Source organism: Cellulomonas telluris (assembly GCF_004886325.1).
Classification (GTDB): domain Bacteria; phylum Actinomycetota; class Actinomycetes; order Actinomycetales; family Cellulomonadaceae; genus Cellulomonas; species Cellulomonas telluris.
Window position 1 is genome coordinate 56585 of sequence record NZ_QXFN01000003.1, and the last position, 227707, is coordinate 284291.

Consider the following 227707-nt stretch of genomic DNA (forward strand, 5'->3'; position numbering starts at 1 on the left):
ACGCTGCGGGCCTGCGCGGACGACGCGGCGGCGCCGTCGGCGATGTCCGACGACACGCTGCCGACGCGGTCGCTGATCCGCGCCAGGTCGTCGGAGCGGGCGTGGAAGGCCGCCATGACCTGCGAGAGGCTGTCGAGGGCGGTGTCGAGCGAGCGCGCCAGGCGCGCGACCTCGTCGTGCCCGGTGACCTCGACCCGCTGCGTGAGGTCCCGGTCCGCGACGCGGCGCAGGACGTCGGCGGCGCGGCCGAGCGGCCGCGTCACCCCGCGCGTGACGCGCCACGCGACCGCCGCGCAGGCGAGCGCCGCGAGTGCGGTGACCACGACCATGAGCCGCGCGAAGCCGCCCGCGACCTCGCGCGCGTGCGCCGTCTCCACGCGGTTCATCTCCTCCTCGAGGTCGATGAACACGTTGATGGCCGCCAGCCAGTCGGTGAAGGCCGGTGCGGCCCGGTCCAGCAGGACCTCCTGCGCCGCCGGGACGTCGCCGGCCGCCTGGAGGGCGACCACCTCGTCGACCAGCGGCAGCGTCCGGGCCTCGACCGCGGCGATCTCGTCGAGCGCCGCCCGCTCCTGCGCGGTCACCGCGTCGGGGCCTGCGACGAGCGTCGCCATGGCCTGCGCCGACTCCGCGTAGTCGTCGGCGAGCGCCTCGATCTGGGCCACGGCGGCGTCCGCGGCGTCCGGAGTGCGGGCGAGCACGACGTCGCGCAGGGCGATCGCGCGGTCGTGCACGCTGCCGCGGAAGTTGATGGCGTACCGCTGCTTGACGCTGTTGACGTCGTTGATGGTCGTCAGCCGCGCCTCGATCTCGACGACGCGGACCACGCCCAGCGTGGCGACGCCCGCCATGGCGACGATCAGCGCCGCGAACGTGAGTGCCAGCTTGCGGCCCACCGTCAGCCGTCCTGCTCCGCGCATGTGTCGTTCTCCTCCCGGGTCTGCACCCCCGATCGACGCGCGGGGCGCGGTGCTGAGGGAGGGGTCACCGGAGCGGGCTGTGGTTGACGTCACGTGCGCGCGTCGGGTAGACCTGTCCGGCGGTGGCACAACGGCGTGGCGCCCGACGCATCACACGGGGACGGTTCTCGGTAAACCGCACCCGACGTGCTCGCCGGTCGGAGACGACGGCGGCGAGCACGTGCGAGGTGAGAGCGCGACCACCCTGGTCCGGCCCTCGCGCCGCAGGCGCAGCCCCGGTCGTGCGGCACGGCCGCGGTGCTCGCCGGACGCGACGACGGCGCCGGCCGCGACGCGACCGACGCCGTCCTCCCCTCTCCGGGGGAGCCCGTCAGGACTGCGAGCGGAGCCCGTCGATCGCCGCCATCTCCTCGGCCGTGAGCTCGAACGACAGCGCGCCGAGGTTCTCCTCGATGCGCTCGCGCCGCACGGACTTCGGGATCACGACCACGTCGTGCTGCACGTGCCAGCGCAGCACCACCTGCGCTGCCGTCACGCCGTGGGCGCGCGCGGCGGCCGCGATCGGCTCGGCGTCGAGGTCCGTGCGCTTGAGGGGGCTGTACCCCTCGACGACGATGCCGCGCTCGCGGTGGGCGGCGAGCAGGTCGGGGTCGTGGTCGACCGGCGAGTAGGGGATCTGGTTGACGGCCGGCGCCTCGCCGGTCGCCTCGATGAGCTCGTCGATCTGCGCGATCGAGTAGTTCGACACGCCGATCGCGCGCACCAGGCCCTCGTCGCGCGCCTTGATGAACTCGGCCCACACCTCGGGGCTCGCCTGCTTGTTCGGCGGCCAGTGCACGAGCCACAGGTCCAGGTGGTCCGTGGTGAGCGCCGACAGCGACTCGGTGAGCGTCCGGCGCTCGCGGCCGCCGTGGTCCGGCGGGAGCTTCGTGGTGACGAAGACGTCGTCGCGGTCGATGCCGCGGGTGGACAGCGCGCGGCCGACCTGGGCCTCGTTGCCGTAGCCGGTCGCGGTGTCGACGTGCCGGTAGCCGAGCTGCAGCGCGGCGCTGACCGCGAGCTCGGCGTCGTCGCCCTCGGCCTGCCACGTGCCGAAGCCGAGCACGGGGATGCGCCCGCCGCGGATCTCCAGGGTCGGGGTCTGGGGGTGCGTGGAGTCGGTCATGACTCATCCTCACCACGGGCCCGGCGTTCGCGCGCGCGGAGCGCCGGCCGCCCGGGTGCCTCCCGGGGCGCGCTCAGCCCGGCAGCGACGCGCCCAGCGCCTTGCGGAGCGTCAGGAGCAGGTTCGTCACGACGGTGTGCCGGTCGGCGTCGCCCGCCCGCAGGGTGGACCAGGACAGGTAGAGCGCGGACCACAGCACGCCCTGCGACCAGTCGTCCGGCAGGCGCGGGTCGAGGGAGCCGTCGGTGCGCCCGCGGGCGCACAGCCGGACCAGGGCGTCGCCGTTCATGACGTCGTCCGCCCACGCCTCCTCGGGCACGAGCCCGGAGAACAGCACGGTGAGCAGGTCGCCCAGCTCGAGGTACTCCTGCGCGACCCGCAGGAGGGCCTCGAGCGCCGTGCCCTCGTCGAGCCGGGCGCGGTCGTGGGCCGCCGCGATGGACCGGACGGCGTGGCGCGCGACCGCGTCGAGCAGGTCGGCGCGCTCGGGGAAGTAGCGGTGCAGCGTCGTGCGCCCGACGTCGGCGAGCTCCGCGACGCGGCCCAGCGACGCACCGGGGTCCGCGGCGAGGGCCCGGACCGCGGCCTCGACGATCGCCTGCCGCGTCCGCGCCCGCGCACCCGACTCGGCGGAGGCGTCCGCCGTCGGTGCCGTGCCGGACCGGGAGTCGTTCGCCATGAGCGAACGGTACATCGCCATGCCGGAGAGGAATTGTCGTTGACCGAAGTGGAACACGAGTGTTCCACTCGATCCATGAGCGCCGACCCCGCCCCTGCCGCCCCCGATCCCGAACCCGCCCAGCCGGACGCCGCCGTCGCGTCCGGCTCCGACACCGGCACCGGCTCCGACACCGGCTCCGGCGCACCCGAGAGCCGCCCCGCGCTGCTGCCGCGTGGCGAGCAGCTGCGCATCCTCCTCGACCTCGTCCGGCCGCACCGGCGCACGCTGGCGCTCGGCCTCGTCCTCGGGCTGGCCGCGACCGCGCTGTCCCTGGCCACGCCGATGGTCACCAAGTGGGTCCTCGACTCGCTCGGCGCCGACTCCTCGCTCGCGGGTCCCGTCGCCGTGCTGCTCGCCCTGTTCGTCGTCGGCTCGGTCGTCGGGTACGTGCAGTGGGTCGTCATGGGTGCGCTCGCCGAGCGGATCGTGCTGGACGCCCGCGAGTCGCTCGTCCGGCGCTACCTGCGTGCGACGGTCGCGGCGATCACGGGTCGTCCGACCGGGGAGCTCGTCACGCGCGTCACCTCCGACACCGTCCTGCTCCGGGAGGCGGCGACGTCGAGCCTCGTCAGCCTCGTGAACGGCACGGTCGCCCTGGTCGGGACGCTCGTGCTCATGGGCGTCCTCGACCTCGTCCTGCTCGGCACGACGATCGCGGCGATCGTCGTGGTCGGCGCCGTCATGGCCGCGCTGCTGCCCGGCATCGGGGTCGCGGAGAAGGCGTCGCAGGAGGCTCTCGGGCGGCTGGGCGGGACGCTCGAGGGGTCGCTGCGCGCCATGCGCACGGTGAAGTCGAGCCGGGCCGAGGCGCGGCAGGCGGCGGCGATCCTCGGCGCCGCGCGGGAGGCGCGCGACCACTCGGTGCGGGCGGTGCGCACCACGGCCCTCGCGTGGACGGTCGCGTGGGGCGGGATCCAGCTCGCCATCATCGTCATCCTCGGTCTGGGCGCCTGGCGCGTCGCGCAGGGCGACCTCCCGGTGTCCAGCCTCGTCGCCTTCCTGCTCTACGCGTTCAACATCGTCGGCCCCATCACGGAGCTGACGCAGAGCCTCACGCAGCTGCAGTCCGGCGTCGCCGCGGCCGGCCGGATCGCCGAGGTGCAGGCCATGGACGTCGAGCCCGGCGCGCCGCCGGTCACGACCTCCGGCCCCGTCCCGGCCGCGGCGTCCGACGACGTCCCGGTCCTGGAGCTGCGCGGCGTGACCGCGGCGTACGGGCCCGACCGCGAGCCGGCCGTGCGGGACCTGTCGCTCGTGGTGCCGCGGCGCGGGCACACGGCCCTCGTCGGCCCGTCCGGAGCGGGCAAGACCACCGTGTTCTCCCTGCTCCTGCGCTTCCTCGAGCCGCAGGAGGGCGAGATCCTCCTCGACGGCCGCCCGTACGCGGCGTGGAGCCACGAGGAGGTCCGCGCCCGGTTCGCGTACGTGGAGCAGGAGACGCCGGTCGTGCCGGGCACGATCCGCGAGAACCTGCTGTTCAGCAACCCCGCGGCGAGCGAGGAGGAGCTCGCGCGCGTGCTCGCCGCCGTGCGCCTGGGCGGCGTGTTCGACGACCTCCCCGAGGGCCTGGACACGCGCCTGTCGGAGACGTCCGTGTCCGGCGGGCAGCGCCAGCGCATCGCCCTCGCGCGGGCCATGCTGTGCCGGCCCGAGGTCATGCTGCTCGACGAGGCCACCGCGCAGGTCGACGGCCTCACGGAGGCGGCCGTGCACGACGGCATCCGGGCCATGGCCGCGACCGGCGCGGTCGTCACCGTCGCGCACCGGCTCTCCACCGTCGTCGACGCGGACACGATCCTCGTCATGGAGGAGGGGCGCGTGCGGGCGCGCGGGACGCACGCGCAGCTGCTCGCCGAGGACGCGCTGTACCGCGAGCTCGTCGAGGCGCTGCGCATCCGGGACGACGCACCCGCGGACGAGGGCGCCGGCGTCCCGGTGTGACGGCCCGTCAGGCGGGCGGGCCCAGGTCCGGGTGGCGCCGCCGCAGCACGGGCGGCGCCGCCCACCACCACGACTGCGCGAGCAGCGCGCCGACGAGCGCCGGGTCCGCGACCCGCAGGTCGACCAGCACGAGGTTCGTGCCGGCGTGGTGGTCCGTGGTCGAGTACAGGTCGGGCTGCTGCGCGACGAGCGCGCGCCGCTCCCCGTCGTCCTCCACCCGCACCGTGAGCCGGTCGTCGTCCCACATGCGGCCGACCAGGGCGCGGTGGAACCAGGCCGGGCGGCCCCAGCTGGGCCGCTCGGTCACCTCCGGCAGCGCGAGGGCGAGGCGGCGTACGTCGTCGAGGTCCACGTCACCAGGGTGACGCGGACCACCGACGTCCGGTCAGTCCTCGCCGCCGCCCGGCTCGCTGCGTCCCGGCGTCGCGGTCATCCGGCCGCCGTCGCCGCCCGTCAGGCCGAGCTCGTCGGCCAGGTAGAGGAACGCGCGCGCGTACGGCTGCCCCTCGACGTCCGTGCGGACCTGCGCCCAGTCGATCTGCTCGCGCAGGGCCCGGGCCATCGGCAGCAGCCACGTGAAGTCGCAGTAGTGCTCGCCGAGCACGCGCATCTTCGCCGAGATGATGTCCGTGGCGGGCAGCACGGGCATGCGCACGGCCAGCACCTCGAGCTGCTCGGCCCGCTCGAGCTGCGCGTACGTCACCGGCTCGCCGACCATGCGGAACAGCACGTCGACCAGCTGGCCGTGGTGGTACGCCTTGAACAGCCAGTTCTCCGCCGGCTGCTGCACGTCGAGGCCGGCCGCGGCGAGGGCACGCTTCGCGCGGTCGACGTCCTCCTCCGCGATGGCGAAGTCGGCGTCGTGGCTCGGCTCCGGCGCACCGCGCGCCCACGCGGCGTACCCGCCGACGAGGGCGAACGGGATCTCGGCCTCGAGCAGGGCGACGGCGGTGCGGCGCAGGCCGTCCTGCAGCACGGCGCGGTCGTCGGGCGTCTCGGCCCCGGTCGGGGCGGGCAGCGGCGGCGGGGCAGCGCCGGTCAGGGGCGGGGTGCCCGCGGCAGGCGTCGTCTCGGAGGGCATGCACGGTGTCTACACCGGCCGCGGCCGGTCCGCAGGGCGAGCGGGCAGGCCGTCCCTGCCCGCGCGGGGACGCGCGCCCCGGGTCAGAATCCCAGCGTGCGGCTGGCCACCTTCAACATCCTGCACGGGCGCTCGACGGTCGACGGGCGCGTCGACCTCGACCGGTTCACCGCCGCGGTGCGGCGCCTCGACGCCGACGTCCTCGCGCTCCAGGAGGTCGACCGCGGGCAGGCGCGCTCGCACGGCGCCGACCTCACGGCGCTCGCGGCCGAGGCGATGGGCGCCGAGCACCACCGGTTCGTCGCGACGCTGCACGGCGAGCCCGACCTGTGGGTCGCCGCGACGGGCGACGCCCAGCCGAGCACGGCCGCCTACGGCATCGCGCTGCTCTCGCGCCTGCCGGTGCGCGACTGGCGGGTCGTGGCGCTGCCCGCGCTGCGCCGCCGCACGCCCATCCGGTTCCCCGACGCGCGCTGGCCCGTGCTCGTGCGCGACGAGCCCCGGTCGGCGATCGCGGCCGTCGTGGAGCACGAGGACGGGCCGTGCACCGTGGTCGGCACGCACCTGACGTTCATCCCGGGCTGGAACGCGCGCCAGCTGCGGCACGCCGTGCGGGCGACCCGCACGCTCCCGGGCCCGCGCGTGCTCATGGGTGACCTGAACATGACCGGCGACCGCCCGGCGCGCGTGTCGGGCATGCGGTCGCTGGCGCGCGCGTCGACGTACCCGCTGGGGACCCCGCAGCGTCAGCTCGACCACGTGCTCGGCAGCGGCCGCGTGCGTGCGGCGTCGGGGGCGCGGGCCCTCGATCTCGGCCTCTCGGACCACCGCGCGCTCGTCGTGGACGTCGCGGTCGGCTGACGGCGCCGGGTCGACGGCTCCCCGCGGAGGCGCAAGGTACGTCGTCGCCGACGCGGGCGCACCCGGGGCCCGCGGCGTGTCGCGACGGGTCTCGCCCAGCGGACGAGCGTTTGCGTGCGACGGGGAGCGCTGGTCACGGTGGAGCACGACCGACGGCGTCGACCCCGACGGCCCCCGGCCGGAGGGGACGGCGTCACCAGGCGAGCAGAGAGGAGCACGCGTGCTCACCCTGACCGACAACGCCCGCACCGCCGTCGAGACCCTCACCCAGCGCGCCGGCCTGCCCCAGGAGGGCGGCCTGCGGATCGCCGAGCAGGACTCGGGCGGCTTCGAGCTCGCGCTCGTCGCCGGGCCCGACCCGGGCGACGACGTCGTCACGGAGGGCGGCGCCCACGTCTACGTGGACAGCCGCACCGCGCAGACCCTGACGGACCAGCGCCTGGACGTCGAGGCGACCGGCACGGGCACGGCGTTCACGCTGACCCACCAGTGACGTGCGGCCGCCGACCGGCGGCACCCGCGGCGACGCCCCCGGCACCGAGCGGTGCCGGGGGCGTCGTGCGTCGGCCGGGCCGTGCGCCCGAAAGGCACGGGTGTCGGACCACGCAGGGGACGAGAGGAGTCGCGCCGCCGTCCGGCGTCGCTCTCCTCCCGGGTCACCGTGCCGGGGCCGTCTGCACGGGATCCTGCGTCGGCACCGACTCGGAGGCGGCGAGCAGGGTCAGTGCGAGGACCGCCGCTGCGAGCAGGGTGAGCACCGCGACGACCAGCGCGGCCCGTGCGAGCGGTCGGCCGCTCCTCTCTCCCGTGCGCAGGTGCACGATCGCCGCGACCAGCCCGATCAGGGCCAGCGGCACCCCGACGACGGGCACGGGCAGAAGGAGCAGGGCTCCGGCGATCGCCGCCGCCGTCGCGACCACGGCGAGCCCGCGGGTCGGACGGGACGGGCTCGTCGCGGGTGCGGCGCCGGTCGCGATCGAGGCGATCGCGTCCACCGGGCCCAGCTCGGCCAGGACGCCGCGCACGTCCTCCGACGACGCGTTCCCCGGGAGCGCCTCCGTCAGGTGCTCCCGGACGGACGCCAGGGTGTCGGCGCGCTCGCGCGGGTCCGCCCCGCTCAGCGCGCGCTCGAGGTCGTCCAGGTAGGCCTGCGCCAGGGGGTGCTGCAGCTTCGCCGTCATCGGTCAACTCCCGCGAGAACCGTCCGGACATCCGCACTGAAGGGTTGCCACGCCTGGACGAACGTCGCCAGAGCCGTGCGACCCGAGTCGGTGAGCTCGTAGTAGCGCCGCGGTGGGCCCGCGGTCGACTCGCGCCAGGTGGAGTCGACCCACCCCTGGCGGCGCAGCCGGGAGAGCAGCGGGTACAAGGTGCCCTCGCTGCCGAAGAGGACGCGGTGGCGCCCGAGCCGGTGGGCGAGCTCCAGCCCGTAGCTCGGGTGCTCCGCCAGGAGTGCCAGGACGCAGTACTCGAGCACACCCTTGCGCAGCTGCGTCAGCACGCCGTCGATGTCGCTCGCCACGTGCCGACTCTAGCAGGGAACCTTGCACCGCAAGGTAGCGATGCGCGGCACGCGCGCGCCGGACGGCGACGCGCTCAGGCGCCCAGCAGGTCCTCGAAGGACGGCACCGCGTCGTACAGCCCCACCCGGCGCGCCGGCTCGCGGGCCGCGACGCGCTCGGCGAGCTGCTCGCCCGCGCGGCGGATGCGGTCGGGCAGGGGGCGCACGTCGTCCGTCCCCGCCTCGGCCCAGTCGTCGGTCGCGGCGAACACGCCCGTCGGGACCACGTCGGCGCCCAGGTACGCGAACAGGGGCCGCAGCGCGTGCTCGACGACCAGCGAGTGGCGGGCAGTGCCGCCGGTCGCGCCGAGGACGACCGGCGTCCCGCGCAGCGCGTCCTTGTCGAGCACGTCGACGAACGACTTGAACAGCCCCGCGTAGGACGCGGTGTAGACGGGCGTGACGGCGACGACGCCGTCGGCACCGGCGAGCGCCTCCTGCGCCTCGGCCAGCCCGCCGCGCGCGTAGCCCGTGAGGGTCATGTCGACGACCTCGTGCGCGAGGTCGCGCAGCTCGACGACGGTCACGCGGGCCTCGACGCCGCGCTCCGCCAGAGCGGACACGGTGGCGTCCGCGAGGCGGTCGGCCAGCATGCGCGTCGACGACGGCTGCGACAGGCCGCCGGAGACGACGACGATCGAGCGTGCGGTCATGGTGGAGCCTTCTTCCGGTGCTGCGGGTGGTGCGGGGTGGTGTGGTCGGGGGCCGGACGCCCGCCCCGGCAGGGGGGAGGGGCGGGGCGGACGCCCGGCGGTCAGGGGTGCGTCAGCGGACGGTCGCCGCGTCGGCGGCGTCGAGGTCGTCCTCCGCGGTGCGGCCGGTCCAGTGGTCCGCGGCGGCGACGGCGGCCGCCGGGACGGCGCCCGCGGCACGGGCGGCGGCGACGCGGTCGGCGTGCGACGGCGGGTTCGCCGGCACGTCGGCGGGGCGGCGCGCCTCGGCCTCCTTGCGGAGCACCGGGACGACGTCCTCGGCCAGGATGTCGATCTGCTCGAGCACGGTCTTGAGCGGCAGGCCGGCGTGGTCGATGAGGAACATCTGCCGCTGGTAGTGCCCGACCTGCTCCCAGAAGGCGCCGTACCGGTCGATGACCTGCTGCGGGCTGCCCACCGTGAGCGGCGTCTCGCGCGTGAAGTCCTCCATCGACGGCCCGTGGCCGTAGACGGGGGCGACGTCGAAGTAGGGCCGGAACTCGTCCCACGCGGCCTGCGAGCTCTTGCGCACGAACACCTGGCCGCCGAGGCCGACGATCGCCTGGTCGGCGCGGCCGTGGCCGTGGTGCTCGTAGCGCTGGCGGTAGAAATTCACCATCTGCGCGGTGTGCTGCATGGGCCAGAAGATCGCGTTGTGCAGGAACCCGTCGCCGTAGTAGGCGGCCTGCTCGGCGATCTCGGGGGAGCGGATCGAGCCGTGCCAGACGAACGGGGGCACGCCGTCGAGCGGGCGCGGGGTGGACGTGAAGCCCTGCAGCGGCGTGCGGAACTTGCCGCTCCAGTCGACGACGTCCTCCTCCCACAGCCGGCGCAGCAGCGCGTAGTTCTCGATCGCGAGCGGGATGCCCTGGCGGATGTCCTTGCCGAACCACGGGTAGACGGGGCCGGTGTTGCCGCGGCCCATCATGAGGTCCATGCGCCCGCCGCTGACGACCTGGAGCATCGCGTACTCCTCGGCGAGGCGGACCGGGTCGTTGGTGGTGATGAGGGTCGTGGCGGTGGACAGGATGATGTTCTTCGTCCGGCCCGCCAGGTAGCCGAGCATCGTCGTGGGCGACGACGGCACGAACGGCGGGTTGTGGTGCTCCCCGGTGGCGAAGACGTCGAGCCCGGCGGCGTCGGCGTGCTCGGCGATGGTGAGCATCGCGCGGACGCGCTCGGTGTCGTCGGGGGTCCGCCCGGTCGTGGGATCGGTCGTGACGTCGCCGACCGAGAAGATCCCGAACTGCATGTCGCACCTCTGGTTCCGATCCAAGTCGATGCGTTTGCATCGAACAGCCGCCTCAACGGTGCCACGTCGCACGGTATTCCGCCCAGCCCCGGCGGGGCGACGTCCGTCACGGCGGCGGCCCGCGAGGCCTGCCGGACGCAGCGCGCGGTCAGCCGGCGGTGCCGGCGACCTCGGCGCCCGTGGTGCCGCCCGTGGTGCCCGTCGTCCCGCCCGTGGTGCCGTCCGTCGTGCCGTCCGTCCCGCCCGTCGTCCCTCCGCCCGGGGGCGGGGACGGCGCGACGGACACCGTCACGGTGACGGTGGTGGTGTCCGTGAGGACCGCGCCCGTGCGGTCGACCGCGGGCCCGGCGGCGGCCAGGCCGACGACGAGCAGCACGACGGCGAGGCGCACCCGGCTGCCCCGCCGCGGCTCAGTCCGCGAGGAGCGCATCGATCCCCCTGTCGGGCGGCACGGGGCGGGCCGGTGCTCGCCGCCGGCGCCGGCGGCTCTCGGCGAGCGACACCAGCTCGAGCCCGGCGAGCGCGACCAGCGCCGGCACGAGGAGCGTCGCGCGTCCCACCGCCGACGTGCCCCACTCCAGCCACCGGCCCCAGCCCTCGTGCACGCGCAGCAGCACGCCGCGCACACGCTCCACCGGTGTGGCGTCGGGGTCGGGCGCGGCGTTCGCGTCGCCCTGGGTCGTGATGTAGGTCTGCAGCAGCGGCTCGCCGTCGGCGTTCAGCAGCGGCCGCATCGGCCCGTCCTGCCCCGCCACGGGCTCCATGGCGGGCAGCGGCTGCACCGAGACGATGCGGTGGGTCACCAGCTCGCTGGACCCCACGGGCTGGAACGTCACCACCAGTCCGGGCCGCAGCTCCGAGGGGTCCGTCACCGAGCGCAGCACCACGACGTCGCCGGCCGAGAAGCGCGGCTCCATGCTCCCCGACGTGACGAGGAGCAGCCGCTGCCCCTGCGTCTGGTACCACAGCGGCACCGCGAGGGTGGTGAGGTACGCCAGGACCCCGGCGACCACGACCGCCCACAGCCCCGCCCGCAGCGCCCCCCGCCACGTCGGACGGGCGCGTCGCCGTGCCGCCGCCGCGCGCGGGGCGCGGCGGTCGACGAACGGTGGCGACGTCCGGGTCGGTGGTGCCATGAGCGACGCGGTCAGCTGTTGTTCACCGTCTGCTCGGAGTCGACCTGGAAGCGCACGGTGGCCGAGGTGCCCTGGAAGGGGTTGTCGCTGTCGTCGTCCGCCTTCTGCATCGTCAGCGCCAGGCAGAGCGTCTCGCCCTGCCCGGCGATCAGCGTGCGGTCACCGGGCTCCGCGCCCTCGGTCGGGTCCTCGCCGCGGCTCGGGTCGCCCACGACCGGGGTGAGCGTCTTCGGCAGCCCGAACGTGGCCGCGTCGCGGGGCCAGCCGCCGACCCGGTCCGCCGGGGGCGTCGACGCCGTCTCCAGCGCCCGGCACGCCTCGGGCGTGACCCCCTGGTACACGTCGAGCCGCAGCCGGTCGCGCAGGTCCCCGCCGCCGGGACCGGGCTCCGCCTCCGACACGAGCGACAGGGCGTACCGCAGCGCGAGCGACCCGCCGTTCGCCAGCTGCATCGGCGCGTACGTGGTGTCCCCGGGCGCGAGGTTCCCCTCGGGCAGCGTGAACTCGAGCGTCTCGGCGGTCTCGAGCACGAGCGTGCCCGTGGTGATGCCGCCCTCGGTCGTGTCCCGGTCGGTGAAGACGGCCGCGGTCGTGAGCGACGTCGCGCCCAGGGCGGCCATCCCGAGGATCGCCCCGGTCGTCCAGAGCCGGCGCCGGCGCAGCACCTCCTCGCGCGGGGGTGCCGGGTCGATCATCTCCTCGAGCACCTCGTCCATCATGCGGGCGTCCCCCGTTCGGTCGTACGTCGGGCCGCCGACGGCTCCAGGGCGGAGGCCGGCCTGTCGGCGTTGTCGGCAGGAGGGCGGCCGACTTGAGCGATCCGCACCGGGTTCACCCTATCGAGTGATGTCGGCGGCGCCGTGCACGCCGACGAGCGTCGCGGGCTGGGGGCGCGCCCACAGGTACCCCTGGGCGCGGTCGACGCCCAGCCGCTCGAGCACGTGCGCCGTCGCGCGGTCCTCGACGCCCTCCGCCACGACCGACAGCCCGAACGAGTGCGCGAGGTCCACCATGGCCTGCACGACCACCTCCGACCCCTCGCGCGCGTGCTCGCCGAGGTCGGTGACGAACAGGCGGTCGATCTTCAGCTCGTCCACCGGCAGGTCGCGCAGCTGCGAGATCGACGTGGTGCCGATCCCGAAGTCGTCGATGGCCACGCGCACGCCCAGCTCGCCCAGCCGGTGCAGCACGGGCACGACACGGGAGCGGTCGGCGACGATGGCCGTCTCCGTGATCTCCACCTCGAGCAGGCGGGCCGGCACGGCGTGCTCCTCCAGCAGCTGCTCGATGGTGTCCACGACGGCCGACGACGCCACGTCGTGCGCCGACAGGTTCACGGCGACCGGCACGTCCTGGCCGGCCCGGTGCCAGTCGGCGAGCTGCCGCACCGACTCCGTCAGCGCGAGCTGGGTCACCTCGTGGATGAGCCCCGACTGCTCCGCGAGCGGGATGAACGTGCCCGGCAGCAGGACGCCGCGCGTCGGGTGGCGCCACCGAAGGAGCGCCTCGTAGCCGACCGTCCGGCCCGTCGCGAGCTCGATCTTCGGCTGGTAGTGCATCTCGAGCTGCGCGGCGGGGACCTCCGCCGCAGGTCCCGGCGCGCCCTCGTGCGCCCGCGCGGCGCCGTCGGCGCGGGTGGCGCGTGCCGCGCGGCCCGGCCACGCAGGGAGCCGGCGGCCGGCACGGGCGGAGGCGTGCGCGTCGTCACCCTCCCGCAGGGGCTCGTCGTCGTCCGCGTCCGCGCCGTCGGCGAGCACCGCGCCGCGGCTGCGCGCCTGCCGCTCGATGGCCGCGTGCAGCTCCCCGAGCAGCACCAGCCGGGCCGGCGAGGAGTCGTCGACGTCGGGGGAGTAGACGGCGACGCCGGTGCGGCGGTCCTTCGCGACGTACATCGCGATGTCGGCGGTGCGCATGAGGGAGGACGCGTCGTCGGCGTGGTCCGGCAGGCACGCGACGCCGATCGACGTCTCGATGTGCAGCGCCATGTCGCCGAGCTCGAACGGCCGGGAGAACAGCCCGCGCACGCGCTGCGCGAGCCGCTCGGCGTTCTCCACCGTGCGCACGTCGGGCAGCAGGATCGCGAACTCGTCGCCGCCCAGGCGCGCGACGAGGTCCTCGTCGCGCAGCGCCCCGCGCAGGCGGGCCGCCACCTGCTCGAGCAGCTCGTCGCCGTGGTCGTGGCCGAGCGTGTCGTTGATGTCCTTGAACCGGTCGACGTCGAGCAGGATCAGCCCCACGCGCGAGTCGTCCTCGTCGGCGCGGGCGATCGCGCGCCGCATCTGCTCTGCCAGCAGCCGGCGGTTGGGCAGGCCCGTGAGCGAGTCGACCATGGCCAGCCGGGCGTTCTCCAGCGCGGCCGTCCGCAGCCGTCGGGACGTGCTCGTGACGATCCGGAACAGCAGGACCCACAGGACCACCAGGCTCGCCGCCACCGCGACGGCGACGCCGCGGCGTGCCTCGCCCAGCGTGGCCTGCGTCGCGGAGTGGTCGAGCACGACCTCGGCGACGCCCACCGTCTCGCCGCGCCCGGCGCCGGTCGTCGCCGCCGGCGCCGGGCCGGGCGCGGGCTCCGCGCCGGGCGTCGGCCCGACGGCGGCCGCGTCCCCGGTGACGTCCGTCGTCACCGGCGTGTAGACGTCGAGCACCACGAGCTCGGCGGCGCCGCCGGCCGTGACCCGCCGCACGTCGTCCTGCACGACCGCGTCCGGCTCGCCGGTGCGCAGGACCTCGTCGAACCGCGTGGTGTGGGCGACCCCGCTCGTCGCGGACGGGTCGGAGCTGTACATGAGGCGTCCGTCGAGGCTCCACAGCCGCAGCTCCACCAGGTCCGCCTCGAAGCCCGACGTGCGGCGCGCGACCTGGTCCGCGACGTCGTCGGACAGCACGCCCGTGAGGAAGGCGTTGGACGGCACCGCGCTCGACGCGTAGCTCGCGACGATCCGGGCGAGCGCCGTGCCGTCGGCCGTCGCCTGCCGCTGCATCTGGGTCGACGTGACGAGGACGAGGGCGACGCCCACGGCGGCCATCCCGAGCGAGCTCACCAGCGCGAACGTGCGCGTGAAGCTCCGGCGACGGCGGGACGTGTGCGGCACAGGACCTCGAGGGGGCGACGTGGAGCTCCGGCGGCGGATCCCGGCCAGCGTAGGTGGTCCGCCCGCGCGGGCACGACACCCGTGCACCCCGGCGCGGCGGGCCGGCCGCGGGAACGCGACGGCGGCATCCGGTGTTGGCACGGTCACCGACCCGAAGGAGGACGACGTGGGCTACCCCGTCCAGAAGACCGACGAGCAGTGGGCGCTCGAGCTCGAGCCGCAGGAGTTCGCGGTGCTGCGCCGCGCCGGCACGGAGCGGCCGTGGACCGGTGAGCTGCTCGGCGAGCGCCGGGAGGGCGTGTACCGGTGCCGCGCGTGCGGCAACGAGCTGTTCCGCTCGGACACGAAGTTCGACGCGCACTGCGGCTGGCCGAGCTTCTTCTCGCCGCTCGCGGGCGACCGCGTGGAGCTTCTGGAGGACCGCAGCCACGGCATGGTCCGCACCGAGGTGCGGTGCGCGCGCTGCGGCTCCCACCTGGGCCACGTCTTCGACGACGCGCCGCAGACGCCCACCGGCGACCGGTACTGCATGAACTCGCTGAGCCTGACGTTCGAGCCCGCCGCGGGCTCCTCCGAGCAGGGCTGACGACACGCCGCGGACACGCCGCGCACGGGAGAACAACCTCCTGCAGGTGACTGAAGTCCCCTGCGCGGCGTGCCGATAATGACGGCGTGGAGGAGGTCCTGACAGTCCGGCGATGGCGGCGGTACGGAGCCGACCGACTCTTCGTGACGCACGAGAGCGGCGGCCGTGTCGGCTCGGTCGACCTGCAGTCCGGCGAGGTGGTCGTCGACGACCCCGTCCTCGAGGCCGGGCTGCGCCGTGCCGCCCAGGAGTACCTGCGCGCCGACGTGCCCGAGCTCGTGCTCCCCATGCCGCGCGCGACGGGCTCGCTGGACGCGCTCGACGAGGCGGGCCTGGACGCGTGGCTCGGCCCCGACCGCCCGCGCGGCGAGCGCGGCAGCCCGGTCGGGGTGCGGCTCGACCGGCTGGCGGAGGCCGGCTGGCAGACCGTGCACGACGTCCCCCTGGGACGCCAGGGCACGGTCGTCGAGCACCTGCTCATCGGCCCGGGCGGCATCTTCACGGTCGCCGAGCGCCGGCACCCGGGCAGCCGGGTGCGCGTCGAGGCGCGCACCATGCGCGTCGACGAGCGCGCGGTCCCGTACCTGCGCGACGCCCGCCTGGAGGCGGCGCGGGTGCAGGGCCTGCTGCAGTCCGCCGGGTGCGCGGGCGTGACGGTGCGGGCGGTCCTCGTGGTCGACGGCGACCTCGAGCGCGACCCGACGCAGCCGCCGCAGGACGCGCTCGTCGTGGCCCGGCACGAGGTGCCGAACGTCTTCCGTCTCATGCCGGAGCGGCTGGACCGGGTCCGGGTGCACGCCTTCGCGCAGATGGCGCGGCGGCGCACCACGTGGGCCCGCTGACCGCCGGCGCGCCGCCCTGCGCCAGGATGGGGTCATGACCGAGGACCCCGTGCTGCGGCTCGAGCGAGAGCTCGGCCTGTTCGTCCGCCGCGCGCGGGCCTCCGCGGCCCACGTGGCACGGGCCGTCCACCCGGACCTGGACCCGTCGGCGTACTCGCTGCTGTCCGCGGTCGCGGCGGAGCCCGGCACGCGCGCGAGCGACCTCGCGGACCGTCTCGGCGTGGGCCGCGGGACGATGTCCCGGCAGCTGGCCCGCCTCGAGCGGCTCGCGCTCGTGACCCGCGAGGCGGACCCCCACGACTCGCGCAGCCACCCCCTGCGGCTCACGGAGGAGGGGGAGCGCCGCCTGCAGGCGGCCCGGCAGGCGCGGCGGGAGTGGTTCCGGGATGCGCTCGACGCGTGGTCCCCGGAGGAGCTGGACGCGCTCGCCGAGCGGCTGGAGCGCCTGAACACGGCGATCCACGACCGGATGCGCCGTGCGGGGGCGGACCCCGACGCGGCGCCCTAGACGCGGCACCACCGCGACGAGCCCCGGCCCCCCGCGAGGGGACCGGGGCTCGTCGCGGTGGTGCGGGTGTCAGGCGCGTGCGGCGGCCTGCTCGGCCTCGAGGCGCTGCTCGATGCCGGAGCGGCTGCCCAGCGGCACCTCGCGCAGGAGCAGGACGGCGACGAACGCGAGCACCGCGACGGGCGCGGCGACCAGGAACAGGTCCGCGACCCCGACGCCGAAGGCGTGCTCGACCACGTGCCGGATCGGCGCGGGCAGCGTCGTGACGTCGGGCAGCGCGGACGCGCCGCCGCCGGCGCCGCCGAGCAGCGCGGGGTCGACGTGGGCCGCGCGCAGCCCGTCGACCATGTAGTCCTGCACCCGGTGCGACAGCAGCGCGCCGAGGGCCGAGACGCCGAGCGTGCCGCCGAGGGTGCGGAAGAACGCGATCGTGGCGGTGCCGGAGCCGACGTCCTGCACAGGCAACGTGTTCTGCGCGGCCAGCACGAGGTTCTGCATGAGCATGCCGACGCCGACGCCGAGGACGCCCATGAACAGGCCGAGCAGCCAGAACGACGTCGTCTCGTCGATGGTGCCCATGAGGGCGAGGCCCGCGACGAGCAGGACCGAGCCGGCGACCATGAAGCGCTTGTAGCGGCCGGAGCGGGAGATGGCCCGGCCCGAGAGCGTCGAGGACAGGAACAGGCCGAGGACCATCGGGATGGTCAGCAGGCCGGACTCGGTGGGCGTGCGCCCGCGCGACAGCTGCAGGTACTGGCTCAGGTAGACCTGCGTGCCGAACAGCGCGATGCCGACGGCGACGGACGCGACCACGGCGAGCACGACCGTGCGGTCGCGGAACAGCCGCAGCGGGATGATCGGCTCGGCGGCGCGGTGCTCGACGGCCACGGCCGCGGCGAGCAGGACCACGGAGCCGCCGACCATCGCGGCGGTCTGCCACGACGCCCACTCGAACGAGTCGCCGGCGAACGTCACCCAGAGCAGCAGGGTGGCGATGCCCGCGGAGATGAGGACCGCGCCGGCCCAGTCGATCTGCACCCGGCGGCGGGGCACCGCGGGCAGGTGCAGCGTGCGCTGGAGGACGACGATCGCCGCGACGGCGAAGGGCAGGCCCACGAAGAAGTTCCAGCGCCAGCCGGCCGCGTCGGTGATGACGCCGCCGAGCAGCGGGCCGCCGACCATGCCGACGGCCATGACGGCGCCCATGAGGCCCATGTACCGGCCGCGCTCGCGGGGGCTGATGATGTCGGCGATGAGGACGGTGCCGAGGGCCGTCAGGCCGCCGGCGCCGATGCCCTGCACGGCGCGCATGCCGATGAGCATCTCGGTGCTGTGCGCGAGGCCGGCGAGGGCCGAGGACACGACGGAGATCACGAGCGCGACCTGCACGAGGACCTTGCGGTTCGTCAGGTCGGCGAGCTTGCCCCAGATCGGGGTGGAGATCGTGGTCGTCAGCAGCGTGGCGGTCACGACCCACGTGAACGCGGACTGCGTGCCGCCGAGGTCGGTGATGATCCGCGGCAGCGACGTCGAGACGACGCTCGTCGCGAGGATCGAGACGAACATCCCGAGCAGGATGCCCGAGAGGGCCTCGAGGACCTCGCGGTGGGTCATGGCGGGGCGGGCGTCGGCGACGACGGGCGGGACGTCGCCGGGGTGCGCGGGATCGGGCGCGGTGGTGGTGCGGGTGTCGGGCTGGGTGGTCACGCAGGACTCGCTTCCGGGCTGCGGGCGGGGGACCGGCGGCGTCGGCGGTCGGGTTCGGTAGGGCGCGAGGCGCCAGAAAGTTGCTTAAGGCAACTCTAAGACAGATCGTTACCTCGGGCAACCGTTGTGGCGCCGTCCTTGTTCCCGGACGCCCCTCGTTCCCGGACGCCCCTCGTTCCCGGACGCGTCTCGTTCCGGACGTGCCTCCTCCCCGGACGCGCGAGGGCCCGGGTCGCCGCCGCTGCGACGTGCCCGGGCCCTGCGCGGTGCGTGCCGTCAGGCCCGCGTGCGGTTGCGCTCGACGCGCAGCCCCTCCATGTCCTCGAGCTGCACACCCTTCGTCTCGGGCACCTTCGTCAGCACGAAGAAGAAGGACAGCAGCGCGAACGCCGCGTACATGAGGTACGGGATCGACGCGCCGAACGCGTTGAGCATCGGCGGGAACGAGATGGTGATGAGGAAGTTCGCGATCCACTGCGCCGCCGCGGCCAGGCCGAGCGCGGCCGCACGGATGCGGTTGGGGAAGATCTCGCCCAGCAGCACCCACACCAGCGGGCCCCACGACGCGCCGAAGAACACGACGAACAGGTTGGCCGCGACCACGGCGACCATGCCCCACGGCGCCGGCAGGCTCACGTCCTCGCCCGAGCCCGTGCTGTTCATGAACGCGACCGCCACGACCGCGAGCGTCACGGCCATGCCCGCCGAGCCGATGAGCAGCAGCGGGCGCCGGCCGATCTTGTCGATGAGCGCGATCGCGATGAACGTCACCAGCACGTTCGTGATCGACGTGATCGTCGACGTCGTGAACGCGTCGCCCTCGTCGAACCCGACCGCCTGCCACAGCGTGTTCGAGTAGTAGAAGATCACGTTGATGCCGACGAACTGCTGGAAGACCGACAGCAGGATGCCGACCCACACCACCGGCAGCAGGCCGAACCGCGGCCCGCGCAGGCTCGACTGCGACGCGAGCGCCTCGTCCGTGCGGATCGTGTGCTCGATGTCGCGGATCCGCTCGTCCACGTCCTCGTCGGGCGGGAGGACCGAGGCGAGGACGGCGCGTGCCTCCTGCCGCTTGCCGCTCGCCAGCAGGTAGCGCGGCGACTCCGGGATGCGCAGCGCCAGGATCCCGTAGATCGTCGCCGGCACCACCGCGACGAGGAACATCCACCGCCACGCCTCGAGCCCGAACCACAGCTCGCCGCTGGCGTCCGCGCCCGCACCGGGCGTCGCGCGGGCGAGCAACTCGTCGGACAGCAGCGCGGCGAAGATGCCGATGACGATCGCGAGCTGCTGCAGCGAGCCCAGGCGGCCGCGGATGCGGGCCGGCGCGATCTCCGCGATGTACGCGGGAGCGATCACCGACGCGATGCCGATGCCGAGGCCGGCCATGAACCGCCACGCGATGAGGTCCCACACGCCGAAGGCGATGCCGGAGAGCACCGAGGACACGAAGAACAGCACCGCGCCGAGGAACATGACGCGCGTGCGGCCCCACCGGTCGGCGAGCCGCCCGCCCAGCCACGCACCGAGCGCGCAGCCCAGCAGGGCGACGGCCACGGCGAAGCCGCTCAGCCCGCTGCCGAGGTCGAACTGCTCGGTGAAGGCCTGCACCGCACCGTTGATGACGGAGCTGTCGAAGCCGAAGAGGAAGCCGCCGACGGCCGCGGCGACCGCGAGGGCCACCGCCTTGCCGGTGTGCTTGCCGTTGAGCTCGCCGGACGAGCCCCCGCCCTGCGGTCCAGTCCTGCGGGACGCCGGATCGGACATCGTCCACCCCCGTCTGGTGTTCACGGCCGGGCCCAGCGCCTGGTCACAGCCCACTCTCTCCCCGGCGGTGGGGGCTCGCACGCGGAGCGTGGCGCCGACGGCGCTGGTCGCGGCCGCGGGCCGTCGTGGCCGGCCCCGTCGGTGGCACCGCGGGAGCCGCGGGTGCATCATCGCCCGGTGGCACCGACGGGAGCGCAGGACGGGGGCACGGGGCACGAGCCCCGGCGCCACCACCGCCCCCTGCCCTTCGACCCCGCGCAGGCCGACGCCCTGCCCGGCGACCTGGACCCGCAGCTGCGGGGCGAGATCGCGCACACCACCGCCGGGGCCCTCGTGCACCGGGCCCGCGCGTCGCAGGACCCCGAGGTGGTCCGGCGGCTCGTCGCGCTCGTCGAGACCGAGGGGCTCGACGTCGTGGCGGCGATGTGGGCCGACAGCCCCGCCGACACGCTGCCGGGCGCCCTGTGGCGCCTGTACGTGCTGCGCGAGTGGGTGCGCCGCGACCCGGCGACCGTCGCCGACCGGTACCGGATGGGCGTGGCCGCCGCACCCGTGCACGACGCCGTCGCGGGCGTGGTCGAGGCGCCCGGCCCGGCCGACGTGCGGGCCGTGGCGGACGCGGTGCTGTCCGGTGTCTACTCCGGCGACCTCGCCGTGGCCCTCGAGCGCGCCGCCGCGTTCTGCCAGGTGCTCGCGACCGGCGCCGCGTTCGACGCCGACCACCTCGACGTCGTCGACCCGGGCGGTGCCGCCCGCCTGACGCGCGGTGCGGCCTCGCTCGTGCGCACGGCCGAGGAGCTCGGGGCCGCGGCTGCCCTGTGGCGGGCGGACCGCCTCGACTGACCGCCCGGGGGCTGCTGCGCGGGTCCCCCGGACGCGTGACGATCGTCACCGGTCCTGCGCTCGCCGGGTGCGCCCGGCGGCCCGCGCCTAGACTGGTGGCGGCGCCGGGTCGCGGTGGCCCCGGGCTCCATCATCAGCCGCTTCGAGCGGCCACGCGCCGAGAGGCGCCCCGCGGCCCGGCGTCCTCGCGCCCGCCCCGCGGCCCCGCCGCGCCCGCGTCACCCGGTCGGGGCCTGCCCCCGCGTCCCGGTCGGTGCACCTGCCGTTCACTGGCCGTTAGGCTGACCCCGCCCGAGCACCCGCCGGGCGACTGTCGTCCCTCGCCCCGGAGATCTCCGTGCGCCTGCGCCTGACACCGCGCGACACCTCGTACTTCGACCTCTTCGCCGCCCAGGCGACGCACCTCGTCACCGGTGCGAACCTGCTGGCCGAGATGCTCGGTGCCGACCGGCCCACCCGCAAGGAGATCAACAAGCGGATGGCCGAGGCCGAGCACGCGGCGGACGAGGCGACCCACACGATCATGCGGCGGCTGAACCAGACGTTCGTCACGCCGTTCGACCGCGACGACATCTACGACCTCGCCTCCAGCCTCGACGACTGCATGGACTTCATGGACGAGGCCGCGGACCTCATCGTGCTGTACAAGCTCGACGAGCTGCCGGCGCGCGTCTCCGACCAGGTCCAGGTGCTCCAGCGCGCGGCCGAGCTCACCGCCGAGGCGATGCCCCGGCTGCGCTCGATGGACTCGCTGCAGGAGTACTGGGTCGAGGTCAACCGCCTCGAGAACCAGGCCGACAAGTCGCACCGCAAGCTGCTCGCCCAGATGTTCGACGAGATCACCGACCCCATCCTGCTGATGAAGCTCAAGGAGGTCGTGGAGAAGCTCGAGGACGCGGCCGACGCCTTCGAGAAGGTCGCGAACAGCATCGAGACCATCGCGCTCAAGGAGTCCTGAGCACCGGTGGAACCTGCGCTCGTCGTCATCGTCGTCGCGCTCGCCCTGGGCTTCGACTACACCAACGGCTTCCACGACGCGGCCAACGCGATCGCCACCTCGGTGTCGACGCGTGCTCTGACGCCCCGCGCGGCGCTCGTCATGGCGGCCGTCATGAACTTCACCGGGGCACTGCTCGGCACGGAGGTCGCGGAGACGATCGCGACGTCGATCGTCGACCTGCAGAGCGCGTCGTCGCACAGCGCCCTCGTCGTCATCCTCTGCGCGCTCGTCGGCGCCATCACGTGGAACCTCATCACGTGGTGGTTCGGCCTGCCCTCGTCGTCGACGCACGCCCTCATCGGCGGACTCGTCGGCGCCGGCCTGGCCGGCAGCTTCGGGGTGTACGGCTCCGCGATCGTCGACAAGGTCGTCCTGCCGATGATCTTCTCGCCGCTCATCGGCTTCGGGCTCGCGTTCGCGCTGATGGTCGGCCTGCTCTGGCTGATCCGCAACGGTCGTCCAGCACGGGTGAACCGGCGCTTCCGGTTCGCGCAGACCGTGTCCGCCGCCGCGATGGCCCTGGGCCACGGCCTGCAGGACGCGCAGAAGACGATGGGCGTCATCTACCTCGCGCTGCTCACGGCCGAGTGGGCGGACCCGGACGAGGGCATCCCGCTGTGGGTCAAGCTCGCCGCTGCGGCCGCGATCTCGGCCGGCACGTACGCGGGCGGCTGGCGCATCATGCGGACGCTGGGCCGGCGCATCATCGAGCTCGACCCGGCCCGCGGCTTCGTCGCGGAGTCGGTCTCCGCGATCGTGCTCTACGTCAACGCGTTCTACCTGCACGCGCCGGTGTCGACGACGCACACGATCACCTCGGCGATCATGGGCGTCGGCGCCACGAAGCGGCTCTCGGCGGTCCGCTGGGGCGTGGCGAAGAACATCGCGGGCGCGTGGATCCTCACGATCCCCGCCGCGGCCCTGGTCGCCGCCGTCGTCTTCTGGGTCCTGCACCCGATCCTGGGCTGACCCGGACCACCACGGCCACGAGGGCCCCGTACCGGACACGACCGGTGCGGGGCCCTCGCACGTCACCGGCTAGCGGACGATCGCGTCGAGGTCCGCGACGTCCTGCTCCGACAGGGTCAGGTGGGCCGCCGCGACGTTCTCGCGCAGGTGCGCGACCGAGCGTGTGCCCGGGATGAGCAGGATGTTCGGCGAGCGCTGCAGCAGCCAGGCGAGGGCCACCGCCATCGGGCTCGCTCCCACCCGCTGCGCGACCGCCGTGAGCTCGGCGGACTGCAGGGGGCTGAAGCCGCCGAGCGGGAAGAACGGCACGTACGCGACGCCGTCGCGCGCGAGCGCGTCGACCAGGGCGTCGTCGTGGCGCACCGCCAGGTTGTACATGTTCTGCACGCACACGACCGGCGCGATGCCGCGCGCCTCGGCGACCTGCTCGGCGGTCACGTTGCTCAGGCCGACGTGCCGGACCAGACCCTCGCGCTGCAGGTCCACGAGGGCGCTGAACGGCTCGGCGAGCGAGCCCGGGCGCGGGCCGGTCGCGTCCCCCATCCGCAGGTTCACGACGTCGAGCACGTCGAGCCCCAGGGACTCGAGGTTCTGCTCGACCTGCCGCCGCAGCTGCGCCGGCCGGCGCGCGACCGGCCAGCCGCCGGCGGCGTCGCGCTCGGCGCCGACCTTCGTCACGACGTGCAGCCCCTCCGGGTAGGGGTGCAGGGCCTCGCGGACCAGGCGGTTGGTCACGTGCGGGCCGTAGGCCTCGGCGGTGTCGACGTGGGTGACCCCGAGCGCGACCGCCTCGCGCAGGACGGCTCGCGCGGCGTCCTCGTCGGCGGGCGGGCCGAGCACGCCGGGGCCGGCCAGCTGCATGGCGCCGTACCCGAGGCGGCCGACGGCGAGGTCGCCGAGCGTCCAGGTGCCGCCCGGGAGCGCCGGGGACTCCGTGGTGGGTGGTGTGGTCACGTGTGCTGCCCTCTCCGGTGGGTGTGCGGGTGCGGCGCGATGCGCCGTCGCACGTGATCCTGCGTGCCGCACTACCTGATAGGAAGTACGTACCTGGAAGTGCGTAAGGAGCAGGGCGGGGAGGAGACCGGTGATGACGACGACGGCAGCGGAGCGTCGGGCCCGTGCGAAGGTCGAGTACGACGCGTTCCTCGCGGCGTGCCCCAGCCACCAGCTGCTCGGCCGGGTCTCCGACAAGTGGGTCGCGCTCGTGCTCACCGCGCTCGGCAGCGGCGGCACCGCGGCCGACTGCGCCGGTGAGCCGCGCCCCATGCGCTACTCCGAGCTGCAGCGGCTGCTCGCGGGCGTCAGCCCGAAGATGCTCACGCAGACGCTGCGCTCCCTGGAGCGCGACGGCCTCGTGACGCGCACCGTGACACCGACGGTCCCGGTCACGGTCTCCTACGCGCTCACCGACCTGGGCCTGTCGCTGCAGCACGTGGTGCGCGGGCTGAAGTCGTGGGCCGAGGCCCACATGGACGAGGTCGCGGGCCACCGTGCCGCGTACGACGCGCGCACCGCCCGACCCGCCGACGCGGTCAGTCCGTGACGGGGGAGCGGTGGGTCTCCACCGCGACCACCCGAGGACCGCGCCGCGTGACCGCCGCGTGCGCGACGAGCACCTCGCCCGGCTGCAGGTAGGGGTTGCGGGTGGGCAGCGCGTCCGCGACCGCCCGGCGGGAGTGGGCCGACAGCACGTCGAGGACGGTCGGCAGCACCGGGCGGTGCGTGCACAGGACCGTGTCGCGCCGGTCGTCGAGGCAGCCGCGTACCAGCGCGGCCACGCGCGCCGGGGACTCGTCGTGCTCCGCCTCGGTGAGGACGTCGGTGACGTCGGGCTCCAGGCCGGTCGCCTGCGCGTACGGGGCCATGGTCGCCGCGCAGCGCTCCCAGCCGCTGGTGACCACGCGGCCCACCCCGAAGGCGGTGAGCACGGGCACCATCGCGGTCGCCTGGCGCAGCCCCAGGCCCGTGAGCGGACGGTCCCCGTCGTCGCCGCCCCACAGGCTGCGCTTGCGGGCCTGCCCGTGCCGCGCGACCACGACCGCGCGCGTGTCGAGCCGGTCCTTGGCGTAGGTCTCGACCAGCACGTCGAGCGGGCGCCGGTCCGCCTTGCGCGTCAGGCGCGCCGCCGCCTCGGCCACGTCGCACCACTCCCACCGGTCGATCTCGCCGGCGCCCGCCGGCGTCACCGGGGGGCGGGCCGCGAGGGCCGCCGCGTCGTGCCGGCCGGCGACCTGCGCCGCCCAGTAGCGCACGACCTTGCGCCGCCCGTCGCCGAGCGTGTACTCGACGCTCGGCAGCGGGACGCCCAGCGCGACCGGCAGGCCCGTCTCCTCCTCGGTCTCGCGCACGGCGGCGACGGGGAAGAGCTCACCGGGGTCGAGCTTGCCCTTCGGCCACGACCAGTCCTGGTACCGGGGACGGTGGACGAGGGCGACCTGCAGCCGCCCCGCCCGCAAACGCCACACGAGGGCGCCCGCGGACCGGACCGCGGGCAGTGCGGCGGCCCTCACCGCGCGGAGCCCGGCCGGCGCCTCTGCCGCTGGACGAGGGCCTCCTGCAGGTCCACGAGGGGTCCGTCGGGCCCGCGGTGGTGCCGCTCCCAGACGCCGTCCACGTCCAGGTGCCACGAGGACGTGCCGTCGTCGACGGACTCGTCGAGCAGCTCGAGGAGCTCTTGGACGTGCGCCGGGTCCGAGACGCGCACGAGCGCCTCGACGCGCCGGTCGAGGTTGCGGTGCATGAGGTCGGCGGACCCGATGAACACCTCGGGCCCCTCGAAGCCGTCGTCCGGCCCCGGCGTCGCGTGCGCGAACGCGAAGACCCGCGAGTGCTCGAGGAAGCGCCCGAGGATCGAGCGGACGCGGATCGTCTCGGACAGCCCCGGCACGCCCGGGCGCAGCGCGCAGATGCCGCGCACGTTGATGTCGATCGGCACCCCGGCCTGCGACGCCCGGTACAGCGCGTCGATCGTGGCCTCGTCGACCATGGAGTTGACCTTGATCCTGATCCACGCCGGCTCGCCGCGGCGTGCCGCCTCCGCCTCGCGCTCGATGCGCTCGACGAGGCCCGTGCGCACCGAGCGCGGCGCCACGAGCAGTCGGTGGAAGCGCGACTTCGGCGCGTAGCCCGAGAGCTGGTTGAACAGGCGCGTCAGGTCCTGGCCGACCTCCGGGTCGGCGGTGAGCAGGCCGAGGTCCGTGTACAGGCGCGCGGTCTTGGGGTGGTAGTTGCCCGTGCCGACGTGGCTGTAGCGGCGCAGGCCGTCCGCCTCCTGCCGGACCACGAGCGAGAGCTTGCAGTGCGTCTTGAGGCCCACGATGCCGTAGACGACGTGCACGCCGGCCTGCTCGAGCTTGCGGGCCCAGGAGATGTTGTTCTGCTCGTCGAACCGCGCCTTGATCTCGACGAGCGCGAGGACCTGCTTGCCGGCCTGCGCGGCGTCGATGAGCGCGTCGACGATGGGGGAGTCGCCCGACGTGCGGTACAGCGTCTGCTTGATGGCCAGCACGTGCGGGTCCGCGGCGGCCTGCTCGAGGAACGTCTGCACCGACGTCGAGAACGAGTCGTACGGGTGGTGCAGCAGGATGTCGCGCGCCCGGATCGCCGCGAACACGTCCGTCGGGTTGGACGACTCCACCTCCGCGAGGTGCCGGTGCGTCGCCGGGACGAACCGCGGGTACTGCAGCTCGGGGCGGTCGAGGTCGGCGACGAGGTGGAGGCCGGTGTGGTCCAGCGGGGCGGGCAGCTCGTAGACGTCGTCCTCGGACATGCCGAGCTGGCGCACGAGGAACTTGCGGACGCGGTTGCTGATGCCCTCGGCGACCTCGAGGCGCACCGGCGGGCCGAACCGGCGCCGCAGCAGCTCCTTCTCCATCGCCTTGAGGAGGTTCTCGGCGTCGTCCTCCTCGACCTCCACGTCCTCGTTGCGCGTGATGCGGAACGTGTGGAACTCGCGCACCTCCATGCCGGGGAACAGCATGTCGAGGTGCTGGGCGATGACGTCCTCGACCGGGACGAACGACATCGGACCGCTCTCCGCCCCGGCCGAGGCGCTGTCCGGCGCGGACGGGCGCCCGGCGGCGTCCACGGCGATGTAGCGGGGGAGCAGCGGCGGGACCTTGACCCGCGCGAAGTGCTCCTTGCCGCTCGTCGGGTTCACGACGCTGACGGCGAGGTTGAGCGACAGCCCGGAGATGTACGGGAACGGGTGCGCCGGGTCGACCGCGAGCGGGGTGAGCACCGGGAAGATCTGGCGGCGGAAGAACTTGTGCAGCCGGTCCTGCTCGGCCTCGCCGAGGTCGTCCCACCGCACGATCGTGATGCCCTCGGCGGCGAGCGCCGGCTGCACGTCCCGCTGGAACACCTCGGCGTGGCGCGCCATGAGCTCGTGCGCCCGCTCGCTGATCGCCTCGAGCACCTGACGCGGCGACAGCCCCGACGCGGCCGTCACCGCGATGCCGGTGGCGATGCGGCGCTTGAGGCCGGCGACGCGGACCATGAAGAACTCGTCCAGGTTGGACGCGAAGATCGCGAGGAAGCGCACGCGCTCCAGCAGCGGCAGCTCCGGGTCCTCGGCCAGCTCCAGGACGCGCTGGTTGAACGCGAGCCAGGAGAGCTCGCGGTCGAGGAAGCGGCCGTCCGGCAGCGGCCCCGTCTCGGGCAGCGCGGTCGGGTCCTCGGTCTCGACGTGCTCGGCGATGCTCGCGGCGAGGTCGGGGTCGATCGCGGGGGCGTCGGTCATGTGCCCATGGTGGCACCGCCCGGTGAACGCGTCGTGTCGTCCCGGGGGACCGTCACCCCGCGGGCGGTGCGGCCTCCGGCGCGGGCCCGTACATCACGTCGACGGCGGCCCGCGTGAAGCCGGCCCGCTCGTACGTGTGCACGGCGACGGTGTTCTCGGCGCCGGTGTAGAGGATCACCGTCCGCAGCCCCCGGTCGCGCAGGTGGGTCAGGCCCAGCGCGGTCAGCGCGCGCCCGAGGCCGAGCCCCTGCGCGTCCGGGTCGACGCCGACGACGTAGATCTCCCCGACCGCCTCGTCGGGTCCGGCGTCGGGCGCCTCGCCCGGCGGGTGCACCTTCGTCCACACCGACCCCAGGAGCTGGCCGTCGCGCTCGGCGAGCAGGAAGCCCGCGGGGTCGAACCACGGCTCGGCCTCGCGGGCCCGCAGGTCCGCGGACGTCATGCGGCCCTGCTCCGGGTGGTGCGCGAACGCGCGCGCGTTCACCCGCCGCCACGCCTCCTCGTCCTCGCCCGGCACGAACGGGCGCACCGTGACCCCCGGCGGCAGGGCGGCCTCGGCCGGCGGGTGGGCCTCGAGGTCGACCGCCATGCGCAGCAGCTCGCGGACCACGACGAGCCCGGCGGCGCCGGCCGCCGCCCGGGCCGCCGGCACGTCGCCGTGCGCCCAGACCGACAGCCGCCGCCCGGGGACGGCGGCCGTCTCCTCCTGCGCCCGGGCGAGCAGCGCCGCGGCGACTCCGCGCCGGCGGCGGTCGGGGTGCACGACGAGCTCGGCGCTCACCCGCGTCGTCGTGCCCACGTCGAGCTGGGCGTACCCGACGAGGGTGCCGTCGGCGGAGCGCGCCAGCAGGTGCACCACCGGCGCCTCCGGCTCGGTGAGCCAGAGCAGGGGCTGCTCGGACAGGGGCGGGACGCCGTCGACGGCGGCGGCGTCGCGGTGCAGGGCGCGGACGGCGTCGGCCGTGCCCGGGTCCAGCGGCCCGGCGACGGCGGAGACGTGGGTCGACGCGTCGGTGTCGGACGTCATGGGCCCATCCCATCACGGCGTCCTCCCGGCCGGTGCCGGCGTGCTGACAGCGAACCGTCCGGGCGAGACCGGGTTCACCCGACGCATGCATCGAGAAGGAGTTCGGCGGCGAGATCGAGGTCATCCAGCGTCAGGTCTGATCCTCCCGTGTCGTGGATCCAGCGCAGGGAGGTGGTCCGTCGACGCACGAGCCACAGGTCGGCGTGGACGGAGACGTCCTCCTTCATCTGCTGTGGACAGGCGTTCGTCTGATCGAGGACGACATCGCGGATGCCGGGATCGAGCACCAGGCGGACGATGTCCTGGAGGTCGGTGCCCTGCTTGGCGGCGCCGCGGTTCATGACCGCCTGGAGCTTCATCGCGACGAGAGGGCCGGGTTCCGCCACGGGGGTGACAGCCCCGACCGTGGCTCCCTCGAGCAGGTCGACGCGGATCTCCACCGGTGTCGCCGTCTCGTAGGCCCACGCGTGGGCCGAGGCGTGGAGCCGATCGCCCGGGTCGTCGCTCGGCTCGTCGAGCTCGATCTGTCGAACTTCGAGCACGTCCACCTTGACCGAGCCGAAGCGTGTCGGGAGAAGAACGGCGGCGGGTTCGGCGAGATCGACACCCGGAGCAGCGCGCAGGACCTGGAGCTGCGGAGGATCGCCCCGGAGACGATCGACGACATCGAGGTCGGTGGTCGCGCGATAGGGCTGCGTGAGGCGGCACATGACCGCCAGTCCGCCGACGACGACAGGCGGTCGCCCGATGATCCTCTGCACGTCGTCGACGGCCTGGACGACGCCGGCCATGGCCTCGCCGACGAACCTGACCGGGTTACCAGACACGGCGCCACTCGGACGAGGGGACCCAGGCGTCGAGAATCTCGCGTCCGCGGCCGACGTCCTGCGCGAGATCGAGCGCGACGAAGACAGGGTGCGCCAGCGGCCACGGTGTGTGGTTGGCGAGGACCTCGACGCGTCGCGCACACACCGCGGGCACCGGCGCGACCCGGACGACGCAGGCTGCGTGCCCAGGGGACGGCGCGCGACCGAGGAGCTTCTCCGCGCGGCGCGACGTCGTCTCGTCGGGGACGTAGAACTCCGGTATGTGGTCGGACCGGACGGCCATCGGCGCCCCGAGTGTGGCGGCGGCCGCCGCATCCGTCAGCGCCCAGCCGGTCGAGTGCTCGGGATCCACCAGGCCGAGGCGGAGCGAGGCCGTGATCCGCGTCGCGTCACCGGGAGGTGGGATCCGTGCCAGGTGGACGTCGCTGGTCGTCCACCGTTCGGCGACCCGCCAGAAGAGCCGCTCGTCAGGAACCCGCCGCTTGTCGTCGATGAGATCCTCGGCCCTGAGCGCCTTCAGCACCTCGGAGACGGTGCTCGGAGACCTGGTGAGGACCCGGGCCAGCTCGCGTACGGCGGTCCCGGCATCGGGTTCGAGGAGCAGGGCCGTGGCGACCTCCAGCCCGGCCCTTCCGGCCACCGGGTCCTTGCGGACGCGGCGCTCACCGTGCGGCTCGAGGTCGGTGTCGATCACCAGGTGGGGGGCGCGGATCGCGAGGCGGCCCCGCAGGTCGAAGTACCCGGCCCCCTCGGCCAGGAGCATGTCGCGCGCCTCTCGGGTCACTCGGTCCCCGACCACGAGGAGGAGCGTGCCGGGAGGGAGGTGCGTGCTCGTCAGGATCCGCTGGGCGGCATCCCGGTCGACCAGGGCTCGCCGCGTGAGCTGGACCGGCGTGCCGCCCGGCCGGAGTACCAGGTCGACGTCACGGTCCGATGCCGGGGTCGATGCACGGACGCCGAGCAGGCGCAGAGCGTCGCTCACGAGGTCAGTGGTGGCGTCGGCCATGCCCCGATCATGGGGGCCGTTCGGTGTTCGGTCAATACCGAACACCGAACAAGCGTCAGTGGCAGGCGCCGGTGGGCGCTCTGGGCCGGTCCGTCCGCTCTGCCCGACGCGTGCTGTGGAGGGCTCGTGCACGCCGGGTGCCGAGGGGTGGGCCGGGCGGCGCGGGCCGCGGGTGCGCGGGTAGCGTGGTCGCCGCCATGGAGCCTCCCGTCAGCGCCACCCCCGCCGTCGCCGGGCGCCGCGCCCGCCGGCACCGGGGTCGCCGCACGGTCGAGGTGGACGTCCTGGTCGTCGGGGCCGGGCAGGCGGGGCTCTCGACCGCGTACCACCTGCAGCGCACGGGCCTCGTGGCCGTCGGCTCGCGCGGGTGGGAGCACGCAGCCGGGACGTTCGTCGTCCTCGACGACAACGCGCGCGCGGGCGGCGCGTGGCAGCACCGCTGGCGGAGCCTGACCATGGCCGACGCGCACGCGGTGCACGACCTCCCGGGCATGCCGCTCGTCGTCGTCGACCCCGCCGAGCCCGCCGCCGACGCCGTGCCGTACTACTTCGCGCAGTACGAGGACGCATACGCGCTCAACGTGCAGCGCCCCGTCCGGGTCCTGCGGGTCGAGCGCGCGGCCGTCCCCGACGGGGTGGAGCCCCGCTACCTCGTCACCACCCGGCACGTGGACCACCCGGACGAGGTGGTGGTGTGGGCGGCCCGGGCGGTGGTGAACGCGTCCGGCACGTGGCAGCGCCCGTTCTGGCCGTCGTACCCCGGCCGCGGGACGTTCCGCGGGCGCCAGCTGCACACGCGCGACTACCGGGACGCCCGCGACCTCGCCGACGGGCACGTCGTCGTGGTGGGCGGCGGCACGTCCGCCGTGCAGCTGCTGCTCCAGCTCGCGCAGGTGACCACGACGACGTGGGTCACGCGCCGCCCGCCGCGGTGGGTGGACGCCGAGTTCACGCCGGAGCTCGGCCGGGAGGCCGTCTCCCGCGTCGACGAGCGGACGCGCGCCGGCCTGCCGCCGCGGTCGGTGGTGAGCGTGACGGGGCTTCCGCTGACGCCAGCCTACCGGGCGGGCATCGCCTCGGGCGTGCTGCGGGCGCGACGCGTGTTCGACCGCATCGAGCCGGACGGTGTCGCGTGGGACCCGGACGCCCCGGCGCTGCGCGCCCGCGACGCGGAGGACGACGGCGCCGACCTGCCCGCCGACCTGCCCGGCCTCGCGCCCGACCTCGGGGGCTGGGTCGACGGGCCGCCGTTCGTCGCCGCGCGCACGATCCTGTGGGCCACCGGGTTCCGGTCGGCGCTCGACCACCTCGCGCCGCTCGGCCTGCGCGCGGCCGGCGGGGGCATCCGGATGGACGGCACCGAGGTCGTGGGGGAGCCGCGCCTGCAGCTCGTGGGGTACGGGCCGAGCGCGTCGACGATCGGCGCGAACCGCGCGGGTCGCGAGGCCGTCCGCCGGCTGCGGCGCGCGCTCGGCTGGTGACGCCCGCCCGGGCGACGGCTCGCCCCGCGACCGCGTGGCCCACGACCGCCCGACCCACGCCGGCCCGTGGGAGTGGCGTCCTGGTCGTCCCGGGCGACCGTTCCTGCAGGCTCGTCGTGGGGTGGGGTGGAGTACCCGGGGCGGGTGTGCGTCGGCCCCCGCCTCGAGGGGAGACGGGGGCCGACGCACGCGGTGGAGCGGCGGTCAGGAGCAGGCCACCGGGACCGTGCCCGTGGGCGCCGTGCCCGACCCGATGAAGCCGTAGCTCGTCGTCTGGCCGGCGCCGAGCGTGCCGTTCCACGCCGCGTTCGTCACCGTGACGGTGCCGCCCGAGCTCGAGAACGCGCCGCTCCAGCCCTGCGACACCGACGCACCGGACGGCAGCGTGAACTGCGTCCGCCACGCCCGCGTGCCCGCGGTGCCGGCCTTCACCTCGACCGCGCCCTGGAAGCCGCCGGGCCACGAGCCGGTGATCCGCAGCGTCGCGGTGCACGCGCCGCCGGGGTTCTGGGTCGGGGTCGCCGTGGGCGTCGCCGTCGGGGTGGGCGTCACGGTCGGGGTGGGCGTGACCGTCGGCGTCGCCGTGGGCGTCGGGGTCGGGGTGCTGCCGCCGAAGAACGTCGCCGTGCGTGCCGTCGCCCGGATGCCGTTCGCACCGGCGAAGATCCGGGTGCCCCAGGACGTCATCCGCGCGGGGTCGAAGGCCGTGACCATGTCGAGGTACTCGACGCCGCCGCCGTTGCCCGACCACGACCAGCCGTAGTAGCCGACGCCGCGGCGCTGCGCCTCGGCCATGATCGTGTCCTCGTCGGGGTTGCCGTCGGAGTGGTCGTGCCCGAACTCGCCGATGACGAGCGGCAGGCCCTTCGCCGCGAACGCGTCGAGGTAGGCCGTGACCGTCGACGCCTGCGCGTACACGCCGTACATGTGCACGGAGAACAGGACGTTGCCGTCCGGGTCGGCGGCCGCGACGGTCGGCGCCTGGTCGCGCATGATCCCGCGCCAGTCCTGCCCCCACATGGGGGCGTCGACCACGATGTTGTGCCGCAGCCCCGCCGCGCGGATCGTGCGGATCGCGGCGGACGTGTCGGCGGCCCACTGCGCCGACACCGTCTCGTTGTTGCCGTACGGCTCGTTGCCGATGTTGATCTGGATGAAGTCCTCGGTGCCCTGCAGCGTGCTGCGCAGGCCCACCCAGTAGTCGGCCGCCTGTGCGAGCGTCGCGGCACCGGCCTGCTCGCCGTAGCCGGTGGTGTCGTGCACCTCGAGCATGCAGACGAGCTGGTGGGTGCGGCACAGGGAGATGACGTTCGCGACGTCCGCCGCGTCGTTCCGCGTCCACCGCGTGCCGTTCGACAGCACGACGCGCAGGGCGTTCGCCCCGGCCGCGCGGATGGCGGGGATGGCCCGCGGCGTCTCGGAGACGTACCAGGTGTGCGCGTGGCTGACGCCGCGGGCGACGAACGGCGTGCCGTTCTCCTCGACGAGGCGCGTGCCCTCGACGTGGAGGCCGACCGGGTCCGCCGCGGAGGCGGTGGTGGCCACGGCGGTCACGCCGCCGACGGCCAGCAGCGCGGTCGCACAGGCGGCGACCGCGCGCGTGGTCAGGTGCTTCATGAGACGTCCTCGTTCCCCGAAGTGGTGGCTGACGAGCACCCGCCCGCCTGTCCGCCGGCCGGTGGGCGGGCGGGTGCGCGGGTCACACAACCAGCACGCCGGGAAGCGCTCCACGCGCCTAAACGCTTCGCCGTCGCGCCCCTCCCCGGCCCCTGCGGGAAGCGCCCTCCGGCGCGGTCCGCGCGGTCCCCGGACGCGCCGACGGCCCGGCACCCCGCGGGGCCGGGCCGTCGGCGAGGAGCCGCGGGCCGGTCAGTCGGACGAGGCCGCCGGCTTGTTCAGGCCGGCCGCGATGAGGTCCATGACGGAGGAGTCCGCGAGCGTCGTCGCGTCCCCGACCTGGCGGTGCTCGGCGACGTCGCGCAGCAGCCGGCGCATGATCTTGCCCGACCGGGTCTTCGGCAGCTCCGCCACCACGAGGATTTGCCGCGGCTTGGCGATGGGGCCGATCTCGCGCGCCACGTGGTCGCGCAGCGTCTGCTGCACCGTGGCCGCGTCTGACCCCGCCGCCTCCGTCGCGTCGCCGCGCAGGATGACGAACGCGACGACGGCCTGCCCCGTGGTCTCGTCGGTCGCGCCGACGACCGCCGCCTCCGCGACCCACGGGTGCGAGACGAGCGCCGACTCGATCTCCGTCGTCGACAGGCGGTGGCCGGACACGTTCATGACGTCGTCCACCCGGCCCAGCAGCCAGATGTCGCCGTCCTCGTCCTTCTTGGCGCCGTCGCCCGCGAAGTACATGCCGGGGAACCGCGACCAGTACGTGTCCTTGTACCGCTCCGGGTCGCCCCAGATGCCGCGCAGCATCGACGGCCACGGCTCCGTGAGGACGAGGTACCCGCCGGCGCCGTTCGGCACCGGCTTCGCGTCGTCGTCGAGCACGTCCGCCGCGATCCCGGGCAGCGGCACCTGCGCCGACCCCGGCTTCGCCTCGGTGACGCCCGGCAGGGGGCTGATCATGATCGCGCCCGTCTCGGTCTGCCACCACGTGTCGACCACGGGCGTGCGGTCGCCGCCGATGACCCGGCGGTACCAGGTCCACGCCTCGGGGTTGATGGGCTCGCCGACGGACCCGAGCACGCGCAGCGACGACAGGTCGAACTGCCCGGGGATCTCCTCGCCCCACTTCATGCACGTGCGGATCGCCGTCGGGGCGGTGTAGAGGATCGTCACGCCGTACTTCTGCACGATCTCCCACCAGCGGCCCCGGTGCGGGGTGTCGGGGGTGCCCTCGTAGATGACCTGCGTCGCGCCGTTCACGAGCGGTCCGTAGACCACGTACGTGTGCCCGGTGACCCAGCCGATGTCCGCCGTGCACCAGTAGACGTCGGTCTCGGGCTTGAGGTCGAAGACGTTGAGGTGGGTGTAGGCCGCCTGCGCGAGGTACCCGCCCGTGGTGTGGAAGATGCCCTTCGGCTTCCCGGTCGTGCCCGAGGTGTAGAGGATGAACAGCGGGTGCTCGGCCTCCACCTCGACGGGCGCGTGCTGCGCCGACGCGGCCTCCACCGCGTCGTGCCACCAGACGTCCCGGCCCTCCGTCCACTCGACGGGCTGGCCCGTGCGCCGCACCACCAGCACGTGCTGCACGCTCGGGGCACCCTTGGCGAGCGCCTCGTCGACCGCCGGCTTCAGGGCGCTGGCGCTGCCGCGCCGGAAGCCGCCGTCGGCCGTGATCACGAGCGTCGCCTCGGCGTCGAGGATGCGCGAGCTCAGCGCCTCCGCCGAGAACCCGCCGAACACGACCGAGTGCGGCGCGCCGATCCGCGCGCACGCGAGCATCGCGACGACCGCCTCCGGGATGAGCGGCATGTAGATCGCCACCCGGTCGCCCGTGCGCACACCGAGCGCGGCGATCGCGTTCGCGGCCTTCGACACCTCGCGCTGCAGGTCCGCGTACGTGAGCGCGCGGGTGTCGCCGCCCTCGCCCTCGAAGTGCAGCGCGACGCGGTCGCCATGGCCCGCCTCGACGTGCCGGTCCACCGCGTTGTACGCCGCGTTCAGCCGGCCGTCCGCGAACCAGCGCGCGAACGGCGCGTCCGACCAGTCCAGCGTCTGCGTGAACGGCGTCGACCACGTGAGCAGCTCGCGCGCCTGCTCCGCCCAGAACGTGGTCCGGTCGGCGTTCGCCCAGGAGTACAGGTCGGCGGTCGCGTTGGCCTGCGCCGCGAACTCGGGGGACGGGGGGAACCGGCGGGCCTCGGTGAGGAGGTTCTCCAGGCCGGACGTCGGGGCGGGCGCCGCGTCGGTCGGTGTGGCGGCGGACGGTTCGGTCACGGTGTCTCCCTGCGCAACGGCGTCGGTGCGGCTGTTCGGTGCTGACCTGTGGGGTCCTCGCCACGGACCTTAGTCCCGGGCGCGGACGCGGCGCACGCACGGCGCGGGACGTCCGCGCCGCCCGGACCGCCCGCGGCGCGCGTCCGGTCCGTCCGGATCCGCCCGCGCGCGCTCAGACGGCGCGGTTGCGCTCGCGGAACACGCCCAGCCGCACGCCGCGCCGACGCGCCGCCGCCGCGACCAGGCCCCCGACCAGCACGAGGAGCCCGACGGCCAGCAGGGTGCCCGAGGTGGCGGCCACCGTGCTCTCGACGGTCGTGCGGTACCAGGCGTCCGCGTCGACGACCGCGAGCACCTGCTGCCGGGCGATCCCCGGCGCGTACAGCGCGAGGCCGCCGAGGAGCCCGAGGACGACCCCGGCCGTCACCGGCACCGCCGGGGTCCACAGCGCGAGCAGCAGGACGAGCGCGAGCAGCACCGCCCCCACGGACACCAGGACGATGCCGAGCACGTCGAGCGACGCGTCCCAGCCGTCGACCTGGGCCACGAGGATCCGCGACTGCCCGACGAGGGCGAGCAGCGCCGCGACCGGGGCGAGCAGCAGCCCCACGAGCACCCCGAGCACGTGCGTGCCGGCGTGCGCGGTGCGCGGCGCGTTCGGGTCGGGGAAGAGGTCGCCGTCGTCGGAGCCCTCCGGGTGGTCGCCGCGCGGGGCGACGCGGTTCGGGCCGGGCGCGTCGTGCTCGTCGTCGCGCCCCGCGTCCCGTGCGTCGGGGCCGGGCCGGTCCGCGTCCTGGCGCGCGCCGGCCGCCTCGGGCGCGCCGGCCGGCTGCGGGACCCCCGCCGGCCGGGCGGGGGCGGCGGGGCTGGTCGCGGGGTGGGTCGCCGCGGTGGTCGGCGGCCCCGGGCGCACGGGCGGGGTGGCGGCGGTGGCGCCCCCGTCCGCCCCGCCGTCCAGCGGTTCCGGGGGCGTGGGTACCGGCCGCGCGACGGCGTGCCGGCCCGTGTCCGTGCCGGGCTCGCTCGCGCCGTCGCGCACCGGGCCGGTCGGCCGCTGCGGGTCTGAGGTGCTCATGCGTGCTCCCGCGGGTCGCGCCTCGGCGTCCACCGACGCCTGGGTCGCGCCCACGGTAGTGCGGCCGGCGGCCGGTGGCCGGGCGGCGCGCGGCGGGTCAGACCGGCGCGGTCGCGGCCGCCGCGGGCGCGCGCGGCGGGACGGCCTGCGGCACCCCGGACGCCGGGTGCGCGCCGTAGGCGTACGCGGCCCCCACGAGCACCGCGCCGCCCAGCCTGTTCCCCACGCCGACGACGACGAGGTTGCGCGCCGCCTCCGCCACCGTCGCCCCCGGGACGTCGCCGTACAGCGCGAGCGAGAACGTCGTCATGTTCGCCACCACGTGCTCGAAGCCCGAGGTGATGAAGACCATGACGCACCCGACCACGACCGCGACGCCCGCGGCGCCGGGGCCGAGGCGTCCCCAGCACCAGACGGCGAGGCAGACGAGCAGGTTGCACAGCACCCCGCGCACCAGCAGCTGCGCCGTCGTCGCCCCGGCCTTGTGCTCGACGAGGCGCGCGAGCGTCTCGCCGGCGGCCGTCCCCGGGGCCGCCGCCGCCGACACGTGCACCAGCGCGGCGAACGCCGCGGAGCCGAGCAGGTTGCCGCCGAGGCAGGCGAGCAGAGTGGCGCCGGCCCGGCCCCACCCCACGCGGCGCGCGAGGACGCCCTGCGTGAGGACCATCATCGCGCTCGTCGCGAGCTCGCCGCCGGCCACGAGCACGATCGTCAGGGCGACGCCGAAGACGAGGCCGTTGACGAGCGGCGCCCACGGGGAGCCCGCGACGACGAGCGGCCCGCCCGCCGTGAGCAGGACGAGCACGCCGATGCCGATCGCGGCGCCGGCGAGCATCGTGCGGACGAGGAGCAGGCCGGGCGTGCGCAGCAGCGCGACCTTGTGCGCGGCGGCGTCGGCCTGCGCGGCGACGGCCTCGGGGATGGTCAGCACGGGGCCCATCGTCGTGGCGCCGCCCGGTCGCGACCCGGGACGAAAGGGCAGGTCGCCGCGCCGACGGGCCCCGCGGCACGCCCGATCCGTCCGTGCGCGTCCGGAGCGTCCCGTCCGGGTGGGCGGGACGCGGTCACGGGCGGGGCCCGCACCTGGGACAGTGGGGCCCGCGGCGGCCCGGTGACGTGCGGGCCTGCCGGCGAGGCAGGAGGAGCAGCGGTGGGACCCTCGGTGGGCAGGGGCGGGCGCGTGGCGACGATGAGCGACGTCGCACGCCTCGCGGGCGTGTCGAAGATGACCGTCTCCAACGTCCTCAACGACCGCCCGCGGGTCGGGGACGAGACGCGTCGGCGCGTGCTCGCGGCCGTCGAGGAGCTGGGCTACGAGATCAACCTGACCGCGCGCCGGCTGCGTGCCGGCCGGGTCGACACCGTCGCGCTCATCGTGCCCCGGTTCGACCACGTGTACTTCGCCGAGCTCGCCGCGTGCTTCGCGGTCGAGATCGCCCGGCACGACCGCCACCTGGTCGTGGCGCAGTCGGGCGCCAGCAAGGAGGGCGAGCTCTCCGCGCTGTCGCAGGCGCGGCTGCGCCAGTACGACGCGGTCGTCCTCAGCGCGGTCGGCCTCACCTACGACGAGATGGACGCCCTGAGCCTGACGCAGCCGCTCCTGCTGCTGGGCGAGCACGACGTGCCGCCGCGGTTCGACCACATCGGGATCGCGAACGAGGAGGGGGCGCGGCTCGCGGTCGGCCACCTGCTCGACCGGGGCGCCCGGCGGGTGGCGGTGGTGGACGGGCACGCGCTCACCCGTGACGGGAGCGCACCGGGTGCGCCGGACGCGACGTCGGACCAGCGCATCGAGGGCTGGCGCACCGCCCACCGGGCGCGCGGGCTCGTACCCGACGAGCGCCTGCTGCTCGGCGACGCGCTGTACACGGCGGAGGGGGCGCGGCGCGTCGTGGCCCGCGCGATCGCGGAGGGCGCCGGCTTCGACGCGGTCTTCGCGGTCACGGACGAAATGGCCTACGGCGTCCTGGCCGCGCTGCACGACGCCGGGCTGCGGGTGCCGCACGACGTCGCGGTCGTGGGGTTCGACGCCCTGCGGGGCAGCGAGTTCACGGTGCCCGGGCTGTCGTCGGTGGACCCGGGGCGCGAGTGGGTCGCGCGGCAGGCCGTCGCGGTCCTCGAGCGCCGGCTGGCGGGGGACGACTCGGCGCCCGTGCGCCTGACGACGCCGGTGGAGCTGGTCGTGCGGGGCTCGAGCGCCTGAGGCGCCGCCGCAGGCCCGCGCCCCGCGCGCCGCGTCGCCCTGAGGGCGCGTCGCCCCAACGGGGCGTTGACCGCGGGGTGCCCGCCCGCATAGTGTCCCCGCCCATCGGCAGGTATATCGATATCGCACGAGGTCGTGTATCGATATAGCGTCGCCGCCGCACGTGCCGCTCCGGGGTCGAGGAGGACCCCGGACCACCGCCACGACGGCGTCGGCGTCCGGATCTGACGTGCACCACCCACCGGGCGACGTCCCGGACGGATCTCGACGAGGAGAGCCAGATGACACGTGTGGGCAACTACGGAGGGCGTCGGCCGCGGTCCACGCGTGCCGCCGCCGCGGTCGCGGCGGCGCTGGCGCTGTCGCTCGCCGCGTGCGGCTCCGGGGGCGGCGACGACGACGCCGCCGACGCGGGGACCACCGGCGCGATGGAGGACTACGCCGCCGGCGACCAGTTCAAGGCGACCGAGCCGGTCGAGTTCTCGATCCTGTGGACCGACTGGCCCGAGGTGACGGTCAAGGACTCGTGGGAGTTCTTCGACGTCCTCGAGGAGCGGACCAACGTCGACCTCAAGACGACGCACATCCCGCTCAGCGACCACCTCGAGAAGCGCAGCCTGCTCATCAGCGCCGGCGACGCGCCCGAGATCATCCCGCTCGTCTACACCGGCGAGGAGAAGCAGTTCGCCGCCTCCGGCTCCGTGGTGGCGCTGAGCAAGTACCTCGACCAGATGCCGCACTTCCAGAAGTACGTGGAGGAGTGGGACCTGCAGGAGATGGTCGACAACCTGCGCCAGGAGGACGGCGAGCTGTACATGCTCCCCGGCTTCCAGGAGGTGTCGGTGCCGATGTTCACGCTGCTCGTCCGCAAGGACAAGTTCGACGAGCTCGGCATCGAGATGCCGGACACGTGGGACGAGTACCGCGAGGCGTTCCTGAAGCTCAAGGCGGCGTACCCGGACTCCTACCCGCTGCAGGACGGGTTCCAGGGGCAGTCGCTGCTGAACTACGCCGCCCGCAGCTTCGGCACGCAGGCCGGCTGGGGCTTCGGCGACGGCATGCAGTGGGACGAGGACGCCGGCGAGCTCGAGTACGCCGCGACCTCCGACGAGTACAAGGAGATGGTCGAGTACTTCCACGGCCTCGTGAAGGACGGCCTGCTCCACCCCGACTCGTTCACGGTCCAGGACCAGGAGGCCGTCGAGCGTGTCGAGCGGCTCATCTCCGAGGGCAAGGCGTTCGCCGGCTCCGGCGCGAGCGGCACTGCCATCGAGTGGTCGCAGGCCCTCGACACGACCGTCGGCGCGGGCAACTACGAGGTCGTCCAGGTGCCGCCGCCCGCAGGCCCCGCCGGTGACCTCGTCGAGCCCCGCAACTTCTGGCACGGCTTCATGATCACCAAGGAGGCGGAGAGCAAGCCGCACTTCACGGCGCTCCTGCAGTTCCTCGACTGGCTGTACTACTCGCCGGAGGCGCGCGACATGCTCCGCTGGGGCGTCGAGGGCGAGACGTACACGAAGTCCGGCGACGAGTACACGCTGAACCCGGAGTACCGGCTCGACATCTTCAACCTCAACCCGGGCGCGCCCACCGACATCCAGAAGGACCTCGGCTGGAGCACCTTCCTCGCGGAGGCCACGGAGTCGCGGGCGCTGAAGGAGTCGTACGCGACCGACCAGGCCGTCGAGTACATCGACCAGGTGCTGTCCACGCGCACGCCGACCGACCCCAACCCGCCGGCCCCGCTCTCCGAGGCCGACCTGGAGCAGGCCGCGCTGCTCGGCACGCCGCTCAAGGACGCGGTCGACACCGCGACGCTGCGCTTCATCCTGGGCGAGCGGCCGCTGAGCGAGTGGGACGCGTACGTCGCCGAGCTCGAGGCCAAGGGTCTGCAGCAGTACGTGGACCTGTACAACACCGCGCGCGAGCGCTTCGCCGAGAACAACGGCTAGGACCTCGGGCCGTCCTGGTGGGCCGGGCCCCGGCCCGGCCCACCAGGGCCCGGTGAAGGAGAGCGCCATGAGATCCACCCGGGTCCTCGCACCCCCCGGCGGGGCGCGCGCCGAGGACGTCGTCGCCGACGACGTCCCGGCCCCGCCCGCCGCCCCCCGGCGCGGCCGCGCCGCACGCGGCCGGCCCGTGCCGTGGCGGGTCACGCTGCGGCGGGACTGGCCGCTGTACGCGCTGGCGGTCGCGCCCGTGCTGTTCCTGCTCGTGTTCCGCTACCTGCCCATGGCGGGCAACGCCATCGCGTTCCGCCGGTTCCGCCCGGGCGGCAGCATCTTCGGCGACGAGTTCGTCGGCCTGCGCTACATCCAGATGTTCATGAACGACCCGACCTTCTGGGCGGTGTTCACGAACACGATCGTCCTGGGCGGGCTGACCCTGCTCGTCTGCTTCCCGCTGCCGATCGTCCTGGCGCTCATGCTCAACGAGCTGCGCTCCCGGCGGTTCAAGCGGGTCGTGCAGTCCATCTCCTACCTGCCGCACTTCCTGTCCGTCGTCATCGTCGTCGGCATGCTCATGCAGCTGCTGTCGCTGCAGGGCACGGTCAACCAGCTCATCGAGGGCCTCGGCGGCGACGCCGTGCCGTTCCTGCAGCGGCCGGAGTGGTTCCGGGTCATCTACGTCGGCTCGGAGATGTGGCAGACGGTGGGCTGGGGGACGATCCTCTACCTCGCCGCCCTGACGACCGTGGACACGTCGCTCTACGAGGCGGCGCGCATCGACGGCGCGAACCGGTGGCAGCAGACCTGGCACGTCACCCTGCCGGGCATCCGGCCGACCATGGTCACGCTGCTCATCCTCAACGTCGGCACGTTCCTCAACGTCGGGTTCGAGAAGGTCCTGCTCCTGTACAACCCGCTGACGTACGAGACCGCGGACGTCATCTCGACGTACCTGTACCGGGTGGGCCTGGTGTCCAACAACCTGAGCTACGCCGCGGCGATCGGCCTGTTCCAGGCGGTGATCGGCCTGATCATGATCCTCACCGCCAACCTCATCTCCCGACGAGCGGTGGGAGCGAGCCTGTGGTGACCCAGATCACGGCGCCGGTGAAGACGCCGGACGCCCGCCCCGTGGGGGCCCGCGACTCGCGCGGGTACCGCGTCTTCACGTGGCTGAACGTCTCCGCGCTCGTCCTCGTGACGGGCGTCATGCTCTACCCGTTCCTCACGGTCGTCGCGCAGTCGTTCAGCAGCGAGGCGGCGATCCGGTCGGGGCAGGTGAGCTTCTGGCCGGTGGGCTTCAACCTCAACACCTACCGCGCCGTCGCCGAGAACCCGCTGTTCTGGGCCAACTACCGGAACACGGTCGTGTACACGGTCGTCGGCACGCTGATCGCGATGGCGCTGACCACGACGTACGCCTACGTGCTGTCCAAGCGGCACCTGCGCGGACGCGGCCTGCTCATCGGGTTCGCCGTGTTCACGATGTTCTTCAACGGCGGCATCATCCCCAACTACGTGCTCATCTCGTCGCTGGGGATGAAGAACACCCTGTGGGCCGTCGTCCTGCCCGGGGCGATCTCGATCTTCAACCTGCTGGTCATGAAGTCGTTCTTCGAGAACCTGCCGGGTGAGCTCGAGGAGGCCGCGCAGATCGACGGGCTCGGCTGGTTCGGCATCTTCGGGCGGATCGTCCTGCCGCTGTCGAAGGCGGTGATCGCGACGATGGTGCTGTTCTACTCGGTGCAGTACTGGAACGACTGGTTCACCGCGTTCCTCTACATCGACGAGCAGCAGCGCCAGCCCGTGACTCTGTTCCTGCGCAACCTCATCGCCGGGGCCTCGTCCGCGGCGTCGGAGGGGGCGGCCGCGCAGAGCGCCGCGACGCAGTCGATCTCGGTGAACATCCAGGCCGTCACGATGGTGCTGACCGTGCTGCCGATCCTGTGCGTCTACCCGTTCGTGCAGCGGTACTTCGTGTCCGGCGTGATGCTCGGCTCCGTCAAGGGCTGAGGCCCGGGGGAGGGGCGCCCGGTCGCCGCGGTGCGGGTCACCGTGCGACCGGGCGCACCTGCGCGATCTCGCCCGTGGTGGGCGCCGACTCGGCGGCGACGCCCTCGGTGCCGGCCGCCCGGCGCACGGCCGCCGCGACCACCGTCGTCACCTCCGGGTTGAACACGCTCGGCACGATGTACGTGGGGTTGAGCTCCTCCGGACGCACGACCGACGCGAGCGCCTCGGCCGCCGCGAGCAGCATCCCCTCGGTGATGGTGTGCGACTGCGCGTCGAGCAGGCCGCGGAACACGCCCGGGAACGCCAGCACGTTGTTGATCTGGTTCGCGAAGTCCGAGCGGCCCGTGCCGACGACCGCCGCGTGCTTGGCCGCCTCGTCCGGGTCGATCTCGGGGCGCGGGTTGGCGAGCGCGAACACGATCGAGTCCGGCGCCATGAGCGCGACGTCGTCGCCGGTGATGACGTCCGGCGCGGAGACGCCGACGAAGACGTCGGCCCCCACGACGGCGTCGTGCACCGTGCCGGTCACGCCGCGGGGGTTCGTGTGCTCGGCCGTCCACCGCAGGGACGGGGTCAGTCCGGGCCGGTCGACGTGCACGACCCCGTCGATGTCCGTCACCACGACGTCGCGGACGCCCGCGGCGAGCAGGAGCTTGAGCACCGCCGTGCCGGCCGCGCCCGCGCCGGACATGACCACCCGCACGTCCTCCATGCGCTTGCCGACCACCGTGAGCGCGTTGCGCAGCGCCGCGACCACGACGATCGCCGTGCCGTGCTGGTCGTCGTGGAACACCGGGATGTCCAGGGCCTCGCGCAGGCGGCGCTCGACCTCGAAGCACCGCGGCGCGGAGATGTCCTCGAGGTTGATGCCCGCGAACGCCGGCGCGATGGCCCGGACCGTGCGGACGATCTCGTCCACGTCCGTGGTGTCCAGGCAGATCGGGAACGCGTCGATGTCCGCGAACCGCTTGAACAGCACCGCCTTGCCCTCCATGACCGGCAGCGCCGCGAGCGGGCCGATGTCGCCCAGGCCCAGCACCGCCGTGCCGTCCGTGACGACGGCGATCGTGTTCCGCTTGATCGTCAGGCGGCGCGCGTCCTCGGGGCGCTCGGCGATCGCCTGCGACACGCGCGCGACGCCCGGCGTGTAGGCCATCGACAGGTCGTCGCGGTTGCGCAGCGGCACCTTCGACTCGATCGAGAGCTTCCCGCCGAGGTGCATGAGGAACGTGCGGTCCGAGACGCGCTTGACCGTGACGCCCTCGAGCGCCTCGAGGGCCGCCACGACGTCGGCCGCGTGCTCGGTGTCGCGGGTCGCGCACGTGACGTCCACCGTCATCGCCTCGTGGAAGGACGCCGTGACGTCGAGGGCCGTGACGATGCCCCCGGCCCGCTCGATGGCGGTGGTGAGGTCGGAGACCGCCGTCGGGCTGGCCTGCACCTCCAGCCGCGCGGTGATGGACGACGACACGGAGGGTGCGGTGACCATGGCGCCATTGTGTCCCCGCGCACCGGGTCCGGCCGGTCGGCCGCCTGCGTAGCATCGGCGGGTGCCCACGCCTCCCTTCGTCCTGGCCCTGCGCGAGCACGTGGGGCACGCCCTGCTGTGGCTGCCCGGCGTGACCGCGGTCGTCCTGCGCGAGCACCAGGGCCGCGAGCAGGTGCTGCTCGTGCGGCGGGCGGACAGCGGCGCCTGGACCCCGGTGACGGGCATCGTCGACCCCGGCGAGGAGCCGGCCGTCGCCGCCGCGCGCGAGGTGCTCGAGGAGGCCGACGTCGTCGCGGTGCCCGAGCGCCTGGCCCGCGTCGGCGTCGTCGGCCCCGTCACCTACGAGAACGGCGACCGCTCCACCTACCTCGACCTCACGTTCCGGTTCCGCTGGGTCTCGGGCGAGCCGTCCCCCGCGGACGGGGAGAACACCGACGCCGCCTGGTACGACCTCGACGCCCTGCCGCCGCTGTCGCCCGACATGGCGGAGCGGCTGGCCGCCGGGCTGGAGCCGCGCGGCGAGGCGACGTTCGTCGCGTGAGCGACCCGCTGGCGGCGCTCGCCGCCGTGCCCGCCGTCGCCGAGGCGGTGGAGGCCGCGCGGACCGCGTGCGAGCGCCTGCGCTGGCACGAGGCGTTCCGGCGGCGGTGGCGCGAGGTGCGGGCCGAGAGCGGGCTGCGCGCCGCGGCGGCGTCGGCCGCGCTCGACGGAGCCCCCGTGGGCGTCGACGTGCTGCGCGCGTGGGCGACCGGCGGCGGAGCGCCCGGGGGCGGGCCGGACTCGGTCGCCGCCGGCGCGCTGCGCGCGCAGGCGGTGCTCGAGGCGGCGCTGCCGGCGCTCGGCGGACGCGGCGGCGGGGCGTCCGTGCCCCTGCCGCAGCTCGTCGCGCGGGTGCACGCGGCCGCGGCCGCGGGCCTGCTGCCCGACGCGGAGCTGGGACGGCCGCGGGCCGGGGACGCCCACGACCTGCGCGGGCTGGGCGCCGCGCCGCCCGCGGACGAGGCAGCCGCGCGGCTGGCGGCCCTCGCGGACGTCGTGCGAGGGACGGCGGCACCGGGCCTCGTCGTGGTGGCGGTCGTGCACGCCGAGCTGCTCGTGGTGCGGCCCTTCGCCGCTGCGAACGGGGTCACCGCGCGCGCCGTCGCGCGGTACCTGACGGCGACCACCGGCCTGGACCCGACCGGCGCGGTCCTGCCCGAACCCGGCTGGCAGGCGGCCCCGGCGCCCTACCTCGCCGGGGCGGCGCGCTACGCCACCGGGACGCCCGAGGGGGTCGCCGCCTGGCTCGTCGCGTCCGCCCACGCCGTCCGGGCGGGGGCCGACGCGGCGCGGGAGGTGGCCGACCAGGTGCTCGCGGGACGGCTGGGCGGGCCGGAACCTCGCGGGTGAGGTCCGTGGACGGCCGTTGACGGCGGTCACTCTGCCCGGCAGAGTGACCGCCGTGGTCACCGTCCCCGAGTACGTCGACGCGCTGCGGCGCCGGCAGCGCGCCGCGCGGCACACCGGCTCGCTCGTCCTCGCCGTGCACGCGGTCGCGGTCGCGGTCCTCGCGGTCGCGCAGGTCGACTGGGGCCTCGCCTCGTGGCGGTGGCAGAACCTGGTGCCGGTCGTCGTGTACGTCGTGCTGTGGGCGGTCGTGCGCGTGCGGGAGCGGGTCACCGGCATGGGCGGCGGCCGCGACGGCTTCGGCGTGATGGCCGCGTTCGCGCTCGCGCTCGCCCTGCTGCCCTTCGGGTACCTGCTCCTCCTCCTGGCCGGGCCGGGCGTCGTCCTCGGCCTCGGGCTCGTCGTCGTCGGCGTGCGGCAGCGGTCCGCGCTGCTGTGGGGGCACGGCCTCGTGCTGGCCGCCGTCTCACCCCTCGCGCGGCTCGGGACGCTCGACAACCACGCGTGGTTCCTCGGGCCGCACGCCGGCGCGACCGGCCTGGGCCTCGTCGCGCTCGCCCTCGTCGTCGCCGCGGCCCGGGCGCTCGCCGCCGAGCGGGCCGTCCTGGCGGGCGCGCCCGCACCGTGAGCGCGACCCACCGCCACCCGCTCGCCGACCTCGACGAGACCGTCCACCAGCGGGCGCGCCTGGGCATCCTCGCGGTGCTCGCGGAGCACGAGGAGGCGGACTTCACGCACCTGCGGCGGACGCTCGGGCTCACCGACGGCAACCTCGGCCGGCACCTCGAGGTGCTGGTCGAGGCCGGGCACGTCGAGCTCCGCAAGGGCTCGGACGGGCGCCGGCCCCGCACCTGGGCCCGCATCACCCCGCAGGGGACGCGCGCCCTCACCGCCGAGGTCGAGCTCCTGCGCCACCTGCTCCGCCTCGACCCGCCCACCCCCTGACCCTCCGTCGTCCCGGGAAGGACCACCGTGACCCGTCGTCCCCGCACCCTGACCGTCGTCGCCGGGTCGCTCGTCGCCCTCGCGCTCGGCTACCACGCCCTCAACCTCTGGGCGATGGGGCCCCACCAGGTGGCGGCGTCGTTCAGCGCCCAGGAGGTCGGGACCGCGCCCGAGGCGCAGCGCCGGGCGCTCGCGGACGGCGTCGTGACGCTCGCCGAGATGGAGGCCGCGTACGAGGCCGAGCGTGCCTGCCTGCGGGACGCCGGGTACACCCCGGGGCCGGTCGGGGCCGACGGGCCCGGGACCGGCTTCGTCGTCGAGGTCGACCACACGGACGAGGTCGACCCGGAGGCAGCCGACCGGGAGTTCCAGCGCGTGCACCGCGAGTGCGGGGAGGAGCACTCCGCGCTCGTGGGGCGGGCGTACGCCTGGGACCACTGAGCGGGGGACGGCTGCGGGGCCCGACCGGGGCCGGGCCCGGACACGGACGACGGCGCCCGCTCGGGGCGCCGTCGCCGACGTCGCGACCGGGGTGATCAGGCGTGCTGCCACAAGAGGTGCGCTCCGGGACCAGCCCGGTCGCCCTGCCGAAAGTAGGCGTCCTGCGCGTGGGTGCCCTCGGTCGTTCTGTTGTCGTCCCGGTCTACACCCGGTCGCGCCGGGCGGCAACGGCGCCTCACGTCCGTGCTGGTCGCCGTGGAGACGTGTCCGGATGCTGGGAACGGCGGCCGAGGAGTGACCCCGGTCGTCCGGGAGACCTCCTGCCTGCTCGCGGGCCGCGGGGCCGCGGGCCCGTCCGGGCGCTGGTCAGGCGGACGACGGGCCGCGGCGGCGCCGCAGGACGAGCAGGGCGACGAGCGCCAGGGCGGCGGCGGCCACGACCGCCGCGGTGACGCGCGCGTGGCGGTGCAGCCGGCTCAGGCGCACCGTGCGTCGGAACGTCAGCACGCCCCAGCCCCGCTCGGCGGCGAGGCGCCGCAGCGCACGGTCCGGGTTCACCGCGAACGCCTGCCCGACGGCAGCGAGCATGGGGGCGTCGGTGACGGAGTCGGAGTACGCGTAGCACGCGGCCAGGTCGTACCCGCGCTCGCGGGCGAGGTCGCGCACCGCGCTCGCCTTGTTCTCGCCGTACGCGTAGAACTCGACGTCGCCCGTGTACCGGCCGTCCGCGACCGCCATGCGCGTCGCGACGACGGCGTCCGCGCCGAGCATCTGCGCGATCGGCTCCACCACCTCCGCGCCCGAGGCCGAGACGACCACGACGTCCCGTCCGGCGGCGTGGTGCTCCGCGATGAGCTCGACGGCCTCCGCGTAGACGGTCGGGTCGATCGACTCGTGCAGCGTCTCGCGCACGACGGACGAGACGGTCGCGACGTCCCAGCCCGTGACGGTCCGCGCGAGCTGCGCACGCAGCCGCTCGGTCGCCGCCTCGTCGGCGCTGCCCAGCAGGTAGGCGAGCTGGGCGTACGCGGACGCCACGACACGGCGGCGCGTCAGCAGCCCCTCGGCGAGGAAGCCGCGCGAGAAGGCGGTCGCCGACGACGTCGCGATGATCGTCTTGTCGAGGTCGAAGAACGCGGCGGCACGGACCACCCGCGTGAGGCTAGCGGGAAGCACCGACGGCCGTCGTGGGCGCCAGCCGGTGCGTGGGCCGACCCGACCACAGCCCCGACGGGACGCGGGGCGTCCACCGTGGGCCGCGCCCGGCCCGGTCGCGGACGCCGCCGGCGTCCAGCCTGACCTGCGAGGCGCCGCCGGGCGCCGGGGCGGAGGCGGTGGCGTGACGCAGGTGCGACGGGCGGCGGTGGTGGGTGTCGTGGGGGCGGCCGGGGGCGTGGGTGCCTCGACGTTCGCGGCGCTGCTCGCACGGCGCACGTCGCGGACGACGTCGACCGTGCTCGTCGACCTCGTGCGTGGTGGCGGCGGTCTCGACGTCGTGCTCGGGATCGAGGAGACGTCCGGCGCGCGGTGGCCCGACCTGCGCGGCGCGGGCGGGGACGTGCACGGCGAGGACGTCGTCGGTCTGCTGCCGCGCTGGGGCGCGTGCGCCGTGCTCTCGGCCGACCGGGAGCGGCCCGACCCGGTGGACGCGGGCGTGCGCGTCGACGTCCTGCACGCCCTGTCCTGCACGGTGGGCGCCCTCGTGCTCGACCTGGACCGCGGCGACGTCGTCGACGGGCACGCGCCCCTGCCCGCCTGCGACGCCGTCGTGGTCGTGGCGCGGGCCGACCTGCGGTGCGTCGCGGGCGTCCTCGCGCTCGCCCCCCGGCTCGCTGCCGCGGGCACGGGGTGCGGCGTGGTCGTGCTGGGGCGGCCGCCGGGCGGTCTGTCCGCCGCCGACGTGGCGTCCGCGACGGGTGTGCCCGTGTGGGCCGCCGCCCGCCGCGACCGGGCCCTCGCGGCGCGCGCCGAACGCGCGGGGCCCGGCGGGCGAGGGCCCGCCGCGGGGGCCGCGCACGCGGTCGTCCGACGGCTCGGGCTGACGGCGTGAGCGGCGACCGTGGTGCCGCGGCGGACGCCGTGGTCGTCCGCCGGCCCGTCGAGGCGCCCGGTGACGCGCCGTCGCGGCGTCCTGTGCCGCCGGCGGTCGTCGCCGCCGTGCGCGAGGCCCTGCGGTCGATGCCGGCGCGTCCCGACGACCTCACCCCGGTGGTGGACCGTGCCCTGCGTGCGCACGGCACGCTGCTCGGTCCCGTCCCCCTGGCGCAGGCCGTGCGGGCGGTCGCGGACGAGCTGGTCGGCGCCGGGCCGCTGCAGCGGTGGCTCGACGCACCGGGCGTCACCGACGTGCTCGTCAACGGCCCGGCGGACGTCTGGGTCGAGCAGGCCGGCCGGTTGCGGCGGGTCGACCTCGACCTCGGCGGGCCCGACCAGGTGCGCGCGCTCGCCGTCCGGCTCGCCGCCGCGGCCGGCCGGCGCCTCGACGACGCGGCACCCACCGTCGACGCGCGCCTGCCCGACGGCACCCGTCTGCACGCCGTCCTGCCGCCCCTGGCCGACGGGTGCACCGTCCTGAGCCTGCGGGTCGTGCGGCCCCGCGCGCTGACGCTGCACGACCTGGTGGCGTCGGGGTCGGTGGCGCCCGTACTCGCGCCGGTGCTGGTCGCCCTGGTCGGCCGGCGGGCGAACGTGCTGGTGTCCGGGCCCACCGGCGCCGGCAAGACGACCCTGCTCGCGGCGCTGCTCTCGCTCGTGCCGCACGACCAGCGCATCGTGCTCGTCGAGGAGTCCGGCGAGATGGTGCCGGACCACCCGCACGTCGTCCGGCTCACCGCACGCCGCCCGAACGTCGACGGCGCCGGCGGCGTCGGCCTGGCCGACCTGGTGCGCGAGGCGCTGCGGATGCGCCCCGACCGCCTCGTGCTGGGGGAGTGCCGCGGTGCGGAGGTGCGGGAGGTGCTGGCGGCGCTGAACACCGGCCACGAGGGCGGGTGCGCGACGTTGCACGCCAACGCGGCCCGCGACGTGCCGGCGCGGCTCGAGGCGATGGCCGCGCTCGCGGGCCTCGACCGGGCGGCACTCGCGGCGCAGGCGGTCAGCGCGATCGACGCGGTGCTGCACGTGCGCCGCGGCCGGGACGGCGCGAGCCGGCGCCTGGCGGAGGTCGGGGTCGTCGGGCGCGGGCACGACGGGTCCCTCGCGGTGACCACGGCCCTGCACGTGGACGAGGACGGGGAGGTGCGGACCGGGCACGGGTGGCCGCGGCTCGCCGCGCGGCTGGAGCTGCACCGGCGCGGCCAGGAGGACGCGGTGCCCTCCGGCTCCGTGCCGGGGCCGGGGCCGGGGCCGGGGCCGGAGCTGCAGGGTGCGGACGCGGCTACGGGCACGGGCGACGGCGACCGGACGTGACGGTGCTCGTGGGGGCCCTCGTGGCGCTCGCCGTGCTGGCCGCCGCGGGTCCGGCCGGCCGGCCCGTGCCGCCTCCCGCGTCGACGGGACGACGTCGGGGGCGAGGTGGGACGGGGGCAGGGCCGACCGCCGCGGCAGCGCCGGCCACCGGCCGCCGTCCCGCGTCGGACGGCGGCGACCTCGGCGCGCTGCTCCTCGCGGTCGCCGCCCGGCTCCGTGCCGGCGCCGGGCAGGGCGAGGCGTGGCGGGCCGTGCTCGGCACCGCGGCGGACGCGGCCGCGCCCTCGGCGGCGGCCCTCCTGGCCGCGACCGAGCCCCGTGCCGACCGCCTGCGGCCGCGGAGGCGGCGCGACGACGCCCGCCGGGCTCGGGCGCACGCCGTGGTGGTGGGCACCCGGACCGCGGCCGAGCTGGGCGCGCCGCTGGCCGAGGTGCTCGACGACCTCGCCGCCGCTGTCGCGGCGGACGCCGAGCACGAGGGGGAGGTGAGCGCCGCGCTCGCGGGGCCGCGCGCGACCTCCCGCGTCCTGGTGCTCCTGCCGGTGCTCGGCCTGCTGGTCGGCGAGGCCCTCGGTGCCCGACCCTGGCACGTGCTGACGTCGGGCGGGGTGGGCACCGCGTGCGGGGTCCTCGGCGTGCTCCTGGTGCTGGCCGGACGCGCGTGGGTGGCGGCGCTGCTCCGGCGCGCCGCGGCGACCGGCGGCGGGCGGTGAGCGGCCAGGCGGTGCCGGCAGGTGTGCTCGTCGCTGCTGCCGTGGTCCTCGGCACCGCCCCGTGGTGGTCGCTCGCGCGCCTGCGCTCGTCCGGGCGCGCCGCCCGGTCCGGTGGCGTCCGCACGGTGCGGCGGGGGCGGCGCACGGTCGAGGCCCCGGAGCCGACCGTCCCGCCCACCACCGACGCGGCGTTCCTCCTCGACCTGTGCGGGGCCGCCGTCGCAGCCGGGGCGGCGCTGCCCCGCACGCTCGTCGTCGTCGGGCGGCACCTCGGCGGGCCCGACGGGGACGCCCTCGTCCGCGCCGGTGCCACGCTCGAGCTGGGCGGTGCATGGGACCTGGCGTGGGCAGGGGCCCCGCCCGGCGCCGCCGTCGTGGGTGACGCCCTCGCGACCGCCTGGCAGGCCGGTGCGTCGCCCGGGCCGCAGCTGCGCGCGGCGTCCGACCGGCTGCGGCGGGAGCGGCGGGCACGGGTGCGAGCGGCGGCGGGCGCCCTGTCGGTGCAGCTCACGCTGCCGCTCGGTGCCTGCTTCCTCCCCGCGTTCGTCCTGCTCGGGCTGGTCCCCGTGGTGCTCGGGCTGGCGCACGGGCTCGGCTGGTGACGGCGGTCGCCAGCCGACCACAGCCCCGCGTCGGCCGTGCGACGGCCACCGCGGGACGGGAGCGACCGCTGCGGGACGACCCGTTCCCACGACGCTCGAGCAGCGGGCCCGTCCGGGTCCCGCGCCGCGAACGCGGCCGACGGAAGGAGCAGGGATGACAGGGACGGAGGGCGCCGGGACGACCGGCGCGACGGGCGGGACCACGGCGGTCACGGACGCGGACGCGGCGGGGGCCGTCCGCCCGGCGGGCGGCGACCTGGAGGGGGGCGACCTGGAGGTGGCGGGTTCGGCCGGGGCGGTCGCCGCGGGAGGCGCGCGGCTCCGCGCGCTCGCCGGGGACGCCGGCATGGCGACGGCCGAGTACGCGATCGCCACCCTGGCGGCGGTGGGCTTCGCCGGTCTGCTCGTCGTGATCCTCAAGGGCAACGAGGTGAAGGGCCTGCTGACGGGCATCGTGCGTCAGGCGCTCGGCGGATGACCGGCGGGCGCCGCGGCGGTCCGGAGGGGCGCGCGCGGCCGTCCGGCGACCGCGGTGCCGTCACCGCCGAGCTGGCGATCGGGATGGTGGCCGTGGCCGTGGTGCTCGTGGCGGTCCTCGCCACGGGCGCCGCGGCGCTCGCCCAGCTGCGCTGCCTCGACGCGGCGCGCACCGCCGCTCGGGTCGCCGCCATCGGCGAGCCGGACGGCGCCGCGGTCGCGGCGGCGCGGGACGCACTCGGTGGGCGGGCGGCGGACGTGCGCGTCGGGAGGTCCGGGGGTTGGGTGACCGTGAGGGTCAGCGCACCGGTCGTGGGCTGGGCGGGTCTGGGCGGGCTGCGGGCCGAGGCGTCGGCGACGTCGTGGGCGGAGCCGGGCACGGCCCGGGCGGTCGGCGCGCCGTCCGATGTCGCGCGGGACAGGGGCGTGGACGGCGCCGCCGGCGGGGGGAGCGCGTGACGACGCGGGACGGGACGACGCGGGACGGGACGACGCGGGACGGGACGACGCGGGACGGGACGATGCGGGACGGGACGAGGTTGGACGGGACGACCGGCGGCGGGGGAGGCCGGTTGGGCGGCGACCGCGGCTCAGGCTCGGTGCTGCTGCTCGCGGTCGTCTCCGCGGCCGTCGCGCTCGCCGCGGCCGTGGGGGCCGTCGGTGCCGCGCACGTGGCCGCTGCCCGCGCGTCCGCCGCCGCCGACCTCGCCGCGCTCGCGGGCGCGCAGCGAGCGCTCGGCGGAGGTGACGCGTGCGGTGCCGCCGGCGAGGCCGCGCGGCGCAACCGAGCAGTCCTGGTGCGCTGCCTGGCCGGTCCGGGCGGCACCATGACCGTGCGGGTGCGCGTCCCCGCGGCCCTGGGTGGGGCGACGGACGTGGCCCGTGCGGGCCCGGCCGCGGCCCAAAACGCAGGGCCGGCGCGGCGCGCGGCGCCGTGACCTGCGGAATTATGCCGGCCACGGCGAGGGCATCAGCACCCCGGACCAAGCGGTTGTGCTCCTCGCCGACGGCCGGAGAGTGTGGGAGTGATGATGCGACTTGGCACGTACCAGAGCATCGCTCTACGCCAAGGTTCTCTTTTCCCTAGTGGAAACGAGCGCCTCACCGCCGCGCGGGGGATGAGTCGCGCGTCTTCGGAGGGACTACCCTCCCTAGCCATGACCTTGTGGGTGAGTCGGGCCAGTGGCGAAGGGGCGACGTTTCTCGATCTGGATCCGGCGGTGATCACGCTCGTCGGCAAGATCGCTATCCTTGGCACGCAGTTAGAAGACCAGATTTATAAGATCTGCGATGCGCTCGCGCTAGATGACTGTCGTGCGGTGAGCGCGACGGCGGCGGCGGATCGCTTCAAGAAGAAGGCGAGGCAGGAGGACGGCTTGCCGCCTTGGGCGCGAGTCGAGAGCTCCGCCGTTGTAGCCTGCTGCTCGGTCGTGAAATCGGCGCTGGACGAGCGCAATAACGTGATCCATGCGACCTACTTCAACAGGTTGAAGGAAGGCGTGTGGGAGCCAAGCTCCACGCGTACCAGCGGCCTCGGACCTATGCGGCCGATCGACCCCGTCCGCTATCAGCGCATCTGCGATTCGTTGCTGGTTGCAAGTAGACAGGCTACAGACGTGTGGTTCGCCCTTCTCCCGCTCCTCGCCCCTCAGATCTACGACCTGAGATTCGGCCCGCATGCTGGTGAGGTGTTGATTCTGCGAGAAGATGGCAAGTGGGCTGCGAAGCCAAGTGACGCAGAGTTAACTAAATTGCGCGCGCAGATTGAGATGGCCTACCCGCCTAGAGTTTGACCGCCAGCATCACCGTGCCGGTTACTTCGACGGCTGGCGCTGTACGGATCGGAGCGGTGGTGCGCGTACCCGTATCGACCGTCCGCGCCAATGCCTAGCGGGAGAGCCGGAACGGCGCCGGTGCGTGCGCGAGCACCGCGTCGAGCAGCCGCAGCGCGGCCGCCTTGTCGAGCGGCTCGTTGCCGTTGCCGCACTTGGGCGACTGCACGCAGGCGGGGCAGCCCGTCCCGCACGGGCACGAGGCGATCGTGTCCCGCGTCGCGCGCAGCCACGTCGCGCCGAGCTCGAAGCCCCGCTCGGCGAAGCCGGCGCCGCCGGGGTGACCGTCGTGGACGAACACGGTCGCCGTGCCGGTGTCGGCGTGCACCACGGTGGAGAACCCGCCGAGGTCCCAGCGGTCGCACGTCGCGAGCAGCGGCAGCAGCCCGATCGACGCGTGCTCGGCGGCGTGCAGCGCGCCCGGGGCCGTCTCGAGGGTGACCCCGGCCCGTGCGAGCACCTCGGGCGGTGCGGTCCACCAGACCGCCGCGGTGCGCAGCGTGCGCGGCGGCAGGTCCAGCTCGTGGGTGGACAGCACCTGCAGGTCAGGCAGCCGCTTGCGCTGGTAGCCCAGCACCTGCGTCGTCACGTCCACCTGCCCCAAGCTCCACGTGAGCGGGCCCCAGGCGACCTCGCGCTCGACCTCGACGATCTCGGTGGACGTCACCCAGCGGGCCCACGTGCCGTGGTCCACGTCGCGCCGCGTCGCGAGCGCGACGCCGTCCTCGAGGTGCAGCTCGTCCACGACGTACGTCGCGCCAAGGTGCACGTACACCGCGCCGGGATGGACCGTGGCGTCCGCCGACGCCGCGTCGACGGTGCCCAGCAGACGGCCCGTGTCCAGCTCGACGACGCGCACGGGCTGCCCGCCGGCGCCGCGCAGGTCCGTCATCCGGCTCGCCGGCTCGGCGTGCGTCCAGTACCAGCCCGAGGGCCGGCGGCGCAGGATGCCGCGCTCGGTCAGCTCGGTGAGCAGATCGCCGGCGCGGGGGCCGAACAGGTCCAGCTCGTCGGCGCGCAGCGGCTGCTCCGCCGCTGCGGCGCACAGGTGCGGCGCGAGCACGTACGGGTTCTGCGGGTCGAAGACCGTCGCCTCGACGGGCGCGTCGAGCGCGGCCTCCGGGTGGTGCACGAGGTAGGTGTCGAGCGGGTCCTCCCGAGCCACGAGCACCACCAGGCCCTCGGCCCCGGCCCGGCCGGCGCGCCCGGCCTGCTGCCACAGGGACACGCGGGTGCCGGGCCAGCCGGCGATGAGCACCGCATCCAGGCCGGAGATGTCGACGCCCAGCTCGAGCGCGTTCGTCGTGGCGAGCGCCCGCAGGTGACCGGACCGGATCGCCTGCTCCAGCGCACGGCGCTCCTCCGGCAGGTAGCCCCCGCGGTAGGAGGACACCAGCGACGGCAGGGTCGGGTCGACCTCCGCGAGGTGGGCGCGCGTCGTCGTCGCGACCGACTCGGCGCCGCGGCGCGACCGGGTGAACGCCAGCGTGCGCGCGCCGGCGGTGACCAGGTCGGCGAGCAGCTCGGCCACCTCGGCCGTCGCCGTGCGGCGCGGCCGGTCCTGCGGCACCGCGACGAGCTGCTCCCCGGTGCCCAGGGGGCCGCGGCCCTCCGGAGCGGACGCGCCGGCGGAGGACGCAACCGCGACGCTCCCGGGGCCGTCCGTGGCCGGCAGCGGGTCGTCGCCGTCGCCGTCCGCGTCCTCCTCCCGCGGCACGTCGGTCGCGGGCACGGTCAGGACGGTCGCCCAGGGGTCGTCCTCCGGCAGGAGCGCCGCCCACGGGCCGTCCCCGCCGGGCAGCTCCGGGGGCTGCCACAGGACGACGGTCTTGCGCCCGGCCGGCGAGGCGTCGGCCGTCACGGCGTGGACGTCGGCGGGGTCGACGCCGATCAGCCGGGCCGCGCTCGCGGCCGGGTCCGCCGTCGTCGCCGAGGCGAGCACCACGACGGGCGAGGCGCCGTACGCGGCCGCCAGCCGGCGCAGCCGGCGCAGCACCAGGCCGACGTGCGCGCCGAAGACGCCGCGGAACGCGTGGCACTCGTCCACGACCACGTACGCCAGCGAGGACAGCACCCGGGACCACGTCCGGTGCTGGGGCAGGAGCGCGAAGTGCAGGAAGTCCGGGTTCGTCAGCACGACGTCGGCGTGCTCGCGGACCCAGCGGCGCTCGTCGCGGCCCGTGTCGCCGTCGCAGGTGGCGACGCGCACGTCCCGCGTCCCCGCGGCGTCGAGCAGCCGCACGAGCCCGGCGAGCTGGTCCGCGGCCAGGGCCTTCGTCGGGCTGAGGTAGAGCACGGTCGGGCGGCGACGGGCCGACTCGATCCGGCCGGGGTCGAGCACGGCGTCGGCGGCGCCGGCACGGACGGCGGTCAGGGCCGGGAGCCAGAAGGCGAGGGACTTGCCGGAGCCGGTCGACGTCGCGAGGACCGTGTGGTGCCCGCCCCGCACCGCCTCGGCCGCCTCGACCTGGTGCTCCCACGGCCGGTCCACGCCGAGGGCCCGGTAGCCGCGCACCAGGTCGCCGTCCGCCCAGTCGGGCCAGTCCGCCCGGCGGCCCTCGCGGGGCGGCAGGTCCCGCACGTGGGTCGCCCGGTCCGCCCGCCGACCCGCGGCGAGCAGCACGTCGAGCAGCTCGCCGGGACCCACGTCCCCATCCTCCCACCCGCGCGCGCCGCACCCGGGGGCCGCGTCGGTGCGGGAGGGGTGCCGCCGGACGGGCGCGGGTGCCGACCGGCGGGTGCAGGATCGTCCCGTGAGCGTGATCGACCTCAACGCGGACCTCGGCGAGGGCGACGGGCCGTGGCGGCTGGAGCCGGCGTGCGACGACGCCCTGCTCGACCTCGTCTCGAGCGCGAACGTGGCGACCGGGTACCACGGCGGCGACGCCCTGACGATGGCGCGCACCTGCGCCGCCGCGGCCGCCCGGGGCGTGGCGGTCGGCGCCCACCCGTCCTACGACGACCGCGCGGGGTTCGGCCGCCGTCGCCTCGACGTCCCGCGGGACGTGCTGCGCGCGCAGCTCGTGCACCAGGTCGGTGGGCTCGTCGCGGTGGCGCGGTCCGTGGGGGCGCGGGTGACGCACGTGAAGCCGCACGGCGCCCTGTACAACGCGGTGGTGCACGACGAGGAGCAGGCGCGCGCGGTCGTCGAGGCGGTCGCGGCCCTCGACCCCGCGCTCGTGCTGCTCGGGCTGCCGGGGTCGCAGGTGCTGCGCCTGGCGGCCGACGCCGGTCTGCGCACGGCCACCGAGGCGTTCGTCGACCGCGGGTACGCCCCGGACGGCACGCTCGTGGCGCGCGGTCTGCCGGGCGCCCTCGTGACCGATTCCCGGGAGGCGGCCGAGCGCGCCGTGCGGATGGCGACCGAGGGCGCGGTCGTCGCGGTCGACGGTCGCACCGTGCCCGTGGCGGCCGACTCGCTCTGCCTGCACTCGGACACCCCGGGCGCCGTGCCGATCGCCGGCGCCGTGCGCGCCGCGCTCGCGGCCGCCGGCGTCGAGGTACGCCCGTTCGTCACGACGATCGCGCCGGCGTGACCGACGGCGCGACGGCGGACGGTGCCCGCCTGCTGCCCTACGGCGACGACGCCGTCCTCGTCGAGCTCGACGAGCCCGGTGCCGTCCGGGCCGTCGACGCCGCGCTGCGGGCGGCACGTCCGCCCGGCGTGGTGGACGTCGTGCCGGCCGCCCGGACGGTCCTGGTGCGTGGCGCGGCCCGCACCCGGTCGCGCTGGGCGGCGCAGGTGCGCGAGAGGGTCCGCGCGGCGGTCCGGGACGCCGACGAGGGTGGCCTTCCCGCGCCCGTCCGTACCGTCGAGGTACCCGTCGTGTACGACGGCCAGGACCTGGCGGAGGTGGCCGCGCTCACGCGGCGGTCGGCCGACGAGGTGGTCGCCCGCCACCTCGCGGGTGGGCCCCAGGGGTACCGGGTGGCCTTCGGCGGCTTCATGCCGGGCTTCGCGTACGTCGTCGGGCTGGACCCCGTCCTGCACGTGCCGCGCCGCGCGTCCCCGCGCACCCGTGTCCCGGCGGGCGCGGTGGCCGTGGCGGGCGAGTACACCGCGGTCTACCCCGCGGCCACGCCGGGTGGCTGGCGGCTGCTCGGCACGACGACGGTGCGCATGTTCGACCCCGACCGCGGACGCGACGGCGCCGCCCTGCTCACGCCCGGCGACGCGGTCCGCTTCGTGCGGGCCGCCCCGTCGCCCGTCCTCGCCGCCGCCCGCACCGCCCGTGCCGAGTCCCTCGACCCGCGCCCGGCGGGGGCTGCCGAGCCGGTGGCACCCGCCCCCGCGGCCGCCGGTGCGGGCCGCGAGCCGGCACCCGTCGCCTCGCCCGCGCCGGACGCGGCACCGCACCGCGGGCTGACCGTGCTCACCCCGGGGCCGCTCACGCTCGTGCAGGACGGCGGCCGTGCCGGCCTGGCGGACGTCGGCGTCCCCCGCAGCGGAGCAGCGGACCCGGACGCCGCCCGCCGCGCGAACCGGCTCGTGGGCAACGCACCGGACGCCCCGCTGCTCGAGGTGGTGCTCGGCGGGCTCGTGCTGGCCTTCGGCGCCACGACCGCGATCGCGCTCACCGGCGCCCGCGCGCCGGCGCGGCTCGACGGCGCCCCGGTCGCGCACGGGACGGCGGTCCGGGTGCCCGCCGGTGCGGCGCTCGTGCTCGACGCACCCGCGCGGGGGCTGCGCACGTGGGTCGCGGTGCGCGGCGGCGTGGACGTGCCCCCGGTGCTCGGCTCGTGCGCGCACGACCAGCTGTCGGGTCTGGGGCCCGCGCCGCTGCGTCCCGGGGACGTCCTCGCGTACGGCACCGCGTTCGACGGACTTCCCGATCCCGGCGACGCGGGCGACGCCGCGGACGCGGGCGCAGCCGCGCCTCCGGCCGGGCCCTCCGTCGTCGACCTGCCGGTGGTCGACGGCCCCCGGCTCGGTCGGCTCGACGAGCCCGGGCGGTCCGCGCTGTGGCAGACCGTGTGGACGGTCACGCCCGCGAGCAACCGGGTGGCGGTGCGCCTCGACGGTCCGCCGCTCACGCGCGGCGACGACACCGAGCTCGCCTCCGAGGGGGTGGTCGCCGGTGCGGTGCAGGTGCCCCACGACGGCCGTCCCGTGCTGTTCGGCCCGGACCACCCGGTGACCGGCGGCTACCCGGTCGTCGCCGTGCTCACCGGCGAGGGACGTGCCCGCGTCGCACAGCTGCGCCCGGGCGACCGCGTCCGGCTCGTGCGGGTGCCGTCGCCGGTGGTCTGAGCGCCCCGCGTCGCCCGCGCCCGCGCGTCCGCGCCCGCGCCCGTGTCAGCCGCGCGTCGCCCCCGTCAGCCCCGCCCGTCCTCGCCCGCGGCCGCATCCGCCCCGCCCCTCGGGCCGGGTGCGAGCGCGGGCTCCTCGTCCGCCTCGGCGGGTGCCAGCGCGCGCACGACGAACGCCCCGACCACGAGCCCCGCGCCCACGAGCCGTGCGATCTGCGGCACCCACGTGAGCGCGGCCGAGACCGCGTAGTGCGTCCAGGCCTCGGCGGGCGACTGCGCGTCGCCGAGCATGTCCTGCATCAGGAGGGACAGGGCGAGCTCGACGACGAGCGACGCGACCAGGAGGACCACGCCGGCGACGACCAGCGTGCGGGGGGACAGGCGTGGTGGCACGGGGACTCCCTCGGTCCGGGCCGACGCCGCCGTCGGCTGCCGCAGAGGCTACGCGCGGGCCCCGCGCCGCGTGGCCGGTTCGCGGCGTCCTGCCCCCGCCGGTGCGGGACGAACGTCCCGGAACAGGGGGCCGGGCGACCCGGAAGTCTGGAACATGTGGGCACCGCCCGCGCGTCGCGCCCCTACATGTTGTGGTCGTCGCGCTCTTCTGGTGCTTCCGACCCGACGTCCCGAGGAGCAGCCATGACCCGCCCCGACCAGCCCGCCGAGGCCCCCGAGCACCCCGTCGTGGAGGTGGGCCCGTCCGTCGACGAGTACCTCGACCGCAGCGACTGGCGCGTCAACGCGAACGCCAACCAGGGGTACTCGCTGGGCGGTCTGATCCTCAACACCGCCGGCAAGGTGATCGCGAACTACTGGCTCAGCCACGTCTACCCCCGGGCCGTCGGCCAGGCGCACCGGGACGGCGACCTGCACGTCCACGATCTCGACATGCTGTCCGGCTACTGCGCGGGCTGGTCGCTGCGCCGGCTGCTGGAGGAGGGGCTCAACGGCGTGCCGGGCACGGTCGAGGCGCGCCCGCCCAGGCACTTCAGCGCCGCGATCGGCCAGGTCGTCAACTTCCTCGGCACGATGCAGAACGAGTGGGCCGGAGCGCAGGCGTTCAGCGGGTTCGACACGTACCTCGCGCCGTACGTCCGGCTCGACGGGCTGACGTACCGCGAGGTGCGCCAGGGCGTCCAGGAGCTCGTCCACAACCTCAACGTGCCGTCGCGCTGGGGCACGCAGACGCCGTTCACGAACCTCACGTTCGACTGGGTCTGCCCGGACGACCTCAAGGACCAGGTGCCGCTGGTGGCGGGCGAGCCGTGCGACTTCACCTACGGGGACCTGCAGCCGGAGATGGACGTGCTCAACCGGGCGTACATGGAGGTGATGACGGAGGGCGACGCCTCGGGGCGCGTCTTCACGTTCCCCATCCCGACGTACAACATCACGCCGGAGTTCGACTGGGACTCGCCCAACGCGGACCTGCTGTTCACGATGACGGCGAGGTACGGGCTGCCGTACTTCCAGAACTTCCTCAACTCCGAGATGAAGCCGGGCGACGTGCGCTCGATGTGCTGCCGCCTCCAGCTGGACCTGCGCGAGCTGCTCAAGCGCGGCAACGGCCTGTTCGGGTCGGGCGAGCAGACGGGGTCCGTCGGGGTGGTCACCGTCAACTGCGCGCGCCTGGGGTACCGGTTCGCGGGGGACGAGGCCGCCCTGCTCGCCGAGCTCGACCGGCTCCTCGACCTCGCCCGCACGTCGCTGGAGCTCAAGCGCGAGAAGGTCCAGACCCTCATGGACGAGGGCCTGTTCCCGTACACGCGCCGCTACCTGGGCACGCTGGACGGCCACTTCTCGACGATCGGCGTCAACGGCGTCAACGAGATGGTCCGCAACTTCACGCACGACGCGTTCGACATCACCGACCCGCGCGGTCACGCGATGGCGCTGCGCCTGCTGGACCACGTCCGGGCGCGGATGGTCGAGTTCCAGGAGGAGACGGGCCACCTGTACAACCTCGAGGCGACCCCAGCGGAGGGCACGACCTACCGGTTCGCCAAGGAGGACCGCGCGCGGTTCCCCGGCATCCTGCAGGCCGGCACCGACGACCACCCGTACTACACGAACTCCTCGCAGCTGCCCGTCGGGTTCACGGACGACCCGTTCGAGGCCCTGGAGCGGCAGGACGAGCTGCAGACCCGGTACACGGGCGGCACGGTCCTGCACCTGTACATGGCGGAGCGCCTGTCCAGCCCGCAGGCGTGCAAGGAGCTGGTCCGCCGCGCGCTCGGCACGTTCCGCCTGCCGTACCTCACGGTGACGCCGACGTTCTCGATCTGCCCGCGGCACGGCTACCTGGCGGGGGAGCACCCCGAGTGCCCCACCTGCGCGGAGGACGACGTCGTGACGGTGTGCGAGGTGTGGACGCGGGTCATGGGCTACCACCGCCCCGTCAGCTCGTTCAACGTCGGCAAGCAGGGCGAGCACGCCGAGCGCGTGCCGTTCCGGGAGCCGGCCGGGGCGGGGGCACGGTGACGGGCACGGTGACGACCGCTCACGCCCTGACGGCGTGCCCGCCCGCCGCGGGCGCACCCGGGCCGCAGGCCGACACGCTCGCGATCGCCGGGCTCACCCGCCTGTCGACCGTCGACTGGCCGGGGCGGCTCGTCGCGACGGTCTTCCTGCAGGGCTGCCCCTGGCGCTGCACGTACTGCCACAACAGCGCGATCCTCGACCCGCGCACGCCCGGGACGGTCCCCTGGCAGGACGTGCGCGACCTGCTGGCCCGCCGCCGCGGCCTGCTCGACGGGGTCGTGCTGTCCGGCGGGGAGCCCACGCGGCAGGTCGGCGTGGTGGCGGCGGCCCGCGAGGTGCGCGAGGCGGGGTTCGGCGTCGGGCTGCACACGTCGGGCGCCTACCCGGCGCGCCTGCCCCTGCTGCTGCCGTACGTCGACTGGGTGGGGTTCGACGTCAAGGCGCCGGCCCGCCTCTACCGCGCGATCACGCGCACGGGCGGCGGGACCACGAGCGCCGACCTGGCGTTCGCGGCGCTGCGGACGGTGCTGGACAGCGGCGTCGACGTGCAGGTCCGCACGACCGTGGACCCGACGGTCCTCACGGACGACGACGTCGCGGAGCTGACCGGGGTGCTGGCCGACCTCGGCGTCCGTGACCACGTGCTGCAGCAGGTGCGGCCGGACGGGACGACGGCGGAGTACCGGCAGGCGCTGGCGGCGGCGCGGGCGGCCCGTCCGGGCCCGGCGGGCGGCTGACGGGCCGGGCGCCCGAGGTCACCGCGGGCCCGGGTCGTCGGTCCGCACCAGGTACGTCAGCGTCGGCCGCCCCGACGGCGCCTGGCCGCGCAGGACCTGGACGCGCCACCCGTCACGCTCGTGCCGGAACCACGCTCCGTCCTCGCCCGGGTCGTGGCCGGGGTCGCCGGCGACCTCCCGCAGGAGCGCCTCCGCCTCGCCGAGCGCGTCCTCCTCGGGCCTGTCGAGCTGCACGACCCACCTGCCCGGATCCGGCTGACGCACCGAGACCAGCTCCCCGCCGGCGAGCGGGACCGACCCGGGGAAGCCCGCGGGCAGCCCGGTCGGCGGCGCCCCCGCCGGCCTCGCCACCGCCAGCGTCCCCGCCGCCGTCGCCGCCCGCACGGTGGACCCCGAGCCGGCGCGGTCGAGCAGGAGCAGGCCGTAGTCACCCGCGGGCAGGCGGGCACCCGGGTCGTCGCACCGCGTCAGGCCCACCGTGAGCCGGTGCGTGACGACGGCCTCGTCCTGGTCGACCCCCTCCGGCAGGAAGCGCTCGACGGTCGTCCCGGGCTCGGGCTCGTACCACGGGTCGGTGTCGACGAGGTCGGCCGACGCGGGCGACACGGCGACGACGACGCCGTCCTGCTCGAGGACGGCGGTCAGGGGCGCCGTCTCCGCGTCCGGCAGGACGAGCTCGTGGGCGGGCACGTCCTGGTCCGCCCCGCGCCAGGCGAGCAGCACGGCGCTCGTGCCGCCCCACGAGCCCAGGTGCTCCGAGCCCGAGGGCGTCTGCTCGAACTGCGAGACCGAGGCGACGTGCAGCTCGGCCAGGCGGGCGTCGGGTGCCGGGAGCCGCGCCACGGACGACCCGCAGGTGCCGGGGGCGGCGTCGGGCCGGGCAGCGACCACGGGGCCCGACGCGAGCCCCGGCCCCACGAGCGCCGCGGCGCCCGCCGCGCTCGCCGCCACGGCGCCGGCCGCGCCCGCGCGCACGGCCCGCCGGCGCCGCACCCGCGCCGCGATCCGGTGCACGGTGAGGGTCGCCGTCGGGTCGGCGGGCTCGACCAGCGCCGTGGCGCGGCCCGCGGCGTCGGCGATCTCGGTCAGGGCCAGGTCCAGGCGTGTGCTCATCGCGGCCTCCGGGGGGTGAGGAGGGAGTCGTCCGGGTGCTCGGCGTCGTCGGCGTCCGACCCGTCGCGCCCGGAGACGGGGCCGAGCCGGGCCTCCAGGGCGCGTGTGCCGTCGGACAGGTAGCGCTTCACCGCGCCGACCGACAGCGACAGCACGTCGGCGACCTGCGCGACGGTCAGGTCGTCGAAGTGGCGCAGCACCATGCACGCCCGTACGCGCGGCGGGAGGGTCGCGAGCGCCTGCTGCACCGTCAGGCGCGTCGTGACGACGTGCTCGGGGCCGGCCTCGGGGCCGTCGGACGGGCTCGCCTCCGGGACGACCGTCAGGTGCCGGATCGTCGCCCAGTGCCGCCGCCGGCGGAAGCCGTCGACGTACGTCGTGAGCACCGCGCGCCGCACGTACGCCTCGGCCGAGACGACCTCGCGCGTGCCGCGCCCCCGCGTGAACGTGCGCACGAGCGCGTCCTGCACCAGGTCCTCCGCCTCGCGCAGGTCGCCCGTCAGCAGGTACGCGTACCCGACCAGCGCCCGCCCGCGCGTGCGGACGAGCTCGTCGAGCGCGTCCTCCCAGCTCGCCACGGGCACCTCCGCGTGTCCGGCACGCCCCCGGTGGCCGCGCTCACCCTGTCAGACGGGCGGGCGGGCCGGAAGGTTGGGTGCAGGGCCGTCCGGGTGACCTGGGCCGCCCCTGTGGCGGCGTCGCCGGCGGGTGCTTGAATTCTCCGGTCGGTCCGTGGGGAGGCGTGGCGTGGACGTGCAGGTGGAGCAGGAGGTCGTCGGCGCGCGCACGGTCGTGCACGTCGCGGGCGAGATCGACGTGGCCAGCGCCGACCTGCTGCGCGAGCGGCTCGCGCGGACCGTCGCCGAGGGCGGCACCGACCTCGTCGTCGACCTCACCGGCGTGACGTTCATGGACTCCACCGGACTCGGCCTGCTCGTCGGCACGCTCAAGCGCGTGCGCACCGCCGGCGGCCGGATGGCCCTCGTGCTCGACGCCGAGCCGCTGCTCAAGGTCTTCCGCATCACCGGGCTGCACCAGGTGTTCACGATCCACCCCACGCTCGACGAGGCGCTCGCCGGCTGACCACGGCCCCGCCGGAGGTCACGGACCGGTGCGACCCACGTCACACCGTCTGGCTAGACTTCGCCGGGTCCGGCGGCAACGGGGCCGTGCGGACCCGGCGCGCACAGGGGGTCGCGCCGCAGGTGTCGAGGAGGACGCATGCAGCTCGGTGCCACGAGCATCACGATCGTCTCCGCCATCGCCGTGATCGCGGTGGCAGCCCTGGTCGTCGCGGCGGTGCTCCGGCGCCAGGTCCTCGCCGCCGGCGAGGGGACGGTGTCGATGCAGCAGATCGCGCAGGCCGTGCAGGAGGGCGCGTCGGCGTACCTGCGCCGGCAGTTCCGCACCCTGGCGCTGTTCGCCGCGGTGGTGTGCGCGCTGCTGTTCCTGCTGCCGGGCGACGGGGGCGTCAAGCTCGGGCGCTCGCTGTTCTTCCTCGTCGGCGCCGGGTTCTCCGCCGCGATCGGGTTCCTCGGCATGTGGCTCGCCACGCGCGCCAACCTGCGGGTCGCCGCGGCGGCGTCGCAGCCGGGCGGGCGGGCCGAGGGCGCGCGGATCGCGTTCCGCACGGGTGGCGTCGTCGGCATGGCCGTCGTCGGGCTCGGCCTGCTGGGCGCCGCGGTGGTCGTGCTCGTGTACGGCCAGGAGGCCCCGGCCGTGCTCGAGGGGTTCGGCTTCGGCGCGGCGCTGCTCGCGATGTTCATGCGGGTCGGCGGCGGCATCTTCACCAAGGCGGCGGACGTCGGCGCGGACCTGGTCGGCAAGGTCGAGCAGCACATCCCCGAGGACGACCCGCGCAACGCGGCCACGATCGCCGACAACGTCGGCGACAACGTGGGGGACTGCGCCGGCATGGCGGCCGACCTGTTCGAGTCCTACGCGGTGACCCTCGTGGCCGCGCTCATCCTCGGGCGGGCGGCGTTCGGCGAGGAGGGCATGGTCTTCCCGCTGATCGTGACGGCGGTCGGTGCGCTGGTCGCGGCGCTCGGCGTCGCCATCACGCGCGTGCGGGGCTCGGAGAGCGGGCTCGCCGCCATCAACCGCGGCTTCTACGTGTCCGCGCTGGTCGGGGTCGTGCTGGCCGCCGTCGCGGCGTTCCTGTACCTGCCGTCGACGTTCGCCGCGCTGTCGGGCGGCACGGCCGGCCTCGAGACGCACGCCGGCGACCCGCGGCTCGTCGCCTCGGCGGCCGTGCTCATCGGCGTCGTGCTCGCGGGCGTCATCCTCTGGGTCACCGGCTACTTCACGGGCACGACGAGCAAGCCGACGCTGCACGTCGCGCGCACGACGCTCACGGGCCCGGCGACGGTCGTGCTCTCCGGCATCGGCGTCGGCTTCGAGTCGGCCGTCTACACGGCCGGCATCATCGCCGCCGCGATCTGCGGGGTCTTCCTGCTCGCGGGCGGCTCCGTGCCGCTCGCGCTGTTCCTCATCGCCCTCGCGGGCTGCGGCCTGCTCACCACGGTCGGCGTCATCGTCGCGATGGACACGTTCGGGCCGGTCAGCGACAACGCGCAGGGCATCGCGGAGATGTCGGGCGACGTGACGCCCGAGGGCGCCCAGATCCTCACCGACCTCGACGCGGTCGGGAACACGACGAAGGCCGTCACGAAGGGCATCGCGATCGCGACCGCCGTGCTCGCCGCGACGGCCCTGTTCGGCTCGTACGCGGACGCGGTCGCCACCGCGCTGCGCGAGGTGACGGGCGAGGTCGGCGACGACCTGGTCGTGGCGATGATGTCCTACGACATCATCAGCCCCGTCACGCTCGTCGGCGTGATCCTCGGCGGCGCCACGGTCTTCCTGTTCTCGGGCCTGGCGGTCGACGCCGTGACCCGCGCGGCGGGCGCCATCGTCTTCGAGGTGCGGCGCCAGTTCCGCGACAACCCCGGGATCATGACCGGCGAGGTGCGTCCCGAGTACGGCAAGGTCGTCGACATCTGCACCCGTGACTCCCTGCGCGAGCTCGCGACCCCCGGCCTGCTCGCCGCGTTCGCCCCCATCGCGGTGGGCTTCGGGCTCGGCGTCGGGCCGCTCGCGGGCTTCCTCGCCGGTGCCATCGGGTCCGGCGTGCTCATGGCCGTGTTCCTCGCCAACTCCGGCGGGGCGTGGGACAACGCGAAGAAGATCGTCGAGGACGGCAACTACGGCGGCAAGGGCTCGCCCGCGCACGACGCGGCCGTCATCGGCGACACCGTCGGGGACCCGTTCAAGGACACCGCCGGCCCGGCGATCAACCCGCTCATCAAGGTGATGAACCTCGTGTCGGTGCTCATCGCCCCGGCCGTCGTGCTGGTCTCCGTCGGCGACGACGCGAACCACACCGTCCGGCTCGCGATCGCCGTGGCCGCGACGCTCATCGCGTTCGGCGCGGTCGTCGCGTCCCGGCTGCGCGCGGCCCGCGTGGACCGCGAGGGGCGGCTCGAGCACGAGACGGCCGCCGGCGGCGCCGCGCCCGCGGAGCAGCAGCGGGTGGGCTGACCCCCTCGTGACGCAGGAGCGCCCGGCCCCCTCGGGGGACCGGGCGCTCCTGGCGTCAGGGGTGTGCGTCGCACGCTGGGCCGCGTCGCAGGACCGTGGTGCCGCGGGCCGCGGCACCACGGTCGCGGGTCAGCGCCGCAGCGTGATCTCGCTCGAGATCGGCTCGACGCCCTCGACGGCCTCGGACGTCGTGACGAGCGTCAGCGTGTCGTCGGTGCACGTGATGGTCGAGGTCGTCGGCGGAGCGGCGGCCATCATGCCCTCGGTCGAGCCCTCGGGGATCTCGAGGGGCTCGCCGTTGACCGTGCCCGAGGTCGTCACGGTCAGGCCGCTCGTGTCGAGGTCGGACAGCGTCAGCTGGTCGCCCGCGACCGCCCAGCTGCCGGTCATGGTGCCCTCGGAGGTCGAGTCCGTGACCATCTCCATGCCCTCGGCGGACATCGTCACGCCCGACGTCATGTCGGAGGTGGCGGTGAACGTGCCGCCCTCGGCGAACTCGTACGACATCGTGCCGTCCAGCGTCATCTGCATGTCGCCGACCTCGGCGCCGCCGAGCAGCTCCTGCATGGACTGGGCCATCGCGTCGGTGTCGACGTCCCAGGTGCCCAGGACGCACTCCTCGTCGCCGCCGCCCGCGGGCTCGTCGTCGCCCGCGTCCTCGGCCGGCGCGTCCGCGCTCGCCGACGAGCCGGCGCCGGCCTCCGGCTCGGCGGCGTCGTCGCCGCCGGAGCAGGCGGTCAGCAGGAGGGCGGTGGCGGCCGCCGTGGCCAGGGCGAGCGAACGACGCAAGGGGGCTCCTCGAGAGGCGTGCGGGCGCGCGGGCGCACCGCATCGGAGTGGGGGTCGTGGCCAATCTACGCGGACCCGGCGCTACCGGGCGCGCCGTGGGCGCAGGGCGACACCCGTTCGGCGGCAGGACGCCGCGGGACGCCGCAGAGCGGTGCAGGAGGCCGCAGGGCGGTGCCGGGCGGACCGCCGGCCCGGGTGCGGGCTGCACCCGGGCCGGCGGCGGACCGGACGACGAGGAGGAGGCCGGTCCGGCCGGCGTCGTGGCGGTCCCTCAGCGCACCTCGACGTCGTCGATCACGTGCTCGCCCGCGTTGAGGTACAGGTGCAGGCCGCGGACGTCGGCCAGGCCGGCCGCGCACTCCGCCGGGAGCGTCGTCAGGTCGACGACGACGTCCTGCGCGGGACCGGGCACCCAGCCGGTGGGGGCGGTCTCGCACCACTGCCACGACGGACCGACCTGCAGCGCGAGCTTGGTGTCGAAGCCGGTCGTCGCGTCGGCGTCGAACACCAGCGCCGTCCGGCCCGTCAGGTCAAGCGCGGCGCCGGTGCCGACCCACGTGCCGTCCGCGCCGGCCGCGACCGCGAGCGCGCCGTCCGCCGCCGTCGCCGTGCCGCTCATCGCCGTCCAGCCGTCGGTGCCGTCGGCGAAGTCGAACAGCACCGTCGGCTCCAGCGGCTCGGGCAGGGCGTCGAGCCGGTGCAGGGACCGCGCCAGGTCCTGGCGGAGCACCGGCCCCAGCGCGCCGAACCGCGTCGGCGACGCGGGCTCGACGACCCCGGTCTGCGTCGCCCACAGCACGGCGGCGCGTGCGGCGCGGGGGACGTCGGTGAACGGCAGGTCGCCCTCGACCTCGGGCTCGCCGGCCAGCCGGTGCAGCCACACGGCCGCGGTCGTCCGGTCCAGCGGCACCCACGGCAGGAACAGCGGCAGCGGGCGGCTGTCGGCGACCTGCTCGGCTGCGAGCCACTCGACGGCCGCGAACGACGGGTGCCGGCGCGGGACGTCCCAGAACGTGGGCCGGCGGACCGTCGGCGCGGCGTCCTCGCCCGCGTAGGCGTACAGCCAGTCGGCGGCGTCCTCGCGGAGCACCACCCGCTCGGGCCGGAACGTGCCGTCCGCGTACCCGTCGACGCCCTGCGCGTGCAGCCACAGGACGTCCGCCTCGTACGGGTGGCCCTTCGGCACGTCGGAGAAGAGCGGCGGCGGCTCCGTGCCGGGCAGCGCCGCGATCGCGTCGAGCACGACCGAGCCGGACGTCGCACCGTCCTCGGCGGCGTTGACGTACACGTTGAACTGCTCGACGGTGCGCAGGTCCTCGTCGGTGATGCGCCGGTCCGCGTTGGCGGTGTCCCACGGCGCCGGTCGCCAGTCGACGAACGGGATCGTCACCTGCTGCGGCTCGTCGCCGGCCAGCGACGGGTACGCCTCGTAGGAGACGCCGCCGGCCTTGAGCTGCAGGACGAGCCGGTTGCCCGAGGCGTCGGGGTCGACCCAGACCGTCAGCTCGTTGAAGTCCGACCAGTCCCCGTCGAGCTGCTTGCCGACGCCGGTGTACGTCTGCGTCGCGAAGTCGTAGTCGAGCCGCAGGGCCTTCGTGCCCTGCCCGACGCTGCCGGTCTCGAGGCTGATCGTGTTCGCCCCGTAGGTGACGTACTCGGCGCGCAGCGCGGTGTCGTCGCCGTAGCCCTCGAAGTCGTCCACGACGCCGGGCGGGAAGGCGGGTCGCGGGCCGAGCACCACCCGGGACGTCTCCGTGAGCGCCACCTCGCCGCCGACGAGGACGCGCGCGGTCACGGTGGCCGTGCTGTTGTCGAGCTGCTCGGCCGGGACCGTGAGCTCGCCGGTCCACCACAGGCCGCCGTCGTGCGCGAGCTCCACGACCTGCTCGTCGCCGCCGCGCGTCACGGTCACCTCGACGGCGTCGGCGTCGAGGTTGTCGACGGCCACCCGCAGCGTCGTCGGGCTGGTCGCGACGCGGGCGCCGTCGGCCGGGCTGACCACGTGCACGAGCGGCGGCTGCGGCGTCGTCGTGACGTCACGGCCGAAGACGTCGGCCACGTCGAGGTCGCCGGACATCGCGGTGAACGGGTGGTCGACGAACGCCTGGAAGTCCGGCACCAGCGGGTCGTCGCCGACGGGCACGAAGTGCTGGCCCGCGTCGAAGTTCGCCCACGTCTGCATGTACGCGTTGCGCCGCGCGCCCGGGTCGGCCTCGATCGCCGCGAGGACCTTCGTGAACCACTCCTCGGGGTTCGCGCCGTTCGTGCCGACCCCGCCCGTGACGCCGAACTCGGTGAACGCGGACACCTTGCCCTTCTCGTCCGCGAGCCGGGCGATCAGCGCGAGGTCCGCGACCAGGCCGTCGAGGAACGCCTGCGAAGCCGTGTCGTCGTAGGTGTCGAGCCCGAGCACGTCGACGAACGCGTCGCCCGGGTACGTCCGCAGGTACACGTCCTCGTCGCCGCCGAAGCCGCCGCCGGGCGTCCACGCGTAGAGGAAGTTCTCGACGCCCTTGACGTCGCGCAGGTACTCGACGGTGTAGCGGTAGAGCTCCCGGTACTCCCCGGGCGTGCCGAACGCCGCGCCCCACCAGAACCACGAGCCGGCGTTCTCGTGCCAGGGCCGGAAGACGATCGGGATCAGCTCGCCGTCGGCGTCGCGGACCTCGCCCGCGAGCGTCGCGATGTCGTCGAGGTAGGCGTTGAGGTCGTCGTGGTGGGAGCCGCCGGGCAGCACCGCGCGCAGGGCGTCCCCGGAGGTGTCGTAGAACGAGCCGCCGGTGACGAAGTTCTCGATGTGGGCGCTGATCGTGTTGACGCCGCCGATCGCGTGCGCCTTCTCGATGTACTCGGCGAACAGCGCGATGTTCTGCTCCGTGGTGTTCGTGGCGGTGCCCGGGCGCTCGTCACCGGCGATGATCAGCGTGTCCCAGCCGAACACCGCGGGGAAGTCGCCGTACTCGTTCGCGACGTCGGACGTCGTGCCGTCCGGCTCGCCGATCGTCAGCCCGAACGACGTCGAGTGCTGGTGGCCGACGAGGATCTCCTCGCCGCGCACGCCGTCGAGGTAGGAGAACAGCGAGCGGGTGGCGGCGGTGGCGTCGGGGTCGACGATCCGCACCGCGTCGCCGGCGGCGACCGGTGCGGGGCCGGTGCCGGCGGCGGGCGTCGCGAGCAGCCCGACGCCGAGCGCGGTGGCGGCGGCGCACGCGGCGGCGAGGACGCGGCGGTGGGCAGGGGTGGCGCGGTTCGGCATCGAACCTCCCGGGGAGTGCGGCCGCGCCGTCGCGACCGGACAGACTTCGTCAACCTACCGAACTAAGTCCGGATGGGACAGAGGGCAGGAACCACGCGAATCGCTTCGCCCGACCGGCTAGCCTCCCGGGCGGACAGCAGCCACCGATCCGCCGGAGGAGCCGTGCCCTCTCCCGACCGCCGCACCCTGCGGGTCATGACGTACAACCTGCGCGGCCTACGCCAGGAGGTCGACGCGCTCGTCGACGTCGTGCGCACCGCCCGGCCCGACGTGCTCGCCGTCCAGGAGCCGCCCCGGCGGCTGCTCGGCCGGTGGCGGCTGCGCCGGTTCGCCGCGCGCACGGGGCTGCGCGTCGCCGTCTCCGGCGGGGGAGCGCGGACCACCGCCATGCTCGTGGCCCCCCACCGCTCGGTGCACGACGCGCGCGCCCTGCGGCTGCCGTGGCACCCGGGGCTCACCCGCCGCGGGGTCGCCGTGGCGCTGGTCGACGGCGTGCGCGTCGTCGTCGTGCACCTCGGGCTGCGCGCCGACGAGCGGGCCCGTCACGTGGAGCTGCTGACCGGGCGGCTCGCCGGCGCCGCGTCGGGCGGGCCCGTGCTGGTCGCGGGCGACCTCAACGAGCGCCCCGGCGGCCCGTCCTGGACCGCGCTCCTCGCCGCCGGGACCGGGCTGCAGGACGCGGCCACGGCCGCCGGAGCCGACCACCCCACCTACCCCGCCGACGCGCCCCGCATGCGCATCGACGCCGTGCTGGTCGACGGGCGGATGGACGTCCGCGCGGCCCGCGTGCCGGACGACGCCCCCGTGGGGGTCGCCAGCGACCACCGGCCGCTCGTGGTCGACGTCGCCCTGCCCGCGGCCTGACCGCACCCGCCGCCGGGCCGTCGGCGCCCACGCCCGACGCGGCCCACGCCCGCGTCCTGCGACGATGGCGGGTGTGAGCGCACACACCACCCCCGACGCCCCCGTCGTCGACGACGCCCTCGTGGCCGCCCTGCGCGAGGACCTCGGCGCCGCCGGCTACACCGTCGACCACGTCGAGACGCTGCTCGGGCCGGTCGCCTCGGGTGCGCTGCACCGCGGCGAGGCCCTGCCGGCGCTGCGCGCGACGGCGGGCGCCGACGACCCCGTCGCGGCCCTCGTCCGCACGTTCGTGCTCGGCGCGCCCGTGCCCGCTCGCGCGCTCGCCGCCGCGCTGCCGACGCTCGGCGTCGACGGTGCCCGCCGCCTCGGGCTCGTCACGACGGCCGGCGCCGGCGACGACGACGAGGTGCGCGCCGTCGTCGACCTGCGCCCGTACGCGGCCGTCGACGGCGCCGGCGAGGCCGCCTGGTGGGTCGTGTCCGACCTCGGCGAGCTCGCCACGGGGCGCGCCCTGCGCACGGACCACGTGCTCGGCGTGGGCGGCGCGTCGGTCACCCTCGCCCAGGCGACCGTGCGCGGCCCGCGCGGCCGGGTCCTCGACCTGGGCACCGGCTGCGGCGTGCAGGCGCTGCACGCCGGGCGGCACGCGCAGCACGTCGTCGCCACCGACCTGTCCGCCCGCGCGCTCGCGTTCGCGCGGTTCACGACCGCGCTCGCGGGCCTCGGGCCCGACCGCGTGGAGCTGCGCCAGGGGTCGATGCTGGAGCCCGTCGCGGGCGAGGAGTTCGACCTCGTCGTCAGCAACCCGCCGTTCGTCATCACGCCTCGCCGCCCCGACGTGCCCGCGTACGACTACCGCGACGGCGGACGCTCGGGCGACGACCTCGTGCGCGACCTCGTCACGGGCGTCGGCGACGTGCTCGCACCCGGCGGCGTCGCGCAGCTCCTCGCGAACTGGGAGGTCCGCCGCGGCGAGCGCTGGGACGAGCGGATCGGCGCGTGGGTCGACGCCGCCGGCCTCGACGCGTGGGTCGTCCGCCGCGACGAGCAGGACCCCGCCGAGTACGCCGAGACGTGGATCCGCGACGGCGGCACCACGCCCGCCGACGGCTCCGCCTGGCGCGACCTGTACGGCGCGTGGCTGGACGACCTCGGCTCACGGGACGTGGAGTCGGTGGCCTTCGCGGTCGTCACGCTGCGCCGCCCGGTCGCCGGCGCGCCGACGCTGCGTCGCCTCGAGGACCGGACCGGTCCCGTCCGCCAGCCCCTCGGGCCGGTCCTCGCCGCGGGGCTGGAGGCCCACGACGCGCTGCGCCGGCTGGACGACCGCGCGCTCGCGGACGTGCGGCTCCAGGTCGCGGGCGACGTCACCGAGGAGCGCTACCTCGAGCCCGGTGCCGTCGACCCGAACGTCGTGCTGCTGCGCCAGGGCGGCGGCTTCGGCGTGACGGTGCGCGCGGGCACCGCCCTCGCGGCCTTCGTCGGGGCGTGCGACGGCGAGCTCACCACCGGGCAGATCGTCGCCGCGCTCGCGGCGCTCCTCGACGTGCCGGCCGCCGACCTGGCCGCCGAGCTCCTGCCGGCGGCCCGCGGCCTCGTCGCCGACGGCCTCCTCCACCTCCCGACCCCCTGACGGGCTCCCTCCTGCCCCGATCCACCCCGTCGTCCCACCGTCCCGCCGGGTCGAAGCCGGAGTTGTCCACGTGACGTGACGTCGTCACGCGGAGAAGTCCGGGGTCGATGTCGGGGCGGCTGTCGACTGGGGAGAGGGAGGGGGAGGGGGTGGGGCGTCCACAGGGGTGCCTCGGGGCGGTGCGTCCACCGACATGACCCGTCCGGCACCACGGGGAGCGGTGCCGTGGTGTCGTCCCGGTGTGCGTCCCCCCGCCCCGATCCCTGCCCCTCTGCTGCGCACCGCCCTGCGCCAGGAGGGGCTCCTGTCAGCGCGGCAGTGCGACGAGCAGGGCGTCGACCACGGGCGACGTGCCCGCCTCGTCCGCAGCGGTCGGCTCCTCGCGGTCCAGCGCGGGGTGCTCGACGCCGCCCCGACCCTGACCGCGGCTGCTCCCGCCCGTCTCGTCGTCGACCCTGCGCAGCGTCGGCGGCGCGCCGCGTGGCTCGCTCTGCTCGCGACGGGGCAGGACGCGATCGCCGTCGGCGCCTGTGCCCTCGCGCTCCTCGGGGTCGAGGGGCTGCCGCAGCACATCCGGCCGGAGGCGGCACTGCCGGGAGCGAGCCACCGACGTCCCCGCGGGTCGGTCGTCGTCCGGTCCTTCGACGCCGGCATGCCCGTCGTCGTGGTGCGCGGTGCCCGCGTCGCGCCTCCGCTGTGGGCACTGGCGCAGGCGGTATGCGAGCTCGATCGTGACCACGCCGTCGCACTGCTCGACTCCGCGCTGCACCGCAGGCTGCTCCCGCGCGGCGTCGACCCGGTCCGCCACCTCCTGCGAGGCCGGCGCGGCGCTGCGTCCGTCCGTCCGTGGCTCGATCTCGCGGACGCCCGCTCCGCCTCACCGCTCGAGACCTGGGCCCGACTGCAGTGCCACGACGCCGGCGTGGGCCCGGACGAGCTCCAGGTGCCGGTCCGGCGCGCCGACGGACGGGTGGTCGCCCGGGGCGATCTGGGCTGGTGGATGCGGGACGGACGCCTCCTCGTCGTCGAGCTCGACGGGGTCGGACCCCACGGGACGCCGGACGCACTCTTCCGCGACCGCGCCCGGCAGAACGCGATCACGGCCACCGGCCGCGTCGACCTGCTGCGCTTCACAGCGCGCGATGTCCTCCGCGGCGACGTCGTGGCCCCGGCGGTGGCCGCCCACCTGGCCCGTGCCTGACCCCTTCCTCCCCTGCCGGAGGCGACGAAGCCGGACTTCTCCGCGTTCACCGCGGCGACGGCGCGGACAAGTCCGGGTTCGGCCGGGCAGGCGAGCCGGAAGCTCGGGACGGGGGTCGGTAGGCTCCCGGGGCCGGGTCCCGGGCGTCGAGGGCCCGGGGCGGCCGGGTGCGGTGCGGCCGGTGCGGCGCGGTGGCCCTGGAGGAGCGCGATGACGGAGCAGGGTGGGACGCCCACGGTGGCGGTGCTGGGTGCCGGGGTCATGGGCGGGACGCTGGCCGCGGGCCTGCGGTCGGGCGGCTGGCCGGCGGAACGGGTCGTGATCGCCGACCGGGACGCGACGGCGGTCGCGCGCCTCGCGGACGAGCACGGCGTGACCGGTGCCGGGTCCAACCGCGAGGCCGTCGCCGACGCGGCGGTGGTGCTGCTCGCGGTCAAGCCGGGCGTCGTGCCGGCGGTGCTCGCCGAGGTCGGGCCCGTCCTGCGCCCGGGCGCCCTGGTCGTCAGCGTCGCCGCGGGCGTCCCGCTGCGCACCTACGAGGACGCCCTGCCGGCCGGCACGCCGGTCGTGCGCGTCATGCCCAACACGCCCGCGCTGATCGGCAAGGGCGCGAGCGCGATCGCGCCGGGCGCGGCCGCCGGCGACGAGCACCTGGCCCTGGTCGAGCGCATGCTCGCCGCGACGGGTGTCGTGGTCCGGGTCGGCGAGAGGGACATGGACGCCGTCACGGCCCTGTCCGGTTCCGGCCCCGCCTACGTCTTCTACCTCGTCGACGCCCTCGCCGAGGCCGGTGTGCTGCTCGGGCTCACCCGGGACCTCGCGACGCGGCTCGCCGTGGCGACGGTGGAGGGGTCCGCGGCGATGGTGGCCAGCACCGGGGACCACCCGGCGGTGCTGCGCGAGCGCGTCTCGTCGCCCGGCGGGACGACGGTCGCGGGGGTCGCGGCGCTGGACGCGCACGCCGTGCGGGCGGGTGTCGTCGCCGCGGTCCGTGCGGCCGCGGAGCGCTCGCGCGAGCTCGGCCGGCCGGACGCGGGCTGAGCCGGTGCCCACCGACGCGCTCGGCGCCGTCCGCCACCGTGGCGCCCGCACCGGGCGGCCGCCGGCGATGAGCGACGTGGCGGCGCTCGCCGGGGTGTCGCACCAGACCGTCTCGCGCGTCCTCAACGACCACCCGAGCGTGCGGCCCGAGACGCGCTCGCGGGTCCTCGAGGCGATCGCCACCCTGGGGTACCGGCGCAACCTGGCGGCGCGCGCGCTCGTCACCCGGCGCACGGGGTCGATCGGCGTCGTCACGCCGGGGTCCGCGCTGTTCGGGCCCACGAGCACGCTGGTGGCGCTCGAGCAGGCGGCGCGGGACTCCGGCCGGTACGTGTCGGTCGCGACGCTGCGCTCGTTCGGCCCGGACGAGGTCGTGCCCGCGGTCGAGCACTTCCTCGCGCAGGGGGTGGACGGGATCGTCGTCGTGGCGCCCCGCACGGACACGGTCGCCGCGCTGGGGTCGGTGCAGGCGCCCGTGCCGGTCGTGGTCGTGTCGTCGGCGCCGGACCTCGTGGGCGCCGGCGCGGTGGCGGTGGACCAGGAGGCCGGGGCGCGCGCGGCGACGGAGCACCTGCTCGCGTCGGGGCGCCGCACGGTGGTGCACGTGGCCGGGCCCGACGAGTGGTTCGACGCGCGGGACCGTCTGCGGGGCTGGCGTGCGGCGCTGGACGCGGCGGGGGTGCCGGTGCCGCCGCCCCTGCCGGCGGGCTGGTCGGCGGCGGACGGGGACGTGATCGGGCGGCGCCTGGTGGAGGAGGGCGTGCCGGACGCGGTCTTCGCGGCGAACGACCAGCTCGCGCTGGGCCTGCTGCACGCGTTCCGGCGTGCCGGGGTGCGGGTGCCGGACGACGTGGCGGTCGTCGGCTTCGACGACGAGCCGGGATCGGCGTTCGCGGCGCCGCCGCTGACCACGGTGCGGCAGGGGTTCGAGGAGCTGGGCGCGCACGCGGTCCGTGTGCTCGTCGACGCGCTGGGTGGTGCGGAGCCCACGCGTGAGCTCATCGCGCCCGAGCTCGTGGTCCGCGAGTCGGCTCCCTGACCGGCCGGCCCTGGGGCGCGTGCCCTTCCGTCCGTCCCATGTGAGCGCTAACATCGAACCGGCCGACGGCGTCCCGCCGTCGGTGCGCCCGCCGCGACGCCGCGGCCGGGCGACGCGCCGATCCCCGGGAGCCGCGATGACCGCGCCCGACGTCGAGACCGCACGCGACCACGTGACCGCAGGCCGTACCTCGCTCGGCATCGAGCTCGGCTCGACCCGCATCAAGGCGAGCCTGGTGGCGCCCGACGGCACGCCGCTCGCGGCCGGCGGCCACGCGTGGGAGAACGACTACGTCGACGGGCTGTGGACGTACTCGCTCGACGCGGTCTGGTCGGGGCTGCAGGCGTGCGTCGCGGAGCTGCTCGCCGACGTCGAGCAGCGCTACGGCACCCACCTCGAGACCGTCGGCGCGCTCGGCGTCTCGGCGATGATGCACGGGTACCTCGCGTTCGACGCCGACGGCGAGCTGCTCGTGCCGTTCCGCACGTGGCGCAACACGACGACCGAGCGCGCCGCCGCCGAGCTCACCGAGGCGTTCGGCCACAACATCCCGCTGCGCTGGTCCGTCGCGCACCTGTACCAGGCGGTCCTCGACGAGGAGCCGCACGTGCCGCGCCTGGCGTCGATCACGACGCTCGCCGGGTACGTGCACCGCCGCCTCACCGGCCGCCACGTGCTCGGCGTCGGCGACGCGTCGGGGGTGTTCCCGATCGACGCCGCCACGCGCGGCTACGACCAGCGCATGCTCGGGCGGCTCGACGCGCTCGTCGCCGACCGTGCGCCGGGGCTGCGTGTCGCGGACCTGCTCCCCGAGGTGCTGCTCGCGGGGCAGGAGGCGGGCCGGCTGACGGACGAGGGCGCGGCGCTGCTGGACCCCACCGGCACGCTGCGCCCCGGTGCGCCGCTGTGCCCGCCCGAGGGCGACGCGGGCACGGGCATGGTCGCCACGGCGTCGGTCGCACCGCGCACGGGCAACGTCAGCGTCGGGACGAGCATCTTCGCGATGGTCGTCCTCGAGGACGCCCTGGAGCGCGTGCACACCGAGATCGACCTCGTCACCACGCCGGCCGGCGACCCGGTCGCGATGGTGCACTGCAACAACGGCGCGAGCGAGCTCGCCGCCTGGGCGGGCGTCCTCGGCGAGCTGGTCGCGGCCCTCGGGCACGACGCCGACCCCGACGCGGTGTTCGGGGCGCTGCTGCGCGCGGCGCTCGACGGCGACGCCGACGGCGGCGGCCTGCTGGCCTACAACTACCTGGCCGGCGAGCCGGTCACGGGCCTCGCCGAGGGCCGTCCGCTCGTCGTCCGCACGCCCGACAGCCGCCTGACGCTCGCGAACTTCGCGCGCACCCAGGTGTACGGCGTCTTCGGCACCCTGAGCCTGGGCATGCAGGTCCTCGCGGACGAGGGCGTGCGCGTCGACACCCTGTTCGCCCACGGCGGGCTGTTCCGCACGGCGGGCGTCGCGCAGCGGCTGCTCGCGGCGGCGCTCGACGTGCCGGTCGCGGTGGGCAGGACCGCCGGGGAGGGCGGCGCGTGGGGCATCGCCCTGCTGGCCGCGTACCTGCAGGCGGCTCCCGGGCAGGACCTCGCGACGTGGCTCGGCGAGCACGTCCTCGCCGGGGCGGACCTCGACGAGGTGGCGCCCGACCCGGACGACGTCGCCGGCTTCACCGCCTACCTCGACCGCTACCGCGCCGGCCTCGCCGTCGAGCGCGCCGCGGTCGGGTCCCTGTGACCGGCTGCCCGGGCAGCATCGACGGGCGCGCCCGCCCGGCGCGCGGAGGAGGAGCACGATGACCGGCACGACCCTGGACGCCTACCCGGCCGCGGTGCGCGACGCCGTCGCCGCCGCGCGCGAGCGCGTCAGCGCGCTGCACGCCGAGCTGCCCCGCTGGGGGCTCGTCGTGTGGACCGCCGGCAACGTCTCCGAGCGCGTGGTCGTCGACCTCGACGCCGGACCGGGCGAGCGCGACCTGCTCGTCATCAAGCCGTCGGGCGTGACGTACGACGAGCTGAGCCCGGAGGCGATGGTCGTGTGCGACCTCGACGGGACCCTCGTCGAGGGCACGCGCGCGCCGTCGTCCGACACCGACGCGCACGCCTACGTGTACCGGCACATGCCCGAGGTCGGCGGCGTGGTGCACACGCACTCGACGTACGCGACCGCGTGGGCCGCCCGCGGCGAGCCGGTGCCGTGCGTGCTGACGATGATGGCCGACGAGTTCGGCGGTGACATCCCCGTCGGGCCGTTCGCGCTGATCGGCGACGACTCGATCGGCCGCGGCATCGTCGAGACGCTGCGCGACTCGCGCAGCCCCGCGGTGCTCATGCGCAACCACGGGCCCTTCACGATCGGCCGGGACGCGAAGGCCGCCGTGAAGGCCGCGGTCATGTGCGAGGAGGTCGCCCGGACCGTCCACGTCAGCCGTCAGCTCGGCGAGCCGCTGCCGATCGCGCAGAGCGACGTCGACTCCCTGTACGCCCGCTACCAGAACGTCTACGGCCAGCGCTGACGCCGGCCGGACCAGGACAGGAGAGACCATGAGCAAGCCCTACGCCGACCGCGAGGTCTGGTTCCTCACCGGCTCGCAGGACCTCTACGGCGAGGAGACCCTCCGCCAGGTCGCGGAGCAGTCGCAGCAGGTGGCGGCGCAGCTGGACGCGTCCGACGACGTCCCCGTGACCGTCGTCTGGAAGCCCGTCCTCAAGGACGCCGACGCGATCCGCCGCGCGATGCTCGACGCCAACGCGGACGACCGCGTGCTGGGTGTGATCACGTGGATGCACACGTTCAGCCCGGCGAAGATGTGGATCACCGGCCTGGACCAGCTGCGCAAGCCGCTGCTGCACCTGCACACGCAGGCGAACGTCGAGCTGCCGTGGGACACCATCGACTTCGACTTCATGAACCTCAACCAGGCCGCGCACGGCGACCGCGAGTACGCGTACGTCGCCGCGCGCCTGGGCGTGCCGCGCACGACCGTCGCGGGCCACGTGTCCAACCCGGCCGTGACGCGCCGCGTCGGCACGTGGGTCCGTGCGGCGGCGGCCCGCCGTGCCGTGCAGGAGCTGAACCTGGTCCGCTTCGGCGACAACATGCGCAACGTCGCGGTGACCGAGGGCGACAAGACCGAGGCGGAGCTGCGGTTCGGCGTCTCGGTCAACACCTGGGGCGTCAACGACCTGGTCGCGGCCGTGGAGGCCGTCGCGGACGCCGACGTCGACGCGCTCGTCGCGGAGTACGAGGAGCTGTACGACGTGGTGCCGGAGCTGCGCCGCGACGGCGACCGGCACGAGTCGCTGCGCTACGCCGCCCGCCAGGAGCTGGCCCTCGAGTCGTTCCTCACCGAGCGCGGCGCCACGGCGTTCACGACGAACTTCGAAGACCTCGGCGACCTGCGGCAGCTGCCCGGGCTCGCGGTCCAGCGCCTCATGGCCAAGGGCTACGGCTTCGGCGCCGAGGGCGACTGGAAGACCGCGGTGCTCGTGCGGGCGGCGAAGGTCATGGGGGAGGGGCTGCCCGGGGGCGCGTCCCTCATGGAGGACTACACCTACGACCTGACCCCGGGCGCCGAGCGCATCCTCGGCGCGCACATGCTCGAGATCTGCCCGACGCTCACCACGTCGCGCCCGCGTGTGGAGGTCCACCCGCTCGGCATCGGCGGCAAGGAGGACCCCGTCCGCATGGTCTTCGACGCGGACGCCGGCCCGGGCGTCGTGGTGTCGCTGGCCGACATGCGCGAGCGGTTCCGCCTGACGGCGAACGTCGTGGACGTCGTCCCGCCGAGCGCGCCGCTGCCGCACCTGCCGGTCGCGCGTGCGGTGTGGGAGCCGCGGCCGGACTTCACCACGTCCGCGGAGTGCTGGCTGACCGCGGGCGGCGCGCACCACACGGTGCTGACGACGGCCGTGGGCATCGAGGCGTGGGAGATGTTCGCGGAGATGACGCGGACGGAGCTGCTCGTCATCGACGAGTCGACGACGCGCCGTGGCTTCGCCGCCGAGGTGCGCTGGAACCAGGTCTACCACCGGCTGGCCCAGGGGTTCTGACCCGACGTCCGCACGCCCGAGGGGCGTCGACCGTGCGCTCGGCGCGGTCGGCGCCCCTCGTCGCGTCCCCGGACGTCTGCCCAGGTCCGAGGGTGTGACTTATACGACACAGCACGCCTGACCTGCACAGATGGCATAACATCGCGGATCCGTATCGGATTGCGGGCGGCGGGCGGTCCAGCGCTCGGCGTCGTGGATGCGTTGTGTGCAGACCGTGGTTGTCGCGTGCACGCAGGGGGCCCCGTCCACACGCGGGCGGGCGCGGGGCAGCACCTGACCACGCCTGCCCGCGTCGGAGCTGACACGTGACCGTCCACCGTCCTCGCACGTCCCGGACCGCCTCCCGGACGTCGTCCCGGCCGCGCCGCCTCGCCGTCGCCGGCCTCGCAGCAGTCCTCCTGGTCGGTGCGCCGGCCGCGCACGCCGCCGACCCGGCGCCTGCGACCACCACCACGACCACCACCGCGACCACCACTCCCGCCGACCCGCGCAGCGCGGACGGCACCCTGCTCGGCCAGTTCGTCCCCCGCGGGGACGCGCCGACCACCGAGGTCGCCGTGCAGCGCGCGGAGGACGCCCTGGGCCGTCGGCTCGCCGTCCAGCGCCTCTACCAGCGCTGGGACGACAACCTGCTCACCGCCGCCGGGCCCGCGGTCCAGCGCGGCCGCGTGCCGATGCTGTCCGTCCTGCCCAAGCGCCTCGACGGCACGGTCGTGCGCTGGGCGGCCCTCGCGCAGGGCGCCGCCGACGCGCAGATCCGGGCGCACGCGCAGCAGGTCAAAGGGCTCGGCCCCGTCGTGTACCTGACGCTCCACCACGAGGCCGACACCGCCGGTGCCACCTACGGCACCGCGGCCGAGTACGTCGCCGCGTGGCGCCGCTACGTCGAGGTCTTCCGCGCGGAGGGCGTCACGAACGTCCTGTGGACGTGGGTCCCGACGACCGGAGCCCTCATGCGGCCCACGACGGACCCGACGGCCAAGGGGTTCTACCCCGGGGACGACGTCGTCGACCGCGTCGGCACCGACGCGTACAACTGGTTCGGCTGCAAGAGCGGCAACACCGCGGAGTGGCGCTCGCTCCAGCACGTGACGGAGGGGCTGCGCGCGTTCGCGTGGAACCACGGCAAGAAGGCCGTGCTCGCCGAGTGGGGCTCCGTGGAGGACCCGGCCCAGCCGGGACGCCGCGCCGCGTGGCTGCGCGACGCGTTCGACCTGTTCGCCTCGTGGGGCGACCTCGAGGCGGTCGCGTACTTCGACACCGTCGGCACCTGCGACTGGCGCCTCGGCACCGGCCTCGCCGCCCAGACGTACCGCGAGCTCGCCGCGGGCGCGGCGCTGCACCCGCGTCCCGTCGCCTGGCTCGAGCCCTCCGCGACGCAGGGCGCCGGCACGCTCACCCTGGACCTGCGCGGGGACCGCAGCACGGGGACGGCGTCCGCGACCGGTACGGGCGTCGCGTCGTGGTCCCTCGACCTCGGCGACGGCACCACGCGGTCCGGCACGGGACAGCCGCCCGCGGCGCTGCGCCACACGTACGGTGCGGGCACGTTCACGCCGACGCTGCGGGTCACCGACACGCACGGGGTCAGCGCGAGCGACACGCGGACCGTCACCGTGGCGCCGGCGCCGGCCGTCACCGGCGTCGCCGAGCGGAACGTCACCACCACCTCGGCCGACCTGTTCGCGTGGGTCGACACCCGGGGCGTCGCCGGCACGGTGACGTTCGAGTGGCGTGACGGCGCCGCCGTGGTCGGGCGGGCGAGCGCCGCCGTCGGTGCGCGCAGCGGCGGGCAGGAGGTGTCCACCACCGCACCGCGCGGCCTCGTCCCCGGCACCCGGTACACGTGGACGGTCACGGTGACCACCGCGGCTGGCTCCGCCTCCCGCGAGGACGGCTGGCTCACCCCCGGACCGCCCGCGGTGCGGGTGATGGACCCTGCGTACGTCGGGCCGACGACGGCGCAGATCCGCGTCCGCGTCACGCCCAACGGTGCGGACACGACCGCGTGGGTCGAGTGGGGCACGACCGCCACCGACCAGCGCACGCCCGCCCTCGCGCTCGGCGCCGTGACGTACGAGCGGGCCGAGCAGCCGGCCCTCACGGGCCTCACGCCGCGGACGACCTACGTGTACCGGGTCGTGGCGGAGAACGTCCACGGCCGGACCCTCGGGCCCGTCCAGACCTTCACGACGGGGGGCTGAGCGGGCGTCACCCGAACGGACGAGCGCGGGGTCGCTCCGGTTGCGACCCCGCGCCCGCCGTTCCTACGGTCGGGTGCGCGGGCGCCGAGGACGACGCCCCGGACGGGACGACGGGGGGTCGTCGGCACATGGACGTGCACCGGATGGCACGGCAGGCAGGGCACTGGTTCCTGCGTGCGGTCCTCACGGCCGCCGCCGCCGTCCTCTTCGTGCTCCTCGGTGCCGTCGTCGGGGGTCCCTACGACGCGAAGGCCCAGCCGACCGCGGCGAGCGGGGGGCTCGGCGACGTCCTCGGTGGCGTGACCGCGACCGTCGGCGGCGTCCTCGAGCCCGTCGGCGGGGTCGTGCAGCACGTCGTCGAGCCCGTCACCGCGCACGTCGTGACCCCGGCCGTCGAGCCGGTGGTCGAGCACGTCGTGGCGCCGGTGGTCGAGCCCGTGGTGACGCAGGTCGTCGCACCGGCCGTCCAGACCGTCGTCGAGCCGGTGGTCACGGAGGTCGTCACGCCGGTCGCCGAGCCCGTCGTCCAGCCGGCCGCCGGCGTGGTCGCCCCCGTCGCCGAGGCTGTCCTCGCACCGCCGGTCGCGGCCGTGGCCGAGCCCGTCGTGCCCGTCGCGACCGCCGTCGTCGACCCCGTCGCCGGCGCGCTCGAGCCCGTCGCCGCCGCCGTCGTCGCACCCGTCGCCCCGCTCACCGATCCCCTGGTGGACGAGCTGGTCCGGGCCCTGACGCAGGCGCTCGCCCCCGTGCAGCCCGTGCTCGGGGCGGTCGTCCCCGTGCTCGCGCCCCTCACCCCGGTCGTCGAGGCGCTCGAGCCCGTGACCGGTCAGCTGCCCGGGGCCCCGGCCGTCGTGGCGCCGCTGCTGCCCGACCCGGTCGTGCCGGGCACCGACGGCCCGGTCCGGCACCCGGCGCAGGACCTGCCGGCGACCGCCCCCGCCCCGGCCGTCGTCGCAGCTGCGCCGCCCGCCGGCGACGGCGTCCCCCCGGCGGTGACCGCCGTCCCGGCGCCGACCCCGTCGGCGGCGCGCGCCGCCCACAGCGCCCCCGCTGCCCCCGCGAGCCCGGGCAGCGGCCGCGCGGCGTCCCTCGACGCCTCCCCGGCCGACCGACCCGCCGCGCCGCGCGGCACGCCCGGCACCCCCGCCGCGCCGTCACCCGCTCCGGCGCTCCCCGCGGGCGCTGCGGCCGGCGCGGGCCCGGGGGCCGGTGCCTCCCGCGGCGGCGCCGACGGCGCCCTGCCGGCCACCGTCCACCCCGCACCGCTGCGGGTGGTGGCGACCGTCGCGTCGCACGACCTCGCGTCCCCGGCAGCGCCCGCCGAGGAGATCCCGCACAGCCCTGCCTGACCGGCCGCACGTCGCACCGCGCGACGTCCGTCCCCCGCGCCCGTCACTTGGGCGCTCCGGTCCTTCCAGGCAGAGGAGCACTCCCATGCACACGTACGTCCGCCGAGCGCTGCACACGGCGCTCGTCAGCGGCGGCCTGCTGGTCGCCGGGGCCGCGATGGCCCACGCAGCCCCCGACGAGGGGCTCTCGGTCGACCTCGGTGTCGACCTCACCTCCGGTGCCGCCGTGCAGCTCGACGTCGGCCTCACCGGCACCGACCAGCCGCTCGTGTCCGTCCCCGTGGACGTCCCCGTGGACGTCCCCGTCGACGTCCCCGTGGACGTCCCCGTCGACGTCTCCGTCGACGTCTCCGGCGTCGCCGTCGGGGTGCTCGGCGACGCCGTCGTGGCCGGGGGGTCCGACGACGCAGCCGCCGCCCCCGCCGGGGGCTCGACGTCCGGGACGCCCCTCGTGGAGGCGCCCGTGACCGCGCCGGTCGACGTGCAGGACGTCGCCGTCGGCGTCCTCGGGGACGCGGGCGTGCAGTCCGCTCCCGCGCAGGCTCCCGCGCCCGCGCCGGCCACCCCGCAGCCGGGCGAGGCGGCTCTCGTCGAGGCGCCGGTGTCCGTGCCGGTGGACGTGTCGGGCGTGGCGCTGGCCGTCCTGGGGGACGCGGCGGTCACCACGTCGGGCTCCGGTGCGCCGGCTCCGGCTCCGGGTGCGTCAACGGGCGCGGACGAGGGTGCGCTGGTGCAGGCGCCGGTGTCGGTGCCGGTCGATGTCTCGGGTGTGGCGCTGGGTCTGCTGGGTGATGCGGCGGTGACGCAGGGTGCGGCCGGTGGGCAGTCGGCGCCGGGCACGGGTGCGTCGGCGGGTGCGGACGAGGGTGCGCTGGTGCAGGCGCCGGTGTCCGTGCCCGTGGACGTGTCGGGTGTGGCGCTGGGTCTGCTCGGTGATGCGGCGGTGACGGTTCCCGGCGGTGCCGGCGGTACCGGGACCGGCAGCGAGGGGGGTCCGGACGGACAGGGTTTGAGCGACGCGCTGCTGCCGGTCGAGGTCGGGCTCCCCGTCGGGCTCACCGACGTCGTGGTGGGGCTCGGACGCGCCGCCCTCATGACGGTCGGTTCCGCCCTGCCCGGTGAGGAGACCCCCGGCACGGACGGGCCGGGCACGGGCGCCCCGGGCGCCGGCACCCCCGGCACCGACCAGCCCGGCACGGACCGGCCCGGCCCCGACCAGCCCGTCGCTCCGGCGGACGGAGCGGTGTCCGGTGACTCCGTCGCCACGGTGTCCCGCGTCGTGACGTCGGCAGGCGCGGTCGGGCCGCTCCGGTCGGACGTCCTCGGTGCCGCCGCCTCCGGCCCGGCTGCGACCGCGCCCGCCGCGACCGCGCTCGCCACGACCGGTGCCGAGCCGTGGCTCCTGCCCGTGGCGCTCCTGCTGCTCGCGGGCGGCGTGTGGCTGCGCGGCCGGGTCGACCGTGCCCGCGCCCGTCACGTCGACGCGTCGACCACGGTCCTGCCCCGGCAGCGCGGCGCGACCGACGCCTCCTGACGGGCTCCGGGACGGGGCGGGCCACCACGGTCCCGCCCCGTCCCGGCACGCCTGCCCCCCGGACCTCCGTCGGCGGGGGTGCGCGCGGGTAGGGTCGCCGCCCGTGGACGAGCAGCGGCTGGACAGCGGTGGGGTGCTGCGCGCGGCGCGGCCCGGGGACGAGCGGGGGATCCTCGCGTGCATCCGGGCCCTCGCGGTGTACGAGCGCGAGCCGGACGCGGTCGAGACGACCGAGGCCGACCTGACGTCGGCGCTGTTCGCCCCGGACGCGACGGTCCACGCCCACGTCGTCGAGGTCGAGGGGGCCGTTGTCGCCATCGCCGTCTGGTTCCGGAGCTTCTCGACGTGGACAGGCCGGCACGGCGTCCACCTCGAGGACCTCTTCGTGGACCCGGCGCACCGCGGCAGGGGTTACGGCCTGGCCCTGCTGCGCTCGCTCGCCGCCGTCGCGGTCGCCCGCGGCTGGACGCGGGTCGACTGGTCGGTGCTGGACTGGAACGCCCCGTCGATCGCCTTCTACCGCTCGCTGGGTGCGGTGCCCATGGACGAGTGGACCGGGTACCGGCTCACCGGTGACGCGCTGCGCGAGGTCGCGGCGGGCGTCTGACCCCGTCCCGCGAGCCCGACCCCTGTCCGGCGAGGCCGACCCTCAGGGGCGCGCGGAGAACCGCTCGAGCAGCTCGGCGTGCCCGCCGACGATGATGAGGTCGTTCGACGAGATGCGGGTCTCCGGCGTCGCGTACTGGAACTCCACGCCCGGGCTCTTCACGCCGATGACCGTGACGCCGTACCGCTCGCGGATCTTCGACTGCGCGAGCGTGAAGCCCTGCGTCTCCTTCGGCGGCCGCATCTTCACGACCGTGAACCCGTCCTCGACCTCGATGTAGTCGAGCATCTTCCCGGACACGAGGTGCGCGACGCGGGCGCCGGCGTCGGCCTCGGGCAGGACGACGTGGTGCGCGCCGATGCGCTGCAGGATGCGCGCGTGCTCGCTCGAGATCGCCTTCGCCCAGATCTGCGGCACGCCGATGTCCACGAGGTTGCCGGTGATGAGCACCGACGCCTCGAGGTAGGAGCCGACGCCGACGACGGCCACGGGGAAGTCCCGGGCGCCGAGCTGGTCGAGCGCCTCGGGGTTCGTCGCGTCCGCCTCGACGAGCGGGACGCGGCCCGCCCACTGCGCGACGAGGTCCGCGTTCCGCTCCACCGCGAGGACGTCCTGCCCCAGCCGGTCGAGGGTCGCGGCGATCGACGAGCCGAAGCGGCCGAGGCCGATGACGAGGATGCCGGCCCCCTTGGCGGGGGAGCGGGGGGCGTTGCGGGGCTCGCCGCCGCCGGCGCGCAGGCTGTCAGCCAATGATCGGCCTCTCTTCGGGGTAGCGGACGACGCGACGACGGTTGCGCAGCGCCAGCGCCGCCGCAAGCGTGATCGTGCCGGTCCGGCCGATGAACATGAGCACGGCGAGCACGTACTTCGCCGGGTCGGGCAGGTCCGGGGTGATGCCCGTCGAGAGCCCGCAGGTCGCGAACGCGGAGATCACCTCGAAGAGGATCACGTCGAGGGTCAGCCCCGTCATCGCGAGCAGCAGCAGGGCGGCGACGAGCACGAAGCTGGCGGACACGAACGCCACGGCGATCGCGACCTGGAGCGTGTCGCGCGAGATGCGCCGCCCGAACGCCTCGACGTCCCGGTCGCCGCGCGCCTCCGCCACGATCGCGAGGAGCATGACCGCGAGCGTCGTCACCTTGATGCCGCCGGCGGTGCCGGCCGAGCCCCCGCCGACGAACATGAGCGCGTCGAGCAGCAGCCAGGTCCCCTCGTGCATCTCCCCGACGTCGACGGTGGAGAAGCCGCCCGAGCGCGGCATGATCCCGGCGAACAGCGACGCCAGGAGCGTGCCCGCCCAGTCCAGCGGCTTGAACGTCCCCGGGTTCGTCCACTCGAACGCCGCGACGACGACCGAGCCGAACAGCAGCAGGGCGACGCTCATCGACAGCGTCAGCTTGGTGTGCAGGTTCCAGCGCCGCGGCTCGCGCAGGTGGTTGGCGATGTTGAGGATCACCGGGAAGCCGAGCGAGCCGATGAACACGCCGACGATGATCGGCAGCAGCATCCACCAGTCCGACACGAACGGCTCGAGCCCCTCGGGGGTCGGCACGAAGCCGGCGTTGTTGAAGGCGGAGACGGCGTAGAAGACGGCGTGCCACGCGGCGGTGCCGACGTTGTCCTCGTGCAGCACGAGCCGGGGGAACAGGACGATCGCGATGGCGACCTCGAGCGCGGTCGACGTGACGATGACCGTCCGCACCAGGGAGCCGACCTCGCCGAGCCGCGTCACCTTCGTCTCGGAGGAGACGAGGAGACGCTGCGTGAGGCCGATGCGCCGGGACACCGCCATGCCGAGCAGCGACGCGAGGGTCATGACCCCGAGGCCGCCGATCTTGATGGCGACGAGGATGACGACGAGCCCCCAGATCGACCAGTACTCGCCGGTGGGGACCGTGACGAGCCCCGTCACCGTGGTCGCCGACGTCGCCGTGAAGAACGCGTCGACGAACGGGGCGCGCTCGCCGTGCGCGGTCGCCCACGGCGCCGACAGCAGGGCGGTGATGAGCGCGACGACCAGCGCGAAGACCGTCAGGGCGAGGCGCGCGGGCCCCTGCCGTGCGGCACGGTCGACGTACTCGCGGGCGCGCCACAGCAGGCCTGGTCCCGCTGCCATGCCGCCTCCCGCCGTGCGCCGAGCCGTCCCGTGCCCTGTCGTCCGGGGCTCGGTGCCGACCGCGACCGACGGGACGACGGTCCGCCTCGCGCCGGACCGGGGACCCATGCTGGCACGACCCGCCGACAGTCGTGCGCGGGCCCGCCGAACGGCCCGGCCCCGTGCGTCGGCCGGGCGGCGACGGGCGTCCGGTCGACACGGCCCGCGACGCGGTGGGAACGTGGGCCCATGACGGCGACGGCCACGGACGCGGCCCCCCACGGTGCTGCGGCCGGGCCCGTCCGTGTGGTCTGGTCCACCGAGATGCTCGCGTACGACTTCGGCGTGGGGCACCCGATGACGTCGGACCGCATCGACCTGACCGTCGCGCTGGCCGCGCGCCTGGGGCTGCTCGAGGGCCCGGGGGTCGAGGTCGTGGCGGCCGAGCCCGCTCCCGACGACCTGCTCGAGACGGTCCACGAGCCGGAGTACGTCGCGGCCGTGCACGCCGCGGCCGAGCGCGGCGTGCCCGACCCGGCGCGCGGGCTCGGCACGCGCGACGACCCGGTCTTCCCGCAGATGCACGACGCGGCCGCGCGCGTCGTCGCGGGCTCCGTGGACGCGGCCCTGGCGGTCTGGGAGGGGCGCGCGCCGCACGCGGTGAACGTGGGCGGCGGCCTGCACCACGCGATGCCCGGCGCGGCGTCGGGGTTCTGCGTCTACAACGACGCCGCCGTCGCGATCCGCGCGCTGCTCGCCGCGGGCGTCGAGCGGGTCGCGTACGTCGACGTCGACGCGCACCACGGCGACGGCGTGCAGGCGGTGTTCTGGGACGACCCGCGCGTGCTCACGGTGTCGCTGCACGAGACGGGCCACGCGCTGTTCCCGGGGACGGGCTACGCCGGCGAGACCGGCGGGCGCGGCGCCGAGGGCAGCGCGGTCAACGTCGCGCTGCCGTCGCGCACGGGCGACGCGGGCTGGCTGCGCGCGCTGGACGCCGTCGTCCCCGCGGTGCTGCGTGCGTTCGAGCCGCAGGTGATGGTGACCCAGCACGGCTGCGACACGCACCGGCTGGACCCCCTGACGTCCCTGCGCGTGAGCGTCGACGGGCAGCGTGCCGCGGCCGAGCGGCTGCACGACCTGGCGCACGAGGTCTGCGACGGGCGCTGGCTCGCGCTCGGCGGCGGCGGGTACGCGGTGCTCGACGTCGTGCCGCGTGCGTGGGCCCACCTCATCGGGATCGCGACGCACCGTCCGGTCGACCCGGCCGCGCCCGTGCCGCAGGAGTGGCTGGACGCGGTGCGGCAGCGGTACGGGCGGGCGGCGGTCGGCGTCATGACCGACGGCGTGCTCGTGGAGGCCCGTCCGTGGTCGGCGGGCTACGACCCGGCGGACGACGTCGACCGGGCGATCCGGGCGACCCGGGCCGCCGTGTTCCCGGCGCTCGGCCTCGACCCCGAGCTCGACTGACACCGGCGTGGGCCCGTCCGGGTGAGAGGTGCCCGTGAGGGCCGTCCCGGCTTCCCCACCTGTCACACCCGCCACTACTGTGAGCGTCGAGCACCCCGCCGGTGGGTGGCACGCCGCCGGCGCAGGTCCGGCCGTCGGGAGGGTCGGATGGACGAGCCGCGGCAGGAGCCCCAGGGCAGGGTGCGGTTCCTCACCGTCAACGAGGTCGCCGACCTCATGCGGGTCTCGCGGATGACCGTCTACCGCCTCGTGCACTCGGGCGAGCTGCCCGCGGTCCGGGTCGGGCGCTCGTTCCGCGTCCCCCAGGACGCGCTCGACGCCTACCTGCGCTCGTCGGCCACGGTCGACCCGGGCGCCCGCGAGGAGCACCGCCGCTCGTCCTGACGGTGCCGCCGCCGCGGTCCGGGGACCCGGGTTCGCGAGGGTGCGGCCCCATCCCGTAAGGTGGGCCCCCGGACTTCTGCGTGCGTGGGCCGGTCGCTGGCGTCGATCCCGCATCAACCCCGCGCGTCGGCCGACCACCTTCGCGGTCCTGCGGGCCGCGACCGGACACGAGTGAGGACCGCATGGGCTCCGTCATCAAGAAGCGCCGCAAGCGCATGGCGAAGAAGAAGCACCGCAAGCTGCTGCGCAAGACGCGCCACCAGCGTCGTAACAAGAAGTGAGCTGAGCGCACCCGCGCATCGCTCCGCACCCCGGGCCCGGTCGACCGACCGGGCCCGACGTGCGTCCGGGGCCGCTCGGGCGCGGCGCGGACCGGCGGACGCCCGCGAGGACGTCCCGCCCGTCAGGAGCCGGTGACCCGGCGGCGCAGCGCCCGCACCACGACGGCCGCCGCCCACGTGAGCCCTGCCAGGCTCGCCGCGTTGGCCCCCCGCCGGGCGTTGCGCCGGCGGTTGCGGAACTCCCGCACCGGCCACCCCACCTCGGCCGCGTGCCGGCGCAGCCGCCGGTCCGGGTTGATGGCGCAGGGGTTGCCGACCGTGGACAGGATCGGGACGTCGTTGGTGGAGTCGCCGTACGCGTGGCAGTGCGCCAGGTCGTAGCCCTCCCGCTCGGCGAGCGCACGCACCGCGCTGGCCTTCGCCTCGCCGTGCAGCAGGTCCCCGACGAGGCGGCCGGTGTAGAAGCCGTCGCGGTGCTCGGCGACGGTGCCGAGGGCGCCGGACGTGCCGAGCCGCCGGGCGATCAGCTCGCCGATCTCGGTCGGCGTGGCGGTCACCAGCCAGACCGCGTGCCCGTCGGCGAGGTGCGCGTCCAGCAGGGCGCGCGTGCCCGGGTAGATGCGCAGGCTGAGGACCTCGTCGTAGACGTCCTCGGCGATGGCCGTGACCTCGGCGACCGAGTGCCCGCGCATGATCTCCAGCGCCCGCGAGCGCACCTCGTCGATCTGCTCGCGGTCCTCGCCGAACAGCCGGTAGCGCGCCTGCTGGACGGCGAACACGAGGAAGTCGCGCTTGCGGAAGAACCCGCGCCGGTACAGCCCGACGGCGAGGTGGAACGCGCTCGCGCCCCGGATGATCGTGTTGTCGACGTCGAAGAACGCCGCGACCTTCGTGCCCTCCGGGACGAGCTCCGCGCGGTCCGTCTCGACGGTGCCGGCGACCACGGGCTCCGCCCCGGCCACGTCCTGGCCGACCACGGCGCCCCGGCCGGTGTCGTCCGCCGCGTGCACCCGGCCACTGTAACGAGTGGCCCGGTCCACGGGGCGCGCGCGGGGCCGGCCGTGCGTGACCGGCCCGCGGCGTCGCGCCTAGCGTGGTGCGCGTGACCGAGACCCCGGCCCCCGACGCCCCCGCACCCGTCCCGCCGGAGCGGGCCCGGATCGTGCTGTACGGCCGCGCCGGCTGTCACCTGTGCGACGACGCGCGCGCGGTCGTCGTCCGCGTCAGCGCGGCGACGGGTGCGCCGTGGGGCGAGGTCGACGTGGACGCGCCGCGGGCCGACGGGCGGGACCTGCGTGCGGAGATGGGCGAGCTCGTGCCGGTCGTCGAGGTCGACGGCGTGCGCCGCGGCTACTGGCGCGTCGACGAGAACCGCCTGCTGCGGGCCCTCGCCGCGGGGCCGCCCAGGCCCTAGCGTGTGGTCCGGCGACCGGCTGCGCCCGCGACGGGGCGGTGCGTGCGGTCGGTGCCCCGGGGGGCGACGTGGACGGACGGGCAGGGTCGGGTCGGGCGGCGCAGGTGCCGCCGGCGACGGTCGCGCGCCTGCCCGGGTACCTGCGGGCGCTGGAGGCCGTGGCCGCCGAGGGGTGCGTGCTCACGTCGTCGGACGAGCTCGCGGACCGGGCCGGGGTGACCCCGGCGCAGCTGCGCAAGGACCTGTCGTTCCTGGGCTCGTACGGGGTCCGCGGCGTGGGGTACGACGTGGCGCACCTGCGCGAGCAGGTGCGCGTGGCGCTGGGGCTCGCGGACGAGCGCCGGGTCGTGCTCGTGGGCGTCGGGAACCTGGGCCACGCGCTGGCGAACTACGCGGGGTTCGCGCAGCGCGGCTTCAGCCTCGTGGCGCTCCTCGACGCGGACCCGGCGGTGGTCGGGACGACCGTGGCGGGGCTGGTCGTGCAGCCGGCGGACCGGCTCGCGGAGGTGGTGACGTCGACGGGGGCGTCGATCGCGGTGGTGACCACGCCGGCGTCCGCGGCGCAGGACGTGTGCGACCGGCTCGTGGCGGCCGGGGTGGTCGGCATCCTGACGTTCGCGCCGGCGGCGCTGCGGGTGCCGCCGCACGTCGACGTGCGGGCGGTGGACGTCGCGTCGGAGCTGCAGATCCTCGCGTTCCACGACGCCCGGCGAGCCGCGGCCGCGGGCGGGGCGTGAGCCGGCGGCGTCGTGGGCCCGGACGCGCCGCGGGGCGCGACCGGACCGGTCGCGCCCCGCGGGGTGTGGTCGTGCTCAGGCCTGCTTGATGGCCGAGACGTCGAGGTCGATGCGGACCTTGTCGGCGACGAGGACGCCGCCGGCCTCGAGGGCCGCGTTCCAGGTGAGGCCGAAGTCCTTGCGGGAGATCGTGACCGAGGCCTCGAACCCGGCGCGCTGGTTGCCGAACGGGTCGACGGCGGTGCCGTTGAACGTCGTCTCGAGCTCGACGGGGCGCGTCACGCCGTGGATCGTCAGGTCGCCGGCGATGACGTAGTCGCCGCCCGCGGCGCGCACGGCGGTGGAGGTGAACGTCCACTCGGGGTACGTCTCGACCTCGAAGAAGTCGGCGCTCTTGAGGTGGCCGTCACGGTTGGCGTCGCGCGTGTCGACGGAGGCCGGGTCGAGCGTGACGACGACGGAGGACGACTCGAGGTCCTCGCCGACGGTCAGCGTGCCCGAGGTGATGCCGACCGTGCCGCGCACCTTGGAGATGCCCGCGTGGCGGACGGTGAACGTCGCCTCCGAGTGGGACGCGTCGACGGCCCAGGTGCCGGTGGTCAGGCCGGTGGGGAGAGCGGTCATGGGGTCCTCCGCGATTCGTTGAATCATCAAGTAGCAGGTTCGTTGAGATTTCTACTACAGTTGCCCGACGACCGCAAGAGGGGAGGACGACGTGACCACGAGCACCTCCGGCGCCGCCCGGGACGCGACCACGCCCGACGACGACGACGTGCGCTGGCTGAGCGCCGAGCAGCAGCGGCACTGGCGGGCGTGGCGCGACGGGGCCGCGCTGCTGCTCGACGCCCTCGGCCGCGAGCTCGACGCGCAGAGCGGCCTGTCCCTCGCGGAGTACGAGATCCTCGTCCGCCTCTCCGAGGCCCCCGGGCGCACGCTGCGGATGTCGGAGCTCGCCGGGGACCTCGCGCACTCGCGCAGCCGCCTCACCCACACCGTGGCACGGCTCGAGCGCGCGGGCATCGTGCGGCGCGAGCCCGCCCCCGGCGACGCGCGGGGCGTCAACTGCGTCATGACCGACCACGGCTGGGACGTGCTCGTCGCCGCCGCCCCCGGGCACGTGCGCTCGGTGCGCGCGCACCTCGTCGACCGGCTCAGCGACGCCCAGCTCGCGGCCCTGGGCGAGGCGATGCAGGTCGTCGTCGACCACCTGCGCTCACCCGGGTGCACGCAGGCGCGCGCCGAGGCGGAGGAGCCCGCGGCCGACGCCTGACCAGGGGCCCGACGTGGCGCAGCGCACGCCCCGCGACGGCCGTGCACCCAGGAGGGTTTGCGACACTGTGGACATGGTCGACACGACGGTGCACCTGATGCGGCACGGCGAGGTCCACAACCCCGCCGGCGTCCTGTACGGGCGCCTGCCCGGGTACCGCCTCTCCGAGCGCGGCGTCGCGATGGCCGAGCTCGTCGCGCGCACCCTCGGCGGCGACGAGGGCGCACCGCGCCGCGACGTCGTGAGCGTCGTCGCCTCCCCGCTCGAGCGGGCGCAGCAGACCGCCGCGCCGATCGCGGCCGCGTTCGGCCTCGACGTCGTCACCGACGAGCGGCTCATCGAGGCCGAGAACCACTTCCAGGGACGCACGTTCGGCGTCGGCGACGGCTCGCTGCGGCACCCCGAGCACTGGCCCCACCTGCGCAACCCCTTCCGGCCGTCCTGGGGCGAGGCCTACACCGTGCAGGTGGCGCGCATGACCGCCGCGGTGCACGCCGCCCGGGACGCGGCCCGCGGCCACGAGGTCGTGCTCGTCAGCCACCAGCTGCCGATCTGGGTGACCCGCCTCGCGCTCGAGGGCCGCCGCCTGTGGCACGACCCCCGCCGCCGCCAGTGCGCCCTGGCGTCCCTGACGACCCTGCGCTTCTCGGGAGACCGGCTGGTCGGCATCGGCTACTCCGAGCCGGCCGCGTCGCTGCTGCCCGGGGCCTCGAAGGTCGCGGGGGCCTGACGTGCGCCGCGCCCCCCTGCGCCAGGCACCCCTGCGCCAGGCTCCCCTGCGCCGCGCCGCAGCCGCCGTCCTCGGCCTCGCGCTGCTCGCGGGCTGCTCCGCCGGCGGCGACGAGCCCGGCACGCCCGAGGACGTCGTCGGCCAGGGCTACCAGTCCGGCGACGGCTCCACGACCACGTGGGCGGCGGGGGACCGCACCGAGCCGCTCGTGCTCGCGGGCACCGACTACGAGGGCGCGGCGCAGGACGTCACGGCCTGGCGCGGCGACGTCGTCGTGCTCAACACCTGGTACGCCGCCTGCCCGCCGTGCCGTGCGGAGGCGCCGGACCTCGTCGCGCTCGCGCAGGACTACTCCGACCAGGGCGTGCACGTGCTCGGCATCAACGTCCGCGACGCCGCGGGTGCCGCCCAGGCGTTCCAGCGCGAGTTCGCCATCCCGTACCCGAGCATCGCGGACACCGACGGCGCCGCCGTGGCCGCCCTGCAGGGCGTCGTACCGGTGAGCGCCGTGCCGACCACCGTCGTGCTCGACCGCGAGGGGCGGGTCGCCGCGCGCGTGCTCGGCCTGGCCGACGGCTCGACGCTGCGGGCGCTCGTCGACGAGCTGCTCGCGGAGGGCGGAGCCGCCGGCGAGCCGGCGCCCACCGGGACGGGCACGGCCGCGCCGTGACCCCCGACGTCGGTGCGGCGGTCGCGAGCGGCTCCCTGCTGCTCGCGGTGCCGGTCGCGCTGCTCGCCGGGGTGGTGGCGTTCGCGTCGCCGTGCGTCCTGCCGCTCGTGCCCGGCTACCTCGGGCTGCTCGGGGGCCTGGCGGGTGCGCCGGGCGGGACCCGCGAGGAGCGCGCGCGCCGCGTGCTCGGCGCGGTCGACGCGACGGACGTCGTCGGCCTCGGCCGCGGCGGGGCGCGCGGCGCGGCGGGTGACGCGGTCGCCCTGGCCGCGCCCACGGCCGCGGCGGCGCCCGCCGGTGCCACCGCCGCCCTGCCCGACACCACCGCCGACGCCGAGCGCGACCGGCACGCCCGCCGCCGCGTCCTGCTCGGGGTCACCCTCTTCGTCGCCGGGTTCTCGCTCGTCTTCGTCGCCTTCGGCGCGCTGGCCGGCTCGCTCGGGTCGCTGCTGTGGCAGTGGCAGGACCCGGTGAGCCGCGTGCTGGGCGTCGTCACCGTCGTCATGGGCCTGGCGTTCCTGGGGCTCGTGCCGTTCGCGCAGGGGGAGCGGCGCCTGCAGCTCGCGCCCCGCGCCGGGCTCTGGGGCGCCCCGCTGCTCGGCGTGGCGTTCGGCATCGGGTGGACCCCGTGCATCGGCCCGACGCTCGCGGCGATCCTCACGCTGTCCCTGACCGGGGGGTCCGCGGGACGCGGCGCGCTGCTCGCCGCCGTGTTCTGCGTGGGCCTCGGCCTGCCGTTCGTCCTCGTCGCGCTCGGCCTGCAGCGGTCCGGGCGGCTGCTCGGGTGGCTGCGGCGCCACCGGCTGGCGGTGCGGCGGGTCGGCGGCGGCGTGCTCGTCGTGCTCGGGCTCGCGCTCGCGACCGGCGTGTGGGGCACGTGGTCCGCCTGGCTCCAGGGCGTCCTGACGGGCGCCGACCCCTTCGTCCCGGTGCTGTGAGGCCGACGTGGTGACCTACCGCCCCGAGGGGCTCGACGACGCGTTCACGCCGACCGACGGCGACGTCACCGGCGCGGCCGGCGGCCCGACGCGCCCCGGCGGTCCGGACCCGGACCTGCCCGCGCTCGGGCTGCGCGGCTGGCTGCGCTGGGCCTGGCGGCAGCTGACCAGCATGCGCGTCGCGCTGCTGCTGCTCATGCTGCTGGCGGTCGCGGCCGTGCCGGGCACGCTGTTCCCGCAGCGCCCCCAGGACCCGGCGGGCGTCGTGGAGTACCTCGAGGAGCACGCGACGGCCGGGCCCCGGCTCGACCGGCTCGGGTTCTTCGACGTCTACGCGTCGGTGTGGTTCAGCGCGATCTACCTGCTGCTCTTCGTGTCCCTGGTGGGCTGCATCCTGCCGCGCACGCGCGTGCACCTCGCGGCGCTGCGGGGCCGCCCGCCGCGCACGCCCCGCCGCCTCACGCGCTTCCCCGCGCGGGGCGGCGTGACCGTGCCGGACGCGCCGCAGGCCGTGGTCGAGCGGGCTGCGGCGGTGCTGCGGCGCGGGTCGTCGTGGCTGCCGTTCGTCCCGTCCTACCGCGTCGACGTCCACGACGAGGGCGGCGGCACCTGGTCGGTCGCGGCCGAGCGCGGGTACCTGCGCGAGACCGGCAACCTCGTCTTCCACCTCGCCCTCGTCGGGCTGCTCGTCAGCGTCGCGACCGGGCAGATGCTGCACTACCGGGGGCAGGCGATCGTCGTGCAGGGCACCGGGTTCGCGAACGTGGAGGGCGCGTACGACACGTTCGAGCGGGGGACGGCCTTCGACCCCGCCGACCTCGAGCCGTTCACGCTGCGGCTCGACGAGTTCGAGTCGCGGTTCGACCCCCAGACGCTGCAGTCGCGCGACTTCACCGCGCACGTGACGCTGACCGAGCCGGGTGGGGAGCCGCAGGAGCGGACGATCAAGGTCAACCACCCGCTCACCGCCGGCGGGGCGAAGGTCTACCTGCAGGGCAACGGCTACGCGCCGCGCGTCACGGTGCACGACGGCGCCGGCGAGCTCGCCTTCGGCGGCGCCGTGCCCTTCCTGCCCGAGGACGAGGTGTACACCTCCCGCGGCGTCATCAAGGTCCCCGACGTCTCCGCGGGCCAGGACCAGGTCGGCCTCGTCGGCTACCTGCTGCCGACCGCCGAGGAGTGGGTGCCCGGCTGGTGGCGCTCGACCGACCCGCAGCCCACCGACCCGCTGCTCGTGCTCTCGGTGTGGCGCGGCAACCTCGGCCTCGACACCGGCGTGCCGCAGAACGTGTACCGGCTCGACGAGTCCCGGATGGAGAAGGTGACGGACGAGGCCGGCGACGACCTCACCCTGTACCTCCGCCCCGGCGAGACCGTCGAGCTCCCCGACGGGCTCGGCACGGTCACGTTCGAGGACCTGCCCCGGTTCGTGGCCCTCGACCTGCGCCACGACCCGGCGCTGCTCGGCGTGCTGGTGTTCGCGCTGCTCGCGTTCGCCGGTCTCGCGGCGTCGCTGTTCGCGCCGCGGCGGCGCCTGTGGCTGCGCGCGTCGCCGGCGCCGGAGGGCACCGGGGGCGACGCCGCCGCCGCCGGTACAGTGGTCGACGCCGCGGGCCTCGCCCGGGGGGACGACATCGGGCTCCAGCCCGAGCTCGACCGGGTGCTCGACGAGGTGCTGGGCCGCACGCCGGCCGCGCACGACCGACCCGACGGCGGCCGACCCGGCCGCGACCACGAGGCGCCGACCGCGGCGCACGGACCCGGAGGCGACTGATGGACCAGGTGGGCCTGGCGCAGGTGAGCGACCTGCTGGTGTGGGGCGCGACGACGGCGTTCACGATCGCGCTCGTCGCGTGGACGGTCGAGATGTCCCGCGTCGCGGAGGCCGCCCAGCGGGTGCGCGGCACGCGTCAGCGCGAGCTGGTCGCGGCCGGCGGCGCGCCGTCCACCGGGGCGCCCGTCGCTGCCGAGGCGCCCGCCGCCGCGGACGCGCCCGCCGGCCGGGCGCGCGCCGAGGGGATCGCGCGCAGCACCACGTTCCTCGGCCTCGTCCTGCTGCTCGCCGGCGTCGTGACGCGTGGCCTCGCTGCGGGCCGCTGGCCGACGGCCAACATGTACGAGTTCGCGATCGTCGGCGTCCTGGTGGCCGTCGCCGTGCTCGCCGTGGTCCAGCGCCGGCGCACCATCGCGTTCCTCGCGGTGCTCGTCATGGGCATCGCCGTGCTCGGCCTCGCGCTCGCGCTCCTCGTCTTCCACGTCCAGGCGGACGAGGTCCAGCCGGCGCTCGACAGCTACTGGCTGGTCCTGCACGTGGGCGTCGCGATCATGGCGACGGGCGTCTTCACGGTCGCCTTCGCGACGTCGGTGCTGCAGGTGCTGCGCGACGGCCGGGCGACCGGGCGGTCGCACCTCGAGCGCCCCTGGCGCTCGGCGGACGGCCTGCGCCGCTGGCTGCACCCGCTGCGCGTCACCGGCCCGCGCTTCGCGTGGCTCGAGCAGGTGCCGGACGCCCGCCGGCTCGAGGCGCTGTCGTTCCGGCTCAACGCGATCGCCTTCGTCCTGTGGACCTTCACGCTCATCGGCGGCGCCATCTGGGCCGAGCACGCGTGGGGCCGCTACTGGGGCTGGGACCCCAAGGAGGTCGGCACGTTCGTCGCGTGGGTCGTGTACGCCGCGTACCTGCACGCCCGCACGACGCGCGGCTGGAGCGGGCGCCGGGCGGCGTACTTCGTCTACGTCGGGTACGCCGTCGTGATCGCGAACTTCACCGTCATCAACCTCTTCGTCGACGGCAAGCACTCGTACTCGGGCCTCTGAGGACCGCCCGCGCCACGACGGCCGCCGTCCCGGGTCCCGGGCGGCGGCCGTCGGCGCGTCAGGTGGTCGACGGGTCGCCGTCGGGCGCGCCGTCCCCCGCACCGTCGGGCGAGGTGCCGTCCGCGCCCGCGTCGCCACCGCGCGTCTCGCGCTCGCGACGGCGGCGCTCCTGGTCGAGCCGGCGCAGGAAGTCGGGGTCGTCGTCCGGTGCGACCGGGCGTGCGGGACGGCGCCGGGGCCCGGCCGCGCTGCCGCCGGTGCGGCTCAGGACCAGCCACAGCACGGCGCCGACGACCGGCACCAGGACCACGAGCAGCCACAGCGCGCGCGGCAGCCCGCGCCGTGCTCGCTCGTCGCTGCGCACCACGTCGATCACGCAGTAGACCGTGAGGCCGATCGTGAGCAGGAGGACCAGGTACCGGGGCACCCGTCCAGCGTAGACGCGGACGGGTGTCCTGCTCGCGCCCGCCCCGGGCGGGGGCCCGCCGACGTCCGGGCGGGGTGAGGTGCCCGGGTGGTGCCGGCGGCGACCTACCCTGGGGAGGTGCCCGTCCTGGTCTACTCGCTCCTGCGCATCGCCCTCTTCGGCGCCGTCACCGCCCTGCTGTGGTGGGCGGGGATGCGGTCGTGGCTCGCGCCCCTGCTCGCGGCGTTCCTCGCGTGGGGGCTGTCCTACGTGCTGCTCGCGGGGCCGCGGGACGCCGCGGCCCTGCACCTCGCGCGCCGCGCGGAGGAGCGCCGCGCGGGTCGTGCCCAGGGCCGTGCAGGCGACGACGCGGCGGCGGAGGACGCCGCCGACGACGCGCTGCGCGGTGCCCAGGACGCGGCCGCCCCCCGCGTCACGGACGTCGAGGACCCCGGCACGACGACGCGCCGCGACCCCGCCTGACGGGCTGCGTGCGCGGGCCCGTGCGTCAGGCGGCGAGCCCGAGGCCGAGCAGCACGCCCAGCCCGAGCTCGAGCGCACCCGTCCCGCCGAGCACCGGGACGAGGGCGATGCCGCGCGCCCCGAGGAGCACCACCACCGCCAGCACGGTCGCCGGCGCCAGCAGCACGAGGACGAGCAGCGACCACGGCGCCGCGAACGCGCACGTGGCGGCGAGCAGCACGGGCAGCACCACGAGCACCGCGTAGACGCGTCGCGCGCGGTGCTCGCCGAGCCGGACGGCGAGCGTGCGCTTGCCCACGAGCGCGTCGGTCGGCACGTCGCGCAGGTTGTTCGCCATGAGCAGCGCGCAGGCCACGAGCCCGACGGCGACCGCCCCGACCCACGCCGGCCACGACAGGCGACCCGCCTGCGTGTACGTGGTGCCCAGCACCGCGACCAGCCCGAAGAACACGAACACCCCGACCTCGCCGAGGCCGCGGTAGCCGTAGGGCCGCCGCCCGCCCGTGTACGTCCACGCCGCGACGACGGCGAGCGCGCCGACGGCGAGCAGCCACCACGAGCCCGACAGCGCGACGAGCCAGACGCCCAGGAGGGCCGCGACGCCGAACGCCGCGAACGCCGCGGTGCGCACCTGGCCCGGCCGCGCCGCGCCCGACGCGGTGAGCCGGCGCGGGCCCACGCGGTCCACGTCGGTGCCGCGCACGCCGTCGGAGTAGTCGTTCGCGTAGTTCACGCCGACCTGCAGCGCGAGCGCGACGCCGGCGGCGAGCAGCGCGCGCCCGAGCCGGGCCTCGCCGAGCTGGGCGGCCGCGCCCGTGCCGACGAGGACGGGTGCCACCGCGGCGGGCAGGGTGCGGGGGCGCGCGCCGGCGAGCCAGTCGGACGTGGAGGCCACTCGTGCTCCTGGGGATCGGGGGAGGGCCGCACGGCCCGGGCGGACGGGAGGAGGACCTGCCGGTCGGCAGGTCAGGGGGAGGCGGTGCCGGGCGGGTGGTGGTTCATGCGCTCGGCGGCCGCGCGGGCGACGGCCCGCCGGTCGGGCTTGCCGGGCCCCCGCAGGGGCAGCGCGTCGACGACCAGCACCTGCCGCGGCGCGCTGGCGGGCCCCAGCGCCGCGGCCACCGACGAGCGCAGGTCGGTCAGCGACGGCTGGGCGCCGCCCTCGGTGACGACGACCGCGACGACGGACTGCCCCCAGTGCTGGTCGGGCACGCCGACGACGCAGACCTCCCGCACGAGGGGGTGCGCCGCGACGACCTCCTCGACCGCGAGCGGGTCGACCTTGACGCCCCCGGTGACCAGCACGTCGTCGAGCCGTCCGAGCACGTGCAGCACCCCGTCGTCGAGCCGGCCGCGGTCCGCGGTGCGCAGCCAGCGGCGGCCCCGCACGTCGACGAACGTGGTCGCGTCCAGGTCCGGGCGGCCCAGGTAGCCCGCGGCCAGGACGGGTCCCGTGAGCGACACGCGCTGCTCGGCGTCGACCGCCACCTCGACGCCGTCGAGCGGCCGGCCGTCGTAGACGCACCCGCCGCACGTCTCGGTCATGCCGTACGTCGTGACGACGCGCACACCGGCCTCGCGGGCGCGGGCCAGCAGGGTCGGCGAGGACGCGGCGCCGCCCACGAGGACGGCGTCGAGCGCGCGGGCCGCCGCGGTCGCGTCGGCGTCGTCCAGCACCCGGACCAGCTGGGTCGGGACCAGGGAGCTGTACCAGGGCCCGTCCCCGGACCGCAGCGCGCGGACCGCCTCGCTGAACGGGCCCGGGCGGAAGGGGCCGGGGGCGAGGGTCGTCAGCGCCCGGCCGGCGAGCACCGACCGGACGACGACCTGCAGGCCGGCGACGTGGTGCACGGGCAGGGCCAGCAGCCAGGACCCGTGACCGCCCAGGCGCCGCGCGGTGGCGTCGGCGGACGCCCGCAGCGCGTCGGCCGTGAGCATGACGTCGCGGGGCCGCCCGGTGGAGCCGGACGTGCGGACCACGAGGGCCACGTCCGCGGGCACGCGCCCGCCTGCCGCCGGGCCCCCGGCGCGGTCGTCGGCGTCGAGGGCACGCAGTGCGGGCCCCTGGCCGTCCAGGGCCGCGGGCAGCGACGCGACGAGGGACCCCGCCTGCGCGGGGACGTCACGCAGCGCCCGGTCCACGGGGTCAGCCTAGGCCGGGGTGGCGGCGGCCGACCCGCGGACGGTCCGCCGTAGAGTGGCGCGCGGTCCCGGGGCGGCGCCCGGTGCCCGTCCGCACGGCGTGCGACGGGCCGCGGCAGGCGCGCGAGGGGGGGACCGCGACGCAGCGGCACCCGCCGCCCGGAGGAGTGGAGCAGGCATGGCACGCACGAGGACGACGGCACGGCACCCGCGCGGGGTGCGCGCACGCGCGTCGGCCGTCCTGGCGCTGGTGACGTCCCTGGCGCTCGCCGCGTGCGGCGCTCCGACGGCCGTCGAGCCGCTCCCTGCCGTGACCGAGCGGCCCACCATCGCGCCGGCGAAGGTGCCCGCCCCGGCGCCTGAGGTCCCGCCGACGTGGCCGCTCACGGGCGTGCCGGGCACCCCCGACCCCCGCCCGGCGCTGGCCGTGAAGATCGAGAACACCGCCGTCGCCCGCCCCCAGTCGGGGCTCGAGCAGGCGGACGTCGTCTGGGAGACCGTCGTCGAGTTCGAGGTGTCCCGCCTCATCGCGGTCTACCACTCCCAGGTGCCGCAGGAGGTCGGGCCCATCCGCTCCGTGCGTCCCATGGACCCCGCCGTGCTCGCCCCGACGCGGGGCATGCTCGTGTACTCCGGCGGCCAGCCGGGCATCCTCGACCTCGTCGCCCGCTCGGGCCTGCAGACGGTCTCCCACGACGCGGGCGCGCCCGGCCTGTACCGCGTGCGCGGGCGGTCCGCGCCGCACAACGTCTACGGCAGCCCCGCGACGTGGTGGGGGATCGCCGAGCCCGGGCGGACGGCACCCGCGGAGCAGTTCGCGTTCGCGCGGCGCCCCGAGCAGGGCGCGGCGGCCGTCGCCGGCACGCCCGCGGGCACGCTCGACTTCCGCCTGTCGGCGCAGTCCCGTCCGGTCTGGACCTGGGACGCCGCCTCCGGCACCTGGCTGCGCTCGGAGGGCGGCACGCCCGCGACGGCGGCGACCGGCGCCCGGCTGTCGGCCGTGAACGTGGTCGCGATCACCGCGCCCCACCCGAACAGCCCGTTCGGCGCTCAGGGCGGCGCACCCGTGCCGACCTACGAGCTGGTCGGCGAGGGCGACGGCGTCGTCGCCACGGGCGGCCGCACCGTGGCGGTCCGGTGGCGCAAGGAGGCCGAGGACCAGCCCCTGCGCCTCTTCCTCGCGGACGGCTCGGAGGCCCGGCTGGCACCGGGCAACACCTGGGTGGAGCTCGTCCCCGCCGGGAAGGGCTCCCTGACCGTCTCCTGACGCGACGGGCGACCCCGGGACGACGGCCCGCCGCGGTCGTCGTCCTGCGGGTGGACCCGCGGCATCCCCCGGGGGCAGGTGACGGGCCGTGAGGTCACGCCCGGGGGCCGACGCGGCGGACGGGCCGCCCGGCGGAGGGTGGTCCCATGACCACCACCGCACCGCACCGCGTCCCCGCCGCCCCGCGCGTCCTGCCGCCGCGCCGACCCGTCCACGACCCCGACGACCACTCGCTGCGCTCGGCCGTCGCCGTCGTGGTCGCCGGGCTCGTGCTCGTCGCGCTCCTCGTCGGCGGCGGTGCGCTCGTCGCGACCGCCGTGGACCTCGCCTCGTGGGTCTCGGCGGCCTGACCGGCCCGTCCGCTCAGTAGGCGTACGGGAAGCCCGACCAGTCCGGCTCGCGCCGCTGCAGGAACGCGTCGCGCCCCTCGACGGCCTCGTCCGTCATGTACGCCAGCCGGGTCGCCTCGCCGGCGAAGACCTGCTGGCCCGCCAGGCCGTCGTCCGCCAGGTTGAACGCGAACTTCAGCATGCGGATCGCCTGCGGCGACTTCGTCGCCACGACGCGCGCGTACTCCAGCCCCGCGTCCTCGAGGTCCGCGTGGTCGACGACGTCGTTCACGGCACCCCACGCGTACGCCTGCTCCGCCGAGTACTCCCGTGCGAGGAAGAAGATCTCGCGCGCCCGCTTCTGCCCGACCTGCCGCGCCAGCAGCGCCGAGCCGTAGCCGCCGTCGAACGAGCCGACGTTCGCGTCGGTCTGCATGAACCGCGCGTGCTCGCGGCTCGCGATCGTCAGGTCCGCGACGACGTGCAGCGAGTGCCCGCCGCCCGCCGCCCAGCCGTTGACGAGCGCGACGACGACCTTCGGCATCGTCCGGATCAGGCGCTGGACCTCCAGGACGTGCAGCCGCCCGGCGCGCGCGGGGTCGATGGCCTCGGCGGTCTCGCCCTCGGCGTACCGGTAGCCGTCGCGCCCCCGGATGCGCTGGTCCCCGCCCGAGCAGAACGACCACACGCCGTCCTTGGGGCTCGGGCCGTTGCCGGTCAGCAGGACGGTCCCCACGTCGGACGTGGTCCGCGCGTGGTCGAGCACCGCGTACAGCTCGTCCACGGTGTGGGGGCGGAACGCGTTGCGGACCTCCGGCCGGTGGAACGCGACCCGCACGACCGGCAGGTCCCGCGCGCGCGCCCCGGCGGCCGCCTCGGCCTCGGTCGGGCGCGCGTGCCCGCGGTGGTACGTGATGTCGGTGAGGTGCTCGAACCCCTCGACGGTGCGCCACCGCGCGGGGTCGAAGGTGTCGGAGACGCGTGCCGGCAGAGGTGCCGGTCCGGCCGGTGCGGTCACCCGCCTCACCCTAGCCGCGTGCCGTGGCCGGTCCGGCACGGGCGCTCGGACCCACCTAGCCTGGGCGGGTGCCGACCACCCCTGACGACGTCCGCGTGTGGTCCGTCCCCCTGCGCACGCGCTTCCGCGGCCTGGTCCGCCGGGACGGCGTGCTGCTGCGCGGCGACGCCGGGTGGGCGGAGTTCAGCCCCTTCTGGGACTACGACGACGCGGCCGCGGTGCGCTGGTGGCGCGCCGCGCGCGAGGCCGCCGACGAGGGCTGGCCCGACCCCGTGCGCACGCACGTGCCGGTCAACGTCACGGTGCCGGCGGTCGGCCCCGAGCAGGCGCACCGCGTGGTGACGGCGTCCCGCGGGTGCCGCACCGCGAAGGTCAAGGTCGCCGAGCCCGGGCAGGACCCGCAGGAGGACGAGGCGCGGCTGGAGGCGGTGCGCGACGCGCTCGGCCCGGACGGCGCGATCCGGGTCGACGCCAACACCGCGTGGGACGTCGACACCGCCGTGACCCGGCTCGCGGCGCTGGACCGCGCGGCCGGCGGGCTCGAGTACGCCGAGCAGCCCGTGCCGGGGGTCGACGACCTGGCGGCCCTGCGCCGGCGCACGCACGTGCCGCTCGCCGCCGACGAGGCCGTGCGCCGCTCGGACGACCCGCTCGCGGTGGCCCGTCGCGCGGCCGCGGACGTCGTCGTCCTCAAGGTGCAGCCGCTCGGCGGTGTGCGCGCGTGCCTGCGCCTGGCGGAGGAGATGGGCCTGCCGGTGGTCGTGTCGTCGGCGCTGGAGTCGTCGGTCGGGCTGGCGGCGGGGCTCGCGCTCGCGGCCGCGCTGCCGGAGCTGCCGTACGCGTGCGGGCTCGCCACCGCCCAGCTGCTCGCGGCCGACCTCGTGGACGAGCCGCTGCTGCCGCGCGACGGTGCGATCGAGGTGCGGCGTCCGCAGCCGGCACCGCACCTGGTGGCGGCGGCCGCGGCCGAGCCGGGGCTCGCGGCCCGCTGGGAGGGGCGGCTGACCACCGTCCGGGCTCGGGCATGATGACGGCCGTGACCGGCCCCGACGACGCCCCCCGCACCACGCCCGACCCGGGGCCGCCGGCCGTCGCCGCCGCGCGCGTCCTCGTGCAGGCGCTCGCGGCCCTCGGCGTCCGTGACGTGGTGCTCGCGCCCGGCTCGCGCAGCGCACCGCTGGCGTACGCGCTCGCGGACGCCGCCCGGCCCGAGGGCGAGCGGCCCGCGGGTGCACCGGCCCTGCGGCTGCACGTGCGGATCGACGAGCGGTCGGCCGGCTTCCTCGCGCTCGGCCTGGCCAAGGGGTCGGCGCACCCGCCCGCGCCGGGCGAGCCGGCTCCCGCGGCACCGCGCCCGGTGGCCGTGGTGACGACGTCGGGCACGGCGGTCGCGAACCTGCACCCCGCGGTGCTCGAGGCCCACCACGCCGGCCTGCCGCTCGTGCTGCTCACCGCGGACCGCCCGCACGAGCTGCGCGGCACGGGCGCGAACCAGACGACGGAGCAGGCGCGGCTGTTCGGCGAGGCCGTCCGCGTGGCCGTCGACGTCCCCGCCCCCACCGGGCGTGCGGGGGAGGACCGCGACCTGCGGCGCCTGGTGTCCCGGGCGCTCGCGGCCGCGACGGGCGCCCGCTCCGGCGACCCCGGCCCCGTGCACCTCGACCTGGCGTACCGCGACCCGCTCGTCCCCGACGGCGCGCCCTGGCCCGGGCCCGCGGACGCCGGCCTGTCGCACGTCGCGACGCGGCACGCGCCGGCCGAGCCGGCGGAGCCCGCCACGGGTGCCGTCCCGCTCGTCACGGCGCCGGCCGCGGTGACCGACGCCGCGAGCGACGCGACCCGGCCGACGCGCCGCTCCCGGGGGCCGGTCCCGACCGTCGTCGTCGCGGGCGACGGCGCCGGTGCGGCGGCCCGCCGGCTCGCGGAGGCGAACGGCTGGCCGCTGCTCGCCGAGCCGTCGTCGGGCGCCCGCCAGGGCCCCACCGCGATCGCGGCCTACCGGCTGCTGCTCGGAGACGAGCGCCTCGGGGGCCGGGTCGGCCGCGTCGTGGTGCTCGGCCGTCCCACGCTGTCGCGCCCCGTGCACCGGCTGCTCGCGCGCTCCGACGTCGAGGTCGTCGTCGTCGCCCCCCGCGGCACCGAGTGGCCGGACGCGGACCGCAACGCGGCGCAGGTGCTGCTCGAGGTCCCCGCGCGGATGCGCCAGGGGCGGGCGGGCGCACCGGCGGGCTGGCTCGACGCGTGGCGGGCCGCGGACGCCGCGGCCGCTGCCGCGGTCGACGCGCTGCTGGACGTCCCGCAGGACGCGCCCCGCTCACGCAGCGGCACCCGTGTCACCGGGCCCGCGCTCGCCCGCGCCGTCGCGGCAGCCAGCCTGCCGGCCGACGTGCTCGTCGTCGGCGCGTCCAACCCGGTGCGCGACCTCGACCTCGTCGCGCGCTGGGACGTGGCGCCCCTCGTGCTGGCGAACCGGGGCCTGGCCGGCATCGACGGCACGGTCTCGACCGCGACCGGCGTGGCGCTCGCGCTGCCGCGCCGGCGGGTCCGCGCCTACCTGGGCGACCTGACCTTCCTGCACGACGTCGGCGGCCTGCTGCGCGGACCGCTCGAGCACGGCGTCGACCTCCAGCTCGTCGTCGGCAACGACGACGGCGGCTCGGTGTTCGCCACCCTCGAGCACGGGGGGCCCGAGCACGCGGACGTCTTCGAGCGCGTCTTCGGCACCCCGCACGGGGTCGACCTGGCGGCGCTGTGCGCGGCGTACGGGGTGCGGCACACGCGCGTCGTCGACGCCGAGGGGCTGCTGCCCGCGCTCGCCGCGCCGGGGACGGGCGTCAGCGTGGTGGAGGTGCGGGTCGACCGCGCGCAGCGGCGTGCGCTGGGCGAACGCATCGCCGCGGACGTCACGGCGGCGGTGCGCACCGCCCTCGACGGGCGCGGCTGAGCCGGCCGGCCCCCGCGGCCGCGTCGTGCGCGCGGACGTCCAGGATCTTCCCAGCCACTCGGGAGGCCCGTCCCAGCAGCAGGGGTTGGAATGGGTGTCGACGAGGAGGCAACCCATGACCACGAGCCCGGAGCAGCCGCGACCCGGCGGCACCCACCCGCAGGACCACCCGACCCAGCCGCTGCCCCCGACGGGCGCGACCCAGCCGCTGCCCGCGCAGGCCGGCGCCCCGCACACCGCGGCCCCGCACACCGCGGCCTCGGACGCCGGCGCCCCCGCGCAGCGCCTGTCGCCCGCGCAGGAGTGGGCGCGCTGGGACGCCGCCCAGCGGGAGCGGCGCGCGGCCGAGCAGTCCGGCCAGCAGGCCGCGCCCTCGGACCCGTGGACCGCGTCCCCGTCCGACGGCACGCCCGCGCAGCCACGGCGCCGTCGGCCCTGGGTGTGGGCGACCGCCGGGGTGGTCGCCGGCGTGCTCGTCGGCGGCGGCGCCATGGGTCTCGCCCTCGACCAGGACGGGCCCGTGGCCGGCAACGAGCGCAGCACGTCCCTGGCGGACATCGGTCGCACCAGCACCGAGCAGGTGCCCGTCGCCGGCTCCTCCGCCGAGGACCCCGACTGGCAGGCGGTCGCCTCCGCCGTGCGCGCCTCGGTCGTCGCGATCGAGGTGACGAGCGGCTCGAGCGGATCGCAGGGCTCGGGCGTCATCATCGACGAGGACGGTCACGTCGTGACGAACAACCACGTCGTCTCCGGCGCGGCGCAGGGCGGCGCCGTCGCCGTCACGCTCACCGACGGCCGGATCTTCGAGGCGGAGGTCGTCGGCACCGACGTGGCGACGGACCTGGCCGTCCTGCGGCTCGTCGACGCCCCGGACGACCTGCAGCCCGCGGCGCTGGGCGACTCGGACGACGTCGTCGTCGGGGAGCCGGTCATGGCCGTCGGCAACCCGCTGGGCCTCGCGAACACCGTCACCACCGGCATCGTCTCGGCGCTCGACCGGCCCGTCTCGACGCAGGAGGACGCGCGCAGCGAGGCGGCCGTCACGAACGCCATCCAGATCGACGCGGCGGTCAACCCGGGCAACTCGGGCGGTCCGCTGTTCGACGCGCAGGGCCGCGTCATCGGCATCACCTCGTCGATCGCCACGCTGTCGCAGCAGTCCGGGTCCATCGGCCTCGGCTTCGCGATCCCGGTCAACCTGACGAAGAACGTCGCGTCCCAGCTCATCGAGGACGGTCAGGCCGAGCACGCCTTCCTCGGCGTGACGATGAGCGACGGCACGGCGACGGCCGACGGGGTGACCCGCCGCGGCGCGGTCGTGCAGACGGTGCAGGAGGGCTCGCCGGCCGCCGAGGGCGGCCTGCAGCCGGAGGACGTCATCGTCGCGATCGGCGACGACCCGGTCGGCGGCGCGGAGTCGCTGACGGCGTTCGTCCGCTCGCTGTCCTCGGGCGACGACGTGACCCTCACGGTGGTGCGCGGCGGCGAGACCCGCGAGGTCGACGTCACGCTCTCGACCCGTCCGGACACGCTGACGTCCGACCCCGGCCAGCAGGACGGGCAGCCCGACCAGGGCCAGGGCGGCCAGGGCGGCCTCCCCGAGGACCTCACCCCCGAGCAGCTGTGGGAGTGGTTCCAGCAGCAGCAGGGCCGCTGAGCCCACGGGCGTGCGCGTCGCCACGGCGGCGCGCACGCCCCTCCGCCGTCGCCGGCCGCTCGGCGACGGCACCGCAGGGCCCGTCGCGGGCATCCCCTCCCGCGACGGGCCCTCGCGCTGCCCGCCGTCCGGGGCGGCTCAGTCGCTGCCGAGCGCGAACCGCATCGGCTCGAGCTTCGCGCGCGACTCGGCGAGCTCGGCCGCCGGGTCGGACGCGGCGACGACGCCGCAGCCGGCGAACAGCCGCAGGCGGCGCGGGTCCTGCGCGTCGACCTGCGCCGAGCGCAGCGCGATGCCCCACTCGCCGTCGCCGTCGGCGCCGAGCCAGCCCACGGGGCCGGCGTAGCGCGCCCGGTCCATGCCCTCGACGCGGGCGATGAGCCGGCGGGCGGCCTCGGTCGGGGTGCCGCACACCGCCGCCGTGGGGTGCAGGGCCGCGGCGAGCGCGAGCGACGTCGGGTGCCCGTCGCCCGCCGGTGCGCCGAGCACGCCGGTGACGTCGGACGCGAGGTGCAGCACGTTCGGCAGCGGCAGCACGAACGGCACGTCGGGGACGTTGGACGAGGAGCAGAAGGGTGCGAGCGCGCGCGCCACGGACGCGACCGCGTACTCGTGCTCCTCGAGGTCCTTCGAGGAGTGGGCGAGGATCGCGGCGCGCGCCATGTCGGCGTCGTCGTCGCCGGTGCGCCGGATGGTCCCGGCCAGCACGCGCGACGTCACGAGCCCGCGCTCGGAGCGCACGAGCAGCTCGGGCGTCGCACCGACGAGCCCGTCGACGCTGAACGTCCAGCACGACCGGTACCGGTCGGCGAGGCGCTGCAGCACCCACCGCACGTCGAGCGGACGCTCCGTGCGCGCCTCGACGTCGCGCGCGAGCACGACCTTCTCGACCTCGCCCGCGCGGATCGCGGCGACCCCGCGCGCGACGACGTCCGTCCAGTCCTCGGCGGCGACGGCGCCGTCGCCGTACGTCACCTCGCCGGGGGAGCGGGGTGCGGTGCGTGCGGGCGCGACGTCGGCGAGGCGCGGAGCGGGCCCGAGGCGTGCCGCGTCCGTGAGCGTGGTGAGCCACGTCCGCCCGTCGCGCCGGCCGACGACGACCCGGGGGACGACCAGCACCCCGCCCGCGTCGGAGTCGTCGTCGAAGGCGAACGACGCGAAGGCGACCGGGCCCGTGCCGGGCAGGCGCACCTCGTCGCGGACGATCGCGTGCGCGACGACCTCGCGCCACGCGCGCTCGGCGGCGGCGAACCGGTCGGCGCCGTGCACCTCGACGCGCGCGGCCTCGCCCCACGCGACGAGACCGTCGCCGCGGCGGACCCACGCAAGGGGCGCGTCGGCCGGCAGGAGGTCGAGCAGGTCGGCCGGGTCGGGCCGCTCGCCGGCGCGCGTCGGCAGGTCGTCGAGGGCCACCGTGCGGACCACCAGCGGGTGGGGCAGGTGCTCCTGCGCGGGGGCGCCGGTCGCTGTCATCTCGGGGCCCCCACGCGATCGTGAGCGCAGCGAGCGATCGGGTGGGGTGAGTTCATCGCCTGTCAGGGTAGGACCTCGCGAGGGCCCGACGGTCGCCGGCGGCCCCTCGCCGACGCACGTCACACCCCCTCCCGGTCCCGCCGGGCGGGGCACGCCTGGCCGGACGGCGGCGACCTGCGACGATGGGCGCCATGCCTCGCGCCAGCCTCGAGAAGGACCCCCGCGACGTCGCCGCGATGTTCGACGCCGTCGCGCACCGGTACGACCTGACGAACGACGTCATCTCGCTCGGTCAGGACCGGGCCTGGCGGCGGGCCACGCTCGCCGCGGTCGGGGCGCAGCGCGGCGAGACGGTGCTCGACCTCGCCGCCGGCACGGGGACGTCGAGCGAGCCGCTCGCCGACGCGGGCGTGCACGTGGTGCCGTGCGACCTGTCGACCGGCATGCTCGGCGTCGGCAAGCGCCGCCGGCCGGACCTCCCGTTCGTCGCGGGCGACGCGCTGCACCTGCCGTTCGCGGACGCGTCGTTCGACGCCGTGACGATCTCGTTCGGCCTGCGGAACGTGCCGGACCCGGACCGGGCGCTGGCCGAGATGCTGCGCGTGACGAAGCCGGGCGGCCGGCTGGTGGTCTGCGAGTTCTCGCGCCCGGCCTTCGCGCCGTTCCGGGCCGTCTACACGAACTACCTCATGCGGGCGCTGCCCCCGGTCGCGCGCGCCGTCTCGAAGGAGCCCGAGGCGTACGTGTACCTCGCGGAGTCGATCCGCGAGTGGCCGGACCAGCGCGCGCTGGGGCTGCTGGTCAAGCAGGCCGGCTGGGTCGACGTGGCGTACCGCAACCTGTCGGGCGGCATCGTCGCGCTGCACCGCGGCCGCCGCCCGTAGCGGTCCCGCCGGCTCCCGCCGAGCCCCACGCAGGCCTCGCGCTGCGGCGTAGCAGCGGTCCTGCCGCAGGTCACGGGACCGACGTCCCGACCGTGCGCCGAGGTTAGCCCTACCTTCGCAGACAGGTCCGACGGTGCTGGCTACACTCGCAGCCGTCGCACGTGAACGACGTCACAAAGTGGGGTGGACGTGGTGGACGCAGCGCACGATGACGCCGACGTCATCGTCGTCGGCGCAGGCCCGGCAGGGGCCTCCGCGGCGTACCACTGCGCCGCCGCGGGCCTCGACGTGCTGCTCCTCGAGAAGGCGTCGTTCCCCCGGGACAAGGTCTGCGGCGACGGCCTGACGCCGCGCGCCGTGGCCGAGCTCGTCCGCATGGGCGTGCCGCTGCGCGAGCAGGACGGCTGGATCCGCAACAAGGGCCTGCGCGTGGTCGGCGGCGGCCACCGCATCGAGCTGGCCTGGCCCGAGCTGTCGTCCTACCCGTCGTACGGCCTCGCCCGCGCACGGACGTCGTTCGACCAGACCCTGGCGGAGCACGCCCGGGCCGGCGGCGCGAAGCTGCTCGAGCGCACCGCGGTCACGGCCCCCGTGCGCGACGAGCGCACGGGCCGGGTCGTGGGCGTGCGGGCACGCGCGGTCGACCACGACGGGCGCCGCACGGTCGACGCCGGCGACGAGGTCACCTACCGCGCCCCGGTCGTCGTCGCCGCCGACGGGGTCTCCGCCCGCCTGGCCACGGCCGTCGGTCGCGTGAAGCGCGACGACCGACCCATGGGCGTGGCGGTGCGCACGTACTTCCGCACCCCGCGGCACGACGACCCGTGGATGGAGTCCCACCTCGAGCTGTGGGACGGCGAGCCGGGCCGGTCGAACCTCATGCCGGGCTACGGCTGGATCTTCTCGCTCGGCGACGGCACGGCGAACGTCGGCCTCGGCTCCGTGAGCTCGACGGCCGCCGCGACGAAGGTCGACTACAAGGACCTGTTCGCGCGCTGGATGGCCAACGCGCCGCGCGAGTGGGAGTTCACGCCCGAGAACCAGGTGGGCCCGGTGCGCGGCGCCGCGCTGCCGATGGGGTTCAACCGGGGCCCCCTCTACGCGGACGGACTCCTGCTCGCCGGCGACGCCGCCGGCATGGTGAGCCCGTTCAACGGCGAGGGCATCGCGTACGGCCTGCAGGCGGGACGCGTCGCGGCCGACGCGATCGCGCAGGGCCTCGCGCGCGGCTCGGCCGCGGGACGCGAGCGCGCCCTCGCCTCCTACCAGGCGCGGATGAAGGACGACCTCGGCGGCTACTACACGCTGGGCCGGGTCTTCGTCCGCCTGATCGAGCACCCGCAGGTGATGCGGGTGTGCACCCGGTACGGGCTGCCACGGCCGCTGCTCATGCGGTTCGTGCTCAAGCTCCTGTCCGACTGCTACGAGCCACGGGGCGGGGACGCGGTCGACCGCGTGATCGCCGCGCTGGCGAGGATCGCCCCCGACGCCTGACGGCGCCGGACCCGCAGGACCCGCATCACCAGAAGGACCAGCTCGATCCCCGCAGGACCCGCACGCAAGCCCCCGGCCCCGGCCGGACCTCGACGCCGAGGAGGACCGCACGATGACCAACCCGTACGTGCCGCTGCTGGTGATGATGGGCATCGCCGCGGTCCTGGCGCTCGGCGGCGTCGGCGCGAGCGCGATCCTCGGGCCCCGGCGGTACAACCGCGCGAAGCTCGAGGCCTACGAGTGCGGCATCGAGCCGACCCCGCACGCGGTCGGCGGCGGGCGCTTCCCGATCAAGTACTACCTCGTGGCCATGACGTTCATCGTCTTCGACATCGAGGTGGTCTTCCTCTACCCCTGGGCCGTCGGCTTCGAGGAGCTGGCCACGTTCGGGCTGGTCGCGATGCTCGCGTTCCTGGCCCTCATCACGGTGCCGTTCGTCTACGAGTGGAAGCGCGGCGGGTTCGAGTGGGACTGACGACAGCGATCCGCAGGACCGCGGCGACGACGCCGCACGCACGCACGAGCCGGAGGAGGGGCTGACATGGGCATCGAGGAAGCGCCCTCGGGCTTCCTGCTGACGACGGTCGAGGACCTCGTCGGCTACTTCCGCAAGGGCTCGCTGTGGCCGGTGACGTTCGGCCTGGCGTGCTGCGCGATCGAGATGATGGCGACCGGCGCCAGCCGCTACGACATCTCCCGGTTCGGCATGGAGGTGTTCCGCGCCTCCCCGCGCCAGGCGGACCTCATGATCGTCGCCGGCCGGGTGAGCCAGAAGATGGCGCCCGTCGTGCGGCAGGTCTACGACCAGATGGCGGAGCCGAAGTGGGTGCTGTCGATGGGCGTGTGCGCGTCCAGCGGCGGCATGTTCAACAACTACGCGATCGTCCAGGGCGTCGACCACATCGTGCCGGTGGACATCTACCTGCCGGGCTGCCCGCCGCGGCCGGAGATGCTCACGCACGCGATCCTCGCGCTGCACGACCAGATCCAGAGCACGCCCCTCGGCGTCAACCGCAAGGAGGCGGCGGCGGCCGCGGAGGCCGCCGCGCTCGAGGCGACGCCGACCTCGCACATGACGGGCCTGCTGCGGTGAGCGCCGAGCACCGCCCCGAGAAGCGCCCGGCGGAGGGCGAGGCCGCCGTGCCGGCCGGGGAGAAGGCGGACGCCGCGGCGGCCGTCAAGCCCGGCGAGGGCACGACCGCCCCCGCCGCCGCGGTCGCGCAGCAGACGTCGGCCGCGGCGCTGGAGGCCGGGTCGCAGAACGTGCGCGGCGACGTCGACCTGGCGACGGCGCGCACGCCGCTGGAGATCGTGGACGTGCGCACCGGCATGTTCGGCGCGACGGGCTCGGGCGACACGTCCGGCTACGGCGGGCTCGTGCGCACGATCGCGATGCCCGGCGCGAGCGAGCGTCCCTACGGGGGCTGGTTCGACGAGGTCGTCGACGTGCTGACCGAGGTCCTCGACGAGTCCGGCACGGGCTTCGCGAACGCCGTCGAGTACGTGACGGTGGACCGCGAAGAGCTGACGCTGCACGTGCGGCGCGAGCACGTCGTCGAGGTGGCCCGGGCGCTGCGCGACGACCCTGACCTGCGGTTCGAGCTCAGCCTGGGCGTGAGCGGCGTGCACTTCCCGCACGAGACGGGCCGCGAGCTGCACGCCGTCTACCACGTGGTGTCGGTGACGCACGGGCGTCGGCTGCGGTTCGAGGTCGCGGTGGCCGAGGCGGACCCGCACGTCCCGTCGACCACGTCGGTCTACCCGGCCAACGACTGGCACGAGCGCGAGACCTGGGACTTCTTCGGGATCGTCTTCGACGGCCACCCCGGGCTCGCGCGGATCGAGATGCCCGACGACTGGCCGGGCCACCCGCAGCGCAAGGACTACCCCCTCGGGGGCATCCCGGTCGAGTACAAGGGCGCCTCCGTGCCGCCCCCGGACCAGCGGAGGTCGTACAGCTGATGGCCGCCCCCCACACCGCCCCCCACGCGACGGCGCACGTCGTCGACGACCAGACCACCGACGTCCCGACGTTCGAGGCGTCCGGCGGCGACTGGTCGGACATCGCCGAGGAGGCCGCCCGCCTCGGCGAGGAGCGCATCGTCGTCAACATGGGCCCGCAGCACCCGTCCACCCACGGCGTGCTGCGGCTCATGCTCGAGATCGACGGCGAGACCGTCACCGAGGCCCGGGCCGGCATCGGCTACCTGCACACGGGCATCGAGAAGAACATGGAGTACCGCACCTGGACCCAGGGCGTGACGTTCTGCACCCGCATGGACTACGTCGCCCCGCTGTTCCAGGAGGTCGGGTACTGCCTGGCCGTCGAGAAGCTGCTCGGCATCACCGACGACGTGCCCGAGCGGGCCACGGTCATCCGGGTGCTCATGATGGAGCTCAACCGGATCTCGTCCCACCTGGTCTGCCTCGCGACGGGCGGCAACGAGCTCGGCGCCACGACGATCATGACCGTCGGCTTCACCGCCCGCGAGCAGGTGCTCCAGGTCTTCGAGCTCATCACGGGCCTGCGCATGAACCACGCGTACATCCGCCCCGGCGGCGTCGCGCAGGACGTGCCCCCCGGCGCGATCGACTCGGTCCGCGAGGCGCTGACGCAGATGCGGCACTACTTCCGCCAGCTCGAGGACCTCATGCTGGCCAACCCGATCCTGCAGGCCCGCCTCAAGGACGTCGGCTCGCTCAACCTCGCCGCGTGCATGGCCCTCGGGATCACGGGGCCCGTGCTGCGCTCCACGGGCCTGCCGTACGACGTGCGCAAGGCGGCGCCGTACTGCGGCTACGAGACGTACGACTTCGACGTGCCGGTGAACGACGGCGCCGACTCCTGGTCGCGCGTGCTGCTGCGCATGGAGGAGTGCTACCAGTCCATGCGGATCGTCGAGCAGTGCCTCGACCGCCTCGCGGCGCTGCCCGCGGGTGGCGTGATGGTGCACGACAGGAAGATCGCGTGGCCGGCGCAGCTGGCCATCGGCACCGACGGCATGGGCAACTCGCTCGGGCACATCAAGGAGATCATGGGCACCTCCATGGAGGCCCTGATCCACCACTTCAAGCTGGTGACCGAGGGCTTCCGGGTGCCGGCCGGCCAGGTGTTCCAGTCGGTCGAGCACCCGCGGGGCGAGCTGGGTGTGCACCTGGTCTCCGACGGCGGGACGAAGCCGTACCGGGCGCACTTCCGCGACCCGTCGTTCAACAACCTGCAGGCCGTCTCGATGATGTGCGAGGGCGGGCAGGTGGCCGACGTCGTCGTCGCCGTCGCGTCGCTCGACCCGGTGCTGGGAGGGGTGGACCGCTGATGTCCGTCGAGCACGAGGTCCCCGGGGCGGGTCGCGTCGCGGGCGCCCGCCACGCCACGGGGTACGACGAGGCGACGCGCGAGCGCCTCGCCGCCGACGCTGCCGCGATCATGGCCCGCTACCCGCAGGAGCGGTCGGCCCTGCTGCCGATGCTGCACCTGGTGCAGTCCGAGGACGGCTACGTCAGCCCCCGCGGCATCGCGTTCTGCGCGGCGCAGCTGGGCCTGAGCACGGCCGAGGTGTCCGCGGTCGCGACGTTCTACACGCAGTTCAAGCGCCACCCGAACGGCACGTACACGGTGGGTGTCTGCACGAACACGCTGTGCGCGGTCATGGGCGGCGACGCGATCTGGGAGGAGCTCACCGAGCACCTCGGGATCGACCACGACGAGACCACCGAGGACGGCGCGATCACGCTCGAGCGCATCGAGTGCAACGCGGCCTGCGACTACGCCCCGGTCGTGATGGTCAACTGGGAGTTCTTCGACGACCAGACGCCGGACTCGGCGCGCGACGTCGTCGACCGGCTGCGCGCCGGCGAGCGGGTCGCCCCGACGCGCGGGGCGTCGTCGGTCTGCTCCTTCAAGGAGATGAGCCGCGTGCTCGCCGGGTTCCCCGACGGGCGCGCGGACGAGGGCGTCGGCGCGGGCCCCGCGACGCTGCGGGGCACGCTCCTGGCCAAGGAGAAGGGCTGGCGCGCCCCCGACTTCCCCGACGTCGCGCACGTCGAGGGGCAGGTCTCGCCGTCGGGCGGTGCGCCGGCCGCGCAGGCCCAGCCCGAGGAGACGAAGCCCGCAGCGACCGGCGCCGGCCCGACGCCGGCCGGCCAGCAGCCCGGGGCCGACCCCAAGGTCGGCGCCGAGGAGTCCAGCGCCCAGCGCCCCGCGACGACGCCGTCCGACACGTCGGCCGAGGGTCAGCAGCGCCGGCAGCGCACCGACGACGCGAAGGAGTCGTGATGACGACCCTGGCACCCGTGCTGTCCGCGCACTGGGACGCGGACCGGTCCTGGACCCTGGCGACCTACGAGGACAACGGCGGCTACCGCGGCCTGCGCCGCGCGCTGAACATGCAGGCCGCCGACGTCGTGACGATGGTCAAGGAGTCGGGGCTGCGCGGCCGCGGCGGCGCCGGCTTCCCGACGGGCATGAAGTGGGGCTTCCTGCCCCCGCCGGACGGCGGCCCGCGCTACCTCGTCGTCAACGCGGACGAGTCCGAGCCCGGGACGTGCAAGGACATCCCGCTGATGATGGCGAACCCGCAGTCGCTCGTGGAGGGCGTCGCCATCACCTCGTACGCCATCGGCTGCCACCACGCGTTCATCTACGTGCGCGGCGAGGTGCTGCACGTGTACCGCCGCATGCTGCGGGCGGTCGAGGAGGCGTACGCGGCGGGGTACCTGGGCAAGGATGTCCTCGGCTCGGGCTTCGACCTCGACGTGACGGTGCACGCCGGCGCCGGCGCCTACATCTGCGGCGAGGAGACGGCGCTGCTCGACTCCCTCGAGGGCCTGCGCGGGCAGCCGCGGCTCAAGCCGCCGTTCCCCGCGGTGGCCGGCCTGTACGCGCGGCCGACCGTCGTCAACAACGTCGAGTCCGTCGCCTCCGTGCCGGGCATCCTCGTGGGCGGCGCGCAGTGGTTCACCTCGATGGGCACCGAGCGCTCGGCCGGTCACGGCCTGTTCTCGCTGTCGGGGCACGTGCAGCGGCCCGGCCAGTACGAGGCGCCGCTCGGCATCACGCTGCGCGAGCTGCTCGACATGGCCGGCGGCGTCCGCGAGGGCCACGAGCTGAAGTTCTGGACGCCCGGCGGGTCGTCGACGCCGATCTTCACCGCCGAGCACCTCGACGTGCCGCTCGACTACGAGTCCGTGGGCAAGGCGGGGTCGATGCTCGGCACGCGCGCGCTGCAGATCTTCGACGAGACGGTGTCGGTGGTGCGCGCGGTGACGCGGTGGATGGCCTTCTACAAGCACGAGTCGTGCGGCAAGTGCACGCCGTGCCGCGAGGGCACGTTCTGGCTGCTGCAGGTGCTGCAGCGGCTCGAGGCCGGCCAGGGCACGAGCGGGGACATCGACCTCCTGCTCGACCTGTGCGACAACATCCTGGGCCGCTCGTTCTGCGCGCTCGGCGACGGGGCGACGAGCCCCGTCACGAGCGCCGTGAAGTACTTCCGGGAGGAGTTCGAGGCGGGCACGCACACGCCCGCGGACGTGCTCTTCCCGCCGGAGCGCAGCGCGCTGTTCCAGTACACGCCGCGTCGTCGCACGCAGCTCGCGGGGGTGCACGCATGACCATCACGACCCCGAACCGGCGCACCGACGCGTCGGCGGACACCACGCCGCTCGTCCCGGCGGCGCCGCCCGTGCGCGAGCCGGAGCCCGAGGCGACCGTCACCTTCGAGATCGACGGCCTCGAGACGACCGTGCCCAAGGGCACCCTCGTGATCCGTGCCGCCGAGCGCCTCGGCATCCAGATCCCGCGGTTCTGCGACCACCCGCTCCTGGCCCCGGCCGGCGCGTGCCGCCAGTGCCTCGTCGAGGTGTGGGCGCCGGGCCGCGACGGCAACCTGGCGAAGATGCCCAAGCCGCAGGCCTCGTGCACGCTCGAGGCGACGCCGGGCATGCAGGTGAAGACGCAGCACACGTCGCCCGAGGCCGACAAGGCCCAGCACGGCGTCATGGAGCTGCTGCTCATCAACCACCCGCTCGACTGCCCCGTGTGCGACAAGGGCGGCGAGTGCCCCCTGCAGAACCAGGCGATGAGCAACGGCCGCGCGACGACGCGGTTCGTCGACGTCAAGCGCACGTTCCCCAAGCCGATCGCGGTGTCGACGCAGGTGCTGCTCGACCGCGAGCGGTGCGTGCTGTGCCAGCGGTGCACGCGGTTCTCCGAGGAGGTCGCGGGCGACGTCTGGATCGACCTGCAGAAGCGCGGCGCGCAGCAGCAGATCGGCACGTTCGACACCGAGGTGCTCGGCTTCGCCGGCGAGACGCCGGTCGGCGCGGCGACGCTCGACACGAGCGGGCGGCCGTTCTCGTCCTACTTCTCCGGCAACACCGTGCAGATCTGCCCCGTCGGCGCGCTGACGTCCGCGGCCTACCGGTTCCGCGCCCGGCCGTTCGACCTCGTGTCGACGCCGGGGATCGCGGAGCACGACAGCAACGGATCGGCGATCCGCGTGGACCACCGCCGGGGCGTCGTGCTGCGCCGCCTCGCCGGCGAGGACCCCGCCGTCAACCAGGAGTGGGTGACGGACAAGGACCGCTTCGCGTTCCGCTGGCAGTCCGCCGCCGACCGGATCACGACCCCGATGGTGCGGCGGCCGCAGGGCGACGGCACGCGCGGCCCGCTCGAGCCGTGCAGCTGGGTCGAGGCGCTCGACACCGCGGCCGTCGGCCTGCAGGCGGCGGTCGAGGCCGGCGCCGGGGTCGGCGTGCTGCCGGGCGGGCGCCTCACGCTCGAGGACGCGTACGCGTACGCCAAGCTCGCGCGCGTCGCGCTGCGCACCAACGACGTGGACCACCGGGCGCGCCCGCACTCCGCGGAGGAGGAGGCGTTCCTCGGGCACGTCGTCGCGGGGCGCACGCTCACGGTGACGTTCGCGGACCTCGTCGCGGCGCCGACCGTGCTGTGCGTCGCGTACGAGCCCGAGGAGGAGGGCGGCATCGTCTTCCTGCGGCTGCGCGACCGTGTGGTCGCGGGGCGCACGCGCGTGCTGTCGGTCGCGCCGCTCGCGAGCCGCGGGCTCGAGCGGCTCGACGCGACGCTGCTGCCGGCCGCACCCGGGACGGAGCCGGAGGTGCTCGACGCGATCGAGGCCGAGGCGGGCGAGCCGCTGCTCGCCGACGCCGCGACGGCGCTGGCCGCGGAGGGCGCCGTGGTGCTCGTCGGTGAGCGCGCCGCCGAGGTGCCGGGCCTGCTGTCGGCGGTCCTGCGGCTGGCGGAGCGCACGGGCGCGCGGCTCGCCTGGGTGCCGCGGCGCGCCGGTGAGCGCGGCGCCGTCGAGGCGGGGACGCTGCCGGGCCTCCTGCCCGGGGGCCGCCCCGTCGCCGACCCGTCGGCACGCGTCGACATGGCGACGGTGTGGGGCGTCGACGAGCTGCCCGCCACGCCCGGCCGCAGCGCCGACGAGATCCTCGCCGCCGCCGCGGAGCGCCGGATCGGCGCGCTCGTGGTCGGCGGCGTCGACCCCGCGGACCACGCCGACCCGCGCCTGGCCCGCGCGGCCCTCGACACCGTGCCGTTCCTCGTCTCGCTCGAGGTCCGCGCGTCCGAGGTGACCGACCGGGCGGACGTGGTGCTGCCGGTCGCGCCGCCCGTCGAGAAGCCCGGCACGTTCGTCACCTGGGAGGGGCGTCCGCGCCCGTTCGCCCAGGCCCTGACGAGCACGTCGATGGCCGACCACCGGGTCCTCGACCTGCTCGCCGACGCCCTGGGCGTCGAGCTGGGCACCGGGTCGCTGGCCGCGGTGCACGCCGAGCTCGACCAGCTCGGCGGGTGGGACGGCGCGCGGCTGCCGGCGCCGGACGTCGCCGTCGCGGAGCCGGCCCCGGTCCCGCCGGGGCACGCCGTGCTCGCGACGTGGCACCAGCTGCTGGACGCGGGCCGGCTGCAGGACGGCGAGCCGTACCTCGCCGGCACGGCCAAGCGGCCGCTCGCCCGGGTGTCCGCCGCGACGGCGGCGGCGGTCGGGGTGGCCGACGGCGGCGCGCTCGAGGTCGCCACCGACCGCGGCACGCTCACGCTGCCCGTGCAGGTGACCGACATGCCGGACCACGTGGTCTGGCTGCCGACCAATGCGCGCGGCTGCGCCGTGCGGGACGTGCTGGGCGCGGGCACCGGGACGGTCGTCCGCCTCGCGGCGGGCCGCGCGGACGTCACGACGCGGGCGGCCGCGCCCTCGACGGGCCCGGTGACCGGCGACACGGCCGACGCGGTGTCCGGCGTGCGGATCGACGAGGGGGAGCGGGCATGAGCCGCGTGCTCGGGGTGCTGCCGGCGGCCGTCGGGGACGGCGCGCAGGCCGGCGTGGCGGCCGACTTCAGCCAGGACGTCTTCTGGGTGTGGCTGCTCAAGGCGGTGGCGATCATCGTCTTCCTGCTGACGAGCGTGCTCGTCGCCATCTGGTTCGAGCGCAAGGTCGTCGCGCGCATGCAGGTGCGCCCCGGCCCGAACGTGCACGGCCCGTTCGGCCTGCTGCAGTCGCTCGCGGACGCGATGAAGCTCCTGGTCAAGGAGGACGTCACCGTCAAGGCGGCCGACAAGCTCGTCTACATCGTCGCGCCGATGATCGCGGTGTTCTGCTCGCTGCTCGTCTACGCGGTCATCCCGTTCGGGCCCGAGGTCAGCATCTTCGGCGTCGTGACGCCGCTGCAGCTCACCGACTTCCCCGTCGCGACGCTGTACATCCTCGCGTGCGCGTCGGTCGGCGTGTACGGGATCGTGCTGGGCGGCTGGTCCTCGAACTCGACGTACCCGCTGCTCGGCGGCGTGCGGTCCACGGCCCAGGTCATCTCCTACGAGCTGGCGATGGGCCTGTCGCTGGTCAGCGTCTTCCTCATGGCCGGGTCGATGTCGACGTCGCAGATCGTCGACTCCCAGACGCAGGTGTGGTGGTTCCTGCCGCTGCTGCCGGCGTTCGTCATCTACCTCGTGTCGATGGTCGGCGAGACGAACCGCCTCCCGTTCGACCTGCCCGAGGCCGAGGGTGAGCTCGTGTCCGGGTACATGACCGAGTACTCGTCGATGAAGTTCGCGTGGTTCTTCCTCGCCGAGTACATCAACATGCTGAACGTCTCGGCCGTCGCGACGACGCTGTTCCTCGGCGGCTGGCGCGCCCCGTTCCTCCCGGCCGACAGCTTCCTGCAGCAGGGCTGGTGGCCCGTGCTGTGGTTCCTCGCGAAGGTCTGGTTCTTCATGTTCCTGTTCGTGTGGATCCGCGGGTCGGTCCTGCGCTTCCGCTACGACCAGTTCATGAAGATCGGCTGGAAGGTGCTCATCCCCGCGGCCCTCGTGTGGGTCGTCGCGGTCGCGCTCGTCCAGGCCGTGCGCCGGCTGTGGGACGTCGACCTGCGCACGACGCTGTTCGTCCTCGCCGGTCTCGTGGTGGTCGGCCTGGTCGTGTCGTTCCTGGTGCCCGAGAAGAAGCCGGAGCCCGAGGCCGCGCGCGCCGAGCCCGAGCCGTTCGACCCGTTCGCGAACGGGTACCCCGTCCCGCCCCTGCCCGGTCAGGTGCTCCCGCCGTCGCCGCGCGCCCAGCGCCGGCTCGCGGCCGGCGCGACCGACGCGGGGACGTCCGAGAGCCCGTCCGGGCCCGAGACCCCGCTGGAGGTGCGCGGTGGCTGAGCGCAGGAAGAAGCCGACGGGCGACGTCGAGCGCGCACCGCGCGGCGGCGAGGTCGCCCGCCCGGACGAGGGGTACGAGTCGCTCATCGAGCCGCGGTCCGGGCTGTCCGCGCTGCTCGCACCCGTCGGCGGGTTCGGCGTGACGCTGTCGAACATGTTCCGCCCGACCGTGACGGAGCAGTACCCGCGGGAGAAGGTGCCGACCAAGCCCCGCTACCACGGGCGGCACCAGCTCAACCGGTACGCCGACGGCCTCGAGAAGTGCATCGGCTGCGAGCTGTGCGCGTGGGCGTGCCCGGCGGACGCGATCTACGTCGAGGGCGCGGACAACACGCCCGAGGCGCAGTTCTCGCCGGGGGAGCGGTACGGCCGCGTCTACCAGATCAACTACCTGCGCTGCATCTTCTGCGGGCTGTGCATCGAGGCGTGCCCGACGCGCGCCCTGACGATGACGAACGAGTACGAGCTCGCCGGGCCGACGCGCGCCGGGATGATCTGGGAGAAGCAGGACCTGCTCGCGCCGCTGCGCGAGGGCCAGCTCGCCGCGCCGCACCCGATGGTCGAGGGCACCACCGACACCGAGTACTACCGCGGCGAGGTCACGGGCGTGACGCCGGAGCAGGTCGCGTGGGTCGCCGAGCACCGCCCGGACGACCCGACGCTGCCGCAGAACGCGGAGAAGGGGGCCACGGTGCCCGACCACGGCACGACGCGGCTCGAGCAGCAGGCGATCACCGCCGCTGCACGGCGGCAGGGAGGTGCCCGGTGACGGGTGCGTTCGCGGCGGTGCACGCCGCCCTGCCCACGGTCGCGACGGCCGTGCCGACGGCCCTCGCCGAGACGGGGCGCACGAGCACGGCGGAGGCGGTGCTGTTCTGGGTGCTGGCCCCGGTCATGGTGCTCGCGGCGCTCGGCCTGCTGTTCGCCCGCAAGGCCGTGCACGCCGCGCTCGCCGTGGTCGTCGTGATGATCTCGCTGGCGTTCCTGTACGTCGCGCAGGAGGCGCCGTTCCTCGGCGTCGTGCAGGTCGTCGTGTACACCGGCGCGGTCATGATGCTGTTCCTCTTCGTCCTCATGCTCGTGGGCGTCGACCGGTCCGACTCGCTCGTGGAGACCATCCGCGGGCAGCGGTGGATCGGCGTGCTGGCCGGCGCCGGCCTCGGCGTCGTGCTGGCCGGCGTCGTCGGCCGCGCGACGTACCCGGCCGCGCAGGGGCTGGTCGAGGCGAACGCCGACTCCAACCCGATCGGGATCGCCCGGCTGGTGTTCGGCGAGCACGTGCTCGCCCTCGAGGTCGTCGGGTGCCTGCTCGTCGTCGCGGCGCTGGGCGCGCTCGTGCTCACGCACCGGCGCCGCCTCGCGCCGCGCATCGGGCAGCGCGAGCTCGCCGAGCGGCGCGTGCGCGAGGGCGCGAACCTCGCGCCGCTGCCCGCGCCCGGCGTCTACGCGCGGCACAACGCGATGGACGTGCCCGCGCTCGACCCCGACGGCCGGCCGCTCGAGCACTCGGTGCCGCGCGTCCTGCGCGTGCGGGGCCAGGAGGCCGACGCGCGCGAGTACGCCGCCCGCATCGACCGCGTGCTCGCCGGCGGGTGGGCCAACGGCGCTGGGTCCTTCACGTCCGCCACCGGGGACGGCCCGCCGCTCGGCGCCCGCGCCCTGGCCCGCGACGCGGCCGGCAAGGACGACGACCGGCCCGAGGACGCCCCCGGCGGCGCCGACGCCCCGGACGAGCCCAGCGCGGCGAGCGCGGACGCGCACACCGCCGACGGCGACGAGCTGCGCGACGAGGAGGTCCGCCGGTGACGCTCACCCACTACCTGGTGCTGGCTGCGATCCTGTTCGCGATCGGTGCCACCACGGTCCTGCTGCGGCGCAACGCGATCATCGTGTTCATGGGTGTCGAGCTCATGCTCAACTCCACGAACCTGCTGCTCGTCACGTTCGCCCGCATGCACGGCGACCTCACCGGCCAGGTGCTCGCGTTCTTCGTCATGGTGGTCGCCGCGGCCGAGGTGGTCGTCGGGCTCGGCATCATCGTGTCGATCTTCCGGACCCGGCGCTCGGCCTCGGTCGACGACGTCAACCTGCTGAAGAGCTGAGGGGTCGCACGTGCACACCCTGATGTCCCTGACGACCCCTGCCGTCGTCACCGCTGTCGAGGACGTCGTCGCGCCGGTCGCCTGGGACGGCGCGCGGCACGCGGCGTGGCTCGTCGTCGTGCCGCTCGTGTCCGCGGCGGTGCTGCTCCTGCTCGGCCGCCGCGCCGACCGCTGGGGCCACTGGCTCGGCGTCCTCGCGTCCGCCGCCTCGTTCGTGGTGGCGCTCGTGCTGTTCCTCGGCCTGCTCGGGCAGCCCGCCGAGCAGCGCGTGCACGACGTCTCGTTCGGCACGTGGGTCGACGCGGGTGCCCTCACCCTGGACGCCGGTCTGCGGGTCGACCCGCTGTCGCTGACGTTCGTGCTGCTCGTGACGTTCGTCGGCACGCTCATCCACGTCTACTCCGTGGCCTACATGGAGCACGACGTCGACCGGCGCCGGTTCTTCGCGTACCTGAACCTGTTCGTCGCGGCGATGCTCCTGCTCGTCCTCGCCGACTCCTACCTGCTGCTGTTCGTGGGCTGGGAGGGCGTGGGTCTCGCCTCGTACCTGCTCATCGGGTTCTGGAACCACAACACCGCGTACGCGGTCGCGGCGAAGAAGGCGTTCGTCGCCAACCGCGTCGGGGACGTCGGCCTCATCGTGGCGATGGGCCTGATGTTCGCGGCGTTCGGCGGCCTGGACTTCGCCACCGTGCACGCGGGCGTCGCGGGGGCCGACACGGGCGTGCTCACGCTGATCGGCCTGGCCCTGCTGCTCGCGGCCTGCGGGAAGTCGGCGCAGTTCCCGCTGCAGTCCTGGCTGGGCGACGCGATGGCCGGCCCCACGCCGGTGTCCGCCCTCATCCACGCGGCGACCATGGTGACGGCGGGCGTGTACCTCATCGTCCGGTCCGGCGAGGTGTACGCCGCGGCACCGACGGCCCAGCTGGTCGTCGCGGTCGTCGGCGCGATCACGCTCCTGTTCGGGGCGATCGTCGGTTGCGCCAAGGACGACATCAAGAAGGCGCTGGCCGCCTCGACGATGTCGCAGATCGGCTACATGGTGCTCGCGGCGGGCCTCGGCCCCATCGGCTACGCGTTCGCGATCTTCCACCTCGTCACGCACGGCTTCTTCAAGGCCGGCATGTTCCTGGGCGCCGGATCCGTCATGCACGGCATGGACGACCAGGTCGACATGCGGCGCTTCGGCGGCCTCGGCCGGTACATGAAGATCACGTACGTCACGTTCATGGCCGGGTGGCTCGCGATCCTCGGGGTGTTCCCGTTCGCGGGCTTCTGGAGCAAGGACAAGATCATCGAGGCGGCCTTCGTGCCGGTCGACGGCGAGCCGTGGCGCGCCTGGGTGTTCGGCGGCATCGCGCTGCTGGGCGCCGGCATCACCGCGTTCTACATGTCGCGCCTGTTCTTCCTCACGTTCGAGGGGCAGAAGCGCTGGTCGGCCAAGCGCGACGGCAGCGCGCAGCACCCGCACGAGTCCCCGCTGCTCATGACCGTGCCGATGGTCGTGCTCGCGGTCGGCTCGGTCGGCCTGGGCTGGTTCCTGTCGAGCGCCGGGTTCGTCGAGTGGCTGGAGCCGTCGGTCGGGCACGCCGAGCACCACGAGCCGGTGCTGCCCGTGCCGGTCATCGTCGGCGCGACGCTCGCCGTCGTGCTCGTGGGCCTGGTGCTCGCCTGGCGGATGTACGCGGTGTCGACCGTGCCGGTGGCCCCGCCGCGCGGCACCGTCCTCACCCGTGCGGCGCGCCAGGACCTGTACCAGGACGTCGTCAACGACGCCGCGCTCGTCGACCCGGGCCGGTACCTCACGCGCTCCCTGGTCTACGGGGACAAGGCGGTCGTCGACGGCGCCGTGACGGGGCTGGGCAAGGTCACGGTCGGCGTGGGCGACGCGGTGCGGCGCGTGCAGACCGGGTACGCCCGGTCGTACGCCGCCTCGACCGTCGTCGGGCTGGTCGTGCTCACGGTCGTCGTGCTGGCCGTGCGCGGCTGAGGCGGAGGAGACGAGAGACATGGCTGACTTCCCCTGGCTCACCGCGCTGGTGGTCCTCCCGGCGCTCGGCGCCGTCGCGCTGTGGGCGCTGCCCGCCGGCGCGCGCCGGCACTCCCGCACGGTCGCGCTCGGCGTCGCGCTCGCCGAGCTCGTGCTGCTCGGTGCCGCCGTCGGTGCGTTCGACACCGCCGACGCCGGCACGCACCAGCTGACGGAGACCGTGCCGTGGATCCCCGCGTTCGGCGTCTCGTGGGCGCTCGGCGTCGACGGCGTCGGGCTCGCCCTCGTCGCGATGTCCGTCGTGCTCGTGCCGCTCGTCGTGCTCGCCGCCTGGCGCGAGCAGGGTGCGGGCGACGCCCCGACCGACCGGCTGCGGCACTACCTGGCGCTCGTCCTGCTGCTCGAGGCGTTCGTCGTCCTCGTGTTCGCCGCGCGCGACGTGTTCCTGTTCTACGTCGTCTTCGAGGCGATGCTCATCCCGGTCTACTTCATGATCGGGGGCTTCGGCGGCGCCCGGCGCCGCTACGCGGCCGTGAAGTTCCTGCTGTACTCCCTCGCCGGCGGGCTGATCATGCTCATCGGCGTCATCGGCCTGTACCTGCAGGGACCGCGCGGGCCCGAGGGCTTCCTCGTCGAGAACCTCGTCGGCCTCGAGATGGACCCGACGCTCGAGCGGTGGCTGTTCGTGTCGTTCTTCGTCGCGTTCGCCATCAAGGCGCCGATGTTCCCGGTGCACACCTGGCTGCCCGATGCGGCGGAGCAGGCGCCGGCCGGCACGTCGGCGCTGCTCGTCGGCGTGCTCGACAAGGTGGGCACGTTCGGCATGCTCACGCTCTGCCTGCCGCTGTTCCCGCAGGCGTCGCGGTGGGCCGCGCCCGTCGTCATCGCGCTGGCCGTCGTCTCCGTGCTGTACGGCGCGCTCCTGGCGATCGGGCAGCGGGACCTCATGCGGCTCGTCGCGTACACGTCGGTGTCGCACTTCGGCTTCATCGTGCTCGGCATCTTCGCGTTCACGTCGACGTCGGTCGCCGGGTCGTCCTTCTACATGGTCAACCACGGCCTCTCGACCGGGGCGCTGTTCCTGCTCGTCGGCTTCCTCGCCGCCCGGCGCGGCTCGCAGCAGGTCGCCGACTTCGGCGGGCTGCAGAAGGTCGTGCCGGTGCTGGCCGGGATGTTCCTCGTCGTCGGCCTGTCCGCGCTGTCGCTGCCCGGCCTGTCGACGTTCGTCAGCGAGATCCTCGTGCTGGTCGGCAGCTTCGCCCGGCACCCGGTCGCGGCTGTCGTCGCCACCGTCGGCGTCGTGCTCGCCGCGGTCTACGTGCTGTGGACGTACCAGCGACTGTTCACCGGGCCCGTGCGGCCCGAGCTCGCCGCCATGCCCGAGGCGTCCGCGCGCGAGCGCTGGGCCGTCGGGCCGCTGATCGCCGCGATGCTCGTGCTCGGGTTCGTGCCCGGGCCGGCGCTCGACCTGGTGCGCCCGCCCGCCGAGCAGACGCTCACGCAGGTCGGGGTCGAGGACCCCGCGCCGAGCCAGCCCGTCGTCATGCCCGCGTCCGAGGAAGGGGGCGACCGGTGAGCACCTTCGTCGCACCGGACATCGCCTGGGGCCCGCTGGTCCCGGTGCTCGTCGTGCTGCTGGCCGCGGTGGCCGGCGTGCTGGTCGAGGCGTTCGTGCCCGAGCGCCTGCGCCGCACCGTGCAGCTCACGCTGAGCCTGGCCGCGCTCGCCGGCGCGCTCGTGGCCGTGGCCGTGCTGTGGGGCGACGTGCGCCGCACGGGCGGCACCGACGTGCTGGCCGGCTCGCTCGTCGTCGACGGCCCGGCGCTGGTGCTGCAGGGCACGGTCGCGCTGCTCGCCCTGCTCTCCGTGCTGCTCGTCGCCGACCGGGTGACGGGGGACGAGGACGCGTTCGCGCCCACGGCCGCCGCGGTGCCCGGGTCCGACTACGAGGAGCTCGCACGGCGCCGCGGCCTGCGCCAGACCGAGGTCTTCCCGCTCGTGCTGTTCGCGACCGGCGGGATGATGATCTTCCCCGCCACGGCGGACCTGCTGACGCTGTTCATCGCGCTCGAGGTGCTGTCGCTGCCGCTGTACCTGCTGTCGGGGCTCGCCCGCCGCCGTCGCCTGCTCTCGCAGGAGGCGTCGATGAAGTACTTCCTGCTCGGCGCGTTCACCTCGGCGATCATGCTGTTCGGGATCGCCCTGCTGTACGGCTACAGCGGCTCGATCCGGTTCTCCGAGATCGCGGCGGCGACCGCGACGCCCGGGGGCACGGACGACCTCCTGCTCGTCGGGGCGGTGCTGCTGCTCGTCGGCCTGCTGTTCAAGGTCGGCGCCGTCCCGTTCCACCAGTGGACGCCCGACGTGTACCAGGGCGCCCCCACGCCGGTCACCGGGTTCATGGCGGCCTGCACCAAGGTGGCCGCGTTCGGCGCCCTCCTGCGCGTCGTCTACGGGATGCTCCCCGGCATGCGGTGGGACCTCGAGGTCGTGCTGTGGACCGTCGCGATCCTCACGATGGTCGTCGGCACGGTCGCCGCGCTCGTGCAGACCGACGTCAAGCGCCTCCTCGCCTACTCCTCGATCGCGCACGCCGGGTTCGTCCTCACGGGCGTCGTGGCGCTGGACGACTCCGGCATCACCGCCGTGCTGTTCTACCTGCTGGCCTACGGGGCCACGACGCTCGGCGCGTTCGGGCTCGTCGCCCTCGTGCGCGAGCGCGGGACGCGCGACGGCACCGACGAGCCCGCGGTGCTCGGGGAGGCGACGCGGCTGTCGCAGTGGGCCGGGCTGGGTCGGACGCACCCCGCGCTGGCGGTGACGTTCACGCTCTTCCTGCTGTCGTTCGCGGGCATCCCGCTCACGGCCGGCTTCACCGGCAAGTTCGCGGTGTTCTCCGCCGCGGTCGCGGGCGGCGCCTGGCCGCTCGCGCTCGTCGGCGTGCTCGCGTCCGTCGCGGCCGGGTTCTTCTACGTCCGCATCATCGTGCTGCTGTTCTTCACCGAGCCCGCGGGGTCCCCGGCCGGGGCGGACGGCACGGCTGTCGGCGAGCCGGCGGGCGGTGAGCGCGTGGACGGCGCGGACGGCGCGGACGGCGGCGACGCGCCCGTCGCGTCGGGCGTCGGGGGCGCGACGGCCGCCGGCGCGGCTCCGCTCGCCGCCGCGACGGCGGACGCGACCGCGGGCCCGGGGACCGCGACGGCGGACGCGACCGCGGGCCCGGGGACCGCGACGGCAACGGCGACGGCGACCGGGACCACCGTCGAGCGCGGCACCACGACGGTCGTGCCGGGCGAGGGGCTGACCGTCGTCGCGGTGGCCGTGTGCGCGCTGCTCACCGTCGTGCTCGGTGTCGCCCCCCAGCCCGTCCTGGACGCGATCGGCTCCGTGGCGGTCCTCCTGCCGTGACCACGCCGCCGCCACGCCGCGGACGAACCGGTCGGAACCGGGCGTCCTGCCCGTCCCGTTCCGTACCGCGACGCGCGGACGGATAGGTTCGTCCTGTGACGACCGCCCTCGCCCTCCCGCTGCACGACGCCGAGCTGGCGGAGCGCCTGACCGGGCGCATGTCCCTGGTCGAGGAGCTGCTGCGCGACTCCGTCACGTCGACCGACCCGATCGCCGACCTCGCGTCCCGCCACCTGGTCAACGCCGGCGGCAAGCGGCTGCGTCCGCTGCTCACGCTGCTGACCGCCGAGCTCGGGCACGCGGACCGGCGGGAGGTCGTGGACGCGGCGGCGGTGGTCGAGCTGACCCACCTCGCGACGCTGTACCACGACGACGTCATGGACTCGGCCCCGGTCCGCCGCGGTGCGCCGTCGGCGCACGAGGTGTGGGGCAACTCGGTCGCGATCCTCACCGGCGACCTGCTGTTCGCGCGGGCGTCGTCGCTGGTGTCCGGGCTGGGCCCCGAGGCCGTGCGCATCCAGGCCGCGACGTTCGAGCGGCTCTGCCTCGGGCAGCTGCACGAGACGGTCGGCCCGCGCCCGGGCGAGGACGCGGTCGAGCACTACCTGCAGGTGCTGTCCGACAAGACGGCGTCCCTCATCGCGACGTCCGCCCGCTTCGGAGCGATGTTCGCCGGCTGCTCCGCGGAGGTCGTGCGGACGGTGACACGCTTCGGCGAGACGATCGGCGTCGCGTTCCAGCTCGCGGACGACGTCATCGACCTCACGTCCGACGGCACGGTGACGGGCAAGACGCCCGGCACGGACCTGCGCGAGGGCGTCCCGACGATGCCGGCCCTGCTGCTGCGCGCACGCGCGGGCGCGTCCGACGCGACGGAGGACGACCGCAGCGCCCTGGCCCTGCTCGACGCGGACCTCTCCGACGACGACGCGCTGGCCGCCGCGGTGGACGCGCTGCGGGGGCACGACGTCGTGGCCCGCACGCGCGACCGGGCCGTGGAGCTGGCGCGGCAGGCGGTCACGGAGCTCGCGCCGCTGCCCGCCGGTCCGGTCAAGGAGGCGCTCGTGGCGTTCGCCGACGCGCTCGTCGACCGCGCCTCGTGAGCCGGGCGGCGTGATGGGGACCGGAGTCGAGCTGCGGTCCGCGGTCGCGACCGACCGCGCCGGGCGGGACACGAACGAGGACAGCGCCTGGGCCGCCGACGGGCTGTACGTCGTGGCGGACGGCATGGGCGGGCACGAGGCGGGCGAGGTGGCCTCGCGCGTCGCGATCGAGGCCGTCAGCGTGCTCGCCGGGGCGGAGCCGACGGTGGAGGACGCGGCGGAGGTGCTGCGCGAGGCGCACCGCCGGGTCCGCGAGCTGCCGTCCGGCGGCGACCGGCGGCCGGGCACCACGCTCACCGGGGTCGCGGTGACGAGCCGCGACGGCGAGCCGTGCTGGCTGGTGCTCAACGTGGGGGACTCGCGCACGTACCGCATGGTGGGCGGGATCCTCGAGCAGCTCACCCAGGACCACTCGGAGGTCGCCGAGCTCGTCGCCGAGGGGCTGCTCGCGGTCGAGGACGCCGCGCACCACCCGCGGCGGCACGTCGTCACGCGCGTGCTGGGCGGCGGCTCCTCGACGGTGGAGCCGGACCTCTGGCTGTTCCCCGTCAGCCCCGGCGACCGCATGGTCGCGTGCTCGGACGGCCTGACGGACGTGCTGCCGGACGCGCGGGTCCAGGCGGTGCTGCGGGCGGAGCCGGACGCGCGGGACGCGGCGGAGCGCCTGGTGCGGGAGGCCCTGGCGGCCGGCGCGCAGGACAACGTGACCGTGGTGGTGGTCGACGCGCTCACCGTGACGCGCGCCGACGACGCGGCGGACACCGCGTGATGACGCCGGGTGCCGCCGCGGGGGCACGGTCGTGAGCACGCGCGCCTCGGCTCCCCGCTGCGCGTCCTGCGGGATGCCGCTGGCTCCGGAGGCGGTCTCGTGCGCCGTGTGCGGTGCCCGGGTGCCGCTCATCGCCCGGCCCGAGGTCGTCCGCACCCCGTCCGACGGCGGAGGGCCGCCGGCTGCCACCCCGGACGGCGCCGCCGCCGGCGCCGGATGGGGCGCGCCGGGCGGTGCGGTGGCGTCGCCGGCCGCCGCGCCTGGTCCCGGTCCGGTGCCCGACGCTCCCGTCGCCCGCCGCCGCGCGGGCGGTGCCCCGCACCCGTCCGCGCCGTCGGTCGGGCGGCGCGTGCTGGCGCAGCTGACGGACCTGGGCGTGGTCGCGCTCGGGGCTGGTGCGGCGGCAGGCGCCGCGGCGGTGGTCGGTGCTCCGCCCCTCGCGGCGACGGCGACCACCGCCGTCCTCGTCGGGCTCGCGCTGGTCGTCGCGGAGGGGCTGCTCGGTGCCACCGCCGGAGCGGCGGCGCTGGGGCTGCGGACCGTCGCGCACACGACGGGCGCGACGCCGGGCGTCGGACGCGCGCTGGTGCGGCAGCTGGTCCTCGCCCTCGGGTCGGTGCTCCCCGTCGCCGGGCCCCTGCTGGTCTCGGCCACCGGGGCGCTCGACGCCGGTCCCGACCGTCGCGGGTGGCACGACCGCGCGTCGGGCACCCGGGTGGTCGACGCGGCGGCGCCGGCGCACGCACGCGGTCCCGCCCCGCTGCCGGCGGGACGCCGGGCGGCGGGCGGTGCACGTCCGGGACCCGGCGGCGTCCCCGCCGCACCCGTGCGCGGCGACGCCGCGCCCGACGGCACACGGGCCGGTGCCGCCGTGCCTCCGCCGGCACCGACCCCGGTGTCGCTCGCGGGTGCGGCGGACGTGCGTCCGCCGCTCGTGCCGGCCGACCCCCCGGTGGCGCCGTGGGAGGGTGCGGAGGTCGCACCCGCCCCGGCGGCTCCGGCGCCGGCTCCGGTGTCCCGGCGCGACGCGCCCACGGAGACCTTCCTCCCCGTCGCGCCGGCGGCCCCGGCCCCGTGGGCACGGCCCGCCCCCGCGCCGGTCGCCCCCGTCGGGCCCGAGGGCCCGCGCGCGGAGGTCGGCGACGGCACCGACCCCGGCGCGGGGATCGGCGGCGGCACCGACCCGCGCGCGGTGGTCGGCGGCGGCACCGACCCGCTCGCGGAGGTCGTCGACGGAACCGATCCCCGCTCAGGGCCCGCCGCGCCCGCTGCGCCGGGCGTGGTGCCGCCGCCCCCCACGCCGCTGCCGGTCGTGCCCGACGACCTGGTCGAGCTCGAGCACACCCGTGTGCGCGACCTGGCGCAGCTGCGCCGTCGTGCGACGACCCTCGCGCTGCAGTTCGACACCGGTCCCCGGGTGCGCGTGGTGGGGCGCGGCCTGGCGGGCCGTGGCCCGCGCGCGGAGGACGGCGCGGACATCCTGCACGTCGTCGCGGTCGACGACCCCTCGCGCTCCGTCTCGCGCGTGCACCTGGAGTTCGGGCCCGAGCCTCCGGAGCACCCGGACGGGCCCGCGGGCGTGTGGGTGATGGACCGTGGCTCGACGAACGGGAGCGTCGTCGTGGCTCCGGGCGGGGAGGCGCACGTGCTGCCGCCGGGCACCCGCGCCGTGGTCCGGGCGGGCTGGACGGTGCGGATCGGCCAGCGCCTCGTGCAGGTCGAGGACGCCTGAGCTCAGACCCTCCCGCGACCACCGCGGTCGTCGGCGGGTGCGCCCGCGCTCGCGGCGGCGGCGCGCGCGGCCAGGCGCGTCGTGCGCGCGGTGCGCAGGCCGTCGACGGTGAGGACGACGAGCGCGAGCCACACCAGGCCGAAGCCCCACCAGCGCGCGGGCGGCATCTCCTCGCCCGCGACGAGCACGCCGATCGCCAGCTGAAGCACCGGGGCCAGGTACTGCAGCATCCCCACCACCGACAGGGGCAGCCGCCGTGCGGCGGAGTTGAACAGCAGCAGCGGCACGGCGGTGAGGACGCCGGAACCGGCGAGCCCGACCGCGTGCCACGTGCCGTGCGCGCCCCACGTGCCGGACCCGGTGGCGTGCAGCCAGCCGAGGTAGCCGACCGCCACGGGGACGAGCACCGCGGTCTCCGCCGCGAGGCCGGGCAGGGCGGGGACGCGGGCGCCGACGCTGCTCTTGATGAGCCCGTACACGCCGAAGCTCCCGGCGAGCGTCAGCGCGATCCACGGCAGCCGCCCGAGGCCCGCGGTGATGACGACGACCGCGCCGGCGCCGAGTCCGAGCGCGACCCACTGCACCGGACGCAGCCGTTCGCCGAGCACGAGCACGGCGAGCCCGACCGTGACGAGCGGGTTGATGAAGTAGCCGAGCGCGGCGTCGACGACGTGGCCGGTGGTGACGCCGTGCACGAACACGAGCCAGTTCACGGCGAGCAGCACCGCGGCGAGCGTGAGGCGCGCGAGCAGGCGGCGGTCCCGCAGCAGCGCGACGAAGACGCCCCACGTGCGGGTGGCGAGCAGCAGCACGAGGCAGAACAGCAGGGACCACACGACCCGGTGGGCGATGATCTCGACCGCGCCGGAGGGGGAGAGCAGCGGGAAGTAGAGGGGCAGCGCGCCCCAGAGGAGGTAGGCGGCGACGCCGGCGGCGAGCCCCGCGCGGCGGTCGGGGGCGGGCGCGTCGGGCACACGTCACTGTAGGCACCCGCGGACGGGGTGGCGGGCGGGCCGCGCGCCTCGTGCTGTTGACGGTGGCGTACGTCACCCCTAGTGTCTCTTTGCAGCAAGTTGCGTACGTCTCGCAAGCAGTTGCGACCGACGTGCGTGCGCCCCGGGGATCAGGACGCCCGGGTCACCTCCTCCACGCCCGACGCCGTCCCGCACGGGCGGCGCCGGGACGACCGGTGCAGCGCCGCGCCGGCGAGCCGCCCGACGACGCCGTCGGGCACGACCCGAGGAGACCCCGTGTCCGCACCGCCCCTGCCCGTCCCGCCGCCCGACGGGACCCGGGCGCCCGCGCGCCGTCGACCCGTCCCCGTCCTGCTCGCCGGGCTGCTGACGGTCGCCCTCGCGCTCGTCGGCGCCGCCGCCGGCGTCACCGCCGCCCGTCCCGCCCAGGCGCTCCCGCCCGGGGACCGGCCCGGCGTGAACCTCTTCCAGTGGACCTGGGACGCGATCGCCCGCGAGTGCACCGCCGTCCTCGGCCCCGCCGGCTACGGGTGGGTGCAGACGTCCCCGCCCAACGAGCACGCCGTCGTCGGCGGCCAGTGGTGGACCTCGTACCAGCCGGTCAGCTACCGCATCGAGTCCAAGCTCGGCACCCGCGCCGAGTACGCGGCCATGGTGGGGACGTGCCGGTCCGCCGGCGTGGACGTCATCGCGGACGTCGTCGTCAACCACATGAGCGGCCAGAGCGGCGGCACGGGCTGGGCCGGCACGACGTTCTCCACCGAGCGGTACCCCGGCCCGGCCGGCGGGTACGGCCCGCAGGACTTCCACGACTGCCGCACGGACATCGCGAGCTACCAGGACCGCTACCAGGTGCAGAGCTGCCGCCTCGTGGGCCTGCAGGACCTGCGCACGGAGTCGGAGTACGTGCGCCAGGAGATCGCGGACTACCTGAACGACCTCATCTCGCTCGGCGTGCGCGGGTTCCGCGTCGACGCGGCCAAGCACATCGCCGCCGCGGACCTCGAGGCCATCCGGGCCAAGCTGTCCGACCGCAGCGTCTACGTCGTGCACGAGGTGATCGGCGCGGGCGGCGAGCCGATCCAGCCGAGCGAGTACCTCGGGTCCGGCGACTCGCACGAGTTCCACTACGCCCGCCACCTCAAGGGACGGTTCCAGGCGGACGAGCTCGCGAGCCTGCGGACGCTGTCGAGCCAGTCGTGGCTGCTGCCCTCGGACCGTGCCGGCGTCTTCGTCGACAACCACGACACCGAGCGCAACGGCGAGACGCTGTCGTACAGGAACGGGTCCGACCACCGCCTGGCGAACGTCTTCATGCTCGCCTACCCGTACGGCTGGCCGACCGTCTACTCGGGCTACGCGTTCGCAGACCACGACGCCGGAGCGCCGTCGGAGGCGAACGGCGCCGTGCGGGACGCGGTGTGCGGGCAGGGCACGTGGACGTGCGCGCACCGCTGGAACGAGACGGCGCACATGGTGGGGTTCCGCAACGCGGTCGCGGGCACGGGCATCACGCACTGGTGGGACGACGGCGGCAGCCGGATCGCCTTCGGGCGGGGGAGCGCCGGGTACGTCGCGGTCAACGCGGGCTCCGCCCCGCTGCAGCGCACGTTCCAGACCTCCCTGCCGGCCGGCGCGTACTGCGACGTCATCAGCGGCGCGCGGTCGGGCGGGGCCTGCACGGGGACGACCGTGACGGTGGACGCCGCCGGGCGGGCGGCGTTCACGGTGCCGGCCCAGGGCGCGGTGGCGCTGCACGTCGGCCAGCGGCCCACGGGCGGCGGCACGCCGACGGCGAGCCCGACCGCGAGCCCCACCGCGTCGCCGACCGCCGCCCCGGCCCAGGTCTCGTTCGGGGTGCACGCGACGACGGTGTGGGGGCAGGACCTCGCCGTGGTGGGGGACCACCCGGCGCTCGGCGACTGGGACCCGGCGCGCGCGGTGGCCCTCTCGTCCGCGACGTACCCCGTCTGGCGGGGGGCCGTGACGCTCCCCGCGGGTGCGACCGTCGAGTACAAGTACGTCCGCAGGCAGGGCGGGTCGGTGACGTGGGAGTCGGGCGCGAACCGCACGGTGCGCGTCCCGGCGAGCGGCACGCTGACCCTCACCGACACGTGGCGCCCGTGACCGGCGGCCGCCGGACGTCGGCCCGCGCGACGGGCCGCCCGTGACCGCCGCCCCGGCCCGTGGCGGGCACGGCCGCGCGCCGGGGCGGTGAGCGGCGGGGTGGCGTCGGGCGCGTGGAGGTGACCGGCGCCACCCTGACCTGCGGTTTCGCGAGGTGTCCGCATGCTGGGCTGTCCGTATCGTGGAGTGGACGTGAGGGTGTCCTCACCTCAGCGCCTAGACTGGGGGGCGAGCAGCGCCCTCGCACCGACCGACGCGCACGCCGACGCGCAGGCCCTCCGGCCCCGCGGCCCGGCCGCGCCGAGCGGTGAGGGCCCCCCGACCGGAAGGCAGCCCGACCCGTGAGCACCCCGACCCTGCGTGTCGCGATCGTCGGCGCGGGACCGGCCGGCATCTACGCGGCCGACATCCTGTCGAAGACCGACCTCGACGTCAGCATCGACCTGTTCGAGCGCCTGCCCGCGCCGTTCGGCCTCGTCCGCTACGGCGTCGCGCCCGACCACCCGCGCATCAAGCAGATCATCGTCGCGCTGCACAAGGTCCTCGAGCGCGGCGACATCCGCCTCCTCGCGAACGTCGACTACGGCACCGACCTCAAGCTCGACGACCTGCGCCAGTTCTACGACGCCGTCATCTTCTCGACCGGCTCGATCCGGGACGCGGCCCTGCCGATCCCCGGCATCGACCTCGACGGGTCCTACGGCGCCGCGGACTTCGTCTCCTGGTACGACGGCCACCCGGACGTGCCGCGCACCTGGCCCCTCGAGGCGCAGCAGGTGGCCGTCCTGGGCGCGGGCAACGTGGCGCTCGACGTCGCGCGCATCCTCGCCAAGCACGCGGACGACCTGCTCCCGACCGAGGTCCCGGCCAACGTCTACGAGATCCTCAAGAAGAGCCCGGTCACCGACGTGCACGTGTTCGCGCGCCGCGGCCCCGCGCAGGCGAAGTTCTCGCCGCTCGAGCTCCGCGAGCTCGGCCACGTGCCGGACGTCGACGTCGTCGTGTACCCGGAGGACTTCGAGTTCGACGAGGGCTCCGAGGCGGCGATCCGCTCGAGCAACCAGACGAAGCAGGTCGTCAAGACCCTCACGGACTGGACGCTCAAGGAGCCCGAGGACCTCACCGCCTCGCGCCGCATCCACCTGCACTTCCTGCACAAGCCGCTCGAGGTGCTCGGCGAGGACGGCAAGGTCGTCGGCCTGCGCACCGAGCGCACGACGCTCACCGGCGACGGGAACGTCGCGGGCACCGGCGAGACGTTCGACTGGCCGGTCCAGGCCGTCTACCGCGCCGTCGGCTACTTCGGCTCGCCGCTGGTCGACATCCCGTTCGACGACGTCGCGGGTGTCATCCCCAACCGCGAGGGCCGGGTCGTGGACGTCGACGGCGAGCACCTGTCCGGCATCTACGCGACCGGCTGGATCAAGCGCGGTCCCGTCGGCCTCATCGGCCACACCAAGTCCGACGCGTCCGAGACCATCCGGCACCTGGGCGAGGACGTCGCCGCCGCCGGCGAGGCGTTCTACACCGCCGCCGAGCGCGACCCCGAGGCCGTCCTCGAGTTCCTGCGGGCGCGCGGCGCCCAGCCCATCGACTGGTCGGGCTGGGAGCTGCTCGACGCGTACGAGAAGTCCCTGGGCGAGCCGCACGGGCGCGAGCGGGTCAAGCTCGTCCCGCGCGAGGACATGGTGGCGATCTCCCTCGGCCGTCAGCTGCCGAACGCCTGACGCCGACGGACGGGCCCCGCACGCGCACCGCGTGCGGGGCCCGTCGTCGTCCCCGGCCCGGCGCCGGACGGGTGGTCCTGCCGCCCGCCGCACGTCGCGCCGGGCGCGTCGACGCAGCCCACGGGCACGCTGGGGGCGCGGCGCCCGGGTGCCGCGGGGAACGCGCACGTACCCCGGGACGTTCTCCCGGCGGACGCACGGACCGCCCCGGACGGGGCGGGGGAGGACGGACATGGGGCATCGGCACTTCAACGGCCTGAAGACGGCGGCGCTGTTCGGCGCCATGTGGGCCGTCCTGCTCGGCATCGGCTACCTGCTCGGCGGGGGGCGCCCCGGGTTCCTCCTGCTGTTCGCCGGCATCGGCCTGCTGACGACGGCCTACAGCTACTGGAACTCGGACAAGATCGCGATCCGCGCGATGCGCGCCCGGCCCGTCAGCGAGATCGAGCAGCCGGTGATGTACCGGATCGTGCGGGAGCTCTCGACGGCGGCGCGCCAGCCCATGCCGCGGCTGTACGTGTCGCCGACCATGGCGCCGAACGCCTTCGCGACGGGCCGCAACCCGCAGAACGCCGCGGTGTGCTGCACCGAGGGCATCCTGCTGATCCTCGACGAGCGCGAGCTGCGCGGCGTGCTCGGCCACGAGCTGATGCACGTGTACAACCGGGACATCCTGACGTCCTCCGTGGCCGCCGCGATCGCGGGTGTCATCACCTCGCTCGCGCAGTTCGCCCTGTTCTTCGGCGGCGGCGACCGCCGTGGGGGCGGCAACCCGCTGGCGGGTCTGCTGCTGGCCCTGCTCGCACCGCTCGCGGCCACGCTCATCCAGCTCGCCATCAGCCGCACCCGCGAGTACGACGCGGACGAGGACGGTGCCGCCCTGACCGGCGACCCGCTCGCGCTGGCGTCGGCGCTGCGCAAGCTCGAGGCGGGCACCCACGCGCGCCCGCTGCCGCAGGAGCGCGAGCTGGTGGACGTCTCGCACCTCATGATCGCGAACCCGTTCCGCGGCGGCGGGCTGGGCCGCATGTTCGCGACGCACCCGCCGATGGCGGACCGCATCGCGCGGCTCGAGGCGCTCGCGGGCGGGCGCGGGGGCGTCGCCCGGTACTGAGCCACACCGGCGTCGCCGGGACGAGCCGCACCGGCGTCGCCGGGACGCACCGAGGGGCCCGCACCGCGCACGGTACGGGCCCCTCGCGCACCGTCAGCGGTAGTTGACGAACTGGAGCGCCGCGTCGACGTCGGCGCCCTTCATCAGCGCGATGACCGCCTGCAGGTCGTCGCGGCTCTTGGCCGACACCCGCAGCTCGTCGCCCTGGATCTGCGTCTTGACGCCCTTCGGGCCCTCGTCGCGCACGAGCTTGGCGAGCTTCTTCGCCACCTCGCTGCTCAGGCCCTCCTTGATGCTCGCCGCGAGGCGGTACTCCTTGCCCGAGGGCTTCGGCTCGCCGTCGCCGGTGTCGAGGGCCTTGAGCGAGATGTTGCGCTTGATGAGCTTGGACTGGAAGACGTCGAGGACGGCCAGGACGCGCTCGGCGGAGTTCGCGACCATGAGGATGCTCTCGCCGCTCCACGCGATCGACGCGCCCACGCCCTTGAAGTCGTACCGCTGCGCGATCTCCTTCGCGGCCTGGTTCAGGGCGTTGTCGACCTCCTGCCGGTCGACCTTGCTGACGACGTCGAACGACGACTCGCTCGCCATGGTGCTCCCTCCCGGCGCGCGCCGGTCGGCGGCGCCTCGTACGGACTGGGCGGGTCCCTGCGGGCGCCGGTCCGCCGCGGTCGCGACGGACGGTGGCGCGAGGGGCCTCGCGGAGTTGCTATCCTTCCATCCGCACGCCGCTCACGCGGACGGCGGGCAGGCTTCGGCCTGGCCCGCTCCGGTGGGTGGTGTCCCCTTGGCGGGTTACCCGAGTGGCCAAAGGGGGCTGACTGTAAATCAGCTGGCATCGCCTACGGGGGTTCGAATCCCTCACCCGCCACGTGACGAAGGGCCTCCTCGCAGTGCGAGGAGGCCCTTCGACGTCCCGGGGTCGAGCCCGGGGCCGGCGGTGGGTCAGGAGCAGGTGTACGCACCGGGCGTGATGGAGACCGTCTCGCCCTCGTAGCGGGTGTCGAAGACGCCGGCGTCCTCGGCGGAGGCGAACGCCAGCCCGACGCCGACGGGGTCGGCGAACTCCGTCAGCCCGGCGAGCGTCTCGGCCGCTCCCTCCTGGCACGCCGGGTCCCACGCCTCGGCGTCGTAGCCGAGCTCGCCGAGGCGCGTGACCTCCTCCTCGAGGCCGCCCTCGTCGCCGGCCTCCGCGACGGCCGTCCAGACGACCCACAGGTCGCCGTCCGCCTCGGCGGGGGCGACGGCCTCGGGCCAGTCGGCCGTCGAGGGGTCGACGCCCTCGTCGCCGCCGGAGCAGGCGGCGAGACCGAGGACCAGGCCGAGGGCGAGCGGGGCGGCGAGCAGCGGCGTCGCGGCGCGACGGGGTGCGGGCAGGGGGCGCATGCGGCGGATCGTGGCACGGCGCCCCGGCGGCCAGGTACGAAGCGAAAGGTTTAGGGGAGCGACGTGACGGCCGGCGTCGCACCCGGCGTCGGCACCCGCCGGGGGTGCCCCAGGGCGGCCGTGGAGGGCCCCGGATCGCGGCCCGTGCGGCACGCCCGGGCCGGTGACCAGGCCCACGCGACCGCCGATTTCACCGCCGGGCCCGTGCCCGTGTACTCTGGTCCGCGCTGCCCCGATAGCTCAGTCGGCAGAGCGTCTCCATGGTAAGGAGAAGGTCAAGGGTTCGATTCCCTTTCGGGGCTCTGTGGTGTGTCACGGGTCGGCCGCCCTCGGGCGGTCGACCCGGACCGCCGCTGTGGCGGGATAGCTCAGGTGGTTAGAGCACACGGCTCATAATCGTGGTGTCGCGGGTTCGAATCCCGCTCCCGCTACCACGTCCGGCGAACATCCGTAGCAGCAGCGCGTGTCGGCCGGCGCGCGCCAGGAGAAGAACGCAGCCCCCGCGGGGCGCGAGAGGTGACACAGACATGGCCAGCAAGAGCGCGGACGTCCGCCCGAAGATCACGCTCGCCTGCACGGAGTGCAAGGAGCGGAACTACATCACGAAGAAGAACCGTCGGAACAACCCCGACCGGCTCGAGATGAAGAAGTTCTGCCCGCGTGACAACAAGCACACGGTGCACCGCGAGACCCGCTGACGCGGCACACGCAGCCGAGCCGATCCGCTGACATGGCGGTCGACACCACTTTCGCCGGGCGGGTCTACCCGCCCGGCGACGTGTATGTGGTCTCCCGCGAGAAGATCCGCGAGTTCGCCGAGGCCACCGGCGGGACGCACCCGGCGCACACCGACGCCGCCGCGGCCCGCGCCCTGGGCCACCCCGACGTGGTCGCCCCGCCCACGTTCGCGGTCGTCATCGCGCAGCGCACCGAGGCGCAGTACGTGGACGACCCGGCCGCCGGCATCGACTTCAGCCGCGTCGTCCACGCCGACGAGCGGTTCACCCACCACCGGCCGCTGCACGCCGGCGACCGCGTGGTGACGACGCTGCACGTCGACGCCGTCACGCTGCGCGGCGGTCTCGCGATGGTGACGACGCGCTGCGAGCTCGCCGACGAGTCCGGTGCCCCCGTCGCCACCGTCGTCTCGACGCTGGCCGTGCGCCCCGAGGAGGACGCGTGAGCACCGGCCCCGCGCTCGCCGACCTCGCCGTCGGCCAGGAGGTCGCGCGGCGCACCGTCGCCGTCGACCGTGCCCGCCTCGTCCGGTACGCGGGCGCCAGCGGCGACTTCAACCCCATCCACTGGAACGAGCGGGTCGCCACGTCCGTGGGTCTCCCGGGCGTCATCGCGCACGGGATGTGGACGATGGGCGCGGCGGTCGCGGTCGTCGTGGACTGGGCGGGCGACCCGGGCGCGGTCGTCGACTACCAGACGCGGTTCACCCGGCCCGTGCCGGTGCCCGACCCGGGCGCCGCGGAGGTCGAGGTCGTCGCCGCCGTCGGCGCACTGGACCCCGAGGCGGGCACGGTCCGGGTCGACCTGACGGTGACCGTCGAGGGTGCGCGCGTGCTCGGCAAGGCGCAGGCGGTCGTCCGCCTGGCCTGAGGCGCTCCGGTCCGGCGGCTGCCGGTGCCGACGTGCCGGCTCAGGCCGGCGGGCGACCGGTCGTGGTCCCGACCCGCAGCGACACGGGCAGCACCCGGTCCTCGGCGGTGCCACCCGTGAGCAGGTCCGCCACGGCGTCGCCGATCGCCGCGCCCTTGTCCGCCAGCGGCTGGCTGACGCTCGTGAGCACGTCCGGCGCGAGCCACGGCAGGTCGAGGCCGTCGAAGCCCGCGACCGACACGTCCTCGGGCACGCGCAGGCCGAGCTCCCGTGCGGCCAGCACGACGCCCGAGGCGAGCAGGTCGGACTGGCACAGGACCGCCGTCGGGCGGTCGTCGCCGGACAGCAGGGCGCGACCGGCGGCGGCGCCGTGCTCGACGAGCGACGCCGGGGTCTCCCACACCACGACCGGCTGCACGCCGGCGTCGGTGACGCCGCGCAGCCGCCGGCGCGTGATCTCCCACCCGATCCGGGCGAGGCGGGCCTCGTCCGCGGCGCCCTCGGCGCGGTCCCGGTCGAACGGCAGCGTCACGGTCGCGATCCGCGTGTGCCCGAGGGCGACGACGTGCCGCGTGAGCTCGGCCATGCCCCCCCGGTCGTCGATGCCGACGGCGGCCACGTCGGGCTGCGGCGTGCCCTCGACGAGGACGATGGGGATGCCCCGGTTGCGCAGGGTCTCCAGCACGGGGTCGTCCGTCGTGCCGCCCCACATCTGGACCGCCACGTCCATCGCGGCGCTGGCGAGCAGCGGGTCGACCGGGGGCTGCGACGCGTCGTGCGGTCCGGGCACCAGCAGGACCCCGAGGCCGAGCGGCCCGAGCCGGGTGACGAGGCCGTCGAGCACCTGGATCGTGACGGGGTCACGAAAGGCGCGGCGCAGTGCGTCGCCCATGACGACGCCGACGATCCCGGAGCGCCCGCTGCGCAGCTGCCGGCCCAGCGGGTTCGGCCCCGCGTACCCGAGGGTGCGGGCGGCCTCGAGCACGCGTGAGCGCGTGCGGTCGGCGATGGGACCGGAGCCGGAGAAGGCCAGGGAGGCGGTCGACACCGAGACCCCCGCGGCGGCGGCGACGTCGGCGAGGGTCGTGCGCTGGGCGGGCAGGGTCGGCACCTTTCGTGAGCCGGCCGCGGACCGGCCGGTGGCACGGGGCGCCGCGCCGGTTCGGGCGTTTGACGACGCGAGCAGCGTACCCGCAGAATGACCGGCATCCCCCTGAACTGAGCCGCGCCCTCGTCGGCCTCGTTCGAATCGATTCGACCAGCCTGCCCCGGGAGCCCGTGTGACCTCCGCCGCGACCTCGGCCCGCGCCGCCCGTCCGGACGTGCCCCGGGAGGTCCGCCTCGCCTCGACCGCCGTGTTCGTCGTCTTCCTCCTGGCCGGCTGGAACTTCGCCAGCTGGGCGTCCCGGCTCCCCGCGGTGCGCGACGCCCTGGACCTGCGTCCCGACCAGATGGGGCTGCTCCTGCTCGTCGGGTCGTTCGGGTCGCTGCTCGCGTTGCCGCTCTCGGGCATCGTCGTCGAGCGCCTCGGGGCGCGCCGCACGGTGCTCGGCTTCGGTGTGCTCAACGCGATCGGCTACGGGGTGGCCTGCGTCGGTGTCGCGACCGGGCAGGTGGTGGTCGTCGGCGCGGGCCTGGTGCTGGCCGGCGTCGGCACGGGCGTGTGGGACGCGTCGATGAACCTCGAGGGCGCCGTCGTCGAGCAGCGGCTCGGCCGCACGGTCATGCCGCGGTACCACGCGGGCTTCTCGTTCGGGACCATGGCGGCCTCCGGTGCGGCCGCGGTCGTCGCCGGGCTGCACGTGCCCGTCCAGGTGCACCTCCCCGTCGCCGTCGCGCTGTCGAGCGTCGTCCTCGCGCTCGCCGTGCGGGCGTTCCTCGCCGACACCACGGGCGCCGGGGCGTCCCCGGCGACCGGCCCGGACGCCGACCCGGCCGCCGCCGCGCCCGCCCCGCGCGGTGCGCGTGCCGCCCTCGGCGCGTGGCTCGAGCCCCGCACCCTGCTCGTGGGCCTCGTGGTCCTCGCCGCCGCGCTGACCGAGGGCGCCGCGAACGACTGGGTGAGCCTCGCCGTCGTGGACGGCTTCGACACCGGGCACGCGGTCGGGGCCCTCGGCTTCGGTCTCTTCGTCACCGCCATGACCGCGATGCGCCTGCTCGGCACGCGACTGCTCGACCGCTACGGCCGCGTCGCCGTGCTGCGGCTGTGCGCCGGCCTCGCCGCCGCGGGCCTGCTCGTCTTCGGCCTGGCCGACCACCTGTGGCTCGCGCTGCTCGGCGTCGTCGCGTGGGGCGCCGGTGCCGCCCTCGGCTTCCCCGTGGGCATGAGCGCCGCCGCCGACGACCCGCTGCGCGCGGCGCAGCGCGTGGCCGTCGTGTCGACCATCGGGTACTCGGCCTTCCTCGCGGGCCCGCCGCTGCTCGGCCTGCTCGCCGAGCGCGTGGGCTACCAGGAGGCGCTGCTCGCGATCCTCGTCCCGGTCGTGCTCGGGCTGCTGGTCACGAGTGCCGCACGCCCGCTGCCCGCCCCCGGCACCGCCTCCGGCACGGCCTCCCGCGCGCCGGGGGACGTAGCCTGACGGGGTGGAGCTCGACACCTGCGCCCTGCCCGGTCCCGGACCGGAGCCGGCCGACGCCCCCGTCCCGACGCACGGCGGCACACCGGCGCTCGCCGACCTGACGACGCTCCGCGTCGGCGGTCCCGTCGGCCGGTACGTCGAGACGACCACCGAGCAGGAGCTCGTCGCCGCGGTGCGCGACGCCGACGCCGCCGGTGAGCCGCTGCTCGTGCTCGGCGGCGGGTCCAACGTGCTCGTCGCCGACGCCGGCTTCGACGGCGTCGTCGTCCGCGACGTGCGCGGCGGGGTCGAGGTCCCCGACGCCTCCGCGTGCGCGGGTGTCACGCTCACCGTGCCGGCCGGCACCGTGTGGGACGACGTCGTCGCGTACGCGGTGCAGCAGGAGCTCGTGGGCATCGAGGCGCTGTCCGGCATCCCCGGGTCGACCGGGGCGACGCCGGTGCAGAACGTCGGTGCGTACGGGCAGGAGGTCTCGACCACCATCTCGCAGGTGCGCGTGTGGGACCGCGGCCGGGGCCGGGTGCGCACGCTGCCGTGGGTGACGCTCGCGTTCGGGTACCGCACGTCGCTGCTCAAGCGCTCGCTGCGTCCCTCGGCCGACGACCCGCAGGCGCCCTGGGGCCCCACGCCCCGGTACGTCGTGCTGGACGTGACGTTCCAGCTGCGCGCCGGCTCCCTGTCGGCGCCGGTCGCGTACCCCGAGCTCGCGCGCGCACTCGACGTCGCCGTGGGGGAGCGCGCGCCGCTCGCGGACGTGCGCGCGGCCGTGCTCGCCCTGCGCGGGCGCAAGGGCATGGTGCTGGACGCGCCGGACCACGACACGTGGAGCGCGGGCTCGTTCTTCACCAACCCGGTGCTCCCGGCCGGGGAGGCCGACGGTCTGCCCGCGGAGGCACCCCGCTGGCCGATGCCCGACGGCAGCGTCAAGACCAGCGCCGCCTGGCTCATCGAGCACGCGGGCTTCGGGCGCGGGTACGGCGAGCCGGGGCCCGCGACGCTCTCGACGAAGCACACGCTCGCCCTGACGAACCGTGGCGACGCCCGTGCCGACGACCTCGTGCGCCTCGCACGCGAGCTGCGCGACGGCGTCCGGGACCGGTTCGGGGTCGTGCTCGAGCCGGAGCCGGTCCTCGTGGGCGTCGCACTCTGACGCGGTTCCGCCGGCACCGCGGGCGCGGACTGTAGCGAGGCCCTCACCCGGGGACAACCGTCCCGCGACGGGTTCCCTCCCTCCACCCTCCGGCCGTTCCCACCGCGCGCCCCGCGCGCCAGGGTGGGACTGCGCCGACGGCCGGCAGCGGAGCACGGCGGGCGCCGTCCAGGGGGACCCTCATGACCAGACGACCGTCGCGTCACGCGCTCGCCGTGACCGCCGCCCTCGCGTGCCTGGCCACGGCTGCCGGCACGCTCACCGCCACGGGCGCCGCCGCGCACGACCGGCCCGGGCACGGCCCGGGCCACGACCGCACGCACCGGCTGGAGGCGTCGCGCGTGGACCGCGTCCCGACGCCCGACCCGGCGTGGACCGACTGCAGCGCCGCCTTCGGCGCCGGCGCGGAGTGCGGCAGCGTGACCCTGCCCCTCGACTACGACCGCCCGCGCGGCGCCACCACGGACGTCGCGCTGCTCCGGGTCCGTGCGACCGACCCCGCGCAGCGCGTCGGCACGCTCTTCGTCAACCCCGGCGGTCCCGGCGGGTCCGGTGTCGAGCTCGCCGCGCTCGCCGACGCCCTGTTCTCGCCGGAGCTGCGGGCACGCTTCGACGTCGTCGGCTTCGACCCCCGCGGGACGAACTTCTCGACGCACGTGCAGTGCTTCCGCAGCGCCGAGGAGCAGGCGCAGGCGCTCGCGGGTCTGCAGCCGGTCGCGCCGGAGGGCCCGCAGGAGACCGCCGCCCAGGTCAGGGCCTCCACCGCGCTGGCGCGCGCCTGCTCGACGACCGGGACGCCCGAGTCGGCGTCGGTGTCCACCGCGCAGGTCGCCCGCGACCTCGACGTCCTGCGGCGCGCGGTGGGCGACGAGCGGCTCAACTACCTCGGCTTCTCCTACGGCAGCTACCTCGGCGCCGTGTACGCGAGCATGTTCCCGGACCGCTTCCGCGCGCTCGCCGTCGACGGCGTCGTCGACCCCGACGCGTTCCGCGGCACGCTCCGCACGGCGCACGTGCCGACGTTCGTGCGGACGGGGTCACCGCAGGCGAGCGGCGCGGCGCGCGACGAGCTGCTGGAGCGCTGCGCGGAGGCGGGGCCGTCGCGCTGCCTGCTCGCGGGGCTCGGCGACCCGGCGACCGTGTACCGGTCGGTCGTCGACACCTCCCGCACGACGCCCGTGCCCGTGACGGACCCGTGGAGCGGTGCGGAGCTGCCCGTCGGGTACGACGAGGTGGTCTCGGTCGTGCAGTCGGTCCTCTACGTGCCGAACGCGCCGGCGGTCGTCGACGTCTTCGTCTGGGCGGTGCACCACCTGCAGCAGCCGCCGACGGAGGAGAACGCCGCCGTCCGGGCGCAGGCGCGCGCGGTCCTCGACCAGCTCGTCGCCCAGCTGTTCGGCCCGCTGCCCGACGAGGAGACCGAGCGCGCGAAGGCGGAGACCTTCGGGCGCGCGTGGCCCCCGTACCCGAGCGGTCTCGAGGCCGCGACGGCGGTGCTCTGCACGGACGGCCTGCACCCGCTGCGCGTCCGCGACGTCGCCGGCGCGGCGGAGCGCACCGAGCGGGAGGTCCCCGACTTCGGCGCGGTGTGGGCGTGGCCGTCCGCACCGTGCGCGCTGACGGCGTGGACCGCCCGCGACGAGGACGCCTGGGCCGGCGGGTTCTCGCCCCGCACGGCCGCTCCCGTGCTCGTCGTCGGCAACACGTGGGACCCGGCGACGCCGTACAGCGGCGCCGTCGCGCTCAGCCGGAAGCTGCCGAACAGCCGGCTGCTGTCGTCCGACTCGTGGGGCCACGGCGCGTACGGCACGTCGGCCTGCGCGACGGGTGCGATCGACCGCTACCTCGTCGCGGGCGAGCTGCCCGCGCCGGGCACCTGGTGCGCGGGCGACGACCAGCCGTTCCCGGAGCCCGCGGGCGACGCGGCGCGCTCGTTCGCGACGGGCCCGGCCGTCCCCGAGGTCGCACCCCGGCCCGCCACACCGCCGCTGCCCACCGTCCCGGAGGTGCTGACGGACTGACCGGCGTCCGCGTCCGCCGGGTCGTCGGCGAGCCACGCGTCCACCCCGGCGAGCAGCCGGGCGCGCGTGGCCGCCGACGCCCGGCAGGCGCGGATCGACGCGCGGGCCAGGTCGGCCAGCTCCGCGTCGCCGAACCCGTGCACGTCCCGGGCGATGCGGTACTGGTCCACCAGGCGCGAGCGGAAGAGCAGCGGGTCGTCCGCGCCGAGCGCGACCGTGGCCCCCGCCTCGACGAGCGGACGCAACGGCACCTCCGACGCCGTCGCGTAGACCCCGAGGGAGACGTTCGAGGCGGGGCACAGCTCGAGCGCGACGCCCTCCTCGACCACCCGGGCGAGCACCCGCGGGTCCTCGCCGCTGCGCACGCCGTGCCCGAGGCGCTCGGGGCGCAGGTGGTCGAGCACGTCCTCCACGTGCGCGGGACCGAGCAGCTCGCCGCCGTGGGGGACGCTCGCCAGTCCTGCGCGCCGCGCGATCGCGAACGCCGGCGCGAACTCGGCCGTCTCGCCCCGTCGCTCGTCGTTCGACAGCCCGAACCCGATCACCTCACCGGGGCCGTCCCCGGCGTGCCGCACCGCGAGCCGGGCGAGGGCCCGGGCGTCCAGCGGGTGCCGCGTCCGCGACGCCGCGACGACGACGCCGACCTCGACGCCGGTGGCGAGCGACGCGCGGCGCGCCTCGTCCAGCACGATCTCGAGCGCGGGCGTCAGGCCCCCGACGAACGGCGCGTACGACGTCGGGTCGACCTGGATCTCGAGCCGGCCGGAGCCCTCGGCCGCGTCGTCCGCGACGGCCTCGGCGACGACGCGCCGCATGTCCTCCTCGCCGCGCACGCAGGCCCGCGCCGCGTCGTACAGCCGCTGGAAGCGGAACCAGCCGCGCTCGTCGGCCGGCACCACGAGGGGGTCGGCCTCGAGCAGCACGCGGGGGAGACGGATGCCGTGCCGCTCCGCGAGCTCGGCCAGCGTCGCCACGCGCATCGACCCCGTGAAGTGCAGGTGCAGGTGCGCCTTCGGCAGCCGGGCGAGGTCACGCATCCGCGTCAGTCTGCCAGCAGGGGACCCGGCCCGCTCCTCACACGGAGGCGTCGACGAGGCGGTAGCCGACGCCGCGGATCGTGTCGAAGTGCTCGGCGCCGATCTTGCGGCGCAGGTACCGCACGTAGACGTCCACGACGTTCGATCCGGGGTCGAAGTCGTAGCCCCACACCTCGGACAGCAGCCGCTCGCGCGTGAGCACGTCGCCCGGGTTGCGCATGAACGTCTCGGCGAGGGCGAACTCGCGGGCCGACAGGTCCACCTCGGTGTCGTCCACGCGCATGCGCCGCGTGCGCAGGTCGAGCTGCAGCCGGCCGTGCACGAGCACGTTCCCGCGGCCGCCCTGCGCCGGTGCCCGCAGCCGCAGCCGGATGCGGGCGAGCAGCTCCTCGAACCGGAACGGCTTGGCCATGTAGTCGTCCGCACCGGACTCCAGGCCGGCGACGGTGTCGGTCACCGACGAGCGCGCGGTGAGCACGATGACGGGCAGCTCGTACCGCTCGCCGCGCAGCAGCCGCAGCACCTCGAAGCCGTCCATGTCGCCCAGGCCGAGGTCGAGCACGAGCAGGTCGACGCCGCCGCGCTCGACGTGCTCGAGCGCGAGCTCGCCGGTGGCGACGGTCGTCGCCTCGTAGCCGTGCGCGCGCAGGCCCTTGGCGACGAAGGCGGCGATCCGCTCCTCGTCCTCGGCGATGAGGATGTGGGTCATCGGTGGGGCTCCACGAGGTCGTAGGACACGTCGGACGCGCCGTCGACGAGGCCGACGGCGGGCAGGTCGAGGACGAAGACGACGCCGGGGCCGGCGCCGGGGGGCGGGTGCTCGAGGAACACCCGGCCGCCGTGGGCCGTGACGATCGCGGCGACGATCGGCAGGCCGAGCCCCGCGCCGTGCTGCACCCGGTCGGCCTGCCCGCGGTGGAAGCGCTCGAAGATCCGCTCCTCCTCCTCGGGCGGCACACCCGGCCCCTCGTCGCGCACCCACAGCAGCAGGCGCTCGCCGGCGACCTCGCTGCCGAGACGCACGGTCGACCCGGGGGCGGAGAACCGGACGGCGTTCGCGAGCAGCTGGAGCCACGCCTGCGTGATGCGCTGCGCGTCGAGGTGCGCGGTGACGTCGGCACGGGAGACGACGACGAACCGCCGCTCGCCGAGGCCGCGCGCCTTCTCCAGGACGTCGTCCGTCAGCCGGCCGACGTCGACCGGCGCGGGCCGCACGAAGTCGGGCCGGTCCGCGGTCGCCAGGGTCACGAGGTCGTCGACGAGGCGCTGCATGCGGTCGAGCTCGTCCAGCGCGAGCGCCTGGGTGGCGCGCACGTCGGCGGCGTCGGAGGGGTCGAGGAGCTCGAGGTGCCCGCGGACGATCGTCAGCGGCGTCCGCAGCTCGTGACCGACGTCGTCGAGCAGCTCGCGCTGCGAGCCGAAGGCGCGCTCGAGCCGGTCGAGCATCGCGTTGACCGAGCCCGCCAGGTCGGCGAGGTCGTCCGAGCCCCGCACGGCGATCCGCTCGGACAGGTCGGACTCGGTGACGCGACGCACGGTGTCGCGCAGCAGGCGCACGGGGCGCAGCATCCGCCCGACGACGAACCACGCGACGACCGACACGACCACGAGCGCGAACAGGCCGACGGCGGAGTACGTGAGCACGACGCGCCGGACGTCGGCCGTCAGGGCGGAGCGGTCGAACGCGACGACGAAGAGCCCCTCCGACTCCGGCTCCGCCTCGATCCGCACCGGCACGGCGACCAGCCGGTACTCGGTGACCGCCGTGCGGACGGTGCGGGGGCGCGCGTCGCGGCCGCGGTCGTCGGCGTGCGCGCGCAGCCAGGCCATGAGCTCCTCGTCCGTGTCGAGCCGCACCGCACCGGTCTCGTCGGCGGGCCGCCAGCCCAGCTGCCCGTCCTGGAGGGCGAGCACGCCCTCGTGCTCACCCGGCACGCGCGCCTCGACGGCCTCGCGCAGCAACCGGTCGAGCGAGGTCCAGGGCACGCGCTCGTTCTCGTCCCCGGGGCTCGGCTCACCCGCCTCGAGGGCGCGCAGCGCCGCCACCGCGCGCGTCAGGGAGTCGGCGATCCGCGCGTCGGCGTCGCGCTGCTGCAGGGCGAGACCCGTCGCGCCGGCGACGGTCAGGGCCGTGGCGGTGAGGGCCACGACCGCCGCGAGCAGCCGGGTCCGGACGGTGGCGCCGGCCCGGCCCGGCCGCGTGCCCTGCGGGTCGACGGCCGAGCCGCCGTGACCCGCCGCGCTCGCCATGGCGCCCAGTATGGTCGGGTGTCCGACACCCGGTGAAGGTCGTCCCGTTTCGTCGCGTGCGCGCCTCAGGCGCCGGGCAGGATCCCGCGCTCGATCGCGACCGTCACCGCACGGGTGCGGTCGTCCACGCCGAGCTTCGCGAACGCGCGGAGCAGGTGGGTCTTGACCGTCGCCTCGGTGATGAACAGCTCCCGCCCGACGGCGGCGTTCGACAGGCCGCGGGCCACGCCGGCCAGGACCTCGACCTCCCGCGGCGTCAGGCGCTCGGCCGTGTCCCCGCGCACCTGCTGGACGAGCCGACGCGCGACCGACGGGGACAGCGCGGACTCCCCGCGGGCCGCGGCGCGCACCCCCGCGACGAGCTGGTCGCGCGGGGTGTCCTTCAGCAGGTACCCGGTGGCGCCCGCCTCGACGGCACGCAGGATGTCGGTGTCGGTCTCGTACGTCGTGAGCACGAGCACGTGGACCCCCGGCAGGGTCGCGACGATGCGGGCGGTCGCGTCCGCGCCGTCCGTCCCCGGCATGCGCAGGTCCATGAGGACGAGGTCCGGGCGCAGCGACGTCGCGAGCGCGACCGCCTCCTCGCCGTCGCCGGCCTCGCCGACCACCTCGACGTCGGGCTCGAGCGCGAGCAGGCCCGTCAGCCCGGAACGGACGACGGGGTGGTCGTCGGCGACGAGGACGCGGACGGTGCTCACGGCTGCTCCTGCGGGTGCGCGGGCGGGACGGTGGGGTCGGCGGGTGCGGTGCGGACGGTGTCGGGGTCGTCGGCGGCCGCCGGGGCGGGGACGCGCAGGCGCACGCGCGTGCCCGCGCCCGGGGCACCGCTGACGTCGAGCGCGCCGCCCGCGGCGTCCACGCGGGCGCGCATGCCCCGCAGCCCGTTGCCCTCGGACGTGCCGGGGGCGAGCCCGGTGCCGTCGTCGACGACCTCCAGGAGGACGTCGTCGCCCGTGCGGACCAGGCGCAGCGTGACCGACGAGGCGGCCGCGTGCTTGCGGACGTTCGCGAGCGCCTCCTGGGCCGCGCGCAGCAGCACGACCTGCTGCTCGCGCCCGACGCCGTCGTCGGTCACGTCCTCGACCTGCACGCGCACCCCGGTCTCCTCCCCGAACCGCTGCGCGAGCCGGCGCAGCGCCGCCGCGAGCCCGCCGTCGTCGAGCCCCGGCGGGGCGAACGCCGCGACGAGCGCGCGCGCCTCGGCGAGGTTGTCCCGCGCGACGTCCTCGATGTGGCGCAGCCGCGTGCGCGCCTGGTCGACCCGGTCGTGGTCCAGCTCCGCGGACGCCGCCTGCGCGAGCATGACGACCGACGTGAAGCCCTGCGCGAGCGTGTCGTGGATCTCCCCGGCGAGCCGCGCCCGCTCGGCGAGCACGCCGGACGCGTGGTGCGACGCCGCGAGCTCGTCCTGCGCCGCGCGCAGCTCGTCGAGCAGGTACGCGCGCTCCTCGCTCTGCTCCGCGACCTGCGTGACCCACAGGCCCAGGACGACCGCGAACACGAGCGCGACGGCGAACTGCCCGGCGATCTCGGCCAGGCCCGCGCCGTCCGGACGCAGCCGTGTGCTCGCGGACGCGGTGATGCCGACGGTCAGCGCCACGCTCCACAGCACGCCCGCCACCCGGCGGCGGCTGAAGAACCAGATGTGGGAGTACGCGACGAACAGCAGCACGCTGCCGATGCCTCCGAGCCCGACCTGCACGACCATCACGACGACGAGCACGGCGAGGTAGGCGTCGGCGCGGTGCGGGTCCCCGCGCAGGGCGGCCTGCCTGCCGAGCAGGGCGTAGGCGACCACGAGCACCGCGACGTGGACGAGCGCGAGGACCGTGCGGTGCGCGGGCATGGCGTCGACGAGGAGGGCGACCGTGTAGACGCCCAGCATCGCGACGAAGAAGAGGTCCCACGTCCGCAGCGTGCGCAGCCAGAAGCCGTGCCGGTCGACGCCCTCGTCCTCGGACGCGTCCGCGGCCGGCGGGGGAGCGGAGGCGCTCATGACGCGACCCTCTCACGCCGCGGCCGGCCGCCGCCGGGAGCACCCGACGGACGGCCGGCCACATGCGACGAGGGCGCGCTCACCCGTCGTCCCGGCGCCGCCAGCGGAACGTCCGGACCCCGACGACCAGACCCGCCACGAGCCACGCGACCAGCACCGCCGCGGTCGCGCCGTGCTGCCACGATCCCGACGGCTCGAGGACCTGCGCCTCGTCGGGCAGGAACACCGACCGCATGCCCTGCACGAGCCACTTGAGCGGGAACAGGCCCGCGACCTGCTGCATCCACCCGGGCAGCTCGTCGAACCGGAAGAACACCCCCGAGATGAACTGCAGCACGAGCACGATCGGCATGACGACGGCCGTGACCGACCGTCCCGAGCGCGGCACGGAGGAGAACGCGACGCCGCAGACCGAGCCCGCGGCCGTGCCGAGCACGGCCACCCAGGCGAAGGTCCACCAGCGGCCCGGGTCGTCGGGCAGCGGGACGTCGAACGCGACCGCGGCCACGAGCAGCAGGAGGGCCGTCTGGGCACCCGTCGTGACGAGCACCTGCCCCGTCTTGCCGAGGAAGTACCCGGCGGCGGGCAGCGGGGTCGACCGCAGCCGCTTCAGCGTGCCGTCGTCCCGCTCGACCGCGACGGAGATCGCGAGCGTCTGGAAGCTCGACAGCATGACGCCGGTCCCGAGCATGCCGGGCAGGAAGTACTGCGGGAACGTCACGCCCGAGCCGGCCAGCACCTCCTCCTGGCGCCCGAAGACGGTCGCGAAGATCGCGAGCATGAGCACGGGGTAGAGGAAGACGAACACCACCGCGTCGCGCTCGCGGGCGAAGCCCTTGACCTCCCACGCGGTCCGGGCGAGGGCCAGGCGCAGCAGGCCGGGCAGGCGGGGCGCGGCCGCCGGGCGGCTCCCGCGGACGGCGCGGTCGGACGTGGTCGTGGTCATCGGGACCCCTCCAGGACGTCGGTGCGGGCGGCGGGCGCGGTCACCGCGGGCGACGGCACCTCGCCGATGAGCTCGAGGTAGACGTCCTCGAGCGTGGGGCGCAGGACCTGCAGGCCCGGCACCTCGCCGAACCGCTCGGCGAGGCGCGCGACGAGCGCGGTCGGGGTGTCGGTCGCCTCCTCGTGCACCGTGCCGTCGGCCGTCCACCGCACGCGGGCACGGCGGGCGGTGCGCCCGCCCAGGTCGGCCGGCGGCCCCTCGGCGACGACGCGCCCGCCCGCGACGACGACCACCCGGTCGGCGAGGCGCTCGGCCTCGTCCAGGTAGTGCGTGGTGAGCAGGATCGTCGTGCCCTCGTCGCGCAGCCGCTCCACGAGGTCCCAGAACTCCAGTCGGGCCTGCGGGTCGAAGCCGGTCGTCGGCTCGTCGAGGAACAGCAGCTCGGGGTCGCCGACGACGCCGAGCGCGACGTCCAGGCGCCGCCGCTGCCCGCCCGAGAGCTGCCGCGCCCGGGTCCCCGCCTTCTCGCGCAGCCCGACGGCGTCGATGACGTCCTCGGGGTCGCGCGGCGCCGGGTAGAACGTGGCGACGTGGTGCACGAACTCGCGGACCGTCGCCTCCGCCAGGTCCTCCGTGGACTGGAGCACCACGCCGAGGCGCGCACGCCACGCGCGGCCGGCGGAGGCCGGGTCCTCGCCGAGCACGCGCACGTGCCCGGCGTCGGCGCGGCGGAACCCCTCGAGCGTCTCGACGGTCGTCGTCTTGCCCGCCCCGTTCGGCCCGAGCAGGGCCACGATCTCCCCGTGCTCGACCCGCAGGTCGAGCCCGTCGACGGCGCGCTTGTCGCCGTAGGTCTTCCGCAGCCCGCGCACCTCGACGGCGGGGCTGCCGGTCGTCGTCGTCATGGCACCAGCGTCCGGCGGGGACGGGTGCCGGCGGGACGACCGCCCGGCCGTGCCCGCCGTCCACCGACCGGTGGACGGCGGCGTCCTCCGCGCGACGGCCCGCGTCAGGCCGGCGCCTGGGGTGGCTGCGTCAGGTGGGGGGGTCAGCGCGCCTCGCGGAGCAGGGCCTGCACGCGGCCCACGCCCTCGACGAGGTCGTCGTCCCCGAGGGCGTAGGACAGGCGCAGGTACCCGCTCGGCCCGAACGCCTCGCCGGGCACGACCGCGACCTCCGCCTCCTCGAGGATCACCTCGGCCAGCTCCGCGGACGTCGTGGGCGTCCGGCCGCGGATCGTGCGGCCGAGCACGCCCTCGACGGACGGGTAGGCGTAGAAGGCGCCCTGCGGCGCGGGGCAGCGGACGCCGTCGATCGCGTTGAGCATCTCGACCATGCGCCGGCGGCGGCGGTCGAAGGCCGACCGCATCTCGTCGACGGCGGACAGGTCGCCGGTCAGCGCCGCGACGGCCGCGCGCTGCGACACGTTGGCGACGTTCGAGGTCAGGTGCGACTGGAAGTTCGTCGCGGCCTTGATGACGTCCGACGGGCCGATCATCCAGCCCACGCGCCACCCGGTCATCGCGTACGTCTTCGCGACGCCGTTGAGCACGATCGTCGTGTCGGCGAGCTCGGGCACCGCGCGCACCACGGGGGTGAACACCGCGTCGTCGTAGGTCAGGTGCTCGTAGATCTCGTCCGTGATGACCCAGATGCCGTGCTCGAGCGCCCAGCGGCCGATCTCGGCGGTCTGCTCCGGGGAGTAGACCGCGCCCGTCGGGTTCGAGGGCGAGTTGAACAGCAGCGCCTTCGTCCGGGGCGTGCGCGCCGCCTCGAGCTGCTCGACGGTGACGAGGTACCCCTGGTCGACCCCGGCGAACACCTCGACGGGCTCGGCCCCGGTGAGGCGGATCGCCTCGGGGTACGTCGTCCAGTACGGCGCGGGCAGGAGCACCTCGTCGCCCGGGTCGAGCACGGCGGCGAACGCCTGGAACACGGCCTGCTTGCCGCCGTTCGTCACGAGCACGTCGGCCGGGCGCACGGCGTAGCCGGAGTCGCGCTCGGTCTTCGCGGCGATCGCCTCGCGCAGGGCCGGCAGGCCCGCGGCGGGGGAGTAGCGGTGGTTGACCGGGTCCTGGGCCGCCGCGACGGCGGCCTCGACGACGTACGCCGGCGTCGGGAAGTCGGGCTCGCCCGCGCCGAACCCGATGACGGGCCGGCCGGCGGCCTTGAGGGCCTTGGCGCGTGCGTCGACCGCCAGCGTGGCGGACTCCGCGATGGCGGCGAGGCGCGCGGAGACACGCGCGGGGGCGGACGTCGTCGTCGGGGTGCTCTGCTCGCTCACCCGGCCATCCTGGCAGAGGGCGGTGGTGGCGTCCGCCCGATTCCGCCGGCCGGGCGGGCGGCTCGCGGGGGCGGCGCGGAGGCCGTCCCGCGCACGGGTTCGACCCAGCGGCGTCGGTCGCGTAGAGTGGAGCCTCGGCGGTTGACGTCCGCCATGATGAGCCACGCCCGGAGCCGGGCGTCCGGCGGGTCGTGGCGAGCAGCAGCCGCCGTAGGGCAGTGGCGCAATTGGTAGCGCAGCGGTCTCCAAAACCGCAGGTTGCAGGTTCGAGTCCTGTCTGCCCTGCGCACGCGGACCGGTCCGGGCCGTCGAGCTTCTCGAGGTCCGGTCCGGGTCGCGAGCAGGACCGCCGGACGGTCCGGCGCGTCGCGTCGGCCCGCTCGCGCGTCCGATCGACCCGGGTGCGCTGCGCCCGAGTCACGGGACACCGTCATCCGACGGTCACGAGACAAGGGGCCAGACGTGAGCGATACCGCTGCCGCTGCGGCGTCCGACGCCGAGGGCTCGGCCCCGCGCCGGGGCGAGTCGCCGCGCCGCGAGGAGACCCGCCGGGGCCTGTTCGCCCGCATCGCGCTCTTCGTGCGCCAGGTCGTCGCCGAGCTCAAGAAGGTCGTCCGCCCGACGCGCCAGGAGCTGGGCACCTACACGACCGTCGTGCTCGTCTTCGTCGCCGTCGTGATGCTGTTCGTGACGCTCGTCGACCTGGGCATCGGTCAGCTGACGTTCTGGCTCTTCGGGTGAGCCGGGCCGGCGCGAGCCGGCCGAACCACCCCCGCGGCGCGGGCGCCCGCGCACCCGCCGGCGCGCGCCGGACGAACCACCTCCAGAAAGCAGGTTGCACGTGTCGCAGGACTCGTACGAGCCCACCCCGGCCGACGCCGAGCTGGCCGACGCCCTGACGTCCGTCGACGCCGTCGACGCCGGACCCGGGCACGAGGTCGACGACGAGCCGGCCGAGGTCGCGTCGGACGACGAGGCGACCGAGGGCGACGACGCGGTCGCCGCGCCCGCCGAGGAGGACGACGCGGTCGCCGCGCCGGTCGAGGAGGCCGCCGAGGAGGACGACGCGACGGACCCCGACGAGGACCCGGTCGCCGCGTTCAAGGCCAAGCTGCGCCGCCTGCCCGGCGACTGGTACGTCATCCACTCGTACGCCGGCTACGAGAACCGCGTGAAGGCGAACCTCGAGTCGCGCACGCAGTCCCTCAACATGGAGGACTACATCCACCAGGTGGAGGTCCCCATGGAGGAGGTCGTGGAGATCAAGAACGCGCAGCGCAAGATCGTCAAGCGCGTGCGGATCCCCGGCTACGTCCTCGTCCGCATGGACCTCACCGACGAGTCGTGGGGCGCCGTCCGGCACACGCCGGGCGTCACCGGCTTCGTCGGCCACACGCACCAGCCGGTGCCGCTGACGCTCGACGAGGTCTTCTCGATGCTCGCGCCGTCGCTCGAGACGAAGGCGCCCGCGCAGCAGGCCACGAAGGCCGCCGCGAAGCCCGTCGAGGTCGACTTCACGGTCGGGGAGTCGGTCACCGTCACCGACGGCGGCCCCTTCGACACGCTGCCCGCGACGATCTCCGAGATCAACGTCGAGAGCCAGAAGCTCAAGGTCCTCGTCTCGCTCTTCGGCCGGGAGACCCCGGTCGAGCTGTCCTTCAGCCAGGTCTCGAAGATCTGACCTGCTGATCCGCCCCCGCGCTGCGGGGGCTGCAACCGGGTCATCGCCCACGGCGTCGGCCCACGACACGAACGGAAGGCACCATGCCCCCCAAGAAGAAGGTCACCGGCCTGATCAAGCTCCAGATCAACGCCGGTGCCGCGACCCCTGCGCCGCCCATCGGCCCGGCGCTGGGTCAGCACGGCGTCAACATCATGGAGTTCTGCAAGGCGTACAACGCGGCGACCGAGTCGCAGCGCGGCAACGTCATCCCCGTCGAGATCACGGTGTACGAGGACCGCTCGTTCACCTTCATCACGAAGACGCCGCCGGCCGCCGAGCTGATCAAGAAGGCCGCGGGCGTGGCCAAGGGCTCCCCGACGCCGCACACGACGAAGGTCGCGTCGCTGACGAAGGACCAGGTCCGCGAGATCGCGAGCACCAAGCTCGAGGACCTCAACGCGAACGACCTCTCCGCCGCCGAGAAGATCATCGCCGGCACCGCGCGCTCCATGGGCATCACCGTCCAGGACTGAGCGCCCGCTCGACCCCGGCCCGGGCACCCGTCCGGGCCGACCCCAGTGGCAGGGCCCTGTGCGGCCCGTTCGACCACGACTGCTGACAGGAGAACAGGCAGATGCCGAAGCACAGCAAGGCGTACCGCTCCGCGCTCGAGAAGATCGAGCCGGGCCGCGTCTACGCCCCCCTCGAGGCCGTGCGCCTCGCCCAGGCGACGTCGACCACCAAGTACGACGCGACCGTCGAGGTCGTGTTCCGCCTCGGTGTCGACCCGCGCAAGGCGGACCAGATGGTCCGCGGCACGGTCAACCTCCCGAACGGCACGGGCAAGACCGCCCGCGTCATCGTCTTCGCCGTCGGCGAGCGTGCCGAGCAGGCGCGCGCCGCGGGTGCGGACGAGGTCGGCGGCGACGAGCTCATCGCCAAGGTCGCCGACGGCTACACGGACTTCGACTCCGCGGTCGCCACGCCCGACCTCATGGGCAAGGTCGGCCGCCTCGGCAAGGTCCTCGGTCCCCGCGGCCTCATGCCGAACCCGAAGACCGGCACCGTGACGATGGACGTGGCCAAGGCCGTGTCCGACATCAAGGGCGGCAAGATCGAGTTCCGTGTCGACCGCCACGCGAACCTGCACTTCATCATCGGCAAGACGTCGTTCTCCGACGTCCAGCTGGTGGAGAACTACGCGGCGGCGCTCGACGAGATCCTGCGTCTGAAGCCGGCGGCGTCGAAGGGTCGCTACATCACGAAGGCGACGATCTCGACGACGAACGGCCCGGGCATCCTGCTCGACCAGAACAAGACGCGGAACCTCACCGTGGAGGAGGACGCGGCCTGACGCCCGTCCCCCTCGTCACGACGGCCCGGCACCCCGAGGGGTGCCGGGCCGTCGTGCGTCCTGCGACCGCGGGGAGAACTCGCCGACCCGGGGTGGTTCGCGCCGGCACACCGCCGCGCGTGCTCCGTCGCCGGCTCGCCGCGCTCCTGCCCGACACCGCGGCCGCCCGGTAGCACGTCGGAACGTCGTGAACGGACGAACCGCGCACGAGGGTGCGCCCTCCGGGGCCAGCCCTCGCCGCCCGCAGGTCGACGAGGGCTGGCCGGCACGTCAGCAGGGCGCGCCCGTGCCGCTCCTCACCACGCGAGCCACTCGGTGACGCAGACCCCGTACGCGCTCGTGCACAGCAGCCGCACCGGCCCCTCGGGGTGCGCCTCGATGCGGAAGTAGCCCACCTCGTCGGTGTCGGTCGACGCGACGTCCCCGTCCGGGCGGCGCAGCGTGACCCGGCCCGGCCGGGCAGGGATGAGCTGACCCTCCACGGCTCGCTCACCCACCTCCACCTCGACACCCACGCCGTCGCCCTCGAAGACGAGGGTGCGCGACGGCTGGCCCGAGCGGTCGCGCACGCCGGCGAGGGGCGCGTGGCCGAGCGAGTCGTGGACGAGGCCGAGCAGCAGCAGGTCGGCGTCGAGCTCCTCGCGCAGCGCGAGCATGCCGCGGTGCGCGGAGTAGGCGACACGGGCGGTCGCGGCGACCTGCTCGCGCAGTGCCGCCTCGGCGAGCGCCTCGCGCAGCTCCGCGGCGAGCCGGTCGTCGTCCGGCCACAGCCCGTCGGGGAGCCCGTCGGGCCCGTGCGTGTCATCCGAGTGCCAGGACATCGCGGCCCCCTTCGCCGAGTGCGGCGCCGCTGGGCGCCGCGAGGTAGCTGGTCATGGCCGCCGTCCGCCGCAGCCTCGCGAGCCCACGCTGCCGGGTCGGCCCGATCGAGCCCACCGGGATGCCGAGCTGCGCCGACACCTCCTGGTAGCTGGGTGGTGGGTCGGTCGCGAGCAGGAGGAGCAGCTCGCGCTGGTGGCTGGGCAGCTCGTCGAGCGCAGCGTGCAGCGCGGCGTACCGCTCCGAGCGGAGCAGCTCGCTGTCCAGCTCGGTGTCGTCCTGCGCGTCGAAGTGGCCCGTGGTGGGGTCGACCGGCACGGACCGGCGGCTGAGGTTCGCCGTGCGGATGCACTCGTGGCGGGTCGCGGTGGCGATCCACCCGGGCAGGGCCGCGGGCTCCCGCAGGTCGGCGAGGTGCTCGAGCAGGTTGAGCCACACCGTCTGGGCCACGTCCTCGGCCTGCTGGGGCGTGAGCCGGAACTGGCGCACGCGCGCCATCACGAGGTTGGTGTGCCGGTGCACGATCTCGGCCCAGGACAGCTCGTCGCCGGCGAGCGCACCGCTCACGAGTCGGCTCGTCGACCGTTCCGCATACGGTTCGCCCATCTCCTGCGCGCTGTTCATCGCGCTTCCCTTCGGTGTGTCCGCTTTGTCCCGGACGCCATCATCCCGCTCGACGAGGCACGTGCCCAGCACCTCACACCCCCGGCAGGATCCGCAGGGCCTTGCCGAAGTCGGCGACCGGCCGGCCGGCCGCCAGGAGCTCGCGGACGGCCTGTGTGCTGGAGAGCCGGTGCTCCGTCATGGCGCGGGCGACGGCGCCGGCGACCTGCGGGGCGGCGAACGACGTCCCGGTCCAGCAGGCCCACGCGTCACGCCCGAAGGTCTGCGGCTCGGCCGCCACGTCGGGAGCCTGCGAGCCCGCGACGTAGGTGGAGACGACGCCCTCGCCCACGGTCGAGACGTCCACCCAGTGCCCGCGTGACGACCACCTCGTCGGTCGCAGCGTCGACGTCAGCGCGCCCACTGCGACCACGCGGCCGAACGCCGCAGGCCACACGGGGACCCGGGTGCCCGCGTTGCCCGCCGCGGCGACGATCACCGTCTCCCACCCGCGCGCGGCCTCGATCTCGCGCACGACGTCGAGCGCGGCGGCCAGCGCGAGCGGCGGCTCGTCGAAGTACGTCGACGTGCCGAGGGAGAGGTTGACGACCTGGGCGTTCTCCCGCACCGCGCGGATGAGGGCGCACGCGACGTCCACGTCGCTGGCGGTCCCGCTCGTGGTCAGGGACCGGTGCGCGATGATCTCGGCGCCCGGGGCGACCTGCGCGACGATCCCGGCCACGAACGTCCCGTGGCCCGCCGAGACGTCGAGGTACCCGTCCGCGGGGTCGGCGTCCAGCGGGTCGACGTTCGACGCGGGTCCCGCGTCGGCGGCGATGCGCGCGACGTCCCCGAGCCACCCGTCGGACCGGGGCTCGGCCACCACGCCGGTGTCGATGACCGCGACGCGCACGCCCCGGCCGTGCGAGCGGTCGACGGGCCCGTACTCCGCGAACGTCGCGAGCCCGGGGGCCGGCCTGCCCGAGCACGGCTTCATGACCGGCGACAGCGGCGTGACGTAGCTGAACGACGTCGCGTGGCCCTGGCGCCGCAGGTCGGTCACGAACCGGGTCAGCCGTGCATCGACGTCGTCGCCGTCACCGCGCAGCCGCACGACCCGGTCCTCGAGGTCGGGGCACCCGACCTCGACGCGCTCGAGCCGCTCGCGCCGGGCCTCGTCCTCGACGTCCGGCCAGGATGCGGCGCTCACGAGGACCTCGCCGCCGAGCACGAGTGCCCGCTCCTGGTCGCGCTGGTCGGGCAGCATCTCGACCCGGCCCCCGCCGCGCGCCCACCGACCCCTCACGCGCTCCCGCACCGCCAGCGCCCGACGCCGCACCTCCGGGTCGTCGCTGCCGTTGAGGAGCTCCCTCGCCTGCTGGTCGACGACGCGGCGAAGCCCGGGGTCGGCCACGAGGGGCGCGACGGCGGGTGCGTAGTCCCGTCCGAACGGTCGTCCCAGGGATCCCGGGTCGGTGCGGTAGGCGGTCAATGTTCCTCCTCGGAGCGGGTGCGGAGCCTACGATCGGCGGATGGCCAGGCCGGCGTCCGTGCTCCCGACGCACGCGGACCCCGCCGCTGTCGTCACGGAGGAGGGGCGTGACGTCCTCCTGATACACCTCTGGGGCGTGGTCGACGCGCACGAGGCCGACCCGAAGGAGGTCGAGCGGCGGGCGCGCGGGGCCGTCGAGCGGGCACGCCGCGACGCCGACGCCGAGCTGCTCTCGCTCGCGCTGCGTGCCCTCGCCTGGGTGCACCGCGTGCGACGCCAGCCCGTCGAGGCCCGCGGCCTGCTCGACGACGCCGTCATGACGGCGCGCCGTCACGGGCTGCGCGAGGTCGAGGGTGCGGTCCTGATGAGCCGCGCCTACCTGCGCCAGGAGATCGGCGACCTGGCCGGCGCGCGACGCGACCTCGACCGCGCGGTCGCGGAGCTCGACGCGGCGCAGGTCGCGCCCGAGCGGCTGCCCGCGGTCGGCCGTGCACGCCTGGCCCGGGCCGTGCTCGACCACAACGCGGGCCGGCTGGCGGACGCCGAGCAGGGCTATCTCCTCGTGCTCGACGTGCCGCAGCTGCCGGTCGGCATCCGGGTGGTCGCGTCGAACAACCTCGCGATGGTCCTGGCCGAGCGCGCCGCGCACGCCCGCGCGCTGCGGGTCGCGGAGGCGGCCGTCGTCGCCGCCGAGGGTGCGGGGCCGGCCATGCTCGCGCCGGCGCTGCAGACGCGTGGGTGGATCAACGTGCGCGCCGGGCGCCTCGCCGCGGGGCTGCGCGACTTCGAGCGCGCGTCGGCGGTCTACTCGGCTGCGGGCATCCCCCTGGGTGAGTACTACACGGAGTACGCCGACGCGATGGCGGACCTGCGTCTGCTGCCCGAGGCGGCCGCGGCGGCCGGGCGCGCGGAGGACGAGTTCGAGCGGGCCGGCCTCACGATGCTCGCGCTCGAGGCCGGCCTGCGCCGTGCGCGCGTCCTGCTCCTGTCCGGGGACGTCGAGGCGGCGGCCCGTGCCGCGGCGGAGCTGCGGGAGACGGCGCAGCGGCAGCGCCGCGCCCGGTGGCGTGACCGAGCCGCCCTGGTCGCGCTCGAGGCCGGGTACCTGCGGGGGGAGCCCCCGGGCGAGCACCTGTCGTCGGCGCGTCGGGTCGCTGGCCGCCTGGAACGGGCCGACGACGTGCTGACGGCGGTCGAGGCCCACGTCCTCTCGGGTCGCCTGGCCGAGCGTGCGGGGGACCGCCGCGGAGCGGTCCGCTCGTACGACCGGGCGGAGCGGCTCGCCGTCGACGGACCGGTGCTCGTCCGCGTCAAGGGGAAGGTCGCCGGTGCGCGGGCGGCGATGCTGCGGGGCGACGCCCGCGCAGCCGTGCAGTCGTGCGACGCCGGGCTGCGGGACCTGGCCGTCCACCGTGACCAGCTGCCGACGGTCGAGCTGCGCGCGCTGGCCTCGGGCCACGGGGTCGAGCTCGGCGCGATCGGGCTCGACGTCCACGCCCGCGACGGCACCCCGGCGCTGGTCCTGGACTGGATGGAGCGGACGCGTGCGCTCGCGCTGACGACGACGCTGCCGGCGGCCGGGACCTCGCGGCGCGCGCGCGGGGGCAGCGTGCGGGGCCGCACCCGCCTCGGGCTCGGGCGGCTGCGGGAGCGGCTGGAGGGGCGCGTGCTCGTCGAGCTCGGCCGCCACGGCTCGAGCCTCACGGCGGTCGTGGTCGAGCCCCGGCGTGCGCGCGTCGTCGAGCTCGGTCACGTGGAGCCCGTCCTCGCGCACCTGCCTCCGCTGGTGTTCGCGCTGCGTCGGCTCGCGAACCCGCGCAGCGGCGGCGCGGTAGCCGCTGCGCGCGAGAGCGCCGAGCTGCGCCTGCGCCTGCTGCGCGCGGCGCTCGTCGCACCCCTCGGGGTCGCGGAGGAGGCCGAGCTCGTCGTCGTCCCCGCCGGCGGCCTGCACGCGGCGCCGTGGTCGGCGCTGCACGGGGGGCCGGTCGGTCTCGCACCGTCGGTCGGCATGTGGGCGCGGACCCGCGAGCAGGGACCGGGCCCCCCGGTGGAGCGGCCTGTGCTGGTCGCCGGGCCGGACCTGGTCGGGGCCCGGCGGGAGGTCGAGGCGCTGCAGGAGGTGCACCCCTCGGCGCGCGTGCTCCAGCCGCACGAGGCGCAGGCCCGGGCCGTGCTCGGGGCGATGGCGGACGCGTCCCTCGTGCACCTGGCGTGCCACGGGACGCTGCGCACCGACAGCCCGATGTTCTCGGCGGTCTCGCTCGGGGACGGCCCGCTCACGGTGCAGGAGATCCACGAGGCCGCCGTCGCGCCGGCGCGGCTCGTCCTCGCGTCGTGCCACTCCGGCGCGGACGTGGCGTACGCGGGGGACGAGGTGCTCGGCTTCGTGAGCGCGATGCTGGCCCAGGGGACCCGGGGCGTCGTCGCGAGCAGCGCGGCCGTGCCCGACGTGGAGGTCGTCGACCTCATGGTGGCGCTGCACCGGCGGCTCGCCGCGGGGGAGACGATGGCGCGGGCGCTGCACGGTGCCCGCGGGGAGGTCGACCGCGACGCCCCGGGCGGGTTCGTGAACTGGTGCACCTTCGCCGCGCACGGCGGCGTCTGACGCGCCGGGGGCGAGCGCCGTCGTGCGATTTGGGAGCAGGCCCACGCGTGGCGTACGATGCTTGCGCCCAAGACCGCCGGTCGTCGGTCCGCTCGTCGGACCGGCCGAAGCTCCGCGACAGCGGGGGCCTGCGCAGGCGAGACTCACCGGACGTCCGTCCGACCGTACGTGCCCCGGCACGTGCCCGTCGACGCGCGCGTCCTGCCGAGCCCCGCGCCTGCGCGGGGCTCTTCTGTTTTCCCGGGGTGGCACGCCGGCGGCACCCTGATCGGAAGGAATGCCATGGCGAGGCCGGACAAGGCAGCCGCCGTCGCGGAGATCACGGAGCGCTTCCGTGCCTCCAACGCGGCCGTGCTGACCGAGTACCGCGGGCTCACCGTCGCGCAGCTCAAGACGCTGCGCAAGGCGCTCGGCGGGAACGCTCAGTACGCCGTGGTGAAGAACACGCTGACCGCGATCGCGGCCAAGGAAGCCGGCCTCGAGGGCCTCGACGACGGGCTCGCGGGCCCGTCGGCGATCGCCTTCGTCAACGGCGACCCGGTCGAGGCGGCCAAGGGTCTGCGTGACTTCGCCCGTGCGAACCCTGCGCTGGTCATCAAGGGGGGCGTCCTCGACGGCCGCCCGCTGACCGCGGAGGACATCACCAAGCTCGCGGACCTCGAGTCCCGCGAGGTGCTGCTGGCCAAGGCGGCCGGCGCGATGAAGGCCAAGCTCTACCAGGCCGCGTACCTGTTCACGGCTCCTGCCTCGCAGGCCGTGCGCACCGTCGAGGCCCTGCGCGCCAAGCGCGAGGAGTCGTCCGACACCGCTGCCTGAGCCCGACGCTCAGCCCGCAGCTCCCAGCAAGGACCCAGCACCCCCTGTCGCCGACCACCGGACGACGGGTCAGAACGGAAGGAACCGCCACCATGGCGAAGCTCACCACCGACGAGCTCATCGACGCGTTCAAGGAGCTCACGCTCATCGAGCTCTCCGAGTTCGTGAAGGCCTTCGAGGAGGTCTTCGAGGTCACCGCTGCCGCGCCGGCCGCCGTGGCCGTGGCCGCCCCCGCGGGCGGCGGCGCCGCCGACGCCCCGGCCGAGGAGGAGAAGGACTCCTTCGACGTCATCCTCGAGGCCGCCGGTGACAAGAAGATCCAGGTCATCAAGGAGGTGCGTGCCCTCACGAGCCTCGGCCTGAAGGAGGCCAAGGACCTCGTCGACGGCGCGCCGAAGCCGGTTCTCGAGGGCGCGAACAAGGAGACGGCCGACAAGGCGAAGGCGCAGCTCGAGGGCGCCGGCGCCACGGTCACCCTCAAGTGATCCGGGCCGGTCGGGCCGCCTGACGCAGGCCGCCCGACCGGACCAGCCACGCAGACGACGGAGCCCGCACCCCTCGGGGTGCGGGCTCCGTCGTGTCGTACGGCTCGTCGGCCCGGAGGACGGCGGCACAGGGGGGGACCGTCAGCCGTGGTGCCCGCCCACGTGGTGCAGGCCGTGGGGCACGGCGTGGTCGCCCGCCTCCGTCGCGGCGAGGCCGTTCACGGTCGCGGCCGAGGCCAGCAGCGCGCCGACGGCCAGCAGGGCGAGGCGGGCCCAGGGCCCGGAGGCCCGGGCGTCGAGGCTGGTCCGCGTCGCCGAGGCGCGCTCTCGCGAGGCGAGGGCGCGGGGCCCGGCCGACGCCGCCAGCAGCGCGCCGGCGAGGACCCCGAGGCCCACGGCCGTGAGCTCGGCGGTCGCCGTGCGTCCCGTGGCGAGGCCGACCAGCACCGCCGCCGCCCCGGCGAGCGCGGTGACCACGCCGCCCGGGCGCAGGTGCCGGCCGGCGCCGCGCAGCGACAGCACGGCGACCAGGAGCGCGCCGGCGCCGAGCGGCAGGAGCAGCGCGGACGCCGCCGGGTGGTGGTCGAGGTGCTCCGCCCCGAGCGCGACGAGGAGCAGGCCCGTGCCGAGGGCGCCGTAGGCGCCCCAGGTGCGGGTCACGAACGCCGTCGTGGTCTCGGCGGGCCAGGCCGTGCCGTCGGTCGCCGCGGCGCCGGGGTGGTCCCCCCGCCCGGCGCCGGTGGCAGCCGGGCGGGGGAGCCGGCCGGCTCCCGCCGTGCTCACGCCGTGCGCGCGGTGCGGGCGCGGTCGCGGTCGGCGCCGAGGGCGACGCCGAGCAGGATGATCGCGGTGCCGAAGTGCAGGACGTTGTCGGCGCCGTTCAGGGCCAGGATGTTGGCCTCGGTGTCGATGATGAACAGGCCGAGGATGCCGACCAGCAGGTAGACCGCACCGACGGCCAGGTTGGCCGAGCGGGCGCCGCCGACGGTCCGCGACGCGAGCAGCAGCGCGATGCCGATGACCAGGTGCACGATGTTGTGCAGGGGGTTGACCTCGAACCCGAGCAGGAGCTCGCCCTCCTGCGACGCGAAGGGGACCCCTCCGGTGACGAGGAAGCCGGCGAGGCCGACGAGCGTGTAGACGGCGCCGAAGATGGCGGCGACGAGGCGGTTCGGGGACTTCGACATGGTGACCCTCTTCCCGGGGCGTGCGCCCCTGACGGTGGGCTGAGCGCCGGGCACCCCTCTGCTGGTGCACCCGGCCTGCGAAGACGACCGTAGGAGGACCCGGTGGTCCCCGCACGGCGAAAGGCGCGAGGGGGGTGCTGCACCGGCGCGTCGCGCCTCTCGCGCCGCCGTCCGCGCCGCTCCGCTTCCCGCCCGGCGCCGGGTGTGCCACCATGTCTGCCGGTGACGAGAGCGTCACCGCCACGAGGGTCCGGCGCCGGTACGGGCTCGGGCCCCGTGGACGAGGACCACGGGGACGACCCGGCGGCAACGGTGCCGACCGCGGAGCGCCCCCGGGGGGTTTACTTGGCACGCCCGGGCGGGTATGCTAGCGCTTTGCGCTGGCCTGTGTCCGCGACCCCGTATAACCCGAGCCCGCTCTCGTCGTTCGTGCGCGACGAGGACGGGGCTCGCACGGCCGGGGGGTCGCGACCAGCCGGGCCAGGCGCAGCGTGCACTCCATCCGCAGGGAAGGACCCCCCTTGGCTGCCTCGCGCACCCCTTCTGCTCCGTCCGCCGACGCCATCGCGAACCGCACCGCATCCCGCCGCATCTCCTTCGCCAGGATCAACGAGCCCCTCGAGGTCCCGGACCTGCTCGGCCTGCAGACCGAGAGCTTCGACTGGCTGCTGGGCAACGAGCGCTGGCAGGCACGCGTCGCCGCCGCCGTCGAGGCCGGCCGCAACGACATCCCGGAGACCGCCGGCCTGGAGGAGATCTTCGAGGAGATCTCCCCGATCGAGGACTTCGGCGGGACGATGTCCCTCTCCTTCCGCGAGCACCGCTTCGAGCCGCCGAAGTACACGGCCGAGGAGTGCAAGGAGAAGGACTTCACCTACGCGGCGCCGCTGTTCGTCACCGCGGAGTTCGTCAACTACACGACCGGCGAGATCAAGTCGCAGACGGTCTTCATGGGCGACTTCCCGCTCATGACCGAGCGCGGCACGTTCATCATCAACGGCACGGAGCGCGTGGTCGTCTCGCAGCTCGTCCGCTCCCCGGGCGTCTACTTCGAGCGCGTCGCCGACAAGACGTCGGACAAGGACGTGCTCACCGCCAAGATCATCCCGAGCCGCGGCGCGTGGCTCGAGTTCGAGATCGACAAGCGCGACAACGTCGGCGTCCGCGTCGACCGCAAGCGCAAGCAGAACGCCACCGTGCTGCTCAAGGCGCTCGGCATGACCGAGGGCGAGATCCGCGAGGAGTTCGCCGACTACCCGGCCGTGCTCGACACGCTCGAGAAGGACCACGTCCAGACGCAGGACGAGGCGCTGCTCGACCTCTACCGCAAGATCCGTCCCGGCGAGCCGCCGACCGTCGAGGCCGGCCGCGCGCTGATCGAGAACTTCTACTTCAACCCCAAGCGCTACGACCTCGCGAAGGTCGGCCGCTACAAGCTGAACAAGAAGGTCGGCCAGGACGCGCCGCTCAGCGACTCGGTCCTGTCGCTGTCGGACGTCGTCGCGACGATCAAGTACCTCGCCGCCCTGCACATCGACCGCCCCACGCTGCCCGGCACGCGCAACGGCGAGGCGATCGAGTTCCGCGTCGAGACGGACGACATCGACCACTTCGGCAACCGCCGCATCCGCGCGGTCGGCGAGCTCATCCAGAACCAGGTCCGCACGGGCCTGTCGCGGATGGAGCGCGTCGTGCGCGAGCGCATGACGACGCAGGACGTCGAGGCGATCACGCCGCAGACCCTCATCAACATCCGCCCCGTCGTGGCCTCCATCAAGGAGTTCTTCGGGACGAGCCAGCTGTCGCAGTTCATGGACCAGAACAACCCGCTCGCGGGCCTGACGCACAAGCGGCGTCTGTCGGCCCTCGGCCCGGGTGGTCTGTCCCGCGACCGCGCCGGCATGGAGGTCCGTGACGTCCACCCGTCGCACTACGGCCGCATGTGCCCGATCGAGACCCCCGAGGGCCCGAACATCGGCCTCATCGGCTCGCTCGCCACGTACGGACGCATCAACCCGTTCGGCTTCGTGGAGACCCCGTACCGCAAGGTCGTCCAGGGCCGCGTGACGGACGACGTCGACTACCTGACGGCCGACGACGAGGACCGCTACGTCATCGCGCAGGCCAACGCCCCGCTCGAGGCCGACGGCACGTTCGCCGAGGACCGCGTCCTCGTGCGCACGAAGGGCGGCGAGGTCGAGTTCATCCCGGCCGGCGAGGTCGACTACATGGACGTCTCGCCGCGCCAGATGGTGTCGGTCGCCACCGCGCTCATCCCGTTCCTCGAGCACGACGACGCGAACCGTGCCCTCATGGGCGCGAACATGCAGCGCCAGGCCGTGCCGCTGGTCCGCTCCGAGGCGCCGCTCGTCGGCACCGGCATGGAGCGCCGTGCGGCCGTCGACGCGGGCGACGTCATCGTCGCGTCGAAGCCGGGTGTCGTCACCGAGGTCTCGGCCGACCTGATCACGGTCGCCAACGACGACGCGACGACGTCGACCTACCGGGTGGCGAAGTTCCGCCGCTCCAACCAGGGCACGTCCTACAACCAGCGCGTGCTGGTCGCCGAGGGCGCGCGCGTCGAGGTCGGCTCCGTGCTGGCCGACGGCCCGGCGACGGACGAGGGCGAGCTCGCGCTCGGCCGCAACCTGCTCGTCGCGTTCATGTCGTGGGAGGGCCACAACTACGAGGACGCGATCATCCTGTCGCAGCGCCTCGTGCAGGACGACGTCCTCTCCTCGATCCACATCGAGGAGCACGAGGTCGACGCCCGCGACACGAAGCTCGGCCCCGAGGAGATCACGCGGGACATCCCGAACGTCTCCGAGGAGGTCCTGGCGGACCTGGACGAGCGCGGCATCATCCGCATCGGTGCCGAGGTCGCGGCCGGCGACATCCTCGTCGGCAAGGTCACGCCCAAGGGCGAGACCGAGCTGACCCCGGAGGAGCGCCTGCTGCGCGCGATCTTCGGCGAGAAGGCGCGCGAGGTCCGCGACACGTCGCTCAAGGTGCCCCACGGCGAGTCCGGCACGGTCATCGAGGTGCGCACGTTCAGCCGCGAGGACGGCGACGAGCTGCCCGCCGGCGTGAACGAGCTGGTCCGCGTGTACATCGCCCAGCGCCGCAAGATCACGGACGGCGACAAGCTCGCCGGCCGTCACGGCAACAAGGGCGTCATCTCGAAGATCCTGCCCGTCGAGGACATGCCGTTCCTCGCGGACGGCACGCCGGTCGACGTGGTCCTCAACCCGCTGGGCGTCCCGGGCCGCATGAACGTCGGCCAGGTCCTCGAGACGCACCTCGGGTGGGTCGCCAAGCAGGGCTGGGACGTCCAGCTGGCCGAGGGCGACGTGCAGTGGCGCGAGGACGTGCCGGAGGTCGCGCACCGCTCGGAGCCCGGCACGCCGGTCGCGACGCCGGTGTTCGACGGCGTCCCGGAGGAGACCCTCTCGGGTCTGCTCGCGACGACGCTGCCGAACCGCGACGGCGTCCGCACCGTCGGCCCCGACGGCAAGGCGCGCCTGTTCGACGGCCGCTCCGGGGAGCCGTTCCCGGACCCGGTCTCGGTCGGCTACATGTACATCCTCAAGCTGCACCACCTGGTGGACGACAAGATCCACGCCCGGTCGACCGGCCCCTACTCGATGATCACGCAGCAGCCGCTGGGTGGTAAGGCGCAGTTCGGTGGCCAGCGGTTCGGCGAGATGGAGGTGTGGGCCCTGGAGGCGTACGGCGCCGCCTACACGCTGCAGGAGCTGCTCACCATCAAGTCGGACGACGTCCCGGGCCGCGTGAAGGTCTACGAGGCGATCGTCAAGGGCGAGAACATCCCGGACTCCGGCATCCCGGAGTCGTTCAAGGTCCTGCTCAAGGAGATGCAGTCGCTCTGCCTGAACGTCGAGGTGCTGTCGTCCGACGGCGTGTCCATCGACATGAAGGAGAACGACGACGAGGTCTACCGCGCCGCGGAGGAGCTCGGCATCGACCTGTCGCGGCGCCCGAACGCCAGCAGCATCGAGGAGATCTGAGGCCGAGCCCCGGCCCGGTACGCGCCCCCCACGCGGGCGGCGCGGTCCGGGCCGGGCGCCGACACCCCTGTAGCAGATGTACCGGTGAGCCGGACGGCCCCGGAACGCGAAGGAAGTAGGAACCTTGCTCGACGTCAACGTCTTCGACGAGCTGCGCATCGGCCTGGCCACGGCCGACGACATCCGTGCCTGGTCGCACGGCGAGGTGAAGAAGCCCGAGACCATCAACTACCGGACCCTGAAGCCGGAGAAGGACGGTCTCTTCTGCGAGAAGATCTTCGGTCCCACCCGGGACTGGGAGTGCTACTGCGGCAAGTACAAGCGTGTCCGCTTCAAGGGCATCATCTGCGAGCGCTGCGGCGTCGAGGTGACGCGCTCGAAGGTCCGCCGTGAGCGCATGGGGCACATCGAGCTGGCCGCCCCGGTCACGCACATCTGGTTCTTCAAGGGTGTGCCCAGCCGGCTCGGCTACCTGCTCGACCTGGCGCCGAAGGACCTGGAGAAGGTCATCTACTTCGCGGCCTACATGATCACGTGGGTCGACGAGGACGGCCGTGCCGAGGACCTCCCGAACCTCCAGAACGAGATCGACCTGGAGAAGAAGGAGATCGCGGACCGCCGCGACAACGACATCAACGCCCGCGCCCAGAAGCTCGAGGCCGACCTGGCCGAGCTCGAGGCCGAGGGTGCGAAGGCCGACGCCCGCCGCAAGGTGCGCGACTCGGCCGAGCGCGAGATGGCCCAGCTGCGCAAGCGCGCGGACGCCGAGCTCGACCGCCTCGAGCAGGTCTGGGACCGGTTCAAGAACCTCAAGGTCGCGGACCTCGAGGGCGACGAGATGCTGTACCGCCAGCTGCAGGACCGGTACGGCAACTACTTCGAGGGCTCGATGGGCGCCGCGGCGATCCAGAAGCGCCTCGAGGCGTTCGACCTGGACGCCGAGGCGGCCTCGCTGCGCGAGACGATCCGCTCGGGCAAGGGTCAGCGCAAGACGCGCGCCCTCAAGCGCCTCAAGGTCGTCAACGCGTTCCTCACGACGAGCAACTCGCCGACGGGCATGGTCCTCGACGCGGTCCCGGTCATCCCGCCGGACCTGCGCCCGATGGTCCAGCTCGACGGCGGCCGCTTCGCCACGTCGGACCTCAACGACCTGTACCGCCGCGTCATCAACCGGAACAACCGCCTCAAGCGGCTCCTGGACCTGGGCGCGCCGGAGATCATCGTCAACAACGAGAAGCGGATGCTCCAGGAGGCCGTGGACTCGCTGTTCGACAACGGCCGTCGCGGTCGCCCGGTGACGGGCCCCGGCAACCGTCCGCTCAAGTCGATCTCCGACATGCTCAAGGGCAAGCAGGGCCGGTTCCGCCAGAACCTGCTCGGCAAGCGCGTCGACTACTCGGGCCGTTCGGTCATCGTCGTCGGCCCGCAGCTCAAGCTGCACCAGTGCGGCCTGCCCAAGCAGATGGCGCTCGAGCTCTTCAAGCCGTTCGTCATGAAGCGGCTCGTCGACCTCAACCACGCGCAGAACATCAAGTCCGCGAAGCGCATGGTCGAGCGCGCCCGTCCGGTCGTGTGGGACGTGCTCGAGGAGGTCATCACCGAGCACCCGGTGCTGCTGAACCGTGCGCCCACGCTGCACCGCCTCGGCATCCAGGCGTTCGAGCCGCAGCTGGTCGAGGGCAAGGCCATCCACCTGCACCCGCTCGTCTGCGCCGCGTTCAACGCGGACTTCGACGGCGACCAGATGGCCGTGCACCTGCCGCTGTCGGCGGAGGCGCAGGCCGAGGCCCGCATCCTCATGCTGTCGAGCAACAACATCCTCAAGCCGTCGGACGGCCGTCCGGTGACCATGCCCTCGCAGGACATGATCATCGGCCTGTACCACCTGACGAGCGACAAGGAGGACGCGCTCGGCGCGGGCCGTGCGTTCAGCTCGGTCTCCGAGGCGATCATGGCGTTCGACCAGGGCAGCCTGGACCTGAACGCCGTGGTGAGGATCCGCTTCGACGACCTCGTGCTCGGTGAGGACGAGGCGCCCGAGGGCTGGGAGCCGGGTCAGACCCTGCTGTTCGAGACGACCCTCGGCCGTGCGCTCTTCAACGAGCTGCTGCCGGTGGACTACCCGTACGAGAACGGCGTCGTCGACAAGAAGCGCCTGTCGGTCATCGTCAACGACCTGGCCGAGCGGTACCCGAAGGTCGAGGTCGCCGCGTCCCTCGACGCCCTGAAGGAGGCCGGCTTCCGCTGGGCCACCCGCTCGGGTGTCACGATCGCCATCTCGGACGTCGCCACGCCGGCGGCCAAGAAGGAGATCCTCGAGGAGCACGAGGCGAAGGCCGCGCGCGTCCAGGGCCAGTACGAGAAGGGCCTCATCACGGACGACGAGCGTCGTCAGGAGCTCATCGAGATCTGGACGAACGCCACCGACAAGGTCGCGAAGGCGATGCAGGCCAACTTCCCGGCCCGCAACACCGTGTTCCGCATGGTCGGCTCGGGTGCGCGAGGCAACTGGATGCAGGTCCGCCAGATCGCGGGTATGCGTGGCCTCGTGGCCAACCCGAAGGGCGAGATCATCCCGCGCCCGATCAAGGCGAACTACCGCGAGGGCCTGTCCGTCCTCGAGTACTTCATCGCGACGCACGGCGCCCGCAAGGGTCTGGCGGACACCGCTCTGCGGACCGCCGACTCGGGCTACCTCACGCGTCGTCTGGTGGACGTCTCGCAGGACGTCATCGTCCGCGAGGAGGACTGCGGCACCGAGCGCGGCCTGACCATGCCGATCGGCGTGGCGACCGCGGACGGCACGCTGCGCCGCCACGACAAGGTCGAGACCTCCGTGTACTCGCGGACGCTCGCGACCGACATCGAGGTGGAGGGCGAGGTCATCGGTCACGCCGGTGACGACGTCGGCGACGTCCTGCTCGACCGTCTCCTCGAGACGGGTGTCACCGAGCTCAAGATCCGCTCCGTGCTCACCTGCGAGTCGCGCGTCGGCACGTGCGCCAAGTGCTACGGCCGTTCGCTCGCGACCGGCAAGCTCGTCGACATCGGCGAGGCCGTCGGCATCATCGCGGCCCAGTCGATCGGTGAGCCCGGCACCCAGCTGACGATGCGCACGTTCCACACCGGTGGTGTGGCCTCGGCGGACGACATCACGCAGGGTCTGCCGCGTGTCCAGGAGCTCTTCGAGGCCCGTACCCCCAAGGGTGAGGCGCCGATCGCGGAGTTCTCGGGCCGGGTGGCGATCGAGGAGGGTGACCGCTCGCGGCGCATCGTCCTGACGCCGGACGACGGCTCGGAGGAGATCGCGTACCCGATCACGAAGCGCTCGCGCCTGCTCGTGCAGGACGGCGACCACGTCGCGGTCGGCACGCAGCTCGTCCAGGGTGCGGTGGACCCGAAGAAGGTCCTGCGCATCCTCGGGCCGCGTGCGACGCAGAAGCACCTGGTCGACGAGGTGCAGGAGGTCTACCGCTCGCAGGGCGTGGACATCCACGACAAGCACATCGAGGTCATCGTGCGGCAGATGCTGCGCCGCGTGACGGTCCTCGACTCGGGCGAGACGGACCTGCTGCCCGGCGAGCTCGCCGAGCGCGGCCGCTTCGAGGACGCGAACCGCAAGGCCGTGTCCGAGGGTGGCCAGCCGGCGTCGGGCCGTCCCGAGCTCATGGGCATCACGAAGGCGTCGCTCGCGACGGACTCGTGGCTGTCCGCCGCCTCCTTCCAGGAGACGACGAAGGTGCTCACCGAGGCCGCGATGTCGAGCCGGTCGGACCCGCTGCTGGGTCTGAAGGAGAACGTCATCCTCGGCAAGCTCATCCCGGCGGGTACGGGCCTGGCCCGCTACCGGAACGTCGAGGTGGAGGCGACCGAGGAGGCGAAGGCCGAGCTGTACCCGGCCTTCGGCTACGACGAGATCGACTTCCCCGCCCTGGGCCTCGGCTCGGGCGAGGCGATCCCGCTCGAGGACATCGACTTCGGCGACTACCGCTGACGTCGGACCTCACTGCTCGACCCCGAGGGGCTCGCCGGCTGACGCCGGCGGGCCCCTCGGGCCGTCTGTCCGTGGCCGCCCCGGCCGGCCCTGCAGGTGCGGGGAGTGGCCGGGGTCTCTTTGACGCTCCCCGGTGCGCCGGGTAACGTAGGACACCGTGCCCGCGCCGTCGGGCCCTTGTGCGTGCACGCGAGCCGGACCCCTCGGGGCGGCCGCGGAGCACCGGGTGGTCCCCCTCCCGTTCGGTCCGGCCTCGCCAGGTCGCCCACCGCACGGGGGAGAGGGCCGACACGCCCGGGCGCGGGGGTCGGTGCGGGACGCAAGACCGACCGGGGTAGTCGTGCGACGGGCGACGATCCGGACCAAGCCGGCCGTCCTGGGTGACGGGTGCCGGTCAGACCAGAGAACACCGAACAGTTCGGAGACGTAGTGCCTACGATCCAGCAGCTGGTCCGCAAGGGCCGGCAGGCGAAGACGAACAAGTCGAAGACGCCTGCCCTCAAGGGCTCCCCGCAGCGTCGCGGTGTCTGCACCCGCGTGTACACGACCACCCCGAAGAAGCCGAACTCCGCGCTGCGCAAGGTCGCGCGTGTCCGCCTCTCGTCGGGCATCGAGGTCACGGCCTACATCCCGGGCGTCGGCCACAACCTGCAGGAGCACTCGATCGTGCTCGTGCGCGGCGGCCGTGTGAAGGACCTGCCGGGTGTCCGCTACAAGATCGTCCGTGGCGCGCTCGACACGCAGGGTGTGAAGAACCGCAAGCAGGCGCGCAGCCGCTACGGCGCGAAGAAGGGCTGAGTCAGATGCCTCGCAAGGGTCCCGCTCCGAAGCGGCCGCTGATCGTCGACCCCGTCTACGGTTCGCCGGTCGTCACGCAGCTCATCAACAAGGTCCTCCTCGACGGCAAGAAGACCGTCGCGGAGTCGATCGTCTACGGCGCCCTCGAGGGCGTCCGCGAGAAGACGCAGTCCGACCCGGTCGTCGTGCTCAAGCGCGCGCTGGACAACGTGCGTCCCTCCATCGAGGTGAAGTCCCGTCGCGTCGGTGGTGCGACCTACCAGGTGCCGATCGAGGTCCGCCCCGTGCGCGCGACCACGCTCGCGCTGCGCTGGCTCACCGACTTCTCGCGCGCGCGTCGCGAGAAGACGATGACCGAGCGCCTCATGAACGAGATCCTCGACGCCTCCAACGGCCTGGGTGCCGCGGTCAAGCGCCGTGAGGACATGCACAAGATGGCCGAGTCCAACCGGGCGTTCGCGCACTACCGCTGGTGACTCCTGGCCCGACGCCGCGGGCCGCCTGACCTCAGGTGCCCGCGGCGTCGGGGCCGGCACCGATCAACAGCCAACCGACAAGGGGCTATCACGTGGCACTGGACGTGCTGACCGACCTCACGAAGGTCCGCAACATCGGCATCATGGCGCACATCGATGCCGGCAAGACCACCACCACCGAGCGGATCCTGTTCTACACCGGGGTCAACTACAAGATCGGTGAGACGCACGACGGCGCGTCGACGATGGACTGGATGGAGCAGGAGCAGGAGCGCGGCATCACGATCACGTCCGCCGCGACGACCTGCTACTGGAAGAACAACCAGATCAACATCATCGACACGCCCGGCCACGTCGACTTCACGGTCGAGGTCGAGCGGTCGCTGCGCGTCCTCGACGGTGCCGTCGCCGTCTTCGACGGCAAGGAGGGCGTCGAGCCCCAGTCCGAGACGGTGTGGCGCCAGGCCGACAAGTACGACGTCCCGCGCATCTGCTTCGTCAACAAGATGGACAAGCTCGGCGCGGACTTCTACTTCACGGTCAAGACGATCGTCGAGCGCCTCAAGGCCAAGCCGCTGGTCATCCAGCTGCCGATCGGCTCCGAGAACGACTTCGTCGGCGTCGTCGACCTGGTCGAGATGCGTGCGCTCGTGTGGCGCGGCGAGACCGCGCTGGGCGAGAAGTACGAGGTCGAGGACATCCCGGCCGACCTGCAGGAGCGCGCGGAGCAGTACCGCAGCGAGCTCATCGAGGCCGTCGCCGAGACCGACGAGGAGCTGCTCGAGAAGTACCTGGGCGGCGAGGAGCTGACGACGGCCGAGATCAAGGCCGGCATCCGCAAGCTCACGATCGCCTCGGAGGCCTACCCGGTCCTCTGCGGCTCCGCGTTCAAGAACAAGGGCGTGCAGCCCATGCTCGACGCGGTCATCGACTACCTGCCGTCGCCGCTCGACGTGCCGGCCGTCCAGGGCCACGACGCCAAGGACGAGTCCATCACCATCGAGCGCCACTCGGACGCGTCGGAGCCGTTCTCGGCCCTGGCGTTCAAGGTCGCCTCGCACCCGTTCTTCGGCAAGCTGACCTACGTCCGCGTGTACTCGGGCAAGGTCGAGCAGGGCGCCCAGGTGCTCAACTCGACCAAGGGGAAGAAGGAGCGCATCGGGAAGCTCTTCCAGATGCACTCCAACAAGGAGAACCCCGTCCCCGAGGCGCAGGCCGGCCACATCTACGCCTTCATCGGGCTCAAGGACGTCACCACCGGTGACACGCTGTGCGACCCGGCCTCGCCGGTCGTGCTCGAGTCGATGACCTTCCCGGAGCCCGTCATCGACGTGGCGATCGAGCCGAAGACGAAGGGTGACCAGGAGAAGCTCTCCACGGCCATCCAGAAGCTCGCCGAGGAGGACCCGACGTTCCGCGTCCGCCTGGACGAGGAGACCGGCCAGACCGTCATCGGCGGCATGGGCGAGCTCCACCTCGACATCCTCGTCGACCGCATGCGTCGCGAGTTCAAGGTCGAGGCCAACGTCGGCAAGCCGCAGGTCGCGTACCGCGAGACGATCCGCCGCACGGTGGAGAAGATCGACTACACGCACAAGAAGCAGACCGGTGGCTCCGGCCAGTACGCCAAGGTCCAGATGACCTTCGAGCCGCTGGACCCGGCCGAGGGCGAGCTGTACGAGTTCGAGAACAAGGTCACCGGTGGCCGCATCCCGCGCGAGTACATCCCGTCCGTCGACGCCGGCATCCAGAGCGCGATGCAGCTGGGCGTCCTCGCGGGCTTCCCGCTCGTGGGCGTGAAGGCGATCCTGCTCGACGGTGCGGCGCATGACGTCGACTCCTCGGAGATGGCGTTCAAGATCGCCGGCTCGATGATCCTCAAGGAGGCGGTGCGTAAGGCGGACCCGGCCCTCCTCGAGCCGATCATGGCCGTCGAGGTCCGTACGCCCGAGGACTACATGGGCGACGTCATCGGCGACCTCAACTCGCGTCGCGGCATGATCCAGTCGATGGAGGACGCCACGGGTGTGAAGGTCATCCGCGCCCAGGTGCCGCTCTCCGAGATGTTCGGCTACGTCGGCGACCTCCGGTCGAAGACGCAGGGCCGTGCCGTGTACTCGATGCAGTTCGACAGCTACGCCGAGGTTCCTCGGAACGTTGCCGACGAGATCATCAAGAAGACCCGGGGCGAGTAGTCCCACAGGTCGAACCCCGCAGTACCAGCAACACATCCGACCCGTAGGACCGCACGCCGAGCAGGTACCGTCAGGTGGCTGCCGTCGGGCAATCTCTACCAAGTCCTGAGGAGGACACCCAGTGGGCAAGGCGAAGTTCGAGCGGACCAAGCCGCACGTCAACATCGGGACCATCGGTCACGTCGACCACGGCAAGACGACGCTGACCGCCGCGATCTCGAAGGTGCTGCACGACAAGTACCCGGACCTGAACCCCTTCACGCCGTTCGACGAGATCGACAAGGCGCCGGAGGAGAAGCAGCGCGGCATCACGATCAACATCGCGCACGTCGAGTACCAGACGGAGAAGCGCCACTACGCGCACGTCGACGCGCCGGGTCACGCCGACTACATCAAGAACATGATCACGGGTGCGGCGCAGATGGACGGCGCCATCCTCGTGGTCGCCGCCACCGACGGCCCGATGGCCCAGACGCGTGAGCACGTCCTGCTCGCCCGTCAGGTCGGCGTGCCCTACCTGCTCGTGGCGCTCAACAAGTCCGACATGGTCGACGACGAGGAGATCCTCGAGCTCGTCGAGATGGAGGTCCGCGAGCTGCTGTCGTCGCAGGGCTTCGACGGCGACAACGCGCCGGTCGTGCGCGTCTCGGGCCTCAAGGCGCTCGAGGGCGACCCGACCTGGGTGAAGTCGGTCGAGGACCTCCTCGACGCGGTCGACGAGAACGTGCCGGACCCGGTGCGCGACATCGACAAGCCGTTCCTCATGCCGATCGAGGACGTCTTCACGATCACCGGTCGTGGCACGGTCGTCACCGGTCGTGTCGAGCGCGGTCAGCTCAAGGTGAACGAGGAGGTGGAGATCGTCGGCATCAAGGAGAAGGCGATCAAGACCACCGTCACCGGTGTCGAGATGTTCCGCAAGCTCCTCGACTACGCCGAGGCCGGCGAGAACGTCGGTCTGCTCCTGCGCGGCACGAAGCGCGAGGAGGTCGAGCGCGGCCAGGTCGTCGTGAAGCCGGGTTCGATCACGCCGCACACCGAGTTCGAGGGCCAGGTCTACATCCTGGCCAAGGACGAGGGCGGCCGTCACAACCCGTTCTACGGCAACTACCGTCCGCAGTTCTACTTCCGGACGACGGACGTCACCGGCGTCATCACGCTGCCCGAGGGCACCGAGATGGTCATGCCCGGTGACAACACCGAGATCCACGTGAACCTCATCCAGCCCATCGCCATGGAGGAGGGCCTCGGCTTCGCCATCCGCGAGGGTGGCCGCACCGTCGGCTCGGGCCGGGTCACGAAGATCATCAAGTGATCACCGCCCTCCGGGGCTGATCGCACACAGGGCCCGGGAGCCTCGGCTCCCGGGCCCTGCTGCGTGCTCGCCGCCGGCGCCGCACGCGCCGTCCCCACCGACCGGTTACCGCCCCTGTGGCGGGGGCCACGACGACGGGGGTTGGCCATCCGTCCGATCGTCTGGCAGACTGTTCGGGTTGCCCGCTTCGGGTGTGCGTTCGCGCGCGCCTCGGCCAGGGCGACCAGACGTGGCGGTTCCGCAGGCCCCGGGGTCACCCCCGGTGGTGCGGGCCGCAACCACGACCCCCGTCCCGGGAACGGTACGCAGCGCGGAGGCGCGTCGCGAAAGGCGACACGCCCGAGTGCGGGGGTCGGACGGACCGGTATCGAGAGAGAGAAGTAGACGACGCCATGGCGGGACAGAAGATCCGCATCCGGCTCAAGTCCTACGACCACGAGGTCATCGACAGCTCGGCGCGCAAGATCGTCGACACGGTGACTCGCGCTGGTGCGTCGGTCGTGGGCCCGGTGCCGCTCCCGACGGAGAAGAACGTCTTCGTCGTGATCCGGTCGCCCCACAAGTACAAGGACAGCCGCGAGCACTTCGAGATGCGCACGCACAAGCGGCTCATCGACATCATCGATCCCACGCCGAAGGCGGTCGACTCGCTCATGCGTCTCGACCTGCCCGCGGACGTGAACATCGAGATCAAGCTCTGACGCTGGGAAGGGACTGATCTTTCATGGCTACCCAGCAGAACGCGCGCCCCGTCACCGCGGTGCTCGGCACGAAGCTCGGCATGACGCAGGTCTGGGACGAGGCCGGTCGCCTCGTGCCCGTGACCGTCGTCGCCGTCGCGCCGAACGTCGTGACGCAGGTGCGCTCCGCTGAGACCGACGGCTACGCCGCGGTGCAGCTGGCCCACGGCCAGATCGACCCGCGCAAGGTCACCAAGCCCCTCAAGGGTCACTTCGAGAAGGCGGGGGTCACCCCTCGTCGGCACGTGACCGAGGTCCGCACCTCCGACGCGGCCGAGTACACGCTCGGCCAGGAGATCACCGCTGCGGCGTTCGAGGCCGGCCAGGTCGTCGACGTCGTCGGCACCACCAAGGGCAAGGGCACCGCCGGTGTCATGAAGCGTCACGGCTTCTCCGGCGTCGGCGCCTCCCACGGTGCGCACCGCAACCACCGCAAGCCCGGCTCGATCGGCGGCGCCTCGACGCCGTCGCGCGTCTTCAAGGGCCTGCGCATGGCCGGTCGGATGGGCGTCGCCCGTCAGACCACCCAGAACCTGACCGTGCACGCGGTCGACGCCGAGAAGGGTCTGCTGCTCGTCAAGGGCGCCGTCCCGGGCCCCAAGGGCGGCGTCGTTCTCGTGCGTTCCGCTGCGAAGGGTGCGTGACCTCGATGAGCGACACGCTGACCGTCGACGTCCTCGACGAGAAGGGCACGAAGGCCGGTACGGCCGACCTGCCCGGTGACGTCTTCGACGCGCCGACGAACGTCCCCCTGATCCACCAGGTCGTCGTGGCCCAGCTCGCCGCTGCGCGGCAGGGCACCCACGACACGAAGAACCGTGGTGAGGTCCGGGGTGGCGGCAAGAAGCCGTACAAGCAGAAGGGCACCGGCCGCGCCCGTCAGGGCTCGACCCGCGCCCCGCAGTTCGCGGGTGGTGGCACGGTCCACGGCCCGACCCCGCGCGACTACTCGCAGCGGACCCCGAAGAAGATGAAGGCCGCGGCGCTCCGCGGTGCTCTCTCGGACCGCGCGCGTGCCGGCCGCGTCCACGTCGTGACGGGCTTCGCGCCCGGCCAGGTGCCGTCGACCAAGGCCGCCCTCGCGGTGCTCGACAACCTGTCCGGCCGCAAGAACGTCCTCGTGGTCGTCGAGCGCCAGGACGAGATCACCTGGAAGTCGCTGCGCAACGTCGAGCGGGTGCACCTGCTCGTCGCCGACCAGCTCAACACCTACGACGTCCTCATCTCGGACGACGTGGTCTTCACGCAGGGCGCGCTCGACGCGTTCCTCGCCGGCCCCGTCAAGGGTGCGAAGGCCGTCGCGACCGAGTCCGAGGCCGCGCTGGAGGAGACGAAGTGACCGCCGTGGGTAAGGACCCGCGCGACATCCTGATCGCGCCGGTCGTCTCGGAGAAGAGCTACGGCCTGCTCGACGAGGGCAAGTACACGTTCCTCGTCGACCCGCGGGCCAACAAGACCGAGATCAAGATCGCCGTCGAGCAGGTCTTCGGCGTCAAGGTCGACTCGGTCAACACCGCGAACCGCCAGGGCAAGGCCCGCCGGACCCGTTTCGGCATCGGCCGCCGCAAGGCCACGAAGCGTGCGATCGTCACCCTCCGCGAGGGCTCGATCGACATCTTCGGCGGACCGGTCGGCTGAGGCCCGGAAGGATCTGAGGACTCATGGGAATCCGTAAGTACAAGCCGACGACGCCGGGCCGCCGTGGCTCGTCGGTCGCCGACTTCGTCGAGATCACGCGCTCCACGCCGGAGAAGTCGCTGGTCCGCCCGCTGCACAAGACGGGTGGCCGCAACTCGACCGGTCGTGTGACCACGCGCCACCAGGGTGGCGGTCACAAGCGTGCCTACCGCGTCATCGACTTCCGTCGTCACGACAAGGACGGCGTGCCGGCCAAGGTCGCGCACATCGAGTACGACCCGAACCGCACGGCGCGCATCGCGCTCCTGCACTACGCGGACGGCGAGAAGCGCTACATCATCGCGCCGAACAAGCTGTCGCAGGGCGACGTCGTCGAGGCCGGTCCCGGCGCCGACATCAAGCCCGGCAACAACCTGCCGCTGCGCAACATCCCCACGGGTACGGTCATCCACGCCATCGAGCTCCGCCCCGGTGGCGGCGCGAAGATCGCGCGCTCGGCCGGTGCCTCGGTGCAGCTCGTCGCGAAGGACGGCCCGTACGCGCAGCTGCGCATGCCGTCCGGCGAGATCCGCAACGTCGACCTGCGCTGCCGCGCGACGGTCGGCGAGGTCGGCAACGCCGAGCAGTCGAACATCAACTGGGGCAAGGCCGGCCGCATGCGGTGGAAGGGCAAGCGCCCCACCGTCCGCGGTGTCGCCATGAACCCGATCGACCACCCTCACGGTGGTGGTGAGGGCAAGACCTCCGGCGGTCGCCACCCGGTGAGCCCGTGGGGTCAGCCCGAGGGCCGCACCCGTCGTCCGAACAAGCCGAGCGACAAGCTCATCGTGCGCCGTCGGCGCACCGGCAAGAAGCGCTGATAGGAGCCCGAGATGCCTCGCAGCCTCAAGAAGGGCCCGTTCGTCGACGACCACCTGCAGAAGAAGGTCGACGCGCAGAACGAGGCCGGCACGAAGAACGTCATCAAGACGTGGTCTCGTCGCTCGATGATCACGCCGGACTTCCTCGGCCACACCTTCGCGGTCCACGACGGCCGCAAGCACACGCCCGTGTTCGTGACGGAGTCGATGGTCGGGCACAAGCTCGGCGAGTTCGCCCCCACGCGGACGTTCCGCGGCCACGAGAAGGACGACCGGAAGGGCCGTCGCCGCTGACCCCGGTCAGCCTGGTGACGCCCTGACGGCAGAGAACAGAGAGCAGGACAGCGATGGAAGCCAAGGCGAAGGCGCGGTTCGTCCGCGTCACGCCCCAGAAGGCCCGCCGCGTCGTGGACCTCATCCGTGGCAAGCAGGCGGCCGAGGCCGTGGCGGTGCTGAAGTTCGCGCCGCAGGCCGCGGCGGAGCCCGTCCTCAAGACGGTGCAGTCCGCGGTCGCGAACGCGGTCGAGGGGGCCAAGCGCAACAGCGAGCGGCTCGACGAGACGAACCTCTACATCTCCGAGGTCTTCGTCGACGAGGGCCCGACGCTCAAGCGGTTCCGGCCGCGCGCGCAGGGGCGCGCGGGCCGCATCCTCAAGCGCACGAGCCACATCACGGTCGTGGTGGCCGAGCGCGAGACGACGAGCACGAAGGGACGGGCCCGCTAGTGGGACAGAAGGTCAACCCGCTCGGGTACCGCCTGGGCATCACGACGGATCACCGCTCGCGCTGGTTCGCCGACTCGACGAAGCCGGGTCAGCGCTACCGCGACTACGTCCGCGAGGACGTGCAGATCCGCAAGCTCATGAGCACCGGCCTCGAGCGCGCCGGCATCGCCAAGGTGGAGATCGAGCGCACGCGTGACCGCGTCCGCGTCGACATCCACACCGCCCGCCCGGGCATCGTCATCGGGCGTCGCGGGGCCGAGGCCGACCGCATCCGCGGCGAGCTCGAGAAGCTCACGGGCAAGCAGGTCCAGCTGAACATCCTCGAGGTCAAGAACGCCGAGATCGAGGCCCAGCTGGTCGCCCAGGGCATCGCCGAGCAGCTCGCGAGCCGTGTCTCGTTCCGCCGCGCCATGCGCAAGGGCATCCAGTCCGCGCAGCGCGCCGGCGCCAAGGGCATCCGCGTGCAGGTCTCCGGCCGCCTCGGCGGCGCGGAGATGAGCCGCACGGAGTTCTACCGCGAGGGTCGCGTGCCGCTGCACACGCTCCGCGCCAACATCGACTACGGCTTCTTCGAGGCCCGCACGACCTTCGGCCGCATCGGCGTGAAGGTCTGGGTCTACAAGGGCGACGTCACCGAGCGCGAGTGGGCGCAGCAGCAGGCCACCCAGGCCCCGCGCCCGTCGCGCGGCCCGCGTGGTGACCGCGGCGACCGTGGCGACCGTGGCCCCCGTGGCGGCGGCCGTCGCCCCGAGCGCCAGGACGCCCCCGCCCCGGCCGCCGAGCAGTCGGCGCCCGCGGCGGACACCGCGCCCACCGAGTCCGGAACGGAGGCCTGAGCCGTGCTGATCCCGCGCCGGCTGAAGCACCGCAAGCAGCACCACCCGAAGCGCTCCGGCGCCTCGACGGGTGGCACGCAGATCTCGTTCGGCGAGTACGGCATCCAGGCTCTCGAGCCCGCCTACGTCACGAACCGGCAGATCGAGGCTGCTCGTATCGCCATGACCCGCCACATCAAGCGCGGGGGGAAGGTCTGGATCAACATCTACCCGGACCGTCCCCTCACGAAGAAGCCCGCCGAGACCCGCATGGGTTCCGGCAAGGGCTCGCCCGAGTGGTGGATCGCCAACGTCAAGCCCGGTCGAGTGATGTTCGAGCTCGCCGGTGTCCCGGAGCCGCTGGCCCGCGAGGCCATGCGCCGTGCGATGCACAAGCTCCCGATGAAGACGCGTTTCATCGTGCGCGAGGGGGGTAACTGATGGCCATCGGTACCAAGGGTCTGGCTCCCGACGAGCTCGACACCTTCGACGACGAGAAGCTGGCCGCCGAGCTGAAGAAGGCCAAGGAGGAGCTGTTCAACCTCCGCTTCCAGTCGGCGACCGGTCAGCTCGAGAGCCACGGGCGCCTCAAGGCCGTCCGCCGTGACATCGCGCGCATCTACACGATCCTGCGCGAGCGCGAGCTCGGCATCCGTACCGCCCCGAGCGCGGAGTGAGGCCCTGATGACTAAGCACGAGCACACGACCGCGACGACCGAGCACCGGGCATATCGCAAGACCCGGCGTGGTTACGTCGTGAGCGACAAGATGGAGAAGACGGTCGTCGTCGAGGTCGAGGACCGCGTCAAGCACCCGCTGTACGGCAAGGTCATCCGCCGTACGAGCAAGGTCAAGGCGCACGACGAGCTGAACGCCGCCGGCGTCGGCGACCTGGTCGAGATCATGGAGACCCGGCCGCTGTCCGCGACCAAGCGGTGGCGCGTCGTCGAGATCCTCGAGAAGGCCAAGTAGCACCTGTTCCCGGGCCCACCGGCCCGGCACGCACGACAGTTGCCCGCGACGCGGGCGCGCCCTGCGGGGCCGCCCGCGTCGTGTGCACCACGGCAACCATCCGTTCGGCCAGGCTCGGCGGCCGCCCTCCCGGCGGTGCGGTGCGAGAACCCGCCAGACGACAGGAGAGAGCTAGATGATCCAGCAGGAGTCGCGACTGCGTGTCGCCGACAACACGGGTGCCAAGGAGATCCTCTGCATCCGTGTGCTCGGCGGCTCCGGCCGTCGCTACGCCGGTATCGGCGACGTCATCGTCGCCACCGTCAAGGACGCGATCCCCGGCGGCAACGTCAAGAAGGGCGACGTCGTCAAGGCGGTCGTCGTGCGCACCCGCAAGGAGCGCCGGCGCCCCGACGGCTCGTACATCAAGTTCGACGAGAACGCCGCGGTGATCCTCAAGAACGACGGCGAGCCGCGCGGCACCCGCATCTTCGGCCCCGTGGGCCGCGAGCTGCGCGACAAGAAGTTCATGAAGATCATCTCGCTGGCGCCGGAGGTGCTCTGACCATGGCGAAGATCAAGAAGGGCGACCTCGTCCTCGTCATCTCGGGCCGCGACAAGAACAAGACCGGTCGCGTCCTCGAGGTGCTCCCCGAGACCCAGCGCGTCGTCGTCGAGGGTGTCCAGCGCGTGCAGAAGCACACGAAGGCCGGCCAGAGCTCGCGCGGCACCCGCACGGGTGGCATCGAGACCGTCGAGGCCCCCATCCACATCAGCAACGTGATGCTGGTGGACCCGGAGACCAAGAAGGGCACCCGGGTCGGCTACCGCACCGAGCAGGTCGAGCGCGACGGGCGCACGCGCACCGTGCGCGTCCGCGTCGCCAAGCGCTCCGGTAAGGACATCTGATGACCGAGACCACGATCGAGGCCCCGGCCCAGCCGCGCCTCAAGACGCGCTACAACGACGAGATCAAGCCGGCGCTGTTCGAGCAGTTCTCGCACGAGAACATCAACCAGGTCGCGCGGCTCGTCAAGGTCGTCGTGAACATGGGTGTCGGCGAGGCCGCCAAGGACTCCAAGCTGATCGAGGGCGCGATCCGCGACCTGACCCAGATCACGGGCCAGAAGCCGCAGGTCACGAAGGCCCGCAAGTCCATCGCGCAGTTCAAGCTGCGCGAGGGCATGCCGATCGGCGCGCACGTCACGCTGCGCGGCGACCGCGCCTGGGAGTTCCTCGACCGCCTGCTGTCGATCGCGCTGCCGCGCATCCGCGACTTCCGCGGCCTGTCCCCGGCCCAGTTCGACGGGAACGGCAACTACACCTTCGGCCTCGTGGAGCAGTCCGTGTTCCACGAGATCGACCAGGACAAGATCGACCGGGTCCGCGGCATGGACATCACCATCGTCACGACCGCCACCACGGACGACGAGGGGCGCGCGTTCCTCAAGCTCCTCGGCTTCCCGTTCAAGGAGAACTGACATGGCGAAGACCGCCCTCATCAACAAGGCGGCCGCGAAGCCGAAGTTCGCGGTCCGTGCCTACACGCGCTGCCAGCGGTGCGGTCGCCCGCACTCGGTGTACCGCAAGTTCGGCCTGTGCCGGATCTGCGTGCGGGAGATGGCCCACCGCGGCGAGCTCCCCGGCGTGACCAAGAGCAGCTGGTAAGTACCACCGGACGTCGGTAGGTCCGCGCCCCTGCGAGGGGGCGCGGATACCCCGGCGAGAAAGGGCTGACGCCCGATGACCATGACCGACCCGATCGCAGACTTCCTGACGCGTCTGCGGAACGCGAACTCGGCGCACCACGACACGGTGACGATCCCGTTCTCGAAGCTCAAGAGCCACATCGCCGAGATCCTGCAGGCGGAGGGCTACATCGCCGGCTGGACCGTCGAGGACGCCCCCGTGGGCAAGAACCTCACGATCACGCTGAAGTACGGCCCCAACCGCGAGCGCGCGCTCGCCGGCCTCAAGCGCGTGTCCAAGCCGGGCATGCGCGTGTACGCCAAGTCGACCAACCTGCCCAAGGTGCTCGGCGGCCTGGGCGTGGCGATCCTGTCCACGTCCTCCGGCCTGCTGACCGACAAGCAGGCCGCCAAGAAGGGTGTGGGCGGGGAAGTCCTCGCCTACGTCTGGTAAGCCCGAGACGAGAGGAGAACAGCCATGTCCCGAATCGGCAGGATCCCCGTCCCGGTGCCGAACGGTGTCGACGTGACGATCGACGGCCAGCTCGTGAGCGTGAAGGGCCCGAAGGGGACCCTCACGCACACCGTCCCCGCCCCGCTGGCGGTGGACCGTGACGAGGCCGGCGCGCTCGTGGTGACGCGTCCCGACGACGAGCGCCTCTCGCGCTCGCTGCACGGCCTGACCCGCACGCTGCTGGCCAACCTGGTCACCGGCGTGACGGAGGGCTACACGAAGAAGCTCGAGATCGTCGGCACCGGTTACCGCGTGGCGGCGAAGGGCGACACCCTCGAGTTCGCACTCGGCTTCAGCCACCCGGTCGTCGTCGAGCCCCCGGCGGGCATCACGTTCGCCGTCGAGACCCCGACGAAGTTCTCGGTCCAGGGCATCGACAAGCAGCAGGTGGGCGAGGTCGCCGCGAACATCCGCAAGATCCGCAAGCCCGAGCCGTACAAGGGCAAGGGCGTGCGCTACGCGGGCGAGAACGTGCGCCGCAAGGTCGGAAAGGCTGGGAAGTAAGCCATGGCGATCAGCATCAAGGGCAAGGGCAAGTCCATCGCCCGTCGCCGTCGGCACCTGCGCCTGCGCAAGAAGGTCGTCGGCACGGCCGCCCGTCCGCGCCTGGTCGTGACGCGCTCGGCGCGCCACATCACGGCTCAGGTCGTCGACGACGGCATCGGCCAGACGGTGGCCTCGGCCTCGACGCTCGAGGCGGACCTGCGCGGCACCGAGGGCGACAAGACGGCCAAGGCGCGCAAGGTCGGCGAGCTCGTCGCCGCGCGTGCGAAGGCGGCCGGCATCGAGTCGGTCGTGTTCGACCGCGGCGGCAACAAGTACCACGGCCGTGTGGCCGCGGTCGCCGACGGCGCCCGCGAGGGCGGTCTGGCCCTGTGACGACGAACTCCGCATCGAAGAAGAGGACTTTCTGATGGCTGCTCCTCAGCGCAGCAACACCGGTGCCGGCGGCACCGGCGGCGACCGCCGGGACGGCGGCCGTCGTGACGGCGGGCGGCGTGGTGACGCCGCCGAGAAGAGCGCGTTCGTCGAGCGCGTCGTGACGATCAACCGCGTCGCCAAGGTCGTCAAGGGCGGCCGCCGCTTCAGCTTCACCGCGCTCGTCGTGGTGGGCGACGGTGACGGCACGGTCGGCGTCGGCTACGGGAAGGCCAAGGAGGTGCCCGCGGCGATCGCCAAGGGCGTCGAGGAGGCGAAGAAGAACTTCTTCCGCGTCCCCCGCATCCAGGGCACCATCCCGCACCCCGTCCAGGGCGAGAAGGCCGCGGGCGTCGTGTTCCTGCGCCCCGCGTCGCCGGGTACCGGTGTGATCGCCGGCGGTCCGGTGCGTGCGGTGCTCGAGTGCGCCGGCATCCACGACGTGCTCAGCAAGTCGCTCGGGTCGTCCAACGCGATCAACATCGTGCACGCCACGGTCGAGGCCCTGCGCTCCCTCGAGGAGCCCGAGGCCGTCGCAGCCCGTCGTGGGCTGTCGCTCGACCACGTGGCCCCGGCCCCGCTCCTGCGGGCGCAGGCCGAGGGTCGCGCGGCGGCTGCCGCGAAGGTGGGTGCGTGATGGCTCGTCTCAAGGTGACCCAGACCCGGTCCGCCATCGGCGGCAAGCAGAACCAGCGCGACACGCTGCGCACCCTGGGCCTGAAGCGGATCGGCGACGTCGTCGTCAAGGAGGACCGCCCCGAGATCCGCGGCATGGTCAAGACGGTGACGCACCTGGTCGCGGTCGAGGAGGTCGAGTGACCATGGCCGACGACAAGAAGAAGGCCGACGACACGGCCGTGGAGTCGACGGAGGAGGCCCCCAAGGCCGCCAAGAAGACCCCGGCGAAGAAGGCTCCGGCCAAGGCTGCGGCGACCGAGGCCGCCGCTGCCGAGGAGAAGCCGAAGGCGACCCGCAAGCCGGCCGCCAAGAAGGCCGAGGCGGAGGCCCCCGCGGCTCCCGCCAAGGGCAGCAGCACGACCGAGGGCGCCGGCGGCACCCTGAAGGTCCACCACCTGCGTCCGGCCCCCGGCGCCAAGACCGCCAAGACCCGCGTGGGTCGTGGTGAGGCGTCGAAGGGCAAGACCGCGGGTCGCGGCACCAAGGGCACGAAGGCCCGCTACCAGGTGCCCGAGGCCTTCGAGGGCGGGCAGATGCCGATGCACATGCGTCTGCCGAAGCTCCGCGGCTTCAAGAACCCGTTCCGCGTCGAGTACCAGGTCGTGAACCTGGACAAGCTCTCGGCGCTGTACCCGCAGGGCGGCGACGTCACCGTCGCCGACCTGGTCGCCAAGGGCGCGGTCCGCAAGGGCCAGCCCGTCAAGGTGCTCGGCACCGGCGAGCTGACCGTCAAGGTCTCCGTGGCCGTCGACGCGTACTCCGCGTCCGCCAAGGAGAAGATCGAGGCGGCCGGCGGGAGCGTCGCGCAGGGCTGACGCCCCGCGCGGTCCGCACGGACCACCGACGAGCGGGCGGTCCCGGGAGAGATCCCGGGGCCGCCCGCTCTCGTGCGTCCGGGGACGGGCGCCGGGCGGCGGCGGGACGGGCCACGGCGGCCCGCCGGCGCCGGGTATCCTCGGGGGCGCTCCGCCGCGACGACGTGGCGGCGCCGGCCGGGTACGGGGCCGTCATGGGTGCCGCCACCGCACGTCCGTCCCGGTCGCATGCCGGGGTCGCTCGACGTACGGGGTAGTCTGGCGCGCGGTCTTCGCCGCAGCGCGGCGGCAACGGGTCGGCCACGCCGACCTCATCCCAGCAGGAGGACAGGTGCTCAGCGCATTCGCACGGGCGTTCCGGACGCCCGACCTGCGGCGCAAGCTGCTCTTCACCATCGGCATCATCGTGGTGTTCCGCATCGGTTCGTTCCTGCCGACGCCGGGCGTCAGCTACCCGAACGTCCAGGCGTGCATCGACCAGACGGCCGACGCGAACGACCTGCTCGGGCTGGTGAACCTCCTCAGCGGCGGCGCACTGCTGCAGCTGTCGGTGTTCTCGCTCGGGATCATGCCGTACATCACCGCGAGCATCATCATCCAGCTGCTCCGCGTCGTGATCCCCAAGTTCGAGGAGCTGCACAAGGAGGGGCAGTCGGGCACCGCGAAGCTCACGCAGTACACGCGGTACCTGACGATCGGCCTCGCCGTCCTGCAGTCCACGACGATCATCACGTTCGCCCGCAGCGGTCAGCTGTTCGCCGGGTGCACCGTCGACGTCATCCCCGACGACTCGTGGGTGACCCTGCTCATCATGGTCATCGCCATGACGGCCGGTACGGGCCTGGTCATGTGGCTGGGCGAGCTCATCACCGAGCGCGGCGTCGGCAACGGCATGTCGCTGCTGATCTTCGTCTCGATCGCCGCGAGCTTCCCCGGCGCCATGTGGTCGATCGCGGGCGGTGCCGGCGGCATCGGCAAGTTCATCGTGGTGATGGCGATCATCGTGCTCGTCATCGGCCTCGTGGTCTTCGTCGAGCAGTCGCAGCGCCGCATCCCGGTGCAGTACGCCAAGCGCATGGTCGGCCGCCGCATGTACGGCGGCTCGAGCACCTACATCCCGATCAAGATCAACATGGCCGGCATCATCCCGGTGATCTTCGCGTCGTCGCTGCTCGCCATCCCCGCGCTCATCGCGCAGTTCGGCGACCCGACGGCCGGCTGGGTGCAGTGGATCAGCCGCTACCTGGCGGACCCCGAGGCACCGCTGCACATCGGGATCTACATCGTCCTGATCATCTTCTTCTGCTACTTCTACACGGCGATCACGTTCAACCCGGACGAGGTCGCGGACAACATGAAGAAGTACGGCGGCTTCATCCCCGGCATCCGCGCCGGGCGTCCCACCGCCGAGTACCTCGACTACGTCATCACGCGCATCACCGCACCGGGCTCGATCTACCTGGCGCTCGTCGCGCTCATCCCGACGATCGCCTTCATCGTCCTCGACGTCGGCTCGAACATCCCGTTCGGCGGCGCCTCGATCCTCATCGTGGTCGGCGTCGGCCTCGAGACGGTCAAGCAGATCGAGTCCCAGCTGCAGCAGCGTCACTACGAAGGGTTCCTCCGTTGAGCGCACGCATCGTCCTGCTCGGCCCGCCCGGAGCGGGCAAGGGCACCCAGGCCGCCCGGCTGGCCGAGAGCCTCGGCGTCCCGGCCATCTCCACCGGTGACATCTTCCGCGCCAACATCAAGAACGGCACCGAGCTGGGCCGCAAGGTCCAGGAGATCACCGCCACCGGCGCGCTCGTGCCGGACGAGCTGACGAACGAGCTCGTCCGGGACCGGCTCGCGCAGGACGACGCGGTGGACGGCTTCCTGCTGGACGGCTACCCGCGGAACGTGGCGCAGGTCGCGGCGCTCGACGAGATGCTCGCGGCGACCGGCACGGCGGTCGAGGCGGCGGTCGAGCTGACCGTCGACCCGCAGGTCGTGGTGGACCGGCTCACGAAGCGCGCGACGATCGAGGGTCGCGTGGACGACACCGAGGACGTGATCCGTCACCGCCTCGACGTCTACGCCGAGCAGACGGCCCCGATCTCGCAGGTGTACGGCGCCCGTGGGCTGCTCGTGCAGGTCGACGGCCTCGGGGACGTCGACGAGGTCACCCAGCGGCTCCTGGACGCCCTGCAGGGCGTCCGCTCCGCCTGACGCGGTGGCCGTGTTCGGCCGGGACCGGATCGAGTACAAGACGCCCGAGCAGGTCGCCGTGATGCGGCGGGCCGGGCTGGTCGTCGCGGACGCCCTCGGGGCCGTCCGTGCCCGCATCACGGCCGGCGTCACGACCGCCGACCTGGACGCCGTGGCCGAGGAGGTCATCCTCGGCGCCGGGGCGACGCCGTCGTTCCTGGGCTACCACGGGTACCCGGCGACGCTGTGCGTCTCGGTGAACGAGGAGATCGTCCACGGGATCCCCGGCGGCCGCGTGCTGCAGCCCGGCGACGTGGTGTCCGTGGACTGCGGCGCGATCGTCGACGGCTGGCACGGCGACTCCGCCTTCTCCGCCGTCGTCGGCGACGGGCACGCGCTCGACCAGGAGCTCGTGACGACGACCGAGGACGCGCTGTGGGCCGGCATCGCGGCGCTGGCGCGCGCGGACCGGCTGGGCGCCGTGGGGGAGGCCGTCGAGGAGGTCGTCGAGGCCGCGGCCGCCGCCGGCCGCAACGGCGGGGTGGCGTACGGCATCGTCGAGGACTACGTCGGCCACGGCATCGGGACCGCGATGCACCAGCCCCCGGACGTACCGAACTACCGGACGCGGGACCGCGGGGCGAAGGTGCGCCCGGGTCTGTGCGTCGCCGTCGAGCCGATGCTGGTGCGCGGCGCCGAGGCGAACCGCACGCTGGCGGACGACTGGACCGTCGTCACCGAGGACGGGTCGCGCGCGGCCCACTGGGAGCACACGGTCGCCGTGCTCGAGGACGGGATCGTCGTCCTGACCGCGCCGGACGGCGGTGCCGAGCGGCTGGGCGCGCTGGGCGTGCAGGTCGCGGCGCTGCCCTGACGTCGTGCGCGTCACGCCACCCGCACCCGGGAGGCGTCCCCGACGTGCGCCGGATGGCGTATAGTTGCCGGTTGGTTGTGTGCGCCGTCCGGACGGACGGGTCGCCCGCGCCGTCCACACTCTCGGCGAGAGGCCCGGCAGGTCCGGGGCTCCGACGGCGCGTGGGAACAGCACGACACGAACGACAGTTAGCGGAGGACATGGCCAAGAAGGACGGCGTCATCGAGATCGAGGGCAGCGTGATCGAGGCGCTCCCCAACGCGATGTTCCGCGTGGAGCTCGCGAACGGCCACAAGGTGCTCGCGCACATCTCGGGCAAGATGCGGCAGCACTACATCCGCATCCTCCCCGAGGACCGGGTGGTCGTCGAGCTCAGCCCGTACGACCTGTCCCGCGGGCGCATCGTCTACCGCTACAAGTAACCCACCCCATCGACACGCCGTCGGCCGGGCTCGTCCGGGCCGGTGCACGGCGGCGGAGGAACACGCGATGAAGGTCAAGCCGAGCGTCAAGAAGATCTGCGACAAGTGCAAGGTGATCCGCCGGCACGGTCGCGTCCAGGTGATCTGCGAGAACCTGCGCCACAAGCAGCGCCAGGGCTGAGCAGCCACCCTCGGGCCCGCTAGGGCCAGCAAGCGCATCGCCACTCCGTGCACCGGGCCAGCGGCCCACGCACGGCGAACCCCCGGCTCGGAGGCCGGGGCCCGCGGACAGCGGGAGGACGGTGCGGCAGACCTCCGACGCAGTACAGGAGCCACCAGGCACATGGCACGTCTCATCGGTGTCGACCTCCCCCGCGAGAAGCGGGTCGAGATCGCGCTCACCTACATCTTCGGGGTCGGCCGCACGCGTGCGCAGCAGACCCTCGCCGCCACCGGCATCAGCCCCGACGCCCGGGTCCGCGACCTGGGCGACGCCGAGCTCGTCGCGCTCCGCGACTACCTCGAGGGCAACTTCAAGCTCGAGGGTGACCTGCGCCGCGAGGTCGCCGCCGACATCCGCCGCAAGGTGGAGATCGGCAGCTACGAGGGCCTGCGTCACCGCCGCGGCCTCCCGGTGCGCGGGCAGCGCACCAAGACCAACGCGCGCACCCGCAAGGGCCCGAAGCGCACCGTCGCCGGCAAGAAGAAGGCCGGGCGCAAGTAAGGCGCCGGCTGGTCGCGCACCGTCGCTGACCGCCCCGCCGTCGGCCCACCGACCCGCAGACCTCGAGAGAAGAAGAGATGCCTCCCAAGTCCCGCACCGCCGTGCGCAAGCCGCGCCGCAAGGAGAAGAAGAACGTCTCCCACGGCCAGGCGCACATCAAGAGCACGTTCAACAACACGATCGTCTCCATCACGGACCCGTCGGGTGCCGTGATCGCGTGGGCGTCGTCCGGCCAGGTGGGCTTCAAGGGCTCGCGGAAGTCGACGCCGTTCGCCGCGCAGCTCGCCGCCGAGGCCGCCGCCCGCCGCGCGCAGGAGCACGGCATGCGCAAGGTCGACGTGTTCGTCAAGGGCCCGGGTTCGGGCCGTGAGACCGCGATCCGCTCGCTGCAGGCGACCGGTCTCGAGGTCGGCTCGATCCAGGACGTGACGCCGCAGGCCCACAACGGCTGCCGTCCGCCCAAGCGTCGCCGCGTCTGACCCGTCGACGGCCGGGACGGTGCCCTCAGCGCCCGTCCCGGCCCTCGCGCGTCCGCGCCGCCGTCGTCACGCAGCACGCGTGAGGGCGACCGTGCGAGGACGCACGGCACGACCGGACCACGATCGTCGCCGAGACGTGCGGACCGAGCCACGTCCCGGCCAAGCAGTACCTGCGGAGCGTCATATGGCGGACGCCCGCGGAGAGGAACCCCACCGTGCTCATCGCACAGCGTCCCACCCTGACCGAAGAGGTCATCTCGGAGCACCGCTCGCGGTTCTCCATCGAGCCGCTCGAGCCCGGCTTCGGCTACACCCTCGGCAACTCCCTGCGCCGCACCCTGCTGTCGTCCATCCCGGGCGCCGCCGTCACCTCCATCCGGATCGACGGCGTGCTGCACGAGTTCTCGACGGTCCCGGGTGTCAAGGAGGACGTCACCGAGATCATCCTCAACATCAAGAACCTCGTCGTCTCCTCGGAGAACGACGAGCCCGTCGTGATGTACCTGCGCAAGCAGGGTGCCGGTGAGGTCACCGCCGCCGACATCGTGCCCCCGGCCGGTGTCGAGGTGCACAACCCCGACCTGCACCTCGCCACGCTCAACGACAAGGGCAAGCTCGAGATCGAGCTGACGGTCGAGCGCGGCCGCGGCTACGTGTCGGCGAACCAGAACAAGTCGCTGGACGCCGAGATCGGCCGCATCCCGGTCGACTCGATCTACTCGCCCGTGCTCAAGGTGACCTACAAGGTCGAGGCGACGCGTGTCGAGCAGCGGACGGACTTCGACAAGCTCATCGTCGACGTCGAGACCAAGCCGGCGATCAGCCCGCGGGACGCGCTCGCGTCGGCCGGCAAGACGCTGGTCGAGCTGTTCGGCCTCGCGCGTGAGCTGAACGTCGAGGCCGAGGGCATCGAGATCGGCCCGTCGCCGACGGACGCCGCGCTCGCGGCGGACCTGGCGCTGCCGATCGAGGACCTGCAGCTGACGATCCGCTCGTACAACTGCCTCAAGCGCGAGGGCATCCACACCGTGGGTGAGCTCGTGGCGCGGTCGGAGGCCGACCTGCTCGACATCCGCAACTTCGGTGCGAAGTCCATCACCGAGGTCAAGGAGAAGCTGGCCGAGCTGGGCCTCACGCTCAAGGACAGCCCGCTGGACTTCGACCCGACCGCGTCGGGCGCCTACTACGGGGACGACGAGACCGACTTCGTCGAGGACGAGCAGTACTGACGACCCGTCGGCCCGGGCCCACGGTCCGGCGTCGCCCCTTTCTGATCCCAAGGAGTAGAGACCATGCCCACGCCCACCAAGGGTCCCCGGCTCGGTGGCAGCCCGGCGCACGAGCGGATGATCCTCGCGAACCTCGCGACGGCGCTGTTCGAGCACAAGCGCATCACGACGACCGAGGCGAAGGCCAAGCGCCTGCGCCCGCTCGCGGAGCGGCTCATCACGTTCGCGAAGCGCGGCGACCTGCACGCGCGCCGTCGCGTGCTGACGGTCGTCCGTGACAAGGGTGTCGTGCACACGCTGTTCACGGAGATCGCGCCCGTCGTGGCCGACCGCCAGGGTGGCTACACGCGCATCACGAAGATCGGCCCCCGCAAGGGCGACAACGCGCCGATGGCCGTGATCGAGCTCGTGCTCGAGCCGCTCTCGCCGAAGCAGGCCGTCGTCAAGGAGGCCACGCAGGCCGCCAAGAAGGCGGCCCCGGCCGCCGAGGCCCCCGCCGAGGAGCCGACGACGGACGCGGCCGCCACGGACGAGGCGCCCGCCGACGCCCCGGCCGACGAGGAGACGCAGGCCGACAAGGCCTGACCTCCCGGTAGCACCGCAGGGCCCGGACACCGCACGGTGTCCGGGCCCTCGTGCGTCCGGGCCCGTGGGTCCGGGCGCTCCGGCGTGCGCGGCCGCCGTCGCGGACCCTGGGTACGGTCGGGGCATGAGCCCGCGTCCGACCCCCGTGGTGCTGGTGCACGGTCTGCGCGCCTCGCGGACGATGTGGCGTGCGCAGGTCGCCGCGCTCGAGGCGGCCGGGCGGACGGCGCTCGCCGTCGACCTGCCCGGGCACGGCCGGCGCCTGGGGGAGCGCTTCACGTTCGAGGGCGCTGTCGACGCGGTCCGGGAGGGCGTCGACGCGGTGGGCGGGCGAGCGGCGGTCGTGGGGCTCTCGCTCGGCGGCTACACCGCCGTCGCGCACGCGGCGCGGCACCCCGAGCAGGTCGCCGGGCTCGTGGCGGCCGCCTGCTGCACGCGGCCGCACCGCCTGGTGCTGCGCGCGTGGGGGCTCGCGGCGTCGGGCTTCGCGCGGCTGCCGGACCGCGGCGCGGCGATCAACCAGCTCCTCGTCGACCGGACGATGCCGCCGCAGGCGGCGGCCGACGTGGGTGCCGGCGGGTTCGCGCTCGAGGTCGTCGAGGACACGCTGCGCGAGATGGCCGCCTCCGACCCCGTGGCCGACCTCGCCCGCGTCAGCGCCCCCGTGTGGCTCGTCAACGGCCGCTGGGACCACTTCCGCGGCGAGGAGGCGCGGTTCCTCGCGGCCTGCCGCGACGGGCGCCTCGTCGTCGTCCCGCGGGCCACCCACCTCGTCAGCCTGGTGCAGCCCGTGCGGTTCACGCGCGTGCTGCTCGAGGCGCTCGACGAGGTGGACGCGCGCGAGGCGGCCCGCTCGGTGGGTGCGACGGACGCCTGAGGACGGCGCTCGTCGGTCCTCCGGGCTGGGCCCGGGGGACGGGTGCGGGTGGCCGCTCGGGGCACCCCGCGACGTCAGGGCGTGCGGCCCGTCTGCCGGACGGCGACGGCGTCCGCACGGTGCGCCTGCGCGAGCGTCTCCCCGCGGGCGGGCGTCGCGGCGGCGGGGACGCGACGGGCGGCGCGCAGCGGGGCGACCACCGCGTCCGCGTCGAGGTCGCGCAGCAGCGGGTCCGCCGTCCGGCGCGCGAGCGCGATGTTCCACAGCGGCGGGCCGACGAGGACGACGACGAGACCGGCGGGGTCGTGCACCGCGTAGAGCGTGGCGTCGGCGGTCTCCACCACGGCGCGCACGGCCTGGGCACCCGTCGTGTCGACGAGCGCGAGCGTCGTCGCGACCGCGCGGGCGGCGGCCACGACATCGGCCGGGGCGTCCCCGTCCGCGAGGACGACCCGGTCCACCGGGTCGAGCGCGATGGCGTGCACGACGTCCCCGACGGCCTGCAGCAGGCGGTCGAGGACGTCGTGGAGCTGGTCGGGCACGCTCGCGCCGAGGCTCAGAGCTCGAGCTGGTCCTCGAGCGCCTTGAGCGCGCGGCGGGCGAGAGCCAGGTTGGACCGCCTGCGGTCGAGGACGAGGTAGGAGAAGACCCCGGCGAGGTCGGGCCGCGAGGAGAGCCGGATCAGGTGGTACTGGCCGGACAGCGTGATGAGGATGTCCTCGATCTGCTCGCGCAGCCCCAGGCTCTCTATCGCGCGCAGCTCGGCCCGGACGACCTCGGTGTTGACCGCGGCGGCGAGCTCGAGGTCGAACGGCACGACGTTGCGGGTCGCGAGCGCCATGCCGCTGCCGAGGTCGACGAGGGCGATGGCGAGGGCGCCGTCGAGCTCCAGGACCTGCTGGAGGGCGGCGTCGGGTGCGGCAATGGTGGTGGCCCCTTCTGTGGAGGTGGCGTCGGGGTGTGCCCCGGTGGTGGACGCGTTCCCAGCCGCGGCGTCGGTCCTCGTGTGCGGGGGCGCGAGGGCTGGCAACACCGGGCACGGACCGGATCGCACGGGTTGTCCGCATCCGCGCCGGGTTCGTCCCGGGCCGTCCGATCGCCTTTCACCCGCCGGGCGCGGGGCGTCGCCCGATCGCGCCGGCCGCGACGCCCGAGGTCACGCGCGTGCCTCACGACGGTGCGACCGGGACGTGAGCCGGCGTGCGGCCCCGCCGTCCCGGCGACCGGGTCAGCCCGCCAGTGCCCAGGCGCGCACGCCGCCGACGATGCCCGCCTGGTTGGGCACGACGACCACGTCGTCCCCGAGCCGCTCGAGCGTCGTGGCGGTGATGGCGCGCGAGTTGCCGCCGCCGAGGTACAGGCGGTCCCAGTGGAAGACGGGACGGAACCCCTCCACGACCCGTCGCACGCGCCGGGACCAGAGGGCGTCGCCCAGCCGCGCGCGCTCGGGCTGCCCGATGTACGCGTCGTAGGTCGTGCCCCACCGCACGGGGGCGTGCGAGAGCTCGAGGTGCGGGGCCAGCCGGCCGCCGTCGAACAGCGCCGAGCCGAGCCCGGTGCCCAGGGTGAGGACCAGCTCGAGCCCGGTCCCCGAGACGACGCCCGCGCCGTGCACCTCCGCGTCGTTCAGCACGAGCGTGGGCACGCCGAGCCGTGCCTCGAGCAGGGCGCGCACGTCGCACCCGTGCCACGCGGCGACGAGCTCGGGCAGCACGGCGGTGCGCGGCCCCGCGCGCGTGACGTAGTGCGGGGTCGCCACGACCACGCCGTGGCGGATCATCCCGGGCACGCCGACGGTCGCCCGGCCGGCGGGCGGCAGGTCCGCCGCGATCGCCGCGATCGTGTCGGCCAGCCGCTCGGGGGGCAGGGGGTACGGCGTCGGCACCCGCACGGGCGGCACGTGCAGGGTCCCCGCGGAGTCGAGCACGGACGCCTTGATGCCGCCACCGCCGCAGTCGACGGCGAGCGTCCAGGGGTCGGTCGGGGACGGCACGGCGACCACGGTAGCGCCGCGGCTAGCGTGGCCCCGTGCGCAGCGAGGACGAGGCCCGGACCGACGACGTGGCCGTGGGGACGCCGCCGGGTGCCGTCCGCCTGCGGCTCGACCTCGCCTACGACGGCACGGGCTTCTCGGGGTGGGCGCGGCAGCCGGCGCTGCGGACGGTGCAGGGGACGCTCGAGGACGCCCTGGCCACGGTGCTGCGCACGAGCCCCCGGGGCGAGCCGGCGCCGCGCGTGACGGTGGCGGGCCGTACCGACGCCGGCGTGCACGCCCGCGGCCAGGTGGCGCACGTCGACGTCGCCCCGGACGCGCTCGCGGCGGCCCGCGGACGCTCGGATCGCGACGCGCTCGACGTCCTCACGACACGGCTGGGGGGCGTGCTGCCCGCGGACCTCGTGGTGCACCGCGTCACGCGCGCGCCCGACGGGTTCGACGCGCGCTTCGCGGCCCTGCGGCGGCGCTACGCGTACCGGGTCGTCGACGACCCGGCGGCGCGCGACCCGCTGCGGCGGGCGTGGGTGCTCTGGCACCGGCACCGCCTGGACGTCGACGCGATGGACGCCGCGGCGCGCCGGCTCGTGGGGCGGCACGACTTCGCGGCGTACTGCAAGCCGCGCCCCGACGCGACCACCATCCGCACGCTGGAGGAGTTCACCTGGTCCCGGCCGGCGGACGGGCCGGACGCGGGGCTGGTCGTGGCGCACGTGCAGGCCGACGCGTTCTGCCACTCGATGGTGCGGGCGCTCGTGGGCGCGAGCCTGGCGGTGGGGGAGCGGCGGCGCCCGGTGGACTGGCCGCACGCGCTGCTGGTCGGCCGGCGGCGCGAGGGCGGCGCGACCGTGGTCGCGGCGCACGGGCTCACGCTCGAGGAGGTGGCCTACCCGCCGGACGAGGAGCTCGCGGCGCGCGCCGAGCGCACGCGCGCCCGGCGCGGTGCCCACGAGGTCGAGGGGGCGTCCGCGCCGGGCGCCGGGTGCTGCGGGTGACGCGGACGGCGTGCCGTCCGCGGACCGGGGTCAGGCGAAGTCGTCGGGGGAGCGCTCGTCGTCGCCCGTGACCTCGTCGTCGTCGGCCAGGCCCGGCGCGTCCGGGTAGGCCTCCTCGTAGTCCTCCTCGAGGACGTGCACCGCGGCCTCCTCGGCGGTCGCGGCGCCGCCGGCGATCCCGGCGTCGACGGCGAACTCGCTCGTCCCGCCGGCGTCCACCGCGCCGTCGTCCTCGACCAGACGGCCGGCGCGCAGCTCGTCGCGGTCCGGCGGCGGCGGCGTCTCGGTCTGGTCCCACACCTCGGGCTCCTCCTGGGCGACGCGCTGGTCGAGCGTCTCGCCGCGCGACTCCTCCCAGTGCGTCTCCCCGAAGCGGGTCGACGCGGGCCGGTCGCGCTCCGGCGGGACGATCGCCTCGTCGAGGGGGTCGCCCGTCCGGCGGTCGGACATCGAGTCCTCGCCGGTGATCTGGTTGCTGTCGCCCTCGGCGCCGAGGGCGGGGTCGGTCCGGGTGGCCGGGGTGTCCTCGCTCATGGCACGACCCAAGCACCGCGGGGCGGGGCTCGCCACAGCAGCGGCGGACCGCCCGGCGCACGTGCGCCACGGGCGTAATCGGCTGGGCCCCGCCCGCGGCTGCGGTCACACTGCCCGCATGGGTCACCTCGAGGTCGCGGGCGTCGGCTGGGCGCTCCCCGACGGCCGGCCGCTGCTCGACGACGTGTCCTTCCGCGTCGGGGAGGGGCAGCGGATGGCCCTCGTCGGGCCCAACGGGGTCGGCAAGTCCACGCTGCTGCGGGTCGTGACGGGGGACGCGGAGCCGCACGCCGGCACCGTGGTGCGCAGCGGCGGGCTCGGTGTGATGCGGCAGGAGGTCGGGCGCATCGAGGACGACCGCAGCGTGCGCGACCTGCTCGCGTCCCTCGCGCCGCCGGCGGTGCGCGACGCCGCGGCCGAGCTCACCGCGGCCGAGCTGCTCATGATGGAGCGCGACGACGAGCCGACCCAGCTGCGCTACGCGCAGGCGCTCGCGGACTGGGCGGACGTCGGCGGCTACGACGCGGAGGCCGGCTGGGACGTGGTCACCGACGCGGTGCTGTCGCTGCCGTTCGAGCGCGCCCAGCACCGGGACGTGCGCACGCTCTCGGGCGGGGAGCAGAAGCGCCTGGTGCTCGAGGCGCTGCTGCGCGGCCCGGACGAGGTGCTCGTGCTCGACGAGCCGGACAACGCGCTCGACGTGCCCGCCAAGCGGTGGCTCGAGGACCGGCTGCGCGAGAGCGGGAAGACGGTGCTCCTGGTGAGCCACGACCGCGAGACGCTGACGCGGGTGGCGACGCACGTCGCGACGCTCGAGCCGACGGCCGTGGGCGCGCGGGCGTGGGTGCACGGCGGCGGCTTCGCGACGTACGCGCAGGCCCGCGCGGACCGTCGCGCGCGCCTGGAGGAGCTGGCGCGCCGCTGGGACGAGGAGCACGCGAAGTTGCGCGAGCTCGTCGTGACGCTCAAGCAGAAGGCGGCGTTCAACGACGGCCTGGCGTCCCGGTACCAGGCCGCGCAGACGCGGCTGCGCAAGTTCGAGCAGGCGGGGCCGCCGGTGGTGGTGGCGCGGGACGAGCGGGTGCGGGTGCGGCTGACCGGCGGACGGACCGCCAAGCGCGCGGTGGTGGCGCAGGACCTGGGACTGACGGGCCTCATGCGGCCGTTCGACCTGGAGGTCTGGTACGGCGAGCGGGTGGCCGTGCTCGGGTCCAACGGCTCGGGCAAGTCGCACTTCCTGCGGCTGCTCGCGGCCGGTGGGACGGACCCGGCGCCCGAGCACGCGCCGGCCGGCGACCTGCACCCGGAGCCGGTGGCGCACACCGGGTCGGTGGTGCTGGGCTCGCGGGTGCGCCCCGGCTGGTTCGCGCAGAACCACGCGCACCCGGAGCTCGACGGCCGGACCCTGCTCGACGTGCTGCACCGCGGGGACGGCCACCGCGCGGGGCTCGGGCGGGAGGCCGCGAGCCGCGCCCTGGACCGGTACGGCCTGGTCGCGGCGGCGGAGCAGCGGTACGAGACGCTCTCGGGCGGGCAGCAGGCGCGCCTGCAGATCCTCCTGCTGGAGCTGGCGGGCGCGACGCTCCTGCTGCTGGACGAGCCGACGGACAACCTCGACCTGCCGTCGGCCGAGGCGCTGGAGGCCGGCCTCGCGGCGTTCGAGGGGACGGTGCTGGCGGTGACGCACGACCGCTGGTTCACGCGTACGTTCGACCGGTTCCTCGTGTTCGGGGCGGACGGCGAGGTCGTGGAGACGCCCGAGCCGGTGTGGGACGTCGGACGGGTCGCGCGCACGCGCTGACGGGGGTCTGCGGTCCGCCGACGCCCCTGCCACGTCGGCTTTTGCCCTCCGTGGCCCCTGCCGGTACTCTTGTGGTTCGTTGTGCGTCCCCTGTCGCGCACCGGTGGCTTCTCACCACTGCGTGCCGATGGCCGTCCTGGTGCGATCCCACTCGCCGGGGCGGGATGCTCCGACAGCCATCCTCGGCCGGTCGCCTCCGCGCGCCCGGCCATGACACGCAACACGAGACAGAGGCCCACACCCGTGCGCACGTACACCCCGAAGCCCGGCGACGTCGAGCGGAACTGGTACGTCATCGACGCGTCCGACGTCGTCCTCGGCCGCCTGGCCAGCCACGTGGCCACGCTGCTGCGCGGCAAGCACAAGCCGACGTTCGCGCCCCACGTCGACGGCGGCGACTTCGTCATCGTCGTCAACGCCGAGAAGGTCGCCCTGACCGGCAACAAGCGCGAGACGAAGCTCGCCTACCGCCACTCCGGCTACCCGGGCGGCCTCCGCGCCACCCGGTACGCGGACCTGCTCGAGAAGCACCCCGAGCGTGCGATCGAGAAGGCCGTCCGCGGCATGCTCCCGCGGACGACCCTCGGTCGTCAGCAGCTGAGCAAGCTGAAGGTCTACGCAGGTCCGGAGCACCCGCACGCAGCCCAGCAGCCGAAGCCGTTCGAGCTGACCCAGGTGGCGCAGTAAGCCCCCGGCTGCTGCGGCAGTGACGAACACAGAACGCGAGGACACCGTGGCTCAGACCACCGTCGAGAACGACTACGAGGGCGACGAGACGCCCACCAGCTACACCTCCGAGTCCGCGGCCCCCGTCGGCCGTGGCCAGTCCCTCACGGCACCGGGCCAGGCGCTCGGCCGCCGCAAGGAGGCCGTCGCCCGCGTCCGCCTGGTGCCCGGCACCGGCCAGTGGACGATCAACGGCCGCGCGCTGGAGGACTACTTCCCGAACAAGGTCCACCAGCAGCTGGTCGGCTCCCCGCTGAAGGCGGTCGACGTCGAGGGTCGCTTCGACGTCGTCGCGCGCATCACCGGCGGCGGCGTGTCCGGCCAGGCCGGTGCGCTGCGCCTGGGCATCGCCCGTGCGCTGAACGCGATCGACGCGGAGCACAACCGCCCGGCGCTCAAGAAGGCCGGCTTCCTCACGCGTGACGCCCGCGTGGTGGAGCGCAAGAAGGCCGGTCTGAAGAAGGCCCGCAAGGCGCCGCAGTACTCGAAGCGCTGACGCAGCGCTCGCTGCCGATGGCCCCGGGGGTCACCCGACCCGCGGGGCCATCGGCGTGTCCGGGGACGGTCGCGACCGCACCGCGCCCCCGGCGGCACGCCGTCGCGTGACGGGCAGGGACGAGGACGCCCGCCGTACCGTGGGTGCGGCAGCCGGGCGGGATGAGGGAGTGGTGTGATGGGTCGACTGTTCGGCACGGACGGGGTCCGAGGGCTGGCGAACCGGGACGTGACGGCCGAGCTCGCGCTCGACGTGTCCGTCGCCGCCGCCCACGTGCTCGCGAGCCGCGGCGCGTTCGAGGGGCACCGCCCCCGCGCCGTGGTGGGCCGCGACCCCCGGGCGTCGGGCGAGTTCCTGTCCGCCGCGGTCGCCGCCGGGCTGGCGTCCGCCGGGGTCGACGTCGACCTCGTGGGCGTGCTCCCGACGCCGGCGGTCGCGTACCTGACGGGCGCGCGGGAGGTCGACCTCGGGGTGGTGCTCTCCGCATCGCACAACCCCATGCCGGACAACGGCATCAAGTTCCTGGCCCGGGGCGGCCACAAGCTCGAGGACGACGTCGAGCTGGCCATCGAGGCGCGGCTCGGCGAGGACTGGGAGCGTCCCGTCGGCGCCGACGTCGGCCGCATCCGGGTGGACATCGGCCTGGCCGGCCAGCAGTACGTCGAGCACCTCGTCTCGACCGTCGGCACGCGCCTGGACGGCCTGCGGATCGTCGTGGACTGCGCGAACGGGGCCGCGAGCGAGGTCGGTCCCGCCGCCCTGCGCGAGGCGGGCGCCGACGTCGTGGTCATCAACGCCTCGCCCGACGGCCGCAACATCAACGAGGACGCGGGCTCGACGCACCCGGAGCCGCTGCAGGCCGCGGTCGTGGCGGCGCACGCCGACCTCGGCGTCGCGTTCGACGGCGACGCCGACCGCTGCCTCGCGGTCGACGGCGCGGGTCGGCTGGTGGACGGCGACCAGATCATGGGCGTCCTGGCGATCGCCCTGCGCGACCGCGGCGCGCTGCCGCACGACACCCTCGTGACCACCGTCATGAGCAACCTCGGCCTGCGGCTCGCGATGCAGGCCGCGGGGATCGCCACGGTCGAGACGGCCGTCGGCGACCGGTACGTGCTCGAGGCGATGCGCGCCGGCGGGTACGGGCTGGGCGGCGAGCAGTCCGGTCACATCATCCTCGCGGCGCACGCGACGACGGGTGACGGGGTCCTCACGGCGCTGCACCTGGCCGCGCGGGTCGCCGAGACCGGGCGGACGCTGCAGGAGCTCGCGTCCGTCGTGGGCCGGCTGCCGCAGACGCTCGTCAACGTCGGGGGCGTCGACCGCGCGCGCACCGACGACGGGGTGCTGCAGGACGCGATCGCGGCCGCGGAGAAGGCGCTGGGGGAGACCGGGCGGGTGCTGCTGCGTCCCTCGGGCACGGAGCCGCTCGTGCGCGTCATGGTCGAGGCGGCGACCCAGGACGAGGCGGACCGGGTCGCGCACGAGCTGGCCGACGTCGTCCGCGACCGCCTGGCGCTGTGAGCACCGTGACCGACCGGGACGCCGCCGACGCGCGCGACGGTGCGCTGCGCGCGCTCGTCGCCCAGGTGCTCGACCGGGCGCGCGCCGCGGGGCCGGACGCGGTCGCGCCGATCGTGCAGGCCGGCCACCCGGCGCTGCGCACGCCGGCGGTCCGGTACGACGGCCAGCTGTCGGCCACCGACCTCGCCGACCTGCTCGCCCTGATGCACCGCACGATGCGGGCGGCACCCGGCGTCGGGCTGGCGGCGCCCCAGATCGGGCTCCCGCTCGCGATCGCCGTCGTCGAGGACCCCGGGGTCGACGACCCGGACGTGGCGCGCGTGCGCGAGCGCACGCCCGTGCCGTTCCGCGTCCTGGTCAACCCCGCCTACGAGGCCGTGGACGACGAGCGGGTCGCGTTCTACGAGGGGTGCCTGTCGGTCGAGGGGTACGTCGCGGTCGTCGCCCGTCCCCGCCGCGTGCGGCTCACCTGCACCGACGAGCGGGGCCGCGCGGTGGACGAGGTGCTCACCGGGTGGCCCGCCCGGATCGTCCAGCACGAGACCGACCACCTGCTCGGCACGCTGTACCTCGACCGTGCCGAGACGCGCTCGTTGGCGGCGGCCGACGCGCTGGGCGCACACTGGGCGTCGGAGCCGACGCCCCGGGAGGCGGCCCGCACGCTCGGGTTCGCGCTGCCCGTCGACGCCGGCTGACACCCGGGCACCCGCCCGGCCCCGGGAGGTGACGCGTGCGACCGTTCCTGTTCCTCGGTGTGCGCCCGGAGGACGCCGCCGCCGACGACGAGTACGCCGCCATGCTGCGGTGCACGGGGCTGACGGAGGCGACGCTGCGGCGCGTGCGCCTCGAGGCGGGGCCCCTGCCGCCGGTCGACCTGTCGGCCTGGTCGGGCGTCGTGCTCGGCGGCGGACCGTTCTGCGTGAGCGACCCGGAGGAGGGCAAGTCCGCGGTGCAGCGGCGCGTCGAGGCCGACCTCGCACGCCTGCTCGACGCGGTCGTCCCGGCCGACGTGCCGTTCTTCGGGGCCTGCTACGGCATCGGGACGCTGGGCCGGCACCAGGGCGGTCTCGTCGACCGGACCTACCCGGAACCGGTGGGGGCGGTGACGGTCGAGCTCACGCCGGCCGGCCGCGCGGACCCCGTGCTCGGCGCCGCCCCGCCGAGCTTCCAGGCCTTCGCCGGCCACAAGGAGGGCCTCACGGTGCCCCCGGCGCACGCGGTCGTCCTCGCCTCGTCGGCGGGCGCGCCGGTGCAGGCGTTCCGGGTCGGGCGGAACGTGTACGCGACGCAGTTCCACCCCGAGCTCGACGTGGCCGGCCTGACGACGCGCATCGAGGCCTACCGGTTCGACGGGTACTTCCCCCCGGAGGAGGCGGACGCCGTGCTCGCCGCCGCCCGGTCCAGCGACGTGCGCGTGCCCGGGGTGCTGCGGGCCTTCGTGGAGCGGTACGCGCGTCGGGGCGTCCACCCGCAGACCGAGACGGTGCCACCCGGGCTTCACCCGTGGACGGACATCGGGACGGCTCAGGGCTGAATAGGGGGGAAACCCCATGTCCACGGCCCGGCGCGGGCTTTAGCGTGGGGCGTGCCGACCTCGCCGGGGGGCGGGGACGAGGGGAGCGCGGACGTGGAGCAGTGGACGCTGGAGATGGCCGGCTCACCCTGGGTGTACGCGGTGCTGTACGTGTTCGCGACGGTCGACGGGTTCTTCCCCCCGGTGCCCAGCGAGTCGGTCGTGATCGCGCTGACCTCGCTGTCTGTCTCGACGGGGGCCCCGCTGCTGTGGCCCGTCGTGCTCGTCGCGGCGCTCGGGGCGTTCACCGGCGACCAGATCGCGTACCAGATCGGGCGCAGGGTCCGCATCCGTGAGCTCCGCTGGTTCCGGGGGCGCCGGGGCCAGGCCGTGCTGGACTGGGCGGAGCGGGCGCTCGCGACGCGGGGCGCCGCGTTCATCATCGCGGCCCGCTACATCCCCGTGGGACGTGTGGCGGTCAACATGACGGCCGGCGCGCTCGGCTTCCGGCGCCGCCGCTTCGTGCTGCTCACGGGCATCGCCGCGGTGACGTGGGCGCTGTACTCGACCGCGATCGGCGTGGGGGCGGGGCACGTGCTGGGACACGACAACCCGGTGCTCGGCGTCGTCGTGGGTGTCGTCGGCGGCATGGTGATCGGCCTCGTCGTCGACTGGGTGCTGCGCCGGGTGACCGGGCTGTACGCCCACCACGCCGGACGGGAGCAGGGGCCGCCGGAGGCCGCGGGGGGACACCGCGCGGACGACGAGGAGGAGGACGTCCGGGTCACCCCGGTCGTCGACAGCACCGCCGCCTGACACGCCGCGCCGGGGTCCGCCGGACCGCCCGGAGCCGCGCGGGCAACCACTCGCGCGCGTGTCGAGGTCACGATGACATGACGATCCGGCACCCGTGACAACGATCCGGTCTCGACCGGCAGGGGGACGTCCGGGCCGTCCTACGCTCGTGCGCGGGACGACTGCGGTGTCGTGCCTCCCCGCCCTCGCGAGGCCCCCGGACGACGGGGGTCCGTCGCCGTGCGCGGGGACGGGTCGGCACGAGGCGGGCGGATGCGCAGGGGGCAGGGGGCAGGGGCGGCGGCGCTCGCCGTCGCCGTCGTGCTGACGGCCGCCGGGTGCTCCGCCGGGTCCGGCGCCGACGGCGGGACGGCCTCGGCACGGGTGCCTGCCGCGGTGCCCACCCGGGCGAGCTGTCTCGTGCCCGAGGTGCTGCACGCGCTCGCGCTCGACCCCGCACCGTCGCGTGCGACGACGTCCGCGGAGCCGTCCGCTCCCGTGGAGCGCGGCGGGCCGCCCGACGACTTCGTCGCCGACACCGTCCTCGTGTGCGGCCGGGGCGAGCCCCTGCGCGACAGCGCGGGCACCTGGCACTCGGTGACGTCGACCCGTCTCGAGGGTGACCTCACGCAGGTGCTCCGCCTGCTCGACGAGCGGCGCACGACCGGTACGTGCGAGGAGGGCCCGGCGCCCCAGGTGTGGCTCGTCGACGCCCTCGACGGTGCCGTGCTGCTCCCCGAGGACACCGCGTGCACGGGCGCCGGGGACGCGCTGACGGCCGCCTTGGCGGAGCTCGACGTCGTCCGCACCACCGAGGAGCCCGTCGAGCTCGCGGTGCCGACCGCGGACGGCACGCCCGGCGCCGGGGGGCCGGGCGCCCCGACCCCGCGCCCCTGAGCGGGTTCTCTCAGAGCTTGCGCAGGCGCACCCGCTGGACCGCGTGGTCGGGCCCCTTGGTGAGCACGAGGGTGGCGCGGGACCGGGTCGGCACGATGTTCTGCTCGAGGTTGGGGGCGTTGATGGTGTCCCAGATGCTCTCGGCCCGCGCCACCGCGTCGTCGTCCGACAGCGACGCGTACCGGTGGAAGTACGACTCGGGGCGGGCGAACGCCGTCTCGCGCAGCGAGAGGAACCGGTCGACGTACCACTGCTTCACGTCGGCCGTGCGCGCGTCGACGTAGATCGAGAAGTCGAAGAAGTCGCTGAGCGCGAGGTTCGACGTGCCCTCGAGCGTCGGGCGCGCGGGCTGCAGGACGTTCAGCCCCTCGACGATCAGGACGTCGGGCCGGCGCACCACCACCTCGGCGCCCGGGACGATGTCGTACGTCAGGTGGTCGTACACCGGCACGGCCACCTCGGGCCGTCCCGCCTTGACCTTCGAGACGAACCGCAGCAGCGCCCGCCGGTCGTACGACTCGGGGAACCCCTTGCGCTGCAGCAGCCCCCGCCGCTCGAGCTCGGCGTTGGGGTACAGGAAGCCGTCGGTCGTCACGAGCTCGACGCGGGGCGTCGCGGGCCAGCGTGCGATGAGCTCGCGCAGCAGGCGCGCGGTGGTCGACTTGCCCACCGCCACCGAGCCGGCGACCCCGATCACGAAGGGGGTGCCGCCGGCGTCCTCGCGCAGGAACGTGCTGGTCGCCCGGTTGAGGCCGCGGGTCGCCTGGATGTACAGGTCGAGCAGGCGGGACAGCGGCCGGTAGATCGCGTCCACCTCGGCGAGGTCGATGGGGTCGCCCAGCCCGCGCAGGCGGGCGACGTCGGCGTCGGTGAGGGGCAGGGGTGTCGACGCGGACAGGCGGGTCCACGCCTCGCGGTCCAGGTCGACGTACGGGGTGGCGGGCACCACGGCGGAGGACGTCGGCACCCGACGATTGTGGCGCACGCCGCGCCGCCCGCCGCACCGGGCCGTGCCCCGGGCGCCCGGGCGCCCGGGCGCTGTCGTTAGGATCGTGCCCATGTGCGGGATCGTCGGGTACGTCGGGAGCCAGCAGCCGAGCGGTCGACCCCTGGAGGTCGTCCTCGAGGGGCTGCGGCGGCTGGAGTACCGCGGGTACGACTCCGCGGGGGTCGCGCTCGTGTCGCCGGGGGCGTCCCTGGCGACCGCGAAGAAGGCCGGGAAGCTGGCCAACCTCGTGGAGGAGATCGACGCCCACCCGCTGCCGGACGCGACCGCGGCCATCGGCCACACGCGGTGGGCGACCCACGGCGGCCCGACGGACGTGAACGCCCACCCGCACGTGTCGGACGGCGTGGCGGTCATCCACAACGGCATCGTCGAGAACTTCGCGCTGCTCAAGGCGGAGCTCGAGGCGGCCGGCGTGACGTTCACGTCCGAGACCGACACGGAGGTCGTGGCGCACCTCGTCGCCCGCGAGCACGCCCGTGCCGGGGACCTCACCGTGGCGCTGCGCACGGTCGCGCAGCGCCTGCACGGCACGTTCACGCTGCTGGCGGTGCACGAGGACGACCCGACGACGGTCGTCGGCGCCCGGCACGACTCGCCCCTCGTCGTCGGCCTGGGCGAGGGCGAGAACTTCCTCGGCTCGGACGTGAGCGCCTTCATCGCCTCGACGCGCGAGGCGCTCGAGCTGGGGCAGGACCAGGTCGTGACGATCACGCCGACCACGGTCGAGGTCACCGACTTCGCGGGCGCGCCCGTGCAGGCGCGCCGGTTCACGGTCGACTGGGACGCCAAGGCCGCGGAGAAGGGCGGTTTCCGCTCCTTCATGGACAAGGAGATCCACGACCAGCCGCACGCGGTCGCGGACACCCTCCTCGGGCGCACCGACGTGTCGGGGCGGCTCGTGCTCGACGAGATGCGCATCGACGAGGCCGCGCTGCGTGCCGTGGACAAGATCGTCGTCGTCGCGTGCGGCACCGCGGCGTACGCGGGCCACGTCGCGAAGTACGCGATCGAGCACTGGTGCCGCATCCCGGTCGAGGTCGAGCTCGCGCACGAGTTCCGCTACCGCGACCCGGTGGTGAACGAGCGCACCCTCGTCGTCGCGGTGTCGCAGTCCGGCGAGACGATGGACACGCTCATGGCCGTCCGCCACGCCAAGGAGCAGGGCGCGACCACGCTCGCGATCGTCAACACGCACGGCTCGACCATCCCGCGCGAGTCCGACGCGGCGCTGTACACGCACGCGGGTCCGGAGATCGCCGTCGCCTCGACGAAGGCGTTCCTCGCGCAGATCACGGCCGCGTACCTGCTCGGCCTGTACCTCGCCCAGCTGCGCGGCAACAAGTTCGCCGACGAGATCGCGCAGGTGCTCGACGAGCTCCGCGAGATCCCGGACAAGATCCAGCAGGTGCTCGACCGCGCCGGGCGTGTGCGCGAGATCGCGCGCTGGATGGCGGACACGCAGTCCGTGCTGTTCCTCGGCCGCCACGTCGGGTACCCGGTGGCGATGGAGGGTGCGCTCAAGCTCAAGGAGCTCGCGTACATCCACGCCGAGGGCTTCGCCGCGGGCGAGCTGAAGCACGGCCCGATCGCGCTCATCGAGCCCGGGCAGCCCGTGTTCGTCGTCGTGCCGTCGCCGCGCGGCCGGGACTCGCTGCACTCGAAGGTCGTCTCCAACATCCAGGAGATCCGGGCGCGCGGCGCCCGCACGCTCGTGATCGCGGAGGAGGGCGACGAGGCGGTGCGGCCGTTCGCGGACGAGGTGTTCACCGTGCCGCAGACGTCGACGCTGCTCGCCCCGCTGCTGGCCGTCGTGCCGCTGCAGGTGTTCGCGTGCGAGCTGGCGACCGCCAAGGGCCTCGACGTGGACCAGCCGCGCAACCTGGCGAAGTCCGTCACGGTCGAGTGACGCGCCGGCGACCCGGCCTCCCGGGCGGCGCGGCGTGATCGTCGGCGTCGGCATCGACGTCGTCGACGTCGCGCGCTTCCTCGCGACCCTCGAGCGCGTGCCCGCCCTGCGGGCGCGCCTGTTCACCCCCGACGAGCGGGACCTGCCCCCCGCGTCGCTGGCCGCGCGGTTCGCGGCGAAGGAGGCGATCGCGAAGGCGCTCGGCGCCCCGCCCGGCATGAGCTGGCAGGACGCCACGGTGCGGCGCGTCGCGGGTGCGCAGCCGGTCGTCGAGATCACCGGGACCGTGCAGGCCCGCGCGCAGGAGCTCGGCGTGGACCGGTTCCACCTGTCGATCTCGCACGACGCCGGCATCGCCTCGGCCGTCGTCGTCGCCGAGCGCGACGCCTGACCGGGCCGGGGCCGGACGCACGACGCCCCGGCGCCCGCCGCGGGGGAGCGGGCGCCGGGGCGTCGGGTCGGTGGGTCAGCGCAGGTGCGGGACGACCTCGCTCGCGAACAGCTCGATGCCCGACCGGTCGTAGGCCGCCTCGGCGAAGTACGTGATGGCGTAGGTCATGCCCAGCCCCTGCAGCTCGCGCAGCTTCTCGACGATCTGCTCGGGGGTGCCGACGAGCGGTCCGGTGCGGAACTGCTCCGCGACCTCGTCCGCCTTGGCGGGCACGGTGGCGGCGTAGTGCTCGCGCACCCACGCCAGCCGGTCCGCGACCTCGCTCTCGGTGCGGCCGATCACGACGTTGTAGTTGGCCGAGCGGGTGATCTCGTCGAAGTCGCGGCCCAGCTCCTCGCAGTGCCCGCGCAGCACCTGCGACTTGTGCGCGAAGCCCTCGGGCGTGCCGTCGAAGTTCGTGTACGCGGCGTGCTGCGCGGCGATCCGCAGCGTCTTGCGCTCGCCGCCGCCCGCGATCCACAGGGGCGGGCCGCCGGCCTGCAGCGGCAGGGGCGACAGCTGCGCGCCGTCCACCTGGTAGTGCGTGCCGTCGAGCGTGGCGGTGCCCTCGGTCCACAGCTGCCGGAAGATCTGCACGCCCTCGTCGAGCATCGCGATCCGCTGGCCGGCGGTGGGGAAGCCGTAGCCGTACGCGCGCCACTCGTGCTCGTACCAGCCGGCGCCGATGCCCATCTCCACGCGTCCGCCGGACACGTGGTCCGCGGTCGTGGCGACCTTCGCCAGGTAGGCGGGGTTGCGGTACGCCATGCACGTGCACATCTGGCCGAGCCGGACACGGTCGGTCACCGCGCCGAACGCGGTGACGAGGCTCCACGCCTCGTGCGTCGCCTCGCCGTTCGGCTCGGGCACGGCGTGGAAGTGGTCGTAGACCCAGATCGACTCGAACGCGTCGCCGGCGTCCGCCCACTGCGCGAGGCCGCGCATGACGGGCCAGTGCTGCTGGGGGTCGATGCCGGTGAGGTCCTGCCGCCAGCCCTGGGGGATGAAGAGTCCGAAGCGCATGCCTCGCACGCTATACCGGGGTGCCGGCGGGCCACGGCCGGGGCCGGGACCGCGCACCCGGCGGGTGCCGGTCGCACCCCGTGCGGGCGCGGGCCAGGATGGTCGGGTGCTGCTCTCCCACGACCCCGAGGACGTCCGCGCCGCCGAGGAGCCGCTGCTCGCCGCGGGGGTGCCGCTCATGGACCGGGCCGCGTTCGCCCTCGCGGTACGGACCGCCGAGGTGCTGCGGGCGGTGCGCGGGCGCGTCGGCGGGGCACGCGTCGCGCTCCTCGTCGGCGCGGGCAACAACGGCGGCGACGCGCTGCACGCCGGCGCACGTCTCGCGCGGCGCGGCGCCCACGTCACGGCCCTCCTGGCGGCGTCGGAGGTGCACCCCGGTGGGCTCGCGGCGCTCGTCGGGGCGCACGGGCGCGTGGTGCGGGCCGACGGGCTCACGGCCGACGGACCGGGGCGTCAGCGGGACGCGGTCGACGCGCTGCTGACGTCGGCCGACGTCGTGCTCGACGGGCTGCTCGGCATCGGCGCCCGCGGCGGCGGCGTGCGGGGTGCGGGCGGCGCGCTCGTCGACGCCCTCGCGCGGGCCCGGACGGCGGGCGCCGGTCCGGTGGTCGTGGCCGTGGACGTCCCGTCGGGCATCGGCGTGGCCGACGGCACGGCCGCGGGCGCGGTCGTGCGCGCGGACCTCACGGTGACGTTCGGCACGGCGAAGCCGGGGCTGCTGCTGCCGCCCGCAGCCGCGGCGGCGGGGGCGGTCGAGACCGTGGACATCGGGCTGGCGCTGCCGCCGCGGCCGGCCGTCGCGCGGCTGGAGGCCGCGGACGCCGCGCACCTGTGGCCCGTGCCGGGCGGCACCGCGCAGAAGTACTCCCGCGGCGTGCTGGGCGTCGTCGCGGGGTCGGCCGCCTACCCGGGTGCCGCCGTGCTGTCCGTCTCGGGCGCCCTCGCGGCCGGTGTGGGCATGGTGCGGTACCAGGGGGACGCGGCCGCGCAGGTGCTCGCCGCGCACCCCGAGGTCGTGGTCGGGACGGGCCGTGTCCAGGCCTGGGTGCTGGGCTCGGGCGTCGCGCCCGACGACGAGGCGCAGCGGGACCGCGTCCGCGACGCCCTCGCGCACGCGGTCGAGCACGGGGAGCCGGCGGTCGTGGACGCCGGTGCGCTGGACCTGCTGCCGGACCGGGTGCCGGCCCACGTCGTCCTGACGCCGCACGCGGGCGAGCTCGCGACCCTCCTGCGCGCGCTCGGCGACGACGTGAGCCGCACCGACGTGGAGGCCGCACCGCTCACGCACGCCCGTCGCGCGCACGAGCTGACCGGCGCGACGGTGCTGCTCAAGGGAGGGGTGACGGTCGTCGTCGGGCCGTACGGCACCGTCTACGCGCAGGCCGACGCGCCGGCCTGGCTGGCGACCGCGGGCGCCGGCGACGTGCTGGGCGGCGTGCTCGGCGCCGTGCTGGCCGGCCGGTCGGCCGACGCCCTCGAGGACCCGACGCTGCCCGCCGCGCTCGCGGCGCTCGCGGCCCTCGTGCACGGGCGCGCCGCGCACGAGGCGAACCCCGGCGGTCCCGTGGCCGCGTCGGACGTCGCCGCGGCGGTGCCCGCCGTCGTGCGCGCCCTGGTGGAGGCGTGACGGCTCGGAGCGGCCCGGGCGCGGGCGGTGCGGGCGAGGACCCGCCCGTCCCGCCGCTGCACCCGGACCTCGCCGCCCGCGTCGACGCCCTCCTCGCCCGCGGCGGACGCCGGCTGCTGGGGCTCGCGGGCCCCCCGGGCGCGGGCAAGTCCACGCTCGCCGCGCAGGTCGCGGCGGCGTACGGGGAGCGCTGCGTGGTCGTCCCGATGGACGGCTTCCACCTCGCCCAGAGCACGCTCGAGCGCCTCGGCCGTGCGGACCGCAAGGGCGCTCCCGACACGTTCGACGCCGACGGCTGGGTCGCGCTGCTGCGCCGCCTGCGCACGCCCGAGCCGGCCCGGACGGTGTGGGCGCCCGAGTACCGGCGCGACCTGCGGCACGGCGTCACGGGTGCGGTCGCGGTCCCGGCGGACGTGCCGCTCGTGGTCGTCGAGGGCAACTACCTGCTGCTCGACGCGCACGGGTTCGGGCCGGTGGCGGACCTGCTGGACGAGTCGTGGTTCCTGGCGCCGGACGACGAGGTGCGCCTGGCACGGCTGGTCGCCCGGCACGAGCGCTTCGGCAAGTCCCCGCAGGCGGCGCGGGCGTGGTCGACGGGTCCGGACGAGGCGAACGCGCGGCTGGTCGCGGACGGCGCGTCGCGCGCCGACCTGGTCGTGACGCCCGACCTGCTCGGATGAGCGTCGCGGCGGTGCCGCCGGCGGGCGCGCCCGCGGTGAGAGACTGGCGCCCGTGAACGACTTCCCGGCACGCGCCGTCGTCGACCTCGCCGCGGTGCGCCAGAACGTCCGCTCCCTCGCCGCCCACGCACCGACCGCCCAGGTGATGGCCGTCGTCAAGGCCGACGCGTACGGGCACGGGCTCGTCCCCAGCGCGTCCGCCGCGGTCGCCGGCGGCGCCACCTGGCTCGGCGTCGCGCAGGTCGACGAGGCCCTGGAGCTGCGGCGCGCGGGCCTCACCGGTGCGCGCGTCCTCGCGTGGCTGTACACGCCCGGTGCCCCGCTGCGCGAGGCGGTCGAGGCCGACGTCGACCTCGCGGTCGCGGCGCCGTGGGCGCTCGACGCCGTCGCCGCCGCGGCCCGCGCCGCCGGCCGCACCGCGCGGCTGCACCTCAAGGTCGACACGGGGCTGGGCCGCAACGGGCTGGTGCCGACGCAGCTGCCCGACGTGCTCGCCCGGGCGCGCGCCCTCGGGGCCGAGGGCGTCGTCGACGTCGTCGGCGTGTTCTCCCACCTCGCGCTCGCCGACGACCCCGGCAGCCCGGTGGTGCGCCGCCAGGCCGTCGTGTTCGCCGAGGCCGTCGCCGCCGTCGAGGCCGCCGGCGTGCGTCTCGAGGTGCGCCACCTCGCGAACGCGGCCGCGACCCTCACGGACCCCGCGCTGCACTGGGACGTCGTGCGCCCGGGCATCGCCGTCTACGGGCTGTCGCCCGTGCCGCAGGTCGGCGGGCCGGACGCGTTCGGGCTCGTGCCGGCCATGACGTACGAGGCCGAGCTCGCGACGGTGAAGGCCGTCCCCGCGGGGACGGGGGTGTCCTACGGGCACCAGTACGTCGTGCCGCACGACACCGTGCTGGGCATCGTCCCGGTCGGGTACGCCGACGGCGTGCCGCGCCACGCGTCCGGCACCCAGGACCGCCCGGGCGGGCCGCTGCAGGTCGGCGGACGCCGGCTCGGCGTCGCGGGCCGCGTGTGCATGGACCAGGTCGTCGTCGACCTCGGTCCCGGCGCGCGCGAGGCCGCCGGGGACCGCGTCGTCCTGTTCGGACCCGGCACCGACGGCGAGCCGACGGCGCAGGACTGGGCGGACGCGGCCGGCACCATCGCCTACGAGATCGTCACACGCGTCGGTGCCCGGGTGCCCCGCACGTACGTCGACCCCGAGCGCGGCACGGCCGTCCCGGCGGCCGACGCGGCACGCGCGTCCGTCGCGGTCCCGACGGGAGGTCTCGCGTGAGCGCGGACCACGTCGTGCGCCTGCCGGACGCCGACGCGACCCGGGCGTGGGGGCGCGCGCTCGCGGGCGTCCTGCGCGCGGGTGACCTCGTGGTGCTGTCGGGCGACCTCGGGGCCGGCAAGACGACCCTCACGCAGGGCCTCGGCGAGGGGCTGAACGTGCGGGGGCAGGTCGCGTCGCCGACCTTCGTGATCGCGCGCGAGCACCCGCCCCTGCCGCGGCCCGACGGCACCCGGGGGCCCGCGCTCGTGCACGTGGACGCCTACCGCCTGGGCTCCTTCGACGAGGTCGAGGCGCTCGACCTCGACGCGAGCCTCGAGGAGGCCGTGACGGTGGTCGAGTGGGGCGAGGGCTGGGTCGAGCCGCTGGCCGAGGACCGGCTGGAGGTGCGGCTCGCGCGGCCGCACGGCGGGCTCGGCGCGGGCGACGACGTGCAGGACGCCGCGGCGGGCGAGCGGGTGCTCACCGCACGCGGCCTGGGGGAGCGCTGGCGCGGGGTGGAGCTGCCCGGGGCGCCGGTGGTGACGGAGGAGGACGCGTGACCTGGTTGGGCATCGACACGTCGGGCGACGTCGCGGTCGCGCTCGTGCGGACGGACGGCACCAGCCGGACCGTCGGCGACGACGCACCCCGCCGGCACGTCGAGCAGCTCGCGCCGTTCGTGCGCGACGTGCTCGCGGCGGAGGGGCTGGGCGTCGGCGACCTGCAGGGGATCGCCGTGGGCACGGGCCCGGCGCCGTTCACGGGCCTGCGGGTGGGGCTGGTCACCGCGCGCGTGCTGGGCCTGGCGCTGGGCGTCCCGGTGTGGGGCGTGCCGAGCCACGACGCGCTCGCCGCCGCGGCGGCCGACGTCCTCGACGAGGGCACGCCGCTGCTGGTCGTGACCGACGCGCGCCGCCGCGAGGTGTACTGGACGGCGTACGACGTGCGCGACGGTGCGGCCGTCGTGGTCGGCGGCCCCGACGTCGCGGCGCCGGCGGACGTGCCGCGCCGCACCGGCGAGGTGGTCGTGGGCGGCGGCCGGGACGTGCACCCCGAGGTCTTCGGCGCGGTCGAGACGCCGGCGTCCGACCGGGCCGCGGGCCTGCGCGCGCCGGACCCGGCTCTGCTCGTACGGCTCGCCGTCGCACGGTCCGCGGCGGGGGAGCCGCTGCCGACCGAGCCCTTGTACCTGCGTCGACCGGACGCCCAGCCCCCGACCGCCCGCAAGCGGGCCCTGGCGTGACGGCGGCCGCACCGGAGCCGTCGGCGGCCCGCGCCGTCTCGGTGCGGCCGCTCACGCCCGCGGACCTGCCGGACCTCGTCCGGATGGAGGGCGAGCTGTTCGGCGCGGGTGCCTGGTCCGCGCAGTCGCTGCGCGAGGAGATCGCCGGGCCGGGCCGCACCTACGTGGGCGCCGAGCTGCCCGACGGCCGGCTCGTCGGGTACGCGGGGACGTGGTTCGACGGGTACGACGTGCAGGTGATGACCGTCGGGACGGACGCCGCCCACCAGGGCCGCGGGATCGGACGGCTCCTGCTGGTCCACCTGCTCGACCGCGCGCGGGAGACCGGCGCCGAGGCCGCGCTCCTCGAGGTGCGCGTCGACAACGACCCGGCGATCCGCCTGTACGAGAGCCTCGGTTTCACCCGCCTCGGCCGCCGCCGGGGGTACTACCAGCCCGAGGACGTCGACGCCTGGACGATGCGGCTCGCCCTGCGCTGACCGCCGGGCGCCGCGCCCACCACCCGAGGAGGACGTGATGAGCGACGGACCCGCACGACGCGTGCGCGCGCCCGAGGACGCGCAGGCCCTGCGGCGGGCCGTGCTCGTCGACGCCGACGAGCTCGCCGCGCTGCTCGCGGACGACGACCCGCCGCTCGTGCTCGACGTGCGGTGGGCGCTCGGGCGCACCGACGGGCGCGAGCGGCACCTCGCGGGGCACGTGCCGGGGGCGGTGTACGTCGACCTCGACACGGAGCTCGCGGGGCCGGCGAGCCCGGCCGACGGACGGCACCCGCTGCCGGCGCTCGCCGACCTGGAGCAGGCCGCCCGCCGGTGGGGGCTGCGCGAGGGGCAGGCCGTCGTCGCCTACGACGACGCCGGCGGCACGTCCGCGGCCCGCGCCTGGTGGCTGCTGCGGTGGGCGGGCGTGCGCGACGTGCGGCTGCTGGACGGCGGCCTCGCGGCGTGGACGGCCGGCGGGCACGCGGTCGAGGCGGGGGACGTGCTGCCCGAGCCCGGGGACGTCGTGCTCGCGGTCGGCGGGCTGCCGACGGTCGACGCGGACGGTGCGGTGGCGCTCGCGGCCGACGGCGTCCTGCTCGACGCTCGCGCCGTGGAGCGGTACGCGGGGGAGAGCGAGCCCGTCGACCCGCGTGCGGGCCACGTGCCCGGGGCCGTCAGCGCGCCGACCACCGGCAACCTCGGCGCCGACGGGCGGTTCCTCGCGGCCGACGCGCTCGCCGAGCGCTTCGCGGCCCTCGGCGTCCCGGCGTCCGGCGCGGTCGGCGTCTACTGCGGCTCCGGGGTGACGGCCGCGCACGAGGTCGTCGCCCTCGCGACGCTGGGGGTCGAGGCCGCGCTGTACCCCGGGTCCTGGTCCCAGTGGTCCCACGACGCGCGACGGCCGGTGGCCACGGGGCGCTGAGGCGGCCGCGGCCACCGGCCGGGTCCGTGCGGGGGTGCGTCAGACCGTGCGGGCGACCTCGTCCCACTCCAGGCGCGGGGCACGCGCGTGGTGGGTGCCCTCGCCGTCGGGCCAGCCGACGTTGAGGACCATGAGGCTGCACCAGCCGGTCCCCGCGAGCAGGTCGTCGTCCACGCCCGCCTTGTCGAAGCCGCCCATCGGCCCGACGCCGAGTCCGGCGGCCCGCAGCCCGACCACGAGGTAGCCGGCCTGCAGCCACGCGTTCTCCCGTGCGGTGCGCTCGGCGCTCTCGGCGTCGGCGGCGAACACGCCGGCGAGCTGCGGGGCGTGCGGCGTCAGGCGGTCCATGTGCCGGTGGAACCCGGGGTCGGCGGCGACGACGAGCGTCAGCGGTGCGGCGAGCACGCGCTCGCGGTTGCCCTCCGCCATGTGGGCGGCGAGGCGGGCGCGCGCCTCGGGGGAGCGGACGATCAGCAGACGCAGCGGCACGGTGTTCAGCGCGGTGGGACCCCAGCGCACGACGTCGTGGACCTGGCGCACGAGCGCCTCGGGGACGTCGCGGTCGAGGAAGCGCGCGACGCTGCGGGCGTCGCGGAACAGCCGGTCGGCGACGTGGGCGTCGACGCCGGCGCTGTCGGGGTCGAGGGCGGCGAGGTCGTCGATCAGGTCGGTGCTGGTCATGCAGATTTCAACCACCTGCCGTCCCGTGCCCATGCCCGCCGGGCCCGTGACGCTCGTCACCGCCGGCCGCGCCCCGCCGGACGCCCGGCCGGTTGGGGTCCGCGCCCCGCGCGCGCCTATCCTGGACGCCGTGAGCGAGCCCCTCGTCCTCGGGATCGAGACCTCCTGCGACGAGACCGGCGTCGCGCTGGTCCGCGGGTACGACCTGCTCGTCGACGCCGTGGCGAGCTCGGTCGACGAGCACGCGCGGTTCGGCGGCATCATCCCGGAGATCGCCTCCCGGGCCCACCTCGAGGCCATGGTGCCGACCATCGAGCGCGCCCTGGCCACCGCCGGGGTCACGCTCGCCGACGTGGACGCGGTCGCGGTGACGGCCGGTCCCGGCCTGGTCGGGCCCCTGACGATCGGCGCGGCCGCCGCGAAGGCGCTCGCGATCGGCCTCGGCAAGCCGCTCTACGGGGTCAACCACGTCATCGGTCACGCGGTCGTCGACGAGCTCGTCGACGGTCCCTTCCCCGAGCGGGTGCTGGCCCTCGTCGTGTCCGGCGGGCACTCGTCCCTGCTGCGGATCGACGACACGGTCCGCGTCACCGAGCTCGGGTCGACGCTGGACGACGCCGCCGGCGAGGCGTTCGACAAGGTGGGCCGCCTGCTGGGCCTGCCGTACCCCGGCGGCCCGCACATCGACCGCCTGGCCCGCGAGGGCGACCCGGAGGCGATCCGGTTCCCGCGTGGCCTCACGGCGCCGAAGGACCAGGCGAAGCACGCGACCGACTTCTCGTTCTCCGGCCTCAAGACCGCGGTCGCGCGGTGGGTCGAGGCCCGGCAGGACGCGGGCGAGCAGGTCCCGCTGCCCGACGTCGCCGCGTCCTTCGCGGCCGCGGTCGCGGACGTGCTCACGGCGAAGACGATCGCGGCCTGCCGGCGCGAGGGCGTCGACACGCTGGTCGTCGGGGGCGGCTTCTCGGCGAACTCCCAGCTGCGCGACATGGCCGCGCAGCGGTGCGCCGAGGCCGGCATCACCCTGCGGATCCCGCCGATCCGCTACTGCACCGACAACGGCGCGATGATCGCCGCCCTCGGCTCCGCCGTGGTGCGCCGCGGCCTGCCGCCGTCCCCGCTGGACCTGCCGGTCGACTCGACGATGCCGCTCACGCAGGTCCTCGTCTGAGGTCCGGCGCACGGGTGCCCCGCAGCCCGGGCGTGCGCACCGCGGACCGGCGACGTCGACCCGCTTCAGGTGACGCCGCGGGCTGCCGACTCTCCGTAGGTGCCCGTCAGCGCCCCGCAGCCCCTCGTCGTCGCGGCACCGGCCCTCCTGCGGGAGGTGCGCCTCGTGCTGCTCGTCACCGTCGTCGTGGCGGCGCTCGTCCTGCTGCTCGTCCCGTCGCTGCGTGACCGGCTCATGGGCGAGTGGCTGGTCCACCACCTCGCCCGGCGGTACCCGCGCGAGCGCCGTGCCCAGTTCCGGCGCGACCTGCGCGCAGCCGCGCGGGGTGGCCCGTTCGTGCCGCTCCCGCCCGGTACCGACCCCTCGGTCCCGACGACCCGGGTCGAGGTCCCGCCGCTCGGCGACGGGCGGCCCGGCGAGCGGTTCCTCGCACCCGGGCCGGCCGACCAGCGCGGCGGCACGCTGTCGGAGGACGGCTCCCGGCAGGACGCCGTCGTACCGCTCGGGCCGGGACGTGCGCTGCTGGTCGTGTGCCTCGGCCGGGTGGGGCGAGCCTCGGCCGCCGGTCCGCTCGAGGTGGCGAGCGACCGGCCGGGCATGCACCGGGCGCTCGCCTCGCCGGACGTGCGGCACCTCGCCGACGTCGAGCGCGTCGCAGGGCCGGACGGGGCACCCGCGTGGCGGGCGACGTACGCGGTCGGCAACGCGGTGGTGACGGACACGCACGTCGACCGGGACGGCTGGGCGTTCGTCGTGGGGGTGCTGCGCCGCGCCGGCCAGAGCGACCTCGACGGGCTCGCCGACGCGGTCCTGCGCACCTGGCAGTGGCTCCCGGACGAGCCCGGGCGCCCGACCACGCACGCGGCCGTCGACCTCCCGGCGGACCCGGCCGCGACGCCCGGCGTGCTCACCGTGCACGGGCACGACGGCCGCCCGGTCGCCCGCTGCCGGTGCGCGGCGCCCCCGACCGCGTGGGACGTCCCGGCGCCGGACGGCACGTGGACGGCCGCGTACGTGCGGCTGACCCCGACCGCGTCCCTCACCGTGACCTCGGCGCCGGGTGCGCTCGACGGGGGACGGGCGGCGCGCGCGCACCTCGACTCGCCGCCCGTGCTGCCGTTCGGGCCGGACGTCGTGCCCCTGCGCGAGTCGCTGCCCGTGCGGACGGCGGCGGGGCCGGCGTGGGCCCGTGCATTCCGCGTGGGCTCTGGGCGCGTGCGGGGCGAGGTCCGGCTCGACCGGGGGGACCGGACCTGGGCGTGGTTGCTCACGCACGCGCCCGGCGAGGAGGCGCAGGTGCGCCCGGCCCTGGACGCGGTGCTGGCGTCGTGGGAGTGGCTGGACGGCGGGGCCTGAGCCCGCGCGGTCAGGCGACCGGGTCGCCCGCCCACAGGCGCCACACCCGGGCGCCCAGCACGAACCCCACGGCGGCCAGCACGGCGGCGACGGCGACCGCCTGCCACCCGAGGGTCCACGCGAGCGCCACGGAGTCGTCCGTCGACGTGGCCGTGACCGGCGAGCCGAGCCACGTCAGCTCGGCCGTGCCGCCCCCGACCGCCTCGAGCGCGTCGAGGGCGCCGAAGGACCACGCCAGGGCGAGGTAGAGCGGCAGCCCGACGCCGAGCAGGGTGCCCACGAGGGCGCCGGTGCTCCACCGCGGCCGGGGCCGGTCGAGCTCGGCGAAGTAGCGGGCGGCGAGACGGCGCGGCGGGCCCACGTCGCGCAGGGCGGCGCGCGTCCCGACGCGGGCCGCGTCGTCGCGCAGCGCCGCACGCAGGTCCGCGCGGATCTGCTTGCCCTCGCGCCGCGGGTAGTCCTCCATGGCGGCGGCGAACCGCAGCTCCCACAGCCGCAGGCGCAGCCGGTCCGCGAGCGGCGGACGCACGGGCACGGTGGTCGTGGTCATCGGGGTCCTCCGGGGGCGGGAACGGGTGCGAGGGCGGTGCCGGGGTCGTCCGGACCGGGCGGGCCGCCGCGGTCCGGGACGTAGGGGTACGTGTCCGGGCCGGGGACGGCGGACAGCAGCCCCTCGCTCGTGCGGACCAGGTCGCGCCACGCGTCGCGGCGGCCGGCGAGGGCGAGGGTGCCGGGAGCGCTGAGCCGGTAGTACTTGCGCGCGGGACCGCTGTCGGACGGGACGAGGCGCGACGTGACGAGCCCCTCGCGCTCCAGGCGCGTCAGGACGGGGTAGAGCGTCCCGGTGGACAGCTCGTCGAGCCCCGCCTCGCGCAGGCGGACGACGAGCGCGTAGCCGTAGGCCTCCTCCTGCGCGAGGGCGGCGAGGACGAGCATGGGCAGCACGCCCTTGAGGAGCTGGGGGTCCCGCGCGTCGGCCACGCAGGGACGGTATCGCCTGCTAGCAGGTGATGCCAACTAGCAGGCTATGGCGACCTGCGGCGGGGTCGTGTCGGACCGTCAGAGCGGGCGACCGGCCCGCATCTCGGCGAGCAGCGCGCGCACGACCGGCTCGAGCTCGCCCGCGTGCCGCCGCGCCACGGCGCGCTGGCGCTGGTACGACGCCCCGCGGCGCAGGATGACGCGCACCTGCTCGAGCTCCTCGCTGCAGCCGAGGCGCTCCGCCACCGGGGCCAGCGTCGTGAGCCACCGGCCGACCGACTCGGTGACGAGCTCCTCGGCGCCCTCGGCGTCCGTGATCACGATGGCGTCCATGCCGTAGCGGGCGGAGCGCCACTTGTTCTCCTGGACGAACCACGGCGGCATCGCCGGCACCGGCTCGCCCGCGTCCAGCAGGGAGGAGAAGTGCTCGACGAAGCAGTGCGTCAGCGCGGAGATCGCGGTGACCTCGAGCAGATTGGTCGCGCCGTCGGCGATGCGCATCTCGAGCGTGCCGAACCGGGGGGAGGGGCGGACGTCCCAGCGGACCTCGTCGACCTGGTCGATCACCCCCGTGTGCATCATGTCGCCGACGTACTGCTCGAGCTCCTCCCACGCCCGCAGCTGCGGCGGCAGGCCCGCGGTCGGCAGCTGCTGGAACAGCAGCGCGCGGTTCGACGCGTAGCCGGTGTCCTTGCCGGCCCAGAACGGCGACGACGCCGACAGGGACTGGATGTGCGGCAGCACGGTGAGCATCGCGCGCTGCAGCGGCAGGACCTTGTCCCGGTCCTCGATGCCCACGTGCACGTGCACGCCGTAGATGAGCATCTGCCGGCCCCACCACTGCGTGCGGTCGATCAGGGTGGCGTAGCGCTCCTTGTCGGTGACGCGCTGCGTCGCCCAGTTGGCGAACGGGTGCGTGCCGCCGCCCATGACCTCGATGCGCAGCGGCTCCGCCGCGGCACGGACCTCCTCGAGCGCCCGGCTGAGGTCGGCCCCCGCCTCCCCGACCGTGCGGCACTTGCCGGACGAGATCTCGACCGTGTTGAGGAGCAGCTCCGAGGTGATGTGCGGGTGGTCGGTGCCGTCCTCCGGGCGCACCGCCTCGAAGATGGCCTGGGCCGCCTGGCGCAGGTCGCCCGAGTCGACGTCGACGAGCGCGACCTCCCACTCGATCCCCACCGTGGACCGCTCGGAGTGCGCGAACGGCAGGCGGACCGGCGCGGCCATCAGACGGGCTCCACCACGAGGACCCGCTGCTGCCCGGCGACGCGCGTCAGCACGATCGTGCCCTCGGCGCCGCCGCGCAGGTCGAGCTGCCGGCGCAGCGTCTCGGGCACCACGGCGGTGCCCCGCTTCTTGATCGTCAGCCGCCCGACGCCCCGCTCGCGCAGGTACGTGCGCAGGCGCTTGAGGCCGAACGGCAGGTCGTCGAGCACCCGGTAGGCGGTCACCAGCGGGTCCGGGGTCAGGGCGTCGGCGGTCACGTAGGCGATCGTGGGGTCCACGAGCCGTCCGCGCACCCGGTGGGCGACGGTGCCGACGAGCCCGGCCCGGATCACGGCGCCGTCGGGCTCGTAGAGGTAGGCGCCGACGGGGCCGACCGGGGGAGCGGCGTCCTCGCCGTCGGGGTCGGCGCGCAGCGTGTGCGCGACGCCGCCGGCCTGCAGGACGAGCGCCGTCCGGCCCGGCCCCTCGGGGGCGAGCGGCCCGAACCACAGGCCGACCTCGACGACGTCGCCGTCGACCGACACCCACTGCGCCTCCGCGTCGACCGGCAGGTCGCGGTGCGCGATGCCCGGGCCCAGCTTGAGCCCGAGGGCGGGGACCGTGGCGCGCGCCGCGAGGACGGCGTCGAGCGGCGGCGCGTACGCCTGCGGGTCGAAGACCCGCCGGCCGGTCCCGGTGCGTCGGGCGGGGTCCGCCCACACGCCGTCCACGCCCTCGGCGACCAGGTCGAGCGCGAGCCCGTCGCCGTGGCGCACCTCCACCTCGGGGAACGCCCGCAGGTTGACCGTGGCCAGCGCGGCCGTGGTCTCGTCGACGTCGGTCGCGACCACGCGCAGCCCGACGCCGGCGAACGCGAGGGCGTCGGCGCCGAGACCGCAGGTGAGGTCGGCCACGTGGGTGCAGCCGGCGTCGCGGAACCGGCGGGCGTGGTGCGCCGCGACCTCCAGGCGTGTCGCCTGCTCGAGGCCGGCGGGCGTGAAGAGCATGCCGTCGGCGAAGTCGCCGAGCTTCGCGCGCGCCTTCGCGCGCAGGCGCGACTGGGTGAGGGCCGCGGCCACCAGGCCGGGGTCGAGCCCCTCGCGCTGCAGCCGCTCGGCGAGCGGGAGCGCGAGGCGCTCGTCGTAGGGCGGCAGCGCCTGCAGCAGCGCCCACCCCTCGGGGTGCAGCAGCTTGG

General features: G+C 75.0%; 224 protein-coding genes, 4 tRNA genes and 1 pseudogene (2 of these 229 cut by a window edge). 159 read left to right on the forward strand and 70 right to left on the reverse strand.

Translation table 11 applies throughout. From position 1 onward, the window contains the following. The 3 genes from FB586_RS09080 to FB586_RS09090 all read right to left on the reverse strand — a co-directional run. On the reverse strand, positions 1-920 hold the 5' portion of the coding sequence (locus FB586_RS09080; RefSeq protein WP_136519040.1) for a methyl-accepting chemotaxis protein. Its footprint begins 682 nt before the window's first position; only the first 920 of its 1602 coding nucleotides appear in the window; the start codon lies at positions 918-920; its stop codon lies beyond the left edge, outside the window. Positions 921-1290: 370 nt separating this feature from the next. Next, entirely contained in the window at positions 1291-2085 is a 795-nt protein-coding gene (locus tag FB586_RS09085; protein ID WP_136519041.1) for an aldo/keto reductase, read from the reverse strand. A 73-nt stretch (positions 2086-2158) separates the two neighbouring features. Further along, on the reverse strand, positions 2159-2764 hold the full coding sequence (locus FB586_RS09090; RefSeq protein WP_136519042.1) for a TetR/AcrR family transcriptional regulator: 606 nt from the start codon (positions 2762-2764) through the stop codon (positions 2159-2161). A gap of 75 nt (positions 2765-2839) precedes the next feature. Between FB586_RS09090 and FB586_RS09095 the strand changes: the two genes are divergently transcribed. Continuing rightward, positions 2840-4747 carry an ABC transporter ATP-binding protein gene (locus tag FB586_RS09095; protein WP_222928333.1) on the forward strand — a complete coding sequence of 636 codons (1908 nt, stop codon included), beginning with the start codon at positions 2840-2842 and terminating at the stop codon, positions 4745-4747. Positions 4748-4754: 7 nt separating this feature from the next. Here the strand turns inward: FB586_RS09095 and FB586_RS09100 are convergent, their stop codons facing one another. After that, positions 4755-5099: an MmcQ/YjbR family DNA-binding protein gene (locus tag FB586_RS09100; protein WP_136519043.1), complete on the reverse strand. Its 345-nt coding sequence runs from the start codon at positions 5097-5099 to the stop codon at positions 4755-4757. 33 nt (positions 5100-5132) lie between these two features. Next, a complete protein-coding gene (locus FB586_RS09105) occupies positions 5133-5828 on the reverse strand; it encodes a nucleotidyltransferase family protein (protein ID WP_136519044.1) in 696 nt (231 codons plus the stop codon). 96 nt (positions 5829-5924) lie between these two features. Between FB586_RS09105 and FB586_RS09110 the strand changes: the two genes are divergently transcribed. Together FB586_RS09110 and FB586_RS09115 are read left to right on the forward strand one after the other, a co-directional pair. Next, the gene (locus FB586_RS09110; RefSeq protein WP_136519045.1) at positions 5925-6689 is read left to right on the forward strand and encodes an endonuclease/exonuclease/phosphatase family protein; all 765 of its coding nucleotides are present in this window, start codon (positions 5925-5927) and stop codon (positions 6687-6689) included. Between the two features lie 220 nt (positions 6690-6909). Next, positions 6910-7182, forward strand: coding sequence for an iron-sulfur cluster assembly accessory protein (locus FB586_RS09115; RefSeq protein ID WP_136519046.1), 273 nt, complete (start codon positions 6910-6912; stop codon positions 7180-7182). A gap of 163 nt (positions 7183-7345) precedes the next feature. On the opposite strand, the gene FB586_RS19410 is transcribed toward FB586_RS09115, so the two are convergent. The 8 genes from FB586_RS19410 to FB586_RS20010 all read right to left on the reverse strand — a co-directional run bounded on the left by FB586_RS19410 (position 7346) and on the right by FB586_RS20010 (position 14371). Then, positions 7346-7870, reverse strand: a complete 525-nt coding sequence (locus tag FB586_RS19410) for an HAAS signaling domain-containing protein (RefSeq protein ID WP_168800517.1) — start codon at positions 7868-7870, stop codon at positions 7346-7348. Then, positions 7867-8211 carry a PadR family transcriptional regulator gene (locus FB586_RS09125; RefSeq protein ID WP_222928334.1) on the reverse strand — a complete coding sequence of 115 codons (345 nt, stop codon included), beginning with the start codon at positions 8209-8211 and terminating at the stop codon, positions 7867-7869. The genes FB586_RS19410 and FB586_RS09125 overlap by 4 nt, the downstream gene beginning before the upstream one ends. A 74-nt stretch (positions 8212-8285) precedes the next feature. Next, positions 8286-8903: an FMN reductase gene (locus FB586_RS09130; RefSeq protein WP_136519047.1), complete on the reverse strand. Its 618-nt coding sequence runs from the start codon at positions 8901-8903 to the stop codon at positions 8286-8288. Between the two features lie 112 nt (positions 8904-9015). Then, positions 9016-10194 carry an LLM class flavin-dependent oxidoreductase gene (locus tag FB586_RS09135; RefSeq protein WP_136519048.1) on the reverse strand — a complete coding sequence of 393 codons (1179 nt, stop codon included), beginning with the start codon at positions 10192-10194 and terminating at the stop codon, positions 9016-9018. Positions 10195-10342: 148 nt separating this feature from the next. Continuing rightward, complete coding sequence (locus tag FB586_RS09140) at positions 10343-10585, reverse strand: hypothetical protein (protein ID WP_136519049.1); 243 nt, start codon at positions 10583-10585, stop codon at positions 10343-10345. 19 nt (positions 10586-10604) lie between these two features. Then, positions 10605-11330 (reverse strand): signal peptidase I, encoded by a 726-nt coding sequence (locus FB586_RS09145; protein ID WP_136519050.1) that lies wholly within the window; start codon positions 11328-11330, stop codon positions 10605-10607. 11 nt (positions 11331-11341) lie between these two features. Beyond that, positions 11342-12049: a SipW-dependent-type signal peptide-containing protein gene (locus tag FB586_RS09150; protein WP_136519051.1), complete on the reverse strand. Its 708-nt coding sequence runs from the start codon at positions 12047-12049 to the stop codon at positions 11342-11344. 117 nt (positions 12050-12166) lie between these two features. Beyond that, positions 12167-14371 (reverse strand): putative bifunctional diguanylate cyclase/phosphodiesterase, encoded by a 2205-nt coding sequence (locus FB586_RS20010; protein ID WP_246036668.1) that lies wholly within the window; start codon positions 14369-14371, stop codon positions 12167-12169. 217 nt (positions 14372-14588) lie between these two features. Between FB586_RS20010 and msrB the strand changes: the two genes are divergently transcribed. From msrB to FB586_RS09170, 3 genes are all read left to right on the forward strand, one after another. After that, positions 14589-15008 carry a peptide-methionine (R)-S-oxide reductase MsrB gene (gene msrB / locus FB586_RS09160; RefSeq protein WP_136519052.1) on the forward strand — a complete coding sequence of 140 codons (420 nt, stop codon included), beginning with the start codon at positions 14589-14591 and terminating at the stop codon, positions 15006-15008. A gap of 143 nt (positions 15009-15151) precedes the next feature. Further along, a complete protein-coding gene (locus tag FB586_RS09165) occupies positions 15152-15850 on the forward strand; it encodes an NERD domain-containing protein (RefSeq protein WP_246036669.1) in 699 nt (232 codons plus the stop codon). Positions 15851-15884: 34 nt separating this feature from the next. After that, a complete protein-coding gene (locus tag FB586_RS09170) occupies positions 15885-16358 on the forward strand; it encodes a MarR family winged helix-turn-helix transcriptional regulator (RefSeq protein ID WP_136519054.1) in 474 nt (157 codons plus the stop codon). Positions 16359-16427: 69 nt separating this feature from the next. Here the strand turns inward: FB586_RS09170 and FB586_RS09175 are convergent, their stop codons facing one another. Continuing rightward, a complete protein-coding gene (locus FB586_RS09175) occupies positions 16428-18065 on the reverse strand; it encodes an MDR family MFS transporter (RefSeq protein ID WP_370741058.1) in 1638 nt (545 codons plus the stop codon). 276 nt (positions 18066-18341) lie between these two features. Continuing rightward, a complete protein-coding gene (locus tag FB586_RS09180) occupies positions 18342-19835 on the reverse strand; it encodes a sugar porter family MFS transporter (protein WP_136519055.1) in 1494 nt (497 codons plus the stop codon). Between the two features lie 240 nt (positions 19836-20075). Between FB586_RS09180 and FB586_RS09185 the strand changes: the two genes are divergently transcribed. From FB586_RS09185 to FB586_RS09195, 3 genes are all read left to right on the forward strand, one after another. Then, entirely contained in the window at positions 20076-20678 is a 603-nt protein-coding gene (locus FB586_RS09185; protein ID WP_136519565.1) for a hypothetical protein, read from the forward strand. Between the two features lie 337 nt (positions 20679-21015). Then, entirely contained in the window at positions 21016-21636 is a 621-nt protein-coding gene (locus tag FB586_RS09190; RefSeq protein ID WP_136519056.1) for a DUF47 domain-containing protein, read from the forward strand. A gap of 6 nt (positions 21637-21642) precedes the next feature. Continuing rightward, on the forward strand, positions 21643-22647 hold the full coding sequence (locus FB586_RS09195; protein WP_136519057.1) for an inorganic phosphate transporter: 1005 nt from the start codon (positions 21643-21645) through the stop codon (positions 22645-22647). A gap of 69 nt (positions 22648-22716) precedes the next feature. Here the strand turns inward: FB586_RS09195 and FB586_RS09200 are convergent, their stop codons facing one another. Beyond that, positions 22717-23601 carry an aldo/keto reductase family oxidoreductase gene (locus FB586_RS09200; RefSeq protein WP_136519058.1) on the reverse strand — a complete coding sequence of 295 codons (885 nt, stop codon included), beginning with the start codon at positions 23599-23601 and terminating at the stop codon, positions 22717-22719. A 133-nt stretch (positions 23602-23734) separates the two neighbouring features. Between FB586_RS09200 and FB586_RS09205 the strand changes: the two genes are divergently transcribed. Beyond that, a complete protein-coding gene (locus tag FB586_RS09205) occupies positions 23735-24190 on the forward strand; it encodes a winged helix-turn-helix transcriptional regulator (protein ID WP_222928335.1) in 456 nt (151 codons plus the stop codon). On the opposite strand, the gene FB586_RS09210 is transcribed toward FB586_RS09205, so the two are convergent. From FB586_RS09210 to FB586_RS09230, 5 genes are all read right to left on the reverse strand, one after another. Further along, a complete protein-coding gene (locus FB586_RS09210) occupies positions 24180-25157 on the reverse strand; it encodes an NUDIX hydrolase (protein ID WP_136519060.1) in 978 nt (325 codons plus the stop codon). The genes FB586_RS09205 and FB586_RS09210 overlap by 11 nt on opposite strands. Further along, positions 25154-27388 carry an RNA degradosome polyphosphate kinase gene (locus tag FB586_RS09215; RefSeq protein WP_136519061.1) on the reverse strand — a complete coding sequence of 745 codons (2235 nt, stop codon included), beginning with the start codon at positions 27386-27388 and terminating at the stop codon, positions 25154-25156. Before FB586_RS09215 ends, FB586_RS09210 begins: the two co-directional genes overlap by 4 nt. A 52-nt stretch (positions 27389-27440) precedes the next feature. Beyond that, on the reverse strand, positions 27441-28415 hold the full coding sequence (gene mshD, locus FB586_RS09220) for a mycothiol synthase (protein ID WP_136519062.1): 975 nt from the start codon (positions 28413-28415) through the stop codon (positions 27441-27443). A 74-nt stretch (positions 28416-28489) separates the two neighbouring features. Continuing rightward, positions 28490-29242 carry a prevent-host-death protein gene (locus FB586_RS09225; protein ID WP_222928336.1) on the reverse strand — a complete coding sequence of 251 codons (753 nt, stop codon included), beginning with the start codon at positions 29240-29242 and terminating at the stop codon, positions 28490-28492. Further along, positions 29232-30248, reverse strand: a complete 1017-nt coding sequence (locus FB586_RS09230) for a helix-turn-helix domain-containing protein (protein ID WP_136519063.1) — start codon at positions 30246-30248, stop codon at positions 29232-29234. Before FB586_RS09230 ends, FB586_RS09225 begins: the two co-directional genes overlap by 11 nt. Before the next feature lie 197 nt (positions 30249-30445). On the opposite strand from FB586_RS09230, the gene FB586_RS09235 reads away from it, so the two are divergent. After that, the gene (locus FB586_RS09235) at positions 30446-31729 is read left to right on the forward strand and encodes an NAD(P)-binding domain-containing protein (protein WP_136519064.1); all 1284 of its coding nucleotides are present in this window, start codon (positions 30446-30448) and stop codon (positions 31727-31729) included. 204 nt (positions 31730-31933) lie between these two features. Here the strand turns inward: FB586_RS09235 and FB586_RS09240 are convergent, their stop codons facing one another. From FB586_RS09240 to FB586_RS09255, 4 genes are all read right to left on the reverse strand, one after another. Continuing rightward, positions 31934-33346 (reverse strand): cellulase family glycosylhydrolase, encoded by a 1413-nt coding sequence (locus FB586_RS09240; RefSeq protein WP_136519065.1) that lies wholly within the window; start codon positions 33344-33346, stop codon positions 31934-31936. A 252-nt stretch (positions 33347-33598) separates the two neighbouring features. Continuing rightward, positions 33599-35620, reverse strand: coding sequence for an acetate--CoA ligase (acs, locus tag FB586_RS09245; protein WP_136519066.1), 2022 nt, complete (start codon positions 35618-35620; stop codon positions 33599-33601). Positions 35621-35792: 172 nt separating this feature from the next. Beyond that, positions 35793-36695 carry a hypothetical protein gene (locus FB586_RS09250; protein ID WP_136519067.1) on the reverse strand — a complete coding sequence of 301 codons (903 nt, stop codon included), beginning with the start codon at positions 36693-36695 and terminating at the stop codon, positions 35793-35795. A 97-nt stretch (positions 36696-36792) separates the two neighbouring features. Continuing rightward, complete coding sequence (locus tag FB586_RS09255) at positions 36793-37626, reverse strand: formate/nitrite transporter family protein (protein WP_136519068.1); 834 nt, start codon at positions 37624-37626, stop codon at positions 36793-36795. A 258-nt stretch (positions 37627-37884) separates the two neighbouring features. Between FB586_RS09255 and FB586_RS09260 the strand changes: the two genes are divergently transcribed. From FB586_RS09260 to FB586_RS09275, 4 genes are all read left to right on the forward strand, one after another. After that, entirely contained in the window at positions 37885-38898 is a 1014-nt protein-coding gene (locus FB586_RS09260; RefSeq protein WP_136519069.1) for a LacI family DNA-binding transcriptional regulator, read from the forward strand. Positions 38899-39179: 281 nt separating this feature from the next. Next, positions 39180-40850, forward strand: coding sequence for an ABC transporter substrate-binding protein (locus FB586_RS09265; RefSeq protein WP_136519070.1), 1671 nt, complete (start codon positions 39180-39182; stop codon positions 40848-40850). Between the two features lie 67 nt (positions 40851-40917). Further along, a complete protein-coding gene (locus tag FB586_RS09270) occupies positions 40918-41937 on the forward strand; it encodes an ABC transporter permease (RefSeq protein ID WP_136519071.1) in 1020 nt (339 codons plus the stop codon). Further along, positions 41931-42860, forward strand: a complete 930-nt coding sequence (locus FB586_RS09275) for a carbohydrate ABC transporter permease (protein ID WP_370741059.1) — start codon at positions 41931-41933, stop codon at positions 42858-42860. Before FB586_RS09270 ends, FB586_RS09275 begins: the two co-directional genes overlap by 7 nt. 37 nt (positions 42861-42897) lie before the next feature. Here the strand turns inward: FB586_RS09275 and FB586_RS09280 are convergent, their stop codons facing one another. After that, a complete protein-coding gene (locus FB586_RS09280; protein ID WP_136519072.1) occupies positions 42898-44349 on the reverse strand; it encodes an NAD-dependent malic enzyme in 1452 nt (483 codons plus the stop codon). A 61-nt stretch (positions 44350-44410) separates the two neighbouring features. On the opposite strand from FB586_RS09280, the gene FB586_RS09285 reads away from it, so the two are divergent. Genes FB586_RS09285 through FB586_RS09305 form a run of 5 tightly spaced genes read left to right on the forward strand, consistent with a single transcriptional unit; the run spans position 44411 to position 47121 of the window. Further along, the gene (locus FB586_RS09285; protein ID WP_136519073.1) at positions 44411-44890 is read left to right on the forward strand and encodes an NUDIX hydrolase; all 480 of its coding nucleotides are present in this window, start codon (positions 44411-44413) and stop codon (positions 44888-44890) included. Continuing rightward, positions 44887-45738, forward strand: coding sequence for a Fic family protein (locus tag FB586_RS09290; RefSeq protein ID WP_136519074.1), 852 nt, complete (start codon positions 44887-44889; stop codon positions 45736-45738). The genes FB586_RS09285 and FB586_RS09290 overlap by 4 nt, the downstream gene beginning before the upstream one ends. 52 nt (positions 45739-45790) lie before the next feature. After that, positions 45791-46363 carry a hypothetical protein gene (locus tag FB586_RS09295; protein ID WP_136519075.1) on the forward strand — a complete coding sequence of 191 codons (573 nt, stop codon included), beginning with the start codon at positions 45791-45793 and terminating at the stop codon, positions 46361-46363. Continuing rightward, positions 46360-46680: a transcriptional regulator gene (locus FB586_RS09300; RefSeq protein WP_136519076.1), complete on the forward strand. Its 321-nt coding sequence runs from the start codon at positions 46360-46362 to the stop codon at positions 46678-46680. Before FB586_RS09295 ends, FB586_RS09300 begins: the two co-directional genes overlap by 4 nt. A gap of 27 nt (positions 46681-46707) precedes the next feature. Further along, on the forward strand, positions 46708-47121 hold the full coding sequence (locus FB586_RS09305; protein ID WP_136519077.1) for a hypothetical protein: 414 nt from the start codon (positions 46708-46710) through the stop codon (positions 47119-47121). 366 nt (positions 47122-47487) lie between these two features. Here FB586_RS09305 and FB586_RS09310 read toward each other — a convergent pair whose 3' ends face one another. Continuing rightward, positions 47488-48273 (reverse strand): HAD family hydrolase, encoded by a 786-nt coding sequence (locus FB586_RS09310; protein ID WP_136519078.1) that lies wholly within the window; start codon positions 48271-48273, stop codon positions 47488-47490. 187 nt (positions 48274-48460) lie between these two features. On the opposite strand from FB586_RS09310, the gene FB586_RS09315 reads away from it, so the two are divergent. From FB586_RS09315 to FB586_RS09350, 8 genes are all read left to right on the forward strand, one after another. Then, the gene (locus tag FB586_RS09315) at positions 48461-49171 is read left to right on the forward strand and encodes a CpaE-like family protein (RefSeq protein WP_246036670.1); all 711 of its coding nucleotides are present in this window, start codon (positions 48461-48463) and stop codon (positions 49169-49171) included. A 128-nt stretch (positions 49172-49299) separates the two neighbouring features. Further along, entirely contained in the window at positions 49300-50529 is a 1230-nt protein-coding gene (locus tag FB586_RS09320; protein WP_136519569.1) for a TadA family conjugal transfer-associated ATPase, read from the forward strand. Continuing rightward, positions 50526-51242, forward strand: a complete 717-nt coding sequence (locus FB586_RS09325) for a type II secretion protein F (protein WP_136519079.1) — start codon at positions 50526-50528, stop codon at positions 51240-51242. Before FB586_RS09320 ends, FB586_RS09325 begins: the two co-directional genes overlap by 4 nt. Continuing rightward, positions 51239-51844, forward strand: coding sequence for a type II secretion system F family protein (locus FB586_RS09330; RefSeq protein WP_246036672.1), 606 nt, complete (start codon positions 51239-51241; stop codon positions 51842-51844). Before FB586_RS09325 ends, FB586_RS09330 begins: the two co-directional genes overlap by 4 nt. A 154-nt stretch (positions 51845-51998) precedes the next feature. Next, complete coding sequence (locus tag FB586_RS09335) at positions 51999-52322, forward strand: DUF4244 domain-containing protein (protein WP_136519080.1); 324 nt, start codon at positions 51999-52001, stop codon at positions 52320-52322. Further along, positions 52319-52780: a TadE family type IV pilus minor pilin gene (locus FB586_RS09340; protein WP_187697864.1), complete on the forward strand. Its 462-nt coding sequence runs from the start codon at positions 52319-52321 to the stop codon at positions 52778-52780. The genes FB586_RS09335 and FB586_RS09340 overlap by 4 nt, the downstream gene beginning before the upstream one ends. 113 nt (positions 52781-52893) lie before the next feature. After that, complete coding sequence (locus FB586_RS09345; RefSeq protein WP_168800518.1) at positions 52894-53259, forward strand: Rv3654c family TadE-like protein; 366 nt, start codon at positions 52894-52896, stop codon at positions 53257-53259. A 219-nt stretch (positions 53260-53478) separates the two neighbouring features. Next, positions 53479-54114: a hypothetical protein gene (locus tag FB586_RS09350; protein WP_136519082.1), complete on the forward strand. Its 636-nt coding sequence runs from the start codon at positions 53479-53481 to the stop codon at positions 54112-54114. Between the two features lie 94 nt (positions 54115-54208). Here the strand turns inward: FB586_RS09350 and FB586_RS09355 are convergent, their stop codons facing one another. Further along, positions 54209-56800: a DEAD/DEAH box helicase gene (locus tag FB586_RS09355; protein WP_136519083.1), complete on the reverse strand. Its 2592-nt coding sequence runs from the start codon at positions 56798-56800 to the stop codon at positions 54209-54211. 106 nt (positions 56801-56906) lie between these two features. Between FB586_RS09355 and FB586_RS09360 the strand changes: the two genes are divergently transcribed. Together FB586_RS09360 and FB586_RS09365 are read left to right on the forward strand one after the other, a co-directional pair. Continuing rightward, positions 56907-57689, forward strand: a complete 783-nt coding sequence (locus FB586_RS09360; RefSeq protein ID WP_136519084.1) for a LamB/YcsF family protein — start codon at positions 56907-56909, stop codon at positions 57687-57689. Next, positions 57686-59404, forward strand: coding sequence for a 5-oxoprolinase subunit B/C family protein (locus FB586_RS09365; RefSeq protein ID WP_222928338.1), 1719 nt, complete (start codon positions 57686-57688; stop codon positions 59402-59404). The genes FB586_RS09360 and FB586_RS09365 overlap by 4 nt, the downstream gene beginning before the upstream one ends. Positions 59405-59469: 65 nt before the next feature. Here the strand turns inward: FB586_RS09365 and FB586_RS19415 are convergent, their stop codons facing one another. After that, positions 59470-59796: a hypothetical protein gene (locus FB586_RS19415; protein WP_168800519.1), complete on the reverse strand. Its 327-nt coding sequence runs from the start codon at positions 59794-59796 to the stop codon at positions 59470-59472. A gap of 243 nt (positions 59797-60039) precedes the next feature. On the opposite strand from FB586_RS19415, the gene FB586_RS09370 reads away from it, so the two are divergent. Both FB586_RS09370 and FB586_RS09375 read left to right on the forward strand, forming a co-directional pair. After that, a complete protein-coding gene (locus FB586_RS09370; RefSeq protein ID WP_222928339.1) occupies positions 60040-61881 on the forward strand; it encodes a ribonucleoside triphosphate reductase in 1842 nt (613 codons plus the stop codon). Positions 61882-61889: 8 nt separating this feature from the next. After that, complete coding sequence (locus FB586_RS09375) at positions 61890-62618, forward strand: anaerobic ribonucleoside-triphosphate reductase activating protein (protein ID WP_246036673.1); 729 nt, start codon at positions 61890-61892, stop codon at positions 62616-62618. A gap of 18 nt (positions 62619-62636) precedes the next feature. Here the strand turns inward: FB586_RS09375 and FB586_RS09380 are convergent, their stop codons facing one another. Beyond that, positions 62637-63731: a hypothetical protein gene (locus FB586_RS09380; protein ID WP_136519086.1), complete on the reverse strand. Its 1095-nt coding sequence runs from the start codon at positions 63729-63731 to the stop codon at positions 62637-62639. Next, positions 63728-64309, reverse strand: a complete 582-nt coding sequence (locus tag FB586_RS09385) for a SigE family RNA polymerase sigma factor (RefSeq protein WP_136519087.1) — start codon at positions 64307-64309, stop codon at positions 63728-63730. The genes FB586_RS09380 and FB586_RS09385 overlap by 4 nt, the downstream gene beginning before the upstream one ends. 169 nt (positions 64310-64478) lie before the next feature. On the opposite strand from FB586_RS09385, the gene FB586_RS09390 reads away from it, so the two are divergent. After that, positions 64479-64814, forward strand: coding sequence for an STAS domain-containing protein (locus FB586_RS09390; RefSeq protein WP_136519088.1), 336 nt, complete (start codon positions 64479-64481; stop codon positions 64812-64814). A gap of 138 nt (positions 64815-64952) precedes the next feature. Then, positions 64953-67274, forward strand: a complete 2322-nt coding sequence (locus tag FB586_RS09395) for a sodium-translocating pyrophosphatase (protein WP_136519089.1) — start codon at positions 64953-64955, stop codon at positions 67272-67274. A 129-nt stretch (positions 67275-67403) separates the two neighbouring features. Here the strand turns inward: FB586_RS09395 and FB586_RS09400 are convergent, their stop codons facing one another. Together FB586_RS09400 and FB586_RS09405 are read right to left on the reverse strand one after the other, a co-directional pair. Then, the gene (locus FB586_RS09400; protein WP_136519090.1) at positions 67404-68063 is read right to left on the reverse strand and encodes a hypothetical protein; all 660 of its coding nucleotides are present in this window, start codon (positions 68061-68063) and stop codon (positions 67404-67406) included. A 271-nt stretch (positions 68064-68334) separates the two neighbouring features. Next, positions 68335-71319, reverse strand: a complete 2985-nt coding sequence (locus tag FB586_RS09405) for a glycosyl hydrolase (protein ID WP_136519091.1) — start codon at positions 71317-71319, stop codon at positions 68335-68337. A gap of 162 nt (positions 71320-71481) precedes the next feature. Here FB586_RS09405 and FB586_RS09410 point away from each other — a divergent pair, with 162 nt between their 5' ends. The 12 genes from FB586_RS09410 to FB586_RS09465 all read left to right on the forward strand — a co-directional run bounded on the left by FB586_RS09410 (position 71482) and on the right by FB586_RS09465 (position 86844). Then, a complete protein-coding gene (locus tag FB586_RS09410; protein WP_168800520.1) occupies positions 71482-72183 on the forward strand; it encodes an endonuclease/exonuclease/phosphatase family protein in 702 nt (233 codons plus the stop codon). A 64-nt stretch (positions 72184-72247) separates the two neighbouring features. Continuing rightward, positions 72248-73816 (forward strand): DUF7059 domain-containing protein, encoded by a 1569-nt coding sequence (locus FB586_RS09415; protein ID WP_136519093.1) that lies wholly within the window; start codon positions 72248-72250, stop codon positions 73814-73816. Between the two features lie 241 nt (positions 73817-74057). Beyond that, the gene (locus FB586_RS09420) at positions 74058-75017 is read left to right on the forward strand and encodes a putative endonuclease domain-containing protein (protein WP_136519094.1); all 960 of its coding nucleotides are present in this window, start codon (positions 74058-74060) and stop codon (positions 75015-75017) included. A 210-nt stretch (positions 75018-75227) separates the two neighbouring features. Then, positions 75228-76058 carry a pyrroline-5-carboxylate reductase gene (gene proC, locus FB586_RS09425; protein ID WP_136519095.1) on the forward strand — a complete coding sequence of 277 codons (831 nt, stop codon included), beginning with the start codon at positions 75228-75230 and terminating at the stop codon, positions 76056-76058. A 4-nt stretch (positions 76059-76062) separates the two neighbouring features. After that, positions 76063-77097: a LacI family DNA-binding transcriptional regulator gene (locus FB586_RS09430; RefSeq protein ID WP_306419158.1), complete on the forward strand. Its 1035-nt coding sequence runs from the start codon at positions 76063-76065 to the stop codon at positions 77095-77097. Positions 77098-77233: 136 nt separating this feature from the next. After that, positions 77234-78835 carry a xylulokinase gene (locus tag FB586_RS09435; RefSeq protein ID WP_136519096.1) on the forward strand — a complete coding sequence of 534 codons (1602 nt, stop codon included), beginning with the start codon at positions 77234-77236 and terminating at the stop codon, positions 78833-78835. Positions 78836-78893: 58 nt separating this feature from the next. Beyond that, on the forward strand, positions 78894-79613 hold the full coding sequence (locus tag FB586_RS09440) for an L-ribulose-5-phosphate 4-epimerase (RefSeq protein WP_136519097.1): 720 nt from the start codon (positions 78894-78896) through the stop codon (positions 79611-79613). Positions 79614-79641: 28 nt separating this feature from the next. Next, positions 79642-81150, forward strand: coding sequence for an L-arabinose isomerase (gene araA / locus FB586_RS09445; protein ID WP_136519098.1), 1509 nt, complete (start codon positions 79642-79644; stop codon positions 81148-81150). Between the two features lie 305 nt (positions 81151-81455). After that, entirely contained in the window at positions 81456-83354 is a 1899-nt protein-coding gene (locus FB586_RS09450) for a PKD domain-containing protein (protein ID WP_136519099.1), read from the forward strand. 143 nt (positions 83355-83497) lie between these two features. Beyond that, a complete protein-coding gene (locus tag FB586_RS09455; protein ID WP_136519100.1) occupies positions 83498-84703 on the forward strand; it encodes a hypothetical protein in 1206 nt (401 codons plus the stop codon). Between the two features lie 85 nt (positions 84704-84788). Continuing rightward, positions 84789-86237 carry a hypothetical protein gene (locus tag FB586_RS09460; RefSeq protein WP_136519101.1) on the forward strand — a complete coding sequence of 483 codons (1449 nt, stop codon included), beginning with the start codon at positions 84789-84791 and terminating at the stop codon, positions 86235-86237. 103 nt (positions 86238-86340) lie between these two features. After that, complete coding sequence (locus tag FB586_RS09465) at positions 86341-86844, forward strand: GNAT family N-acetyltransferase (RefSeq protein WP_136519102.1); 504 nt, start codon at positions 86341-86343, stop codon at positions 86842-86844. A gap of 42 nt (positions 86845-86886) precedes the next feature. On the opposite strand, the gene FB586_RS09470 is transcribed toward FB586_RS09465, so the two are convergent. After that, positions 86887-87594, reverse strand: coding sequence for a potassium channel family protein (locus FB586_RS09470; protein ID WP_370741060.1), 708 nt, complete (start codon positions 87592-87594; stop codon positions 86887-86889). After that, on the reverse strand, positions 87587-88960 hold the full coding sequence (locus FB586_RS09475; protein ID WP_136519103.1) for a TrkH family potassium uptake protein: 1374 nt from the start codon (positions 88958-88960) through the stop codon (positions 87587-87589). Before FB586_RS09475 ends, FB586_RS09470 begins: the two co-directional genes overlap by 8 nt. A gap of 228 nt (positions 88961-89188) precedes the next feature. Between FB586_RS09475 and FB586_RS09480 the strand changes: the two genes are divergently transcribed. From FB586_RS09480 to FB586_RS09490, 3 genes are all read left to right on the forward strand, one after another. After that, positions 89189-90409, forward strand: a complete 1221-nt coding sequence (locus FB586_RS09480) for an acetoin utilization protein AcuC (protein WP_136519104.1) — start codon at positions 89189-89191, stop codon at positions 90407-90409. 147 nt (positions 90410-90556) lie between these two features. Further along, positions 90557-90793, forward strand: a complete 237-nt coding sequence (locus FB586_RS09485; RefSeq protein ID WP_136519105.1) for a helix-turn-helix domain-containing protein — start codon at positions 90557-90559, stop codon at positions 90791-90793. 182 nt (positions 90794-90975) lie between these two features. Beyond that, positions 90976-91074 (forward strand): 30S ribosomal protein bS22, encoded by a 99-nt coding sequence (locus FB586_RS09490; protein WP_003792170.1) that lies wholly within the window; start codon positions 90976-90978, stop codon positions 91072-91074. Between the two features lie 122 nt (positions 91075-91196). Here FB586_RS09490 and FB586_RS09495 read toward each other — a convergent pair whose 3' ends face one another. After that, entirely contained in the window at positions 91197-92018 is an 822-nt protein-coding gene (locus FB586_RS09495; RefSeq protein WP_246036725.1) for an HAD family hydrolase, read from the reverse strand. 158 nt (positions 92019-92176) lie between these two features. Here FB586_RS09495 and FB586_RS09500 point away from each other — a divergent pair, with 158 nt between their 5' ends. Together FB586_RS09500 and FB586_RS09505 are read left to right on the forward strand one after the other, a co-directional pair. Beyond that, positions 92177-92488 carry a glutaredoxin family protein gene (locus FB586_RS09500; RefSeq protein ID WP_246036675.1) on the forward strand — a complete coding sequence of 104 codons (312 nt, stop codon included), beginning with the start codon at positions 92177-92179 and terminating at the stop codon, positions 92486-92488. Between the two features lie 68 nt (positions 92489-92556). Next, a complete protein-coding gene (locus tag FB586_RS09505) occupies positions 92557-93225 on the forward strand; it encodes a redox-sensing transcriptional repressor Rex (RefSeq protein ID WP_136519106.1) in 669 nt (222 codons plus the stop codon). Between the two features lie 75 nt (positions 93226-93300). Here FB586_RS09505 and FB586_RS09510 read toward each other — a convergent pair whose 3' ends face one another. Further along, positions 93301-93849: a YceI family protein gene (locus FB586_RS09510; protein ID WP_136519107.1), complete on the reverse strand. Its 549-nt coding sequence runs from the start codon at positions 93847-93849 to the stop codon at positions 93301-93303. Between the two features lie 91 nt (positions 93850-93940). Here FB586_RS09510 and FB586_RS09515 point away from each other — a divergent pair, with 91 nt between their 5' ends. The 6 genes from FB586_RS09515 to ccsB all read left to right on the forward strand — a co-directional run bounded on the left by FB586_RS09515 (position 93941) and on the right by ccsB (position 99650). Further along, positions 93941-94495, forward strand: a complete 555-nt coding sequence (locus FB586_RS09515; RefSeq protein ID WP_136519108.1) for a MarR family winged helix-turn-helix transcriptional regulator — start codon at positions 93941-93943, stop codon at positions 94493-94495. A gap of 73 nt (positions 94496-94568) precedes the next feature. After that, the gene (locus FB586_RS09520; protein ID WP_136519109.1) at positions 94569-95225 is read left to right on the forward strand and encodes a histidine phosphatase family protein; all 657 of its coding nucleotides are present in this window, start codon (positions 94569-94571) and stop codon (positions 95223-95225) included. Positions 95226-95271: 46 nt separating this feature from the next. Beyond that, entirely contained in the window at positions 95272-95895 is a 624-nt protein-coding gene (locus FB586_RS09525; RefSeq protein ID WP_136519576.1) for a TlpA family protein disulfide reductase, read from the forward strand. Continuing rightward, positions 95892-96833, forward strand: coding sequence for a cytochrome c biogenesis CcdA family protein (locus FB586_RS09530; protein ID WP_136519110.1), 942 nt, complete (start codon positions 95892-95894; stop codon positions 96831-96833). The genes FB586_RS09525 and FB586_RS09530 overlap by 4 nt, the downstream gene beginning before the upstream one ends. A gap of 7 nt (positions 96834-96840) precedes the next feature. Beyond that, positions 96841-98607, forward strand: a complete 1767-nt coding sequence (resB, locus tag FB586_RS09535; protein WP_136519111.1) for a cytochrome c biogenesis protein ResB — start codon at positions 96841-96843, stop codon at positions 98605-98607. Between the two features lie 8 nt (positions 98608-98615). Beyond that, positions 98616-99650: a c-type cytochrome biogenesis protein CcsB gene (gene ccsB, locus FB586_RS09540; protein WP_370741077.1), complete on the forward strand. Its 1035-nt coding sequence runs from the start codon at positions 98616-98618 to the stop codon at positions 99648-99650. Positions 99651-99708: 58 nt separating this feature from the next. Here the strand turns inward: ccsB and FB586_RS09545 are convergent, their stop codons facing one another. Further along, the gene (locus FB586_RS09545; protein WP_136519113.1) at positions 99709-100077 is read right to left on the reverse strand and encodes a PLDc N-terminal domain-containing protein; all 369 of its coding nucleotides are present in this window, start codon (positions 100075-100077) and stop codon (positions 99709-99711) included. Between the two features lie 117 nt (positions 100078-100194). Here FB586_RS09545 and FB586_RS09550 point away from each other — a divergent pair, with 117 nt between their 5' ends. After that, positions 100195-100539, forward strand: a complete 345-nt coding sequence (locus FB586_RS09550; protein WP_136519114.1) for a DUF4229 domain-containing protein — start codon at positions 100195-100197, stop codon at positions 100537-100539. 25 nt (positions 100540-100564) lie between these two features. Here the strand turns inward: FB586_RS09550 and FB586_RS09555 are convergent, their stop codons facing one another. Both FB586_RS09555 and menE read right to left on the reverse strand, forming a co-directional pair. Then, the gene (locus tag FB586_RS09555; protein ID WP_136519115.1) at positions 100565-101434 is read right to left on the reverse strand and encodes a 1,4-dihydroxy-2-naphthoate polyprenyltransferase; all 870 of its coding nucleotides are present in this window, start codon (positions 101432-101434) and stop codon (positions 100565-100567) included. Between the two features lie 71 nt (positions 101435-101505). Next, entirely contained in the window at positions 101506-102681 is a 1176-nt protein-coding gene (gene menE, locus FB586_RS09560; RefSeq protein ID WP_136519116.1) for an o-succinylbenzoate--CoA ligase, read from the reverse strand. A 178-nt stretch (positions 102682-102859) separates the two neighbouring features. Between menE and FB586_RS09565 the strand changes: the two genes are divergently transcribed. Together FB586_RS09565 and FB586_RS09570 are read left to right on the forward strand one after the other, a co-directional pair. Then, positions 102860-103948, forward strand: coding sequence for a DUF3048 domain-containing protein (locus FB586_RS09565; RefSeq protein ID WP_136519117.1), 1089 nt, complete (start codon positions 102860-102862; stop codon positions 103946-103948). Positions 103949-104094: 146 nt separating this feature from the next. Next, entirely contained in the window at positions 104095-104298 is a 204-nt protein-coding gene (locus tag FB586_RS09570; RefSeq protein WP_136519118.1) for a hypothetical protein, read from the forward strand. 13 nt (positions 104299-104311) lie between these two features. Here FB586_RS09570 and FB586_RS09575 read toward each other — a convergent pair whose 3' ends face one another. Further along, positions 104312-105295, reverse strand: a complete 984-nt coding sequence (locus FB586_RS09575; protein WP_136519119.1) for a 1,4-dihydroxy-2-naphthoyl-CoA synthase — start codon at positions 105293-105295, stop codon at positions 104312-104314. Between the two features lie 68 nt (positions 105296-105363). Here FB586_RS09575 and FB586_RS09580 point away from each other — a divergent pair, with 68 nt between their 5' ends. From FB586_RS09580 to FB586_RS09590, 3 genes are all read left to right on the forward strand, one after another. After that, positions 105364-106323, forward strand: coding sequence for an o-succinylbenzoate synthase (locus tag FB586_RS09580; protein ID WP_136519120.1), 960 nt, complete (start codon positions 105364-105366; stop codon positions 106321-106323). Further along, entirely contained in the window at positions 106323-108239 is a 1917-nt protein-coding gene (gene menD / locus FB586_RS09585) for a 2-succinyl-5-enolpyruvyl-6-hydroxy-3-cyclohexene-1-carboxylic-acid synthase (protein WP_246036676.1), read from the forward strand. The genes FB586_RS09580 and menD overlap by 1 nt, the downstream gene beginning before the upstream one ends. Positions 108240-108354: 115 nt before the next feature. After that, a complete protein-coding gene (locus FB586_RS09590; RefSeq protein ID WP_136519122.1) occupies positions 108355-109896 on the forward strand; it encodes a S1C family serine protease in 1542 nt (513 codons plus the stop codon). A 138-nt stretch (positions 109897-110034) separates the two neighbouring features. Here FB586_RS09590 and FB586_RS09595 read toward each other — a convergent pair whose 3' ends face one another. Next, on the reverse strand, positions 110035-111369 hold the full coding sequence (locus FB586_RS09595) for an isochorismate synthase (protein ID WP_136519123.1): 1335 nt from the start codon (positions 111367-111369) through the stop codon (positions 110035-110037). Between the two features lie 191 nt (positions 111370-111560). On the opposite strand from FB586_RS09595, the gene FB586_RS09600 reads away from it, so the two are divergent. From FB586_RS09600 to FB586_RS20175, 19 genes are all read left to right on the forward strand, one after another. Then, positions 111561-112253: a demethylmenaquinone methyltransferase gene (locus FB586_RS09600; protein ID WP_136519124.1), complete on the forward strand. Its 693-nt coding sequence runs from the start codon at positions 111561-111563 to the stop codon at positions 112251-112253. Positions 112254-112445: 192 nt separating this feature from the next. Further along, positions 112446-113747 (forward strand): geranylgeranyl reductase family protein, encoded by a 1302-nt coding sequence (locus FB586_RS09605; protein WP_136519125.1) that lies wholly within the window; start codon positions 112446-112448, stop codon positions 113745-113747. Between the two features lie 112 nt (positions 113748-113859). Continuing rightward, the gene (locus FB586_RS09610; protein ID WP_136519126.1) at positions 113860-114222 is read left to right on the forward strand and encodes an NADH-quinone oxidoreductase subunit A; all 363 of its coding nucleotides are present in this window, start codon (positions 113860-113862) and stop codon (positions 114220-114222) included. 66 nt (positions 114223-114288) lie between these two features. Continuing rightward, positions 114289-114840: a NuoB/complex I 20 kDa subunit family protein gene (locus FB586_RS09615; protein WP_136519127.1), complete on the forward strand. Its 552-nt coding sequence runs from the start codon at positions 114289-114291 to the stop codon at positions 114838-114840. A 47-nt stretch (positions 114841-114887) separates the two neighbouring features. After that, positions 114888-115709 carry an NADH-quinone oxidoreductase subunit C gene (locus tag FB586_RS09620; protein WP_136519577.1) on the forward strand — a complete coding sequence of 274 codons (822 nt, stop codon included), beginning with the start codon at positions 114888-114890 and terminating at the stop codon, positions 115707-115709. Beyond that, positions 115709-117064, forward strand: coding sequence for an NADH-quinone oxidoreductase subunit D (locus FB586_RS09625; protein ID WP_136519128.1), 1356 nt, complete (start codon positions 115709-115711; stop codon positions 117062-117064). Before FB586_RS09620 ends, FB586_RS09625 begins: the two co-directional genes overlap by 1 nt. Further along, a complete protein-coding gene (gene nuoE, locus FB586_RS09630; RefSeq protein ID WP_136519129.1) occupies positions 117064-118023 on the forward strand; it encodes an NADH-quinone oxidoreductase subunit NuoE in 960 nt (319 codons plus the stop codon). Before FB586_RS09625 ends, nuoE begins: the two co-directional genes overlap by 1 nt. After that, a complete protein-coding gene (nuoF, locus tag FB586_RS09635; protein ID WP_136519130.1) occupies positions 118020-119357 on the forward strand; it encodes an NADH-quinone oxidoreductase subunit NuoF in 1338 nt (445 codons plus the stop codon). The genes nuoE and nuoF overlap by 4 nt, the downstream gene beginning before the upstream one ends. Then, on the forward strand, positions 119354-122041 hold the full coding sequence (locus FB586_RS09640; protein ID WP_136519131.1) for an NADH-quinone oxidoreductase subunit G: 2688 nt from the start codon (positions 119354-119356) through the stop codon (positions 122039-122041). Before nuoF ends, FB586_RS09640 begins: the two co-directional genes overlap by 4 nt. Beyond that, positions 122038-123411 carry an NADH-quinone oxidoreductase subunit NuoH gene (gene nuoH, locus FB586_RS09645; RefSeq protein ID WP_136519132.1) on the forward strand — a complete coding sequence of 458 codons (1374 nt, stop codon included), beginning with the start codon at positions 122038-122040 and terminating at the stop codon, positions 123409-123411. The genes FB586_RS09640 and nuoH overlap by 4 nt, the downstream gene beginning before the upstream one ends. 85 nt (positions 123412-123496) lie before the next feature. Next, positions 123497-124180 (forward strand): NADH-quinone oxidoreductase subunit NuoI, encoded by a 684-nt coding sequence (nuoI, locus tag FB586_RS09650; protein WP_136519578.1) that lies wholly within the window; start codon positions 123497-123499, stop codon positions 124178-124180. After that, positions 124177-125217, forward strand: coding sequence for an NADH-quinone oxidoreductase subunit J (locus FB586_RS09655; protein ID WP_370741061.1), 1041 nt, complete (start codon positions 124177-124179; stop codon positions 125215-125217). The genes nuoI and FB586_RS09655 overlap by 4 nt, the downstream gene beginning before the upstream one ends. Beyond that, complete coding sequence (gene nuoK / locus FB586_RS09660) at positions 125214-125513, forward strand: NADH-quinone oxidoreductase subunit NuoK (protein WP_136519133.1); 300 nt, start codon at positions 125214-125216, stop codon at positions 125511-125513. The genes FB586_RS09655 and nuoK overlap by 4 nt, the downstream gene beginning before the upstream one ends. A 22-nt stretch (positions 125514-125535) precedes the next feature. After that, complete coding sequence (gene nuoL, locus FB586_RS09665; protein WP_136519579.1) at positions 125536-127503, forward strand: NADH-quinone oxidoreductase subunit L; 1968 nt, start codon at positions 125536-125538, stop codon at positions 127501-127503. A 19-nt stretch (positions 127504-127522) separates the two neighbouring features. Continuing rightward, entirely contained in the window at positions 127523-129079 is a 1557-nt protein-coding gene (locus FB586_RS09670) for an NADH-quinone oxidoreductase subunit M (RefSeq protein WP_136519134.1), read from the forward strand. After that, complete coding sequence (gene nuoN, locus FB586_RS09675; protein WP_136519135.1) at positions 129076-130911, forward strand: NADH-quinone oxidoreductase subunit NuoN; 1836 nt, start codon at positions 129076-129078, stop codon at positions 130909-130911. The genes FB586_RS09670 and nuoN overlap by 4 nt, the downstream gene beginning before the upstream one ends. Before the next feature lie 95 nt (positions 130912-131006). After that, the gene (locus FB586_RS09680; protein ID WP_136519136.1) at positions 131007-132014 is read left to right on the forward strand and encodes a polyprenyl synthetase family protein; all 1008 of its coding nucleotides are present in this window, start codon (positions 131007-131009) and stop codon (positions 132012-132014) included. A 13-nt stretch (positions 132015-132027) separates the two neighbouring features. Then, positions 132028-132783, forward strand: a complete 756-nt coding sequence (locus tag FB586_RS09685) for a PP2C family protein-serine/threonine phosphatase (protein WP_136519580.1) — start codon at positions 132028-132030, stop codon at positions 132781-132783. 121 nt (positions 132784-132904) lie between these two features. Further along, entirely contained in the window at positions 132905-134515 is a 1611-nt protein-coding gene (locus FB586_RS20175) for an FHA domain-containing protein (RefSeq protein WP_168800521.1), read from the forward strand. Between the two features lie 2 nt (positions 134516-134517). On the opposite strand, the gene rarD is transcribed toward FB586_RS20175, so the two are convergent. After that, positions 134518-135489 carry an EamA family transporter RarD gene (rarD, locus tag FB586_RS09695; protein ID WP_136519138.1) on the reverse strand — a complete coding sequence of 324 codons (972 nt, stop codon included), beginning with the start codon at positions 135487-135489 and terminating at the stop codon, positions 134518-134520. A 276-nt stretch (positions 135490-135765) separates the two neighbouring features. Between rarD and FB586_RS09700 the strand changes: the two genes are divergently transcribed. The 3 genes from FB586_RS09700 (at position 135766) to htpX (ending at position 140457) form a co-directional block, all read left to right on the forward strand. Beyond that, a complete protein-coding gene (locus FB586_RS09700; protein ID WP_246036678.1) occupies positions 135766-137616 on the forward strand; it encodes a carbohydrate-binding module family 20 domain-containing protein in 1851 nt (616 codons plus the stop codon). 341 nt (positions 137617-137957) lie between these two features. Further along, positions 137958-139343 carry an FAD-dependent oxidoreductase gene (locus tag FB586_RS09705; protein ID WP_136519139.1) on the forward strand — a complete coding sequence of 462 codons (1386 nt, stop codon included), beginning with the start codon at positions 137958-137960 and terminating at the stop codon, positions 139341-139343. Positions 139344-139575: 232 nt separating this feature from the next. Continuing rightward, the gene (htpX, locus tag FB586_RS09710) at positions 139576-140457 is read left to right on the forward strand and encodes a zinc metalloprotease HtpX (RefSeq protein ID WP_136519140.1); all 882 of its coding nucleotides are present in this window, start codon (positions 139576-139578) and stop codon (positions 140455-140457) included. Between the two features lie 93 nt (positions 140458-140550). Here the strand turns inward: htpX and FB586_RS09715 are convergent, their stop codons facing one another. Next, on the reverse strand, positions 140551-141048 hold the full coding sequence (locus FB586_RS09715) for a YajQ family cyclic di-GMP-binding protein (protein ID WP_136519141.1): 498 nt from the start codon (positions 141046-141048) through the stop codon (positions 140551-140553). 198 nt (positions 141049-141246) lie between these two features. Between FB586_RS09715 and FB586_RS09720 the strand changes: the two genes are divergently transcribed. Continuing rightward, positions 141247-141328, forward strand: a tRNA-Tyr gene (locus FB586_RS09720). Between the two features lie 74 nt (positions 141329-141402). Here FB586_RS09720 and FB586_RS09725 read toward each other — a convergent pair. Further along, positions 141403-141843, reverse strand: coding sequence for a hypothetical protein (locus FB586_RS09725; protein WP_136519142.1), 441 nt, complete (start codon positions 141841-141843; stop codon positions 141403-141405). A gap of 229 nt (positions 141844-142072) precedes the next feature. Here FB586_RS09725 and FB586_RS09730 point away from each other — a divergent pair. From FB586_RS09730 to FB586_RS09750, 5 genes are all read left to right on the forward strand, one after another. Next, a tRNA-Thr gene (locus FB586_RS09730) sits at positions 142073-142145 on the forward strand. 55 nt (positions 142146-142200) lie between these two features. Next, positions 142201-142277 (forward strand) — tRNA-Met (locus tag FB586_RS09735). A gap of 93 nt (positions 142278-142370) precedes the next feature. Next, positions 142371-142541, forward strand: coding sequence for a 50S ribosomal protein L33 (rpmG, locus tag FB586_RS09740; protein WP_013117912.1), 171 nt, complete (start codon positions 142371-142373; stop codon positions 142539-142541). Positions 142542-142573: 32 nt separating this feature from the next. Then, positions 142574-143026: an FAS1-like dehydratase domain-containing protein gene (locus FB586_RS09745; RefSeq protein ID WP_136519143.1), complete on the forward strand. Its 453-nt coding sequence runs from the start codon at positions 142574-142576 to the stop codon at positions 143024-143026. Continuing rightward, positions 143023-143451: a MaoC/PaaZ C-terminal domain-containing protein gene (locus tag FB586_RS09750; protein ID WP_136519144.1), complete on the forward strand. Its 429-nt coding sequence runs from the start codon at positions 143023-143025 to the stop codon at positions 143449-143451. The genes FB586_RS09745 and FB586_RS09750 overlap by 4 nt, the downstream gene beginning before the upstream one ends. 40 nt (positions 143452-143491) lie before the next feature. Here the strand turns inward: FB586_RS09750 and FB586_RS09755 are convergent, their stop codons facing one another. After that, complete coding sequence (locus FB586_RS09755; RefSeq protein ID WP_136519582.1) at positions 143492-144553, reverse strand: LacI family DNA-binding transcriptional regulator; 1062 nt, start codon at positions 144551-144553, stop codon at positions 143492-143494. Positions 144554-144731: 178 nt separating this feature from the next. On the opposite strand from FB586_RS09755, the gene FB586_RS09760 reads away from it, so the two are divergent. The 3 genes from FB586_RS09760 to FB586_RS09770 all read left to right on the forward strand — a co-directional run bounded on the left by FB586_RS09760 (position 144732) and on the right by FB586_RS09770 (position 149201). Next, positions 144732-146030 (forward strand): MFS transporter, encoded by a 1299-nt coding sequence (locus FB586_RS09760; RefSeq protein WP_136519145.1) that lies wholly within the window; start codon positions 144732-144734, stop codon positions 146028-146030. A gap of 4 nt (positions 146031-146034) precedes the next feature. After that, positions 146035-147180 carry a UDP-N-acetylmuramate dehydrogenase gene (locus FB586_RS09765; RefSeq protein ID WP_136519146.1) on the forward strand — a complete coding sequence of 382 codons (1146 nt, stop codon included), beginning with the start codon at positions 146035-146037 and terminating at the stop codon, positions 147178-147180. A gap of 182 nt (positions 147181-147362) precedes the next feature. Further along, positions 147363-149201 carry an alpha/beta hydrolase gene (locus FB586_RS09770; protein WP_136519147.1) on the forward strand — a complete coding sequence of 613 codons (1839 nt, stop codon included), beginning with the start codon at positions 147363-147365 and terminating at the stop codon, positions 149199-149201. 14 nt (positions 149202-149215) lie between these two features. Here FB586_RS09770 and FB586_RS20020 read toward each other — a convergent pair. The 8 genes and pseudogenes from FB586_RS20020 to FB586_RS09810 form a co-directional block, all read right to left on the reverse strand. Continuing rightward, positions 149216-150238 (reverse strand): annotated as a pseudogene (locus FB586_RS20020) (adenosine deaminase); the annotation flags it as partial. Between the two features lie 37 nt (positions 150239-150275). Beyond that, positions 150276-150947 carry a response regulator transcription factor gene (locus FB586_RS09780; RefSeq protein WP_136519149.1) on the reverse strand — a complete coding sequence of 224 codons (672 nt, stop codon included), beginning with the start codon at positions 150945-150947 and terminating at the stop codon, positions 150276-150278. Continuing rightward, on the reverse strand, positions 150944-152488 hold the full coding sequence (locus tag FB586_RS09785; RefSeq protein ID WP_136519150.1) for a sensor histidine kinase: 1545 nt from the start codon (positions 152486-152488) through the stop codon (positions 150944-150946). The genes FB586_RS09780 and FB586_RS09785 overlap by 4 nt, the downstream gene beginning before the upstream one ends. Positions 152489-152553: 65 nt before the next feature. Continuing rightward, complete coding sequence (locus FB586_RS09790; protein WP_136519151.1) at positions 152554-153186, reverse strand: response regulator; 633 nt, start codon at positions 153184-153186, stop codon at positions 152554-152556. Beyond that, on the reverse strand, positions 153183-154484 hold the full coding sequence (locus FB586_RS09795) for a sensor histidine kinase (protein ID WP_136519152.1): 1302 nt from the start codon (positions 154482-154484) through the stop codon (positions 153183-153185). The genes FB586_RS09790 and FB586_RS09795 overlap by 4 nt, the downstream gene beginning before the upstream one ends. Before the next feature lie 79 nt (positions 154485-154563). Next, complete coding sequence (locus FB586_RS09800; protein WP_136519153.1) at positions 154564-155430, reverse strand: ABC transporter permease; 867 nt, start codon at positions 155428-155430, stop codon at positions 154564-154566. Beyond that, positions 155427-156335: an ABC transporter ATP-binding protein gene (locus tag FB586_RS09805; protein WP_136519154.1), complete on the reverse strand. Its 909-nt coding sequence runs from the start codon at positions 156333-156335 to the stop codon at positions 155427-155429. The genes FB586_RS09800 and FB586_RS09805 overlap by 4 nt, the downstream gene beginning before the upstream one ends. 143 nt (positions 156336-156478) lie before the next feature. After that, complete coding sequence (locus tag FB586_RS09810; protein WP_136519155.1) at positions 156479-157714, reverse strand: pyridoxal phosphate-dependent aminotransferase; 1236 nt, start codon at positions 157712-157714, stop codon at positions 156479-156481. Between the two features lie 212 nt (positions 157715-157926). Here FB586_RS09810 and FB586_RS09815 point away from each other — a divergent pair. From FB586_RS09815 to rplA, 5 genes are all read left to right on the forward strand, one after another. Then, positions 157927-157999 (forward strand) — tRNA-Trp (locus tag FB586_RS09815). Positions 158000-158176: 177 nt separating this feature from the next. Further along, positions 158177-158455 carry a preprotein translocase subunit SecE gene (secE, locus tag FB586_RS09820; RefSeq protein WP_136519156.1) on the forward strand — a complete coding sequence of 93 codons (279 nt, stop codon included), beginning with the start codon at positions 158177-158179 and terminating at the stop codon, positions 158453-158455. 100 nt (positions 158456-158555) lie between these two features. Further along, on the forward strand, positions 158556-159395 hold the full coding sequence (gene nusG / locus FB586_RS09825) for a transcription termination/antitermination protein NusG (RefSeq protein WP_136519157.1): 840 nt from the start codon (positions 158556-158558) through the stop codon (positions 159393-159395). An 83-nt stretch (positions 159396-159478) separates the two neighbouring features. Then, positions 159479-159910 carry a 50S ribosomal protein L11 gene (gene rplK, locus FB586_RS09830; protein WP_136519158.1) on the forward strand — a complete coding sequence of 144 codons (432 nt, stop codon included), beginning with the start codon at positions 159479-159481 and terminating at the stop codon, positions 159908-159910. 101 nt (positions 159911-160011) lie between these two features. Beyond that, the gene (gene rplA, locus FB586_RS09835; RefSeq protein ID WP_136519159.1) at positions 160012-160731 is read left to right on the forward strand and encodes a 50S ribosomal protein L1; all 720 of its coding nucleotides are present in this window, start codon (positions 160012-160014) and stop codon (positions 160729-160731) included. A 296-nt stretch (positions 160732-161027) separates the two neighbouring features. Here the strand turns inward: rplA and FB586_RS09840 are convergent, their stop codons facing one another. The 3 genes from FB586_RS09840 to FB586_RS09850 all read right to left on the reverse strand — a co-directional run bounded on the left by FB586_RS09840 (position 161028) and on the right by FB586_RS09850 (position 163645). Further along, positions 161028-161552 (reverse strand): hypothetical protein, encoded by a 525-nt coding sequence (locus FB586_RS09840; RefSeq protein WP_136519160.1) that lies wholly within the window; start codon positions 161550-161552, stop codon positions 161028-161030. Continuing rightward, positions 161533-162117, reverse strand: coding sequence for an RNA polymerase sigma factor (locus FB586_RS09845; RefSeq protein ID WP_246036679.1), 585 nt, complete (start codon positions 162115-162117; stop codon positions 161533-161535). Before FB586_RS09845 ends, FB586_RS09840 begins: the two co-directional genes overlap by 20 nt. Positions 162118-162247: 130 nt before the next feature. Next, on the reverse strand, positions 162248-163645 hold the full coding sequence (locus FB586_RS09850; protein ID WP_136519162.1) for a S8 family peptidase: 1398 nt from the start codon (positions 163643-163645) through the stop codon (positions 162248-162250). A 40-nt stretch (positions 163646-163685) separates the two neighbouring features. Between FB586_RS09850 and FB586_RS09855 the strand changes: the two genes are divergently transcribed. The 3 genes from FB586_RS09855 to rplL all read left to right on the forward strand — a co-directional run bounded on the left by FB586_RS09855 (position 163686) and on the right by rplL (position 167551). Next, positions 163686-166250: a CHAT domain-containing protein gene (locus FB586_RS09855; protein ID WP_136519163.1), complete on the forward strand. Its 2565-nt coding sequence runs from the start codon at positions 163686-163688 to the stop codon at positions 166248-166250. A gap of 282 nt (positions 166251-166532) precedes the next feature. Continuing rightward, positions 166533-167066 carry a 50S ribosomal protein L10 gene (gene rplJ / locus FB586_RS09860; protein ID WP_136519164.1) on the forward strand — a complete coding sequence of 178 codons (534 nt, stop codon included), beginning with the start codon at positions 166533-166535 and terminating at the stop codon, positions 167064-167066. 92 nt (positions 167067-167158) lie between these two features. Next, a complete protein-coding gene (rplL, locus tag FB586_RS09865) occupies positions 167159-167551 on the forward strand; it encodes a 50S ribosomal protein L7/L12 (RefSeq protein ID WP_136519165.1) in 393 nt (130 codons plus the stop codon). 141 nt (positions 167552-167692) lie between these two features. Here the strand turns inward: rplL and FB586_RS09870 are convergent, their stop codons facing one another. Then, the gene (locus FB586_RS09870; protein ID WP_136519166.1) at positions 167693-168334 is read right to left on the reverse strand and encodes a hypothetical protein; all 642 of its coding nucleotides are present in this window, start codon (positions 168332-168334) and stop codon (positions 167693-167695) included. Continuing rightward, positions 168331-168738 (reverse strand): DUF4383 domain-containing protein, encoded by a 408-nt coding sequence (locus FB586_RS09875; RefSeq protein ID WP_136519167.1) that lies wholly within the window; start codon positions 168736-168738, stop codon positions 168331-168333. The genes FB586_RS09870 and FB586_RS09875 overlap by 4 nt, the downstream gene beginning before the upstream one ends. 521 nt (positions 168739-169259) lie before the next feature. On the opposite strand from FB586_RS09875, the gene rpoB reads away from it, so the two are divergent. From rpoB to FB586_RS10060, 37 genes are all read left to right on the forward strand, one after another. Beyond that, a complete protein-coding gene (rpoB, locus tag FB586_RS09880; RefSeq protein ID WP_136519168.1) occupies positions 169260-172766 on the forward strand; it encodes a DNA-directed RNA polymerase subunit beta in 3507 nt (1168 codons plus the stop codon). A gap of 124 nt (positions 172767-172890) precedes the next feature. Continuing rightward, the gene (locus FB586_RS09885; protein ID WP_136519169.1) at positions 172891-176760 is read left to right on the forward strand and encodes a DNA-directed RNA polymerase subunit beta'; all 3870 of its coding nucleotides are present in this window, start codon (positions 172891-172893) and stop codon (positions 176758-176760) included. A gap of 429 nt (positions 176761-177189) precedes the next feature. After that, on the forward strand, positions 177190-177558 hold the full coding sequence (gene rpsL, locus FB586_RS09890; protein WP_013117883.1) for a 30S ribosomal protein S12: 369 nt from the start codon (positions 177190-177192) through the stop codon (positions 177556-177558). Positions 177559-177563: 5 nt separating this feature from the next. After that, on the forward strand, positions 177564-178034 hold the full coding sequence (gene rpsG, locus FB586_RS09895) for a 30S ribosomal protein S7 (RefSeq protein ID WP_089798424.1): 471 nt from the start codon (positions 177564-177566) through the stop codon (positions 178032-178034). A gap of 92 nt (positions 178035-178126) precedes the next feature. Continuing rightward, positions 178127-180229, forward strand: a complete 2103-nt coding sequence (gene fusA / locus FB586_RS09900) for an elongation factor G (protein ID WP_136519170.1) — start codon at positions 178127-178129, stop codon at positions 180227-180229. A 121-nt stretch (positions 180230-180350) separates the two neighbouring features. After that, positions 180351-181544, forward strand: a complete 1194-nt coding sequence (gene tuf, locus FB586_RS09905; RefSeq protein WP_136519171.1) for an elongation factor Tu — start codon at positions 180351-180353, stop codon at positions 181542-181544. Positions 181545-181936: 392 nt separating this feature from the next. Then, positions 181937-182245, forward strand: a complete 309-nt coding sequence (gene rpsJ / locus FB586_RS09910) for a 30S ribosomal protein S10 (protein ID WP_129336914.1) — start codon at positions 181937-181939, stop codon at positions 182243-182245. Between the two features lie 23 nt (positions 182246-182268). After that, the gene (gene rplC / locus FB586_RS09915) at positions 182269-182928 is read left to right on the forward strand and encodes a 50S ribosomal protein L3 (protein WP_136519172.1); all 660 of its coding nucleotides are present in this window, start codon (positions 182269-182271) and stop codon (positions 182926-182928) included. Between the two features lie 5 nt (positions 182929-182933). Beyond that, entirely contained in the window at positions 182934-183623 is a 690-nt protein-coding gene (gene rplD / locus FB586_RS09920; RefSeq protein ID WP_136519173.1) for a 50S ribosomal protein L4, read from the forward strand. Further along, positions 183620-183922, forward strand: coding sequence for a 50S ribosomal protein L23 (gene rplW, locus FB586_RS09925; protein ID WP_136519174.1), 303 nt, complete (start codon positions 183620-183622; stop codon positions 183920-183922). The genes rplD and rplW overlap by 4 nt, the downstream gene beginning before the upstream one ends. 23 nt (positions 183923-183945) lie before the next feature. Then, a complete protein-coding gene (gene rplB, locus FB586_RS09930) occupies positions 183946-184782 on the forward strand; it encodes a 50S ribosomal protein L2 (protein ID WP_136519175.1) in 837 nt (278 codons plus the stop codon). Positions 184783-184794: 12 nt separating this feature from the next. After that, positions 184795-185076, forward strand: a complete 282-nt coding sequence (gene rpsS / locus FB586_RS09935) for a 30S ribosomal protein S19 (protein WP_136519176.1) — start codon at positions 184795-184797, stop codon at positions 185074-185076. A 53-nt stretch (positions 185077-185129) separates the two neighbouring features. Beyond that, the gene (gene rplV, locus FB586_RS09940) at positions 185130-185507 is read left to right on the forward strand and encodes a 50S ribosomal protein L22 (protein WP_135973041.1); all 378 of its coding nucleotides are present in this window, start codon (positions 185130-185132) and stop codon (positions 185505-185507) included. Further along, the gene (rpsC, locus tag FB586_RS09945) at positions 185507-186343 is read left to right on the forward strand and encodes a 30S ribosomal protein S3 (RefSeq protein WP_136519177.1); all 837 of its coding nucleotides are present in this window, start codon (positions 185507-185509) and stop codon (positions 186341-186343) included. The genes rplV and rpsC overlap by 1 nt, the downstream gene beginning before the upstream one ends. Positions 186344-186346: 3 nt before the next feature. Continuing rightward, positions 186347-186763 (forward strand): 50S ribosomal protein L16, encoded by a 417-nt coding sequence (gene rplP, locus FB586_RS09950; RefSeq protein WP_136519178.1) that lies wholly within the window; start codon positions 186347-186349, stop codon positions 186761-186763. Further along, complete coding sequence (gene rpmC / locus FB586_RS09955) at positions 186763-186999, forward strand: 50S ribosomal protein L29 (protein WP_136519179.1); 237 nt, start codon at positions 186763-186765, stop codon at positions 186997-186999. Before rplP ends, rpmC begins: the two co-directional genes overlap by 1 nt. Before the next feature lie 7 nt (positions 187000-187006). After that, positions 187007-187294, forward strand: coding sequence for a 30S ribosomal protein S17 (rpsQ, locus tag FB586_RS09960; RefSeq protein WP_136519180.1), 288 nt, complete (start codon positions 187007-187009; stop codon positions 187292-187294). A gap of 175 nt (positions 187295-187469) precedes the next feature. Further along, positions 187470-187838, forward strand: a complete 369-nt coding sequence (gene rplN, locus FB586_RS09965; protein ID WP_013770175.1) for a 50S ribosomal protein L14 — start codon at positions 187470-187472, stop codon at positions 187836-187838. Positions 187839-187840: 2 nt separating this feature from the next. Next, a complete protein-coding gene (gene rplX / locus FB586_RS09970; protein WP_135973036.1) occupies positions 187841-188182 on the forward strand; it encodes a 50S ribosomal protein L24 in 342 nt (113 codons plus the stop codon). Then, the gene (rplE, locus tag FB586_RS09975; RefSeq protein ID WP_136519181.1) at positions 188182-188754 is read left to right on the forward strand and encodes a 50S ribosomal protein L5; all 573 of its coding nucleotides are present in this window, start codon (positions 188182-188184) and stop codon (positions 188752-188754) included. The genes rplX and rplE overlap by 1 nt, the downstream gene beginning before the upstream one ends. 1 nt (position 188755) lies before the next feature. Continuing rightward, the gene (locus FB586_RS09980; protein ID WP_013770178.1) at positions 188756-188941 is read left to right on the forward strand and encodes a type Z 30S ribosomal protein S14; all 186 of its coding nucleotides are present in this window, start codon (positions 188756-188758) and stop codon (positions 188939-188941) included. A gap of 75 nt (positions 188942-189016) precedes the next feature. Further along, a complete protein-coding gene (gene rpsH, locus FB586_RS09985; protein ID WP_136519182.1) occupies positions 189017-189415 on the forward strand; it encodes a 30S ribosomal protein S8 in 399 nt (132 codons plus the stop codon). Between the two features lie 24 nt (positions 189416-189439). Further along, the gene (gene rplF / locus FB586_RS09990; protein ID WP_136519183.1) at positions 189440-189979 is read left to right on the forward strand and encodes a 50S ribosomal protein L6; all 540 of its coding nucleotides are present in this window, start codon (positions 189440-189442) and stop codon (positions 189977-189979) included. Between the two features lie 3 nt (positions 189980-189982). Continuing rightward, positions 189983-190354: a 50S ribosomal protein L18 gene (gene rplR, locus FB586_RS09995; RefSeq protein WP_136519184.1), complete on the forward strand. Its 372-nt coding sequence runs from the start codon at positions 189983-189985 to the stop codon at positions 190352-190354. A gap of 34 nt (positions 190355-190388) precedes the next feature. Next, positions 190389-191030 (forward strand): 30S ribosomal protein S5, encoded by a 642-nt coding sequence (gene rpsE, locus FB586_RS10000; RefSeq protein ID WP_136519185.1) that lies wholly within the window; start codon positions 190389-190391, stop codon positions 191028-191030. Next, entirely contained in the window at positions 191030-191212 is a 183-nt protein-coding gene (rpmD, locus tag FB586_RS10005; RefSeq protein WP_013117860.1) for a 50S ribosomal protein L30, read from the forward strand. The genes rpsE and rpmD overlap by 1 nt, the downstream gene beginning before the upstream one ends. A gap of 2 nt (positions 191213-191214) precedes the next feature. Further along, positions 191215-191886: a 50S ribosomal protein L15 gene (gene rplO, locus FB586_RS19420; RefSeq protein ID WP_168800543.1), complete on the forward strand. Its 672-nt coding sequence runs from the start codon at positions 191215-191217 to the stop codon at positions 191884-191886. Positions 191887-192217: 331 nt separating this feature from the next. Beyond that, complete coding sequence (gene secY / locus FB586_RS10015) at positions 192218-193516, forward strand: preprotein translocase subunit SecY (RefSeq protein ID WP_136519186.1); 1299 nt, start codon at positions 192218-192220, stop codon at positions 193514-193516. Further along, positions 193513-194094 (forward strand): adenylate kinase, encoded by a 582-nt coding sequence (locus tag FB586_RS10020; RefSeq protein WP_136519187.1) that lies wholly within the window; start codon positions 193513-193515, stop codon positions 194092-194094. Before secY ends, FB586_RS10020 begins: the two co-directional genes overlap by 4 nt. Positions 194095-194104: 10 nt before the next feature. Then, positions 194105-194947 carry a type I methionyl aminopeptidase gene (gene map / locus FB586_RS10025; protein WP_136519584.1) on the forward strand — a complete coding sequence of 281 codons (843 nt, stop codon included), beginning with the start codon at positions 194105-194107 and terminating at the stop codon, positions 194945-194947. Positions 194948-195147: 200 nt separating this feature from the next. Next, complete coding sequence (gene infA / locus FB586_RS10030) at positions 195148-195369, forward strand: translation initiation factor IF-1 (RefSeq protein WP_012877432.1); 222 nt, start codon at positions 195148-195150, stop codon at positions 195367-195369. Between the two features lie 67 nt (positions 195370-195436). Further along, positions 195437-195550 carry a 50S ribosomal protein L36 gene (rpmJ, locus tag FB586_RS10035; RefSeq protein ID WP_013117849.1) on the forward strand — a complete coding sequence of 38 codons (114 nt, stop codon included), beginning with the start codon at positions 195437-195439 and terminating at the stop codon, positions 195548-195550. A 162-nt stretch (positions 195551-195712) separates the two neighbouring features. After that, positions 195713-196093: a 30S ribosomal protein S13 gene (gene rpsM / locus FB586_RS10040; protein ID WP_136519188.1), complete on the forward strand. Its 381-nt coding sequence runs from the start codon at positions 195713-195715 to the stop codon at positions 196091-196093. 77 nt (positions 196094-196170) lie between these two features. Beyond that, positions 196171-196572 carry a 30S ribosomal protein S11 gene (rpsK, locus tag FB586_RS10045; protein ID WP_013117847.1) on the forward strand — a complete coding sequence of 134 codons (402 nt, stop codon included), beginning with the start codon at positions 196171-196173 and terminating at the stop codon, positions 196570-196572. Positions 196573-196787: 215 nt separating this feature from the next. Continuing rightward, the gene (locus FB586_RS10050; protein WP_136519189.1) at positions 196788-197801 is read left to right on the forward strand and encodes a DNA-directed RNA polymerase subunit alpha; all 1014 of its coding nucleotides are present in this window, start codon (positions 196788-196790) and stop codon (positions 197799-197801) included. Between the two features lie 63 nt (positions 197802-197864). Beyond that, on the forward strand, positions 197865-198386 hold the full coding sequence (gene rplQ, locus FB586_RS10055; protein ID WP_136519190.1) for a 50S ribosomal protein L17: 522 nt from the start codon (positions 197865-197867) through the stop codon (positions 198384-198386). Positions 198387-198510: 124 nt separating this feature from the next. Then, complete coding sequence (locus FB586_RS10060) at positions 198511-199263, forward strand: alpha/beta fold hydrolase (RefSeq protein WP_136519191.1); 753 nt, start codon at positions 198511-198513, stop codon at positions 199261-199263. A 74-nt stretch (positions 199264-199337) separates the two neighbouring features. On the opposite strand, the gene FB586_RS10065 is transcribed toward FB586_RS10060, so the two are convergent. The 3 genes from FB586_RS10065 to FB586_RS10075 all read right to left on the reverse strand — a co-directional run bounded on the left by FB586_RS10065 (position 199338) and on the right by FB586_RS10075 (position 201256). Next, on the reverse strand, positions 199338-199805 hold the full coding sequence (locus FB586_RS10065) for a hypothetical protein (protein WP_136519192.1): 468 nt from the start codon (positions 199803-199805) through the stop codon (positions 199338-199340). Between the two features lie 14 nt (positions 199806-199819). Continuing rightward, positions 199820-200296 carry a hypothetical protein gene (locus FB586_RS10070; RefSeq protein ID WP_246036680.1) on the reverse strand — a complete coding sequence of 159 codons (477 nt, stop codon included), beginning with the start codon at positions 200294-200296 and terminating at the stop codon, positions 199820-199822. Positions 200297-200491: 195 nt separating this feature from the next. Beyond that, a complete protein-coding gene (locus FB586_RS10075; protein ID WP_136519193.1) occupies positions 200492-201256 on the reverse strand; it encodes an ROK family protein in 765 nt (254 codons plus the stop codon). Between the two features lie 35 nt (positions 201257-201291). Here FB586_RS10075 and truA point away from each other — a divergent pair, with 35 nt between their 5' ends. Next, the gene (gene truA, locus FB586_RS10080) at positions 201292-202251 is read left to right on the forward strand and encodes a tRNA pseudouridine(38-40) synthase TruA (protein WP_246036681.1); all 960 of its coding nucleotides are present in this window, start codon (positions 201292-201294) and stop codon (positions 202249-202251) included. Between the two features lie 30 nt (positions 202252-202281). Here the strand turns inward: truA and FB586_RS10085 are convergent, their stop codons facing one another. After that, a complete protein-coding gene (locus FB586_RS10085) occupies positions 202282-202785 on the reverse strand; it encodes a DUF5709 domain-containing protein (RefSeq protein WP_222928340.1) in 504 nt (167 codons plus the stop codon). Between the two features lie 118 nt (positions 202786-202903). On the opposite strand from FB586_RS10085, the gene FB586_RS10090 reads away from it, so the two are divergent. The 8 genes from FB586_RS10090 (at position 202904) to FB586_RS10125 (ending at position 210537) form a co-directional block, all read left to right on the forward strand. After that, on the forward strand, positions 202904-204586 hold the full coding sequence (locus FB586_RS10090) for an ABC-F family ATP-binding cassette domain-containing protein (RefSeq protein ID WP_136519194.1): 1683 nt from the start codon (positions 202904-202906) through the stop codon (positions 204584-204586). Positions 204587-204829: 243 nt separating this feature from the next. After that, complete coding sequence (gene rplM, locus FB586_RS10095; protein WP_136519195.1) at positions 204830-205273, forward strand: 50S ribosomal protein L13; 444 nt, start codon at positions 204830-204832, stop codon at positions 205271-205273. Between the two features lie 46 nt (positions 205274-205319). Further along, complete coding sequence (rpsI, locus tag FB586_RS10100; RefSeq protein ID WP_136519196.1) at positions 205320-205808, forward strand: 30S ribosomal protein S9; 489 nt, start codon at positions 205320-205322, stop codon at positions 205806-205808. A gap of 177 nt (positions 205809-205985) precedes the next feature. Then, a complete protein-coding gene (glmM, locus tag FB586_RS10105; RefSeq protein WP_136519197.1) occupies positions 205986-207332 on the forward strand; it encodes a phosphoglucosamine mutase in 1347 nt (448 codons plus the stop codon). Then, on the forward strand, positions 207329-208027 hold the full coding sequence (locus FB586_RS10110; protein WP_370741062.1) for a peptide deformylase: 699 nt from the start codon (positions 207329-207331) through the stop codon (positions 208025-208027). Before glmM ends, FB586_RS10110 begins: the two co-directional genes overlap by 4 nt. Before the next feature lie 35 nt (positions 208028-208062). Further along, on the forward strand, positions 208063-208866 hold the full coding sequence (locus FB586_RS10115; protein WP_136519198.1) for a glutamine amidotransferase: 804 nt from the start codon (positions 208063-208065) through the stop codon (positions 208864-208866). Positions 208867-208917: 51 nt separating this feature from the next. Beyond that, complete coding sequence (locus tag FB586_RS10120; protein ID WP_246036682.1) at positions 208918-209661, forward strand: DedA family protein; 744 nt, start codon at positions 208918-208920, stop codon at positions 209659-209661. A gap of 252 nt (positions 209662-209913) precedes the next feature. Further along, a complete protein-coding gene (locus FB586_RS10125) occupies positions 209914-210537 on the forward strand; it encodes a hypothetical protein (RefSeq protein WP_136519199.1) in 624 nt (207 codons plus the stop codon). A gap of 10 nt (positions 210538-210547) precedes the next feature. Here FB586_RS10125 and coaA read toward each other — a convergent pair whose 3' ends face one another. Next, complete coding sequence (coaA, locus tag FB586_RS10130; protein WP_136519200.1) at positions 210548-211504, reverse strand: type I pantothenate kinase; 957 nt, start codon at positions 211502-211504, stop codon at positions 210548-210550. 91 nt (positions 211505-211595) lie between these two features. Here coaA and glmS point away from each other — a divergent pair, with 91 nt between their 5' ends. Beyond that, on the forward strand, positions 211596-213452 hold the full coding sequence (gene glmS, locus FB586_RS10135; RefSeq protein WP_136519201.1) for a glutamine--fructose-6-phosphate transaminase (isomerizing): 1857 nt from the start codon (positions 211596-211598) through the stop codon (positions 213450-213452). Between the two features lie 34 nt (positions 213453-213486). Further along, positions 213487-213843, forward strand: a complete 357-nt coding sequence (locus FB586_RS10140) for a holo-ACP synthase (protein ID WP_136519202.1) — start codon at positions 213487-213489, stop codon at positions 213841-213843. A gap of 75 nt (positions 213844-213918) precedes the next feature. Here FB586_RS10140 and FB586_RS10145 read toward each other — a convergent pair whose 3' ends face one another. Beyond that, positions 213919-214905 (reverse strand): LLM class F420-dependent oxidoreductase, encoded by a 987-nt coding sequence (locus FB586_RS10145; protein ID WP_136519203.1) that lies wholly within the window; start codon positions 214903-214905, stop codon positions 213919-213921. Positions 214906-215011: 106 nt separating this feature from the next. On the opposite strand from FB586_RS10145, the gene FB586_RS10150 reads away from it, so the two are divergent. The 7 genes from FB586_RS10150 to FB586_RS10180 are packed head-to-tail and all read left to right on the forward strand — an operon-like array spanning position 215012 to position 221117. After that, positions 215012-216532, forward strand: coding sequence for a bifunctional ADP-dependent NAD(P)H-hydrate dehydratase/NAD(P)H-hydrate epimerase (locus tag FB586_RS10150; RefSeq protein WP_246036683.1), 1521 nt, complete (start codon positions 215012-215014; stop codon positions 216530-216532). After that, positions 216529-217212 carry a nucleoside/nucleotide kinase family protein gene (locus tag FB586_RS10155; protein ID WP_370741063.1) on the forward strand — a complete coding sequence of 228 codons (684 nt, stop codon included), beginning with the start codon at positions 216529-216531 and terminating at the stop codon, positions 217210-217212. Before FB586_RS10150 ends, FB586_RS10155 begins: the two co-directional genes overlap by 4 nt. A gap of 52 nt (positions 217213-217264) precedes the next feature. Next, positions 217265-218488, forward strand: a complete 1224-nt coding sequence (alr, locus tag FB586_RS10160) for an alanine racemase (protein ID WP_136519205.1) — start codon at positions 217265-217267, stop codon at positions 218486-218488. Then, positions 218485-219030 (forward strand): tRNA (adenosine(37)-N6)-threonylcarbamoyltransferase complex ATPase subunit type 1 TsaE, encoded by a 546-nt coding sequence (gene tsaE / locus FB586_RS10165; RefSeq protein ID WP_136519206.1) that lies wholly within the window; start codon positions 218485-218487, stop codon positions 219028-219030. The genes alr and tsaE overlap by 4 nt, the downstream gene beginning before the upstream one ends. Further along, complete coding sequence (tsaB, locus tag FB586_RS10170; RefSeq protein ID WP_136519207.1) at positions 219027-219713, forward strand: tRNA (adenosine(37)-N6)-threonylcarbamoyltransferase complex dimerization subunit type 1 TsaB; 687 nt, start codon at positions 219027-219029, stop codon at positions 219711-219713. Before tsaE ends, tsaB begins: the two co-directional genes overlap by 4 nt. After that, complete coding sequence (rimI, locus tag FB586_RS10175) at positions 219710-220192, forward strand: ribosomal protein S18-alanine N-acetyltransferase (RefSeq protein ID WP_246036684.1); 483 nt, start codon at positions 219710-219712, stop codon at positions 220190-220192. The genes tsaB and rimI overlap by 4 nt, the downstream gene beginning before the upstream one ends. Positions 220193-220229: 37 nt before the next feature. After that, on the forward strand, positions 220230-221117 hold the full coding sequence (locus FB586_RS10180; RefSeq protein ID WP_136519208.1) for a sulfurtransferase: 888 nt from the start codon (positions 220230-220232) through the stop codon (positions 221115-221117). Between the two features lie 39 nt (positions 221118-221156). Here the strand turns inward: FB586_RS10180 and FB586_RS10185 are convergent, their stop codons facing one another. Continuing rightward, positions 221157-221798 carry a malonic semialdehyde reductase gene (locus FB586_RS10185; protein ID WP_136519209.1) on the reverse strand — a complete coding sequence of 214 codons (642 nt, stop codon included), beginning with the start codon at positions 221796-221798 and terminating at the stop codon, positions 221157-221159. Positions 221799-221928: 130 nt separating this feature from the next. On the opposite strand from FB586_RS10185, the gene tsaD reads away from it, so the two are divergent. Continuing rightward, positions 221929-222969, forward strand: coding sequence for a tRNA (adenosine(37)-N6)-threonylcarbamoyltransferase complex transferase subunit TsaD (gene tsaD, locus FB586_RS10190; protein WP_136519210.1), 1041 nt, complete (start codon positions 221929-221931; stop codon positions 222967-222969). Between the two features lie 99 nt (positions 222970-223068). Next, entirely contained in the window at positions 223069-224325 is a 1257-nt protein-coding gene (locus FB586_RS10195; protein ID WP_136519211.1) for a hypothetical protein, read from the forward strand. Between the two features lie 10 nt (positions 224326-224335). Here the strand turns inward: FB586_RS10195 and FB586_RS10200 are convergent, their stop codons facing one another. The 4 genes from FB586_RS10200 to FB586_RS10215 form a co-directional block, all read right to left on the reverse strand. Continuing rightward, positions 224336-224875 carry a hypothetical protein gene (locus tag FB586_RS10200; RefSeq protein ID WP_136519212.1) on the reverse strand — a complete coding sequence of 180 codons (540 nt, stop codon included), beginning with the start codon at positions 224873-224875 and terminating at the stop codon, positions 224336-224338. Then, a complete protein-coding gene (locus FB586_RS10205) occupies positions 224872-225306 on the reverse strand; it encodes a PadR family transcriptional regulator (protein WP_136519213.1) in 435 nt (144 codons plus the stop codon). The genes FB586_RS10200 and FB586_RS10205 overlap by 4 nt, the downstream gene beginning before the upstream one ends. A gap of 78 nt (positions 225307-225384) precedes the next feature. Further along, on the reverse strand, positions 225385-226533 hold the full coding sequence (locus tag FB586_RS10210; RefSeq protein WP_136519214.1) for a glutamate--cysteine ligase: 1149 nt from the start codon (positions 226531-226533) through the stop codon (positions 225385-225387). Then, positions 226533-227707, reverse strand: partial view of a class I SAM-dependent methyltransferase gene (locus FB586_RS10215; RefSeq protein WP_136519215.1) — the 3' portion only. Its footprint extends 19 nt past the window's final position; the window shows 1175 of its 1194 coding nt (coding positions 20-1194); the start codon falls outside the window, past its right edge; it ends in the stop codon at positions 226533-226535. Before FB586_RS10215 ends, FB586_RS10210 begins: the two co-directional genes overlap by 1 nt.

Bases quoted from the DNA above. Each gene is read 5' to 3' on its own strand.
- FB586_RS09085 (WP_136519041.1), bottom strand. From the start codon at position 2,085: ATGACCGACTCCACGCACCCCCAGACCCCGACCCTGGAGATCCGCGGC.
- FB586_RS09090 (WP_136519042.1), bottom strand. From the start codon at position 2,764: ATGGCGAACGACTCCCGGTCCGGCACGGCACCGACGGCGGACGCCTCC.
- FB586_RS09095 (WP_222928333.1), top strand. From the start codon at position 2,840: ATGAGCGCCGACCCCGCCCCTGCCGCCCCCGATCCCGAACCCGCCCAG.
- FB586_RS09105 (WP_136519044.1), bottom strand. From the start codon at position 5,828: ATGCCCTCCGAGACGACGCCTGCCGCGGGCACCCCGCCCCTGACCGGC.
- FB586_RS19410 (WP_168800517.1), bottom strand. From the start codon at position 7,870: ATGACGGCGAAGCTGCAGCACCCCCTGGCGCAGGCCTACCTGGACGAC.
- FB586_RS09130 (WP_136519047.1), bottom strand. From the start codon at position 8,903: ATGACCGCACGCTCGATCGTCGTCGTCTCCGGCGGCCTGTCGCAGCCG.
- FB586_RS09135 (WP_136519048.1), bottom strand. From the start codon at position 10,194: ATGCAGTTCGGGATCTTCTCGGTCGGCGACGTCACGACCGATCCCACG.
- FB586_RS09145 (WP_136519050.1), bottom strand. From the start codon at position 11,330: ATGGCACCACCGACCCGGACGTCGCCACCGTTCGTCGACCGCCGCGCC.
- FB586_RS09150 (WP_136519051.1), bottom strand. From the start codon at position 12,049: ATGATGGACGAGGTGCTCGAGGAGATGATCGACCCGGCACCCCCGCGC.
- FB586_RS09170 (WP_136519054.1), top strand. From the start codon at position 15,885: ATGACCGAGGACCCCGTGCTGCGGCTCGAGCGAGAGCTCGGCCTGTTC.
- FB586_RS09180 (WP_136519055.1), bottom strand. From the start codon at position 19,835: ATGTCCGATCCGGCGTCCCGCAGGACTGGACCGCAGGGCGGGGGCTCG.
- FB586_RS09205 (WP_222928335.1), top strand. From the start codon at position 23,735: ATGACGACGACGGCAGCGGAGCGTCGGGCCCGTGCGAAGGTCGAGTAC.
- FB586_RS09215 (WP_136519061.1), bottom strand. From the start codon at position 27,388: ATGACCGACGCCCCCGCGATCGACCCCGACCTCGCCGCGAGCATCGCC.
- mshD (WP_136519062.1), bottom strand. From the start codon at position 28,415: ATGACGTCCGACACCGACGCGTCGACCCACGTCTCCGCCGTCGCCGGG.
- FB586_RS09230 (WP_136519063.1), bottom strand. From the start codon at position 30,248: ATGGCCGACGCCACCACTGACCTCGTGAGCGACGCTCTGCGCCTGCTC.
- FB586_RS09235 (WP_136519064.1), top strand. From the start codon at position 30,446: ATGGAGCCTCCCGTCAGCGCCACCCCCGCCGTCGCCGGGCGCCGCGCC.
- FB586_RS09240 (WP_136519065.1), bottom strand. From the start codon at position 33,346: ATGAAGCACCTGACCACGCGCGCGGTCGCCGCCTGTGCGACCGCGCTG.
- FB586_RS09250 (WP_136519067.1), bottom strand. From the start codon at position 36,695: ATGAGCACCTCAGACCCGCAGCGGCCGACCGGCCCGGTGCGCGACGGC.
- FB586_RS09260 (WP_136519069.1), top strand. From the start codon at position 37,885: ATGAGCGACGTCGCACGCCTCGCGGGCGTGTCGAAGATGACCGTCTCC.
- FB586_RS09265 (WP_136519070.1), top strand. From the start codon at position 39,180: ATGACACGTGTGGGCAACTACGGAGGGCGTCGGCCGCGGTCCACGCGT.
- FB586_RS09270 (WP_136519071.1), top strand. From the start codon at position 40,918: ATGAGATCCACCCGGGTCCTCGCACCCCCCGGCGGGGCGCGCGCCGAG.
- FB586_RS09280 (WP_136519072.1), bottom strand. From the start codon at position 44,349: ATGGTCACCGCACCCTCCGTGTCGTCGTCCATCACCGCGCGGCTGGAG.
- FB586_RS09320 (WP_136519569.1), top strand. From the start codon at position 49,300: ATGCCGGCGCGTCCCGACGACCTCACCCCGGTGGTGGACCGTGCCCTG.
- FB586_RS09335 (WP_136519080.1), top strand. From the start codon at position 51,999: ATGACAGGGACGGAGGGCGCCGGGACGACCGGCGCGACGGGCGGGACC.
- FB586_RS09340 (WP_187697864.1), top strand. From the start codon at position 52,319: ATGACCGGCGGGCGCCGCGGCGGTCCGGAGGGGCGCGCGCGGCCGTCC.
- FB586_RS09350 (WP_136519082.1), top strand. From the start codon at position 53,479: ATGACCTTGTGGGTGAGTCGGGCCAGTGGCGAAGGGGCGACGTTTCTC.
- FB586_RS09370 (WP_222928339.1), top strand. From the start codon at position 60,040: ATGACCCGCCCCGACCAGCCCGCCGAGGCCCCCGAGCACCCCGTCGTG.
- FB586_RS09380 (WP_136519086.1), bottom strand. From the start codon at position 63,731: ATGAGCACACGCCTGGACCTGGCCCTGACCGAGATCGCCGACGCCGCG.
- FB586_RS09395 (WP_136519089.1), top strand. From the start codon at position 64,953: ATGCAGCTCGGTGCCACGAGCATCACGATCGTCTCCGCCATCGCCGTG.
- FB586_RS09405 (WP_136519091.1), bottom strand. From the start codon at position 71,319: ATGCCGAACCGCGCCACCCCTGCCCACCGCCGCGTCCTCGCCGCCGCG.
- FB586_RS09415 (WP_136519093.1), top strand. From the start codon at position 72,248: ATGGCGGGTGTGAGCGCACACACCACCCCCGACGCCCCCGTCGTCGAC.
- proC (WP_136519095.1), top strand. From the start codon at position 75,228: ATGACGGAGCAGGGTGGGACGCCCACGGTGGCGGTGCTGGGTGCCGGG.
- FB586_RS09435 (WP_136519096.1), top strand. From the start codon at position 77,234: ATGACCGCGCCCGACGTCGAGACCGCACGCGACCACGTGACCGCAGGC.
- FB586_RS09440 (WP_136519097.1), top strand. From the start codon at position 78,894: ATGACCGGCACGACCCTGGACGCCTACCCGGCCGCGGTGCGCGACGCC.
- araA (WP_136519098.1), top strand. From the start codon at position 79,642: ATGAGCAAGCCCTACGCCGACCGCGAGGTCTGGTTCCTCACCGGCTCG.
- FB586_RS09455 (WP_136519100.1), top strand. From the start codon at position 83,498: ATGGCACGGCAGGCAGGGCACTGGTTCCTGCGTGCGGTCCTCACGGCC.
- FB586_RS09460 (WP_136519101.1), top strand. From the start codon at position 84,789: ATGCACACGTACGTCCGCCGAGCGCTGCACACGGCGCTCGTCAGCGGC.
- FB586_RS09475 (WP_136519103.1), bottom strand. From the start codon at position 88,960: ATGGCAGCGGGACCAGGCCTGCTGTGGCGCGCCCGCGAGTACGTCGAC.
- FB586_RS09480 (WP_136519104.1), top strand. From the start codon at position 89,189: ATGACGGCGACGGCCACGGACGCGGCCCCCCACGGTGCTGCGGCCGGG.
- FB586_RS09485 (WP_136519105.1), top strand. From the start codon at position 90,557: ATGGACGAGCCGCGGCAGGAGCCCCAGGGCAGGGTGCGGTTCCTCACC.
- FB586_RS09490 (WP_003792170.1), top strand. From the start codon at position 90,976: ATGGGCTCCGTCATCAAGAAGCGCCGCAAGCGCATGGCGAAGAAGAAG.
- FB586_RS09510 (WP_136519107.1), bottom strand. From the start codon at position 93,849: ATGACCGCTCTCCCCACCGGCCTGACCACCGGCACCTGGGCCGTCGAC.
- FB586_RS09520 (WP_136519109.1), top strand. From the start codon at position 94,569: ATGGTCGACACGACGGTGCACCTGATGCGGCACGGCGAGGTCCACAAC.
- FB586_RS09565 (WP_136519117.1), top strand. From the start codon at position 102,860: ATGGCACGCACGAGGACGACGGCACGGCACCCGCGCGGGGTGCGCGCA.
- FB586_RS09570 (WP_136519118.1), top strand. From the start codon at position 104,095: ATGACCACCACCGCACCGCACCGCGTCCCCGCCGCCCCGCGCGTCCTG.
- menD (WP_246036676.1), top strand. From the start codon at position 106,323: ATGACGGCCGTGACCGGCCCCGACGACGCCCCCCGCACCACGCCCGAC.
- FB586_RS09590 (WP_136519122.1), top strand. From the start codon at position 108,355: ATGACCACGAGCCCGGAGCAGCCGCGACCCGGCGGCACCCACCCGCAG.
- FB586_RS09595 (WP_136519123.1), bottom strand. From the start codon at position 111,369: ATGACAGCGACCGGCGCCCCCGCGCAGGAGCACCTGCCCCACCCGCTG.
- FB586_RS09600 (WP_136519124.1), top strand. From the start codon at position 111,561: ATGCCTCGCGCCAGCCTCGAGAAGGACCCCCGCGACGTCGCCGCGATG.
- FB586_RS09610 (WP_136519126.1), top strand. From the start codon at position 113,860: ATGACCAACCCGTACGTGCCGCTGCTGGTGATGATGGGCATCGCCGCG.
- FB586_RS09615 (WP_136519127.1), top strand. From the start codon at position 114,289: ATGGGCATCGAGGAAGCGCCCTCGGGCTTCCTGCTGACGACGGTCGAG.
- FB586_RS09625 (WP_136519128.1), top strand. From the start codon at position 115,709: ATGGCCGCCCCCCACACCGCCCCCCACGCGACGGCGCACGTCGTCGAC.
- nuoE (WP_136519129.1), top strand. From the start codon at position 117,064: ATGTCCGTCGAGCACGAGGTCCCCGGGGCGGGTCGCGTCGCGGGCGCC.
- FB586_RS09640 (WP_136519131.1), top strand. From the start codon at position 119,354: ATGACCATCACGACCCCGAACCGGCGCACCGACGCGTCGGCGGACACC.
- nuoH (WP_136519132.1), top strand. From the start codon at position 122,038: ATGAGCCGCGTGCTCGGGGTGCTGCCGGCGGCCGTCGGGGACGGCGCG.
- nuoL (WP_136519579.1), top strand. From the start codon at position 125,536: ATGTCCCTGACGACCCCTGCCGTCGTCACCGCTGTCGAGGACGTCGTC.
- FB586_RS09670 (WP_136519134.1), top strand. From the start codon at position 127,523: ATGGCTGACTTCCCCTGGCTCACCGCGCTGGTGGTCCTCCCGGCGCTC.
- FB586_RS09685 (WP_136519580.1), top strand. From the start codon at position 132,028: ATGGGGACCGGAGTCGAGCTGCGGTCCGCGGTCGCGACCGACCGCGCC.
- htpX (WP_136519140.1), top strand. From the start codon at position 139,576: ATGGGGCATCGGCACTTCAACGGCCTGAAGACGGCGGCGCTGTTCGGC.
- FB586_RS09715 (WP_136519141.1), bottom strand. From the start codon at position 141,048: ATGGCGAGCGAGTCGTCGTTCGACGTCGTCAGCAAGGTCGACCGGCAG.
- FB586_RS09725 (WP_136519142.1), bottom strand. From the start codon at position 141,843: ATGCGCCCCCTGCCCGCACCCCGTCGCGCCGCGACGCCGCTGCTCGCC.
- rpmG (WP_013117912.1), top strand. From the start codon at position 142,371: ATGGCCAGCAAGAGCGCGGACGTCCGCCCGAAGATCACGCTCGCCTGC.
- FB586_RS09745 (WP_136519143.1), top strand. From the start codon at position 142,574: ATGGCGGTCGACACCACTTTCGCCGGGCGGGTCTACCCGCCCGGCGAC.
- FB586_RS09770 (WP_136519147.1), top strand. From the start codon at position 147,363: ATGACCAGACGACCGTCGCGTCACGCGCTCGCCGTGACCGCCGCCCTC.
- FB586_RS09780 (WP_136519149.1), bottom strand. From the start codon at position 150,947: ATGACCCACATCCTCATCGCCGAGGACGAGGAGCGGATCGCCGCCTTC.
- FB586_RS09785 (WP_136519150.1), bottom strand. From the start codon at position 152,488: ATGGCGAGCGCGGCGGGTCACGGCGGCTCGGCCGTCGACCCGCAGGGC.
- FB586_RS09795 (WP_136519152.1), bottom strand. From the start codon at position 154,484: ATGAGCGCCTCCGCTCCCCCGCCGGCCGCGGACGCGTCCGAGGACGAG.
- FB586_RS09800 (WP_136519153.1), bottom strand. From the start codon at position 155,430: ATGACCACGACCACGTCCGACCGCGCCGTCCGCGGGAGCCGCCCGGCG.
- FB586_RS09805 (WP_136519154.1), bottom strand. From the start codon at position 156,335: ATGACGACGACGACCGGCAGCCCCGCCGTCGAGGTGCGCGGGCTGCGG.
- rplK (WP_136519158.1), top strand. From the start codon at position 159,479: ATGCCCCCCAAGAAGAAGGTCACCGGCCTGATCAAGCTCCAGATCAAC.
- rplA (WP_136519159.1), top strand. From the start codon at position 160,012: ATGCCGAAGCACAGCAAGGCGTACCGCTCCGCGCTCGAGAAGATCGAG.
- FB586_RS09840 (WP_136519160.1), bottom strand. From the start codon at position 161,552: ATGTCCTGGCACTCGGATGACACGCACGGGCCCGACGGGCTCCCCGAC.
- FB586_RS09855 (WP_136519163.1), top strand. From the start codon at position 163,686: ATGGCCAGGCCGGCGTCCGTGCTCCCGACGCACGCGGACCCCGCCGCT.
- rplJ (WP_136519164.1), top strand. From the start codon at position 166,533: ATGGCGAGGCCGGACAAGGCAGCCGCCGTCGCGGAGATCACGGAGCGC.
- rplL (WP_136519165.1), top strand. From the start codon at position 167,159: ATGGCGAAGCTCACCACCGACGAGCTCATCGACGCGTTCAAGGAGCTC.
- FB586_RS09875 (WP_136519167.1), bottom strand. From the start codon at position 168,738: ATGTCGAAGTCCCCGAACCGCCTCGTCGCCGCCATCTTCGGCGCCGTC.
- rpsG (WP_089798424.1), top strand. From the start codon at position 177,564: ATGCCTCGCAAGGGTCCCGCTCCGAAGCGGCCGCTGATCGTCGACCCC.
- rpsJ (WP_129336914.1), top strand. From the start codon at position 181,937: ATGGCGGGACAGAAGATCCGCATCCGGCTCAAGTCCTACGACCACGAG.
- rplC (WP_136519172.1), top strand. From the start codon at position 182,269: ATGGCTACCCAGCAGAACGCGCGCCCCGTCACCGCGGTGCTCGGCACG.
- rplD (WP_136519173.1), top strand. From the start codon at position 182,934: ATGAGCGACACGCTGACCGTCGACGTCCTCGACGAGAAGGGCACGAAG.
- rplB (WP_136519175.1), top strand. From the start codon at position 183,946: ATGGGAATCCGTAAGTACAAGCCGACGACGCCGGGCCGCCGTGGCTCG.
- rpsS (WP_136519176.1), top strand. From the start codon at position 184,795: ATGCCTCGCAGCCTCAAGAAGGGCCCGTTCGTCGACGACCACCTGCAG.
- rplV (WP_135973041.1), top strand. From the start codon at position 185,130: ATGGAAGCCAAGGCGAAGGCGCGGTTCGTCCGCGTCACGCCCCAGAAG.
- rpmC (WP_136519179.1), top strand. From the start codon at position 186,763: ATGGCCATCGGTACCAAGGGTCTGGCTCCCGACGAGCTCGACACCTTC.
- rpsQ (WP_136519180.1), top strand. From the start codon at position 187,007: ATGACTAAGCACGAGCACACGACCGCGACGACCGAGCACCGGGCATAT.
- rplN (WP_013770175.1), top strand. From the start codon at position 187,470: ATGATCCAGCAGGAGTCGCGACTGCGTGTCGCCGACAACACGGGTGCC.
- rplX (WP_135973036.1), top strand. From the start codon at position 187,841: ATGGCGAAGATCAAGAAGGGCGACCTCGTCCTCGTCATCTCGGGCCGC.
- rplE (WP_136519181.1), top strand. From the start codon at position 188,182: ATGACCGAGACCACGATCGAGGCCCCGGCCCAGCCGCGCCTCAAGACG.
- FB586_RS09980 (WP_013770178.1), top strand. From the start codon at position 188,756: ATGGCGAAGACCGCCCTCATCAACAAGGCGGCCGCGAAGCCGAAGTTC.
- rpsH (WP_136519182.1), top strand. From the start codon at position 189,017: ATGACCATGACCGACCCGATCGCAGACTTCCTGACGCGTCTGCGGAAC.
- rplF (WP_136519183.1), top strand. From the start codon at position 189,440: ATGTCCCGAATCGGCAGGATCCCCGTCCCGGTGCCGAACGGTGTCGAC.
- rplR (WP_136519184.1), top strand. From the start codon at position 189,983: ATGGCGATCAGCATCAAGGGCAAGGGCAAGTCCATCGCCCGTCGCCGT.
- rpsE (WP_136519185.1), top strand. From the start codon at position 190,389: ATGGCTGCTCCTCAGCGCAGCAACACCGGTGCCGGCGGCACCGGCGGC.
- rpmD (WP_013117860.1), top strand. From the start codon at position 191,030: ATGGCTCGTCTCAAGGTGACCCAGACCCGGTCCGCCATCGGCGGCAAG.
- rplO (WP_168800543.1), top strand. From the start codon at position 191,215: ATGGCCGACGACAAGAAGAAGGCCGACGACACGGCCGTGGAGTCGACG.
- infA (WP_012877432.1), top strand. From the start codon at position 195,148: ATGGCCAAGAAGGACGGCGTCATCGAGATCGAGGGCAGCGTGATCGAG.
- rpmJ (WP_013117849.1), top strand. From the start codon at position 195,437: ATGAAGGTCAAGCCGAGCGTCAAGAAGATCTGCGACAAGTGCAAGGTG.
- rpsM (WP_136519188.1), top strand. From the start codon at position 195,713: ATGGCACGTCTCATCGGTGTCGACCTCCCCCGCGAGAAGCGGGTCGAG.
- rpsK (WP_013117847.1), top strand. From the start codon at position 196,171: ATGCCTCCCAAGTCCCGCACCGCCGTGCGCAAGCCGCGCCGCAAGGAG.
- rplQ (WP_136519190.1), top strand. From the start codon at position 197,865: ATGCCCACGCCCACCAAGGGTCCCCGGCTCGGTGGCAGCCCGGCGCAC.
- FB586_RS10060 (WP_136519191.1), top strand. From the start codon at position 198,511: ATGAGCCCGCGTCCGACCCCCGTGGTGCTGGTGCACGGTCTGCGCGCC.
- FB586_RS10085 (WP_222928340.1), bottom strand. From the start codon at position 202,785: ATGAGCGAGGACACCCCGGCCACCCGGACCGACCCCGCCCTCGGCGCC.
- FB586_RS10090 (WP_136519194.1), top strand. From the start codon at position 202,904: ATGGGTCACCTCGAGGTCGCGGGCGTCGGCTGGGCGCTCCCCGACGGC.
- glmM (WP_136519197.1), top strand. From the start codon at position 205,986: ATGGGTCGACTGTTCGGCACGGACGGGGTCCGAGGGCTGGCGAACCGG.
- FB586_RS10125 (WP_136519199.1), top strand. From the start codon at position 209,914: ATGCGCAGGGGGCAGGGGGCAGGGGCGGCGGCGCTCGCCGTCGCCGTC.
- glmS (WP_136519201.1), top strand. From the start codon at position 211,596: ATGTGCGGGATCGTCGGGTACGTCGGGAGCCAGCAGCCGAGCGGTCGA.
- FB586_RS10145 (WP_136519203.1), bottom strand. From the start codon at position 214,905: ATGCGCTTCGGACTCTTCATCCCCCAGGGCTGGCGGCAGGACCTCACC.
- FB586_RS10180 (WP_136519208.1), top strand. From the start codon at position 220,230: ATGAGCGACGGACCCGCACGACGCGTGCGCGCGCCCGAGGACGCGCAG.
- FB586_RS10185 (WP_136519209.1), bottom strand. From the start codon at position 221,798: ATGACCAGCACCGACCTGATCGACGACCTCGCCGCCCTCGACCCCGAC.
- FB586_RS10200 (WP_136519212.1), bottom strand. From the start codon at position 224,875: ATGACCACGACCACCGTGCCCGTGCGTCCGCCGCTCGCGGACCGGCTG.
- FB586_RS10210 (WP_136519214.1), bottom strand. From the start codon at position 226,533: ATGGCCGCGCCGGTCCGCCTGCCGTTCGCGCACTCCGAGCGGTCCACG.